The following is a 230,686-nucleotide window of genomic DNA, read 5'->3' on the forward strand; positions in this document are numbered from 1 at the left end:
GTCGAAGCCGTTCACCTTCACCAGGTCCGATTTCCACACCGCCAGGTTGCAGCTCTTGATGCGGCGCCAGCTGAACTTGCGCCGCACGCGGCCGAGGTCGGGCCAGCGCAGCATGGTCTGGATCACCTTGTTCATGTCGCCGGCGAGGCGGTGACGCAGGCGTTCGCCCACGCTCATGCCGGCGACGTCGATGTGCTCGCGCAGCGCACGTTCGGTCAGTCCCTGGCTCAGGAGGATGCGGCTGCCCGACACCAGGAAGCCGGGCTGGGCCAGCGCGCGGTGGCGGCGGATGAAGTCGCGTTGCGGGACGCAATCGCCGTCCAGGAAGATGATATAGTCGCCTGTTGCCGCCAGGGTGCCGCGGTTGCGCGCCATGGCGGCGCGAAAGCCTTCGTCCGGCTGCCACACGTGCCTGACGGGCACCGGCGCTACGGCCGCCAGGCGCTCGATGCAGTCCCGCGTGTTGGCAGTCGAGCCGTCATCGGCGATAATGATTTCGAAATTCTTGTCGTCCTGTAAAAAACAGGCTTCCACCACCGCCTCCAGGGCGTCGGGCCGGTTGTACGTGGTGATCACGACCGAAATTGTCTGTGTTTGCTGCATTGCTGTCCGATTTTAGGCCTAGGCCGCAAGAATATCCCACAAGAACCTGAATGAACAATAAGCCGATGATGTCCCGGGAGCCAATGCAGGTTTGGATCGGCTTCCAGGTGTTCCTGTTTCCCTTCCTTAGCCTGACCACGCCTTCCGGCATCGGATTTTCCAGCCTCCTGTTCCTGCTGACGGCCCTGTGCGTGCCGCGCAAGGCCTGGGCGGCGTTGACGCCGCACTGGAAAGAGATCCGCTGGGTGGTCGCCGCCTTCTGGTTTCAGTTCGCGCTGGCCATCGTGGCCGTGTTGGTCCGGCCCGAAGCCGGCCTCGATTTCCTCGACAAGCCTTCGCGCATGCTGCTCGGCCTGAGCTGCATGGCCCTGGTCCTGCTGGCGCGGCCGTCGCCCGCCACCCTGTGGTGGGGCGTGGTGGCCGGCAGCGTGGCCGCGTTGCCCTTCGTCGCCTGGCAGCGCATCGTGCTGCAGGTCGAGCGCCCCGGCGGCTTCCTGAACGCGATCACCTTCGGCGACCTGGCGCTGGTGCTGGGCCTGGTGGCGCTGACGGCGGCGATCGACTATCGCCACCATACCCGCAAGGCGATGCTGGCCGGGATCGGGGCGCTGGCCGGGCTGGCCGCCTGCATGCTGACCGGCACCCGCGGCGCCTGGGTCGCGCTGGCGCTGGCCGCGCTGCTGTTCCTGAGCTATGCCCAGCTGCTGAAGAGCCGCAAGGTGCGCCTGCTGCTGGCCGGCAGCTTCGCCCTGGTCGGCGCCGCCTTCTTCGTGCCGGCCACCGGCATGCAGGAACGCGCGCTGCAGGGCGTGGACGACGTCCAGACCTGGGTCGACGGCGGCAACGTCTTCACCAACGTCGGCACCCGGCTCGAATTGTGGAAGGGCGCGGCGATCCTGATCGAGGAGCGGCCGCTGTTCGGCCTGGACCGCAACACGGTGCGCGCCGAGATCCGCCGCCTGGTGGAAGAGGGCACGCTCGATCCGGCGATCCTGTCGCTCGAACACCTGCATAATGACGCCCTGCAGGCGCTCGCCACCGGCGGCGTGTTCGGGCTGGCGGCCTGGATCGGCATCCTGGCGGCGCCTTTCGTTTTCTTCGCGCGCCAGCTGGGCCGCAGCAGCGCGGACCGCGCGCTGGGCGCCAGCCTGCCGCAATTCGCGCCGGCGCTGGCCGGCATGCTGGTGGTGCTGTGCTACTTCAGCTTCGGCCTGACCGAAGTCATTTTCTGGTCCCTCAAGGGCAGCATGTTCTATGCGCTGATGGTGTTCCTGCTCATGGGATTCTGCCTGGCCGCCCAGCCGGCGAGGGAAGCAAAGGTTGAACAACGTGGAAACTAACCTCATCGTCCGGCGCCTGCTTGGGCTGGTCAAACCGTATCAATCGCGCGCCTGGATGGCGCTGCTGTCGATGGCCATCACGGCCGCCACCCAGCCGCTGCTGGGCGAGGCGCTCAAGGTCCTGCTCGACGACGGCTTCAAGGAGAACATCGACTTCAGCCTGTGGTGGATCCCGGCGATCCTGGTGTCGATCTTCATCCTGCGCGGCATTGGCACCTTCGGCACCGCCTACTTCAACAACTGGGTGCTGTCGCGAGTTCTTAACGACATGCGCGCACTTGCTTTTGAACGTGTTTTGCGCCTGCCGGTGGCGCGCTACCAGGACGAATCGACGGGCAAGATCATCAACACCGTGGTCAACGACGTGCGCCAGGTGGTGGACATGATCCAGTCGGTGTTCGTGGCCTGCGTGCGCGACGTGCTGGTGGTGATCGGCCTGCTCGGCACCCTGCTGTACCTGAACTGGAAGCTGACCCTGGTCGCCATCATCGTGATCCCGCTGACCGCCGTCATCGTGCGCACCACCACCAAGCGCCTGCGCAACCTGAACCGCGAGAGCCAGCGCGTCACCGCCGAGATGACCGGCGTGGTCGAGGAAGCCGCGCGCGGCCACCAGGTGATCCGCGTGTTCTCGGGCGAGAAGTACGAGCGCCAGCGCTTTCACAAGCGCAGCGAAGCCCTGCGCGGCTTTTCGCAGCGCATGACGGTGGCCTTCGCCGCCACCACCCCGGTGACCCAGATCGCGACCTCGCTGGCGCTGTCGCTGGTGATCGTGCTGGCGATCCAGGCCGACATGACGGTGGGCGAATTCACCCAGTTCGTGACCATGATGCTGATGCTGCTCACGCCCCTGAAATCGCTGGCCGAGGTGAACGGCCCGATGCAGCGCGGGATGGCGGCGGCCGAGACCGTGTTCGGGATCATCGATTCGGAACCCGAGGTCGACACCGGCAGCCGCGAACTGGGTCGCGCCAAAGGCCACCTGGTGCTGGAAAACGTGGTGTTCCGCTATCCGAACGCGCTGAACCCGGCTATGAATGGCGTCTCGCTGGAGGTCAAGCCGGGGCAGACGGTGGCGCTGGTGGGCGTGTCGGGCGGCGGCAAGTCCACTTTCGTGAACCTGGTCACGCGCTTCTACGATCCGGAAGCCGGCCGCCTGCTGCTCGACGGCGTGCCGTACACCGACATCAGGCTGGCCTCGCTGCGCGGCCAGCTGGCGATGGTGAGCCAGAACGTGGTGCTGTTCGACGATACGCTGGCGGCGAACATCGCCTACGGCGCCGAACAGGTCGACTACGAGCGCCTGGCGGCGGCGGTGCGCGCCGCGCACCTGACCGACGTGGTGGCGCGCCTGCCCGACGGCATCGACACCCGCATCGGCGAGAACGGCTCGCGCCTGTCAGGCGGCCAGCGCCAGCGGGTGGCGATCGCGCGCGCGATCTACAAGGATGCGCCGCTGTTGATCCTCGACGAGGCCACGTCGGCGCTGGACAACGAGAGCGAACGCGCGGTGCAGGCGGCGCTCGACACCCTGATGGCCGGCCGCACCACGATCGTGATCGCGCACCGCCTGTCGACGATCGAACGCGCCGACCGCATCGTGGTGATGGAGGCCGGGCGCATCGTGGAGCAGGGGACGCATGACGAACTGCTGGCGATGAAGGGCATGTATGCCAATCTGTATCACCTGCAGTTCACGGCCGAGGCCAAATAACCACCGCCGCCCCACGTGCCGGCGCGCTCAGCGCGCGTAATGCGCCGCTTCCCCCGCCTGCTCGTGGCCAAGGCTGACGCCATTGGCCCTTTCCTGCACCGCTTCCACATACCGCTTGAGCGCATCGTCCAGCGACGGCAACAGCAGGCCGCGCTCGCTGCTCAGGGCGCTGTAGCCCGGCCGGCGCGCGGCGTAGCCGCACTCCTCGATCGAGACTTCCTGAAGCCGCTCGCTCGAGACGCCGGCCGCCGCGCAGGCGCGCCGGGCCAGCTCGAACCAACTGACCGCCTCGCCGTTGGTCAGGTGCCAGATCCCGCGCTCGCGGTCGATCAGCAGGTCGAGCGACACGTTGACCAGGTCGGGCACGTAGGTCGGCGACACCGTCACGTCGCGCGCCGCCTGGAACGGCAGGCCGACGTCGAGCGCGTTCAGGGCCTGGGTCACGAAGTTGTGCTGGTCCCAGGGGCCGAAGAAGGAACTGGTGCGGATCACCAGCGCCTGCGGATCGGCGTCCAGCACGCGCTGCTCGGCCTCCAGCTTGCTGCGGCCGTACACGCCGAGCGGGTTGGCCAGGTCGGACTCGACATACGGCTGTTCCCTGGCGCCGTCGAACACCAGGTCGCTCGAGAAGGTCATGAAGCGCAGCGCATGGCGGATGCAGGCCAGCGCCAGCACGGTCGGGCCCAGCGTGTTCTCGCGCATGCAGCGGTCGAAGTCGGCTTCGGCCTCGTCGACCCGCACGTAGCCGCCGGCATTGACGATCGCCCACGGCTTGAAGCGCACGATCGCCGCTTCCACCGAGGCCGGGTCGGTGATGTCCATCTCCTGGCGCGTCAGCACGTGGCAGGCCAGGTTGCGCTTTTCGCAAATGCGCTTGAAGGCTGATCCCAAGGTGCCGCTGGCGCCCGAGATCAGGATCGGCTGCACCAGGCTCGACTTGAACTGGCTGCGCACGGCGATGTCGGCCACCGCGGTGCGGGTCGCGACGGGTTTGCACAGGAAGCGGCCCGGCCGGCGCCACCAGCCTTCGCCCTGCAGCACCGGATTCGATAGCGGCCGCTTGCTGGCCAGCTCGCGCATCAGGGTGGCGACCGCGGTCGGCCGCGGCGCCGGGCCGCGCACGTCGAACGGGCCCGGTTCGTAGTAGCCGCGGCATTCGGTCACCAGGCAGTTCCAGTCGAAGGAGCCGAGCAGGGCCCACACCGTGACCGCGCGCACGTCGGCGCCTTGCTGGCGCGCCTTGAGCGCGGCATTCCAGATCTCGAGCAGCCAGCGCATCTGGTCTTCGCGGTTGGCGTCGATATGGGCTTCGGTGATCGCGATCGGCAGCCCATAGCGTTCCCAGGTCTCCATCAGCAGCGGGGCAATGCCCGGCGTCGGCGTGGCCAGCGCGCGCGGCGCCTCGATGTCGGCGTGCGGCACGCCGCGGTAGACGTGGCGGTGCGAGGCCGGATAGCGCTCGGGACGATGGTCGAGCCAGCGCTCGCTGGTGATGTAGTAGTTCACGCCGACCACGTCGGGCGGGCAGGGGTTCTCGCGGAACCAGCGCAGCTCTTCCTCGCCCGCGCCGGAGTCGAGCAGGTAGCTCCACAGCTTGTGGTTCTCGTCGATCATCCCGCACAGCAGGTCCCAGGCCAGCCAGCGGCGCTCGTTGAAGAAGCTCGTGATCTCTTCCATCTCGGGGGTGCCGTAGGTCTTCGACAGGTCGTCGGTCTGGACCAGTTTGGCCTGCGGATTGACGGCGCGGATCGCGCGCATCGACAGCACGGTGGCGCGGCATTGCACCAGCAGGGCGCGGATGAAGGTGGCTTCGTCGCCGCCGTGCGGATACCAGACCCCGGCCAGGCCCGAGAAGCGCGCCGTGGTGCAGATCTCGTTGACCGGCGTGTAGTACTCGACCCAGGGATAGCGCGCCGCCACCGCGCCGGCGTATTCGGCCAGCAGGTCGGGGAAGGCGGGATCGATCAGGCTGGTGTGGCGCGGGCCGCTGCCGTGGTGGACCAGGCCCACGATCGGCGTGACGCCCAGCTGGCGCAGCGCCGGCAGGCGTTCGTCCGGCCACGACCAGTCGGCCTTGTCGACGCCGTCGGGAGCGGTGCGTTCCCACAGCACCGGATAGCGGATCGCCTGGATGCCGAGGGAAGCGAAGCGTTCGATGTCCTGCAGGCGCCCGGCGTGGCCGTTGCGGTCCATCTGGCTGAAGTAATTGTCGCGTACGCGGTTGACCGTGCATTCGAGACCGCCCCAGAGGGCGAGGTCCGGCGTGGAAGAGTCGGTGTGAATATTCATGAAGTCCGTACCTGCGTAATGAACACAGATCCCAGCCTAACGGCCCGGTGCAACGGGCTATGTGAAGTAGCCAACACAATTCGGACTTTTCGGACAAATCCTACTTTCTGTAGGCATTTCTTTATTTACCCTTTATAACTCAAAGACTTACAGCTATTTACCCGAAGCTTGTGACATCCGGGCACCGCCGTCGGGTCCGGCATGAACCGCTACTGCACCGTTGGCGCGCCGCCGGCCCGCGGTTCGGGCGACAATGTGCGCCAGGACGATATGGAAGGGAACGAGGCATGTACATGGTGTACTGGACGGTCGTGGATGACGAGGGGGCGCAGCCGCATTCCGAATCGTTCGATACCAGCGAGATGGTGGCGGCGATGCAGTTCATGGAAGCGCTGCGCGCGCGCCAGCGCGCCGGCGAAGGCGTGCGCTTCATCACCATGTGCTCGGAGCATCCGGACGTGGTCGGGCATCCCGGCGTGGACGTCACCGGTCCCGATTACAACTGGAAGAAGCGGCGAAGGTAAGGAACTTGGGTCCGCGCCTGCGCTGGGAGTCATTGCCGCCAGTGGCGGGAATGACGTGTCACGGCAGGCGGCTCTTCAGGATCTTGCCGCTCGGCGCCGCCGGCAGCGCGTCCATGAACACGATGCGCGCCGGGCGCTTGTAGGGCGCCAGGCGCGGGCGCAGCCAGGCCTGCAGCGCCGCCTCGTCGACCCCGCGCGCCTCGACGAAGGCCACCACTTCTTCCTCGGCCGCCGGCAGCGGCCGGCCCACCACGGCCGATTGCACGACCGCCGGATGCGCGTTCAGCGCCGTCTCGACTTCCAGCGGATAGACGTTGAAGCCGGAGCGGATGATCAGCTCGCGCGTGCGGCCCAGCAGGAACAGGGCGCCGTCGGGATCCTGGCGCGCCAGGTCGCCGGTCGCCAGCCAGCCGCCCGCAGGCAGTGCGGCGCTGCTCGCGGCCGGGTCGCGGTAGTAGCCGCGCATGCGTCCCGGACTGCGTATCCACAGCTCGCCGGCCTCGCCCTGCGCCACGTCGAGACCATCGCGCGCCACGATGCGCACCTCGACGCCGGGGATCGGCAGGCCGACCGACGTGTCGGTGCGCGGGGCGTCCAGGCGGGTCTGGCTGACGGTCGGACCGCCCTCGGTCAGGCCGTAGCCGTTGTGCAGCGGCAGGCCGAACATGGCTTCGACCGCGCGCTTGAGGACCGGGTCGAGCGGCGAGCCGCCGGCGTAGCAAAAGCGCAGGCGCGACGACAGCGGCCTGGCCGCGTCCTCCACGATCGCCAGCAGGCGGGCATACATCGCCGGCACGCCCTGCACAATGGTCAGCTCGCCGGCGCGGATCGCGGCCAGCAGGGCCGGGGCATCGAAACGCGGCGCCAGCTGCAGGCAAGCGCCCGCGTACAGGGTGCCGAGCAGCACCGAGGTCAAGCCATAGACGTGGGAGATCGGCAGGCCGCCCCAGGCGCGGTCTTGCGGGTTCAAGCCGCGCAGCCGGCTCGAGGTCGCGGCCACGAACAGCAGGCCGGCGTGGCTCAGCATCACGCCCTTGGGCTGGCCGGTGGTGCCGGTGGTGTACATCAGGGCCGCGACCTGGTCGGCGCCCGCTTCCACCGGCTCGGGCACGCAGGTGGTGTCGAGCGGGCTGGCCAGCAAGCCGCCAGTCACGCTGTCCGCGCCCGCGCAGGGCAGGGCGCCGCCGCGCGCCGCGTGGCGGGCGGCGTCCGGTGAGCTGGCCGTGAGGTAGAGCACGCGCCGCGCGCCGCTGTGCGCGCGGATGGTGTCCAGTTCGCCCTCGCTCAGGCGGGCGTTGGCGATGACGCTCCAGGCGTCGATGGCGGCGGCGGCGAACAGCAGCGCCACCTGGGCCACGCAGTTCTCGGCCACCAGCAGCACGCGGTCGCCGGGGCGCACGCCGAGATCGCGCAGCAGCGCCGCATACGCATCGGCGGCGCTGGCCAGCTGCGCATACGACCAGGTGCGGCCGTCCTCGACGAGGGCCGGGGCGTCCGGGCGACGGGCGGCCCCATGGCGCAGGATGTCGCTGATGCGGCGAAATTCGGTGGACTGCATGACGGTGAATGGATCGACGGGGCAGATGTTATACCGCCTGGCGCGGCGCATCGCAAGCGAACTTGCATAAACGTAAATGATTTCAGCCGTGCGCCGGCCCTGGAGGTTTATACTATTTTTGTAAAACCGCCAACAACCAACAGGAGACAGTGTCTTGGCCAGGAAGGACGCAAGCGGCAACGGGTTGCACAGCGTGATGCGCAGGGATGCGCGCCATGGGTCTGCGGCCGGCCGGCCGGTGCTGTCCGAGGCGCGCGCCGTCCTGACCCACGAGGTGCTGGCCATCGACGAGCGCGGACGCCGCTCCGGCATCGCCATCCCCGCCGAACGGCCGCTGACGATCTACGTCGACCGGCGCGAGCTGGTCACCCTGATGACGCTGGGCGGCGCGCCCGAGGCGCTGGTGCTGGGCTACCTGCGCAACCAGCGCCTGGTGCGCGCGCTGGAAGACATCGTGTCGATCCAGGTCGACTGGTCGGTGGACGCGGTGGCCGTGGTCACGCGCCACGGCATCCAGGACGTCGAGGCGCGCACCGCGAAGAAGGTGGTCACCACCGGCTGCGGCCAGGGCTCGGTGTTCGGCGGCCTGATGGACGAGGTGGACCAGATCGCGCTGCCGGCGCAGGCGCGCCTGGCGCAATCGAGCGTCTACCGCATCGTCGACACCATCCGCACCCAGCAATCCGTTTACAAGCAGGCCGGCTCGGTGCACGGCTGCGCGCTGTTCACGGGGGGCGGAGACTTGCTGTACTTCGTCGAGGACGTGGGCCGCCACAACGCGGTCGACGCCATCGCCGGCCTGATGTGGCTGGACGGCGTCGACGGCGCCGACAAGGTGTTCTATACCACCGGCCGGCTCACGTCCGAGATGGTGATCAAGGGCGCCCAGATGGGCATTCCCTTCCTGCTGTCGCGCTCGGGCACGACGCAGATGGGCCAGATGGTGGCCGAGCGGGTCGGCATGTCGCTGCTGGCGCGCTGCAGCGGACGCCATTTCCTGCTGCTGGCCGGGCACGAACGCCTGGTGTTCGAGCCGCAGCTGCTGGATACGCCCTACGTCCGTCCCGACCTGCGCGCCGACCCCGAACCGCGCAACTAGATGGCCCTGCTGGACGCCACCGCGCACGCCTTCACGCTGCTGTTCAGCGGCGACGCGGCCCTGTGGCACATCGTCTGGGTCTCGCTCAAGACCAGCCTGCTGGGCCTGATGCTGGCCACGCCGCCGGCGGTGCTGCTCGGCTACCTGATCGCCATGCACCGCTTTCCGGGGCGCCGCATCGCGGTCTGGCTGGCCCAGGCAGCGCTGTCGCTGCCCACCGTCCTGATCGGCCTGCTGCTCTACCTGATGCTGTCGCGGCGCGGGCCACTGGGCGGGCTCGAATGGCTGTTCTCGCAGCCGGGCATCGTGCTGGGCCAATGCATCATCGGCCTGCCGGTGCTGCTGGCCTTCACGCTGGCGGCGGTGCAGGCGCTCGACCCGCGCTACGCCGAGACCGCGCTCGCCCACGGCGCTTCGCGCGTGCGGGTGATGTTCACCGTGCTGCACGAGGCGCGCTACGGCGTGATGGCGGCCGTGATCAGCGGCTTCGGGCGCGTGATCTCGGAAGTCGGTTGCGCGCTGATGGTGGGCGGGAATATCGAGGGCGAGACGCGCACCATCACCACCGCGATCGCGCTCGAGACCAGCAAGGGCGAGTTCGCCCAGGGCATCGCGCTGGGCATCGTGCTGGTGACGCTGGCGCTGCTGATGAACGGCGTGCTGGTGCTGCTGCAGGGCGAGGCGCACAACCCCGGGGCCCGGCTATGACGGCACTACTCACGGTGCACGGCCTGCGCAAGGCCTACGGAGAGCGCCTGCTGTTCGACGTCGCCCGGCTCGAGATCGAGAAGGGCGGCGCCTACGTGCTGACCGGCGCCAACGGCACCGGAAAAAGCACGCTGCTGCGCATGCTCGGCGGCCTGGAACGCTGCGACGCCTGCACGGTCGAATTCGAAGGCAGCCGCCTGCCGCTGTACCCGTATCCGCGCCAGCTGCGGCGCGGCATCGTCTACGTGCACCAGCACCCGATCATGTTCTCGACCAGCGTCGGCCACAACATCGCCTACGGCCTGCTGGCGCGCGGCGTGGACCGGCAGCTGGTGCGCGGCCTGGTCGACGAGGCGATGGCCTGGGCCGGCGTGCTGCACCTGCGCGACAACGATCCTGCGCGCCTGTCGGGCGGCGAGAAGCAGCGCGTGGCGCTGGCGCGCGCGCGTGTGCTGCAGCCGCGCCTGTTGCTGCTGGACGAACCCACGGCCAACCTCGACGGCGCGGCGCGCGAGCAGGTGATCGGGCTGATCCCGACCCTGGTCGAGCAGGGGGCCAGCGTGGTGATGGCCTGCCATGACCGCGACCTGATCAACCTGCCCGGCGTGCGGCGGCTCAAGCTGCGCGAGGGGCGATTGGAAGTACGCTGAACCACGTCCCATTACAACAAGGAGAAAGACCATGCAACGCCGTTCACTGCTCGCCGTCCTGCTGTGCGCCACCTTCGCCTCGCCTTCGCTGCTGGCGCAGGAGGTGATCAAGCTGTCCACCACCACCAGCACCGAGAACTCGGGCCTGCTCAAGCACCTGCTGCCGGTGTTCGAAGCCAAAACGAATACCAAGGTCCACGTGATCTCGGTCGGCACCGGCAAGGCGCTTGAACTGGCCAAAAACGGCGACGTCGACGTGACCCTGGTCCACGCGCGCGCGATGGAAGACAAGTTTGTCGAAGAAGGCTGGGGCGTGGACCGGCGCGACGTGATGTACAACGACTTCATCGTGGTCGGCCCGGAATCCGACCCGGCGCGCATCAAGGGTTCGAAGGACGTGGTCGACGCCTTCAAGCGCATCGCCGGCGCGAACGTCAAGTTCATCTCGCGCGGCGACAACTCGGGCACCGACGTGATGGAAAAGGGCTACTGGCAGCGCGCCGCCGTCAAGCCGCAGGGCGCCAACTACGTGTCGGCCGGCCTGGGCATGGGAGAAGTGCTGAACATGGCCGCCGAGATGCGCGCCTACACGCTGACCGACCGCGCGACCTATGGCGCCTACAAGGCGAAGACGGGGCTGGCCATCGTGGTGGAAGGCGACAAGCGCATGTACAACCCCTACGGCATCATCGCGGTCAATCCCGCGAAGCACGCGGGCGTGAACTACAAGGGCGCGAAACAGCTGATCGAGTGGATCACCTCGCCCGAAGGGCAGGCGCGCATCGCCTCGTTCAAGCCGGCCGGCGAGCAGCTGTTCTTCGCGCCGCTGCGCTAAAAGCCTGTCAGCGCGACGGGTCGTTCATGCCGGTCAGGCTGACCACCTGGCCGTCCTTGACCACGACGCCATCCTCGAGCACGAACGTCGAGGCGCCGTTGACGTCCGGGAGTTCGAGCTCGATCGTGTCGCCGCGCTGCACGAAGCTGCCGCGCGCCGCGCAGGTGCCGAACATCGGCGTCGGCTCGAGCCCGGCCGCGTCGGCCAGCAGGAAGAAGAACAGGGTCTCGCAACTGGCGCCGCGCCCGCCGCTGCTGGCCATCAGGATCGCCTCCTTGCCGCCCGAGAGCGTAAAGCTGCGCAGCGGGAACTGCCAGCCGGCGTCCTCGCCGCTGAACAGGACCCTGCCGCCCAGGGTGACGGCGCGGCTGCCGTCGGCATTCGTACGGCGGTCGAGCAGGCCGGCGACGGTCGACAGCGAGGCCGGCAGGTTGTCGGCATTGCTGTCGACGAGGCCGCGCGCGGTGACGCCGGCGTCGTTCGCGCGCGCCGGCGCTTCGTCCTGATCGCGCTGCACCGTGACCGCGCGGCCGGCCTCGTCGACGTCGGGCGCGAGCATGGCGGCCAGCACGCCCAGGACGATGGCGGCGATGGTGATGCCGATCCCCCACTGCGACCACTTTCGCTGGACCCGGTTGAAGTGTTCCAGGCTGTCCCACTGCTTGTTCTTCCAGGCCATCTCGCGCCCCTTGAAGCCGAGCCAGAACGCCATGATCCAGCCGACATAGGGAACCATCGCCAGCAGTCCGATCCAGCTGCGGTTGCCGATCGCCCAGATCCAGTTGAGCAGGAAGGCGCCCCAGCTCCAGCCCTTTACTCCTTCCGGAATGCCGTCCGGGATGCCGCCATCCGTCTGCGGCGCAGGCGCGGAAGGCTTGTCCAGGTTGACCGGGCTCGTGCCGGCGGCCTTGCCGCACACGGAGCAATAGGCGGCGTCGGGCGCCATCTGCGCGCCGCAATGTGAACAGAACATCGGAAGTCTTTCCTGCAGGTTAAAAAAACGGCGCCGCGAACTGCGCGGCGCCGCTGGACGATTATAACGATCGGCGCGGGCGGGAAACTAACTCTTTCCCACCGTGGCCGGGATCAGACCGATGGCGGATCGGTCTCGCGCGCGAACACGCGGTGCGCGCTCAGGGCCGTCTTGAAGGCGTCGAGCGCCGCGTCGGCATTGGCCGGGTCGCCCAGGATCAGTCCCGGATCGGCCGAACCGTCGGGCAGCTTCTGCGGGATCATGGCTTTCGTCAGCAGGTCGGAACCGCTGCCGTAGGCCAGGATCGGCTTGCCGTGACGGTACTGCTCGCGCAGGAATTCCAGCACCTGGGCATTCTTCGCCAGCGCCTCGGCGGCCGCGGCGCCGTCCGGCACGATCACGCCGTCATACATCACCGACGGCCCGGCCTCGACCGAGATCTCGACGTCGATCGGATCGCCATCGACCGCCGTCACCTTGCCCAGCATATTGCCGACCATGCGCGGCACGGCGCCGTCCTTGAGCAGGCTGGCGTATTGCTTCTTGACCGCCTTGTCGTCCACGCCGCTCGCGACCAGCACCGCGACGCGGCGGCCCTTGATGCCGACCTGGCCCGGGCGGCTCAGCAGCGACAGCGCGGGCGACGGCGGGTACGTTGGGATCGGCGCATCGGTCGCCAGCGGCAGCGGCTCCGGCACTTCCAGGCCCAGGCCCTCGGCCACGCGCGCCACCAGAACCGCGTCGACGTTCGCCAGCAGGGCCAGCGTGCGGATGCGCACCGCCGGCGTCTGCACCCGGGTCAGCTCGAAGCGGAAGGCGTTGACGATGTGGTTCTGCTCGGCCGGCGTCTGGCTTTGCCAGAACAGGCGCGCCTGCGAATAGTGGTCGGCGAACAGCTCGGGCTTGCCGCGCACCTTGTCCTCGCTGATGCGCTCGGGGAAGCTCATGAAGCCCATGCGGCCGGCCTGGAACGGACAGCCGCCGCCCAGCGAATTCGGCTCGTAGTTCACGCGGCCGCGGTTGATCGCCTGGCGGTGGAAGCCGTCGCGCTGGTTGTTCTGGATCTGCACGATCGGCGAGTTGATCGGGATCTCGTGGAAGTTCGGGCCGCCCAGGCGCGTGAGCTGGGTATCCTGGTAGGAGAAGTTACGGCCTTGCAGCAGCGGATCGTTGGTGAAGTCGATGCCCGGCACCACGTGCGAGGTGCAGAACGCCACCTGCTCGGTCTCGGCGAAGAAGTTGTCGGGGTTGCGGTCCAGGACCAGCTTGCCGACAGGGCGCAGCGGCACCATTTCTTCCGGCACGATCTTGGTCGGGTCGAGCACGTCGAACGGGAAGCTGGCGGCCTGCTCTTCGGTGAAGATCTGCAGGCCCAGTTCGTACTCGGGGAAGTTGCCGGCTTCGATCGCTTCCCACAGGTCGCGCCGGTGGAAGTCGGGATCGGCGCCCGAGATGCGCACCGCCTCGTCCCACACCAGCGAGTGGGTGCCGGCCAGCGGCGTCCAGTGGAATTTCACGAAGCGCGATTCGCCCTGCGCGTTCACCAGGCGGAAGGTGTGCACCCCGAAGCCCTGCATGGTGCGGTAGCTGCGCGGGATGGCGCGGTCGGACATCGTCCACAGCAGCATGTGCGCGATCTCGGGCGACAGCGAGGCGAAGTCCCAGAAGGTGTCGTGGGCGGTGGCGGCCTGCGGCATGGCGTGGTGCGGTTCCGGCTTGGCGGCATGCACCAGGTCGGGGAACTTCATCGCGTCCTGGATGAAGAACACGGGGATATTGTTGCCGACCAGGTCCCAATTGCCTTCCTCGGTATAGAACTTGACGGCGAAGCCGCGCACGTCGCGCGCGGTATCGGTCGAGCCGCGCTCGCCGGCCACGGTCGAGAAGCGCACGAACACCGGGGTACGCTTGCCCTTCTTCGAGAACGGCACCGCCCGCGTCAGGTCGCTCAAGTCTTCATAGGCCTCGAAATAGCCATGGGCGGCCGAGCCGCGCGCATGCACCACGCGCTCGGGAATGCGCTCATGGTCGAAGTGCATGATCTTTTCGCGCAGGATGAAGTCTTCCAGCAGCGTCGGGCCGCGTAGGCCGGCCTTGAGCGAGTGCTGGTTGTCGGCGACCGGCACGCCCTGGTTGGTCGTCAGGTGGCGCTTGGCCGGGTCGACGCGCACGCGGTCGAGCGGGTCCGTGGTCGGGTTCTCGCCCTCCGGCGGATTGCCGTCGCCCACCTTGTCGTTGGCGATGATCTCGCTGGCGGTGCTGCCGGTGGCGGCATGCGTCGACGGCTTGAACTGCTCGCCTTCAGTCGGCGTGCGCGCCGCCTCGCCGTATTCGCTGGCCTTGGTGGCGTTATAGGGGCGGTCGGCCGCCAGTTCCTGCTCGGACGGGATCTTGTCGAGCAGGCGGTCGGCGACCGGGTTGCTGACACCCAGGCTCTTCGGTGGATCGGCGTCCGAGGGACCGGAAACGGTGCTCAGGATCGAGCCGGCGCCATCGACAGGGCTGGAATGGTTGGAAGTGGTCATTCTTGTCCTCGCTGGTTGTAGGGTTATGAAATAACCTCAACAACATAGCTCAGCAAGAAAACCCATCTCTGTGAGATGACACACACAATGCAATAAATGCATCAAATTATTTCTATCGGCTTGATAGCGGATGGCTATTGCAAGCTCGGTCCACGACCTGGCGCACCTCGAGCGAGCGCAGCCATTTGACGTAGCGAAGGCGAGGGCAAAGGCGAAATGCGGCCGGATGGATAGCGCAGGCCCTGCATGGGTTTGCCCTTCGGTTGGTCGTCGCGTCGTGAACTACGCGGCCTTGGCCGAACCGGATGCCCGGCACCGGACCTACATCAGGATGACGTCGTACTGTTCCTGGTGATACCCCTTCTCGACCTGCAGCGAAATGCGCTTGCCGATGAAGTCGCCCAGCATGGCGAGATGCTGCGATTCTTCTTCCAGGAACAGGTCGACCACCTCCTGCGAGGCGACGATGCGGAATTCGCGCGGGTTGAACTGCTTGGCTTCGCGCAGCAGTTCGCGCAGGATCTCGTAGCAGATCGTGCGGCTGGTCTTCACCTGCCCCTTGCCCGAGCAGGCCGGGCAGGGTTCGCACAGGATGTGGGCCAGCGATTCGCGGGTGCGCTTCCTCGTCATCTCGACCAGGCCCAGGGCCGAGAAGCCGCTCACCGAGACCTTGGTGCGGTCGCGCGCGAGGGTTTTCTTGAGCTCGGCCAGCACCGCGTTGCGGTGCTCGTTGTTCTCCATGTCGATGAAGTCGAGGATGATGATGCCGCCCAGGTTGCGCAGGCGCAGCTGGCGCGCGATGGCGTGCGCCGCTTCCAGGTTGGTTTTGAAAATCGTGTCGGCAAAGTTGCGGCCGCCGACATAGCCGCCGGTGTTGACGTCGATGGTCGTCATCGCCTCGGTCTGGTCGACGATCAGGTAGCCGCCCGATTTCAGGTCCACGCGCCGGCCGAGGGCGCGCAGGATTTCCTCTTCCACGCCGTACAGGTCGAACAGCGGCCGCTCGCCGGTGTAGTGCGCCATGCGCGACAGCACGCTCGGGGTGTAGACCTGGGCGAATTCGGCCAGCTTGAGGAAGTTCTCGCGCGAGTCGACCTGGATGCTGGCCGTCTCGTCGTGCACGAAGTCGCGCAGCACGCGCTGGGCCAGGCTCAGGTCCTGGTACAGCAGGGTGGTGGGCGGCAGGGTGCGCGCGCCCTGCACGATGGCGCCCCAGGTCTTGCGCAGGTAGTCGACGTCGGCGGCGATGTCGTCGCTCGACGCTTCCTCGGCCATCGTGCGCACGATGTAGCCGCCTTTTTCCTCGGCCGGCAGCAGGCTTTGCAGGTGCGCGCGCAGGCGTTCGCGTTCGGCTTCCTTTTCGATCTTCTGCGAGATGCCGATGTGGTGGTCCTGCGGCAGGTACACCAGCATGCGGCCGGCGATCGAGATCTGGGTGGAGAGGCGCGCGCCCTTGGTGCCGATCGGGTCCTTGATGACCTGCACGGTCAGCACCTGGCCGTCGAACAGCAGTTTTTCGATCGGGGTAGGCGGGGCGTTGCCGCCGTCGTGGCTGCGCGCTTCCCAGATGTCGGCCACGTGGAGAAAAGCGGCGCGCTCCAGGCCGATGTCGATGAAGGCCGACTGCATCCCCGGCAGCACGCGCACCACCTTGCCCAGATAGACGTTCCCCGCCAACCCGCGCGTGAGCGTGCGCTCGATGTGCAGCTCCTGTACCGCGCCCTGCAAGACCAGCGCCACGCGCGTTTCCTGCGGTGTGATGTTGATGAGGATGTCTTCGTTCATGGACCCTGCCGTGCGTATTGTTCAGGGTGACATGATACACGCGCCGGCCGTGGGGCCGAAGCGGTGGAATCAGATTGCCAGGCCCGCCTTGCGCAGCAGGTTGGCGGTCTCGAACAAGGGCAAGCCCATGATGCCCGAATGGCTGCCCTCGATGTGTTCGATGAACAGCGCCGCCGGACCCTGGATGCCGTAGCCGCCGGCCTTGTCGTAGGGTTCCAGCGTGGCGCAATAGGCCCTGATCCGGGCCGGGGTGAGGGTGGCGAAGCGCACGTTCGACACTTGCGTGACCTGCTCGGCCACGTGCTGGGAATGCACGGCCACCGAGGTCAGCACCTGGTGGGTGCGGCCGGACAGGCGCTCCAGCATGGCGACCGCCTCGCGGTTATCCGCCGGCTTGCCGAGGATCTCGCCGTCGATGGTGACCGTGGTGTCGGCCGTCAGCACCGGCCGCAGCGGCTGGCGCCGCTGCAGCAGGAGGTTGAAGGCGAAGGCGCCTTTGGCCCGCGCCACGCGCGCCACGTAAGCGTGGACGTCTTCGCCCGGCAGCACATCCTCGCTGACGTCGACCGCGCGGCCCGGGTCGCTGCGCAGCAGCATCAGTTCGAAGTCGACCCCGATCTGGCGCAGCAGTTCGCGCCGGCGCGGGCTCTTGGAAGCGAGGTAGATTTTATTGTGCTGGTTTTTCATCGCTGTTCTTGACCGCTGTTCTTGACTGATGCCGGGCCGCTTCAGACCCGGTGGTAAGGATGGTTCTGGGTGATCGACCAGGCGCGGTAGAGCTGTTCCGCCAGCATGACCCGGACGATTCCGTGCGGCAGGGTCATGCTGGAGATGCGGATCAGTCCTTCGGCGCGCGCCTTCAGTTCGGGATCGAGGCCGTCGGCCCCGCCGATCAGGAAGGCGGTGTCGCGGCCGTCGCGCTGCCAGGTTTCCAGTTGCTGCGACAGACCGACGCTGGTCAGGTCCTTGCCGCGCTCGTCCAGGGCGATGATGCGCACGCCCTTCGGCAAGGCCGCCTCGATGCGCTCGCGCTCGAGCGCCATCGCGGTGGCCGCGGTCTTGCTGCCGGAGCGCTCGACCGGCTTGATCTCCTTGAGCACGATGCGCAGCTCGGGCGGCATGCGCTTCGTGTACTCGGTGAAGCCGGACTCGATCCAGGCCGGCATCTTGTGGCCGACCGCGGCAATGATCAACTGCATGAGAACCCTTACTCAGCGTCCTTCTTGATGCGGCGGATCACCTTCTTGACCGGCGCATCGGCGGCCGGGGCGGCCTTCGGTGCGGCAGCCTTGCTCACGCGCTTCGGCGGCTTGGCCTTGGTCGCTTCGACGGCGGCGACTTCGGTCTTGCTCGGTGCGACCTTCACGGTCTTGCCGGTCGGGACTGCCTTGGCGGCGGCTTTCTTGGCGGCCGGTTTCTTGACGGCGGTCTCGGTCGTGGCCGCGGCCTTGGTCGCGCGCTTGGCGGCCGGCTTGCGTTCGTTGACCGGCTTGGCTTCTTCCTGCGCCTGGTTGGCGGCCAGGTGCTTCGACTTCGGCTTGACGGCGTCGGCTTCGATGCCTTCAGCGGTCGACTTGCGCTTGGCGGCGCCCAGCTTGACCGGCTTCTCGCCCCAGATTTCCTCGAGGCGGTAGTATTGGCGGATGGCCGGCTGCATGATGTGGACGATCATGTCGCCCAGGTCGACCAGCACCCATTCGCCGGTGTCTTCGCCTTCCAGGCCGACCACGTCGCCGCCCGCCGCCTTGACCTTGTCGCGCACCGAGGCGGCCAGCGCCTTGGTCTGGCGGTTCGACGTACCCGAGACCACGGCGATGCGGTCGAACAGGCTGGTCAGGTGAGTCGTGTCGAACAGGACGATGTCCTGGCCCTTCACATCTTCCAGGGCGTCGACGACGAGGGTTTGCAGTTTCTTGATATCCATTAGTTTTTGTACAGGTTATGTTGTTGAATATAGTCTAGCACTTGCGCCATCCCGAGCGCGCTTGCATCCGCGCCGGATTGCAAGGCCGCGCGCAGCTGGCTGGACGAGAGATCCACGTCCAGCGTCGGCGCAAGGCAGACTTTTCCATGCGCCAGCAGGCGCACGGTGTCGGGCGTTGCAAGCCGCGTCGACAGTTCTTGGGCCACCACCGGCGGCAATGCTTCCTGCGCCAGGTCGTAGCCGGGGCGTGTCGCCACGCCCAGGTTGGCAAGGGCGAACAGTTCGCGCCACTCGTTCCAGCTGTCGAGCTTGCGCAACTGGTCGGCGCCCATCAGGAACACGATCGAGGTGCGCGGACCCAGTTCCGCGCGCAATGCGCGCAGGGTTTCGACCGTATACGTTGGCGTTTTCCGTTCGATTTCCTGCAGGTCGATCGTGACCGGCAGGCTCGGGCTCTTCAAGGCCTCGAAAGCCAGTTCCAGCATCGCGACCCGGTCGCGGTCGCTGGCCTGGAGGCCATTCTTTTGCCACGGCTGGCCGGCCGGCAGGATGCGCAAGGCGTCCGGCCGCAACAGGCCGGCGAACAGCCGCGCCAGCGCGACGTGGCCCTGGTGCACCGGATCGAAACTGCCGCCGAGGACGGCGACGCAGCGGTTGCGCCCGGACGCGCCGGCGGCCAGGGTCACGGCGCCAGCCAGTCCCGGTGCACCAGGAAGTCGGAGTACAGCCGTGCCTCGGGGCTGCCGGGTTCGGGATGCCAGTCGTAGCGCCATTTGACGATCGGCGGCATCGACATCAGGATCGCCTCGGTCCGTCCGCCCGACTGCAGGCCGAACAGGGTGCCGCGGTCCCACACCAGGTTGAACTCGACGTAGCGGCCGCGCCGGTAGGCCTGGAAGTCGCGCTCGCGTTCGCCATACGGCTGGTCCTTGCGGCGCTGCAGGATCGGCAGGTAGGCGTCCAGGAAGCGCTCGCCGACGGTCCTAACCATGGCGTACGACTGCTCGAAGCCGAGCTCGTTGAAATCGTCGAAGAAGATGCCGCCCACGCCGCGCGGCTCCTTGCGGTGCTTCAGGTAGAAGTAGTCGTCGCACCAGGCCTTGAAGCGCGGATGCAGTTCGTCTCCGAACGGCGCCAGCGCGTCGCGGCAGGCCTGGTGGAAGTGGCGCGCGTCCTCGACTTCGCCGTAATACGGGGTCAGGTCCATGCCGCCGCCGAACCACCAGACCGGTTCCTTGCCGGGCGCGGTCGCTTCAAAAAAGCGCACGTTCATGTGCACCGTCGGAGCGTAGGGGTTACGCGGATGCAGCACCAGCGACACGCCCATCGCTTCCCAGGCGCGGCCCGCCAGTTCCGGACGCACGGCGGTGGCCGACGCCGGCAGCGTAGCGCCGCGCACATGCGAGAAGTTGACGCCGCCCCGTTCGAGGACATTGCCTTCCTCGACCAGGCGCGAGATGCCGCCGCCGCCTTCGGGGCGCTGCCATTCTTCGCGCAGGAACGGTTTGCCGTCGACCTGTTCGAGACCGTGGACGATGCGCGCCTGGAGCTCGAGCAGCCAGGCCTTGATGGCGGCGGGATTGGGGGAAGACATGAAGAGTGACCGACTGGGAATGAAAAGTGGGCCGATTGTACACCGGCCCACGAAATAGCTACATCTGGCGTTGGTTGCGAAAGGCGTGGAGCCTGCCGGGGCAGGCTCGGAAAAGCCTTCTGAGGGCGGCTTTACTTGACGCCGCGCCAGCCAATGTCGCGCCGGTACTGCGCGCCATTGAAGTGGATCCTCTCGACGGTTTCATACGCCTGCTTCTGCGCCATCTTGACGCTGTCGCCCAGGCCCACCACGCACAGCACGCGGCCGCCGCTGGTCTGCAGCTTGCCGTCCACCAGGCGGGTGCCGGCGTGGAAGGTGATGCATTCCGGCGCTTCTTGCGGGATGCCGTCGATGACGTCGCCCTTGCGCGGGCTGTCCGGATAGCCGGCGGCCGCCATCACGACGCCCACGGCGGTGCGGCGGTCCCATTCCAGCTCGACCGTGTCGAGGGTGCCGTTGCAGGCGTGTTCCAGCACGGTCGCGAAGTCGCTCTTCAGGCGCGCCATGATCGGCTGGGTTTCCGGGTCGCCCATGCGGCAGTTGAATTCGAGCGTGCGCGGGTTGCCGTCGCTGTCGATCATCAGGCCGGCGTACAGGAAGCCGGTGAACGGGATGCCGTCGCGCGCCATGCCCTGGATGGTCGGGTTGATAATCTCGCGCATCACGCGCGCATGCATCGACGGCGTCACGATCGGCGCCGGCGAGTAGGCGCCCATGCCGCCCGTGTTCGGGCCCTGGTCGTTGTCCTTCAGGCGCTTGTGGTCCTGGCTGGTGGCCAGCGCCAGCACGTTCTTGCCGTCGCACATGACGATGAAGCTGGCTTCCTCGCCGGCCAGGAATTCTTCGATCACGATGCGGGCGCCGGCGTCGCCGAAGGCGTTATCGGACAGCATGTGGTCGACCGCAGCGTGGGCTTCTTCCAGCGACATCGCGACCACCACGCCCTTGCCGGCCGCCAGGCCGTCGGCCTTGATAACGATCGGCGCGCCGTTGGCGTCGATGTAGGCGTGGGCCGCGGCGGCATCCGAAAACGTTTCGTACTTCGCGGTCGGGATGCCGTGGCGGTGCATGAAGGCCTTGGCGAAGTCCTTCGAGCTCTCGAGCTGGGCCGCCTCGCGGGTGGGACCGAAGATCTTGAGGCCGCGCGAGCGGAACAGGTTGACGATGCCGGCCGCCAGCGGCGCTTCCGGGCCGACCAGGGTCAGGGCCACGCCTTCACGCACCACGAAGTCGGCCAGCGCCTCCGGCTCAAGCACGTCGACCGTCACCAGGCGATCGTCGAGCGCGGTGCCGCCGTTGCCGGGCGCGACGAAGACCGTCTGGATGCGTTCCGATTGGGCCAATTTCCACGCCAGCGCGTGTTCGCGGCCGCCCGAGCCGACTACGAGGATTTTCATATTCGCTACCAATTATTCTTCGATCACGGCGTTGGTGAAGACTTCCTGGACGTCGTCCAGGTTTTCCAGCGCATCGAGGAGTTTCTGCATCTTGACCGCGTCCTCGCCCGTGAACACGGTCTCGGTGGCGGGCTTCATGATGACTTCGGCCACTTCGGCCTTGAAGCCGGCGGCTTCCAGGGCCTCTTTCACGGCGGAGAAGGCGTGCGGATCGCACAGCACCTCGAAGCCGCCTTCTTCGTCGGCCATGACGTCGTCGGCGCCGGCTTCGAGCGCGGCTTCCATCAGTTTGTCTTCGTCGACGCCCGGCGCGAACAGGAACTGGCCGGTGTGCTTGAACATGAAGGCGACCGAGCCTTCGGTGCCCATATTGCCGCCGAATTTGCTGAAGGCGTGGCGCACTTCGGCCACGGTGCGGACACGGTTGTCGGTCAGGCAGTCGACGATGATCGCCGCGCCGCCGATGCCATAGCCTTCGTAGCGCACTTCCTCGTAGTTGACGCCTTCGAGTTCGCCCGAGCCTCGCTGGATCGCGCGGGTGACGTTATCCTTCGGCATATTCGCGTCCGCGGCCTTCTCGACCGCCAGGCGCAGGCGCGGGTTGGAAGCGATGTCGCTCCCGCCCATGCGCGCGGCCACGGTGATCTCCTTGATCAGGCGCGTCCAGATCTTGCCGCGCTTGGCGTCGGTAGCGGCTTTCTTATGCTTGATATTGGCCCATTTGCTGTGTCCAGCCATGTCGAGAATTCCTTAGACGGTATGCAAGAGTGGCCGATATTCTAGCATAGGCCCCCCTTGCAAATTCGTCGCCGGGCACGTCGAAAAACCTGCTGCGCGTTGCATTTTCGGTCTGCGATGCTCGCTGTACTATAGTACAGCTGCGCTTCTCGACCGAAACTGCTGCCGCTCGCGACGGTTTTTCGAGGTGCCCGTTGGAATGTCACGGAAACAACAGTCTGGTTCCCAGGGCGAGCAGCGCCAGGCCGCCCGCACAGGCGATCCAGTGGCCGCCGACGAGGCGGATCTCGGCCAGCACGAACAGGCCGACGACGGCAATCGCGGCCGGGTTGTCCGGACCGGTGGCCAGCAGCAGGAGCATCAGGAGCCAGCAGCAGCCCAGGCACTGGCGGGCGTGGGCGGCGCCGCGCCAGAACGCGCCGGGCAGGCCGTCGCGCCAGCCGGCTAGGATGCCGGGCAGGGGCGCCCGACAGTGCTCCAGGCAGTCATGCTTGGTGGGTGTCCACTGGTAGACGCCGGCCGCCACCATGGCCAGGCCGAGCAGAAGCGGGTGGCGCACGGCGCCGCCGTGGTCGGACTCGTGCAGCGTCCATTGGGCGATCGCGGCCAGCAGCGCGAAACCGGTCCAGGCGCCCAGGTAGCCGAGCACGAACAGGCCGGTGCGCAGGCGCGCCCGCTGGGCCGCATGCTCGCCGGCGAGGCGCGCGAACAGCACCGTGGCGCGGCTGGCCAGCGGCAGCATCATGGCCGTGCACAGGCCGGCCCAGGTCAGGAAGACCAGCGCCAGCTGGCCGGCCTGGTAGGCCAGGGTGGGCGCGGCCATGGCCGCGCTGGCCGCACCCGCGGTGCGCGCGGCGCCGGCTGCCGCGTCCGCAGCAAGAGGCTGGCTGCTGAGCACCAGGCCGCCCAGCACGAGGCCGGCCCAGCACAGGCTGGCCAGCAGCGATACGACGATCAGGACCAGCAGCACGAATCGGTCGCGGCCAAGCCGTGCTTCGATGTCACTCAGGTTCATTGCGGCGCTCCCGGTGGACCCGTGCGCTCGGTCTTGCAGGTCATGATGGATTCTCCTTTTGGTTGAAATGCATGGGTTCGACCGCGCGCGCGTCAAACCCGTTCGGCGGGCGCGGCCGGATGCGTCTTGACGCCGAGGCCGCCATCGCCGGATGAGCCCTGGCGATGACGCCAGCGGTGCAACTCCCTTGCCACAGGCGCGATGCTGCACCGCCGCGATCGACCCCGTCGTGACGGCGAACTTCGGCGTTGCCGCCACAGCCTTGCGCCGATCTTGATCTCTTTCAGAACGTCATCGCTCCGTCGGTGGTTTATATGACCGCGTGGTCGAATGCGGTATTCTTATGAGGTCCCGACCACACCGACCGCCGCCCTCGACATGACCATCACGACCCCGACCGCCGCAGCTCCGAACATGCCTCGCATTGCCCTGATCGCGCACGACAAGAAGAAGGACGACATGATCTCGCTCGCCGCCGAGTACCGCGCCTTCCTGCAGGGCTGCGCCCTGTCGGCCACCGGCACCACCGGCGGGCGCCTGATCAACGAGCTGGGCCTGAACGTCGAGCGCAAGCATTCGGGGCCGGTCGGCGGCGACCTGCAGATCGGTTCCCTGCTGGTCGACGGCCTGATCGATTGCGTGATCTTCCTGCGCGACCCGATGACGCCGCAGCCGCACGAACCCGACATCAACGCCCTGGTGCGCGCCTGCGACGTGCACAATATCCCGTGCGCGACCAACGTCTCGACCGCGCGCCTGGTGCTGTCGCAACTGATGGGCGTGCGCAGCGCCGTTTGACCCACCTGACAGGAGGAGCCATGCTCGCCAAAGCGATCCGGATCGCCGCCACCGGCGGCCCAGAAGTGATGGAATACGTCGACGTCGAGGCGCGCGCGCCCGGGCCGGGCGAGGCGCGCATCGTCCAGCACGCGATCGGCCTGAACTTCATCGACGTATATTTCCGCACCGGCCTGTATCCGCAGCCGCTGCCCGGCTTTCTCGGCAAGGAAGGGGCGGGCGTGGTCGAGGCGGTGGGCGAGGGCGTGACCCACGTGCGGCCGGGCGACCGCGTGGCCTATGCCGGCGGTCCGCTGGGCGCCTATGCCAGCGTGCGCACCATGCCGGCCCGCTTCCTGGTCAAGCTGCCCGACGCGATCGGCTTCGAGACCGCGGCCGCCATGATGCTGCAGGGCCTGACGGTGCAATACCTGCTCCGTCAAACCTACCGGGTCGAGGCCGGCGACACGGTCCTGTTCCACGCCGCGGCCGGCGGCGTCGGCCTGATCGCCTGCCAGTGGGCGCGCGCGCTCGGCGTGCGCCTGATCGGCACCGTGGGCTCGAAGGAAAAAGGCGAGCTGGCGCTGCGCCACGGCGCGGCCCACGTCATCAACTACAACGACGAAGACATCGTGGCGCGCGTGCGCGAGCTCACCGGTGGCGAGGGCGTGCCGGTGGTGTACGACTCGGTGGGCAAGGACACCTTCACCGCCTCGCTCGACTGCCTGCGCCGGCGCGGCCTGATGGTCAGCTTCGGCAACGCCTCGGGCGCGGTGGAGCCGTTCGCGCCAGCCGAGCTGTCCAGGCGCGGCTCGCTGTTCCTGACCCGTCCGACCCTGTTCGACTACATGCACACCCAGGAAGAGCAAGAGGCGATGACGGCCGAGCTGTTCGACATGGTCGCGAGCGGCAAGATCGAGGTCGGGGTGCGCCAGACCTTCGCCCTGGCCGAGGCGGGCGAGGCGCACCGCGCGCTGGAAGCGCGCCGCACGACCGGTTCGACGGTGCTGCTCCCATGAGGGATACGCGCGACGACGAACCGCTGCCGCCGTTGCCGCCGTCGGCGCAGCCGTCGGGCGACGGCGCGCCGAAGTTCGGGCGCCTCTTGATCGTGCTGGCGCTGGCCATGCTGCTGGTGGTGGCGCTCACCTTCGGGTCCGAAGCCTATTTCACCTGATGGCTCACTTCAACCGCGCCTACGCGCAGGTCTTCGTTCCCGGCCGCCTGACGGTGGGGTTGATGACGCCCATGGCAGGCAGTCCCGGCGCCCTGGCCGACCTCGCGCTGGCGCAACAGCATGCGCGCCTGGCGGACGCGCTGGGCTTCGCCGCCCTCTGGACCCGGGACGTGCCCCTGATGATCCCGCAGGGCAGCGCCAACGAGACCGCGGCGCTGGACGATCCCTTCCTGTGGCTGGCCGCGCTGGCGGCGGTGACGGAGCGGATCGCGCTCGCCACCGGGGCCGTCGTGCTGCCGCTACGCCATCCGCTGCACGTGGCCAAGGCGGCCCTGAGCCTGGACCGGATCAGCCATGGCCGCCTGCTGCTGGGCCTGGGTTCGGGCGACCGGCCCGAGGAATTCGCCCGTTTCGGGGCCGACCTGGACACGCGCGACGTGGCCTTCCGCGATCATTGGGAAACCGTGCGCGCCGCGCTCGAACCGGCGCCGGCTGCCGGGGCAGAGGATGGGCAATACCGCGTGCTGCCGCCGCCACACACGCGCATCCCGATGCTCGCGGTGGGCAGCGCGCGCCAGTCGCTGCAGTGGATCGCCGGGCATGCCGATGGCTGGACCAGCTACCACCGCGAGGAAGACCGGCAAAAAGGTCGGATCGCCCTGTGGCACATGGCGCAGGACCAGCGCGCCCCAGGACTGCGCAAGCCCTTTATCCAGTCGGTGCAGCTGGACTTGCTGGACGATCCGGCGGCGCCGCTTGATGCGATCGAACTCGGCCTGCGCACCGGCCGCCATGCGCTGGCCGCGTATCTCGAACGCATGCGCGGACTCGGCGTCGCGCACGTCCTGTTCAACCTGCATCGGGGCGCGCGGCCGGCTAGCGAGGTCCTGCATGAAATAGGGGCGGAGATCCTGCCGCGGATATAGGGCGCGCCCTGCGCGGCGCGGCCGGCATCATCCGCCGCCGGACCCGGATGCTAGAATCGCCTCATGGAAACCCCCGCCAAGAAGGACGCCCCAGCCCATCCCCGCAAGAGCCGCAAGGGCGCCACGCCCACGGTGCGCGACGTTGCGCGCCTGGCCGGGGTGGCTCCGATGAGCGTCTCGCGCGCGCTGAACAATCCCGATTCGGTTTCGCCCGAGATCCTGCAGCGCGTGCGCGAGGTGGTGGACCGGGTGGGCTACGTGCCGAACCTGCTGGCCGGCGGCCTGGCCTCCAAGAAGAGCCGCATGGTGGCGGCCGTGGTGCCGACCATCAGCGGCTCGGTGTTCCTTGAGATGGTGCAGGCGCTCACCGACGGCCTGGCTGCGCGCGGCTACCAGCTGATGCTGGGCCAGGCCGGCTACGAGAACTCGCGCGAGGACGCGCTGCTCGAGGCCATCATCGGACGCCGTCCGGACGGCGTGGTGCTGACCGGGATCATGCGCTCGGAGCAGGGCCGGCGCCGCCTGCTGGCCAGCGGCATCCCGGTGGTCGAGACCTGGGACCTGACCGACAGCCCGATCGACATGCTGGTGGGCTTCTCGCACGAACAGATCGGCAAGGCGGTGGCCGAATACCTGCACGGACGCGGGCGCCGCAAGATTGCCGCCATCAGCGCCGACGACGAGCGCGCGGTACGCCGCAACCGGCAGTTCGCCGACACCGTGCTGGCGCTGCAGCCGGGGCTGGGCACGGATCGAAAGGCGGTGCCGACCTGCATCGTGCCGGCGCCGACCTCGCTCGGCAGCGGCCGCACCGGCCTGCGCGAACTGCTGGCGCGCGACCCCGGCATCGACGCCGTGTTCTGCAGCTCCGACATGATGGCCCAGGGCGTGCTGCTCGAAGCGCTGGCGCTGGGCATCGAGGTGCCCGGGCAGCTGGCCGTGGTCGGCCTGGGCGACCTGGCGTTCTCGCGCGACCTGCATCCCCCCTTGACCACGGTGCGCATCGACGGCACCGCCATCGGTTCCCTCGCCGCCTCGCTGATCATCGACCGCGCCGAAGGCCGGCCGGTGGAGGCGCCCGTGCGCGACGTCGGCTTCGTCATCGTCGAACGCGGCAGCAGCTGAACACCCCTCCAGCGGATTGACTTGGTCATCAAGATACCGGTATCATCGGCTTATCTTGATACCGGTAACATCGCTTTAGGGAAAAATGATGACCATGGAATCTTCGACACTGGGCAGCACGCCATTGATCACCGCGATGCGCGTGGTGCCGGTCGCGGGCCACGACGGCATGCTGCTCAACCTCAGCGGCGCCCACGCGCCGTGGTTCACCCGTAACCTGGTGATCCTCACCGACAGCAGCGGCCAGCAGGGCGTCGGCGAAGTGCCGGGCGGGGAGAGCATCCGCCAGACGCTCGAGGATGCGCGCGCGCTGGTCGTCGGCCAGCCGATCGGCGCCTGGAACGGCGTGCTGCGGTCGATGCGCACGGCGTTCGCCGGACGCGATGCGGGCGGGCGCGGCCAGCAGACCTTCGACCTGCGCGTGACGATCCACGCGGTGGCCGGCGTCGAATGCGCCTTGCTCGACCTGCTGGGCAAGTTCATGGGCGTGCCGGTGGCCGACCTGCTGGGCGAGGGCCGCCAGCGCGACCAGGTCGAGATGCTGGGCTACCTGTTCTACGTGGGCGACCGCAGGGCCACCGACCTGCCGTATGCGAGCGAGCCCGATGCCGACGACGAGTGGCTGCGCCTGCGCCACGAGCCGGCCATGGACGCCGACGCCATCGTGGCCCAGGCGCGCGCCGCGCAGGCGCGCTACGGCTTCAGGAGCTTCAAGCTCAAGGGCGGCGTGCTGCGCGGCGAACAGGAAATCGAGGCGGCGCGCGCGCTCAAGGAAGCCTTCCCGCAGGCTGGCGTCACGCTCGACCCCAACGGCTGCTGGCTGCTGCAGGACGCGATCCGGCTGTGCCGCGACATGAAGGGCGTGCTGGCCTATGCCGAGGACCCGTGCGGACCCGAAGGCGGCTATTCGGGCCGCGAGACGATGGCCGAGTTCCGCCGCGCCACCGGCCTGCGCACCGCCACCAATATGATCGCCACCGACTGGCGCCAGCTGGCGCACGCGGTGCAGCTGGGGGCGGTGGACATCCCGCTGGCCGACCCGCATTTCTGGACCATGCAGGACACCGTGCGCGTGGCGAAGATGTGCGAAGCCTGGGGCCTGACCTGGGGCTCGCATTCGAATAACCACTTCGACATTTCGCTGGCGATGTTCACCCATTGCGCGGCGGCGGCGCCGGGCGACATCACGGCGATCGACACCCACTGGATCTGGCAGGACGGCCAGCACCTGACCCGCAATCCCCTGCGCATCGTGGACGGCATGGTGGCGGTGCCGACCGCGCCGGGACTGGGCGTGGAACTCGATATGGAGGCGGTGGAGGCCGCGCACCAGCGCTATCTGGCGATGGGACTGGGCGGGCGCGACGATGCGGTGGGCATGCAGTACCTCGTCCCGAACTGGAAGTTCGACAGCAAGAAGCCGTGCATGGTGCGCTGACCCGTTGTCTCCCATTGACCCGTCGCGCGGCGCGCGTGACGGGTCTTTTTTCATCCTGCGTTCCCATGAAAAAAGCCGGGCAATGCCCGGCTCCATGAGCGGCGAACGGCGCCGGTCAGCCCTTCGGTTCCTGCGTCACCTCGACCCGCCGCGCCACGCCCGACGGCCCCGGGAAGCCCTCGAAGGCGCTGTGCACCAGCGCCGGCATGATCTCCGGCGTCGACATATTGCGGCTGGTGTTGTGCACCGTGACGTCGAACAGGCGCTTGCCGTCGCGCGCCGACTTGATCGACACCTGCAGCTCGCGCCGGTAGTGGTGCTCGACCGAGGTCTGGTAGGCCGGATACGGACCCCAGAACGGATCGTAGAACGGGCTATACCAGCCGCCCCAGTAGCGGCGGTGGAAGCCTCGGTAGCCGTAGCCGAAGCGCGCGCTCGGATAGAAATACGGCGTCATGATCGGCTCCAGCACGCGCACCGGCAGGTCGGTGGTGGTGAAGCGCATCGCCACCGTCAGCGCCGGCGTGGCGCCCTCGGCGTCGCGGAAGCCCTGGCGCGCCAGCTGGGCGCGCACCAGTTCCTGGTAGCTGCGCCATTCCAGCGTGTCGTCCTGCGGCGCCGGCACCTCGAAGACATAACTCTTGTCTTCCATCTGGGCCGGCCATTGGTGGAAGGTCGTGACGTCGCTGCGGATGGTGGTCGCGCAACCGCCCAGGAGCAGCGCAAGCGCCGTGCCGGCGGCGACCATGATGAGGCGTTTCATACCAATCTCCAAAATATTTATGCGGAATTTCCCCGATGATCAAGCTTACCGCTTGTTCAAAATCAATGAACCGGTTTTTACACCCCGTTACCGTGCATACACTGCGATACATGGAATCGTACGAAGCGCCGGAAAAGCTTGTTGGTAAAATAAGCACTTCTCCACTGTGTTCTTGGACTCTTCCTATGCGCACCGATACGCCCCAGACCGTTTACCGGAAAGACTATACCCCGCCGACTTACCTTGTGGATACTGTCGAGCTCGGCTTCGACCTGGATCCCGCGCGCACGGTCGTGGCCAACCGCCTGACCTTGCGTCGCAACCCGGCGGCCAGCGGGCGCGCCATCGAGCTGCATGGCGAGGACATCGAACTGGTGGCGCTGCGCCTGAACGGCAAGGCCCTGGTCGGGGCCGACTATACGCTGGCAAACAATCTCCTAGTCATCCACGAGGCGCCGGACGAGGTGGTGCTCGAGATCGAATCGGTCTGCGTGCCCGAGCAGAACACGACGCTCAGCGGCTTGTATGTATCGAATGGCAACTTCTTCACCCAGTGCGAGGCGGAAGGCTTCCGCCGCATCACCTATTTCCCGGACCGCCCCGACGTGATGGCCAAGTACACCGTGATGCTGCGCGCCGACAAGGCGCGCTATCCGGTGCTGCTGTCGAACGGCAACCTGATCCAGGAAGGCGACCTCGACGACGGGCGTCACTATGCGCTGTGGGAAGACCCGTTCAAGAAGCCCTCTTACCTGTTCGCGCTGGTGGCCGCCAGGCTGGTGTGCCAGGAAGAGACCTTCCGCCTGGCGGACGGCCGCGACGCGCTGCTGCAGGTGTGGGTCGAAGACGGCAACCTGGACAAGACCGACTATGCGATGCAGTCGCTCAAGCACAGCATCCGCTGGGACGAGGAAAAATACGGCCTCGAGCTCGACCTGGACCGCTTCATGATCGTCGCCACCAGCGACTTCAACATGGGCGCGATGGAGAACAAGGGCCTGAACATCTTCAACACCAAGTTCGTGCTGGCCAACCCGCGGGTGGCCACCGACGTCGACTTCCAGGGCATCGAGGCGGTGGTAGCGCACGAATACTTCCACAACTGGACCGGCAACCGCGTGACCTGCCGCGACTGGTTCCAGCTGTCGCTGAAAGAAGGCCTGACGGTGTTCCGCGACCAGGAATTCACGGCCGACATGATCGGCACCGACACCGGCCGCGCCGTGACCCGCATCGACCAGGTGCGCACGCTGCGCCAGCACCAGTTCCCCGAGGATGCCGGCCCGATGGCGCACCCGGTGCGTCCCGACTCCTTCGTCGAGATCAACAATTTTTATACGGTGACGGTGTACGAGAAGGGCGCCGAAGTGGTGCGCATGTACCACACCCTGTTCGGCGAGGAAGGCTTCCGCAAGGGCATGGACCTGTACTTCGCGCGCCATGACGAGCAGGCGGTCGAGTGCGACGATTTCCGGCGCGCGATGGCCGACGCCAACGGCCGCGACCTGACCCAGTTCGAACGCTGGTACAGCCAGGCCGGCACCCCGGTGCTGCGCTTCGAGGGCCGCTGGGACGAGGCCGTCCACACCTACACGCTCAAGCTGATCCAGTCCTGCCCGCCGACGCCGGGACAGCCAGAGAAACTGCCGTTCCACATCCCGGTCGCGGTCGGCCTGCTCGACGCCGCCGGCAACGACATGCGCCTGGTGGAGGGCGGCGTCGACCGCGGCACGACGGCGGTGCTCGAGCTGACCCAGGCCGAGCAGACCTTCGTCTTCACCGACGTGAAGGAGCAGCCGGTGGCGTCGGTGCTGCGCGGCTTCTCGGCGCCGGTGATCCTGCAGGGCAGCTATACCGATGCCGACCTGCTGCACCTGTTCAGCCATGACAGCGACCCGGTCAACCGCTGGGAAGCGGGCCAGCGCCTGGCCATGAGCCGCCTGCTCAAGCTGACCGGCGAGGCCGCGGCCAAGGGCAATAGCGGCGCCAGCCTGAACCTGGACGAGACCTTCATCGAGGCGATGCGCAAGGTCCTGGTCGACGAGACGCTCGACCCGGCCTTCCGCGAGCAGGCGCTGCTGCTGCCGTCCGAGAGCATGGTGGCCGAGCAGATCGACGGCGTCGACCCGCTGGCCGTGCACATCGCGCGCCAGTTCATCCGCGCCGACATCGGCGCGCGCCTGCGCGCCGAGCTGCTGGCGCAGTACGAAGCCAACCTGACGCCGGGGCCGTACAGCCCGGACGCGGCGTCCGCCGGCAAGCGCGCGCTCAAGAACATCGCGTTGTCCTACCTGAACGCGGCGCCCGACGATGAGAGCGTGGCGCTGGCCCAGCGCCAGTTCGACGAAGCCGACAACATGACCGACCGCGCCGCCGCGCTGGGCGCGCTGATCGCATCGCGCGTGCCGGAAGCCGCCGACGCTCTGGACGCGTTCTACCAGGAGTTCCAGAACGAGGCCCTGGTGGTGGACAAGTGGTTCATGATGCAGGCTGCGGCGCCGACCACCGACGTGGCGGCCGTGCGCGCGCTGATGCGCCATCCGGCCTTCACCCTGCGCAACCCGAACCGCGCGCGCAGCCTGGTCGCCGCCTTCTGCATGAACAATCCGGTGCAGTTCCACGCGCCGGACGGCAGCGGCTACGCCTTCTGGGCCGAGCAGGTGATCGCGCTCGACGCGCTCAACCCGCAGGTCGCGAGCCGCCTGGCGCGCGCCATGGACCGCTGGCGCCGCTATGCGCCGGCGCTGCAGGAGAGAATGCAGGCCGCGCTGCAGCGGGTGGCGGGGCAGGGCAAGCTGTCGAACGACGTGCGCGAAGTGGTCACCAAGGCGCTCGCCAATTAAAAGAATTCACACCCAACCTGAGGAAGTCATGAAACGCGTAAGTCTGACGCAATACCTGGTCGAAGAGCAGCGCCTGCACCAGAACATCAACGCCGAGCTGCGCCTGCTGATCGAGGTCGTCGCCCGCGCCTGCAAGCGCATCAGCTATTCGGTGAGCAAGGGCGCGCTGGGCGAAGTGCTGGGCAGCGCCGAGACCGAGAACATCCAGGGCGAAGTCCAGAAGAAGCTGGACGTGATCTCGAACGAGATCCTGCTGGAAGCGAACGAGTGGGGCGGCCACCTGGCGGCGATGGCGTCCGAAGAGATGGAAACCATCCGCCAGATCCCGAGCCGCTATCCGAAGGGCGAATTCCTGCTGCTGTTCGACCCGCTGGACGGCTCGTCGAACATCGACGTCAACGTCTCGATCGGCACCATCTTCTCGGTGCTGAAGGCGCCGGAAGGCATGACCCAGCCGACCGAGCAGGACTTCCTGCAGCCCGGCACCGCCCAGGTGGCGGCCGGCTATGCGGTCTACGGCCCGCAGACCATGCTGGTGCTCACCACCGGCAACGGCGTGCACTGCTTCACCCTGGACCGCGAGATGGGTTCGTGGGTGCTGACCCAGAGCGACATGCAGATCCCGGTCTCGACCAAGGAATTCGCCATCAATATGTCGAATAAACGCCACTGGCATCCGCCGGTGCAGCGCTACGTGGACGAGCTGCTGGCCGGCAGCACCGGCCCGCGCGGCAAGGATTTCAATATGCGCTGGATCGCCTCGATGGTGGCCGACGTGCACCGCATCCTGAACCGCGGCGGCGTCTTCATGTATCCGGCCGACCTGCGCGACCCGCAATCGCCGGGCAAGCTGCGCCTGATGTACGAGGCCAACCCGATGGCGATGATCGTCGAGCAGGCCGGCGGCGCCGCCACCGACGGCCAGGGCCGCATCATGGACATCCCGCCGACCAAGCTGCACCAGCGCGTGCCGGTGTTCCTGGGCTCGAAGGAAGAAGTCGCGGTGGTGACGGGCTATCACCAGGGCTGAATTCCCTGTTTTCGGCCGATAATGCGGCACGCTAGCGATACACACTAGCAAGTTTGCCGCATTATTTGCTAGAATATGGTTCTTTCGTCACGGCGACTCGTTGTCGTGCGCCGAAAGGCAAGGCGAAGCACAGGTTTCGCCGCTGTAGCTCAGTCGGTAGAGCAGCGCATTCGTAATGCGAAGGTCACCAGTTCGATTCCGGTCAGCGGCACCAATACTCAGCAGGTCCAAAAGGTTACAGGCGCAAGCCCGTAACCTTTTTTGTTTTCCGGATGTGAAACAAGCGCGCGCCATGCAGCCCGCATGGAATCGCACCATGCGGACGAGTTCACATCGTGCGTCCGCCCGGGTGGATATACTCTCGGTATCCGATACCGAGGAACGATCATGGCAACCGCATTCACTTCGCAGGCCAGCGCCGCCGAATCCACCTGGCCGCTCCAGCCGCGGTTTTCCTATCCCAACGGCGACGTGGTGCAGGTGGCCGAAAATACGCGCGACGTGACCGTCGACATCATCTCCCAGGGCCCGTCCGGCCCGATCTACAACGACTATGTGATCACCGGCGGCGCCGACGCCGCGCTGTTCACGATCGACCAGGCTACCGGCTTGCTGCGCTTTATCGCGGCGCCAAACTACGAGTCGCCGCGCGACCGCGGCGCCGGGGCGGGGAACAACACCTACCAGGTCGAGGTCACGCGCACCGATGGCGCCGGCACCGCCGCGCAGCTGTTGACGATCTGGGTTACCGACGTCGACGAGCGTCCCGGCACGACGCCGCAGGTCAGCGTGATCGATAACCGCGAAGTGCGGGTGCGCACGGTCACCGAGGCCGACGGCAAAGAGCGCCAGGTGCTCACGGCCGGCACCGCCCGCGTGGACGGCCCGGACACCAACGGCACCGGCCTCACGAGCGCGGTGCCGGTCGTCGTCGACGGCAGCGGTCGGGTTCTGCTGCGCGCCGACCTGCCGTCGGAAGTAGGCATGACCGCCAGCGGCAGCGTGGCGCCGAAGGCGGCCGGCGCCGCGCTGGCCGACCTGTTGCGCGAGGTGCGTCAGCACAGCGAGGCCGGTTCCGCCTCGCAGGCCAGCCTGGTCGCCGGCGCCACCCGCTTCATCGCCGAGGCGGCGAACACGCCGCTGCTGCTGCAGACGATCGCGCCGACGGCCGCTTTCGGCACGGCGCCGCTATTCGGCCCGCTGGAACTGGTCGGCGTCGAGGCCGGGGCCGGCAATCCGCTGGTCGCCGTGGTCATCGATACGCGCGGCCTGTGGAGCAGCAGCGTCACCCTGGACCACATCGGCTTCGCCGCGCTGGCCGGTGAAGTCACGGTCAGGAGCGGCGCCGGCAACCAGCACGTGGTGGCCGATGCCGACGCACAGACCCTCAACCTGGGCGAGGGCGACGACGTGGCCTATGCCGGCGGCGGCGACGACGTCATCGACGGCGGGGCAGGCAATGACCGCCTGCATGGCGAGGACGGCGACGACCACATCACCGGCGGCGCGGGTGACGACTGGATCGACGGCGGCATGGGCATCGACACCGTACGCCTGGCGGGGAGCCGGGCCGATTACACGATCCGGGTCGAACAGGGGCATGTCGTGGTCATGGCCCGCGACGGCACCGAAGGCAGCGACTCTCTCGCGAACGTCGAGATCCTGAATTTCGGCGGCGACGGCGCCGAACGCTCGGCGCGCGGCACCATCACGCGCATGATCGAATCGCTCGAGGACCGTGTGGCGACCCGCGTCGAACTCGACGCCTGGGAAGCGCAGCATGCCGCCGGCATGTCGCTGCTCGAGATCTCGGCCAGCCTGCTCGAGGCGAGCGGCGCCGACGACGCCATGAGCGACGACGATTTCGTCAGGTCGCTGTACGAAAACGGCATGGAGCGCGGCGGCAACCTGAGGGAGTTGTATGGCTGGCTGGTCGGGCTGGACGCGGGTGCGCGCACGCGGGCAGACGTCTTGCTGGAATTCGCCGACCACTTCGCCATGCTGCAGTATATGGACTGGTATGGGTCCAGCGCCTGGATCGCCGACACCGATGTCGGCATGCTGGTGCGCATGTATGACGTCTTGTTCGACCGCGCGCCCGACCAGGATGGCCTGAACTACTGGATCGCGGCCAGTGAAAACGGCATCGGCATGGCGGCCATCGCCGACACCTTCGTGGGCGCGGCGGAAGGCCAGTTCGGCGGCATGAGCAATGCGCAGTATGTCGCCCACCTGTACCAGGCGGGCCTGGAGCGCACGGCCAGCCAGGCCGAGGTCGCGGGCTGGGCCGCCCTGATCGACGACGGCACGCTCAATCGCGGCGACGTCCTGCTCGGCATCGCCAATTCGGCCGAGATGGCCGCACTGGTCGGCGTGATGAGCACCTCGATCGACCTGCTCTGAATCCGCCGTCTCAGGCCGGGGACGCCGCCAGCGGCTGGAACTGGTGCAGCGCGACCTTGCCCGCGGCCGGCGGCATGGTCGCGCGCAAGCCATCCATATCGGCCTGCAGCCGCGCGCGCATCGCGCCCAGCATCTGGCGCGCGAAGGGCGACAGCGGCCGGCCGGCGGGCCACATCGTCAGCGCCGTGAATTCGAGCCGCTCCGAGAACGGACGAAATACCAGGCCGGCATCGAGGTAGTCGACCGCCGTGACCGGATTGACGAGGGCGACGCCGATGCGGTTGCGCACCAGCTCGCACAGGCTGAAGGTGTACGAGGTTTCGACCACTGTCTGGAGTTGCACGCCATGGGCGTGCAGAATCGCGTCCAGGCGCTGGCTCACCGCGTCGTCTGGATGCAGGGCCACGAAGGGATGACGCGCCAGCTGCTTCGGCGTGACCACGCTGCTGCGCGCCAGCGGATGCCCGGGAGGCAGGGCGACCACGCCGAAGTAGTGCGCGAACAGCGCATGCTCGACGCCGGCGGTGGATACGTCCTGGGCCGCGATGCCCAGCTCCACCTCGTCGCGCAGCACCTGGCTGCGCACGTCCTGTGAACCCACCACCTGCAGCGACACCATGCTGCGCGTGCCGGCCGCTGCCAGGTCGGCCAGCACGCGCGGCACGAAACCGGTGCCGAGGCCGGGAAAGGCGGCGATGCGCACCCGACCGGCGCCGAACTGCTTCAGGCTGCGGATGCGCTGCTCGATCACGTCCATGCCGACGAAGTGGCGCTGGACCTCGGCCAGCAGGGCCTGCGCCTGCTGGGTGGGCTGCAGCTTGCCGCCGGGGCGCTGGAACAGTTCCAGGCCGGCGCGTTCCTCGAGCCGGCGCAGCGCCATGCTGACGGCCGGCTGCGACAATCCCAGCACTTTCGCCGCGCGGGTGGCGGAGCCCGAGGTCATCACGGTGCGGAAGATCTCGATGTCGCGGCTGAGCATGGCGCTGGTCCGGTGGTGGTGGGTGTTGGCGCGATTCTAACCCGGCGGCGCGCCGGCCGGCCCGGGGTATCAACGGCGCTTATGGGGCGATCATTCCAGGGGCAGGCGCGCGGCGCTGGCCTGCCTATACTTTCCTGCACATCCATTCTCGCGGGAGCCTTCATGAAACCGATCGCCTATCGCCGCCGCAAGCTGCTGCGCACCGCCGCAGGCCTGAGCCTCGGGGGCGCGGCGCTGCCCTGGCCGGCGGCCGCCGCTGCCGACGATGCCGGCCTTGGCGCCAGCTACGACGTGGCCGGCGACATCGTCAATTTGGAAAACGCTTATTACGGCGTCATGGCGCGGCCGGTGCTGGACGACTACAAACGCAATCTCGACTACCTGAACCGCCACAACTCGCACTACCTGCGCACCCGCTTCGATCGTGCGGACATGACGGCGATCCGCGCGCAGCTGGCGGCGTATGCCGGCGCCGCGCCGGGCGAGATCGCGCTCACGCGCAGCGCGGTGGAGGCGCTGCAGAACCTGATCCTGAACTACCGGCTGTTGAAGGCCGGCGAAGCAGTCATGATCTGCAACCTGGACTACGGCACGGTGATGGACGCCATGCGCGAGCTGGCCAGGCGCCGCGGCGCCGGGCTGGTCTCGGTGACGATTCCCGAGCCGGCCACGCGTCAGAACGTGATCGACGCCTATGCCGAGGCGCTGCGGCGCCATCCGCGCACGCGGCTGCTGCTGCTCACCCACATCAACCATCGCACCGGCCTGGTGCTGCCGGTGGCCGAGATCGCGCGCATCGCCCGGGAACGCGGCGTGGACGTGGTGGTCGACGTCGCGCAATCGTTCGGCCAGCTCGATTTCCGCATTCCCGACCTGGGCGCCGACTTCGTCGGGGCCAACCTGCACAAATGGATCGGGGCGCCGCTCGGTCTCGGGTTCCTCTATGTGCGCGAGGGCCGCCTGCAGGACATCGACATCGATTGTGGCAACACCGAGCATCCGCCGACCGACATCCGCGCGCGCGTGAACGCCGGCACCCTGAACGTGGCGGCGGTGATGACGATTCCGAGCGCGCTGGCCTTCCATGCGCGCATTCCGCTCGCGGCGCGCGCGGCGCACCTGCGCGCGCTGCGCGACTACTGGGTGACGCGGGTGCGCGAGCTGCCGGGCGTGCAGGTGCTGACGCCGGACGACGCCGGGATGACGGGCGCGGTGACTTCGTTCCGCCTGCAGGGAAAGACGTCGTTCGAGGACAACGTGGCGCTGGCGCGCACGCTGCTCGACCGGCATGGCATCTTCACGGTGGCGCGCGAAGGCCCGGTCGGCGGCAGCTGCATCCGCGTCACGCCTTCGTACTACACGACCACGGCGCAGCTGGAGCGCCTGGTGGCGGCGATCCGCGCGCTGGCTGCGTGAACAGCGTTAGCCGGGTTGGGTGTCCTCGGTGGCGGCTTCCTGCAGGCCGCGCACCAGGCTCGAGACGCTCGGGTTGTCGACGAAGACGCAGCGCTTGCCGTGGCGCTTGCAATGGTCCTTCACGCGCCAGTAGGCGCTGTGGCTGATGCAGCCGGTCTGGCAGATCACCAGGTCGGCCGCGGCCAGGCTGGCGTCGAGCTGGCTGCTGCTGTCCTCCAGGCCGCCGTCGTGGTGGGCGAACTGGGCGCCGACCCGCTCGATCATATTGCGGTAGATCGGCACGCTGCTGCTGCGGCCTCCGACGCACAGCACGCTGCGGTTTTCCAGGCGCACCGGCGTCGCGACCGGCGCCACCTGGATCGGTTCGGGCGCGGCCTCGGCTTCCGGCGCCGGGGTGGGAGCAGGAGCGCGCGCCGCCTTCAGCTCCGCCAGCTGGGCGCGCAGCGCCTGTTCGCGCGCCTCCATCTGCGCCACCCGCTCGGCCAGGCGCTCGCGCGTGTCGAGGTCGGGAACGCTGGCCTGCAGCCGCGCCAGTTCGGCGCGCAAGGCCTGGACGTCGCCATCGCGCGCGATGGTCGCCGCCCGCGCCGCGCGCAGCTGGTTCTCGAGGCGCTCGCACTCGACCGCCTTTTCCTGTCCCAGCGCATTGCAGCGTTCCTGCAGGCGCGCAACGTCACGTTCGAGGCGCGCGTTGTCGGCGACGACTGCGTTGAACTTGTTGATGTCGGCGCGCGCGCAGGCGCCGGCCTGGTGCTGCACCATATGGATGTCGCGGCACATCTTTTCTTCGAGCGCGGTGCTGCAGCGCGGATGCGACAGCCCGGCCCAGAACGCCCCGGCGACGTCGCCGGCGGCCACCGCGGCGTCCCACATGGCCTCGACCTGCTCGGTGCTCTTGGCGGCGCGGAAGCGTTGGACGTGCTGCGCATAGCGGCGCTCGAGCTCTTTCTGCACCGCATCGGCGACCGGCGTGCGCAGGGCGCACTCGCTGACGGTGCCGACGTGGATGTCGTAATCGTCGTGCAGCACCTTCCCGCCCGTCACCTTCTCCACCAGCTTGCGCAAGCCGCCCAGCGGCAACCCGACCCCGACCAGCGGGCAATGGCAGGCATGGGACAGCTCCCACACGCGCCGCCGGCGCGATCCCTGCGTGCCGTCAGCAGGGCAGGGCACGTTCGAAGCGTGTTTGTCGCACATATCGTTCCTCTCGACGCAGGTTGGTGGCATCAGATGATAATGATTCTCATTCATTATTCTATCTCACCCATCACGCCGCGCAAGCGAAATCTTCACCCGTGCGCCACCACCCCCACCCCCAACATGAGGGTCAGAGTAGATTTATTGAGCAATTCTTCAGAATTGCTTGTAATTCGACTCTGACCCTGATTATTCGATTGGAAAGGAAATTGCCGGCCAAGCTGACTCTGTCCCTACTTAATTCAATTTGGTGAGAAATTGCTCAATAATTCGACTCTGACCCTAATTATTTAAAGGCTTTTGAATTGCACTGAGATATCAAACTAATGAGAGAATCTTGCAAGTCGAGAAATGATTTCCTCTATGAGAGGATAATGTTCCCAAGGCGGCGGTTTGGCGATAAATACAATGAGGGTCAGAGTAGAATTATTTTGCAATTTCTTTTAAAAAGGGCGTTGTAAACATGGCCCGGATAATAGTTGATTGCGAGTTATTGGCAATTAATTCTACTCTGACCCTCATTATTAGGAGTGCGGAGAAATTGCTCAATAATTCTACTCTGACCCTCATTGAGGGAGGGTCAGGCGGGGAGGGTGATGGTGGCGGTGAGGCCGGGGGTGTTGTTGGTCAGGGTGAGGGTGCCGCCGTGGGCTTCGACGCAGGAGCGGGCGATGGAGAGGCCGAGGCCGACGCCGCTGCCGCCGGCGCCGCCGTGGCCGTTGTCGCCGCCGGTGTCGCGGCAGCGGGCGCTGTCGAGGCGGGCGAAAGGTTCGAAGACGCGGTCCAGCTCGGCCTCGGGAATGCCGGGGCCGTTGTCGATCACGGCCAGGATCACGTCGCGGTCATCCCCCGGCGCGCTGGCGCACAGCGTGACCTCGGCGCCGTGGCGGATCGCATTCTCGGCGAGGTTGCCCACGGCGCGGCGCAGGGCGATCGGGCGGCAGCGGTAGGGCAGCCGGTCCGGGCCGGCGTAGCGGATGCGCTTTCCGGGACGCGCCAGCTCCGCCGCCAGCTCGCGCATCAGCGCCGCCAGGTCGACGTCCTGCGACGGCTCGCCGACGCAGTCCTCGGCCGCGAAACGCAAGGTCTGCTCGACCATCAGGCCCATCGTCTCGAGCGTGCGGATCATCGCCGCGCGCAGCTCGGGGTCGTCGATCAGTTCCACCCGCACGCGCAGGGAGGTGATCGGCGTGCGCAGGTCGTGGCTGATCGCGGCCAGCATGCGCGTGCGGTCTTCGATGAAGCGCTGCTGGCGCTCGGCCATCGTGTTGAAGGCGACCGTCAGCTCGCGCGCCTCGCGCGGCCCGGTCACCGGCAGCGGGCCGTCGTGCTCGCCGCGGCTGAAGCGCTCGGCGGCGCGCTCCAGCGCGCGGATCGGACGCAGGATGCGGCCGATGAAGGGCAGCGCCACCAGCAGCACCGGCAGGGTGCTCACCGGGATCGAGAAGTGCAGCGGACGCCACCAGGGACTGCCGCCGGGCGACTGCTGGTAGCCCACCAGCCAGCGTCCGTCCGGCAGCTCGACCGAGGCCAGCATGCCGGCCTGCTTGACGCCATCGTCGCCCGGCGCATGGTCGGTCAGCTGCACCCAGCTGCGCGGCGCCGGCGCCGACGCCGACATGCCGGACAGGCGCTCGGCCAGGGCCTGCGCCTGCTTGCGTTCGGCCTCGTTCATCGCCAGGCTGGTGGAGCTGGCGCCGCTGGCCAGCCAGAAGCGCGCGCTCGGCGAGCCGATCGCGGCCAGCATCTCTTCTCCCTTGTCCGGCGACAGGCGCAGCGACTGGTAGATCCCGGCCATGCGGTCGAGCATGTAGCGCGCGGCCAGCGGATGCATGGCGTCCGGGGCCAGCTGGCGCGCCACGATGGCGGCGGCGTGCGCCAGCAGCACGGCCACCAGCAGCGTCGCGACCAGCTGGCCGCCCATGGTCTTCGGGATCAGGCGCATCAGCCTGCCGCCGGCAGCGGCTTGACGTCGGCCGTGAACACATAGCCGTCGCCCCACGAGGTCTTGAGCAGGCGGGGCCGCCGCGGATCGCTTTCCAGCTTCTTGCGCAGCCGGCTGACCTGGCTGTCGATGCTGCGGTCGAAGTTCTGCACCTCGCCGTCGCGCGTCAGGTCGAGCAGCTCGTCGCGGCTGAGCACCTTTCCGGCGCGCTCGACCAGCACGCCCAGCAGGCGAAATTCCGACGTGCTCAATGCCACCGGTTCGCCGCCGGCGTCAACCAGCTCGCGCCTGGCCATGTCCAGGGTCCAGTCGCCGAAGGCGTAGCGGCGGCCGTGCCAGCCGGTCGCGGCGCGGCTCAGGCGCCGCAGCATGCCCTTGATGCGGGCCACCAGTTCGCGCGGATCGAAGGGCTTGGTGACGTAATCGTCGGCGCCGATCTCGAGCCCGGCGACGCGGTCTTCCTGGCTCGCCATCGCGGTGAGCAGGATCACCGGCGTGCTGCTGGTCTCGGCCAGGTGGCGGCACAGCGACAGGCCGTCCTCGCCCGGCAGCATGACGTCGAGCACCACCAGGTCGATCCGATGCTGGCGCAGCAGCGTGCGCGCGGTCGCGGCGTCGGCGGCGGTCAGCACCTCCAGGTCGTGCCGGCGCAGGAAGGCGGCGAGCGGGTCGCGGATGTCGGCGTGGTCGTCGACCACGAGGATACGGGATGAAGTGGAAACAGGATTCATTGCTGGAATATCAAGACTTGCCACAACTTGACAAACTTTCTGGCGGTTAATTGCATATGATAATCATTATCATTCACCGCGAACGGGCCTGGCAATAGGTGTTCGCCGTATAAAAGAATTTTGAGCGACAGAGAAAGAACGAAGCGTATGCAGCACACGACAACGGCATGGTTCAAACGGACGACCATCGCGGCGGCGCTCCACGGCGCCCTGGCCCTGAGCGCCCACGCCGCACCGGAAGCACCGGATTTCAACCCGCAAGCCGCCGGCGCGTCCGGCACCGTGCCGACCGTCGTCGTGACCGCCGCCGGCTTCGAGCAGTCGGCCACCGACGCTCCCGCCAGCATCACCGTGATCACCCGTGAAGACCTGGAAAAGCGTCCGTTTCGCGACCTGACCGACGCGCTGCGCGACGTCCAGGGCGTCACCGTCACCGGCGTCGCCAACGAACAGGATATCCTGATTCGCGGCCTGCCGGGGCAATACACGCTGATCCTGGTGGACGGCAAGCGCCAGTCGACGCGCGACGCGCGCACCAACGGCAACGCCGGCTACGAGCAGAGCTTCATTCCGCCGCTGGAAGCGATCGAGCGCATCGAAGTCGTGCGCGGCCCGATGTCCTCGCTGTACGGCTCCGACGCCATGGGCGGCGTGATCAACATCATCACGCGCAAGGTCGCCAAGGCCTGGGGCGGCTCGCTCGGCGTCGACGGCACCCTGCAGGAACACAGCGATTCGGGCAACTCGACCCAGGGCCAGTTCTTCCTGAACGGTCCGATCGCCAGCAACGTCCTCGGCCTGCAGCTGTGGGGCAAGCAGAACAAGCGCACCGAGGACGAGATCCTGAACGGCTTCAACGGCGCCAAGGACCGCGACCTGACCGCGCGCCTGGCCTGGACCCCGAACGCCGCCCACGACGTGCTGCTCGAAGCCGGCAAGAGTGAGCTCAAGCGACACAGCTCGGCGGGTGGCGTGCTGGCGCCGAACGCTGCCAACACCCGCCAGGAACACAGCCGCGACCACTGGTCGCTGTCGCACAACGGCCGCTGGGGCTGGGCCACCTCGCAGGTCGCCCTGACCCAGGAAAAAGGCCAGCGCGAGACCTACGCGCAAGACCGCGCCGGCGACTACATCCGCAACACGCGCGCGCCGGAAATCAAGAACACGGTGCTGGACGCGAAGCTCAACACCCGCCTGGGCGACCATTTCCTGGTGATCGGCGGCCAGTACAACCGCGGCGAACTCCTAGACCAGAACCCCGGCCGCCGCACCGGCGTGGACGAGCACTTCAGCATCATCCAGAAGGCGCTGTTCGTCGAAGACGAATGGAGCCTGACCGACACCCTGGCGCTGACCGCCGGCCTGCGCGCCGACGACCACGAAATCTACGGCAACCACTGGTCGCCGCGCTTGTACGCCGTCTGGCATACCAGCGACGCGGTCACGATCAAGGGCGGCGTCTCGCGTGGCTTTCGCGCGCCGGAAATCCGCAACATCGCGCCGGGCTATGCCTACACCACCGGCGGCGGCGGCTGCACCTACGGCCCGAACGGCACCTGCGGCGTCATCATCGGCGACCCGGACCTGAAGGCCGAGACCAGCACCAGCTACGAACTGTCCGCCCACTACAACAACAAGGCCGGCATCCAGGCGAATGCGACGCTGTTCTACACCGACTTCAAGGACAAGGTGTCGAACGCGCTGATCTACAACGACGACGGCTCGATCGCGCGCTGGTCGGAAGACCCGAACTACCGCCTCTGGTACAGCTACAACATCGACGACGCCACGATCCAGGGCCTGGAACTGGGCCTGACCTGGCAGCCGCTACGCGCGCTGTCGTTCAAGTCGAACTACACCTATACCGATTCGGAGCAGAAGGGCGGCGCCTACGCCGGCTATGCGCTGACCCGCACGCCGAAGCACCGCGGCACGCTGCGCGCCGACTGGAACCTCACCGACGCGCTCGACCTGTGGGCCTCGGTCACCTACAACGGCAAGGAAATCAATGCCGCCGCGCGGTCGGGCAGCAATGGCGTGACCCTGCCCAACGGCGCCAAGGAATATGGCGACTACACGATCGGCGACATCGGCATGACCTATGACTGGAGCCGCAGCGTCGCCATCAAGGCCGCGCTGTTCAACGTCAGCGACAAGCGCCTGGACGAGCTGACCTACAACACGGTCGGCGACGGTCGCCGCCTGTGGCTCGGGGTGACCACACGCTTCTGACCACACGCTTTTACATACCCCATTTGTTGAACGAGACAGGAATACCGACATGACCATCAAGAACATCTTCCAAGGCCGCCGCGCAGTGCTGGCGGTCGGCGCTGCCCTGGCCTTCGGCGCGCTTCCTGCGCAAGCCCAGAACACCGTGCAGATCAAGCATGCGAGCGGCACCACCGCCGTCCCGGCCAATCCGAAGAAGGTCATCGTGCTCGACGCCACCACGCTGGACAACCTGTCGGCGCTGGACGTGAATGTCGCCGGCGTGCCGACCATGAGCACCACCGCGCGTCCGCTGCCGCGCCACCTGGCGCGCTACAACAGCGCCCCCAAGATGGGCACCCTGTTCGAGCCGGACTATGAAAAAATCCACGGCGCCAAGCCCGACCTGATCATCGTCGGCGGCCGTTCGCAGGCCAAGTACGCGCAGCTGGCCAAGATCGCCCCGACCATCGACCTGACCCCGGACCGCACCAACCTGGTGGCCAGCGCCAAGAACAACGTGAATACCCTGGCCGGCCTGTTCGGCAAGCAGGCGCGCGCCAAGGAACTCACCACCAAGCTGGACAGCTCGATCGCCGCCCTGAAGAAGCAGGCCGAAACGGCCGGCGCCGGCCTGATCGTCCTGACCACCGGCGGCAAGATGAGCGCCTACGGTCCGGGCTCGCGCTTCGGCGTCCTGCACGACACCTTCGGCATCAAGCCGGCGGTGGCCAAGCTCGACACCTCGAACCACGGCCAGGCGATCTCCTTCGAATTCATCCAGAAGACCAATCCCGACTGGCTGTTCGTGATCGACCGCGACGCCGCCATCGGCCGCGAAGGCACGGCCGCCGCGAAATTCCTGGACAACGAACTGGTGCGCCAGTCGAACGCCTGGAAGAACAAGCGCGTGGTCTACCTCGATGGCCTGAACTGGTACACCCTGGGCGGCGCCGGCATCACCGCGCTGCAGGAGAACGTCGACCAGCTGTCGCGCGCACTGAACACCGCAGGACGCTGATTGCAATGGTTGTAAACAAGCCGCCGCTCTGCGGCGGGGCGCCATGATGCGCCAAGCCGGGGGCCACGCCAGCGCGCGTGCCCCTCGTCACATCTCGCACGCCTGGCTGGCGCTGCCGTTATTACTGACGGCGGCGCTTGTCGCGTTGAGCGTGGCCATCGGCGCCGGCGATTTCAGCTTCGCCGGCCTGCTCGCGGGCACGCAGTCGACCGACTGGCAACTGCTGGTCGTCAGCCGCCTGCCGCGTACCCTGGCCCTGCTGCTGGCCGGGATGTCCCTCGCCGTGGCGGGCCTCATCATGCAGATGCTGGTCCGTAACCGCTTTGTCGAACCGTCCACCGCCGGCACCATCGAGGCCGCCACGCTGGGCGTCCTGGTGCTGGCGCTGCTGGCGCCCGATACCCCGGTGTTCGGCAAGATGCTGGTGGCGGCCGCCTTCGCGATGGCCGGCACCTTCCTGTTCCTCGGCCTGTTGCGCCGCATCCCCTTGCGCTCACCCTACCTGGTGCCGCTGGTGGGCCTGATCCTGGGCGGCGTGATCCAGGCGGTGACGACCTTCTTCGCCTTCCGCTACGACATGCTGCAGACCCTGCACGCCTGGACCGTGGGCGACTTTTCCGGCGTGCTGCGCGGGCGCTACGAGCTGCTGTGGCTCGGCGCGGTGCTGGCCTTCGCCGCCTGGGTCGCGGCCGACCGCTTCACCGTGGCCGGCATGGGCCAGCAGTTCACCACCAACCTGGGGCTGAACTACAAGCGCCTGACCTTCTATGGCCTCTTGATCGTGTCGGCGATTTCGGCGGTGGTGGTGGTCACGGCCGGCAGCATTCCCTTCCTGGGCCTGATCGTGCCGAACGTGGTCAGCATCCTGTTCGGCGACAATATGCGCCGTTCGGTGCCCTGGGTCGCGCTGCTCGGCGGGCTGTTCGTGCTGGCCTGCGACATCATCGGCCGCCTGGTCGTGTATCCCTACGAGATCCCGATCGGCACCGTGGTCGGCATCATCGGCGGCGCGCTGTTCCTGTTCCTGTTGCTGCGAGGTCGTTCACGTGACGCTTGATCTATCCCCCAAAGCGCGCCTGGCCCTGCTCGCAACGCTGGCGCTGTCCGTCGTCGCGGCCTTCATGCTGATCGGCGCCGGCGGCAACTGGGACTTCGTGCTGCCGTTCCGCGGCGCCAAGCTGGCCGCCATGCTGCTGGTGGCGTATGCGATCGCGGTCTCGTCCGTGCTGTTCCAGACGATCACCCACAACCGCATCCTGACGCCGTCGATCATGGGCTTCGACGCCCTGTACCTGTTGATCCAGGCCACGATCATCTTCAGCCTCGGCATCGATCCGTTGACGGAGACCGGCAACCCGAACCTGCGCTTCGCGATCGAGGTGGTGCTGATGACGGGCTTCGCCTGCCTGCTGTTCCGGGCGCTGTTCAACGGCGCCGCGCACAGCCTGCACCTGATGCTGCTGGCCGGCATCGTGTTCGGGCTCCTGTTCCGCAGCCTGTCGAGCTTCGTGATGCGCCTGATCGATCCCAACGAGTTCATGGTGCTGCAAGACCGCATGTTCGCGTCCTTCAATACGATCCAGACCGGTCTCTTGTGGGTGGCGGCGGTCGCCATCGGCCTGGCTTCGCTGCTGGCCTGGCGCCTGCGCCACCAGTACGACGTGTTGACGCTGGGCCGCGAGATCGCGGTCAACCTCGGCATCGACTACCGGCGCACGGTGATGCTGACGCTGGCCCTGATCGCGGTGATGGTGTCGGTGTCGACCGCGCTGGTCGGCCCGGTCACCTTCTTCGGCCTGTTGGTGAGCAACCTGGCCTATGTGACGGCCGGCTCCGGCAAGCATCGCTACCTGCTGCCGATGGCCGTGCTGTGGGGCGTGGTGTTCCTGGTCGGCGGCCAGGTGCTGCTCGAGCGCGTGCTCGAACTGAACGCCACCGTCAGCGTCGTCATCGAGTTCGTGGGCGGCCTGCTGTTCCTGTTCCTGATCACCCGTAGAAAGTCCTAGATGATCGAGATTTCCCATATCAGCAAGCGTTATGCCGACACCGTGGTCGTCGACGACGTGACGCTCACCCTGCCGGCAGGCGGCGTCACCGCCATCATCGGCCCCAACGGCGCGGGCAAGTCGACCGTGCTGTCGATGATCAGCCGCCTGCTGCCGATGAGCGCGGGCCGGGTGCTGGTCGATGGCATCGACGTGGTCAAGGGCGATAGCAAGGAGCTGGCGAAGCGCCTGGCCATCCTGCGCCAGGACAACCACCTGCCGATGCGCCTGACGGTGCGCGACCTGGTCGCCTTCGGGCGCTATCCGCACACGCAGGGCCGGCCGACGGTCGAGGATGCGGCCCACGTCGAGCGCGCGCTCGGCTACCTGGGCCTGGAAGCGCTGGCCGACCGCTACCTCGACCAGCTCTCGGGCGGCCAGCGCCAGCGCGCCTTCGTGGCCATGGTGCTGTGCCAGGACACCGACTACGTGCTGCTCGACGAGCCGCTCAACAACCTCGACATGCGCCACGCGGTCGACATGATGGGGCTGCTGCGCCGCACCTCGCGCGAACTGGGCAAGACCGTGATCCTGGTCCTGCACGACATCAACTTCGCGTCCTGCTACGCCGACCGCATCGTCGCCATGCGCGGCGGGAAGGTGGCCTACCACGGCACGCCGCAAGAGCTGATCCAGCCCGAGGTGCTGCGCGACCTGTACCAGCTCGACATCCGGGTGCACGAGGTCGACGGCCAGCGCATCTGCGTCTATTATTAAGGACGGCACATGGAACGCTGGGTGGTATATGCCTTCCTGTCGATGCTGTTCGCCGGCGTGACGGCCGTCATCGCCAAGCCCGGCCTCACCGGCATCTCGGGCGACCTTGGCATGGCGGTGCGCACCTGCTTCGTGTTCGTGTTCGTGCTGCTGTTCGCGGCCGCCGTGGTCCCGGCGCGCGAGCTGCAGGCGCTCACCCCGACCAATATCGCGTGGCTGGCAGGTTCGGCGGTGGCCACCGCCCTGTCGTGGATCTTTTATTACAAGGCGATCAAGGAGGGGCAGGTGTCCACCGTCGCCCTGATCGACAAGGGCAGCGTCGTGATCGCGATGGTGCTGGGCTGGCTGTTCCTGCAAGAGGCGCTCACCCCGGCCAAGCTGGCCGGCTGCGGGCTGATCGTCGCCGGCCTGCTCGTGATCGCGCGCGGATGAGCGGACGCCATCTGCTACACTCGGCCGATCGTTTCCCTTGATGACCGTGCCGCGTTGATCCAGACTGTTCCTTCCACCGACCTCCCGCCCGTGCTGGCCGGCCCCATCCTGCGCCGCCTCGAGCCGGGCCGCCTGGTGCTGTGGCTCGTCGGCAGCGACGCGCTCGACCTGACCCTGGCGCTGGCGCCGCAGGGCGGCCCGGCGCGCCGCCTGCGCCTCGACGGCGCGGCGTGCCGCGTCGTTCGCGTCGGCCGCCATGCCTACGTGCACCTGATCGACGTCGCGCTGGACGAGCCGCTGCCGCAGGACGTGCTGGTCGAGTACGACCTGCTGCTGGACGGCGGCGCCGGCGTCGCGCACTGGGCGCCGCACCTGCTGCACGCGGGGGCGGAGCGGCCCAGCTTCGTGCTGCGCAGCCGCATGGACGATATCCTTTACGGTTCCTGCCGCAAGCCGCACCACCGCTCGCGCGACGGACTGGCCTGCGCCGACGCGCTGCTGGCCGATCGCATCCAGGAGGCCGGCGCGCGGCCCGCCATGCTCATGCTGTGCGGCGACCAGGTGTATGCCGACGACGTGGCCGGCCCGATGCTGGCGGCCATCCACGCGCTGATCGAACGCCTGGGCCTGTACGGCGAATGCCTGGAGGGCGCGGTGGTGGAAGACAGCGAAGCGCTGTATGCCCACCCGGCCGGTTATTACCGGCGCGAAGACCTGCTGCCCGCGTTCAAGTCGAACGACGACTTGCGCGACCGCTTCTTCGGCGGCTCGGAAAAGCCGATCTTCACCACCGCCAACGCCCATAATCACCTGGTGACGCTGGCCGAGGTGATGGCGATGTATTTATTGGTGTGGTCGCCGGCGCCGTGGCAAATCGTGGGCGAACCGCCAATGCCGCCCTTGACGCCGAAGCACGTCGAACGCTGGCGGCGCGAAGGCGCGGCGCTGCAGGGCTTCTGCGCCGACCTGCCGGCCGCCGCGCGCCTGCTGGCGCACGTGCAGACCCTGATGATCTTCGACGACCACGACGTCACCGACGACTGGAACCTGTCGGCGAAGTGGGAGACCACCGCCTACGGGCACCCGTTCTCGCGCCGCATCATCGGCAATGCGCTGGCGGCCTATATGCTGTGCCAGGGCTGGGGCAACCGGCCCGACGTGTTCGGCGAAGCGCTCGACGCCATGGCGGCGTTGACCGCCGCGCCCGATGCGCGCGGCCGGCTCGAGCCGAGCGCGCAGGACGCGCTGATCCAGCACCTGCTCGCGTTTCGCCAGTGGGACTATATGCTGCGCACCCAGCCCGCCATCATCGTGCTCGACACGCGCACGCGGCGCTGGCGCAACCGGCGCACGCCCGGTCATCCGTCGGGCCTGATGGACTGGGAATCGCTGACCGAGCTGCAGCACGAACTGCTCGACGAGACGGCGGCCGTGATCGTCTCGGCGGCGCCGATGTTCGGCGTCAAGCTGATCGAGGTGGTGCAGCGCATCGCCACCTTCGCCGGGCTGGCGCTCACGGTCGACGCCGAGAACTGGATGGCGCATCGCGGCGCGGCCAGCAGCATGCTCAATATCTTCCGCCACTCGCGCACCCCGGGCAACTACGTGATCCTGTCGGGCGACGTGCACTATTCCTTCGTGTACGACGTCGAGGTGCGCGAATCGGACCGCCCGCAGCACGTGTGGCAGATCACCAGCAGCGGCATCAAGAACGAATTCCCGCGCCGCCTGCTCGACTGGCTCGACCGCCTGAACCGCTGGCTGTATTCGCCGCGCTCGCCGCTGAACTGGTTCACCAAGCGGCGCGACCTTGCCCTCAGCCCGCGCCTGCCCGACCAGCGCACGCGCGGCGAGCGCCTGTGGAACGGCGCCGGCATCGGCCAGGTATGGCTCGACGCCCACGGCCGCCCGCGCCGCATCGTGCAGCACAATGCCGATGGCCGGCCCTCGACCGAGTTCCTGGTGCCGGACGACGCCGACGCCGCCACGCCGGCGGCCGAGGAATCGCAGCGGGCCGCCTAGGCCGCGTGGGCTAGCCCAGCGCGAGCGGCTGCCCGCGCGCCCAGCGGTTCGACGACAGCGAAAAGCTCAGCGCCCGCACCTGGTGGTACCAGCCGGCCGGCACGTACAGCATGTCGCCGGGCTCCACGACGATCTCGACCAGCGCCGCCTGGCGCGCCAGCGGGAAGGCGTCGAAGTCGGGCGCTTCCGGGTCGAACGGAGAGCCGAACAGCAGCGGATTGGCCTCGCGCGCATACAGAAAGGCGTCGTGGTGCGGCGGCGCCAGGAAGATCCGTTTGGTCCCCCACAGCTGGGCGAAGATATTGTCGTCGTAGTCGCAGTGCAGCGGCGTCACCGTGCGCGCCGGGCCGATCCAGAAGCGGGGAGGGCCCATCTTGTCGAACCAGGTCGGCCAGTGGCACAGCCGGTTCAGCTCGCGCAGCGACAGGTTGCCCACATAGGGCGGCAGGTCCGATGTGGCGTCGGGGGGCGTCAGGTCGAGGTAGTCGCGCAGCAGCATGTCCCGCATCGCGCGATCCGGCGCGAAGGCCGTATTGACGTAGTCGCCGACGCGCGCACGCACCGGCAGATGCCCGAACTGCGCGCGCAAGTCCTGCGGTGTCAGGCTGGCCAGCGGCCAGCGCTTGACGATGCCGGTGACCAGGAAGGGCATGCCGGCCGCCGCCCGCGCACGAAAACCGGCCGCATCCAGCCGGGCCAGGCGCGGCACGGCGGTGAACGGGGGAAGCTGGCGCGCGGCCTGGCGGATGGCGTCGCGCATCGAAGCGATCGAGGCTACGCCGCGTATCTGCGCCGCTTTCTCGGCCTCGGCCTGCTTTTTCGCCGCCGCATCGGCCGCCGCCGGCAGGGCCTGGCGCGGCGGCAGGCGGCTGCCTGTAATTTTTTCTACTGCCATGTCATGTCGTACTGGACGCCCGGATAAGACGAAACCCCGTATGGTACTGCCAACACGCGTTTCATCCCGCTGCTCATTGATAAAAAGCAGCTTTTGAGGCGGATGGAACGGCTCTGTTAGTCAGCGCACGGTCTCTTAATACTGGTCCATTGTATTTTTTGTATCGCGACGCAGTTGGTTCGATACTGCGCTCGTGACGAAGCCCTGGAAGGGCGCTCGCCCCGAGATAGGGACGATGAGCCTGGGACATTGATGGAACCTTTGCGGTGGTTTGAGGTCAGTGAACCAATAAACTGATCTTAGGCATGAAGCCGCGCAGCCATTGATGTACCGCAGGCAGCTTTCGTTCCCGCGTCATGTATCGGACTGAATCAAGGAAGAATGTGGTGATAGTCGAATATCGGTCTACTCCGCGTTGGTCACACATTTTATGAGGGATACATCATGGATAATCAAAAGTCTACCGAGGGTAAAGGCATTGACGCCAACAAGGCCGGTTCGAGCATTGGCAAAAGCCAGGATTCCAGCCTGAACAAGGGCACCACCGCCTCGTCGGGCAGCCAGCAGAGCGCGTCGTCGAACCTGAGCAGCACGGGTTCGTCGCCATCGTCGTCGAGCCAGCAAAGCGCTTCGTCGAGCGGCAATATGGGCAGCAGCGTGGGCAGCACCGGCTCGTCGACCTCGGGCTCGGCGCCGGGTTCGCCGTCGTCGCAGTCGTCCTCGTCGATCGGCTCGCAGTCGTCGTCGTCGAACATGAGCTCGGCGGCAGGCAGCACCGGTTCGCTGGGCAACAGCGGCCTGGGCGCATCGTCGTCGAGCCAATCGTCGACCCCATCGTCGGACTCGTCGTCCTCGTCGTCGGCTTCGTCGTCGGATGCGAACGGCGATAAATCGTCGGGCGGCATCAAGGCAGCGATCTCGTCGATCTCGCCAGACAAGGTGCACGCAGGCATCGACAAGGCAGCGCAAGCCGCCCAGCCTGTCGTCGACAACCTGGCTTCGCGCGCCCACGCCGGCGTCGACAAGGTCACCGGTCTGCTGAGCTCGGCTCAAGAGAAATTCGGTGGCGGCTCGGCCCAGCTGAGCGAGAAGTGCTCGGACCTGTCGGCCCAGGGCAAGGAATACGTCAAGAACAACCCGGGCAGCGCGCTGCTGGCCGCGGTCGGCGTGGGCTTCATCCTGGCCAAGCTGCTGGGTGGCTCGAGCGACCGTCACGAATATCGCAACTACCGCGATTACCGCGACTGATCGTGATGACAAGAAGCGGGCCGTCGGCGCGCTTCTCGCATGACCCGGCCGGCTTTTGCCGGCCGGGCTTTTTTCATTCTCGCTTTTCCTCGTCGCATTATTTAACGCTTCCTTAACGCCTCACTAACATCTCGATGACAGCATGCAACCTAGCATGCCTATCATGAACATCGAGAAACTTCATCTGCCCAAGGGCATCAATGGCGCTCCGGCAACCACACGTCAGCGCGCCGCCGGACTGGCGCGCCTCACCGAATGGGCCGGTCCATTCGCGCCATTGGTCCAGTTGTTGTGCATCGGGCTGCTCGTCCTGTCGGCTTTTCGGATCGCATTACTCGCATGGCAATGGCCGCGTGTGGCCGCGACCGGCATCGTGCCCGAGATCCTGCTGCAGGGCGTGCGCGCCGACTTGATCTTGCTTGGCTATTTCCTCGCCGTCCCCTTGCTGCTGGCGCCCTTGCTGGCGCACGCCCGCAGCGCCCGCCTGTGGCGCCGCGCCAGCGTGGCCTGGACCGGCTTCGCGCTGATCTTCATCGTGTTCATGGAAGTGGCCACGCCCCAATTCATCATGCAATACGATGCGCGGCCGAACCGCCTGTTCATCGAATACCTGGGTTATCCGCAAGAAGTGTTCTCGACCTTGTGGCATGGCTTTCGCACCGCGCTGCTGCTGGGTTGCGCGCTGACCGTCGTGCTCGGCATCGCCCTGGTGCGCCTGCTCAAGCGCACTGCGACCGGCATGACGCTGTGGCCGAGCCGCAAGCTGCTGCTGGCCTGGCCCATCCTGTGCCTGCTGGTCTTCATGCAGATCCGCTCCACCACCGGCCACCGCCCGGCCAATCCGGCGATGTTTGCCATCACTGGAGATGCGCTGGTCAATTCCCTCGTCATCAACTCGGCCTGGTCGGTGCTCGATGCGATCCGCTCGATGGGCAACGAGGCGAAGTCGTCCGAGATCTATGGCGACTTCCCGCGCGAACAGGTGTTTGCCGAGGTCAAGGCGGCGCCCTGGCTGCGCGACTATCGTTTCCCGAATCCGGAACTGCCGACCCTGCATTACCAGCAGGCCGCGGTCCAGCGCGCCAAACCGCTCAACCTGGTCATCGTGCTGCAGGAAAGCCTGGGCGCCACCTTCGTCAAATCGCTCGGCGGCCTGCCGGTGACGCCGGAGCTGGAAAAGCTCAAGGACGAGGGCTGGTGGTTCGAGCAGCTGTACGCCACCGGCACCCGCTCGGTGCGCGGCATCGAGGCGGTGGTGGCCGGCTATGCGCCGACGCCGGCGCGCAGCACGGTAAAACTGTCTCTGTCGCAGAACAATTTTTATACGCTGGCCGACGGGCTGGGCCGCCAGGGTTATCACACCGAGTTCGTGTATGGCGGCGAAGCCCATTTCGACAATATGCGCAGCTTCTTTACCGGCAATGGCTTCCAGAACATCGTCGACATCGGCGACATGAAGCCGCGATTCGTCGGCAGCTGGGGCGCCTCGGACGAAGACCTGTTCGACAAGTCGCTCGAGCGGTTGAAAAAACTGCATGCGCAGGATAAACCGTTCTTCAGCCTGATCTTCACGTCCTCGAACCACGAGCCGTTCGAATTCCCGGATGGGAAGATCGACTTGCACGAGCCGAACAAGCAGACCGTGAACAACGCGGTCAAGTATGCCGATTACGCGCTGGGCAAGTTCATCCGCGAAGCGAAGCAGCAGGCCTACTGGAAGGACACCGTGTTCCTGATCGTGGCCGACCACGACAACCGCGTCTATGGCGATAGTCTGGTGCCGATCAAGAAATTCCACATCCCGGGCCTGATCCTGGGCGCCGGCGTCGAACCGAAGCGCATCGCCCCCATCGCGAGCCAGGTCGACCTCGCTCCCACCTTGCTGTCCTTGCTGGGCGTATCGAGCACGCACCCGATGATCGGGCGCGATTTCGCGAAGGACGCGACGACGCCGGGCCGCGCGCTGATCCAGTTCAACGACTATTTCGCCTACCTGGAAGGATCGCACGCGACCGTGCTGCGGCCCGGCCAGGCGCCGCTCGCCGCGCGTTACGACGCGGCCAGCGGCAGCTTCGATCCCGGCAGCGCTGCGCCCTCCCAGGGCGAGGTCGACCGCGCGATGGCGCACGTGATGCTGCCGTCGCTGCTGTACCGCGAGCAGCGCTACCGGCCGCGCTAGCAATTTCCGGCCCGCGCAAGGCGGGTGACCGGCAGCGCCGGCGCACCCGTCATTTCCACTTACAATATCCGCATGCGCATCCTCATCGTCGAAGACAATCCCGACATCCTGGCCAACCTGTACGGCTTCCTCGAGCCGAAGGGCTACACGGTCGATTCCGCCCGCAACGGCTATGGCGGGCTCGCACTGGCATCCGAAAACAGCTATGACGTCATCGTCCTCGACGTCATGCTGCCTGGCCTGAACGGCCTCGAACTGTGCCAGAAACTGCGCACCGAGTTGCGCACGCAGACGCCGGTCCTGATGCTGACCGCGCGCGACAGCCTGCCCGACAAGGTGGCCGGTTTCGACAGCGGCGCCGACGACTACCTGGTCAAGCCGTTTTCGCTGGTCGAACTCGACGTTCGCCTGAAGGCGCTGACCCGGCGCGCGGGAGGGCAGCATGCGTTCAGTCCCGCCTTGCGCTTCGGCGGCCTGGTGTTCGATCCCGACCAGCAGGATGCCTCGCGCAACGGCACCAGGGTGGTGCTCACCAAGACCGGCTACATCCTGCTGCGCTGCCTGATGGCGGCGGCGCCGCGCATCGTGCCGCGCGAAGCGCTCGAGCAGGCGGTGTGGGGCGACGACCGCCCCGAAAGCGACGCCTTGCGCACCCATATCCACGCCTTGCGCCAGGCCATCGACAAGCCGTTCGACGTCTCCCTGATCCATACCGTGCCGGGTGTGGGCTACCGGCTCGCCTTGCCCGATGCGCAAGGTTGATTCGCTGAGCCGACCCATCGTCGGCGCCTTCATCCTGTTCGGCGTCGTGCTGTCGGTATTCTTTGCCGTGCTGGCGGCGCTGGTGGTCGAGGGCATCGAGGTGCACCTGGTCGACGAGCGGCTGGCCGAGGTCGAGAAATGGGCCCGTCCGCGCGCCGCGGCGGGACTGCCGGCCGATCTTCCCGCCGGCCTGCGCTTTCATCGCGGCGAGGACATACCGGGCTCGCTGCGCGGCTTGCCGGCCGGCGTGTCCGAGGCCGAGATCGACGGCATCGGCCTGCACGTGCTGTCCGGCGCGGACGAACTCGGCCCCTACGTCGTGGTCGACCACGAAAGCGACTACGAGCAGATCGAGCTGCTCGTGTATTCGATGTTCGCCACCTTCTTCGCCGGCTTCGTCATCCTTGCGCTGTTCCTGGGCCGCTTCGTCGGCAGGCGCATCGTCACGCCGATCCGCGAACTCGCGGACGCCGTCGGGCATGGCGACTTCTCGTCGCCGCATACCGAGCGTGTCGACGAGCTGGGCGTGCTGGCGCGGGCGCTGGATGCGCACACCACCGAGCTGCGCGAATTCCTCGACCGCGAACGTTTCTTCACGGGCGACGTGAGCCACGAGCTGCGCACGCCGCTCACGGTCATCATGGGCGCGGCGGAGATCCTGATCGAAGGCGCGCAAGGCCCGGCGGTGCGCGCGCCCGCCCAGCGCATCTACCGCGCCGCCCAGGAAGCGACCGAGTGCGTGACGGTCCTGCTGCTGCTGGCGCGCGCGCCCGAGCTGGGCGCGTTCGCGCCGGTGTCGGTGAGCGAGATCGCGCGCCGCGAGACCGAGCGCTACCAGTCCATGGTGGCGGACAAGCCGGTGACCTTGCGCTGTGTCGGCAGCGCCGACGTGAGCGTGCGCGCGCCGGCCGAGCTGTGCGCGTCGGCGATCGCCAACCTGGTGCGCAATGCCTGCCAGTACACCGAACAGGGCGAGGTGACGGTCGTGATCGAACCCGGACGCGTCACGGTGGAAGATACCGGACGCGGCCTGCCGGATGCGGTGCGGCTGACGCTGGGCGAAGGCGCGATGGCGATCCCGTCGAGCGGTTCGGCCGGGACCGGGCTTGGCCTGTCGCTGGTCCGGCGCATCTGCGAATACCTGGGCGCCTCGCTCGTCTACGCCAACCGCCAGGGCGGCGGCAGCCGCTTCAGCATCGTCTTTGCGGCCGAGTTCACGCAATCCTGACGTCGGCTTGACGGCCGCCTGACCCCGGCTTTTCTATCCTTCAGGCAATGCAGCCCGTGCGCTGCCTTGCCCGCGAAGGATGGAGAGGATGGAAAAGCTGTTCGCAAGAAGAATCGATGCGCCGGTGCTCGTGCTGGCCGTGGCGCTGTTGCTGGCCAGCGTCGGCAATATCAAGTTCTGGGCGGTCCTGAGCAGCGCCGCGGGCGGCTTCTCGCTGGACAGCCTGCCGCTGCTGGCCGGCGCGTTCCTGATCGTGGTGCTGTTCTTCAACGCCTGCCTGACGCTGGCCAGCTTCCGCCCCGTCGCCAAGCCCTTGCTGATCGCGCTGGTGCTGGCCGCATCGGCCGCCAGCTATTTCATCGCGACCTATGGCATCGTCATCGACAAGGCCATGATCCAGAACGTGTTCGAGACCGACACGCGCGAGGCCACGGAGCTGGTCAGCTGGCAGATGGCGGCCAGGATCGGCCTCCTGGGCGGGTTGCCCGCGTGGGCGATCTGGCGCGTCAGGATCGCGTTCCCGCGCGGCGCGCGCGGGCTGCTCGAACGCGCCGGCATCGCCGGCGGCTCGTTGATGCTGGCGCTGGTGCTGCTGGCGCTGCTGTACAAGAGCCTGGCGCCGGCGCTGCATGAGCATCGCGAACTGCGCTTCCTGCTCACGCCGACCAACTTCATCCAGGCGACGCACGGCTACCTGCGCGCGCGCTGGGCGGCTCCCATCGTGGTCGCGCCGCTCGGGCGCGACGCCGTCAAGGGCGCCGCGTGGAAGGGCGCGCAGCGCCGCACGCTGACCGTGATCGTGGTCGGCGAAACGGCGCGCGCGGCGAATTTCTCGCTCAACGGCTATGCGCGCGACACCAATCCGCTGCTGGCGCGCCAGGGCGGCCTGCTCAACTTCTCGCGCGTGCGTTCCTGCGGCACCGCCACCGCCGTCTCGGTGCCCTGCGTGTTTTCGGCCTTCGGCCGCGAGGACTACAGCCAGTCGAAGGCCGAGCGCCAGGAAGGCTTGCTCGACGTGCTCGCGCATGCCGGCTTCGACGTCGTCTGGCGCGACAATAACTCCGGCTGCAAGGGCGTGTGCGACCGCGTGCGCTACGAGGACCTGTCGCGGCCGAAGCCGGGCAGCCCTTGCGCGGACGGCGAATGCCACGATGAAGTCCTGCTCGACGGCTGGCCCGAACTGCTGCGCCGCGGCGGCAGGGACATGGTGGTGGTGCTGCACCAGAAGGGCAGTCATGGTCCGGCCTATGCCAGCCGCTATCCGCGCGCCTTCGGCCGCTTCGGTCCGGTATGCACCAGCAACCAGTTCGAGACCTGTTCGCGCGAATCGATCCGCGCCGCCTACGACAACACCATCCTGTACACCGACTACTTCCTGAGCACGACCATCGACCGCCTGCGCGCGCTGGCCCAGGACGAGGACGTCGACACCGCGATGCTGTACTTCTCGGACCATGGCGAATCGCTGGGCGAGAACAACGTCTACCTGCACGGCACGCCCTATCTGTTCGCGCCGCGCGAGCAGACCGAGGTGCCGATGATGCTGTGGATGTCGGACGGCTTCAGCGAGCGCTTCCGCATCGACCGGCGCTGCCTGGGCCAGCGCCGCGACCAGCCGCTGTCGCACGACAACGTGTTCCACTCGGTGCTGGGCATGCTCGACGTGAACACGGCGGTGCTCAATCCGCGGCTCGACATCTTCCATGCCTGCGTGCGGGGCGAGTGAGATGGGCGCCGCCACTTCTGCCGCGCTGCTGCCGGCGCGGGCCATCCGGCGCATGGCGGCGGCGCTGGCCGCCGCCGCGCCGGTCATCTTCTGGATCGGCCGCTGCACCGACCTCGACCTGGCGCTGGCCGATGCGGTGTTCGATGCCGCCAGCGGCGTCTTCCCCTGGCGCCATGCCTGGCTGGCCGAGACCTTCGGCCACGTGATCCTGAAATGGCTGCTGATGCTGCTCGCGCTGGGCTTCATCGGGCGCGCGCTGGCCGACCTGGCCTGGCCGCGCGCCGCCATGAGCGGGCAGGCGCGCCTGCGGCTGCGCATCGTCGCGCTGTCGGCGCTGCTGGTGCCCCTGGCGATCAGCATGCTGAAGCGGTTCAGCACCTCGCATTGTCCGTGGGATTTGCTGCGCTATGGCGGCGACCAGCCCTATGTGCGCCTGTTCGAGGCCTTGCCGGCCGGCGCCGTCGCCGGACAGTGCCTGCCGGCCGGGCATGCGTCGAGCGCCTTGTGGCTGGTGTCGCTGGCGGTGTACTGGCTGCCGGCGCGCCCGCGGATGGCGGGCGCGGTGGCCGTCCTCGCGCTCGCGTTCGGCGCGGCGGTCGGCTATCTGCAACAGCTGCGCGGCGCCCATTTCATGACCCACACCCTGTGGTCGATCTGGATCGCCTGCGCCATCGTCCTGTTCCTGGCCGCCGCCCCGCGGGCGCGGCCATCCAACCCCTTATCGGAAACCGTCCATGTCGCAACAGCAGATCAGTGAATTCAAGAGCAAGCAGGGCCTGGGACGGATACTGTCCGCATCCCGCTATTCGGCCGAAGGCCTGAAGTTCGCATGGCGCTCGGAACATGCGTTTCGCCAGGAACTGATGGTGGCCCTGCCTGCCATGCTGGCGGCCGCATTGCTGCCGCTGCCGGCCCTCGAGCGGCTGGCGCTGGTCGCGGTGCTGGTCATGGTGCTGGTCGTCGAGTTGCTCAATTCCGCCATCGAAGCGGTGGTCGACCGCATTTCACTCGAGCGCCATCCTCTGTCCAAGAGCGCCAAGGACCTGGGCAGCGCGGCCGTCGCGCTGGCCGTCATGCTCGCCGCCCTGACCTGGGGTGTGCTCGTGCTGCCGCTGCTGTTCGGCTAGCCGGGCGTGTGCTCCTCGGCCTTCGCGGGCCGCGGCGCCGGCTGGCGCCGCAGCCTGCGCCCGTGGCGCTTGAGCCAGTGCTCCAGGTCGTCGATATAGGTGTAGACGGCCGGCACCACCAGCAGGCTCAATAAGGTCGAGGTGATCAGGCCGCCGATCACCGCCACCGCCATCGGCGAGCGGAAGCTCGGGTCGCCCGAGAAGCCCAGGGCCAGGGGCAGCATGCCGGCGCCCATGGCGATGGTGGTCATCACGATCGGGCGGCTGCGCTTGTGGCAGGCGTCGACCAGGGCCTCGAAGCGCTCCATGCCGGCTTCGCGCGCCAGGATCGCGTAGTCGACCAGCAGGATCGAGTTCTTGGTCACGATCCCCATCAGCATGATCAGGCCGATCATGGTCGGCATCGACAACGCATTGCTGGTCAACAGCAGGGCGACGAATGCGCCGCCGATCGACAGCGGCAGCGCCGCCAGGATCGTCACCGGCTGCATGAAGTCCGAGAACAGCAGCACCAGCACGCCGTAGATGCACAGCACGCCGATCAGCATCGCCACCCCGAAGCTGTTGAACAGCGCCTGCATCTCCTGCGCGTCGCCCAGCTCGGCGATCGTCACCGACGACGGCAGCGACTGGAACACCGGCAGCGCGCGCGCCTCGGCATTGACTTCGCCCAGCGCGCGCCCGGACAGCTCGACGTCGAGCGTCACGTTGCGGCTGCGGTTCAGGCGGTCGATCTGGGCCGGGCCGCTTTCCATGGTGATGTCGGCGACGGTGGACAGCAGCACCGGGCCGTTCGCGCCGGGCACCGTCAGGCGCCCAATGGCGTCGAGGTCGGCGCGCACCGCGTCCGGCAGCTTGACCCGGATCGACACCTGGCGCTCGTCCAGGTTCATCTTGGCCAGCGATTGCTCGTAGTCGCCGGCGGTGGCCACGCGCACCGTCTCGCCGATCGACGCCGCCGTCACGCCCAGGTCGGCCGCGCGCGCGAAGTCGGGCCGCACGATGATCTCGGGGCGCACCAGCGAGGCGCTGGAACTGACGTTGCCGATGCCGCGCAAGGTGCGCAGCTCGCGCTCGGCCTGGCGCGCAGCAAGCGTGAGCGACTGCGCGTCGTCGCTGCGCAGCACCAGTTGCATCTTGGTGCCGGCGTCCGGTATGCCGACCGTGAAGCGCGCGCCCGGGATGTCCACCAGCGCTTGCCGGATGTGGTTCTCGATCACGCCCAGCTTCACGTCGCGCTCGCTGCGATGCACGGTGGTGATGGTCAGCACCGCGCGCCGCGCCTCGGCCGCCGCGCCGGGCGAGAAGGCGTCGCCGCTGGAGCCGCCGCCGATCGAGCTGAACACGCTCTGCACACCGGCCACCTTCATGACCTGCTGGCGCACCTGCTCGGCCACCGCATGGGTCTGGGCCAGCGTGGCGCCCGGCGGCAGCTCGACGTTGACCTGGCTCTGCGAGCGGTCGGCCGGCGGCATGAAGCCGGTCGGCAGCAGCGGCACCAGGGCCAGCGAGCCGACGAAGAACAGGGCCGCGCCGAGCATGGTCAGGCCGCGCCGGCGCAGGCACCACCGCATGACGGCGAGATAGCGGCGCATCAGCGGGCCGTCCTGCGGCTCGTGGCCTGGCTTGCCGGCGTTCTTCGGCGCCTTGAGCAGGTAGGCGCACATCATCGGCGTGAGCAGCCGCGCCACCAGCAGCGACGCCAGGATGGCCAGCACCGCGGTCCAGCCGAACTGCTTGAAGAATTTGCCGGGGATGCCGCCCATGAAGGCGGTCGGCAGGAACACGGCGACCAGGGCGAAGGTGGTGGCGATCACCGCCATCCCGATCTCGTCGGCCGCTTCCAGCGCCGCCTGCATCGGCGTCTTGCCCATGTGGAGGTGGCGCGAGATGTTCTCGATCTCGACGATCGCATCGTCGACCAGCACGCCGACCACCAGGGCCAGCGACAGCAGCGTCACCATGTTCAGGGTGTAGCCGAACAGGTACTGGCCCAGGAAGGCCGGGATCACCGACAGCGGCAGGGCGGCGGCAGCGATCAGGGTCGCGCGCCAGTCGCGCAGGAACCACCACACCACCAGCACCGCCAGCAGCGCGCCTTCGTACAGCATGTGCATCGAGGCGTCGAAGTTTTCTTCGACCGAGTAGGAGTTGTCGATCACTTCCTTGATGACCAGCTTGGGATTTTCCTTGCCCAGCTGTTCCATGGCGGCGCGCGCCCCGGTGGCGACGTCGATCTCGCCGGCGCCGCGGGTGCGGAACACCTCGAAGGCGACCACCTTGCGGCCATCCTGCTCGGCCAGCGCGCGCTGCTCCTCGACCGTGTCGATCACGTTCGCCACCTGGTCGAGCCGCACGTGGTGCCCGTCCGGCAGCGGGATGTCCAGCGCCGCCAGCTGCTGCGCGGTCTGCACGGTGGCCAGGGTGCGCACCGACTGCTCGACGCCGGCCACGTCGCCGCGCCCGCCCGGCGCCTCGCGCTGCACATTGCGCAGCTGGCGCGACACGTCCAGCGCCGACACGCGCAGCGCGGCCATCCGCTGGTCGTCGAGTTCGACCCGCACTTCGCGCGTCACCCCGCCCACGCGTTTTACCGCGCCCAGGCCGGGCACGCTCAGCAGGCGCTTGGAGACGTCGTTGTCGACGAACCAGCTCAGGTCCTGGTCGTCCAGTCCCGAGCCTTCGCCTGCTGCGACGGTGAAGGTCGAGACCACGCGGCCGGCGGTGGCGGTCTTGGTCACCGTGGGGTCGCGCATCTCGGCCGGCATGTCGGCGCGCACGCGCGAGACCGCGTCGCGCACGTCGTTGACGGCATCGGCCGGATCGCGTTCGAGGATGAACTCGACCGTGATGGTGGCCACGCCGTCCAGCACGCGGGTATAGATGTTCTTGATGCCTTGCAGGGTGGCGATCGAGTCTTCCATCTTGCGCGCGACCTCGGTCTCGAGCTGGGCCGGGGCGGCGCCGTCGAGGGTCGCGGTGACGGTCACGATCGGCAGCTCGATGTCCGGGAAGTCCTGCACCTTGCTGGCGTTGAAGGCCAGCAGCCCCGCCACGGTGAGCAGGGCGAACAGCATGATCGCCGGGATCGGATTGCGGATCGAGAGGGCGGAGAAATTCATCGCGTCGTCCTCAGCGCGCGGCCGTGGCGCGGGTGGCCGCCGGCGCCGGCGGCGCCCGGAGCGCCGTACCGGCGATATTGCGCACCAGGTCGCCGTCGTTGAGGAAGCCGGCGCCCTGGACCACGATCGCCATGTCGGGGGTCAGGCCGCTGACCACCTCGACCCGCTCGCCCAGCCGGCGGCCCAGGTTCACCTTCACCTGGCTCACGCGGCTGTCGGCATTCAATCGGAACACGTAGCTGAAGCCGTCGCGCACGGCCACCGCCTGCTGCGGCACCGTCAGCGCGTTCGACGCGCCCAGCTCGAAGCGGCCGCTGGCGAACATGCCGGCCTTGAGCGGCATGTCGCTGGACAGGGACGGCGGCAGGTCGACATACACCAGGGCGATGCGGGTCTGCGGATCGACCGATGGCGCGACGGTGCGCACCTTGCCGGCGATCTCGGCCCCGCTGGCGGCGCGCACGACGGCGCGGCGGCCGGGCTTGATGCGGCCCAGGTCTTGCGCCACGACTTCGGCGCGCCATTCGAGGCGGCCCTGGCGGATCATGCGGAACAGTTCGGTGCCGACGCCCACCACGGCGCCGACGGTGGCGCTGCGCGCCGAGATCACGCCGCCGTCGGGCGCGACCACCTGCGTGTACTTCAGGCGCAGCTGCTGCTGGGTGAGGGTGGCCTGGGCCGATTTCACGCGCGCCGCGGCGGTCATTTCGCCGGTGACGTACTGGGTGACCTGCTGCGCGCTCAGCGCGCCCGAGCTTTCCAGCGCGCGGGCGCGGTCGGCGTTCGCCTTCGCTTCCTTCTGGTTGGCCTGGGCTTCGAGCAGCGCGGCGCGCGCGCCTTCGATCTCGGCGCGCACCGTCTCGTCGGCAAACACCGCCAGCACCTGCCCCTTCTTGACCACGTCGCCGACGTTCACCCGCACCTCGGCCAGGCGCAGGCCGTTCGATTCGCTGCCGATCACCGCCTCTTGCCAGGCGGCGATGCTGCCGTTGGCGGTGAGGTTGATCGGCAGGCTGGTGGTGGCGGGGCGGGCCGTGGTGACGCTCAGGGCGGGGCGCGGCGGCGCTTTTGCATTCTCCGCGGTGGCGCGGTTGGCCGTGGCGAATGCGATGGTGGCGCACAGGGCGGCGGCGCCCAGGGCAATGACGAGCGTACGCGGAGCGCGAGTGTTTATCATGGTCTCTATGTCTTTTGGCTATAGCAAAGAAGTGTAGCAAAAGCGATACGGCAGGCAGGTGCGCACGCGCCGTGCCATGGCCGGTGCGCCTGCGTAGGTGGAGCGGTTCGTTGGCCCGAAAGGCGGCCGAAAAGGAGGGAATATTAGGGAAAAGGAAATGGCGCACTGCCGCAAACGCCCAGGCCGCCGGCCCGTTTAGAGGGCTTCCTCTATTGAAACAACTACAGTACTTCTACCGTATTGCACTGCACAATAAAAAAGACTATATTGGAACTGTCTCCTCCAGTTTTCTCCGAAAATTGGATTCCCGCCCGCCAACCACCAGGTTCGCGGGCGTTTTTTTTTGCTTATGGAAGAGATTCAGGCGTCTTCGCCCTGGAAGGCGTTGGCGCGCCAGGTCAGCACCAGCGTGTCGCGGTAGCCGTGCTCTCCCAGCGGCTGGATCGGCGTCGACTCGTGGATCACGGCGGCGTCGTCGAGCAGCAGCAGGGTCCAGGGCTCGAGCATCGTGAAGCGCTGGCCGGCCGGGCCATGGGCGTCGAACACGCGCGTTTCGCCGCCCTTGATGTCCTTGCGATTGATGAGGATCACGGCCACGAAGTTGACGCCGTCGCGATGCGCGCCTTCGGGCGTGGGGCGGCCGATGCCGTCGGCGGTGTCGATCCGGAACTGGTGCGCTTCGACGAACCAGCGCTGCTGGCCCGCGACCGTTGAACAGACCGCGCCCAGCGCGCGCAGCAGCCTGTCCCAGGCCGGATTGGCGACGGTGGCCGCTTCCATCGGGGCGAACAGGCGGTGCATGCCGCCGTGCAGCGCGTTGTACTCGACCGGTTGCCAGTGCGCGCGGTGCGGCGTCTGCGTCAACTGGCCGGCGTCGTCGATGAAGCAGGAATGGCGCCGGCGCCGGTAGCGGCCGCCGTCCTTGAGGTATTCGTCCAGCTCGAGCCGGTCCCAGCTCGGCACGAGCGAGTCCAGCTCGCCGATGCCGCAGCCGGCCAGCGCGGCGACGTCGGCAGGACGCAGGACGGCGTAACCGGTGCTGCGCAGGGCATCCGTCAGCTGCGACGGCGCGAGATAGGGAAGTTGCGTTTGCAATGTAGTCATCCCGCTAGCGTAGCACTTTTCGTCTTTACGGGTGACCGCCCCCGCCGAACGATCGATGCGCTGGATCAGGCAGCCGGCAGGCGCCGTCACCACTGTTTGACCAGGGTCAGGCGCAGCGAGCGCGGCTCGATCGGGTGGAAGTGCACGTCGGCCACCGGCGCGGCCTCTCCCTGCAGCTGCGACTCGTAGAAGTAGTCGATGGCCGAGGCGCGCCGGTTGGTGAGATTGAAGCCTTCCAGCTCCAGGCGCAGGTCATTCGCCAGCCGGTAGCCGATGCGGCCATTGAGCGTCAGGCTCGAACTCGAGCGCACGCTGTCGTCCTCGATCAGCGGACGCGGGCCGAACCAGCGCAGGCGCAGGGAACCCGACCACGGGCCGCTCGGGTCGACCGTCACGCCCAGCTGGGCGACGCCTTCGATGGCGCCGGGAATGCGATTTCCTTCGAGGTTTTCGCCTCGCGAGCGGGCGCGCGCCCAGGCCGCGTCGAGGTCGATCGACAGCCATTTGAGCGGGCGGTAATAGTTCGAGAACTCGATGCCGTAGCGGCGGCTCGGATCGCCCGCTTCGGTATTGCCGGCGTCGCCGATATAGGTCAGCTCGGAATCGAAGTCGAGCCGGTACACGGCCAGCGAGGTCTGCATCTTCGGGATGGCCTCGGTGCGCACGCCGAATTCGAACCCACGCGAACGCACCAGGCCGGGCGTCGGGTCCACCGCCTCCAGGGTCTTCGGGTCGACGGTCGCCACCGTGCCGCGCGCGTCGTTGCTGTGGAAGCCGTGGCCGTAGTTGGCGTACAGCTCGGTCGCGGCCCACGGGCCATAGACGATGTTCAGGGTCGGCGTGACCAGCGTGTCGTGCGCCTTTCCGGCGTTCTCGAGGCGGTCGCCGTCCACGCGGAAGCGGTAGTTGCTGGCCCGGACGCCCGCCACCGTGCGCAGCGCGTCGCTCCAGCGCGTCGCGTTTTCGATGAAGACGGCGCCGCTGGTCTCGACGATGTGGTCTTCGCGCGTGGTCGCGATGCGCTGGCGCCGGCGCGTGTCGTACAGGCCGTTGAAGATATTGTCGTTCTGGAGCTGCGCGCCCACCGTCAGGTCGGACGACAACTCCTCGGTGCGGTGCATGTGCCAGGTGTGGGTGGCGTCGATGCCGGTGGTGACGCGGCGGTCGGGTTGGGCGAACTGGTCGCCGTTCACCGGGTCGTTCAGGAAATAGGTGAAGTTCGAGAACAGCGCGAGCTGGTTGCGGATCGCGTAGGCGCTCACCTTGCTGGCCGAATCGGCGTCGGTCCGGCGCCAGACGCCCGACAGGCTGAAGCGCCGCGCCTCGCCGCCGTCGCTGTCGTCGACCAGGTCGTATCGCCCGATGCGGCCATCCTGCACCGCGCGCAGCGGGATCTGGTCGGTGGAGTTCCAATCGCCGCGATAGCCCATCGCGGTGACGCTCCAGCCGTTATTGGCGTAGCCCTGGCTGAACCGCAGCACGGCATTGAACTTGCGGTAGTCGTCCGGCCGCGTCCACGGGCCGTCGTTATGCATCGCTTCCAGCGCGTACAGCAGGCTGCCGCCCGCCACCTCGGGCGATCCGGCGATCATGGCGCGCCGGTAGCCGTCCTGGCCGACGGTGGCCGAGGCGACGTCCTTCACCAGCCGGTTGGCATAGGTGAGCGAGGCCACGCCGGCCGACGAGAAGTCGCCTTCGCGCGCCGAATACGGGCCCTTGCGGTAGTCGAGGCGGCCGACCAGCTCCGGGATCAGGAAGTTCAGGTCGGTCCAGCCCTGGCCGTGGGCGTGGCTGCGCTGGTTGACCGGCATGCCGTCGACCCAGGTCGCCAGGTCGGTGCCGTGGTCGAGGTTGAAGCCGCGCAGGTAGAACTGGTTGGCCTTGCCTTCGCCGCTGTGCTGGCTGGCGATCAGTCCGGGCGTGACCTCGAGCAGCTCGCCCGGGCGATAGGCGATGCGGCCGGCCAGGTCCTTCGCGCCGGCGCTGCCGGCGCCGGCCGAATCGGCGATGCCGAGCTGGGATGCGCGGGCGCCTTCGACCAGCACGCGCTGGAGCTGGAAGTCGTCGGCATGGACGGCGGACGTGGCGGACAGCGCGGCCAGCGCGCAGGCGATAGGACGAAGAATCATGGCGTTCGGGAAGGTGTTTTTTACTGCGCCGGCTGCTCGAGCGCCTGGCGGGTGAAGGTGAGCGAACGGACTGCGCCGCCCGCGCCCAGGTTGACGGTATTGACCTGCTCGGGCAGGAAGTCGATCAGCACGCCCTGGCGGATCGTGGCCGCGCGGGTCAGCGGCGTGTCGTCGATTTCCTGGTAGATGACGACGCTGTTGGCGTCGACCGTCATGCCGACCCACTTGGCCGGCAGGCGCTTGCCATCCTGGCCGGCGAGCCAGAACTGGCGCTCGACGTACTGGCGCAGCACGTCCTGGTCTTCCGGGTCGGAGAGGTCGAACTGGCGCTGGTACAGGTTCAGCAGCAGGGCGTCGATGTCGTGCGCCGTATAGGTGTGGACGATCTCGGTGCTCCCGGTGCGTTCGTTGTACGAGATGTCGGTCATGCCGAAGTGGAAGCGGTGCGCGCTCGCCGCTGTGCTGACGCACAGCAGCAGGGCGAGCCACAGCGTCGTGAACCCGCGCAGTGTCATTGCGCGCCCTTCAAAGGCGTCTTCATGTCGCGCATCAGGTTGTTCGGATCGCGCTCGGTCTTGAACAGCTCCAGGCGCGACGGCGCGGCCCTCCTCGGCCAGCTGTTGTTGCTGGTGTCGATGTCGGCGGTTTCCCAGAACGGATCCTGGGTCAGGCCCACGATCGGCTCGTCAAGCACGAACAGCTTGGTGATCTGCTTCGACGAATAGCGCCACACTTCGGCGGGAATGCGCTCGACGATCTTCTTGCCGCTTTTCAGTTCGATCTCGACGATCAGCGGCATCACCAGCCCGCCCTTGTTGGCAAAGTCGACCAGGGTCAGGTGCTTGCCTTCCTTGAGCAGCGCCTTTTCCCAGTCCTCCAGGCCGGCCATGGTTTCCTGGTACTTGTTGCGGTCCTTGTTGGTGACCGTGAACTCGTCGTGCTCGTTGTAGAAGTCCTTCAGCTCGGGATGGGCGTCGATGCGGCGCGCCATCCCCTTGTTGCGCTGGTCCATGACCGACACCGGTTCGCCGTTGGCGCGTTCGCGGCGCAATGCCTTCTCGACCTCCGGGTCCTGGCTGCTGACGGTGTACTCGGTGATGCCCTCGACGCTGATGTCGACCGCGTCGGTGGTGTAGAACCAGCCGCGCCAGAACCAGTCGAGGTCGGTGCCGGACGCGTCTTCCATGGTGCGGAAGAAGTCGGCCGGGGTCGGGCGCTTGAACTTCCAGCGTTCGGCGTATTCCCTGAAGGCGAAGTCGAACAGTTCGCGGCCGAGGATGGTCTCGCGCAGGATATTGAAGGCCGTGGCCGGCTTGGCGTAGGCGTTGTTGCCGCGCTGGAGCGTCGATTCGGCATTCGTCATGATCGGCGCCTGGTTGGTGCTGCGCATGTACGAGACGATGTCGCGCGCCTCGCCGCGGCGCGACGGGTAGTTTTCTTCCCAGGCCTGCTCGGCCAGGAACTGCAGGAAGCTGTTCATGCCCTCGTCCATCCAGGTCCACTGGCGCTCGTCCGAGTTGACGATCATCGGGAAGTAATTGTGGCCGACCTCGTGGATGATCACGCTGATCAGCCCATACTTGGCGGCCTTCGAATACGTCATCTCGCCGGTCTTGGCATCCTTCACGGGACGGCGCCCGTTAAACGACAGCATCGGGTATTCCATGCCGCCCACCGGGCCGTTGACCGAGATCGCGACCGGATACGGGTAGTCGAACGAATACTTGTTGTACTGTTCGATGGTGTGGATCACGGCCGGCGTCGAATATTTTTCCCACAGCGGATTGGCCTCGGCCGGGTAATACGACATCGCCATCACGTCCTGCTTGCCGCTCTTGATGCCTTGCGCATCCCAGATGAATTTGCGGCTGGTGGCGAAGGCGAAGTCGCGCACGTTCTGCGCCTTGAAGCGCCAGGTCCGGGTGCCGGTGGCGCGGCCTTTTTCGTTCGCCTGGGCTTCCGGCTGGGTGATGATCATGACCGGCTTGTTCGCCGTGCGCGCCTGCTTGAGCCGCTCGCGCTGGACCGCGGTGAGCACGTCGCCCGGGTTCTGCAGTTCGCCGGTGGACGCCACCACGTGGTCGGCGGGCGCCGTGATCTGGACGTCGTAGTCGCCGAATTCGAGGGTGAATTCGCCGTCGCCCAGGTATTGCGCGTTCTGCCAGCCTGCGGCGTCGTAATAGGCCGCCATGCGCGGGAACCACTGGGCGATTTCAAAGATGTCGTTGCCGTCGTCGAAGCGTTCGAAGCCCATGCGGCGGCCCAGCACGTTCATCTCGGGAATGTTGAAGCTCCAGGCCACGTCGAACGAGGTGCGCGCGCCGGGCTTCAGTGGCTGCGGCAGGTCGATCCGCATCATGGTCTTGTTGATCGTGTGGCGCAGGGGCTTGCCGTCGCTGCCGGTCACGCTGGCGATGTGGATGCCGCCGTCGAACTTGCGCGCCTCGAGCGTGAAGCGCAGGGCGTCGAACTTGACGCCATCGTTGCCGCGCGGCTGCCAGGCGTCGCGCGACGGCAAGGTGGAAATATTGCGGTTGTCCGAATCGTTGCGGAACATGTTCTGGTCCAGCTGCACCCACAGGTAGGACAGGGTATCCGGCGAATTGTTATGGTAAGTGACGGTGCCCGAGCCGCTCAATGAACGCTTGTTCTCGTCGAGCGTCACGCGCAGCCGGTAGTCGGCGCGCTGCTGCCAGTACTTGTGACCCGGCGCGCCCGACGCGTTGCGGGTCTCGCCGGGCGTCGGCAGCAACTCATCCAGCTGGCGGAACTTGTCGTCGAAGACGGGGCCGGCGGCAGTCGCGGAGGTGGAAAGGACGAGGGCGGCGAGCGCCGCGTGCAGGTGCTTGAGATTCATGTGGGTGACAGCAGAAAGTAAAACACCGGCAGCTGGGCCGGCGTAGGGTCGGCGGCTACGCCGCCGACGCGTTCAACAGGAGAGGGAGCCGCCGCTCACTCGGCCGACGGCGCTTCCGCCTTGTCCTTTTCCTTGAGCTTCGTATTAAAGTCGCGCATCAGGTTGTTCGGATCGCGCTCGGTCTTGAACAGCTCCAGCCGCGACGGCGTCGCCTTGCGCGGCCAGCTGTTGTTGCTGACGTCGACGTCGGCCGTCTCCCAGTACGGGTCCTGGGTCAATCCGACCATCGGTTCGTCGGTGACGAACAGCTTGGTGATCCTCGCCGGCGAATAACGCCACACCTCGGCCGGAATGCGCTCGATGATCTTCTTGCCGCTCTTGAGTTCGATCTCGACCACCAGCGGCGTCACCAGCCCGCCCACGTTCGTGAAGTCCACCAGGTACAGGTGCTTGCCTTCCTTGAGCAGCGCCTTTTCCCAGTCCTCCAGGCCGGCCATCTTTTCCTGGTAGCGGTTGCGGTCCTTGTTGGTGACGGTGAAGTCGTCGTTCTCGTTGTAGAAGTCCTTCAGCTCGGGATGCGCATCGACGCGGCGCGCCATCCCCTCGTTGCGCTGCTTCGTGACCGAGACCGGTTCCTCCGCGCGGCGCGCACGCTGCAGGGCCTTCTCGACCTCCGGATCCTGGCTCGAGACCGTGTATTCGGTGATGCCGTCCACGCTCACGTCGACCGCGTCGGTGGTGTAGAACCAGCCGCGCCAGAACCAGTCGAGATCGGTGCCGGACGCGTCTTCCATGGTGCGGAAGAAGTCGGCCGGGGTGGGGCGCTTGAATTTCCAGCGCTGGGCGTATTCCTTGAAGGCGAAGTCGAACAGTTCGCGGCCCAGCACCGTCTCGCGCAGCACGTTCAGCGCGGCGGCCGGCTTGGCATAGGCGTTGTTCCCGAACTGCAGCAGCGACTCCGAGTTGGTCATGATCGGCACCTGGTTACGGCTCTTCATGTAATCGGTGATGCGGCGCGGCTCGCCGCGGCTGTCCGGCCAGTTCTCTTCCCAGGCCTGCTGCGCCAGGTATTGCACGAAGGTGTTCAGGCCCTCGTCCATCCAGGTCCACTGGCGTTCGTCCGAGTTGACGATCATCGGGAAGTAGTTGTGGCCCACCTCGTGGATGATCACGCCGATCAGGCCATACTTGGTGCGCTGCGAATAGGTGATCTCGCCGGTCTTCTTATCCTTGCTTGGGCGCGGACCGTTGAACGAGATCATCGGGTATTCCATGCCGCCCACGGGGCCGTTGACCGAGATCGCGGTCGGGTACGGGTAGTCGAAGGAGTACTTGTTGTACTGCTCGATGGTGTGGATGATCGCCTGGGTCGAGTATTTCTCCCACAGCGGATTACCCTCCTTCGGGTAATAAGACATCGCCAGCACGTCGACGTCCCCGCTCTTGACGCCCTGCGCGTCCCAGATGAACTTGCGGCTCGAGGCGAAGGCGAAATCGCGCACGTTCTTCGCCTTGAAGTGCCAGGTCTTGGTGGCGCCGCTGCTTACTGCGCTGCGCGCCTTCTCGGCCGCTTCGGCTTCCGCCTGGGTCACGATGACGACCGGCTTTTTCGCGGTGCGCGCCTGCTTGAGGCGCTCGCGCTGGGCGGCGGTCAGCACGTCGCCCGGGTTCTGCAGCTCGCCGGTCGACGCGACCACGTGGTCGGCGGGTACCGTAATGCGCACGTCGTAGTCGCCGAATTCAAGAGTGAATTCGCCCGAGCCCAAGAACTGCTTGTGCTGCCAGCCGTAGACGTCGTAGTAGGCGGCCATGCGCGGGAACCACTGGGCGATCTCGAACAGGTCGTTGTTGTCGTCGAACTTCTCGTAGCCGGCGCGCCCGCCCAGCACCTTCTGCTCGTTGATGTTGTAGCGCCAGTCGACGCTGAAGGTCACGCGCGCGCCGGGCTTGAGCGGCTGCGGCAGGTCGATCCGCATCATCGTCTTGTTGATGGTGTGCGGCAGCGCGCGGCCGTTCGCGTCCTTGACCGCCAGGATGTCGAAGCCGCCGGGGAAGGTTTGCTGCTCGAGCAGGGTGCGCAGGCCGTCGAACTTCAGCCCGGTCTGCGCCGTCGCGCCGGTCCAGGCATTGCGCGAGGGGAGGGCGGCGCTCTGGCGCGCGTCCGAACCAGGCTTGTAGATGTTCTGGTCCAGTTGCAGCCACAGGTACTTGAGGGTATCCGGGGAGTTGTTATGGTAGGTCACCGTGCCGGCGCCGGTGAGCGCGCGTTTGTTCTCGTCGAGCGTGGCGCGGATCGTGTAGTCGGCGCGCTGCTGCCAGTAGGCGTGACCTGGAGCGCCGGACGCGGTGCGGATCGCGCCCGGCGTCGGGAGCAGTTCGTCGAGCTGGCGGAACTTGTCGTCGAAGGGCGCGGCTGCGAACGCCGACGTGGCAAGGCATAGCGCGGCTACGCCGATAGGCAAACGGAACATGATTCCCCTGGGCTTTTAATTGGTATTAGAAAAGAATTCTAATCCTGATATTAATCAAGTGCCCATGGGATTTGTAAAAATGCTGAAACATTCAGCTGATCGCCGGCCCGATAAGTCGCAGGACGATGCTATGCGGCTGGCATGCTGAACCTGAACGTGGTGCGGCCGGCGTCCGAAGTGACGCTGATCGTGCCGCCGTGGCCGCGCGCGATCTGGTCGACGATGTACAGGCCCAGTCCCAATCCCTCATCGCCGGGACGCGAAGTGGCGCGCCAGTAAGGCTTGAACAGCTGGGCGATGACGGCCGGGCCGAGCGGCGAGCCGGCGTTGCTCACCTCGAGCACGAAGTCGGCGTCATCGATCCCAACCCTGACTTCGGCCGGCTGTGCCGGTTCGCCATGCACCAGCGCGTTCTTGAGCAAGTTGGACAGCAGCTGCGCCAGGCGTTGCGGATCGCAGCGCAGAACTATGCCGCGCGCGATGCTGCTGGCGATCGCGCGGTTGGGGTAGGCACCGCGCAGTTCATCGACTACCTGCTCGAGCACCAGGTCGACGTCGTGGTGCCGGGACAGCTCAAGGGCCAGTCCGGATCCCATTCGCCCGCGCGTGAAATCGACAACGTTGTCGACCAGCCCGGTCATGCGCAGTGCACTGCTTCGCATCCGTTCCACCACCTTCCTGGTGACCGGATCGTCGTGGCGGCGCGCCAACAGTTCGGCGCCGCCCAGAATCGCACCCAGCGGTGTGCGTAGGTCGTGGCCCAGCACCGCGATGAACTGTTCGCGCAGCTCCGCCGTTTCGCGCTCGGACAGCAGGGCCGAGCGGGTCGCGTTCAATGAGCGTTCGGTCTCGAGCTGGTGCGAAATGAGTTCGGCAAACAGCGTCAGGGCCGGCACGATGGCGCCTTCGCTCAGCTTCCTCGGTTCTGGATCGAGGCCGCACAAGGTGCCGAAATAGAACCCGTCAGGACGAAAGATCGGAATCGAAAAATAGCTCTGGAAGCCGTAGATGCGCGGGGTGTGGTGGTCACGGTAGCAGTCGCTGTCGCGGACGCAGTCGATGACGATGGTCGCCCTGGTCTCGCGCACTTCTTCGCACAGCGTGGTGGTGACGTCAAGCTGGGCGCCGGGGACGAGGCCGAATCCCAGCTGGTCGTGCACTGCGCAGGTAGTCTAGCTGGTCGCGGTGACGTGGGCGATGCAGACAAAGCGCAGGCCGGTGAGGGCAGCGACGGTTTCCAGCATGCGCGGCACGGCAGCGATGGACTGGATTTCCCTCACATGGCTGGAAAGCGAATCCGGCATGGTGCAAAAGACGGAATGAAAATCCCATCATAGCATGCAGGTCGCGGCCTGGAAGCGTTGCTTCAGGCCAGCCAGCGCCCGTCCTGGTACACCCTTTCCTCGCCAAGGTACACCGCATCGGTCACCGCGAACACGTCGATGTGGTAGCGCGCATCCTTGCGCTTGAAGCCGGGCTTCGGATACACGCCATGCTTGGCGCCGAGCGACAGGTGGATGCCGCACATGCGCTCGTAGGTGCCGATGTCGTCCACCCGCAGCTCGCGCGTGAAGGCGCGGTTCAGGCCGAAGCCCAGCTCGCGCACCCAGACTTCGCCTTCGTCCGCGCGGATATTGTCCAGCACCTGCTGGAAGGCCGGCGTCGCGTTCTCGGTGGCGACCACGCGGCCGGCCTCGATCACCAGCGTCACCGGCACGTCCGGCCGGTTCGAGCGGTAGCTGGTGTCGCCGAACACGTGGATTTGCACCCGGCCGTGCACCGCTTCGAGGTCGAGCGCTTCGGTGAACACTTCGCCGATCGGGAACTGGCCGCCGACGTTCTTCATGTCGCTGTAGTCGCCGATGTTCAACTTGGCCGGCTCGAACGGCGAGGCGAAGGTGAGCGTCTCGCCGCCGCCGACCACGCGGCCGTGCGGCGCGCGGTCGATGCGTTCCTTGAGCGCGCGCCCGGTGCCGCGAAAATACGCCGGATCGTAGGCCAGGGCGTCGATGTAGTGCTCGCCCTGGATGCCCGGCATGCGCGACAGGTGCACGTGCTCGATCACTTTCAGGTCGAGCTTGAACAGCTCGACCCGCATGCGAAAGCCGTCGAGGCGGAAGTTCGACGATTGCAGCAGCACCACCAGCTCGCCCGCCGCCATCGTGCGAAACGCCGCCAGCACCGCTTCCGGCGTCACGGCGTCGAAGTCGATGAAGGTCGCGTCCGGCAGGTTGCGCCGGTAGCCTTCGAGCAGGGCGCGCGACAGGCCGGTGCGGGTGTCGTACACCACCAGCGCGCGCTCCCCGGGACCGTGTTCGAGCGCGATCGTCAGCACGTCGGCTAGATGCCTGGTGGCGGCATCGATGGCGTGCGCAGGGAGGTCGGCGTGGGGATCGGCAGCGGTCATGGCGGAATCGGAAAGCGCAAGAAAGAATGGACAGGCAGGCGCCCATTATACGTACGTCGGCCGAAAGTTCCCGCCGGGGCACGCGATGAGTTCGATTATTGATGCGTCCGGGATCGCACGACGCTACCTCGTGAACGGCGCGCCGCGCGACAGTGCGCGGAGCTATCATTTGAGCAATAGCAAAGCCACGGCCCACAGGTCGTGTTTCGACAAATTATTTGGCAGAGCGAAAGGCAGCAATGGCGTACAGATGGGAAACGCCTGCCAGTATCTGGCAGGAAGACGAGGCAAGCGGCGAATTCGCCCTGCTCGCCAGCGCGGGCCTGGGTCCGGTCGACTGGCAGGGGCGCGCGCGCCAGCGCCTGCCCGACGTCGCCCACGTGCTCGGCGCTTCGCTACCCCTCGATTGCCGCTGCTCGCCGATCTATCCCGAAGGCTTCGCCTACTGCCCGCGCTGCGGGCGCCCGCTGCTGCGCCTGGCCGGCACGCCGGCGCATGCGCGCGGGTGGTGGGGCCCGGGTGGGGACGAGATGCTGCCGCGCCACGTGCCGCACGGTTTGCCGGTCACGTCACTGCCGCTTGGCGACAGCCTCGAAGAACGCCCGCCCGCGCCGACGCCGGGCCGTTGCGACCTGACCATGCCGGCGCCGCCGAATGCCTGCTCGGTGTTCGCCGCCGCCGGCTTCGGCTTTCCCGGCGAACGCCTGCTGGCGCTGGCCCACACCCGCGGGGTGTTGCAGTACTGGGATCCACTGGGCGGCAGCTGGCATGTGCTCACGCCCGAAGCGGGCGCCGCCAGCCTGGTGTTCACCGCGTCCAGCCACGCCTGGATCCCGGCGCTGGAGCCGCGCCGCGGCGAGGCCGGCGTGGTCCCCGGCCTGGACGGCCTGCAACGGCTCTGGATCGACCCGGTCAGCGAAACCTACCGCACCGAGAGCGTGCTGGCCGCGCCCATCGTGGCCGCGCCCGGCCTCATGCGGCGCCACCTGGCCTGCCTCGCGGGCGGCATCGATGGCGTGCGCCTGTGGAGCATGCGTCTCGACCTCGATGAAGCGCAGGAATATGCCTGCCCCGATGCGCCGGCAGCCGGCTGGAGCCGTCCGCTCGGCTACGACGGCCGCCTGTTCTGGCTGCATGCCCAGGGCCAGCTCACCTGGCGCCCGGGCGAGGCGCCGCTGTTCACCCCATGGCCGCTGCACTGGCAACCGCGCCTGGACTTCGGCGGGCCGACCCAGAGCCGCGACGGCCGCCTGTGGCAGATCGGGCACGATGGCCAGGGCTATTCCTACCTCGAACTTGGCGCCGGCCCCGACCACCTGCCGGCGCGCATGGCGATCGACGGCGCGCGCCTCGGCTTCGCCAATTTCCTGTTCCGGCGCGGGCATCCGGTGCTGGACGAGCCGTGGTCGAACGAGCACGTCGAAGACCCGCACCACGACGACACGCTGGTGCTGCCGCTGCTGCGCAGCTTCAACAACAACCGCAGCCAGCCGAGCGGCCTGGTGCTGCGCTTTCACAAGGCAAACTTCCGCGCCGAAGAAGCGTTGGGGACCGGAGCAGACGTGAGCACGCCTGCGCGCGTCATTCCACGCACCACGGTGGAGTGGATCGGGCGCCGCAACGTGATCCTGGACGAGATCGCGCGCCTGGCCCGTCCGCTCGAGTGCGTGCCGGTGGTGGCGGGCGGCTGCCTGTGGTTGCACCATCCCGACTGGAACCAGATGCGCGGCTGGCGCCTGGACGAGCTGTTGTGATCACGACGATGATGAAGACGATCGCACGTCCACTGGTGGCGGCCTTGCTGGCCGGCGTGTCGCTGTGCGCCGCAGCTGCGTCGCCTTCCGTGCCGCACGTCTTCCTGGTGCAGAACTCGGGCTGGATGGAGCCCTTCTACAGCGATCCCAGGTCGCCCTTCAAGCCGCTGGTGGCGGCGCTAGCGGGCAGCGTGGTGCAGCCGGGAGAAGCGCTGGTGCTGGCCAGCTTCAATCAGTCGCTGCCTGGGACGCCGTCGCCGCGCGCGCTGCTGTCGTTCAAGGCAAGCGAGGAACCGGTCCGCGCGCGCGTGGCGCAAGCCATCTCTAGCCTCGACACGGCGCGCAAGCCGGGCGGCGCCGCGCTGGCCGACACCGACCTGGGCGAAGCGGTGCGCGCCGCGACGGGGCAGGTGCTCCAGGGCCGGCCGGGCATCGTCTGGCTGGTGACGAACAACCGCAACAGCCCCGACAACGACCAGGCCACGGCCGCGCGCAACCGCGAATTCTATGCGCTGATCCACGGCGGCGACGCGATCACGAAGGCGCTGGCCTTCCCGCTGCGCATGCCGGTGCAAGGCAAGCACTACAGCGCGAATGGCCTGATGGTGTACGCCTTCGCGGTCGGGCCGCAAGGCGCGGCGGCGCTCGATGCGCTGCTGGCGTCTGGACGCATCGCCCGGGTGATCACCGAGCCGCCGGCGCGCCTCAAGCCGCTCGACCGCGATACCGTGCGGCTGGCGCCGCGCCGCGTGGTCAATGCGCCGGGCGTGTCGTTTGCCGCGGACGCCGGCGGCGTGCTGCGCGCCGACGTCGCTTCCGATGCGCGCACGCCGCAGGCGCGCATCGAGTGGAACCTGGAAAACACGATGTATCCGTACACGATCGGATCCGCCACCCTGAGCGCGCGCTCCCTGCTTGCCGGCGAGAGCCATCCGATCGTGCTCGATACCCAGCGCGTGCGCGCGCTGGCGCCCGGCCAGCCGGCGCCGCTGGGTTCGAGCATGCCGCTGCCGGTGGCGCAGATGCCCGACAAATGGTCGCTGGCCGCGCTCAAGTCCGCGGGTTCCGCCTACGTGCTGCCGGGCCGGATCGAGCTGCACCTGGCCGACCAGAAGCTCGTGCTGTCGCAGGCCTTCCGCCAGCGCATGGCGGCGCTGTTCCCGGGCGACCCGCTGCCGGACATCTTCATCCCGCCGGCGCGGGTGCAGGCGTCGACGGCGGTGCTGCCGCTGGAAGTGCGCGTCCACTACGGCATGGGACCGTTGCTGGCGCTCGTCGGTGGCCTGTTGGCGCTGCTGGCGCTGCTCGCCGCCGGCGCCTGGGCCTGGACCAGGCCGCGCACGGCGCAGGTGCTGGTGGATGAAGAAGCGCGCACCTTGCGCGGCCGCCCCGGCACCATCCAGCCGGTCCATGACCGCCATGGCGAGCAGGTCGCGCAACTGAAGACAACGCTGTTCGGCCATCGGCTGCTCGCTGTGCGCGAAGGCGCGCAAGTGCGGCTCGGCCGCTGAATACCAGAAAGGAAGACGCCATGCAGGCAACCCAGCCACCGACAAATGCGCCATCGCCCGCCGATCCCGGCTTCAAGCTGCCGGAGGAGTCGGCATCGCCACAAGACTCGTTGCCGCAGACTTTACCCGACACCGCCACTCGCCCGGTCGAAGTGATGCCGGTCGACCCGCACACCTTGCCGGTGGCCGACACCTCGGACCGCGACCTGGCGATCGGCGGCATCGTGTTCCTGATCCTGCTCAGCGTCTACTTCTTCGTGCGCGGCGCCTACGTCCACCACCTGGTGCGCAAGCGCGTGGCGCCTTCCTCGGCCGGCAACGCGGGCTGGCTGCTGTTCGTCGGCCTCGGCTTCCTGTCGGCGGCGGCGGTGCTGGCCATCATCAACGCCAGCCGTTTCCTGACCTTCGCCGTCACCGGTCCGCTGGTGGCGGTGGGCCTGGTGGCGCTGGTCGCGTCGCTGTTCATCGGCCGTCGCTAAGAGGGGGTTCCTATACCATGGCAGAATTCCCGAACCCATCGAGCCTCAACAGCCGTCCGGCCGAACTGAAGGTCGACCTGCGGCCGACCCTGTTCATCGGCGCCGGCGGCACCGGCATGGAAGTCATGATGCGCATCCGGCGCCGCATCCTGTCGGCGGTCTGGAACCGGCGCCATCCGACCCGGGTCGAATCGATCGCCGACTTCCCGGTGGCGCGCTTCCTGCACTTCGACCTCGACAGCAATGCCGTCATCGACGAGGGCAAGTCGCAGCGCACCGATCCCTGGTACGAGCTGGTGCGCCTCTCCGACGAGGAGCGCCTGGTCGAGCCGCTCGACCTGCCGCAATACCACGAGTCCGACGACAGCCTGGCGCGCTTTCCGCTGATCGAGAGCTGGATGCCGCTGCGGCCCAAGAAGCTGCGCTCGCTCGGCATCGATCCGTCGAAGGGCGCGGGCCAGATCCGCGCGCTGGCGCGGCTCTACCTGTTCGACAAGTATCCGAAGCTGCGCGGCCGCATCAAGGGCGCGCTGAACTACCTGAGCAGCAATGCCGGCATCGAGCGCAAGGAAAATTACCAGCGCCTCGGGCTGCAGGTCGACACCTCGAAATTCAGGATCGTCGTCATTGCCTCCGCCGCCGGCGGCACCGGCGCCGGCAGCGTGCTCGACCTGGGCTGGCTGTCGAAGGCGATCGCGCGCCAGGAAGTGTCCGACAGCCAGGTCGACCTGGTGCTGCTGATGCCGTCCGGTTTCGCCAAGGCCAACAAGGAGCGCACCGAGGCCAATGCCTACGCCACCCTGATGGAACTCGAGACGGCGATGCGCGACATGAACGCCAATGTCACGTGGCTGGACCCGGACAGCATCGCCGGCCGCGGCGCGCCCTACGACGACGTGTATGTGGTCGACACCGCCAACCTGGCCAACAAGGCCACGCTCGACGTCAAGGACGTCTACCAGATGGTGGCCGACACGCTGTTCGAAGACTTCGCCTCGGCGGACTTCGCCAACCGCAAGCGCTCGGTGGCGGTCAACCAGCAGCAGCACAAGCTGGGTCCGTACAACCCGCGCGTGCCCGAGGCGCGCTTCGGCGACATGCGGCTGTCGTACTCGAAGGCGTATTCCAGCTTCGGCCAGTCGGTGCTCGACACCCAGCAAAGCCTGCATGAAGACATCCGCGCCTATGAACTGGCGGCGCTGATGGTGAAGGCCTTCTTCGGGTTGGCGGGCACGGACGGCGTGGCGGCCAGGCGCGCCGGCGACGCCGAGCGCGACGCCTTCATGCGCGAGCAGATGGAAATGGCCGAGCGGCCGTTCGACGAGTTCCCCGACCTGCGCAAGGGTTCGGTGGACGTCACGCCCTTCACCGAGTACGCGCTGACGACCGCGCTGCTGCAGGACCGTGACGGCCGCTCGCTGCTCGAGCGCGTGGAAAGCCGGGTCCAGCTCGAGATGGACCGCATCATGGCGTCCTACGACATCAAGCTGTGGCGCGAAAAAGTGTCCGAGCTGCTGCCGCAGCTCGAACGCGACGCGATCCGCGAAGCCGGCGCCACCGCCGAGACCAGCGAGGACCGCATCAAGCGCCATACCGGCGAACTGACGAACCGCGTGAAGGGCAGGGTGCGCGAGCGCCTGTACGCCCTGCTCGACGACCGCCGCCAGGGCGGACTGGAATTCGTGCTGTCGCTGCTGGAGCAGGTCAAGGCGCGCCTGGCGCAGCGCGACCTGGCGCATGCCGAGCGCAATGGCCGCCGCTACCGCGACATCCGCGACGCGCTGCGCACGCGCCAGGTCGAGGAATCGCTGAACAACCTGGGCCAGGCCGCGGGCCGCCTGTTCGGCAAGGAGCCGCAGGCGCGCGAAGTGATGGGCCACCTCAAGCGCGACCTGGCCGACTACCTGCGCTTCCACCTGCTCGCGGTGGCGGCGGGCCAGGCGATCGAGGTGATGCGCTCGCTATCCGGCTGGCTGGGCGATCCGCAATCCACCGATGAACACGGCCATGCGCAGTGGAGCGGCATCGCCGGCGAATTCCAGGAGGGCCGGCGCGCCGTGCAGGCGATGCTCGGGGCGGTGGACCAGCGCATCATGCAACTGCGCGCCGACGCGCGCCAGGAACATGCGACCACGATCAAGCTCGGCCTTGATACGACGCCGGCGCCAGTGAGGCTTACCGGCGACACCAGCATCTGGAGCGAGGAAGTGCTGCTCGAATTCGGCGGTTCGGCGCGCCTGTTTCCGCAGCTGGGCGACGAACGCCTGCGCGCCGAGCTGCTGCTCAAGCTGTTCCGCCGCGCGCAGTTGCAGCTGTCCAGCCAGGGGCTGGATCAGCAGGAGCGCGCCGATCCGCTGCTCGAACGTTTATCGAACCTGTCGCCGCAGGAGCGCCAGCGCATTTTCGCCGAGTGGATCCGCAGCGCGATGCCGTGGGTGAATGCGCGCTTCTCGGCCGAGTTCACGCCGAACGCCGACCAGTTCAAGTGCTTCATCGGTGTGGGTGACCCGATCGCGTGGCGGCGCATGGAGGCCGAGATCCGCGCCGCCGTGCCGACCGGTTACTTCCATGGCGAGCTGGTGTCGATCGTCAACACCGGGGTGAGCGGCAGGGCGGTGTGCTATATCGAGCTGTCCGGCTATCCGATGACGGTGCTGCGTGGCCTGCCAACCTGGCGCGCCTCGTACCAGATCGAGAACCCGAAGATCCCGACCCACCTGCATTTCGACGCCACGCGTTTTCGCCATCCGATCTCGCCGTCGATGGACGAGCTGGGACGGCTGGCCGACGATTACGAGTGGTATTTGCAGGCGATCGCGCTGGGCGTCATCCGGCGCAAAGCGGAGCTGGGCGACCGCGAGGCCGCTTTCCAGCCGCGTGGCCAGTACCTGTTCGAGGTCGAAGCGGGGTCCGGCGAATGGCTCCAGGTCGGCAACGAGTTCGCGATCCGCTCCAACGGCCTGCCGCCTTATTATCGCGAGGGGATCGTCGCGGCGGTCCAGGCCCGCCTGGCGAATCTCGGCCCGCAGCGGCTGATGCTGCTGGCGGCGCTGATGCGCTATTACCAGCTGCGCGTGTACGAACCGCGCCTCGAAGTCGACGAGACGGGCGCCCAGCTGCCATCGCCCTCGCTGCCGAACATCACCGCGCGCCGCCTGTACGACAGCTGGATCCGGCGCGCGCAGGCGCTGGACCCGGCCCTGGGGCCGGCGCGCGTCGAGGCCTTGCTGGGCCATGTCGAGCGCTGGACCGAGGCCGTTCCCGGCTCGAGCCAGGACGCCTACGGCTGGGAAGTCGAGCGCGCGGTCGACAAGCGCGTGATCCTGCCCGCGTTGCTGGCGGACGAGGAAGCGGCGGCGCAGGCGCTGGCGCCGCGTCCGGTCGCGCCGCCACCGCTGCCGAGCGCGACGCCACGCTTCAAGCTGTTCATCGGCGGCGCCCAGCGCGGGCCGTTCACGGTCGACGAGGTCGCGCAGCAGGCCGCGCGCGGCGAGATCGACCACGCCACCCGCGCCTGGGACATGCGCTGGCATCCGAAGATCGGCAAGTGGAGCACGGTGGGTGAGCTGCCCGAATTGGCAACCGCGTTGGCGACCGCGCTTGGCCGGACGCGCGATGATGGGATACCCGATCCCGACGACGGCGTGCCGGACCCGGACTAGGAGCAGGTATGGAGCAAGCCCAGTCCCTCCACCGCTGCGTGAACGTCGGCTGCGGACGCGCCTTTCCGCGCCGGGTCGCATTCTGTCCCTGGTGCGGCACGGCGCAGCAGGCGGCCGCGGCGCCGATCGCGCCGCCGGCGCCCAGCCTGGCGAAACGGCCGGAGCCGGCCGCCGTTCCCCCGCCAGCCCCGGTTGCGGCGGCTCCGCGACCAGCGCCGCCAGCACCGCCAGCACCGCCAGCACCGCCAGCACCGCCAGTGCCGCCGGCACCGCCCAGATCGCCCCCACCACCGGCAGCGCCGCCCATCCGCCCGAGTGCGGCGCCCCGTCCGGCCGCTCCGGCGCGCAAGCCGATCCGCCTGCGCTGGTGGCTGATCGCGCTCGGCCTGCTATGGCTGGCCTGGATGCTGACCAAGCCGACGGCGGCGCGCATCGAGCGCCGCATGACATCGGCGGTCGCATTGGCGAAGGAATGCAAGCCGAAGGAGGCGCAGGACGAATTGATCGCGCTGCGCAAGACGCGCGCCAGCGAAGCGCAGCTGCGCAAGGTGCAGGATGCGCTCAATGCCGCAGCCGCCGCCTGCACGCGCGAGGAGCGGCGCCGGCGCAGCCATCCGCTGGCCGATCCGAAGCGCGGTGGATGAAGCTGTAAGCACATCCACGCCGGATGGCCCGGTGTATCATGCAAGGCGTCGAGAAAACCGCAAGGAGCAGGGAATGAAGGCAAGCATGACGAGGGCGCTGCTGGTGCCGGTGATGCTCATGGCGCTGGCCGGCTGCAGCCGCGACGAGGACGGCGCCGGGCCGGCGGAACGCATCGGCAAGGCGCTGGACGATGCCAGCGCCAAGGTCACCGATTCGGTGCAGGACGAATTGGCCAGGGTCGACGACGCGGTCGACGAGGCGCGCGACAAGGTCAGGGACGCGACCGAGGAAGCCAGCCGCGGCCTGGACCGCGCGACCGAGGAAGTCGGCAAGTCGGTGGAACGCGCCGGCGAGAAGATCCAGGAACAGGCGGACGAGATCAGGGAAGACGATTAAACAAACGTCATCTCCGCCAGCGTGCCGTGCGCGGGGTCGGACGAGATCGCCAAGGTCCAGCCGAAGCGCTCGCACACCCGGCGCGTCAGGAACAGCCCCAGGCCCTGGCCGCCACCCTGCTTGGCCGAGGTGCGCAGCGCCTGCGTGTAGCGGCGCGCGGCGGCCACCGTGTCGAAACCTGCGCCGCTGTCCTGGATGGAGAGGCGCCCCTGCGCCAGGCTGACGCGGATGGCGCCCTGGTAGCTGTTCTCGGCCGCGTTGCGCAGCAGGTTGCCCACCACGATGCGCGCGATCGCTTCCGGGCTGTTCACCGTCAGGGGTTCCAGGGCTTCGACGACGAAGTGCGCGTCCTTGCCGTCCAGCAGATGCCGGTGGTCGTCGATCAGCGCCAGCAGCAGCGCATCGAGCCGGGTGGTCTCCAGCGGCGCCTTGCCGTCCTCGCGCGACAGGAACAGCAGCGCCGCCATGATCTCGGTGAGGTTCTCGGCGGTCGATTCGATGCGCGCCAGCGGGGCGCCGGCGGCCGGCGGCAGGTCATGCAGCTTGAGCACGTCCACGGCGCCGGCGATGACGGCGATCGGCGTGCGGAATTCGTGGCTCGCCTGGTCGAGCAGGCTGCGTTCGCGCTCGATGAAGCGCTCGACCCGTTCCAGGTGGCCGTTCACGATGACGGCGATGTCGTGCAGTTCGCTCAGGGCGAAGTCGGTCGCCAGGCGCTGCGACGGCTGCTCGGGATCGAGTTCTTCCATCCGCTGCGCCAGCACGCCGATCGGCCGCCGCAGGCTGCGGTAGACCCAGGCGATCGAACCGGCGATCATCGCGGCGCTCAGCACCGCAATCAGCACGCTGACCAGGGCCATATTGTTCTGGTAGTTTTCCAGGTCGGTGATGTCGACCGCCATCACGATGCGTTCGCCGTCGCCGACCGGCGTCACCAGCACCGCATGGCTGAGATCCGACTCGTAGCTGTCCATCCGCTCTTCGTCGTAGTAGCCGGGCCGCAGCGCGGCGAAATAGGGCGGCATGTCGGCCGGAATCGGCCCGGCGCCCAGGCGCCAGCCGCGGACCAGGCCCGTCGGCGGCTGTTCCTCGCCGGGCGCCGGCTTGCCGCCCGCGAGCATCCGGGCGGTGCTCGATTCCAGCAGTTCCTCCCACAAGGGATGCACGATCAGGTGCTGGCTCAGGTTGCCCTGGACGGTCAGGCCCAGGGCCATGGTCAGGAAGAACAGGACGAAGATGGCGCTGATCTTGCGCTGCAGGCTCGACATGCCGCGGATGCGCCTATTCATCCGATAGCCCCAGCCGGTAGCCGCTGCCCGCGATCGTCTTGAGCAGCTTGCGCGGAGATTCGCCGTCGACCGCCTTGCGCAGCATGTGCATGTGCGAGCGCAGGACGTCGGTGTCGGGCACGTCGTCCTTCCAGATCAGGGTTTCGAGTTCCTCGCGCCGCACCAGCGCGGGCGAGCGGCGCATCAGCAGTTCGAGCAGCTGGCGCCGCACCGGCGTCATCGCCAGCACCTTGCCGGCGCGGCTCACCTCGAGCGTGCCGAGGTCGAAGCGCAGGTCGGCCACTTCGAGCACCTGCGATTCGGCCACGGCGCCGCGCGTGCGCTGCACCAGCACGCGCAGGCGCATTTCCAGCTCGGCCAGCGCCACCGGCTTGACCACGTAGTCGTCGGCCCCGGTCAGGAAGCCGTGCAGCTTGTGCTCGAGCTGGTCCTTCGCGGTGAGGACGATCACCGGTATCCGCGACTTCATCTCCTGGCGCAGCCGCGCCAGCATCGTCATGCCGTCCATGCGCGGCATCATCCAGTCGAGGACGATGGCGTCGTAGCGGTTGATGGCCAGCAGCCCCAGGCCCGATTCGCCATCCGGCGCGGCGTCGGGATGGTGCCCGCAGGCTTCCAGGTAGTCGTAGATGTTCGCGGCCAGGCCGGCGTTGTCTTCGATGATGAGTATGCTCAGGGGCTGCTTGATCATGGGGCGCAACGAGGTCGGTTGAAATGGCCGGAGCAGTATCGCACCAAACCTTAGAAGCCGCGGCTGAAGCCGATGAAGGCCGACACCGAGCCGTCCTTGTCCTTCTCCACCAGCGGGCTGTCCGACAGCTTCGTCGGCAGCTTGCGGTAACCGACGTTGCCGATGAAGACCCAGTTGCCGGCGAAGGGGCGCACCGCGTCGATGCCGATGCGGGCCACCGCCGCGCTGCCTGGCTGGTAGCTGGCCACGCCGCGCGCGACTTCCCCGGGCAGCGTGCCGTAGTAGTAATTGGCCAGCTTCTTCGACAGGTGCGACACGCCGACGTTCGGCGTGATCCGCATGGCGCCCCACTGGAACGGATAGCCATAGCTCAGGTTGACTTCAATCCCCTTGCTGGCGCTGGTGACATCGCCCTTGACGCCCAGCTCGAGCTGGCCCATGGCGCCGCGCCAACTGGCGGCCAGACCCAGGTCGAAGGCGTCGTCGCGGTCTACCAGCAGCTTGCGGTCGATGCCGCGCTCGGCCAGCTCGGCCACGCCGAAATCGTCCCGGTCGATGCCGTCGAAGCGGGCCGACAGGGTCGCGTCGAGCGCGAAACCGCCGCGCTTGACGAGGTGGACGCCGCCCATGACGCCGCGCCAGTAGAAGCGCTCGCCCTGGTAGGTCACGAGCGGGAAGGGGGTGACGCGCGTGCCCTCGCCGGCGTACACCGAGTCCGAGACGGCGGCGCCGACGCCCAGGCCCCAGCGTGACGGTTGCTGCGCGCTGGCGAGGCTGGAGACGGCAAGAAGGGTGGCGAAGAGGAAAAGAGGCTTCATGGATAGTCCTGTCGATGGTCGTGAATGCGTGCCTGCACTATGCGGCAGGCGTGTCGATGAAATGTCGTTGGCGCGGCGGCTTACCTTGAAGGCGCGCCGGCCGCGACGACGGTGGCGTCGATCCAGCCGAGGTAGTTGCTCGAATGGCGCACCCGGTTGCCGGGTTGCAGATAGATGCGCCTGGCGGCCTCGCCGGCCAGGTAGCGCTCGATCTGCGCCAGTTGCGCTGCGCGGTCCTTCGCACCCATCACCGCCTCGATCACGTCCGGCGCGGGCTCCTGGAACACCACGCCGTCGCCGGTGCCGGTCAGCACCGCGCTCTCGGTGCCGATCGCCTTTCGTGCGACCATCGGGATGCGCCCGCCCGCATACGACCAGGTGCGGCTTGTCGCCTCGCCTAGCGTCTCGGTCACGATCGCGCGCAGGTCCTTGATCATGTCGCCGGCCCGGGCGTGCTGGCGCTGGCGGCCGTCGACGTGGGTCGCGATGGTGACGCCCCGCAGGAAGGCCTTCCAGTCGCGCGGCACCACCAGCAGGGCGCCGGCCGGGAAGCGGTCAGGCCCGCTCTTGGCGTCGGCGAAGCCGTCGCCGGAGGCGGGATTGGCCAGGTTGATGTTGCGCACCAGCGTGGCGCGGTCCGAGAAGTCGCCGCACAGGAAGAAGCCCTTGCGGGCGGCGTCGAAATCGGCGCCCGAGCGCAGTTCGCGGTCGAAGCGCGCGCACACTTCCACCTCGTAGTCCAGCAGGGCGCCGGGGGCGGCGGCGACGCGCGCGCGGGGAGCGCCGGCCGCGGACAGCTTGGGGAACAGGAAGGCCTCGTGCATGCCGACCTCTTTGCCGTGCGCCGGGTAGTTGGTGCCCGCGGCGATGTGGGCCAGGCCGCGCGGCCCCACGCCGAGCAGGTGTTCGAGCGGATGGCTGACGGCGCCCTGCGCCTGCCGCGCCAGGCGGTCGAGGGCGGCGGCATCGAAGCGGTTGATGACGTCGAAGGCGTCGGGGCTGTACGAGCCGCTGGCCGCGCTCAGGTCGATGGCGGTGAGCTTGCCGGCGCCCATCTGCAATGCCAGCAGGGTGTGGACCCGGCCCCCCTGGCGCACCTGGGCGAAGGTATGGGCCTGCGCGAGGGGCGCCAGCGTCGGGGCGGCGGCCGGCGGCGCCGCCGGCGCGGTGGCAGCGGCGAGCGCCAGGCTGGCGCTGGAGAGAACGGTACGAAGGCGGAACATGATGGACTCCAGGTGATGAACGAGCCGGCATCGTAGCGAGGCGATGTCGCGACGTTGTCGTGCATATCCGATCCTTGCCAGGCGCACTGTAGCCGCTCAGGCAAGGGATCATCGCCAAGTTGTATCCAGAGGTAACGCAATGCATATGCCCGATCGGCACGGAACGTGCGGCGAACGGCGCGCAATGTTGCGACAAGTCGCGGTACCTGTCCGTTCGACGAATGTCCGAGCCGATATTCGTTACAACCGCTTACGCATCAACGGTTCAACTCGGCTTGTCATTGGTGCTACCTTTCTAATACGCAATTCAATGAGGAATTGCGAACCAGACCAGACAGAGGACATCATGAAAAAAATCCTGATCACGCTCGCAGCCACCTTCGCTGCCATCGGTTCCGCACAAGCCCAGACCGTCGTCGCCGATGGCGGCGCATCGCGCCCTTATATCGGCGCCGCCGTATCCGGCGCCAAGAACCAGACCACGGATGACTGGCAGGCCGGCGGCAAGATCTTCGGCGGCTATAACATCGACCAGAACTGGGCGGTGGAAGTCGGCCACGCGCGCTTCGGCAACGAGGACTTCAGCGTCACGTCGGCGCCGGGATTTCCGGACGCCCGGGTGAAGAGTTCGCGCACCTATGCGGCGGCAAAATACACGATGCCGGTGAACGCCGAACTCTCGGCCTACGGCAAGCTGGGCGCGTCGTATAACGAGACCAAGACCTCGTTCATGGGTGACAGCTATACCGATCGCGACACCGGCGCCTATGCCGCGCTGGGCGTGCAGTATGCGCTGGCCCCGAACGTGTCGCTGTTCGGCGAATACGAACGCTACGGCAAGAAGAAGGAAGTGGGCGCCAAGGCCGACGTCGTGTCGGTGGGCCTGCAGTACGGCTTCTGATGCATGAGATCTGCGCCGCGGACGCTCAGCCGTTCGCGGCGCGCGGCAGGTCGCGCTCTCCCATCACGACCGACAGGTCGACCTGGCCGGCGCGCCAGGCATGCTCCAGGTTCTGCTCGATCGCATCGATGCTGGCCAGCCTGTCGTCGGCGAAGCCGCGCACGCCATAGGCCCGGTTGCGCCCGTGCGACTTGGCCAGGTACAGCGCCATGTCCACCAGGTTCACCACCCGTTCCCACGCCAGGCTCTGCTTGCCCACCGACAGCGGGAAGGGCGCATAGCCGATCGAGACGTTCACGCTCAGGGCCATGCCGCCATGGTCGACGACGGTCGCGCCGATGCCGGCCAGGATGCGCTCGGCCACCTCGTCCAGCCCTGACTTGCCGGCCGGCGCGGTCGGCAGGTAGGCCAGGAATTCCTCGCCGCCCCAGCGCACGATCATGTCGGTCTCGCGCAGGATCTCGCACAGGCGCGCCGCGATCGTGGTCAGCACCGCGTCGCCGGCCGCGTGGCCATAGGTGTCGTTGATGTTCTTGAAGTGGTCGACGTCGAGCAGGAACAACGCTCCAGCCGGGGCGCCACCCGGTGCCTGCGCTTCCGGCGGCGTGCGCATGTACTCCAGGAAGTGACGGCGGTTGTACAGCCCGGTCAGCGGATCGCGCACGCTCTGCTGCTTGAGTTCGCGGTTCTTTTCGTGCAGCTGGGCGTTGGCGTGGCGCACCTTGCGGTACAGCAGGCCCACCACGGTCGCCGCCAGCGCGAACACCGCCACCAGCAGCCACCACACGCGCTGTTGCAGGCGGCGGTTGTCGATCTCGGTCGACTTGATCAGGTTCTCGCTGCGCAGCAGCTCGATCTGGCGCTGCTTCTTGTCGCCCTCGTACTTTTCCTGCAGGTCGAGCATGGCCTGCTGGCGGCGTCGTTCGAACAGCTCATTGGAGATCTTGCGTTCGCGGTGGTAGGCCTGCAGCGCGCCGGCCAGGTCGCCGGCGCGTTCCAGCGCGAGGCCGTATTCGACCAGCGCGGTCTGCAGTTCCGGCTTGTCGCCGATTTCCTCGTAGCCGGCCATGCCCATCTCGATCTGGCGCTTGCCTTCGGCCAGGCGGCCGGTGCCGAGATAGGCCTGGCCCAGGTTCAGGTGTGCGGTGGCGTCCAGCGCGCGGTCGTTCAGCGGACCCACCGCCGCCAACGCCTGTTCGGCGTAGCTTGCCGCGTGCTTGAAGTCCCCGGTCTTGAGATAGAAATCCGACAGGTTGATCAGCGACACCACGACCCGCTTGTTGGCGCCGATCGAGCGTTCCAGCGCCAGTCCTTCCTGCAGCGCGCGCAGCGCGCGTTCGCGCTGGCCGGTGTCGATCGCCAGCCCGTACTCGGCGTTCCGGATGGTGGCCATGCGGCCGGGCGACCGGGCTTTTTCGGCGGCGGCAAGCGCCTCGTCGAGCAGGACGAAGCCTTTCTCGGGTTCGCGCATCTGGGCATACAGGCGCACCAGCGAGTTGAGCGCCATGACCACGTGCACCGGCTCGCCCTGCGCGCGCGCCAGCGCGGCCGCGCCCTGCAGCCGTTCGAGGGCGCGCGGCAGATTGCCTTCCTCGGCATGCGATTCGCCCGACGAGATGGCCGCGCGCACGCGCAGGTCGATGTCGTCGGTGGTGTTGGCCAGCTTTTCCGCTTCCCAGACCAGGCGGTGCGCCTCGCCCGGGCGATGCTGGGCGAAGGCGGAATACCCTTGCATCAGGAGGCCCTTGGCCAGCGCGCCGGCATGATCGTATTCACGGCCCAGCGCAATCAGCTCGTTGGCCAGCGCGAAGGACTGCCCATGGTGGCCGAGGCCGTGGCGCGCCATGGCGAGCTGGTTCAGGAACTCGATGCGCTGCGTCAGCGGCGCCTTGCGCGCTTGGGCCTCGAGCGCTTCCAGCTTCGGCAGGGCGCGCTCGGGCACGAAGCGGTTGAGTTCGCGGATCTCGGCAATGCGCTGGTCCAGCGACAGGGCGTCATCGGCGAACGCCAACGCCGATGCCGCGCACAAGGCCAGCGCCAGTGCGTGGGAGCGGGAGCGCGCGAATGCGCGGTGCAGGACAGCCAACATGCCGGTTCTCGTCGGGCCGGTCGTTCCGGCGGAAATTGTTTGGTCCATTATATGGCTGTTGCAAAGTAGAAATTTCACTTTCTCTTTAAATGTCACAAAAATGACACAGGCTCGCGCAGCAATGGCCGAGCCCCTGCGAGTTGTCCAGAAAGCCCGCCAATCCAGGCCAAACCGGCCGCCGCCCGCGCTTGCGGCATGGAACGAAGTGTTGTATTTCGACATATACCGTCGATCAGCAAATCACACATTATTTGTTGAGGGAATGGTGCGATGCCGTTCCGCTTCACCTCCTATACTGGCTGCGGGACAGCGTTGAGGAGATGGATATGTTGAGATCGCCATGGGCCAGGTGGGGCGCGACGCTGGGCTTTGCGCTCGGCGGCTTTTTCGACGGCATCCTGCTGCACCAGATCCTGCAGTGGCACCATCTGCTCAGCCTGGTTCCCGGCATCGACGACCTGCGCCTGCAGGTGTTGTGGGACGGCTACTTCCACCTGCTGATGTACGTCGTCGCGCTGGCCGGCCTGGTCGGTCTGTGGCGCGCGCAGCGGCGTGGTGGCGTGGACTGGGGCCGGCCGCTGGCGGGTGCGCTGCTGGTGGGCTTCGGTGTCTGGCACACGGTCGACGCGCTGCTGTCGCACTGGCTGCTCGGTATCCACCGCATCCGCATCGACAGCCCGAATCCGCTGTTGTGGGATCTGCTCTGGCTGGCCGTGTTCGGCATCGTGCCCTTGGTGCTGGGCTGGCGCTGGCTGCGCCGCCAGGGAGGGGGCGGTAGCGGCAAAGGGATGCGCAACGCCACCGCGGCGATGGCCCTGCTGGCCGCCGGCACGGTCGGCGCCGGCGCCTGGGCGCTGATGCCGCCGCCGGGGCAAGACCTGACCACCGTCGTGTTCCACCCCGGCGCCGGCCCGCGCGGGGTGTTCGCGGCGCTCGACGCGGTCGACGGCCGGCTGGTGTGGAGCGACCGCGCCATGGGCGTGGTGGTGGTGGCGGTGCCGCAAGCGCGCCGCTGGGATCTGTACCGGCACGGCGCGCTGCTGGTGAGCGGCAGCGGCGCGCCGGCCGGTTGTTTCAACTGGAGTCGAATCTAGACGGCGATCTGCTGCAACAAATACAGCCGCTGATACAAGCCGCCCTCGATCCGCATCAGTTCCTCGTGCGGTCCGGCCTCGGTAATCTTGCCGTGATTGAGCACGATGATGCGGTCGGCTTCGCGGATGGTCGACAGGCGGTGCGCGATGGCGATGATGGTCACCTTGCCGCGCAATTCTTCCAGGGCTTCCTGCACGATCTGCTCGGTGGCGCTGTCGATGCGCGAGGTCGCCTCGTCGAGCAGCAGGATGCGCGGCTCGCCCGCCAGCGCGCGCGCGATCGCGATCAGCTGCTTCTGGCCGGACGACAAACGCGAGCCACCTTCGCCCAGCTGGGTCTCGTAGCCGTCTTCCAGCGCGGCGATGAAGTCGTGGGCGTGGGCCGCGCGCGCCGCCGCCTGCAGGCGCTCGAGGGGCAGGCCGCGGCCCATGTCGATGTTCTCGCGCGCCGTGGCGGCCAGGATGAACGGGTCTTGCGGCACCAGGCCGACCTCGTTGCGGAAACGCTCGTTGCCGATGCCGGCCAGCGGCAGGCCGCCGATCTCGATGCTTCCCTTGTCGGCCACGTAGTAGCGCAGCAGCAGCGACAGCAGGGTCGACTTGCCGCTGCCGGTGTGGCCGACGATGCCGAAGAAGGCGCCCTGCGGCACGTCGAGCGACAGGTCGTGCAGCACCGGCTGGCCCGCCACGTAGGCGAATTCCACGTTGCGCACCCGCACCGCCGGCGCGCCGGCGACGAACGCCGCCTCGTCCTGCGCGCGCGCCGGATCGTGTTCCGGCGCGCCCGCTTCATCGAGCAGCGTGTTCACGCGCGCCGCCGCCACCACCGCCTGTTGCAGGCCGCTGAACTGCATCGTGATCTGGATGAGGGGCTCCACCACGCGCGCGATATAGCTGACGAAGGCGTACAGCACGCCCACCTCGACCGCGCCGATCTCGCGCTGGCCGAAGGCGAAGATCACCAGCGCCAGCAGGGCGACGTTGAGCAGGTCGAGCGCGGGCCGCAGCAGGAAGGCGTTGGCGCGCAGCTCGGCCACGCGCGCCGTGTAGTGGCTGCGGTTGGTGCCCAGGAAGCGCTCGCCGAAACGCACTTCGGCATTGCTGGCCTGTAGCACGCTCATGCCGCCGATCGACTCGGCCATCTGGGCATTGATGTCGCTGCGCAGGGCGCGCGCGCGGGTGACCGCCGGCGCCGACAGGCGCTGGTAGAGCCAGACGATGCCCACCACCGCCGGCACCAGGGTCAGCACGATCAGCATCAGGCGCCAGTCGAGCCAGGCCATCGCGATCATGGTGCCGACCAGGACGATCGAGTTGTCGAGCATGACGTACAGGACCTGGATGTACAGGGTCTTGACCGCCTCGGTGTCGTTGGTCACGCGGCTGACCAGCTGGCCGGTGATGGCGCGATCGAAGAAGGCCATCGGCAGGCGCAGCACGTGGCCATAGACCCATTCGCGCAGGCGCTGCACCGAGCGCATCGCCAGGCCCGACAGGCGGATCAGCTGCAGGTAGCGCACCCAGCTCGAGATCCAGCCGGTGACCACCAGGCCGCCCAGCAGCAGGGTCATCTGCGTCCAGTCGAGGTGGCGCGGCAGCAGGTGGTCGTCGATCAGGGCCTTGCCCAGCAGTGGTCCCAGGACTTCGAAGGCCGCGGCCAGGATCAGCCACAGCGTGGCGACGACCAGGTGGCGTTTTTCGGGGGCGGCGGCGCGGCGCAGCAGGCGCGTGGCCAGCTTCGCCTGGTTGCGCAATTCGCCGCGCTCCACGGACGTTGCGTCAGATTGCATCGAGGCTGGCCTCCAGTTGTTGGTAGCGCCACTGGCTGGCGTACCAGCCATCCAGCGCGAGCAGTTGATCGTGGGTGCCGGCTTCGACCACGCGGCCGGCCTTGAGCACGACGATGTGGTCGGCCGCCACCACCGCCGACAGACGGTGGCTGGCGATGATGGCGGCGCGTCCCGGCTGCGCCTGGCGCAGCTCGGCCAGGTGCTCGAGGATGCGGGTCTCGGTGCCGGTGTCGACCGCCGACAGGGCGTCGTCCAGCAGCAGCAGGGAACTGGCGGCCAGCAGCGAGCGCGCGATCGCGACCCGCTGGCGCTGGCCGCCCGACAGGGTGATGCCTTTTTCGCCGACCGGGGTGTCGTAGCCGTGCGGGAAGCGCAGGATGTCGTCGTGGATGTCGGCCATCTGCGCCGCCGCGATCACCTCGGCGCGCGAGGCGCCGGGACGGGCCAGCGCGATGTTCTCGGCGATCGAGGCCGAGAACAAAAAGGACTCTTGCGGCACCCAGCTGGTCGCGCTGCGCAAGGCCGACAGGCGATAGGCCTCGAGCGGCTGGCCGGCCCATTCGGCGCGGCCGGCCTGCGGCGTGGCCTGGCGCAGCAGCACCCGCAGCAGGGTCGACTTGCCGGAACCGGTCGGGCCGACCAGGCCCAGGGTCTGGCCCGGTTCGAGGCGCAGCGACACCGCGTCGAGCGCCGGCTGGCGCAGATCCGCTTGCGCGCCGCCATAGGCGAAGGTGACCTTGTCCAGCACCAGCGCGCCCTGGCCGACCTGCTCGACCGTGCCGGTGTCTTCGACCGAGAGCGGGGCGTCGAGCAGCGGTTGCAGGCGCGCCAGGCCGGCGCGGCCGCGTTCGATCAGGGTCAGCACCCAGCCGGCCGCGAACATCGGCCAGATCAGCTGGCCCAGGTACATCGTGAAGCTGGTCAGGGCGCCCACCGTGAGTTCGTTCTGCCACACCAGGTAGCCGCCCAGGCCGAGCGTGAGGCCGGTGGCGGCGGTGAGCGTGAGGCCGACCGCCGGCTCGTAGGCGGCTTCCCATTTCTGCGCCGTCAGGCTGGCTTGCGCGGCGTTGCCGGCAAGTTCGCCGAACTGGCTGGCGCTGCGCCCTTCGAGGCCCAGGGCGCGCAGGGTGCGCACGCCGGACAGCGATTCCTGGACGTGATCGTTGAGGGCCGAGAAGCGCTTGAGCGCATCGCCTTCGGCCGTGTGGATATGGGTCGAGATATACCAGAACGCGAGGCCCATCAGCGGGAACGGCAGCAGCGCGACCAGGGCCAGGCGCCAGTCGACGCCCAGCATCATGATCCCCAGCACCATCACCAGGGTCAGCGTGCCGTCGAAGGCGGCCAGCAAGGCTTCGCCGGCCGCCATCTCGATGGCGTCGATGTCGTTGGTGGCCAGCGCCATCAGGTCGCCGGTGCGCTGGCGCTGGTAGAAGGCCGGGCCCTGCGCCGCCAGGCGCGCGTACAGGCGGGTGCGCAGCTCGACGCCCAGGTTGTAGGCGGCCGAGTACAGCCGGATGCGCCAGCAGACGCGCAGCACGTAGATCGCCACGCCCAGCGCGACCAGTTCGGCGATCCCGAGCAGCAGGTCGTGCTGGCCGAGGCGGTTGGCGGCGAGGGCGTCGACCATGGCGCCGACCTTGCGCGGGATGAGGACGGTGCAGATCGCGACGCCGACCAGCATGACGGCCGACGAGGCATAGGATTGCCAATGCCGGCGTACGAAGCCGCCGATCAGCCTGGACAAACTCATTCGAAATCCTTGGAAATGCGCCCGAAAAAAAAGCGGGCCAGAGCCCGCTAGTGTAGTCGTTTTGCCTATCCGGCGCATTTCGCGACGCATTTCGCCGCCTTATTCGCGCATCCTGTCGCGCATCCTATTTGCGGCGCTTCGACGACGTGCCGATGCGGGTGACCGTGGTCGAATCCTTGTCCTCGACCGGAGCCGCGAGCGGTTGCGGCGCCGCTGCCGCCTTCGGCGCGCCCTTGCCGACGGCCTTGGCGATCGGCTTCTGTTCGGACACCGGAACGGGCTCGTCGAGGACGGTCGCCTGCACCTCTGCCGCGCTCGCGATCGGCTCGGGCTGCTCGACCACGAAGGGCTGCGGCGCGGCTGCCGCTTCGGGTAGTTGCTCGACAGCCCCCTCGATTTGCTCCGCGGCCTCCTCGGCAGCCTTGGCGGCGACGTTCGGGGCTTCCTGCACGACCTCGGCGATCGGCGCTTCGCGCACGACCGATGCGAGGACGGCCGGCGGCGCGGCTGACGACGCGGCCTCGGCCGCGATCGTGCGCAAACCGTATGGCTGGGCGTTGGCGGTGATGTTGGCCAGTTCGCGGCCATAGTTGAACAGGCTGCGCACCTGTTCCTCGGCGTGGGTGCGCAGCACCAGCAGATCGCGCGGCTGGGTCGCTTCGATCAGCTGGCGCAGGGTGTGCGAGGAGCGCTCGACCGAATCGCGCGAGGCCGACAGGTTGAGCGACATGAGGCGGCTGGCGTTGTCCAGCGCCTGTGTGGCGAAGGTATTGAAGAAGCGAAACTGCGCATCCAGCTGGGCGCTCAGTTGCCTGGTAGATGCTGCGGACAATTGCTCGGGAAGTGAAGTCATTGGATTTCCTATCGGTCAGTATGGCGCGCTGCAATATCGACCAGTGTACCCACGATTTGCTGGGGTTGCAAAGCACAAAGATGGCTTATTTACCAAGGGTAATATTGCATCGCAGCATTGTTTGATTTTTCTCAAGGACCATGTGCCCGAATTGCTACAATTTACCGATCAATAAGGGAGTTGATATGGATCTCGTGATTCGCAACGCGACCTTGCCCGACGGCCGGCAAGACATCGATATCGGCATCGCCGACGGCCGCATCGCCGTCCTCGCGCCACGCCTCGCTGCCCGGGGCGCGCGCGAAATCGATGCCGCCGGCGATCTGGTCAGTCCCCCCTTCGTTGACGCCCATTTCCATATGGATGCGGTGCTGAGCTATGGCTTGCCGCGCGTGAATCGCAGCGGCACCTTGCTCGAAGGTATCGCCCTGTGGGGCGAGCTCAAGCCGGCGCTGACCCAGGACGCCCTGGTCGAGCGCGCGCTGCGCTATTGCGACTGGGCGGTGGCGCGCGGCCTGCTGGCGATCCGCAGCCACGTCGACGTCTGCGACGACCGCTTGCTGGCGGTGGAAGCCCTGCTCGAAGTCAAGCGCCGGGTGGCGCCTTACCTCGACCTGCAGCTGGTGGCTTTTCCGCAGGATGGCCTGCTGCGCAGCCCGACCGCCTTCGACAACCTGAAGCGCGCGATCGCCATGGGCGTGGACGTGGTCGGCGGCATCCCCCATTTCGAGCGCACCATGGCGCAAGGCGCCGAATCGGTGCGCCTGCTGTGCGAGTTCGCGGCCGAGCGCGGGCTGCGCGTGGACATGCACTGCGACGAGAGCGACGATCCGCTGTCGCGCCATATCGAGACGCTGGCATACGAGACCCAGCGCCTCGGCCTGCAGGGCAGGGTGGCCGGCTCGCACCTGACCTCGATGCACTCGATGGACAATTATTACGTGAGCAAGCTGCTGCCACTGATCGCGGAAAGCGGCGTGGCGGCGATCGCGAACCCGCTGATCAACATCACGCTGCAGGGCCGCCACGACACCTATCCCAAGCGGCGCGGCATGACCCGCGTGCCCGAGCTGATGGCGGCCGGCGTCGACGTCGCCTTCGGCCACGACTGCGTGCTCGATCCCTGGTATGGCATGGGCTCGGGCGACATGCTCGAAGTGGCGCACATGGGCCTGCACGTGGCGCAGATGACGGGGCTGGAGGCGATGCAGGCCTGCTTCGGGGCGATCACCGAGACGCCGGCGCGCATCCTCGGGCTCGAAGGCTATGGCCTGGCGCCGGACTGCCATGCCGACCTGGTGATCCTGGACGCTGGTTCGCCGGTCGAGGCGATCCGCCTGCGCGCGGCGCGCCGCCTCGTGCTGCGGCGCGGCCGGGTGGTGGCCGAGGCGCCGCCAGCTGCCAGCCGCCTGTATCTCGATGGGCGGCCCGATGGCGTCGACTTTCGGCTGCCTCAAAGCAACAAGCCCGCAAACCAGGGTGCTCCGTGATTATTTGTGAGATTTCAGGCAAAATAACTGACCGCCGAGTTCTGGCATTTGCATACTGATTGTTGTGAGAGATATTGAAATCCGTCCCGCCGTGGAAGCCGACTTCGAGGCGATCTGGACCATTTTTTGCGCCCACCTGATGGCCGGTGAAAGCTATGTCTTCACCACCGCGACCTCGCGCGAGGCCGGCCATCACTACTGGCTGGGCCAGGGCGTGCACAGCTTCGTCGCCGTGAGCGCGGCGGGGCGCGTGCTGGGCATGTACCGGCTGGTGCCGAACCAGGTCGGGCGCGGCCACCACGTGGCCAACGCCTCCTACATGGTCAGCCCGTCGGCGCAGGGCGCGGGCATCGGCCGCCTGATGGGCGAACACAGCCTGATTGAAGCGCGCAGCCAGGGCTTCCTGGCGATGCAGTTCAACCATGTGGTCAGCACCAATGCCGCCGCCATCGGGCTGTGGAAGAAACTGGGCTTTTCCATCGTGGGCACGCTGCCCAAGGCCTTCCGCCACAAGCGCCTGGGCTATGTCGACGCCTACGTGATGTACCAGCTGCTGCAAGACCCCGACCACTGGCCGACCGCGGACGAGTAGCAAAAAGTCAATCACCAGGCGTATGATCTCGGCCATGACCGAGATTCTCACCACCGACCGCCTGCGCCTGCGCCTCGTCACCCATGACGACGCCCCGTTCTACCTGGCGCTGGCGAACGACCCCGCCTTCATCGAGCATATCGGCGACCGCAAGCTGCGCACCGTCGACGCCGCGCGCCGCGGCCTGGACGAAGGACCGATCGCGATGCAGGCGAAATACGGCCATTCGCTGTACCTGGTCGAGCGGCTGGCGGACGGCGCGCCGCTCGGCCTGTGCGGCCTGGTCAAGCGCGACACCCTGGAACACGTCGACATCGGCTATGCCTTCCTGCCGGAGCACCGTGGATGCGGCTACGCCTTCGAGGCGGGACAGGCGGTGGTGGGCCTGGCAGCGCGGCTGGGCATCCGGCGTCTGGCGGCGATCGTCGCCCCCGGCAATGCCGCCTCGATCGCGCTGCTGCAGCGCCTGGGCCTGCGCCTCGATCGCCGCGCCAGCCTGGCCCCCGGCCAGCCGCAGGTGGACGTCTACCTGGCCGATCTGGATGGTTGAGTAGCGCACCTTGCGCGGATATCGACAGTGATACGATGGCGCATCCACGACGCCCACCTTAGCGAAACGACCCCGATGCCATCCACCGCGCTGCCGCCAGAGGCCCATTTCTACATCGTCCTGAATGCGGGTTCCGGGCATTCCGAGACCGAGGAGCGCATCTCGACGATCCGCGAGGTCATGGACAAGTCGGGCCGCGTCTGCCACCTGGAAGTGGTGGGCAATCCCGAACGGCTCGAAGACATCGCGCGCGAGATGGCCGGCAAGGCGCTCGCCAGCGGCGGCGTGCTGGTCGCGGCCGGCGGCGACGGCACCATCAACACGGTCGCGCACCAGGCGGTGCTGGCCGGCTGCCTGTTCGGCGTGCTGCCGCAAGGCACCTTCAATTACTTCGGCCGCACCCACGGCATCCCGGAAGACCTGGCCGAGGCGGTATACGCGATGCTGCGCGCCGAAGTAAGACCCGTGCAGATCGGCATGCTCAACAACAAGATCTTCCTGGTCAATGCCAGTGTGGGCTTGTATCCGGCGCTGCTCGAAGAGCGCGAGCACGACAAGCGCGAATATGGCCGCAGCCGCCTCGTGGCCTTCTTGTCGGCGATCAAGATGGCGCTGCGGCCGCACCGCCACTTGCGCATCACGCTCGAACTCGACGGCAAGGAAAAACGCTTGCGCACCACGACCTTGTTCGTGGGTAATAATCGACTGCAGATGGAGCAGGTCGGGATGGAAGACCTGACCGAGGCGGTGCAAGAGGGTCAATTGGTGGCGCTGGCGCCCAAACCGATGGGCAAGCTCGGGCTGCTGGGCCTCTTGATCCGCGGCGCTTTCGGCAAGCTCGGCGCGGGCGACGATGTCGTCGCCTTCGCGTTCAAGAGCATGACGGTGCGCACGCCGTCGTTCTATGGACGCAAGCGCCTGAAGGTGGCGGCCGACGGCGAGGTGAGCAAGATGGCGACGCCGTTCGAGTTCAGGGTGCTCGAAGGGCGGCTCAAGCTGCTGGTGTCTTCGAGCGGACGAGGCAAGCCGCGTCCGGTCGAGGGCACGTTCGAGACCGCGTGACGCTTATTTCACCCGCAACAATCGCACGCCGTAGATATCGAACCGGTTCGACGGCTCGGCGCCGCCGGCGCCGGTGAAGCTGCGGTTACTGTCGAGATAACTCATATTGTAGAAGTCCGTCATCTCCAGATGGTAGCTGCCCGCCTCGATGCGCGCCGCCAGCGGCGTCGAGTACACGCTCGGCGTGTCCTTCTGCAGCAGCGGCGCATGCGGCAGCTGGATCACGCCCTGGGCCACGACGCGGCCACTGCCATCCTTCAGCGCCAGCCATTTCACGCCGCCGCTGATGCCCAGGTTCACCTGGTTGGCGCCGTTGTGGTAACGCACCTGGAGCCGATAGTCGCCTGGCTGCTCGATGCGGATGCCGTCGACGGCGAAGCGGTCGCCCGGCTTGCCCCAGTCCTTGAGGTGCGGCTGGGTGAAGCGCGCATCGGGCGCCGTCACCTTCAGGTTCGAGGCGATGCGTGCGTCGGTCACGGGAATCTCGATGCCCGCGTCGACGCAGCGCGGCTGGCTGTGGTGGCTGACGTTGCCGCTGTCGGTGTACACGGCCTCGACCGCATAGCAGGCGGTGGCGCTGGCCTTGCCATCGGTCCAGGCCCCGGCCGGCAGCCTGTCGGCCACCAGCTTGCCATCGCGGTAGACGCGGTAGCGCACGGCGGCGGCATTGCCGTTGGCGCCGATCCGCAAGGTGACCGGACCGGAGGCCGCGCGCGCCAGGCCGTCGATGGTCGGCTCGCGCGGGCCGAAGACGGCGCTGGCTTCTTCATGGGGATTGGCGTTGACGCGGCGGATGTCCTGCTGGCCGGCCACCAGCTTGCCGAGCGTGATCTCGATGCGGTTGCTGTCGGCCAGGTCGGCCAGGCGGATGCTGCCGGCGACCTGCTTGCCGTTCAGGACGATGCGCTCGACGGCGTAATAGCCGTCTTTCTCGCTCGCGGCAGGCAGTTGCAGGCGCACGTCGATGCGCTTGCCGTGCAGGCGCAGGTCGTGCAGCGCGATCTCGTTGGTGGCGCCGAAGGTTTCGCGGCGCAGTTTCGACGTGACGAAGGGCCGCAGCGCGATGCCGTCGTCCAGCGTCTCCACGCCGAACACATTCTTGACCACCATGCCGAGATAGCCGCCGACCGACCACAGCTGGCGGCGCGAGTTGATCACCGGGCCGCTCAAGGCCGGATTGTGCTCGTCGAGCAGCAGCGGCTGGCCGGAGAGCCACTCGAGGTTTTCCATATTCGACAGATTGACCGCCGCCCCGCGCATCAGACCGGCGTAGGCCAGGTCGGCCACCGCCGTGTTCTTGCCCTGGCTCGCTGCGCGCAGGCCATAGGCGGTCACGAACGGCCAGCTCGAGCGGTTGTGGTACACCGGCGCGCCAATCTGCTGCGGCCAGATCATCGGGGCGCCCAGCGGGCCGTGCGGATAGCGCGCCAGGATCGAACGCGCCTGGCTGTCGTCGGCCACGCCGCTGACGATGGCCAGCGCCTGTCCCAGCCAGTCGAACTTGTGCAGCGGCGCGTCGTCCAGGTGGCCGGCGGTGAGGCTGCTGTACATGCCCTCGTCCTTCAGCCACAGGCGGTCGTTGATCGCGCTTTTCAGCGCTTGCGCCCAGCGCGCGTAGCGCTGCGCCTTGTCGTCATCCTGGTGCTCGCGCGCCAGCTTCGCGGCCAGGTTCAGCGCCTGGTACATCACGACGTTGGTCGACAGCGCCTTCGAACTCGCCATCGAGGCCAGGTCGCCCGGGATCCAGGCCGCATACGTCTGGTCGCGCCAGTCGAGGAAGGATTCCTCGCCCGTGTACAGGCCGGACACCGGATCGAAGGCCGCCACGCGGTCGATCTCGATCGTGTTCGACAGCGCTTTCAGGGCGCGCGCCGCGAATTGCGCACGCTCGGACGAGGGCAGGGTGCGCAGCGTTGCATCAAGCGCCAGGGCCCAGGTCAGCCGGTCGGTGCTGACCGGCCAGCTGCCGCCGCTGCCGGTGTCCTGCACGATCTGCAGGCCGTCCGGCGTGCCCGGGATCTGCGCCGCGGCGGTGATGTCCGGGCGCCAGCCCGAGAGCTTGAAATCGAGCGAATTGCGCACCCGCTGCGGGTCGAGCAGGGCCAGGCCCAGGTCGGCCGCATACGACAGGTCGCGGGTCCAGACGTAGGCCCATTTTTCTCCGGTGGCGAAGCAGTCGCAGTCGATCGCGTTGCCGCCGTTGTAGTTGCCGTCCTTGATCTGGCTGACCGAGTTCTGGCGCATCTCGCGGCCGGCCAGCGCGAACAGGGCGTCGAAGGCCAGGTTGCCGCTGCGTACGCGCGGCAGGCCGTCTTCTTCGGCGTATTCGACGTGCTGCGGACCGGGATCGCGCAGCAGCATGGTGCTCGACTGGACGTAGCGGCGGAGCGGCGCATCCGCATCCGGCGTCGAGTAGCGCACGGTCTCGACCTTGCCGTCCCAGGTCGGCCATTGCTGGGATGCCTGGGCCGCGTGGCCGGCATGCGGATCGGGGCCGCCGCCGCGCCGGGCGTCGGCGATGCGCGTCACCTTGAGCGCGGGCCTGGCGGGATTACGCGCATCGATCGTGAAGCGATAGGTGCCCGGCTGGCGCACGAACAGGAAGGTCTCGGGACCGGACTGCCGCGCCAGGCGGTAGTCGGTATCGGGCTTGACGCTGGTGCTTCGATCCGGATCGATCACCCATTCGGCGCTCCAGTCGCCGGTCCCCAGCTTGAAGGCGTGGTTGCCGGGCATGACCTCGACGTCGGCCTGGTAGATGCCGTCGCCCCTGGCCGCCAGCGGACTGGCCGTGCCCCAGCCGTTGAAGGCGCCGCGCACGTACAGGCCGTCGATGTTCTGGGCAAGGACGTGGGTTGGCAACATGCTGCAGGAGAGCAGGGCGGCCAGGGCGATGGCATGGCGCTTCATCGCGGCGCGTCCAGCTCGAGGACGATGGCCGCGCGCGGCGCCAGCACCAGCTTCTCGCGCAAGTCATAGGTCTTGCCGGTCAGCGCATCGGTGCCGCCGGCCACGCCGGAGAGCATTTCGCGGAAGCGGTCGACGTCCAGCGACATCTCCTTGGCATTGTTGTTGAAGGCGACCAGCACCTTCTTCTCATCGTTGTAGCGGAAGTAGACCCAGGTATTGTCCTGCGGGCCGTAATGCATCATCTTGCCGTGATGGATGACCGGCTGGCCCTTGCGCCAGTTGGCCAGCTTGCGTACGAAATCCTGTGCAGTGCGCTGCTTGGTCGTGAGGCCGACGCCCGCAAACGCATCGACCTTGTCGCCGGCCCAGCCGCCCGGGAACGGCGTGCGGTAGGTCGCGTCGTTGCGTTCGCCGACGGCGCTGGTCATGAGGATCTCGTCGCCCGTGTAGAACTGCGGGATGCGCGGCGCCGTCATCATGAAGATCATCGCCATGCGGTACTTGTCGAAGTCTTCGCCCACTTCGCTGTAGATGCGCGACATGTCGTGGTTGTCGGCGAACAGCACCAGGTTGCCCGGCTCCGGATACAGGTAGTCGAGCGACAGCGTCTCGTAGACGTCGGTGAAGACGTTGCCGCCTTTTTTGTCGGCCAGCGCCTTGCGCATCGCCTCGGCCACCGGGAAGTCCATCAGGCTTGGCGTATAGGCCTGGAAGCCGTCGAAGTTCTGCTTGCCGCGCTGCCAGTAGGCCACCACCGGCACCTTGGTCGACCATTCCTCGCCGACCAGGTTCAGGTTCGGGTATTCCGCCATCAGGCGCTTCGTGTACTCGCCCAGGAAGGCTTTGTCGGAATAGCCGAAGGTGTCGATGCGCAGGCCCGACAGGCCCGCGTACTCGATCCACCAGATATTGTTCTGGATGAGGTAGTTCGCCACCAGCGGATTCGATTGGTTCATGTCGGGCATGCTCTTGACGAACCAGCCGCGCGTGAAGTTGTCGGCGTCTTCCTTCGAGCCGTACGGGTCCTGCACCGCCGTGTGGTAATGCTGGGTCGGCACGAACTTGTCGGTGTAGTTGATCCAGTCCGGCGCCGGCAAGTCCTTCATCCACCAGTGCTGGCTGCCGATGTGCGACAGCACCACGTCCTGGATGATGCCGATGCCGTGCTTCTTCGCTTCCTGCGACAGGCGCTTGAAATCCTCGTTGCTGCCGTAGCGCGGATCGATCTTGTACAGGTCGGTCGCCGCATAGCCGTGGTAGGAGTAGCCCGGCATATTGTTTTCGACCAGCGGCGTCGGCCACAGCTGTGTGAAGCCCAGGCCGGCGACGTAGTCGAGGCGGTCGATGATGCCCTTGATGTCGCCGCCGTGGCGGCCCAGGCCGCCCTTGCGGTCGAGTCTGTCGGGCATGCCGTCGACGCTGTCGTTGGACGGGTCGCCGTTGGCGAAGCGGTCCGGCATGATCTGGTAGATCGCATCCTTGCTGGAAAAGCCCTGGCGTTCGGCGGAGCCCGCTTCGCGCTCCAGCAGGCGATAGGTGTAGCTGGCCGTGCGGCCCGCGCCCTTGAAGGCGATGTCGAAGCTGCCGGGCTTGACCTTCGGGTCGAGCGCCAGGTCGATGAACAGGTAGTTGCGGTTCGGGGTGCGGGTCACCGAGGCGATGCGCACGCCCGGATACGCCAGCGACGGGTCCAGGTCGGCGATCTTGTCGCCATACACCATCAGCTGCACCTGGGCGTGTTGCATGCCGGCCCACCAGAAGGGCGGCTCCATGCGGGCGATGTCGGGGGTCTGGGCGTGGACGGCGAGCGAAGCGCCGCCGAGCACGAGGCTGGCGAGGAGTTGTCTCATGATTATGGGGCGCTGCTATCGCTAACATCCGCTAGGTAGTAAGACTACAAACCTATGCCGGAAGAATGCGAAACGGGCGCAAAGTGTTGTTGTGTTGGCGAAAGCGTACTATAGAAATCAGCTGCCAACAATCAATACACCCGTCCTGCCTCTAGTAGAACTACGGTCGAGAACCTTTACTGAATCTTTAGATTTCCTTTAGAAACAGTGCGAATATCGCGCCGGCAAGGCGAAATGCGCGGATTTTCGTAGCTCAGTTACAACGCGCGCGACACTGTTTTTTTCGAAACCTGCGATCATGCTCAATACACACAGTTTTCCGACTGCAAGATCTAGTTTTAGTACAGCAGCGTAGTCGGGGACTGATAAAAATTGTCGGGCAATGAGCCCCGCCTTTCACCGAGGAGACACATGAAAGCTACCGCCACCAGGCGCGCCGGCAAGTCGGCGCGTACCGCATTCCCGTTGAACCCGTTCGCCGCGGGCTGCGCCGTCCTGCTGTCGGCGCTGGCTGGCCAGGCCTTCGCGCAGGCATCCGGCAGCGAAGCGCAGACCGCCGTCGCGCCGAACACCCCGACCGCCGCCGCTACCGGCGAAGTCATCGCCACCCCGGCCCCGGCCCCGAACGTGTCCACCGTCACCGTGACCGGCATCCGCCAGGGCATCGAGGCGGCGATCTCGGTCAAGCGCAATTCGAATTCCATCGTCGAAGCGATTTCGGCCGAAGACATCGGCAAGCTGCCCGATTCCTCGGTGGCCGAATCGATCGCGCGCCTGCCGGGCGTGACCGCCCAGCGCAGCCGCGGTTCGGGACGCGCGTCCGAGATCTCGGTGCGCGGCCTGTCGCCGAGCTTCAACGGCACCCTGCTCAACGGCCGCGAAATGGCCTCGACGGGCAATGCGCGCAATCCCGAATTCGACCTGTTCCCGTCCGAGCTGATGGGCGGCGTCGTGATCTACAAGACCCCGGACGCGAGCGTGATCGGCTCGGGCCTGGCCGCGACCATCGACCTCAAGACCGTGCAGCCGCTCGACTTCGGCAAGCGCGTCGTTGCCGTCAACTACAAGAAGAGCCGCCTGGGCGTGCGCACCGCCGAAGAAGGCGATGGCGACCGCTTCTCGCTGTCGTACATCGACCAGTTCGCCAACCGCACCTTCGGCATCGCGGTCGGCCTGACCTCGTACGACGAGACCGGCGGTGAACAGCGCAAGTTCGACGCCTGGGGCGGCAACACGGCCGAGCTGCCGTACAACGGCCAGAACGTGCGCGTGCCGACCGGCTTCACCGCCGACACCGAGACCGGCTACCACAACCGCGACGGCGCCTTCGCCTCGCTGCAGTGGCGCCCGAACCGCAACTTCCGCTCGACCCTGGACCTGTTCTACTCGGCCGGCGAAACCGGCTTCAAGCGCACCGGCCTGGAAGGCGCGATCGGCAACAACGAATCGGGCCGCTACGATCCGGTCGGCGTGCTGCAGGACGTCACGGTCTCGAACGGCATCGCCACCAGCGGCACCCTGACCAACTACAAGGCCGTCATCCGCAACCACATCGAAGCGGCCGAGGACGACCTCAAGACGGTCGGCTGGAAGAACGAGCTGAAGCTGGGCGACTGGAATACCAGCGCCGACCTCACCTGGTCCAAGGCGACCAAGCTGAGCTCGCGTTATGAAACCACCGCCGGCCTGCCGGGCAATGCCGCCAACCTGGACACGATTTCGTGGACCGGCTTCAATGGCCTGAACTACGCCGATGTCGCCTACCGCACCGGCCTGAACTATTCCGATCCGAACGTCGCCCAGCTGACCGACGTGAACGGCTGGTCGGGCACCGCGGCCGAGCCGCTGGCGCAGGCCGGCTACCTGGCCCAGCCGCATATCGCGGACACGCTCAAGGCGGTCCGCCTGAACGCCAAGCGCAACGTCGAGTGGGGTCCGGTCTCGGCCTTCCAGGTCGGCTACAACTTCACCGACCGCGAAAAGCGCCGCACCGGCGAAGAAGGCCGCCTGATGATCGTCGGCGGCGACCTGTACGGCGCCGTGCCGATGCCGAACAGCACCCCGAACACCGCCGGCACCACCGGCATCCCGGTCGCTTCCTGGAACCCGCTCGGTTCGCTGGGCACCGTGTACGAGCTGGCCGAGAAGGTCAATGCCGACATCTTGACCAAGCTGTGGGACGTCAAGGAAACCGTGCAGACCGCCTATGTGATGGGCGACCTGAACGGCCAGCTGTTCGGCTTCGACTACCGCGGCAACGTCGGCACCCAGTTCGTGCACACCAAGCAGACCGGCGGCGGCTACAACAGCGGCAACTGCACCGGCGAGACCGCGGCCTCGTGCCCGGTGGTGCGCGCCGAAGACACCGCCGACTACTGGAACGTGCTGCCGAGCCTGAACCTGTCGTTCGACCTGAACAACGACCAGGTGCTGCGCATGGGCGTGGCCAAGGTGCTGTCGCGTCCGAGCCTGGACGACCTGCGCGGCGGCATCGGCTTCGGCGTGAACACCAGCGTGGCCAACCCGTTCATCAGCGGCGGCGGCGGCAACCCGCTGCTCAAGCCGTTCGAAGCCAAGTCGTTCGACCTGTCGTACGAAAAATACTTCGCCAAGAAAGGGTATGTGAGCGTGGCCGGCTTCTACAAGAAGCTCGACAGCTTCATCCTGCGCACGCCGTCGGAATACGACTTCGCGCCATGGGTCACGTCGACCACCCCGTTGCCGACCTCGGGAACCTTCGAAGGCTCGACCATCGGCGTGCTGAACCGTCCTGAAAACGGCGAAGGCGGCCGCATCCGCGGCTACGAGCTGGCGGTGAACGTGCCGCTGGACATGGTGCACTCGTGGCTGGACGGCTTCGGCGTGCTGGCCAACCACTCGTACACCAGTTCCGCGATCGACATCCCGGCGCTCGGCTTCGGCAACGTGCAGACGGCGGCGCAGTCGATCCCGCTGCCCGGCCTGTCGCGCAAGGTCAGCAACCTGCGCCTGTACTACGAAAAGAACGGCTTCCAGATCGCCGCCGCGGCGCGCAAGCGTTCGGACTTCCTGGGCCAGTCGCCGGACTTCTCGGACACGCTGCAGTACACCTTCGTGAAAGGCGAGACCATCGTCGACTTCCAGGTGTCGTACGAGATCCAGAAGGGCTTCGCCAAGGGCCTGTCGGTGTTCGCCCAGGCGAACAACTGGAACAACGCGCCGTACCAGGAGTACACGGATAATCCGGATTCGATCACCCGCCGCGTCGTGTACGGCCGCACTTACCAGTTCGGCGCCAACTACAAGTTCTGATCGCGGCACGCACTACAATGCAACCCTCGCGGCCCCCGGCCCCGGGGGTTGTTTTTCGTTGGAAGAGACTAGGGCACAAAATATGGAAAACCAGGCAATCAAGGACATCGTGATCGTCGGCGGCGGCACCGCCGGCTGGATGACGGCGGCGGCGCTGTCGAGCATGCTGAACGGCCGCTACCACATCCGGCTGGTGGAGTCGGATGAGATCGGCATCGTCGGCGTGGGGGAGGCGACCATCCCGATGATCCAGCGCTTCAACCGCGTGGTCGGCATCGACGAGAACGAATTCATGCGCGAGACGATGGGCAGCTTCAAGCTGGGCATCGAGTTCGTCAACTGGGGCCGGATCGGCGAGCGCTACATGCACGGCTTCGGCCGCATGGGGCAAGACCTGGCCACCGTGCCGTTCGAGCAGTACTGGCACAAGATGCGGGGTCTAGGCAAGGCCGCGCCGCTGGAGGAATACTCGATCACGCGCATGGCGGCCAAGGCCGGCAAGTTCATGCCGGCGCGCCAGGACGTGCCGAATTCGCCGCTGCGCGACATCGCCTACGCCTACCACTTCGACGCCAGCCTGTACGCGAAGTACCTGAGAAAGCTGTCCGAGGCGCGCGGCGTGGTGCGCATCGAGGGCAAGATCGCGCGCGCCACCCGGCGCGAGCCGGACGGCTTCGTCGATGCGGTCGAACTCGACAACGGCCAGCGCATCGAAGGAGAATTGTTCATCGACTGCTCGGGTTTCCGCGGCTTGCTGATCGAGCAGGCGCTCGAGACCGGCTACGAGGACTGGACCGGTTGGCTGCCGGCCGACCGTGCGCTGGCCGTGCCCTGCGAATCGGTGCCGGCGATCACGCCGTTCACCCGCGCCACCGCGCACAAGTCGGGCTGGCAGTGGCGCATCCCGCTGCAGCACCGCACCGGCAACGGCCATGTGTACTGCAGCCGCTTCATCAGCGACGACGAGGCGGCGGCGACCTTGCTGGCCAACCTCGACGGCCGCGCGCTGGCCGAGCCGCGCCTGATCAAGTTCCAGACCGGGATGCGCAAGCAGGCCTGGAACCGTAACGTGGTGGCGATCGGCCTGTCGAGCGGCTTCCTGGAGCCGCTCGAATCGACCAGTATCCACCTGATCCAGTCGAGCATCGCGCGCCTGGTCGAGCTGTTCCCGGACCGCCGCTTCAGCGACGTCGACCGCGACGAGTTCAATCGGCAGTCGCGCTTCGAGTACGAGCGCGTGCGCGACTTCATCATCCTGCACTACCACCTGAACCAGCGCACCGACTCGGCCTACTGGACCGAATGCGCGAACATGGCGATTCCGGAGACGCTGCGCCAGAAGATGGACCTGTACCGCTCGCGCGGCAAGGTCGTGCGGGTCGATAACGAACTGTTCTCGGAAGTCGGCTGGTTGCAGGTGTTCGAAGGGCAGAACATGCCGCTCGACGGCTACCACCCGCTGGCCGATACCCAGTCCGAGGCCGACATCGCCGAGTACATGGAGAGCGTGCGCGAGGTGATCCGCAAGTGCGTCGACGTGATGCCGTCGCATGACGAGTACATCGCCAAGCATTGCGCGGCGCGCACAGCCTGAGCGGCAAGCGATCCCGCCACCTGGCCGCCCCGAGGGGCGGCCTTTTTTTCGCGGCGCTGTCATCGTTATCTGTTGATGACCCCGAATGCGACCCGCAGCAATTGCTCGATAGAAGTGACTCGCCCTCCATCGAGCGCCCAATGCCAGCCCAGATAATTGGGCAGCCAGCGCGACGCCACCCCATGGAAGCGCGCCAGCCATTCCTTGAAGCGCCGATGGTAGGCGTTGACATTCTGAACATGGATGGCGCCATCGACGCCGTTGCGGACCCGCTCGCCGGCGCTGAGGTTGACGGCTTGGTGCGCGACGCCATGGGCGCGGGCGAAGGCGTGATAGGCGGCGTTGGCATCGGTGACCAGCAGCGCCTGGGATTCGAGTTTCGGCAGCAGGTGTTTCACCAGCTGGGCCACCTTCAAGGCGCCGCGTCCGGTGACGGCGTCGATAGTCTGGCCGCCGCGGTCGCGCGCCACCAGGATGCAGTCGAGATGATGCGAGATGCCGCGCAGCGCGGCCCTGCCGCCGCGCTTGCGCGGCGGGCGATCGAGCTTGCGTGAACCCTTCTGTGATTCGAGCAGGAACATCTCGTCGGCCTCGACGATGCCGACCAGGCGCTCGGGCCGGTCGTCCTTGACGCGCTCGAGAAAGCGATGGCGCCAGCGAAAGGTGGTGTTCGGATGCACGCCGACACGCTTGGCCGCAGAGCGGACTGTGCGCGAATCGAGCACCGTGTCCAGATAATCGAGCCACTTGCCCCTGTGCCTGAGCCGCGCCAGCGGCGTGCCGGTCAGGTCGTTGAAGGTGCGGCCGCACGCGCAGCAGCGATAGCGTTGCAAATCGTTGGCCTGGCCGTGCCGGTGACACCGCTCACAGGTGCAATCGGGACAACGCCGCCCCTTTGATCGATGATCGCTGATGAGGGCAATCACCCGGTCCAGCCCGGCTGCTGGATGCAGGGCCGCCAGTACCTGCTGGCGCTGGGGCTGGTTCAGCAGCGCCAATTGGTCAAACAGCTTCTCGAACTTCGGCGCTTGCATGGCGTGCTCCCCAATCGATGGCGACCGGGATTGGACCGCGAGTCAGCTCAGCAGTTCAATGCTCATCCATATCTAACGAGTACAGCGCCTTTTCGCCCGCATGATGGCCCCGGCCTGCGGACAGGCGTCTTACTTGTAGCAAATTTTCAGGCTTTCCACGCCGCCTCCAAGGTTCTGATTGATTTACTACGAGATATGCACCGAGATGGTGCATTTAGGAAAAATCGTGCCGGTTTTTAGGGCATTTGTAGCGCGACTACAGAATCACCGAATTGCCATGTAGCTCATAAACAACGAAAAAACCTTGGATTTACGGCCTCTTAGGCAAAAACGTGCCATGATCATTGCTGCAAGTAACTCCCGTTGACAGTGCATCTAGTTTTAATACAGAATCCCGGCCAACGTTGATTTTGTCGCAAAAAGCCGATCCCGGCCGGCCGACGGGCTGTTTTCGGGAATACATCGTTCTATCTGAGGGGACACATGAAAAACATCGCCACCAAGCGTGCCGCATTCCAGCTGAGCCCGGTTGCCGCCGGCTGCGCCATCTTCGTCACCGTCCTGGCCGGCAGCGCCCACGCGCAAACCGCCAGCACGGGTGAGACCGCCAACCTGAACCCGGACGCGCCCGTCACCACCGTGACCGTGACCGGCATCCGCCGCGCGATCGAAGATGCGATCGCCGTCAAGCGCGAATCGACCGGCATCGTCGAAGCGATCTCCTCGGAAGACATCGGCAAGCTGCCGGACGTGTCGATCGCCGAATCGCTGGCCCGCCTGCCGGGCCTGTCGGCCCAGCGCGTCAACGGCCAGGCCCAGTCGATCAGCATCCGCGGCACCTCGGGCGACCTGTCGACCGCGCTGCTGAACGGCCGCGAGCAGGTCACCACCAGCTCGGACCGCACCGTCGAATACGACCAGTACCCGTCGGAACTGATCAGCGCCGTCACCGTGTACAAGACCGGCGACGCCAGCGTGATCGGCCAGGGCCTGTCGGGCACGGTCGACCTGCAGACCATCAAGCCGCTGTCGCTGCGCGAGCGCGTCGTCACCGTCAACGTGCGCGGCGAAAAGAATTCGAAGGGCTCGATTAGCGCCGGCTCGCCGGACACCGGCAGCCGTATCAGCGCTTCCTACATCGACCAGTTCGCCAACCGCACGCTGGGTGTGGCGATCGGCTATGCGCGCCAGGACAAGCCGAACGTGCACCAGCAGTTCGAGACCTGGGACTGGGTGGACGACACCAACGTCGTGCCGGGCTCGACCGTCAAAGTGCCGAAGGGCATGAAGTCGATGGCCACCACCGGCGACCAGGTGCGCGACGGCCTGATGGGTGTGCTGGAATGGCGTCCGAACCGCAACTTCAGCTCGACCTTCGACGTCTATCACTCGCGCTTCGACCAGGAAGAAATCCGCCGCGGCATCGAGATGCCGCTGAAGGACGACGGCGAAGTGCGCTTCTCGAACGCGACCGTGGTCAACGGCACCGCGATCGCCGGCACCGCCAACAACGTCAATCCGGTCGTGCGCAACAACCGCATGACGCGCGACGACAAGCTGACCGCCTTCGGCTGGAACAACCGCTACAGCAGCGGCGACTGGGTCGGCATCATCGACATCAGCCGTTCCAAGGCTGACCACAAGGAGGAGCTGATCGAGATCAACTCGGGCCGCGCCACCCGCCAGACCCTGGACTACAGCTACAACGGCGGCACCATTCCGCAGCTGTCGCTGTCGGGCGTGTACGACGATCCGTCGCAGATCGCCATCGGCGGCCAGTTCGGCGACGGCTACGTCAACGCCCCGAACATGACCGACAAGATGACGTCGTTCCGCGTCAGCCTCGAGCGCAAGTTCTCCGACGGTCCGTTCAGCAGCCTGGAAGTCGGCTACAACCACTCCAAGCGCGAAAAAGAGAAGGAACACCTGGAAACCGGCTTCACCAAGCTGGGTGACGGCACCTTCGCGCCGGGCGTGCTCAACGGCGTGCAGAACCTGTATGCGCTGCAGAACTCGCTGAGCTGGGACATCGACGCGGTGCTGGCGAATAACTTCGGTCCGTTCACCCCGTCGGTGCTGGTGCCATGGGGCGCGACCAAGAACTGGTCGATCGAAGAAAAGGTCAAGACCGGCTACGCCAAGCTGAACATCGACACCGAACTGATGGCGATGCCGCTGCGCGGCAATATCGGCATCCAGGTGATCGACACCGACCAGAGCTCGACCGCGAACACGCTGCGCGCCTGGCCGTTCGCCGACCTGGTGCCGCTGACCGACGGCAAGAAGTACACCGACTACCTGCCGAGCGTGAACCTGGCCTGGAGCCTGCCGGACCAGCAGTTCATCCGCTTCGGCGCCGGCAAGACCCTGGCGCGCGCCAAGCTGAACCAGCTGAACGCCGCCCTGGAAGTGGGCCTGACCGCGCAGACCACCGGCACCCCATGGGGCAACGGCGGCAACGCCCAGCTCGATCCATGGCGCGCCAAGCAGGTCGACCTGTCGTACGAAAAATACTTCGGCAACAAGGGCTACATCTCGGCCGCCGGCTTCTACAAGGACCTGTCCTCGTACATCTACAGCGTGACCGTGCCGCGTGACTTCTCGGAGTTCAACCTGCAGGGCGCCCTGACCAATATCGGCACCATGACCCAGCCGATGAACGGCGAAGGCGGCACCCTGAAGGGCCTGGAGTTTGCGGCCTCGACCCCGCTGGACATGATCCACCCGATGCTGGACGGCTTCGGCATCACCGCCAACGCCTCGTTCACCAACAGCGAAATCTCGATCGTCGACCAGCGCTTCGGCAGCCTCGCGATCCCGCTGCCTGGCCTGTCCAAGCGCGTGTTCAACGTCACCGCCTACTATGAGAAAGACGGTTTCTCGGCCCGCGTCAGCCAGCGTTATCGCAGCGACTTCGTGGGTGAAATCGGCGGCATCGGCGGCGCAACCGAGCTGACCTACGTGAAAGCTGATAAAGTGGTCGACCTGCAACTGGGTTACGACTTCAAGCAGATCGAAGGCCTGTCGGTGCTGTTCCAGGTGAACAACCTGACCGACACCGCCTTCCGCAGCTACGCCGGCACCGAAGACCGTCCGCGCGGCTACAGCAAGTACGGCCGCCAGATGCTGCTCGGCCTGAACTACAAGCTGTAAGTTTCACACCGTAATACCGGCGCGCCGCCTTGCGCGGCGCAGCCAGCCCTCATCGGGGCCCTTGCAGGTTTTTGCCTGCAAGGGCTTTTTTGTTTTTTCGGATTCTGTGGTTTTCGTCCCTGCATCCACCCTATTTAGCGCCTTGGGCGAGGCGACAGTGTAAACTGTCGGTTTCGTTTCTACTTATTTAAGAGCAATTCCTCCATGTCCGACACCCCCATCCCATCGTTCTCCGACCTCGACATTTCGGCGCCCGTCCTGAAAGCGCTGAAAGACGTCGGCTACGAAACGCCGTCGCCGATCCAGGCCGCCACCATTCCTTTGCTGCTGGAAGGGCGCGACGTGCTGGGACAGGCCCAGACCGGCACCGGCAAGACCGCCGCCTTCGCGCTGCCGATCCTGTCGCGCATCGACATCAAGCAGGCCACGCCGCAGGCGCTGGTGCTGGCGCCCACGCGTGAACTGGCGATCCAGGTGGCCGAAGCCTTCCAGAGCTACGCCGCCCACATCAAGGGCTTCCACGTGCTGCCGATCTACGGCGGCCAGAGCTATGGCCCGCAGCTGTCGAGCCTGCGTCGCGGCGTGCACGTCGTGGTCGGCACCCCGGGCCGCGTCATCGACCATATCGAAAAAGGCTCGCTCGACCTCTCGATGCTCAACACCCTCGTGCTGGACGAAGCCGACGAAATGCTGCGCATGGGCTTCATCGACGACGTCGAGCACATCCTGCAGCAGACCCCGGAAGGGCGCCAGACCACGCTGTTCTCGGCCACCATGCCGCCGGCCATCAAGCGCATCGCCAAGACCTATCTGCGCGACCCGGCCGAAGTGACGGTGGCCGCCAAGACCGGCACCGCCGAGAACATCACCCAGCGCTACTGGCTGGTGTCGGGCATGCACAAGCTCGACGCGCTGACCCGCATCCTCGAGGCCGAACCGTTCGACGGCATGATCATCTTCGCGCGCACCAAGCTGGGCACCGAGGAACTGGCGACCAAGCTGCAGGCGCGCGGCTTCGCCGCCACCGCCATCAACGGCGACATGGCCCAGCAACAGCGCGAACGCACCATCGAGCAGCTCAAGAACGGCAAGATCGACATCCTGGTGGCGACCGACGTCGCCGCCCGCGGCCTGGACGTCGAGCGCATCAGCCACGTGATCAACTACGACGTGCCGTCCGACCCCGAGAGCTATACCCACCGCATCGGCCGCACCGGCCGCGCGGGGCGCAGCGGCGACGCGATCCTGTTCATCACCCCGCGCGAGCGCGGCCTGCTGAAGGCGATCGAGCGCGCCACCCGTCAACCGGTGGCGCCGCTGTCGCTGCCGACGATCAAGGAAGTCAACGAAGTGCGCATCAGCCGCTTCAAGGACCAGATCCGCACCACGCTGGCCGAAGGCGGCGGCCTGGAAGTGTTCCGTTCGCTGATCGAAGAGATCGAGCGCGAAGACAATGTGCCGGCGATCGAGATCGCGGCCGCGCTGGCCAAGCTCGCGCGCGGCGACGAACCGCTGCTGCTGACCAAGCCGGACCGCGAGGCGCGTCCGGAAGGCGTGCCGTCGCAGCGTGAATTCGGTGGCGGCCAGGAGCGCGGCTTCCAGGAGCGTCCACCGCGTGGCGACTGGGAAGACCGTCCTGCGCGTCCGCCGCGCGAGCCGGGCTTCAAGAAAGAGCGCGTGGCGCGCGAGCCGGAGCCGGGCATGGCGACCTTCCGCATCGAAGTCGGTTACGTGCACGGCGCCAAGCCGGGCAATATCGTCGGCGCGATCGCTAACGAAGCCAACATCCCGTCGAAGCATATCGGCCGCATCGAGATCTATGACGATTACTCGACCCTGGACCTGCCGGACGACATGCCGAAGGACCTGGTGGATCACCTCAAGACCGTCTGGGTCGCGGGCCGCCAGCTCGACATCACGCGCGACGGCGAAACCCCGGCCACCCCGGCCGCGAAGAAGCCGTACGCCGCCAAGAAGGGCGTCGAGCGCCGCCTGAGCGAAAAGCCGGCGCCGGGCAAGAAGCCGCATCGCAAAGGGCAGGCGTGATCATGTAGTCAAACAATGGCGGTTGCTGTTGTTTGACTACAAAACTCTGTCTTTACCTTGAGTCGTCACGGCGTTCTCACTATGAGAACGCCGCGATTGACACTCAGAAATCACCATGTTATTTTGCTACAGATACGCTAGCCGGACTGTAGGGTGGACGGCTGCGCCGTCCACGCGGTGATCGTTACCGGTTCCGAGTTCGCGCCACATCCTGCACAAGGCACACTGACGGCACGCTCAAGCGAGCGGCCGCGCATTCACACACGAGAGAAGCCCGCTAACGTCCGGGCCAGATTGGGGACACACAATGGATATGCAATCGGCCGTGGGGAAGCCCCGCCTGTCGTTCTGGCAGCTGTGGAACATGAGCTTCGGTTTCTTCGGCATCCAGTTCGGCTTCGCGCTGCAGAACGCCAATACCAGCCGCATCTTCGCCACCCTCGGCGCCGATCCCGACAACCTGGCCCTGTACTGGCTGGCCGCGCCGGTCACGGGCCTGCTGGTCCAGCCCATCATCGGCTACCTGAGCGACAATACCTGGCACCCGAAATGGGGCCGCCGCCGTCCCTTCTTCTTCATCGGCGCCGTGCTGGCGGCGATCGCGCTGTTCCTGATGCCTAACTCCACCGCGCTGTGGATGGCGGTTGCCGTATTGTGGATGATGGACGCGGCCATCAACGTGTCGATGGAGCCGTTCCGCGCCTTCGTGGGCGACAAGCTCGACCCGGCCCAGCAGACCGCGGGCTACGCGATGCAGACCTTCTTCATCGGCTGCGGCGCCGTCATCGCCTCGCTGCTGCCGACCTTCTTCGAGAGCATGGGCGTGTCCAACGCCGCCGTCGGCGGCGTGATCCCGGACACCGTGCGCTATTCGTTCTACGCCGGCGGCCTGGTGTTCTTCCTGGCCGTGAGCTGGACCGTGCTGTTCGCCGACGAACTGCCGCCGCCCGACATGGACGCCTTCCACAGGGAGCGCAAGGCCTCGCGCGGCGTCGGCACGATGTTCGTCGAGATCCTGGGCGGCTTCGGCAAGATGCCGCGCACCATGGTGCAGCTGGCCTTCGTGCAGTTCTTCACCTGGATCGCGCTGTTCGCGATGTGGATCTATACCGGCACCGCGATCGCCGACAACGTCTACGGCACCACGGATGCGCAATCGAGCGCCTACCAGGACGCCGGCAACTGGGTCGGCATCATGTTCGCGGTATACAGCGGCGTGTCGGCGCTGGCCGCCTTCATCCTGCCGGTGTTTGCCCGCGCCACCTCGCGCAAGATCGTGCACGCGACCTGCCTGGTCATCGGCGGACTGTCGCTGGCCAGCATGTTCCTGATCACCGACAAACAGATGCTGGTGCTGCCGATGATCGGCATCGGCATCGCCTGGGCCTCGATCCTGACCATGCCGTACGCGATCCTGGCCGGTGCCTTGCCGGCCAAGCGCATGGGTTACTTCATGGGCCTGTTCAACTTCTTCGTCGTGATCCCGCAGATCGTCAGCGGCCTGCTGCTGGGCAGCATCACCAAGCACCTGTTCGACGGTCATGCGGTGCTGACCCTGGTGCTGGGCGGCGGCTGCATGCTGGTCGCGGCGCTCCTGACCCTGTTCGTCACCGACAAGGCGGCGCCGGTCTCGAAGGCCTGATCCAGGCGGATTCCGCCAACCACCCGCCCACGCGCGCCGTCATTTTTGCGGCTGTCGTATCGTAATGTTTTACTAACATATTCGCCCTGACCAGTCCTGGTCGGGGTGACTATGTGAGCGCAAACTTACCCAGACAGGAGCACAGCATGACCATCCAGACCGTCGCGACCACCCCGTTCGCCGGGCAGCGTCCCGGCACCTCGGGCCTGCGCAAGAAGGTGACCGAGTTCCAGCAGCCCGGCTACCTCGAGAATTTTGTCGAATCCATCTTCCTGACCCTGGGCGAAGGCAAGTGCCGTCACCTGGTGGTGGGCGGCGACGGCCGCTATTTCAATCGCGAGGCGATCCAGACCATCCTGCGCATGGCCGCCGCGCACGGCGTCGAGAAGGTGCTGGTGGGCCGCGGCGGCATCCTGTCGACGCCGGCCGTGAGCTGCGTGATCCGCAAGCACGCCTGTCATGGCGGCATCGTGCTGTCGGCCAGCCACAACCCGGGCGGTCCCGAGGGCGACTTCGGCATCAAGTACAACATCGAGAACGGCGGCCCGGCGCCCGAGAAGATCACCGAGGCGATCTACGAGCACACCAGGGCGCTGACGCAGTACCGCATCGTTGATGCGCCGGCCGTGGACCTCGACCGGCTGGGCACGACCCGCATCGAGAACATGACCATCGAGGTGATCGATCCGGTCGCCGACTACGCCGAGCTGATGGGCCGCCTGTTCGACTTCGATGCGATCCGCGCGCTGTTCGCCAGCGGCTTCCGGATGCGCTTCGACGCCATGCACGCGGTCTCGGGGCCGTATGCCAGGGCGGTGCTCGAGGACATCCTGGGCGCGCCCGCCGGCACCGTGGTCAATGGCCAGCCGCTGCCTGACTTCGGCGGCGGCCATCCCGATCCGAACCCGGTCAATGCCGCCGACCTGGTCGCGGCGATGGCGGCGCCGGATGCGCCCGATTTCGGCGCGGCCTCGGACGGCGACGGCGACCGCAACATGATCGTCGGGCGCGGCATCGCCGTCACGCCCTCGGACAGCCTGGCCATCATCGCCGCCAACGCCACCGTGGCGCCGGGCTACGCCGACGGCGTCACGGGCATCGCACGCTCGATGCCGACTTCACAAGCGGCCGACCGCGTCGCCGAGGCGCTCGGCATCTCCTGCTTCGAGACGCCCACCGGCTGGAAGTACTTCGGCAACCTGATGGACGCCAACCTCGCCACCCTGTGCGGCGAGGAGAGCTATGGCACCGGCTCCATCCACATCCGTGAGAAGGATGGCCTGTGGGCCGTGCTGTTCTGGCTCAACCTGCTGGCCGTTCGGCGCCAGTCGGTCGGGGAGATCCTGCGCGCGCACTGGGCCCGCTTCGGCCGCAACTATTATTCGCGCCACGATTACGAGGCGGTCGACGCCTCGGCGGCGGCCGCCATGATGGATGCGCTGCGCGCGCGCCTGCCCGAGCTGGCGGGCCAGACGCTGGACGGCCACCACGTGGCGCAGGCCGACGACTTCGAATACAACGACCCGGTCGACAATTCGTGCTCTACGGGGCAGGGCGTGCGCATCATCATGAGCGACGGTTCGCGCATCGTGCTCCGGCTGTCCGGCACCGGCACCGAGGGCGCCACCGTCCGACTCTATCTCGAGCGCTACGAGGCCGATCCGGCGCGTCACGACCTGGACACCCAGCAAGCCTTGCAGGGCTTGATCGCGGTTGCCGAGAGCGTGTCCGGCCTGCGCCGGCGCACCGGCCGCAACGAACCCACCGTCATCACCTGACACCCACCCACCTACAGGAAACCGCATGAAATTACCCGTCCTTGCCGCCTCCATGCTGATCGCCTTCGGCGCGCTGTCGTCCGTCTCGTCCGCCATCGCACAAACGAAAGCGCCTGCCGGCAAACCCTTCGTCTGGGAGAACGCGACCGTCTACTTCCTGCTGACGGACCGCTTCAACAACGGCAATCCGGCCAACGACAAGGCGTATGGCCGCAAGGACGATGCCGCGACGATGCGCGGCTTCATGGGCGGCGACATCGCCGGCATCACGGCGAAGATCAAGGAAGGGTATTTCAACGACCTGGGCGTGAACGCGATCTGGTTCACGCCGGTCGTCGAGCAGATCCACGGCTCGACCGACGAGGGCACCGGCAAGAGCTACGGCTTCCACGGCTACTGGGCGAAGGACTTCACCGCGCTGGACGCGGCCTTCGGCACCGAGGCCGAGCTCAAGGAGCTGGTCGACACGGCGCACGCGAACGGCATCCGCATCGTGTTCGACGTGGTGATGAACCACACCGGGCCGGTGACGAAGCAGGATCCGGTGTGGCCGGCAGCGTGGGTGCGCACCGGCCCGCAGTGCACCTACAAGGACGCGCGCACCACGATGGATTGCACGCTGGTGGCGAACCTGCCGGACTTCCTCACCGGTAGCAATGCCAACGTCGAGCTGCCGCCGCAGCTGGCGGCGAAATGGAAGAAGGAAGGGCGCTACGAGCGCGAAGTCAAGGAACTGGACGACTTCTTCAAGCGCACCGGCTATCCGCGCGCGCCGCGCTACTACCTGATGAAGTGGCATGCGGACTGGGTGCGCAAGTACGGCATCGACGGCTTCCGCGCCGACACCGTCAAGCATACCGAGCCCGGACTGTGGAAGGAACTCAAGCAGGAAGCCAGCCTCGCCTTCGAGGACTGGAAGCGCGCCAATCCGAAGCAGCGCCTGGGCGAAGACAAGTTCTGGATGGTGTCCGAGGTCTACAACTACGAGATCAAGCACGCGCGCAAGTTCGACCTGGGCGGCGGCGAGGTCGTCGATTACCTGGATCAGGGCTTCGACAGCATGATCAGCTTCAGCCTGCGCAGCGACGCCAGGCAGCCTTACGAAAAGATCTTCTCGGATTATTCGAGGATCCTGCAAGGCGAGATGAAGGGCTATTCGGTCCTGAACTACATCAGCTCGCACGACGACGGCAGTCCCTTCGATCCGCTGCGCGAGCGCCCGTTCGAATCGGCCAACAAGCTGCTGCTGGCGCCGGGCGCCGCCCAGATCTACTACGGCGACGAGACCGCGCGCATCCTGCGCGTCGAAGGCGCCGAGGGCGACGCCACCCTGCGTTCGTTCATGAACTGGGACGAGCTGAAATCGAACGCGGAACGTGGCATGCACCGCGTGGCCGACATCCGCGCGCACTGGGCGCGCCTGGGACGCTTCCGCGCCGCCCACCCGGCGGTCGGCGCAGGTGCGCACCAGATGATCAGCCATAGCCCGTACACCTTCAAGCGCACCTGGGAAAAGAATGGCGTGAGCGACCGCGTGGTGGTGGCGCTCGACCTGCCAGGAGGCCAGCCGGCCACGATCCAGGTCGGCGGCGTGTTCCACGACGGCGCCACGGTGCGCGACTGGTACACCGGCAAGACCGCCGTGGTCAAGGGCGGCAAGGTGCGCTTCGACACCGCCGCTCCGGTGGCGCTGATCGCCCAGGACTGATGTTGGCATCGCGGCGCACGGCGGCGACTGTGCGCCGTGCGCCAATTTGCTATCCCATGTCATGCGACCCGCATGATTTCCTGCCGCGCGGAATTCCCGGCCGCGCCGCGCTGCCTCTGAGCGAACACTGCTAAGCTGCTAATACATTCATGTTTTGCGGACCAGCCGCCGATGAGCGTGCGGCCGCAGCGCGTCAATGCCGACCGACGCGAGAGGGGAGAGAACATGCGCAGCATGAGCAGAGCAAGAATGATTTATCGCCTGGTGCGGGGGCGGGCGCGCCTGGAGGTGAAGAACGTCGCGCCGCAACCGGGCCTGCATGCGCTGGGCGGCGAGGACGGCGACGAAGTCCTGACCGAATCGCCCGACCCCAAGCTCGACTACATCACCCGCCTGGCCGTGCAGGCCAGCGGCGCCGAGATCGGCGGCATCAGCCTGATGTTCAAGTCGCGCATCTGGCTGCCGTCGCACATCGGCATCCAGGGCAGCTTCCTTCCGCGCGAAGGGTCGTTCTGCGACCGCGCCCTGGACGTCGGGGGCGACTGGTTCGAGGTGCCTGACGCCAGCCTCGATCCGCGCTTCGCGGCCAATCCGCTGGTGGCCGAGCCGCCGCGCTGCCGTCACTACGCCGCCGTTCCGCTGCGCGGCGAGAGCGAGCACCTGCTGGGCAACCTGTGGGTGATGAGCGCCAGCGCGCGCACGCTCGACGTCGCCCAGGCCGCCCAGTTGCGGCTGCTGGGACGGATCGCGGCCGACCTGCTCGAACTGCGCTACTGCGATCCGGTCACCGGCATGTTCAACCGCGCGGTGTTCCTGCACCACCTGCAACGCGTGCTGCTGGAAGAAGAGGGCGCGCTGGTCACCGTCGGCATGGTCGACCTGATCGGCTTTCGCCAGGTGAATGACCTGTTCCGGCGCGAGACGGGCGACCGCATCCTGCGCCTGATGGGCAAGCGCATCGAGGACTGGGCCGACGGCGCGCTGCTCGGCCACCTCGGCGCCGACCAGTTCGCGTTCGCCCTGCTCGCGCGCCCCGAGGAGATCGACGCCCATCTCGCGCGCCTGTGCGCCGCCATCGACCAGCCCTTCGAGGTGGAGCCGGGCTGCATGCACACCCTGCATGCGCGCATCGGCATCCGGCGCCAGGCCTTGCCGTGCGAGGAAAGCGCCGACGGCTTGCTGGATGCCGCCGACATCGCGATGTCCTCGATCCGCCAGCAGCAGGGCGCCAGCGTCGTGCACGAGTACGATGCGGCGCTGATGGCGCGCGCGCGCCTGCGGTACGAGTTGCGCGAAGCCATGCGCGGCGCGCTGCGTTTCGGCCGCCTCGAGGTGCATTACCAGCCCCAGGTCGACGTGGCTCATGGACGCCTGATCGGGCTGGAGGCCCTGGTGCGCTGGCGCCATCCGGCCTACGGCCTGGTGGGCCCGGGGATGTTCGTGCCCCAGGCAGAGAGTTCGGGCCGCATCTTCGAGCTCGACATGCACGTGCTGGACCTGGTCTGCCGCGACCTGATGGCCTGGCGCGCGCGCGGACTGGCGACGCCGCCGGTGGCGCTGAACTTCTCGCGCGCCTCGCTGATGCACACCCAGGTCTTCGCGCGCCTGGCCGAGATCCTCGAGGCCACCGGCGTGCCGGGCGAGCTGCTCGAATTCGAGGTCACCGAGAGCCAGCTGCTCGACTCGCCGACGCTGCTGCACCAGCGCATCTCGGCGCTGCGCGCGCTCGGGGTGCGGGTCGCGGTCGACGACTTCGGCACCGGCTACTCGAACCTGGACGCGCTCACCAGCTTCCCCTTCGACCGGCTCAAGGCCGACCGCCGCTTCGTGCACGGCGTGGCGAGCGACGCCCGCACCGCCGGCGTGTTCGCCCTGATCCAGGGCATCGCCGCCGTGTTCGACGCCGAGCTGCTGTGCGAAGGCCTGGAGGACGAGGCCGACCTGTCCTGGCTGGCCGAGCGCGGCGTGCACTGCGTGCAGGGCTGGTACTTCAGCCGCGCGCAGCCGGTGCAGGCGATCGAGCGCATCCTGGGCCGCTTCCAGGAAGCGCAGGACGCGCCGCTGTCGGTGCCCGAAATGCGCGCCTTGCTGGCCTGAGTTTCTGCATATCGAATCGGTGGCGATCCGGGTTAGACTGGTGGTTCCGTCAACTTTGCACAGATTGCCATGCCAGTCTTTACACGTATCGCCCGTGCCGTCGCGGGAGCGGGTCTCGCCCTCGCGCTGCTGCCGGCCCAGGCCTTCGCCCAAGCCGCGTCCGAGCCGGTCTACGGTCCCGAGCTGGAAGAGTTCACCTATCCCGAACCGACGCAGCAATACCGCTTCAAGTCCCAGGGCGTCGATCTCCAGATGACCTATATGGACGTCAGGCCGGTCAAGCCGAACGGCCGCACCGTGGTGCTCATGCACGGCAAGAACTTCTGCGGCGCGACCTGGGACGGCACCACCAAGGCCCTGACCCAGGCCGGCTACCGCGTCGTGGTGCCCGACCAGGTCGGCTTCTGCAAGTCGACCAAGCCGCAGCATTACCAGTACACCTTCCAGCAGCTGGCCGACAACACCCGCAAGCTGCTCGAATCGATCGGCGTGAAGAAGGCGATCGTCATCGGCCACTCGACCGGCGGCATGCTGGCCACGCGCTATGCGCTGATGTATCCGGAGCTGACCGACCAGCTGGTGATGATCAACCCGATCGGCCTGGAAGACTGGAAGAACCTCGGCGTGCCGTCGCTGGGCGTGGACAAGTGGTACGAGCGCGAGCTGAAGACCTCGGCCGAGCGCGTGCGCGAATACGAGCGCACCACCTACTACAACGGCCAGTGGAAGCCGGAGTACGAGGTGTGGGTGCAGATGCTGGTCGGTATGTACCGCGGCAAGGGCAAGGAGATCGTGGCCTGGAATTCGGCGCTGATCTACGACATGATCTATACGCAGCCGGTGGTCTACGAGTTCCCGCTCATCAAGGTGCCGACCTTCCTGTTGATGGGCCTGAAGGACACCACCGCGATCGGCAAGGACGCGGCGCCGGCCGCGATCCGTCCGAAGCTCGGGAACTACACGGTGCTGGCGCAGAAGACGAAGGAGGCGATTCCCGGCGCGAAGCTGGTGACTTTCCCGGAGATGGGGCATGCGCCGCAGATGCAGGATCCGGTGAAGTTCCACAAGGCGCTGGTCGACGGACTGGTGCGCTGATTGTCGTTGGGCCGGCGCTGCGGGAGCCGGCGCCGGCCCCATTCTCTTGCAATTCGTTCAATGGTATCCTTGCACGATGACCGTTGACCCAGACACCAAACTGAAACCCGCGCGCGCGGCCTTCGCCGACGGTCCGCGCCTGCTGGCCGACATCGGCGCCACCCATGCGCGCTTCGGTCTCGAGACCGCGCCCGGGGTCCTCTCCCAGGTGAGCGTGCTGCGCTGCGACGACTACGACGGCATCGTCCCGCTGCTGAACGCCTACCTGGCCGAGCATCCGAACCAGCGCATCAGCCACGCGGCTTTCGCGCTGGCCAATCCGATCAGCGGCGATTTCATCCGCATGACCAACCGCGACTGGCAGTTCTCGACCGACGAGGTGCGCCGCGCGCTGGGCCTGTCGACGCTCCTGATCGTGAACGACTTCACGGCGCTGGCGATGGCGCTGCCCGGCTTCCAGCCGAAAGACCTGCTGCAGGTCGGCGGCGGGCAGGCGCAGACGCACGCGGTGTCGGGCGTGCTCGGTCCCGGCACCGGCCTGGGCGTGTCGGGCGTGATCCCGACCATCGACGGCTTCGTGACCCTGGGCAGCGAGGGCGGCCACGTCAACTTCGCGCCGAGCGACGAGCGCGAATTCGCGATCCTGCAGTATGCCTGGCGCGAATGGAAGCACGTCTCGAACGAGCGCCTGATTTCCGGTCCCGGCATCGAACTGATCTACCGCGCGCTGGCGCAAAGAAACGGTGTGGAAGCTCCGGCGCGCAGCACCGCCGAGATCATGGGCGGCGCGCTGGACGCCGGCGACGCCCTGTGCCTGGAGGTGCTGGAAACCTTCGCTGGCATGCTGGGCAGCGCCGCCGCCAACCTGGCGGTGACGCTGGGCGCCTTCGGCGGCATCTTCATCGGCGGCGGCATCGTGCCGCGCATGGGCGAATGGTTCGCCACGTCGCCGTTCCGCGCCCGCTTCGAGGCCAAGGGCCGCTTCACCGACTACATCGCCCAGATCCCGACCTTCGTCATCATGACGCCGAACCCGGCCCTGTACGGCGTCTCGGCGATCCTGTCGGAACACCTGCGCGGGCGCAGCGGCGCCAACACGCTGATGGACCGCGTGCAGCAGCTGCGCCACGAACTGTCGCCGGCCGAGCAGCGCGTGGCCAGCCTGGTGGTCGACCATCCGCGCAAGGTGCTGTCCGAACCGATCGCCGAGATCGCGCGCCTGGCCGACGTGAGCCAGCCGACCGTGATCCGCTTCTGCCGCTCGCTGGGCTTCCAGGGCCTGGCCGAATTCAAGCTCAAGTTCGCCGGCAGCCTGACCGGCACCATCCCGGTGCGCCACAGCCAGGTGCGCGTCACCGACAGCACCCATGACCTGTCGGCGAAGGTGATCGACAACACGGTGTCGGCGATCCTGAAGTTCCGCGACGCGCTCGACGTGCATGCGATCGACCGCGCGATCGAACTGCTGCGGCGCGCGCGCCGGGTCGAGTTCTACGCGATGGGCAATTCGCGCGCGGTGGCGCTGGACGGCCAGCACAAGTTCTTCCGCTTCCGCATCCCGGCCGCGCTGTACGGCGACTCGCACCTGCTCAACCTGGCCGCCGGCCTGCTGGGGCCGGGCGACGTGGTGATCGCGATCTCCACCGGCGGCCAGCTGCCCGACCTGCTGGAGGCGGTCGACACGGCGCGCGCGCAAGGCGCCGACGTCATCGCCATCACCAGCAGCAAGTCGCCGCTGGCGAAGAAGGCCAGCGTGTGCCTGGCGGTCGACCACAGCGAGGACAGCACCACCTTCCTGTCGATGATCTCGCGCATCCTGCAGCTGCTGCTGATCGACATCATGTCGGTCGGGATCTCGCTGGGCGCGCAGGGGGAGGGCAGCCAGGGCAGCCAGGGCAGCCAGAACGACATCGAGCAGCGCCGGCTCCTGATCTCGCACCTCGATATCTGACCGGCGGCGTCATGCCACGCTGTCATGCCACTGTCACGGCGCGCCGCGACAATGCGGACAAGTCCGGCAACCGGAGACAGCCCATGCGGCACCCGCCATCCTCGCGCATCCTCGGCTGCGCATTCGTCGCGCTGCTGGCCAGCGGCTGCGCCAGCCACGACCTGAAGAACCCCGGCCAGTCCTGGCCCCCTTCGCCCAGCGTCATCGCCCACCGCGGCGCCTCGGCCCTGCGGCCCGAGCACACGCTGGCCGCCTACCGCAAGGCGATCGAGGACGGCGCCGACAGCGTCGAGCCCGACCTGGTCGCCACCCGCGACGGCGTGCTGGTGGCGCGTCACGAGAACGAGATCTCGGGCACCACCAACGTCGCCGAGCTGGCGCGGTTCGCCGCACGCAAGACCAGCAAGACCATCGACGGCGTGGCGGTCAGCGGCTGGTTCACCGAAGACTTCACGCTCGCCGAACTGAAACAGCTGCGCGCACGCGAGCGCATTCCCGCCAACCGGCCCGCCAACACGAGGTACGATGACCAGCATGCGATCCCGACCCTGCAGGAGATCATCGACCTGGTCGACGGCGAGAGCCGCGCGCGCAACAAGACCATCGGCCTGGTCCCGGAGCTGAAGCACCCGAGCTACTTCAAGTCGATCGGCCTGCCGCTCGAGCGCCGCCTGGTGGACGTGCTGGCGGCGAACGGCTACCGCGGCCGGGATGCGGCCGTGTTCATCCAGTCTTTCGAAACCGGCAACCTGAAGGAACTGCACGCGATGGCCGGCTACCGCCTGGTGCAGCTGGTGGCCGCTGACGGCGCCCCGCACGATGCGGTCGCCGCCGGCAGCGGCCTGACCTATGCCGACATGATCACGCCGGACGGACTGCGCGCCATCGCGCGCTATGCCGACGTGGTGGCGCCGTACAAGACCATCGTGATTCCGCGCGACGCGGGCGGCGCACTGGGCACGCCGACCCGCTTCGTCCGGGAGGCGCGCGGCGCCGGGCTGGCGGTTCATGTGTGGACCATGCGGCCCGAGAACCCGTTTTTGCCAAGTGATTTTCGCGCGGCGCCCGTCGCCTCGCCCAGCCGGCGCGGCGATGCGGCGGGCGAGATCCGCGCCTACCTCGAAGCGGGTGTGGACGCGATATTTACTGACGATCCGGCAAGCGGCCGCCGTGCTGTTGATTCTGCAAGGAAACACTAATTTCCTCCATTCATTTTTCCAGGAAAGCTGTCGTATTGACGAACGATCCGCCCGTGCGTAAAAGCGTCTACGCCACGCAACGCTGTCCGCGGAAACAGTAGTTTCCGCCAGGAACCCAATGTAAGATTCGGCCGTGGACGCCCTCATCCCCGGCGTCTCCGCATCGTCCCGGCCTCGACCCGCCGCCCCAGAACCGGTATTTGGAAGAGCACCATCATCGTCACCTACGCCCACAACGAACAGGCCCGCCTAGCCGCGCTGGCCGAGCTTGAAATCCTCGACACGCCTCCCGAGACCCGCTTCGACCGCTACACCCGGCTCGCCGCGATGACTTTCGGCGTGCCGATCGCGCTCGTCTCGCTGGTCGACGCCGACCGGCAGTGGTTCAAGTCGCGCACCGGTCTTGAACCGCAGGAGACGCCGCGCTCGATCTCGTTCTGCAGCCACACCGTGCAGGCGCGCGACATGCTGGTGGTGGAGGATGCCGCACGAGATCCGCGCTTCGCCGACAACGTCCTGGTGACGGGCGAACCGCATATCCGTTTCTATGCCGGGCAGCCGGTCTACAGCGATGGCCAGGCGGTCGGCACGCTGTGCATCATCGACCGCGCGCCGCGCGTCTTCAGCATCGAGGAGCGCCAGGTGCTGAAGGACCTGGCCGGACTGGTCGAAGTCGAACTGAATCACATGAAGGCGGTGATGGCGCGCATGCTCGCCGAGCAGGCGCTCAAGTCGCTCAACACCGAACTCGAAGCCCGCATCGCCGCCCGCACCGCCGAGCTGGAAGAGCGGATGGCCGAGTCCATGCGCATCCGCCTGCAGCTGGAAGAGAAACAGGAACTGCTGGACGCGGTGCTGGAATCGATCGACGTCGGGGTGGTGGCCTGCGACGCCATCGGCAACCTGACGCTGTTCAACCGCAGCGCGCGCGACTTCCACGGCCGCGACCTGAAGGCGGTGGCGCCGAGCGAATGGTCGCAGTACTACTCGCTGCACCACGCCGACGGCCGCACGCCGATGGAGATGGACGAGGTGCCGCTGGTGCGCGCGCTCAAGGGCGAGGTGGTGCGCGACGGCGCAATGGTGATCGCGCCGCACGGCCGCTCGCCCTGCACCCTGATGGCCAGCGGCCGGCCGCTGCGCAATGCCCAGGGCAAGACCCTGGGCGCGGTGGTGGCGATGAAGGATGTCACCGAGCTGAAGGCGTCGAGGGACCGGCTGGTCGAGAGCGAGGAACGGCTGCGCACGATCACCGACAACCTGCCGGTGCTGATCGCCCATCTCGACCAGGACCACCGCTATGTGTTCGCCAACGCGGTGCACCAGTCCTGGCTGGGCAAGGCGCCCGAGCAGGTGGTCGGGCAGACCATGGTCGAAGCCTTCGGCGAAGAATACTGGTTGCAGCAGCAGGAAGCGCTGAAGGATGCCTGGGAAGGCAAGGCCTCGCAGTGCGAGCACGACATCGTGCGCAAGAAGCACATCCGCATCGTGCACTCGACCTTTCTGCCGCACCTGCGCGACGGCAAGGTGGTCGGCGTCTACATCCTGACCACCGACGCCACCGCGGCGCGCATGCACGAGCGTAACCTGCATGCGCTGGCGCATACCGATGCGCTGACCGGCATCCCGAACCGGCGCCAGTTCGAGCTGGCGCTGCAGGCGGCGGTGCAGCGCGCGCCGCAGCGCGAGCGCGCCTTCGCCCTGCTGTACCTGGACATCGACCACTTCAAGCGGATCAACGACAGCCACGGCCACGCGGTGGGCGACATGGTGCTGGTGGAGTTCGCGCGCCGCGTGCGCAACGTGGTGCGCAGCTCCGACCTGGTGGCGCGCCTGGCCGGCGACGAATTCACGGTGCTGCTCGACGAAGTCGGCTCGCCGCGCGACGTCGAGCTGGTGGCCAAGAAGATCATGCAGGCGATGGAAGCGCCGTTCGTGGTCGGTAGCCATGCGATTCCCGTGGGCGTCACCATCGGCGTCGGCCTGGCCGACGCGCCCGGCGTCACGGCGCAGGCGATCAGCGAGCTGGCCGACGGCGCGTTGTACGAGGCCAAGGGCATGGGCCGCAACACCTTCGCCATCGCCCGGCTGGCCGACACGCTGGCGCTCGCCGCCGCCTGACCCTACTCCACGAACACCACGGCCGTGCGCGCCGGCACCGTGAAGGTCCCGCGGGCGCTGTCGAAGCGCGCCTCGCGCGCGCGCTGGTCCGCCGCGCCGCTTGCGGCATGCACCGGATGCAGGCGCAGCTTCTTGCCGCGCAGGAGCGCGGCGTCGATGGTGTGCGCCTTCTTGTCCACGTTCACCAGGTAGCCCAGGCCGGCGAAGTTCGCGCCGGGATAGCCCTGGCCGTCGATCCAGGCCGCGAGCACGGTCGGCACCTGCTGCGGGCCGGTGTTGAAGAAACGCAGGCGGGCATTGATGTCTTCCGCGCTGCGCAGGCGCAGCAGCGTGGAGCTGGCGCGGATTTGCAGCAGGTCGCGGAAGGCGTCGCGCGCGAACGCGATGTCGCCAGGGGCCGGCTTCAGGGCCGCATTGGCCAGCAGCGGCTTGAACAGCGGCCAGTCCTTCGCGTTGTCGGCGGCGGGCGGCAGGCCGGTGCCGAAGAAGTTGTCCCGGTAGGTCCAGTCGAGACGGTTGAACCAGTCGCCCGAATTGAAGCTGTTGCGGTCCAGGGATTTCGAGCGCAGCACGTCGATGCCGGCGTGGTAATAGGCCACGCCCTGGCTGAAGGCGTTGATCGCCATGCCCAGCGCCTGCACCCGCGCGCGCTCGGCAGCGCTGGTCGCCACCGGCAGCTTGAGCGCGTTGATGTCGTACAGGGTCTGGTTGTCGTGGTTCTCGACGTAGTTCACCGCCTCGGAAGGCTGGCTCGCATAGCCGGCCGGCTGGTTGCCGCCGTAGACGATGTCCTGCAGCTGGCGCACCTTGCCGTCGAAGGTCTGCATCGGGAAACTCCGCACCGAGCCGGCCAGGCCGACGCGGATCAGGTCGGCCGCGCGCAGCAGGGCATCGGGCCTGGCGTCGCCGCCCAGTGCATTCGGGTCGTACGCCAGGCCGTTGATATAGCCCTGCTGACGGATCACGATCTCGCCCGAGTCGCCCGGTGAGCCGCCGCGCACGGCGTCGCGCGCGCGGTCGCTGAAGGTGCCGATGCCGGTGCCGTTCAGCGACAGCTGCGAGGCCTGCACGAAGCGCGCGCCGTCGGCAACCTCGCCGAAGTTCCAGCCTTCGCCGATCAGCTGCACGTGGCGGCCGGCGGCCTCGTTCACCTCTTTCTGCAGCCGTTCCATCGCCGCGCGCGGCTGGTGGCCCATCAGGTCGAAGCGGTAGGAATCGATCTTGTAGTGGCGGGTCCAGAGCACCGACGAGTCGATCATCAGCTTGGCCATCATCGTGTTCTCGGTGGCCGTGTTGAAGCAGCAGGTCGAGGTCTCGATGGCGCCTCGCGCATCCAGGCGGTGGTAGTAGCCCGGCACCACGCGGTCGAGGATCGATTTTTCTTCCTGGCCGGCGATGAAGGTGTGGTTGTAGACCACGTCCGTGCCGACCCGCAGGCCGGCATTGTGCAGGTTCATCACCATCTCGCGGAACTCGACGATGCGGCGCGCGCCATCCTGCGGGTCGCTGGCGTAGCTGCCCTCGACCGCGTTGAAGTGCTGCGGGTCGTAGCCCCAGTTGAAGCAGTCGGTATGCGCGGTCTTGCCGATCAATGCCTGCTGGCTTTCGCCGTCCGGCGCGCCGGACGGTTGCGGCATCGCGCAGCCGATCTCCGGGATGCTGCCGATGTCGTACACCGGCAGCAGGTGCACGTCGGTCAGGCCGGCTTGCGCCAGCGCGCGCAGGTGCTTCATGCCGTTCGAGTTCGTCTCGGAAAAGGCGGTGTACTTGCCGCGCTTGGACTCCGGCACGGTCTCGTCGATCAGCGAGAAGTCGCGCACGTGCAGCTCGTAGATGACCATGTCGGTCGGGGCCTGCACCGTGGCCGGCGGACGGGTGTCGTCCCAGCCGCGCGGCTTGAGGTGCGGCGCATCGAGGTTCGCGATGTAGCTGCGCTTCGAATCCGCGTTCAGGCTGACCGAATACGGATCGGTGACCAGGTTGCGCACCAGGCCGGCGCCGGGCACGACGACGTCGACCGCGTATTTGTAATACGTGCCCGACAGGTCGCGCGGCAGGCTGGTCGCCCAGGCGCCGGTCTTTTCGTCGAGCGTCATCGCGTGCACGGCGCTCGCCCTGGCCGTCGGGCCGTCATAGGTGCAGACCGCCACCTGGCGCGCGGTCGGCGCCCACAGCTTGAAACCGGTCTGGTTCGCGGTTGGCGTGGCGCCGAGGTCGGGGATGGCTTCGGCGGCGGCGTACAGGTCGTCGAGGGCGCCGGCCGACTGGATGCGGGTGGCGGCGACCACCATGCCGCGCGCGTCTTCCTGCACCAGCACCAGCTGTTCGCGGTGCAAGGCGGGCAGGCGCGACAGGTCGCTGTCCGCCACGCGCAGGGTCGGACCGGTGGCGACCCACTTGAAACGCTCGGCCGCTGCGTGCGGGACGGCGGTGGGCGAGATGTCGAGCTTGATCGAACCGGCGGCGCCGGTCACCTTGCCGCCAACCTTGGCATTGAGCGATGCGGCAGGGGAGTGGTACAGGCGGAAGCGCCCATCGAGCGGGACGCCGGGCCAGCGCACCAGGCGCTTGTCGAGCCAGACGGCGCGCGCGTCGAGCTGTTCGCCATTGGCTTGCAGGACTTCCTGGAAGCCGGCGCTGTTGCAGGTATCGAGAGGCACGGCCGCATAGGCGGTCGTGGAGAGTGAGGCCGCGACGAGGGCGAGATGAAGTTTGCTCATGTAGGGTGGACGGGTCCCCCGTCCACGCGTTCAAGCGACCGGAGCACACCGCCAGGATAGACAGGTTTGAGGGAGATTGGACGCGTGGACGGCAGAGCCGTCCACCCCACGATTTACGCGGCGTTGCCGCGATAATGGTCGACCATCTTGTAGCGCGTCGCATACCAGCCGAACACCAGCGCCGACAGCAGCGCGAAGCCGGCGAAGAAATACATCTGCGCCGCCATCACGCCCATGCCGGTGCCTTCGATATAGCCCACCACCGACTCGTTCTTGACGCTCGCGTTCACGATCAGCACCCACAGGTTGCCGACCGTGACGGCCAGGTACCACAGGGCCATGATCACACCCTTCATCGAGGCCGGGGCCTGGCTGTAGGCGAATTCGAGGCCGGTCGCCGAGACCAGCACCTCGCCCAGGGTCAGCAGCGCATACGGCGCGATCTGCCAGGCGATCGAGACCGGATCGCCGGCGTCGAGCGCCACCTGCAGGTTGCCGACCACGATCCAGGCGGCGGCCGACAGCACGATGCCGGCGGTCATGCGGCGCAGCGGCGACGGTTCGATGCCGAGTTTACGCAGCAGGGGGAACAGGAGCAGGTTGTTCACCGGGATCAGGATCATCACCAGCAGCGGATTCAGGGCCTGCATCTGGGCCGGGATGACGTCGAAGGTCCAGCCGAGGAAGCTGACCTGCGTCGTCATTTCATTGGCCTGCACGATCCAGGTCGAGGCCTTCTGGTCGAACAGCGACCAGAACGGCGTCACCAGCGCGAACACGATCAGGATGCGCAGCACGGCGCGTACGCCGTCCACGGCCTCTTGCGGATGGATGCCGCGCGCGCGATCCAGCTGCATCGAGGCGCCGATGCCGCCGAAGGCCATCAGCAGCACCAGCGCGGTGCAGGCGCCGATCACGAAGCCCCACTGGACCGACATCGCCAGCGAGACCACGGCGCCCGCGGCGCCGATCAGGGCCACGTTCAGGCCCGGACGGCCCTGGCCAGGTTCCTTGGCCAGCAGGGCGGTCTTGGCCACCTGCATGAAGGAGTGCGGATTCGGCGGCGCCGGCGGCACGTGCACGTATTTCTTCTTGCCGCTCCAGAACACCATGGTGGCGATGAACATCAGGATGCCGGGCACGCCGAAGGCCCAGGCCGGACCGTAGTCGCGCAGCAGCACCGGCATCAGCAGCGAAGCGAAGAACGAGCCGAAGTTGATGATCCAGTAGAAGGCGTCGAACACGATCTTCGCCTTGTCCTTGTTGGTCTGGTCGAACTGGTCGCCGACGAAGGAGGCCACCAGCGGCTTGATGCCGCCCGAGCCGAGCGCGATCAGGAACAGGCCGAAATAGAAGCCGTTGACGTTGTCTTCGAAGATGGCCAGGCAGGCATGGCCCGCGCAATACACGAGGCTGAGCCAGAACACCGTGTTGTACTTGCCGAAGTAGCGGTCGGCCAGCCAGCCGCCCAGCAGCGGGAAGAAGTACACGCCGATCACGAAGGTGTGGAACACGTGCTTGGCTTCGCCGGTGCGCATGTCTTCCGGCAGGAACATCAGGAGCGTCGTGATCAGGAAGGGCGTCAGGATGTTGCGCATCCCATAAAAGCTGAAGCGCTCGCAGCCTTCGTTGGCAATGATGTAGGGAATCTGCCGCGGCATTCGCCCGGAACCTGGTTTTGCTAGATCAGTCATCGACCGCTTCCTTGAAATGTCAAACAGACGCGATGCTATGACGAGGGCGGTTCACTTTGCAATAAAAATATTGTTGTGAAACAAACGAGAAACATATCGACGTAGTTTAGTTACGCACGCAACGCTGCTGGAAACGTTTTCGAAACGCCAAGGTATTGAATCGTAAGGATAAATTATGGATTTCTAGAAAACTTCCGGAATTGTCAAGTTTTGTTGCGTCCTGTATATTGCCTAGAATTCCAAACCACGGACCAGCCATGACCCAGATCCCGACCACGACGAATCCGAACTGGTGGCGCGACGCCATCATCTACCAGGTTTATCCGCGCAGCTACCTCGACACGAACGGCGACGGCATCGGCGACCTGGCCGGCATCACCGAGAAGCTCGACTACATCGCGAGCCTGGGCGTGGACATCGTCTGGCTGTCGCCGTTCTTCAAGTCGCCGATGCGCGACTTCGGCTACGACATCGCCGATTACTGCGACGTCGACCCGATGTTCGGCACCCTGGCCGACTTCGACCGCCTGGTCGCCAAGGCGCATGGCCTGGGCCTGAAGATCATGATCGACCAGGTGATGTCGCACACCGCCGACTCCCACCCCTGGTTCGTCGAAAGCCGTTCCAACCGCGACAACCCGAAATCGGACTGGTACGTCTGGGCCGATCCGCTCCCGGACGGCAACCCGCCGAACAACTGGCTGTCGGTGTTCGGCGGCTCGGCCTGGCAATGGGATACCCGCCGCAAGCAGTACTACATGCACAACTTCCTGGTGAGCCAGCCGCAGCTGAACTTCCACAATCCCGAGGTGCAGAAAGCCCACCTGGCGGCCCAGCGCTTCTGGCTCGAGCGCGGCGTCGACGGCGTGCGCCTGGACGCCTGCGTGTTCCACTTCCACGACCGCCAGTTGCGCAGCAATCCGCCGGCGCTGGTGCGCGACACCTCGACCGTGACCGACGTGAACCCGTACGGCATGCAGGCCCACATCTACGACAAGACCCAGCCCGAGAACATCGCCTTCCTGGAGCAACTGCGCGCCCAGCTGGATGAATTCGGCGCGGTCTCGATCGGCGAGATCAGCTCGGACGACGCGCTGGCCCAGATGAACGAGTACATGGCGGGCGGGAACAAGCTGCACATGGCCTACAGCTTCAACTTCCTGACGCCGGTGTTCACCGCTGCCCACATCCGCGCGCAAGTGGAAGACTTCGAGCGCCGCGTCGAGGAAGGCTGGGCTTCCTGGTCGGTCGGCAACCATGACGCGATCCGCGTGATGACGCGCTGGGGCGGCCCGCACGCCACCGCCGGCTTTGCCAAGATGGTGCTGGCGATGCAGCTCTCGCTCAAGGGCACCCCCTGCCTGTACCAGGGCGACGAGCTGGCGCTGCACGAAGCCGACGTGCCGTTCGAACTGCTGCAGGACCCGTACGGCATCACCTTCTGGCCCGAGTTCAAGGGCCGCGACGGCTGCCGCACCCCGATGCCGTGGCAGGCCGCCGCGCCGCACGCCGGCTTCACCACGGGCAAGCCGTGGCTGCCGGTCGAGCCCTCGCACGCCGCCGCCGCGGTCGACCTGCAGGACAAGGACCCCGATTCGATGCTGAACTTCCAGCGCCGCTTCATCGCCCTGCGCCGCACCATGCCGCAGCTGACGCGCGGCGAGATCGCCTTCATCGACGCGCCGGAGCCGGTGCTGGCCCTGCGCCGCGACCTGGAGGGCGAGCGCAGCGTGCTGGCGGCGTTCAACCTGTCGAACGCGGAAGTCACGTTCGACTGGCCGGCCACCGAAGCCACCGACCGCCTCGCGGTCGACGGCCTGGCCGGCGACGCCCGGGGCGGCCGCGTGACCCTGCCGCCGTTCGGCGCCTGGTTCGGCCTGGAACGCGCGGAGGGCTGATGACTATCCAGCAGGAGCCGGAAAAGTTCGCGCGCACGGCGTTCGCCGACGGCCCGCGCCTGCTGGCCGACATCGGCGCAACTCACGCGCGCTTCGCGCTGCAGACCGCGCCGGGAGTGTTTCGCTCGGTCCAGGTGCTGCGCTGCGACGACTTCGAGGGCATCGTCCCGCTGCTGCGCCATTACCTGGCAGACCATGAGGACGTGCGGCTGAACCACGGCGCATTCGCGGTCGCCAACCCGATCAACGGCGACTACGTGCGCATGACCAACCGCGCCTGGGAGTTCTCCACCGACGCGGTGCGGCGCGAGCTGGGCCTGTCGACCCTGTTGATCGTCAACGACTTCACCGCGCTGGCCACCGCGCTGCCGGGCTTCGCCAAGGAAGACCTGATGCAGGTGGGGCCGGGCACGCCCGTGCCGGGCGCCGTCATCGGCGTGCTGGGGCCCGGCACGGGCCTGGGCGTGTCGGGCGGGATCCCGACCGCGGACGGCTTCGTCACGCTGGGCAGCGAGGGCGGCCACGTCAACTTCGCGCCGGCCGACGAGCGCGAGTTCGCCATCCTGCAATACGCCTGGCGCGAATGGCCGCACGTGTCGAACGAGCGCCTGATCTCGGGGCCGGGCATGGAAGTCATCTACCGCGCGCTGGCCGACCGCAACGGCGTCAGGGCCGAAGAGCGCAGCGCGGCCGCCATCGTGGCCGGCGCGCTCGAGGCCGACGACCCGCTGTGCCTGGAGACGCTGGAGTGCTTCTGCGGCATGCTGGGCGGCGCCGCCGCCAACCTGGCGGTGACCCTGGGCGCCTTCGGCGGCATCTTCATCGGCGGCGGCATCGTGCCGCGCCTCGGCGAATGGTTCGCGCGCTCGCCGTTTCGCACGCGGTTCGAGGCCAAGGGACGCTTTTCCGACTACCTGGCGGATATCCCGACCTATGTGATCACCACGCCGAACCCCGCCTTCCACGGCGTGGCGACCATCCTGGCCGAGCACCTGCGCGGGCGCAGCGGCGCCAACACGCTGATGGAACGCATCGGGCAGCTGCGCGAAGAGCTGTCGCCGGCCGAGGCGCGGGTGGCGACGCTCGTGCTCGAGCATCCGCGCACGGTGCTGAACGAACCGATCGCCGAGATCGCGCGCCTGGCCGACGTGAGCCAGCCGACCGTGATCCGCTTCTGCCGCTCGCTGGGCTTCCAGGGCCTGGCCGAATTCAAGCTCAAGTTCGCGAGCAGCCTGACCGGCGCGATCCCCGTGCGCCACAGCCAGGTGCGCATGAGCGACAGCACCCACGATCTGTCGGCCAAGGTGATCGACAACACGGTCTCCGCCATCCTGCGCTTCCGCGACCAACTCGACGTGCGCTCGCTCGACCGCGCGATCGAACTCGTGAGCCGCGCGCGGCGCGTCGAGTTCTATGCGCTCGGCAATTCGCGCGCGGTGGCGCTGGATGGCCAGCACAAATTCTTCCGTTTCAAGATCCCGACCGCGCTGTATGGCGACGCCCACCTGTTCACGCTGGCCGCGGGCTTGCTGGGGCCGGGCGACGTGGTGATCGCGGTCTCGAATTCGGGCGGCTTGCCGGAGCTGCTGCAGGCGGTGGACATCGCGCGCGCCGCCGGCGCCGACGTGATCGCCATCAGCAACAGCCAGTCGCCGCTGGCGCGCAAGGCCAGCGTATGCCTGGCGGTCGATCACAGCGAGGACAGCACCAGCTTCCTGTCGATGATCTCGCGCATCCTGCAGTTGCTGCTGATCGACATCATGGCGGTGGGGATCTCGGTCGATGGCCAGCATGGGCAGGGCGCCGGCCAGGATCCGCGCCGCTTGCTCATCTCTCACCTGGACAGCTGAGCGCTGCGGCGCACGGCGTCAGTTGGCGCTCTTGATATCCACGCGCTCGATGGTGCGGCGCCATTCCTGGAGGCTGAGCAGGGTGTCCGAATCGGCGTCGTCGACCAGGATCTCGCTGCCGTCCTGGGCCACCAGGAAGCTCTCGCGGCGGCGCGCATCCTCGGCGCGGTTCTCGACAAAACTCAGCTGGTAATACTTCTTGCCGTTGACTTCGCGCGGGACCGGATCGTCCTCGATCACGGCGCCGCGCGCCTTGCCCTGGCTGCGCTGCTCGATCTGCCGCGACCACGCCTGCAGTTCCGGCAACGCCAGCAGCGAGGCCATCGCTTCTTCCTTCGTGTGCGCCGGCACGTGAACGCTTGGCGCGGCCGGCGCTGGCGCCGGCGGCGCTTCGCGTTCGGCGCGCTTGCAGCCGGCGACGGCGCAGCACAGCATCAGTGCGGCAATGGTCAGGCGCAAGGGAGAATAAGAAGCGGCGCGTGTGGACATGGCGGGTCTCGTGAGGGCAGGCGGTCATGGTAAACCATGCGTGTTCGACCAGCAACACGGATGCCATCTGACCGACTGCATCGATTGCGCGGAACGCAAGGGCATTGCAACGATGCTTTGCGCCTGTCGTGCGAAATATTTCTATACAGAAAGTAATTCGTGTTTTTTGCCACGAAATCACATTTCTCACCATGGAGCCGTAATTTATTCATAGAAATAATGCTATTCTGTAGGACCACTCCTACTTTGCACCCTCGCCACTCGTCCCCATGGACCGCCGCCGCTCTGCCTACAGCCGCAGCCTCGTCAAAGCGTCGCAACGCGAAAAGCGTCTTGGCATCCTTGCGATGCTGGGCCTTGCCACGGGCGTCGCGGGCGTGCTGGCGCCGCCGCTGGACATCGACTGGACCTGGCTGGACCGCAAGCCGGACGAGGTCATCCATGTCGGCGCGAGCCCCAGCGCCGCCATCGCGCCGGCCGCCGCCAGTGCGGCGCCGGCCGCGGAGCAGGGCGCCGCGCGGCGCATCTATCCGTTCTCGATCATTCCCGGCGGCGTGGCGGACGCGGACGAGCTGGCGCGCGTCATCCGCACCGACGCCGTGGTCGCGGCGCACTATGCCGGCTTCGACGTCGCCAACGCGCGTGCGGTCACCGTCACCAAGCCGCGCGCCGTGTACGTGTCGTACCGTAAGGGCGACCAGGTGTACTGGACAAAGAAGAAACTCATGCTGGCGCCGGGCGAAACCTTGCTCACCGACGGCAGGAACGAGATGCGGGCGCGCTGCGCCAACCGGATTTCGGACGTGCCGATGTACCCGGTCGAAGCCAATGGCCCGACCGAATCGGAACTCGATTCCTTCGTCACCGAGGATGGCGGCGGCCTGATGGCGGTGGCGGCCGGCCTGGAGGGACTCGACGACGGTCCCGGAGCAGGACCGGCTTACTACCCCGACGTGTTCCCGGACGGCGCCGGCCTGCTGCGCGGCGCCGCGCCGGTCGCGCAGCCGCGCCTGGCCGACCTCATGGGCAGCCCGCCCGCGCGGTATGGCTCGGGCATCTCGAGCGGCGGCACGCTGGGCGATGGCAGCGGCGATGGCGCGACGGCGCCGCCAGCCGCTGGCAACCCGACGCCGGGCAACGCCAGCGAGGGCGATGGCGGCACTGGCGGCGGAGGCAATCCCGGCGACACGGGCGGCAGCCCGCCGGATACGCCGACGCCGTCGACACCGACGCCGGAAACCGGAACCGGTCCGGGCTCCGATCCCGATCCCGGCCCGGGTCCGAACCCGGAGCTGCCGCTGCCCACGCCTGGCGTGCCAGGCACGCCGGGTGGACCCGATACGCCGGCCATCCCGGGCACGCCGGGCACCCCGGGCCTGCCCCCGGACGATACCGAGGTCGAGCCGAACGATCCGGTCGACGTGCCGGAGCCCGGCACCCTGTGGCTGGGCGGCGTGGCCATGGCGGCCATGCTGTGGCTGCGCCGCAAGGGGCCGCGCGCCCGGCGCTGAGCCGCCGTCCCGGTTTTTCAGTATGTCGGACAGCAAAAAGCCCGCGAGGCGTGAACCTCGCGGGCTTTTCGTCGTGGAGGACTGGCGCGCCGGCGTTGCCGCGGCGCGCCAGGCGACCGGCTGGATTACATCATGCCGTCCATGCCGCCCATGCCGCCCATGCCGCCCATGCCGCCCATGCCGCCGGCTGGCTTGTCTTCGACGACTTCCGAGACCATGCAGTCGGTGGTCAGCATCAGGCCGGCGATCGACGCTGCGTTCTGCAGTGCCGAGCGGGTGACCTTGGCTGGATCCAGCACGCCCATTTCGACCATGTCGCCATAGGTGCCGTTGGCGGCGTTGTAGCCGTAGTTGCCGGTGCCGCCCAGGACGGCTGCGACCACGACCGATGGCTCGTCGCCCGCGTTCTGGACGATCATGCGCAGCGGCTCTTCCATGGCGCGCAGGACGATCTTGATGCCGGCGTCCTGGTCAGGGTTGTCGCCCTTGACGTCCAGGGTAGCGCGGGCGCGCAGCAGGGCCACGCCGCCGCCTGGCACGATGCCTTCTTCGACGGCAGCGCGGGTTGCGTGCAGCGCGTCTTCGACACGTGCCTTCTTCTCTTTCATCTCGACTTCGGTGGCTGCACCGACGCGGATCACGGCAACGCCGCCGGCCAGCTTGGCCACGCGCTCTTGCAGTTTTTCGCGGTCGTAGTCCGAGGTCGCTTCTTCGATCTGGGCGCGGATCTGCTTGACGCGGCCTTCGATCGATTCAGCCTGGCCGGCGCCGTCGATGATGATGGTGTTTTCCTTGCCGACTTCGATGCGCGAAGCCTGGCCCAGTTCCGCCAGGGTGACCTTTTCCAGGGTCAGGCCGACTTCTTCGGCGATGACCTGGCCACCGGTCAGGATGGCGATGTCTTCCAGCATGGCCTTGCGGCGGTCGCCGAAGCCTGGCGCCTTGACGGCGACGGTCTTCAGGATGCCACGGATGTTGTTGACGACCAGGGTCGCCAGCGCTTCGCCTTCGATGTCTTCGGCGATGATGACCAGCGGACGGCCGGCCTTGGCGACTTGCTCCAGCACCGGCAGCAGGTCACGGATGTTCGAGATCTTCTTGTCGCACAGCAGGATGAACGGCTGCTCGTGGACGGCGACTTGCTTGTCCGGGTTGTTGATGAAGTACGGCGACAGGTAGCCGCGGTCGAACTGCATGCCTTCCACGATGTCCAGCTCATCGTTCAGCGACTTGCCGTCTTCGACGGTGATGACGCCTTCCTTGCCGACTTTTTCCATTGCCTCGGCGATGCGCTCGCCGATCGAGGTTTCCGAGTTGGCCGAGATCGCGCCGACTTGCGCGATTTCTTTCGAGGTGGTGGTTGGCTTGGCGATCTTCTTCAGTTCTTCGACGGTCGCTGCGACGGCCTTGTCGATGCCGCGCTTCAGGTCCATCGGGTTCATGCCGGCGGCAACGAACTTCATGCCTTCGCGCACGATGGCTTGTGCCAGCACGGTCGCGGTGGTGGTGCCGTCACCGGCGTTGTCGCTGGTCTTGGAAGCGACTTCCTTGACCATCTGCGCGCCCATGTTCTGGAGCTTGTCTTTCAGTTCGATTTCTTTTGCGACCGAGACACCATCCTTGGTGACGGTCGGGGCGCCGAACGAGCGCTCGAGCACGACGTTGCGGCCTTTCGGGCCCAGGGTGACCTTGACTGCGTTGGCCAGGACATTGACGCCTTCGACCATCTTGGCGCGCGCTGCGTCGCCGAACACTACTTCTTTAGCTGCCATTTGTTATTTCTCCGAATGTATCGTGAATGGGGTCAGGGAATGAGACTTACTGGGCCACGACGGCCATGATGTCTTCTTCGCGCATCACCAGCAGTTCTTCGCCATTGACCTTGACGGCCTGGCCGGAGTACTTACCGAACAGCACGCGGTCGCCGACTTTCACTTCCAGCGGACGAACCTGGCCGTTGTCTTGCACTTTGCCGTTACCGACGGCGAGGACTTCGCCTTGGTCTGGCTTCTCTGCCGCGGCATCAGGAATGATCAGGCCGGACGCAGTCTTGGTTTCCTGGTCGAGGCGCTTCACGATAACGCGATCGTGCAGAGGACGAAGGTTCATGCAAAACTCCTTAATATTCAGTGGTTTAACTTGCGTTTTTTGACACCGTCGCAGTCTTGTGGCAAGCACCGCGTCGGTCTGCAAAGAGTTGTTAGCACTCTCTACTAACGAGTGCTAATTATAGGGACGATAATTTGCCATTTCAAGCAGCAAGATTGCTAAATACTTTCGTGCGCTTGAGCTGGCACAAGCCTTCAGGGCTTCAAGCAATGTGTTTTTGGCATCTCTCGCCACCCGGTGCGAACCTGGCAAGAGGCGGGCAGCGTACACCGCCTGGCGCTTTCCTGCCGCACGCCAGGCAGCCGGGACGGCCGGCGGCGGGCGCGGCATGCCGCACCGCAGCGCGATTCGGTTGACGGAAAATCCCTCTCGATCCTATAGTGTCGAATGATTTCCGAATTCCAAGACCTCTCAGACAAAATCGACCGGCTCGCCCAGCTGACCCAGTCGTTGCGCGCCGAGAACTATTTGCTGCGTCAGGCCAATACCCTGCTCAGCGCCGAGAACCTGGCATTCAAGGAGCGCCTGTTCGAGGCCCAGCGCCGGGTCGAGGCGCTGCTCGACGAGTTGCCCAAGCCGCCGGGCGAAGCGCAAGCCGAAGGCGAGGGTGGGCAACCCGAGCCCGGGCCGGATGAACCGCGGCCGCTCCATCTCGCGCATGCCGCCCGCCAGCAGGAGCAACGATGATCCATCTCGACGTCACCATCATGGGCCAGCCCTACCGCCTGGCCTGCCGCGACGGCGAAGAGCGCACCCTGCGCGAAGCGGTGGCCTACCTCGACGGCAAGATGTGCCAGCTGCGCGATTCGGGCAAGGTGAAGGGCACCGACCGCATCGCCGTGATGGCCGCGCTGAGCGTCGCCGCGGAATTCCTGTCGGTCAAGTCGCCGCAGGGACCGCTGTCGGACATGTCGATTCTCGAAGTCAAGCAAAAACTGGAAGCGATGCACACCGTGCTCGACAAGGCGCTGACGCCCCAGGAAAATCTTTTCTGAAAACCGAATCCATTTGACATGACGGATCAAAAGAGTAAACTGCGCTCTACCCTGCGGTGTTCGAGATTTGCCATATATTCCTTGAACCATTCTTACGCATAGGTCGTGGAACAAGTTCGATGGGAGTGAGCGTCACTCGTTTGACGAACCCGAAATTGATCTGACCGTGACCGCCTTGAACCGTTTTGGTTCAGGATGCCGGCAATAACGGCACTGGCGGGGGCTAGGATACACAAGCGGTTGCGCACTTTGTACGCAGCCGCTTTTTTTGTGCGCGCGTCAAACCTGTCGGCGCGCCTTGCAGGGAGATCGGCGCAATGCGCTATTGGTTGATGAAATCCGAACCGGACGAAGTCAGTTTCGACGACGTCCTGTCCGCACCCGGCCAGACCGTGGCCTGGTTCGGCGTGCGCAACTACCAGGCGCGAAACTTCATGCGCGACGCGATGGCCGTCGGCGACGGCGTCCTGTTCTACCACTCCAGCTGCGCCGTGCCCGGCGTGGCCGGGCTGGCCGAGATCGCGAGCGGTCCCTATCCCGACGCCACCCAGTTCGACCCCGCCAGCCATTACCACGACCCGAAAGCCACCCCGGAAACGCCGCGCTGGATCTCGATCGACGTGCGCGCGCGGGAGGCGGGGCGCTATCTGCCGCTGGCCGAGATGCGCACCGTTCCCGCGCTGGAAAGCATGGTGCTGCTGCAAAAGGGCAGCCGGCTGTCGATCTCGCCGGTCACCAGATCCGAATGGGATGCGGTCGTCCAACTCGTGCGCGCCAGGGAGGCCTGAATGGATCCCTGGCTGATCCTGGCCCTGCTGGCGATGGGCACCTTCGGCGGCTTCGCGGCCGGCCTGCTCGGCATCGGCGGCGGCATGGTGCTGGTGCCCTTCATCACCATGATCTTCACCGCGCGCGGCATCGCCGACGAACTCGTGGTCCACATGGCGATCGCCACCGCGCTCGGCGTCATCCTGTTTACCTCGATGTCCTCGGTGCGCGCCCACCACAAGCATGGCGCCGTGCTGTGGCCCGTGGTGCGCCTGCTGGCCCCGGGCATCCTGATCGGTTCCTGGATCGGTCCCTGGATCGGCAAGCAGATGAATACCTCGGTGCTGGCCTTCTTCTTCGGCTGCTTCGTCGCCTTCTCGGCCACCCAGATGCTGATCGGGAAGAAGCCGACGGCGGCGCGCGAATTGCCGGGCCGGGCAGGCATGTTCGCCACAGGTGGCCTGATCGGGATCCTGTCGGGACTGGTGGGCGCCGGCGGTGGCTTCGTCTCGGTGCCGTTCATGACGCGCTGTAACGTGCGCATCCATAACGCGGTCGCCACCAGCGCGGCGCTGGGCTTTCCGATCGCGCTCTCGGGGACGCTGTCGAATGTGTATTATGGCTGGGGCGAACCGGGCCTGCCGGCATGGTCGCTGGGCTTTGTCTACCTGCCGGCGCTGGCCATCATCGTGCTGGCCAGCGTGGCCATGGCGCCGCTTGGCGCCCGCGCCGCGCACAAGATGCCGGTGCGCCAGCTGCAGCGCATCTTCGCCGTGATCCTGTATGCGCTGGCGGCCTATATGTTCTGGAAGGCGTTCAATTAAGCCTTCCTGACGCGCGCGCGGTCGAGCGGCAGGTCGCGCATGCGCAGGGCGCAGGCGTCGAACACCGCGTTCGCGATCGCCGCCGCGGCCGGGCCTTGCGCCGCCTCGCCGGTGCCCAGGAAGGGCTGGCCGGGGCGGTCGATCAGGTGCACGTCAATTTTCTCCGGTGTTTGGGCGAAGCGCAGGATCGGATACGAGGCCCAGTCCACGGTGAGCACGCGCGCGGCGTCGAAGCGCACCTGTTCCAGCAGCGTCCAGCTGGCCGACTGCACGATGCCGCCCTCGATCTGGTTGCGCACGCCGTCCGGGTTGACGATCTCGCCGCAATCGACGGCGCTCGACACGCGCGTCACGCGCACCAGCCCCGTTTCGCGCGCCACTTCCACCTCGACCGCCAGCGCGCAATACGACGCCAGGTTCTTGTAGCGCGCAAAAGCAAAACCGCGGCCACGCCGCGCGGTCTTCTTGTAGCCATCCCAGCCGAACTTCGCCGCCGCCAGCTCGACCACGTCGATGGCGCGCGGATCTTCCAGGTGGCGCAGGCGGAACGCGACCGGGTCGACTTTCGCCGCGCGCGCCAGCTCGTCCATGAAGCTCTCGATCGCGAACACATTGCAATAGGCGCCCAGGCCGCGCATGGCCGAGGTGCGCAGGACCGCCTTCGGCTGGAAGTGATGGGTCACGCGCGCGTTCGGCAGCCGGTAATAGGGGATCGCGTTGCGGTCGCCGCTGCCTTCCGGCTGCGGGCTGGGTTTCGGGGTGGGCGGCGCGAATGGTTTCGCCAGATGCGTGGCCGGCAGCAGGTTGCCGGCCTTGCCGGGACGGGTGTTGTGCGGGGGCGTGAAGACGTCGTACTGCCAGTCGGCGATGCGGCCGTCGGGACCGAGCGTGGCCGCCACCTCGGCCACCATCGCCGCGCCGAACGGTTCCCATGCATGCTCGTCCTCGCGCATCCACTGCACCCGCACCGGCCGGCCCGGGAAGGCGCGCGCCAGCAGGGCGGCGTCGGCCGCCACGTCGTCGGCGCCGTTGTGGCCATAGCAGCCCGCGCCCTCGACGTGGATGCAGCGGATCGCGTCTTCCTTTACCGCCAGCAGCTCGGCCAGCGCGCCGCGCAGCGGGAACACGCCCTGCGAGTGGGTCCAGACCGTGTAGCGGTTCTCCACCAGCTGCGCCACCGCGCACGAAGGCCCGATGGAGGCGTGCAGCTGGAAGGGACGGGTATAGGTGGCCTTCAGGTGCACGCCTTCTTGCACCCGCGCGCCGCGTTCGAGGATGGTGGTCGGTTCGGCCGGCTGCGCCATCACCAGGGCCTTGACGTCCGGGTGGACCGGCAGCGCGGCCGGCGTCTCCCAGCGTGCGCCGCGCGCGAGCAGCGCGGCGGCCTTCACGGCGCGGTATTCGCCGTCCGCGATCACGGCCAGGAAGCGGCCGTCGCGCACGACTTTCAACACACCGGGCAGGCGCATGACGGCGGCCGTATCCACCGCGATCAAGGTCGCCGCCTGCGCGGGAGGGCGCACCACGCGCGCATGCACCATGTTCGGCAGGCGCAGGTCCTGCACGTAGGCGCGTCCGCCCGTGACCTTGGCCGGGATGTCGATCCTCGGCAGCGACTTGCCGATCGCCGTCGCCAAGCCGGGCGCTGGCGGCGCCGGCTGCGGCGTAGCGCGCAGGCGCAGTTCCTGGCCGGTGACCAGCTGGCCGAAGCTGGCGCGGCGGCCGTCGGGGGCGATGAAGGCGCCATCCTTCAATGCCAGGCCGGCCGCTGGCGCTGCCAGGCGCGCCGCCGCCAGTTCGCCCAGGCGCATCCGCACCTGGCCCGCCGCATGGCGCAGCGCGGCGCCGCTGTCCTTCATCGAGTTGCTGCCGGCGGTCATGCCTTCGTCCGGCGTGCGCGCGGTGTCGGCGGTGACGAGGGTCAGGCGCTCAGGCGCGATGCGCAACTCGTCGGCCACCACTTGCAGCAGCGCGGTCTTGATGCCTTGCCCCAGCTCGGCCTTGCCGGTGAAGACCGTGATGCGTTCATCGGCGTCGATGCGGATCCAGGCGTCGAGCCAGGGCGTTTTTTCCAGGCTCTTCGGCAGTGCATCCTGCGCCGACCACGCCGGCATCGCGAACGACAGCGTCAACCCGCCGCCCGCGGCCAGGAAGCGGCGCCGACCCTGGTCGAGGCTCATCGCTTGCCTCCGGCCGCAAGCCGGTCCGCCGCGCGCCGCACCGCGCGCAGGATGCGCATATGGGTGCCGCAGCGGCACAGGTTGGGCGACATGTGGGCGCGGATCCGGGCGTCGCTCGGATTCGGTTCGCGCTCGAGCAGCGCGGTGGCCTGCATGATCATGCCCGCGATGCAGTAGCCGCATTGCGCCGCCTGCTCGTCGATGAAGGCCTGCTGCAGCACGCCGGGCGTGTCGCTGTTGCCCAGGCCCTCGACGGTGCGCACGGCGCGCGCGCCGACGCTCGACACGGGCACCAGGCAGGACATCACGGGCTTGCCGTCCATGATCACGGTGCAGGAGCCGCACTGGCCCAGGCCGCAGCCGAACTTGGCGCCATTCAGCCCCAGGTCGTTGCGCAGCACGTACAGCAGCGGGGTGTCGGGTTCAAGGTCGACGGCGTGGCTCTTGCCGTTCACCTGCAGGCGGTAGGTCGTCATGGTGCTCTCGCTTTGCTCACTTGCTCGTCCAGTTCCGGCCAGGCCGGCTGGCCGGCGCCGTACTTGCGCAGGTAGGCGGCCAGCGCGCCGGCCTGCTCGTCAGTCAGGATCGCCTTGAAGCCGGGCATCCAGCGTCCCGCTTCGCCATCCGGCGGCAGGATGCCGCTGTCGACGATATGGATCAGGCTGCGCGGGTCGGGGTCGTACAGGGCGATCGCCTTCTGCAGGGGCAGTGCGGCGCCCGAGCTCGGGGCGCGGCCGACGTCATGGCAGCGCGCGCAGGAATTGGCGTAGAGCTCGTAGCCGAGGCGCATGCGCGGCAGTTCGGGATCGTCGGCGGCGGGCTGGGGCAGCGGGCCGTCCTGCTGCGCCGGCGTCGTGCGCGCCGGCGCCTGCGACAGGTGGCCGTGGGTCCAGGCGGCCAGCGCGGCGACGTCGCCCGCATCGGCCTGGGCCAGGTGCATCACCACGTCCTGCATCGGGCCGCCGGCCACTGCGTGGTCCTCGGCCATGCCGGTGCGCAGGTAGGCCTGCAGCGCTTCGCGCGTCCATGGCAGCGGCGACGGCGAGTGACGGTTCAGGGCGGGCGCATACCAGTCCTCGGCTTCGCCGCCATCGAGCTGGCGCTTCAGATCCGGACCGCCCAGCTTCGTGCGCGGCGTATGGCAGGCGGCGCAGTGGGCGACGGCGTCGGCCAGGTAGGCGCCGCGGTTCCATTCGGCGGATTGTCGCGGGTCGGGCCGCCACGGCGCATCATCGAGGTACAGCACGTTCCAGAAACCGACCAGCGGCCGGAAACCGAAGGGGAAGGTCATGGCGTTGTCGCGCGCCGGCGCGGCGATCGCGGGCCGCGTCATGAAGTAGGCGTACAGGTCGTCGATGTCGTCCTGCGTCATGCGCACGTAGTGGTTATAGGGGAAGGCCGGATACAGCAGGTGGCCGTCGCGCGAGACGCCCTCGCGCATCGATCGGGTAAAGGCTTCAGGGCTCCAGGCGCCGATGCCGGTGTCGCGGTCCGGCGTGATATTGGTGCTGTGGACGGTGCCGAACGGCGTCTCCATCGGCTTGCCGCCGGCGAAGGGGCGGGACAGGTCGGCGGTGTGACAGGAGGCGCACATGCCGAGGTTTGCGAGGTTGGCGCCGCGCTCGATGCGGGCCTGGTCGAAGGAAGGTGGCGTGGCTTGCGGCGCCAGCGCGGGGCGCCACATGATGGAGAAGGCGATGCCTGTCAATACGACGATGGCCGCGAGGAGCAGCCACCATCCGATATGCCGCCTGCGCCTGGGTCGATTCATGAAGGCTCCGATCCGTGGAGCCTCATTGTCGAGCAGTAAAGAGCGAGCGCTCTGTGCGCTCGCTCACTCAGAGGCGGATCAGGCGGTCACCGGCCGTCCCGGCGCCTGGCGATAGGCCCAGGCCAGCATGACGAGGGCGGCGACGATCATCGGCAGCGACAGCACCTGGCCCGAGGTGATCGGCAGGCCGAACACGGTGGTTTCCCAGTCCGGCACGCGGAACCACTCGGTGAAGAAGCGCGCGCAGCCGTACAGCAGGGTGAACATGGCGCCGACCGCCAGGCGCGGACGCGCCTTGCGCGCGAACAGCCACAGGATCACGAACACCAGCACGCCGTCGACCAGCGCCTGGTACAGCGGCGACGGATGGCGCGGGCCGGCCACGCCTGGCCACAGCATGGCCCACGGCAGGGTCGGGTCGGCCAAGCGACCCGGCAGTTCGGCGTTGATGAAGTTGCCCATGCGGCCGGCGGCATAACCGAGCGGCACCAGCGGCGCGATGAAGTCGTAGACGTCGAGCAGGTTGCGCTTGCGTTTGCGGGCCCACAGCGCCATCGCGATCAGCACCCCCAGGAAGCCGCCGTGGAAGGACATCCCGCCCTTCCAGATCATGAAGATCTCGAGCGGGTGCGCGAGGAAGTACAGCGGCTGGTAGAACAGCACTTCGCCCAGGCGGCCGCCCACGATCACGCCCAGCATCCCGTAGAACAGCATGTCGTCCAGGTCGTCGCGGGTCCAGCCCTGCGCCGCGACGTGCGGCATGCGGATGCGCACCCGGCCCAGGATGATGAACAGGGCAAAGGCGACCACGTACATCAGGCCATACCAGTGGATTTGCACCGGGCCGAGCGAGATCGCGATCGGGTCCGGCTGCGGATGAATCAGCATAGTCAGTCTCTCTTCAATTCTTCAAACATTCCAGGAAGCCCTTCAGCACGGGCGAATCGTTGTCGCGCCGCCAGGCCAGGCCGGTTTCGGCCAGCGGCGCCGGATCGATCAGGGCACGGTATTCTACGCCGGGACGCATCAGGTTCGACACGGATTGTGGCACAAGTGCCAAGCCCATGCCGCCGGAAACCAGGCTGACGATGGTCTGCATCTGGATCGCTTCCTGGCCGATGGTGGGCAGCACCCCGGCCGCGCGAAAGCAGGCCAGGATCGCATCGTGCAGGCTGGGCGCCACCGTGCGCGGGAAGATCACCAGCGGCAGCGGCGGCAGGTCGCGCAGGCGCACCGGGCCTGGCCTTTCCAGCGCCGCCAGCCCGCTCGGCGCGCACAGCACCAGCGGCTCGTCGACGATCTTGAGGTAGTCCAGGGCGCCGTCGGCCATGCCGTCGGGCGCGCCCGGTTGCGGCGGGATCACGAAGCCGGCGTCGATGCGGCCCGAGAGCAGTTCTTCGAACTGGACGTCGGAGGTCGCTTCCTGCAGCACCAGGCGCACCGCCGGATAGGCGACGCGATAGCGGCGCAGCACGTCGGGCAGCATGCGCAAGGCCGCGGTCGAGACGAACGACAGGGCCAGGCGCCCAGCCTCGCCGCTGGCCGCGCGCCGCACCAGCTCGGGCAGCGCGGCGGCTTCCTCGAGGATGCGGCGCGCTTCCGGCAGCAGGGCGGCGCCGGCCGCGGTCAGGCCGACCATGCGCCGGTTGCGCACGAACAGCGGGGCCTTGAACAGTTCTTCGAGATTGGCGATGCTCTGCGACAGCGGCGGCTGGGTCATGTGCAGGCGGCGCGCGGCGCGGCCGAAATGCAGCTCTTCGGCCACGGTGACGAAATGGCGCAGCTGGCGCAGTTCGGGATGCATGAGTGATTGGACAAGCTGTGATACGTGCAATGTATCACAGGGCACCTACAGGCGCCGTTCAGCGACGCTTGTCGAGGGTCTTCTTGACGCGCTCGTTGCGGCGCTGGTCCTGCAGTTCGTGTTCTTTCTTCTTGTCGAGCCCGAGCATTTTCTCGATGTACTCGAACCAGATAAAGGCAGCAACGAACAGCCCGGCGATGACCCACCAGGACAGCTCGGCAAAACGCCAGACCTCGAAGAAGCGCAAGGCGGCCAGGGCGACGATCAAGAGGATGAGTGGCATGATGTGGAAAGCTCCTTCAGGCCTCACATCTTACAAAGAAAAGAATGCCGACGGGCAAAAGTTGCTATTTTCTTGTTACAGGATATTGGTAAACGTGGCGATCGCGTTACAGAGTGTATCGCTCTCTTTGCCCCGCAGGGAAAGGGGGTAGAATCCACTCAGTCATAAATTCGGAGAAACAAATGAAGCGGTCCCTGATGTTGTGTGTGGTGCTGTCGGCTTTCGCGTCATCGGGTGCATTCGCCCAGGCCGACCTGGCCAAGGCCAAGAATTGCATGGCTTGCCACACCGTCGCCACCAAGCTGGTCGGTCCTGCCTACAAGGACGTCGCGCAGAAGTACGCGGGCCAGAAGGGCGCCGAGGACAAGCTGGTGCAGAAGGTGCTCAAAGGCGGCGCCGGCACCTGGGGGCCGATCCCGATGCCGGCCAATCCGCAGGTGAGCGAGGCCGAAGCGCGTTCGCTGGTCAAGTGGGTGCTGGCGACCAAGTAATCGCCTGAAAAGACGCACGAAACGAAGCGCGCCTGCGTGAGCATGGCGCGCTTGTTCGTTTACGCGTTCGCGGCTTGCCGCCCACGCCTGGGATATGACAGGCCGCACCGCATGCGCGGATGCACGGCCAGGTCGGCTACACTGGTGGCCCACCTACCAGGAGCGACCATGAGCATGATTCGAACCGCAAGCATCGCATTGAGTATGGCCACCTTGTGCGCTACGAATGCGTTTGCGCAGCAAGTCAACATCAAGCCTGGACTGTGGCAGATCGACATGACGCTACCCGGCCAGGCAGGGGGCAATCAGATGGCGGGTATCGTCGCGCTGATGAAGAGCCAGATGGCCTCGATGCCGCCCGCCCAGCGCGCGGAAATACAAAGAAGGCTCGGCGCCAGCGGCACGGAATTCACCGACGATGGCTTGCGCACCAAACAGTGCATTACGAAAGAAGACATCGCGAAGTTCGACGTGTTTGGTAAAAAAGGTCCTGAAGGCTGCACCAGGAACGCGACGCCGACGGCTGGCGGCATGAATGTGAGCATGCAGTGCAACCAGCCGCAAGTGAAAATCGATGCTGTCGTGAAGACCCCGAGCGACACTGCCTACACCTTCGACTCGACTGCCACGATGGCCGGTCCAGGCGGCGCGATGATGACCCAGAAAACCAGCGGCACTGGCAAATGGCTGGGCAGCGACTGCGGCAATATGGCGCCGGTGTCCGGCCAGGGATGAATGCGTTGCGCGCGGCCCAACGACCTGGCATGGACGAAGCACAGCGCCGCGCCACACGTTCCGGTCTTCGGAAGGCGCTGAACACAAGCTCGTTCAGCGCGTGATGCGCCGCCTGGCGACGTCCGCCAGCGCCTTCGACAGGTCGCGGGCGCCGGCCTCGCCGCTGGCGGCCATGTAGCCGCGCACGTAGGCGGCCTGCTTGGCGATCTGGCTGCCGCCGCCCTTGAGTTCCTCGAGCAGGTGGTCGGCCACCGCCATGTCGTTCAGGAGGCCAAGGCGGTCCTGCAGCTTTTCCAGGTGGCCGACGTAGCGCTTGACGCGGCGCGCCGGCAGCAGGTCGCGGAAGAATTCGGCCGCGTAGCGCGCCTTCTTGGCGGCGATGCGCACCCGGTGGCGACCAGGCGCGTCGCCCTCGTCCAGGCCGTCGATGCGCCTGGCCAGGCGCTTCTCGGCCTTGCGCAGCAGGGGCAGGGCGGCCCTGGCGGCGCGTTCGGCCAGGGGCGAATCCTTGTCCAGCGTGGCGTCGAGACGCCAGCGACGTTCGCCGAGCCATTCGTTCAGCTGCGTCATCAGGTCACGGTAGCGCGGCTCGCGCAGCACGTTCAGGATGTGCGCGTGATGCGCGTTCGCGCGCTCGTGCGCGGCCTGGCGCAGCGCCGTCGCGTCGAAACCGTGGACCCGGTCGAGGGTGGAGTCGGCCAGCACGTCCCAGTCGCGCGCCGGTCCCAGTTCGCCGGACAGCCATTCGATGTCGGCGTGCAGGGCGACCGGCGGCGCGGCCAGGTCCTCGAACATCGCAAGCAGCGCGCGCAGGCGGCGCAGGCCCACCCGCATCTGGTGCAGGCTTTCGACGTTTTGCTTCAGCACGCCCGGCACGTTGGCCTCGATCTGGCGGACGCAATTCAGGCCGATGCTCTGGAACGCGTCTTCCAGCGTCATGCGCCCGCGCAGGCGCACCGGTTCGGCCTTGACCGGGCGGATCGGTTTCTCCTTCGGCAGCGGCTGGTCTTCTTTCGGATCTTCCGCGGCCGGCGGGGTGGCGGCGGCTTCCCGGCTCAGTTCCTGGTCCAGCTGCTGGAACGACTCCAGGCCGCTCGCCGCGGTCTCACGCGGCTGGGAAGCCGCCGTCGGGGTTGCCTTGGACACCGGCTGCGCCGGTTTTTGTTGCTTGGCCATGATGGTCCTTTCACTGACATGACGTCGATGACTCGAGCATACTCTTGCTCACTGCCCGGCACGCTTCATCATGACAGGAAGGTGACATCGGAAGCGCGGGGGCGGCGCCTATTTACCGATCCGGTAGATCACGTCCACGCCCTGCACCAGCTTTTGCACGCCCACCAGAAGCGGATCGCGCACCGCCGCGACCGGGGTATAGCGCGGGCCGTCGGTCGCCAGTCCCATCGCGTTCGACAGGTTCTTCAGCGGCGCCAGCGCCACGCCGTTCGCCGGTCCCAGCCTGGCGCCGATGCCGCGCGCGATGTTCTGCGCCTTCAGGCGCGCCGCAGCCAGGGCCTGGCTCACCAGTTCGGCCTCGATCTTGTCGGCGTCGCTGCGGCTGAAGGCGACCGCCAGCGACTCGACGTTCGGCATCGTCATCAAGGCCTGGATCAGCGCCGTCCAGCCATCCAGGTTGCGCACCGTGGCGTGGACCGCGGCGCGGGTCTCGATCGCTGGCACCGTATCGCCCTGTATATCGGCCTGCCTGAGTGGACGGCGCAGCAGGTCCTGCACCGCGATGTCCTCGACCGCGACACCGTGCTGCGCGAGCAGCGCGCGGCTGGCCTCGAGCCGTTCGCTGACCAGCTTCCAGGCCGCTTCCAGGTCGGGCTCCAGGCTGACGATCTCGAAATCGATCTCGCCCGTGTCCGGCATCACGTGCAGGTCGGCGGCGGCGTTCACGTGGATGAAGGGGTAGGCCGGCAGGTCGGCCGCGTGGGCGGGTGCGAACGCGGCGCAGGAAGCGATGGCGAATTTGACGGCGAGTTTCTTCAGCATGACGGTCCTTGTGAGGCGGGACGATTCCCGGCGACAGTCAGCTTAGGTTATCTAGACATTGATGTCTAAAATGGCGGCGGCATTTCATGCCGCGCGGGTAGCGTCAGTCGCAGAAGCGCCGGTAGGCGCGGTCGCGGAAGTAGTGGGCCAGGGCATCGGGGCCATGGCCCGGATCGCACAGGGCGACGTGGCCGTCGGGCCGCACCAGATAGTGGGCGTTGCGCGCGAAGCCGGCCGCTTCATGGCGCGCGCTCCAGGCGAATTCGCGTAACGGCATGCCGTGCAGCTGGCACCAGGCGCGCAGGCCGTCGCCCGCCTCGCCATAGACCTGCACCTGCCAGTCCATGTTCTCCAGCGGCGCGTGGTTGTCCGCGCCGTCAGCGTCCACCCAGGGCAGCCGGTCGCCGGCCTTGACGCTCCCCGCGCTGCCGATGCTGAGCGGGCTGTCGTGGTAGCTGATCGTGATCTGCGAGACGATCTTGAAGATCAGTTCGCGCACGGTGTCGACGCCGTAGGCGACCGTGGCGAACAGCGGCGCAATGCGGGTGCGCACGAAGTCGGCGAAGTTGCCCTCGGCGGTGATGAAGTTGAACATGCGGTCGGTGGTGTCGACCAGCTTGCGCGCGAACGCCAGGCGCTCGGTCTCGTAGCTGTCGAGCAGGCTGTCCGGCGCATCGTGGCGCACCACGGCGGCCAGCTTCCAGGCCAGGTTGACGGCGTCGCCGATGCCGGTGTTCATGCCCTGGCCGCCGGCCGGGCTGTGCACGTGGGCGGCGTCGCCCACCAGGAACACCTGGCCGCTGCGGTAATGGCTGGTCACGCGGTGGTGCACGCGGTAGGTCGAGAACCAGTGCACCTGGTCGACCCGCAGGCCCAGGCTGGACAGGGCGCTGTGGCCGACGTCGTCGAAGGTGTAGGGGCCGGCGCCGTGGCTGTCGGTGGAGATGCGGTGCACGGTGCCGATCAGGCGTCCGCGGCCGGTGTCGGTATAGGGCAGCATGATGACGAAGTCGGACGTCTCGAGCGAGACGTGCACCTCGCCGTCGGCCGCCACGCCGGCGGCCTGGACGTCGGCGACGTAGAAGACGTGGTCGTAGGTGCCGCCCGGGAAACCGGCGCCGAGCTTCTGGCGCACGGTGGAGCTGGCGCCGTCGCAGCCGGCCAGGAAGCGCGCCTCGCATTCGCGCAGGCCGCCGTCAGCATCGCGCAGGCGCGCCACCACATAGTCTTCGCGGTCCTCGAAGGCGACCAGCTCGACCGGCCGCTGGACCTGGACCCCGGCCTGCCCGAGATGGCGCAGCAGCAGCCGCTCGTGCAGGTCTTGCGGATACACCAGCACGAAGGGGTAGGGCGTGAGCTTTTCGCCGGCGTCCTGGAACGACAGGCGCGCGCGGCGCTTGCCGCGCACCCACATATTGAGGGCGATGTTGCGCTTGCCGGCGGCGATCGTTTCGTCGGCCAGGCCGAGCTGGCGGTACAGCTCGAGGGTGCGCGCCTGGACCGCCATCGCGCGCGAGGTTGTGCCGGGCTGCGCCGCCTTGTCCACGACCGCGACCTTCACGCCCTGGCGCGCCAGCCACAAGGCCAGCACCAGGCCGGTCGGCCCCGCGCCGGCGATGAGCACGTCGTACCTGTCCACGGGCTTCTCCTTCATCCGTCCTACTCAGATGCCCGCGTGGCGCAATGGTTCCGTGGCCGTCGGCCCGGTGCGTTCTACTCCACCACGAAGGCCAGGTCGCGTCCCTCCTGCGCCAGATTGCCGGCGAAGTCGGCGGCGTGGATGCGCAGCGTGTAGCGGCCGGGCGCGAGCTCGCCGATGCGCCAGCTGCCGGTCTCGATCTCGCCGTCCTGCAGGCGGTTGCCCAGCGCATAGTCGAACTGGGTCGACTTGCTGCCATAGACCGTGATGCCGCTGGTCGGCGCGTAGACGGCCTTGACGGCGTCCTGGTTGCGCGGCAGGCGGTCGAAGACCTGGGTGATGACGGGCTGCCCGAAGCCGGGCAGCGGCGTGCCGTCGGCCTGCAGGAGCTGGTAGCCCAGCTTGTACAGGCCGAGCTTGCGGCGCGCCAGGTTGCCGTTCACCTGGTCGTAGGCATTCACGACCACCTGCACCTCGCCCAGGCTGCGGGTCAACAGGATCGGCTGGCCCTTCTTCGCCGTGATGCGCTTGCCGGCGCCGTCGTACAGCGCGATGCGCTGGATGAACGGCGGGACGGTGTCGGTGAAGCCCGTAAAGGGAAGTGTGAGCGGATTGACCACCGCGCCGCCCTGGTAGTAATCGAGGTGGACGTGGGCCATGGCGTTGATGGTGCCGAGCGCATCGCCCACCGCGAAGCGGGTGCCGCGCGGCACCCGCACGCGTTCAGCTTTACCTTTGGCGTCACGCAGGATCTGGAAACGCGGATCGAGCGGCCGGCCCTGTGGGTCGCGTCCGACGCGCATGTGGATATACGAGAGCGGGCCCACGCTCAGGCCTTCGCTGAGCGTGTTGAAGCCCCAGTTGGCATGCGGGTCGGTCACTTTCGACGGGAACACCGCCAGCACCTTCGCGCCGACGTCGGCGCGCACGTCCAGGCCGGCGTGGAAATGGTGGCGGCTGTCGCCGTTGTAGGCGCCGCGCACCTCGCCCATCACGCCGACGACTTCATGGACCATGTCTTGCGGGCCGACCGGCCACGGCATCGGTTCGGTGCGCGTGACCAGCGCCGGCCGCGCCAGCACCGGCGCCGGTTCGCCCTCGCGCGGCGGCGCCAGCCGGTGCACGCGGTGGGCATTGGCGTCCGCCACCACCAGGCTGCCGTCGCGGCCGACCGCGATGCCGCGCGGACCGTACAGCTGCACCGTGCCGTCGCTGCCGAAGCCGTTCGGATCGAGCGGGCGGTCGACGTCCTGCAGCGGGCGCATTTCTCCTTCCGGCGTCAGTTGCAGGATGCGGCCGCCGGCGCTGGCGGCGATGTACAGGTAGCCGTCGCGCGTGAGCGCCAGGCCCGCCGGACGCCGCAGCGGCGGCCTGGTCTCGCCTTCGAGCGGGATCGCCAGCGTGTCGACCGTGCCGTCGGGCTTGATGCGGCGCACCGCGTGGTTGCCGGTGTCGGCCACGTACAGCGTGCCGTCGCGGCCGGCCGCCAGCGCGCTCGGGGTGTCGAAGCCGGCGTCCAGCAGCGCGCCATCCAGCAAGCTGGGTTTGCCATTGCCGGCCAGCGTCGTCACCATGCCATCGGGCGCGATGCGGCGGATGCGGTCGTTGTAGGTGTCGGCCACGTAGACGATGCCGGCGTCGTCCACCGCGATGCCGACCGGGCCGTTGAACTGGGCCGCACGGCCGATGCCGTCCAGGTAGCCGGGGCTGCCGCTGCCGGCCACCGTGGTGACCGTTCCGTCGGGCGCCACCTTGCGGATCGCATGGTTGCCGGTGTCGGCCACGTACAGGTTGCCTTCATGGTCGAGCGCCAGGGCGGACGGGGTGTGGAAGGCGGCCGCGGCGCCGATGCCGTCGGCAAAGCCTTCCTTGCCGCCGGCCAGCGTCGAGACCGCGCCGTCGGGCTGGATCAGGCGGATGCGGTTGGCTTCGCCCCCGTCGGCCACGTAGACCGCGCCGCGCGCGCCGATGGCCACGCCATAGGGATCGCTGAAGCGGCTCGCGCCCGCCGGCCCGTCGATCACGCCGTCGCGGCCGTCGCCCGCCAGCAGGCTCACGCGCGCCGGCCAGAATGGCGTGGTCTTCGCGACGGGCGGCGTCAGGATGGCCAGGGCGCCGGGACGTTGTTCGATGGTATCGGTGAAGTAGACGGCCGTGCCGATGGCCAGGATGGCGGCGCCCACGAGCGCGGCGATGAGGGAAGTTCGTTTCACTGGTACGGCCGGATGATTGCTGAACCTGCAATCTTAGCCGAAACCACCGATGAGACGGAAAACAGGAGAGGTGGCGCCGCCGGACGTGGTCACGGCGGCGCACAGGAGTTGCCTCGACAGGGAAAGGCCGCGGTCAGATACGCAGATCGTCCAGCGACTTGCCCTTGCCCAGCGCTTCGACGACCCATTTTGGCTGGCGGCCGCGGCCGGTCCAGGTCTGGGAATTGTCGGCCGGGTTGTGGTATTGGGGATTCACCTTGGCGCCGCCGCCTGCTTTCTTGCTTTTGCCAGTGCCCTTGGCCAGCAATTCTTCCACCGAGATTCCCATATTCTGGGCGATCTCGAGAATCTGCTCGCGCGCTTTCTTGACGTCTTGCTGCTGGCGGTTTTTGATCTCCTTTTCGATATCGAATTGAAGACCCTTCAGCTCGGCGAGGTTATAACCCGACAGATCGATGTTTGCCATTTTGTTTCATCCTTGATTAGGTGATTCGATTCGTTTCGAAGTGCCGCGCAGCGATTTTACTATTTAATCGCCGAATATGAATGACAATCGTGCGCGGGGTGATTTCGAATCAAATACATGGCAAATCGTTAATGCATGTGGGGTTATTTTCCCAGGTTCTGGAGATGGGCAATTTCTTGTGAAACGGCGCGGGTCACGACCTGGCCCAGGGATTGATGCAGGCTCGCGCGAATTTCGGCCGAAAAACCCGCCATCGCTTTATCCACCGCTTCGGCGATGCCGTCACGCAGTCGCTGTTCGAGCACGAAATCGATCCGGCCCTGCAATTGCTGCAGCACGCGTTCGGTCAGGCGTCGTTCCATGACGCTCCACTGCTCGCCGCTCCAGCGGTCGGCGGCCCGCCGTTCCAGGGCTTCCGGGGACTCCGCGTCATCGGCGCCGTTCGTTCCGGTCGTGGCGCCGGCTGCCGCAGCCGCAGCCGCAGCGGGAGCGCTTGACGCCACTGGCGCGGCAGGCGCCGGCGAGTCGGCGACGACCTCGGTCAATACGGGAATGCTGGCATCGAAAGCGGGATCCTGGTTCATGTCTGTCCTGCGACGAAGTGGGTCAATGGATAGGATTGCCTTTTATAGGCGACATAGCGTTTGCGTCCCTCTGCGGCATCGTCTTCATCAAGCGAAATGATTTCGAACACGCGCGCGAATTGCGCGAAATTGTTCGGCATGCGGCGCGTGAGGTTCACCAGCATATCGTGGTGCGGCAGCGCCGCGTCTTCATTATCGGTAATCACGATCGGCGTCTGCGGCGCCAGCGGATCGCCGGCCAGCACGTGCGGAATGAAATCGGTATCCCCCACGTTCCACAGCGCCGCATTCAATGCCTCGGCCTGTTCAGGGCTTTCTGCCAGCACCACGACTTTGGCGCGCGCGCCATATGCCTTGCGCGCCAGCCGGCAGGCATAGGACAGCTTATCGGGGATATTGGTATGGAAGTCGATCCGGGTCATGACATCACTAAAAAGAGGAGGGCTTTCGCCCTCCGGTGCAGTTTCCTGCGCAGTTTTCCAAATGATCAGGCATTCATGCCGCTATGGCGCAGCAAAGCATCGATCGAAGGTTCGCGACCGCGGAAGGCCTTGAACGATTCGAGCGCCGGCCGCGAGCCGCCCACGGCGAGGATCTCGCGGTGGAAGCGCTGTCCGGTCTCGAACAGGTCGGCCCCGGATTCGACGGCTTCCTCGAATGCGGCATAGGCGTCGCTGGATAACACCTCGGCCCATTTATAGCTGTAATAGCCGGCCGCGTAGCCGCCCGCGAAGATATGGCTGAACGAATGCTGGAAGCGGTTGAACGACGGCGGCGTGATGACGGCGAAGTTGCGGCGGATGTCGTCGACCAGTTCCTGCACCTGCTGGCTGTGCGGATCGAAGTCGTAGTGCAGGTGCATGTCGATCAGCGAGAACTCGACCTGGCGCAGGGTCTGCATCCCGGACTGGAAGTTCTTCGCCGCCAGCATCTTGTCGTACAGCGCGCGCGGCAGCGGTTCGCCGGTCTTGTAGTGCGCGGTCATCTGCTGCAGCTTGTCCCACTCCCAGCAGAAGTTTTCCATGAACTGCGACGGCAGCTCCACCGCATCCCATTCGACGCCCGAGATGCCGGCCACCGACAGTTCTTCGACTTCGGTCAGCATGTGGTGCAGGCCGTGGCCGAATTCGTGGAACAGCGTGGTCACTTCGTCATGCGTGAACAGCGACGGCTGCAACACGCCGTCCACCATCGCCGGCGGCGTGAAATTGCAGACCAGGTAGGCGACCGGCGTCTGCACCGCGCCGTCGGCCAGCAGGCGGCGGCCGCGCGCGTCGTTCATCCAGGCGCCCTGGGCCTTGCCGGCGCGCGCATACGGATCGAGGTAGAACTGGCCGACCAGCTGGCCGTTGCGCTCGATGCGGTAGAAGCGCACGTCCGGGTGCCATACGGGCGCGTCTTCGGGAATCACGTCGGCCTCGAACAGCTGGCGGATCACGCCGAACAGGCCTTGCAGCACCTTATGTTCGGGGAAGTATTCCTTCACTTCCTGGGCCGAGAAGGCATAGCGCTTCTCGCGCAGCTTTTCGGAGGCGTAGGTGACGTCCCAGGATTGCAGATCGTCGATGCCAAGCTCGGTGCGCGCGAACTCGCGCAGCTCGAGCAGGTCTTTCTCGGCGTACGGACGCGCGCGGCGCGCCAGGTCTTCGAGGAATTCGATCACGTGCTGCGGGCTCTGCGCCATCTTGGCCACCAGCGAGACGTCGGCGAAGCTGCCGTAGTCGAGCAGGCGCGCTTCTTCGTTGCGCAGCTTGAGCAGGTTGACGATATTGGACGAGTTGTCCCACTTCTCGACCTCGGTGAACATGATGCCGGCATCCGACGCCTTGGTGGCGCTGGCGCGGTAGATCGTTTCGCGCAGCGCGCGGTTGTCGGCGAACTGCAGCACCGGGAAGTAGGACGGGAAGTGCAGGGTGAACAGCCAGCCGCTCTTGCCATCGCGCTCGGCGGCGGCCTTGGCGGCCTGCTTCACGTCGTCCGGCAGGCCCGCGAGTTCTTCTTCGTTCTCGACCACCAGCTTGTAGTCGTTGGTCGCGTCCAGCACGTTTTCCGAGAAGCGCGTCGACAATTGCGATTGCTGCTCCTGGATCTCGGCGAAGCGCGGCTTTTTATCTTCCGGCAGTTCGGCGCCGCCGAGGCGGAAGTCGCGCAGGGCGTTTTCGACGATGCGCTGGCGCACAGGGTTGAGGCTGTCCCAGTGCGGGCCATTACGCAGCTGCTTGTACTTGGCGAACAGCGCCTCGTTCTGGCCGATGGCAGTGGAGAACTCCACGACCTTCGGCTGGTTCTCGTTATAGGTGGCGCGCAGCTCGGGCGTGTCCACCACGTGGTTCAGGTGGCCGACCACGCCCCAGGCGCGGCCCAGGCGTTCGCTGGCGTCGTCGAGCGGGGCCAGGGTGTCCCAGGTGACGTCATCCACCGGGGCTTCGAGTTGCGCCACGATGGCATTGGCGTCAAGGATCAGCTGCTCGATGGCGGGCGTGACGTGCTCGGGCTTGATCGCGTCGAAGCGCGGCAGGCCGGAAAAGTCGAGGAGGGGATTGGTAGCGGTCGTCATCGTAGTCCTTCCATATTCGTTAATCACTGGTACGCCGAACGCTCATGCAGATGCCATGGCAGCCAATGAGCGGCCATGGCGCCATGACGGGCTTACGCCAGGCCTGGTTTCGGTTCCATGCCCGACGCCTGGCCCGCCGGCGGCTGGCCGCTGGCGTGCACGCGCTCCGCGGACTCGAGGGTATTCATCAACAACATCGTGATCGTCATCGGACCGACGCCGCCAGGCACTGGAGTGATGTGCGACGCCACCTCGGACACGCCCGCGAAATCGACGTCGCCGCATAGCTTGCCCGCGTCGTCACGGTTCATGCCGACGTCGATCACGATCGCGCCCGGCTTGACCATCTCTGCGGTGAGGGTATTGCGGCGGCCGACGGCGGCCACGATCACGTCGGCCTGGCGGGTGTGGTAGCCCAGGTCCGGCGTTGCGCTATGGCAGATGGTGACGGTGGCGTTGGCTTGCAAGAGCAACAGGGCCATCGGCTTGCCGACGGTATTCGAGCGGCCGATCACCACTGCGTGCTTGCCGCGCAGGTCGATGCCGGTGGTCTCGATCAGCTTCATGCAGCCGTACGGGGTGCAGGGGCGAAAGCCCGGCAGGTTGGCCACCAGCTCGCCGGCCGACAGCACCGAATAGCCGTCGACGTCCTTGGCGGTCGAGATGGCCTCGATGACTTTCGACGGGTCGATGTGCTTCGGCAGCGGCATCTGCACCAGGATGCCATGGATGGCCGGGTCCGCGTTCAATGCTGCAATGCGGTCGAGCAGGGCTTGCTCGGAAAGGTCGGCCTCGTATTTCTCGAGCACCGAATGGAAGCCCACGTCGCCGCAGGCCTTCACCTTGTTGCGCACATAGACCTGGCTGGCCGGATCTTCGCCGACCAGGATCACGGCCAGGCCAGGCTGCTTGCCGGCGGCGGTGAGTTTGGCGGCGCGCGCGGCGATATCTTCGCGCAGTTGTTTGGAAAGGAGGACTCCGTCGATCAGTTGTGCAGGCATGGTGAAAGCTCGTCGCTGGGCAAAAAGAGAATTATACGGCCCACGCATGCAATCTCCTCCTTTCAGCGTATAAATGGGCCGTTTTTTGCCGCCGATCAGGCGCTCCGGTATACGATGTTCATTGATCGAAAATCCAATGTTTCTCTATGAAAATTGTGCACTTGCAGCATGGGATTTTATATTGTGAAATGCCATACCGTAATTTGAAAATGCCAAAATCCACTGGTAGAATCCATTGGTTTATCTAAAAAGATAGTCTGAAATTTCACCACTCGCCGCCAGCCTGCGCAGGGATCGGGTCGGGGCGCACCACTCTAGGAGACGCATGACATGTCAGCTCAACTCGACCAGTTGACCGCGCAAGCCGCCAATGATCCGGACGCGATCGAGACCAAGGAATGGCTCGATGCGCTGGAAGCGGTGATCGAACATGAAGGGACCGAGCGCGCCCATTACCTGATGGAGCGCCTGGTGGACCTGGCGCGCCGCCGTGGCGCCCACGTTCCGTTCTCGAGCAATACCGCCTACGTCAACACCATCCCGGCCCACCTGAACCAGAATTCGCCGGGCAATCTCGAATACGAAGAGCGCCTGCGCTCGTGGATGCGCTGGAACGCGATGGCGATGGTCGTCAAGGCCAACCGCGCCGACGGCGACCTGGGCGGCCACATCTCGTCCTTCGCCTCGCTGGCGAACATGCTGGGCACCGGCTTCAACCACTTCTGGCACGCCCCGACCGAAGACCACGGCGGCGACCTGCTGTACATCCAGGGCCACTCCTCGCCCGGCATCTACGCGCGCGCCTTCCTCGAAGGCCGCCTCTCCGAAGAGCAGCTGCTGAACTTCCGCCGCGAAGTCGACGGCAAGGGCCTGTCGTCGTACCCGCACCCGAAACTGATGCCGGACTTCTGGCAGTTCCCGACCGTGTCGATGGGCCTGGGCCCGCTGATGGCGATCTACCAGGCGCGCTTCCTGAAGTACCTGCACGCGCGCGGCATCGCCAAGACCGACAACCGCAAGGTCTGGGTCTTCTGCGGCGACGGCGAGATGGACGAGCCGGAATCGATGGGCGCGATCGGCATGGCCGCGCGCGAGCAGCTGGACAACCTGGTCATGGTCGTCAACTGCAATCTGCAGCGCCTGGACGGTCCGGTGCGCGGCAACGGCAAGATCATCCAGGAACTGGAAGCCGACTTCCGCGGCGCCGGCTGGAACGTCGTCAAGGTCATCTGGGGCTCGCAGTGGGATCCGCTGCTGTCGCAGGACAAGGAAGGCATCCTGCAGCGCGTGATGATGGAAACCGTCGACGGCGAATACCAGAACTACAAGGCCAAGGACGGCGCCTACGTGCGCAAGCACTTCTTCGGCAAGCATCCGAAGCTGCTCGAGATGGTCTCGAAGATGAGCGACGACGACATCTGGCGCCTGACCCGCGGCGGCCACGATCCGCACAAGATCTACGCCGCCTTCAAGAACGCGCAAGAAAACAAGGGTTCCCCGACCGTCCTGCTGGTCAAGACCGTCAAGGGCTTCGGCATGGGCAAGTCGGGCGAGGCGCGCAACACCGCGCACCAGACCAAGAAGCTGGACGACCAGGCGATCCGCGACATGCGCGACCGCTTCAATATCGCCATCCCCGACGACAAGCTGGCCGACATCCCGTTCTTCAAGCCGGCCGACGACGCGCCCGAGATGGTGTACCTGCACGAGCGCCGCAAGGCCCTGGGCGGCTACCTGCCGCAGCGCCGCGAGAAGGCCGACGAGCAGCTGACCGTGCCGAAGCTGGAATCGTTCAAGGGCGTGCTCGAGCCGACCCCTGAAGGCCGCGAGATCTCGACCACCCAGTCGTACGTGCGCGTGATCACCAGCCTGCTGAAGGACGAAAGCATCGGCCAGCGCATCGTGCCGATCCTGGTCGACGAATCGCGCACCTTCGGCATGGAAGGCCTGTTCCGCCAGATCGGCATCTTCAACCAGCAGGGCCAGTTGTACGAGCCGGTCGACCGCGACCAGGTGATGTACTACCGTGAAGACAAGGCAGGCCAGATCCTGCAAGAGGGCATCAACGAAGCGGGCGGCATGAGCTCGTGGATCGCGGCGGCGACTTCGTACTCGTCGAACAACCGCACGATGATCCCGTTCTACACCTTCTACTCGATGTTCGGCATGCAGCGCGTGGGCGACCTGGTCTGGCTGGCCGGCGACATCCGTGCGCGCGGCTTCCTGATGGGCGGCACCGCCGGCCGCACGACGCTGAACGGCGAAGGCCTGCAGCACGAAGATGGCCACAGCCACGTGATCGCCGCGACCGTGCCGAACTGCCTGCCGTATGACCCGACCTTCGGTCACGAAGTCGCCGTCATCATCCAGGACGGCCTGCGCCGCATGGTGGAAGAACAGGAAGACGTGTTCTACTACATCACCATCATGAACGAGAACTACTCGCATCCTGGCCTGAAGCCGGGCCAGGAAGAGGGCATCCTGAAGGGCATGTACCTGCTGCAGGAAGGCGCCGCGATCACTGGCGACAAACCTGCGCCGCGCGTGCAGCTGATCGGCTGCGGCACCATCCTGCGCGAGTCGATCTTCGCCGCCGAGCTGCTCAAGAACGACTGGGGCGTCGATGCGGACGTGTGGTCGGCGCCTTCGCTGACCCTGCTGGCGCGCGACGGCCAGGACGCCGAGCGCTGGAACATGGTCAACCCGGAACTGCCGCAGCGCGTGCCGTACGTGACTTCGCTGCTGCAGAACACCAGCGGCCCGATCGTCGCGACCACCGACTACATGCGCATGTTCGCCGAGCAGATCCGCGCCTTCATGCCGAAGGACCGCACCTATAAAGTGCTGGGCACCGACGGCTTCGGCCGCTCGGATTCGCGCGTCAAGCTGCGCGAGTTCTTCGAGGTGAACCGCTACTACGTCACGGTCGCCGCGCTGCGCGCCCTGGCCGACGAAGGCAAGATCGACCGCGCCATCGTGTCGCAGGCGATCGCCAAGTACGGCATCGACCAGAACAAGCCGAATCCGGTGACCCAGTAAATGCTCATGCAGGCCGCTTCTTCCTGTCGGAAGCGGCCTGCCTAGGCTAACTCGAATAAAAAATTTGGAGCTAACACTATGAGCGTTGTGGAAGTCAAAGTCCCCGATATCGGCGACTTCAAGGAAGTCGAAGTCATCGAACTGATGGTCAAGCCGGGCGACACCATCAAGGTCGACCAGTCGCTGGTGACCGTCGAGTCGGACAAGGCCAGCATGGAAATCCCGTCGAGCCATGCCGGCGTCGTGAAAGAGATCAAGGTGAAGGTCGGCGACAAGGTCGCCGAAGGTTCGCTGGTGCTGCTGCTCGAGGAAGCGGGCGGCGCCGCCGAAGCGCCTGCCGCCGCCGCTCCTGCGGCTGCTGAAAAACCGGCTGAAAAACCTGCCGAAGCGCCGGCCGCAGCCGCCCCAGCGGCGTCCGGCGGCCCGGTCGACGTGACCGTGCCCGACATCGGCGACTTCAAGGAAGTCGAAGTCATCGAGCTGATGGTCAAGGTCGGCGACACGATCAAGGTCGACCAGTCCCTGATCACGGTCGAGTCGGACAAGGCCAGCATGGAGATCCCGTCGAGCCATGCCGGCGTCGTGAAGGAACTGAAAGTGAAGGTCGGCGACAAGGTCGCCAAGGGCTCGCTGGTGCTGGTCGTGGAAGCGACCGGCGGCGCATCGGCTGCTCCTGCCGCCGCGCCCGCACCTGCCGCTGCCCCGGCAGCCGCACCTGCCGCTGCGCCGGCTGCCGCGCCAGCACCGGCGCCAGCGCCTGCCGCCGCTCCGGCGCCAGCCGCCGCGCCAGGCGTCACCGGCTCGAAAGCCCACGCCTCGCCATCGATCCGCAAGTTCGCGCGTGAACTGGGCGTCGACCTGGGCCGCGTGCCGGGCACCGGTCCGAAGGGCCGCATCACCCAGCAGGACGTGCAGACCTTCGTGAAGGGCGTGATGTCCGCCCCGGCCGCCGCTGCGCCTGCGGCAGCGGGCGCCGGCGCCGGCATCGGCGGCATCAGCCTGCTGCCATGGCCGTCGCTCGACTTCTCGAAGTTCGGTCCGACCGAAACCGTGCCGCTGTCGCGCATCAAGAAGATCTCGGGCCCGAACCTGCATCGCAACTGGGTCATGATCCCGCACGTGACGCACTTCGACGAAGCCGACGTGACCGACCTGGAACAGTTCCGCGTCGATTCGAACGCCGCGCTGGCCAAGCAGAAGTCCGCCGTCAAGCTGACCATGCTGGCTTTCGTGATCAAGGCGAGCGTCGCCGCGCTCAAGAAGTTCCCGCAATTTAATGCGTCGCTGTCGGAAGACGGCGCGGCCCTGATCACCAAGCAGTACTACAACATCGGCTTCGCGGCCGACACCCCGAATGGCCTGGTGGTGCCGGTCGTGAAGGATGCGGACAAGAAGACCATCTCGCAGATCGCCGTCGAAATGGGCGAGCTCTCGGGCCAGGCGCGCGAAGGCAAGCTGCCGCCGACCGCGATGCAGGGCGCGACCTTCACCATCTCGTCGCTGGGCGGCATCGGCGGCACCAACTTCACGCCGATCATCAATGCGCCGGAGCTGGCGATCCTGGGCCTGTCCAAGTCGGCGATGAAGCCGGTGTGGGACGGTTCAAACTTCCAGCCGCGCCTGATGCTGCCGCTGTCGCTGTCGTACGACCACCGCGTGATCGACGGCGCCGGCGCCGCGCGCTTCGCCGCCTACCTGGCCGAAGTGCTGGCCGATATGCGCAAGACCCTTCTGTGATTGGAGCGCACTGATGAGCACTGTTGAAGTGAAAGTCCCGAACATCGGCGACTTCAAGGACGTCGAAGTGATCGAGCTGATGGTCAAGGCTGGCGACACGATCAAGGTCGACCAGTCCCTGATCACCGTCGAATCGGACAAGGCCAGCATGGAGATCCCGTCGACCCATGCCGGCGTGGTAAAGGACATCGCGGTCAAGGTCGGCGACAAGATCAACGAAGGCACGCTGCTGCTGACGGTCGAAGAGTCTGGCGCCGGCGCGCCGGCGGCCGACAAGCCGGCCGACAAGCCGGCTGAAAAGCCGGCCGCGCAGATCGGCGCGCAAGCCGCGGCGCCGACCGCCGCCGCCGCGCCGACCGATTCGTATGCGCCGGCACACCCGGCGCCGGCCGCCCAGCCGGGCGCCGCGCCTGCGCCGAATGCGTCGAGCTACTCGGGCCAGGTCGACATCGAATGCGAGATGATGGTGCTGGGCGCCGGTCCTGGCGGCTATTCGGCCGCCTTCCGCGCCGCCGACCTCGGCATGAACACCGTGCTGGTCGAGAAGTACGCGACCCTGGGCGGCGTGTGCCTGAACGTCGGTTGCATCCCGTCGAAGGCGCTGCTGCACGTGGCGCATATCATGGATGAAACCGCGCACATGGCCGACCTGGGCGTCTCGTTCGCCAAGCCGCAAGTCGACATCGACAAGCTGCGCGCGCACAAGGATGGCGTGATCAAGAAGATGACCGGCGGCCTGGCCTTCATGGCCAAGGCGCGCAAGGTCAATGTGGTGCAGGGCGTGGGCCAGTTCCTCTCCCCGAACCACATCGAAGTCACCGGACCGGATGGCGCGAAGAAGGTCGTGGCCTTCAAGAAGGCGATCATCGCCGCCGGCTCGTCGGTGGTGAAGCTGCCGTTCGTGCCGGAAGATCCGCGCATCGTCGATTCCACCGGCGCGCTGGAACTGCGCCAGGTGCCGAAGAAGATGCTGGTCATCGGCGGCGGCATCATCGGCCTGGAAATGGCGACCGTCTATTCGACCCTCGGCGCGCGCATCGACGTGGTCGAGATGATGGATGGCCTGATGCAGGGCGCCGACCGCGAGGCGGTCAAGGTCTGGCAGAAGTTCAATGCCCACCGCTTCGATAACATCATGCTGAAAACCAAAACCGTCGGCGTGGAAGCGCTGCCGGAAGGGATCAAGGTCACCTTCGAAGCGGCCGAAGCGGGCGCCACTTCGCCGGAACCGCAGCTGTACGACCTGGTGCTGGTGGCCGTGGGCCGCAGCCCGAACGGCAAGAAGATCTCTGCCGACAAGGCCGGCGTGACGGTGACCGACCGCGGCTTCATCCCGGTCGACGGCCAGATGCGCACCAATGTGCCGCACATCTTCGCCATCGGCGACCTGGTGGGCCAGCCGATGCTGGCGCACAAGGCGGTGCACGAGGCGCACGTGGCGGCCGAAGCAGCCCTGGACAAGAAGACCCACTTCGACGCCAAGGTGATCCCGTCGGTCGCGTACACCGATCCCGAAGTGGCATGGGTCGGCCTCACCGAGGACGAAGCCAAGCAGAAGGGCATCAAGGTCGAGAAGGGCCACTTCCCGTGGAACGCCAGCGGCCGCGCGGTCGCCAACGGCCGCGACGAAGGCTTCACCAAGCTGCTGTTCGATGCCGAGACCCACCGCATCGTCGGCGGCACCATCGTCGGCACCAATGCCGGCGACATGATCGGCGAGATCGCGCTGGCGATCGAGATGGGCGCGGACGGCGTGGACATCGGCAAGACCATCCACCCGCACCCGACCCTGGGCGAGTCGATCGGCATGGCGGCAGAGGCCTACGAAGGCGTCTGCACCGACCTGCCGCCGCCGAAGAAGCGCTAAGCCGCAAAAAGCTGGGGTCAGGTCTGACATTCGGACACGGCCTCAGCATTCATCAAGCAACAGCTCGGCCAGAAGCTGATATTCGTACACCGGTGTTGTAGAGCCCGTGTCCGAATGTCAGACCTGACCCCGCTGTTGCTTTTTTACATCTGCCGGAACACGTCCATGTAGTTGCGGCTCACCACCAGCTGCTCGTCGCGCCCCTTGAGCTTCACGTGCAGCCGCCCGCGAAAATCGGTGCGCGTGCCCGCCACGTGGCGCGCCGCCACGATCACCCCACGGTGGATCTGCCAGAACTGCTGCGGGTCCAATTGTCCGAATGTCAGACCTGACCCCGCTGTTGCTTTTTTACATCTGCCGGAACACGTCCATGTAGTTGCGGCTCACCACCAGCTGCTCGTCGCGCCCCTTGAGCTTCACGTGCAGCCGCCCGCGAAAATCGGTGCGCGTGCCCGCCACGTGGCGCGCCGCCACGATCACCCCACGGTGGATCTGCCAGAACTGCTGCGGGTCCAATTGCTCCTTCAACTGCCGCAGCGGCGTGCGGATCAGGCTTTCGCCATCCGGCAGGAACACGCTGGTGTACTTGTCGTTGCTCTGGAAGTAGATCACTTCCTCGACCGCGATCAGGCGCGTCTCCTGGCCCGCCGCGGCGCGGATCCATTGCAGCGGCGCCGGCGCGGCCGGGGCGGCCGGAACGCCGGCCCCCAGCTGGCGCAGCAGTGCCTGCAGGGCGTCCGCCGGCAGCGCGGGCGCTGGCGCCGACAGCGCGGCGCGCAGCCGCTCGACGGTGCGCGCCAGCCGCTCCTGGCGTATCGGCTTCAGCAGATAATCGAAGGCCTCGTGCTCGAAGGCCTGGGCCGCGTAATGCTCGTGGGCGGTGGTGAACACCACGCGCGGAGGATTGCCGCCGGCGCACAGCCGCGCGGCCAGGTCGATCCCGGTCAGGCCCGGCATCTGGATGTCCAGGAACGCCACCTGCGGCGCCAGCTCGTCGATCAGGCGCAGCGCTTCGATGCCGTTCGGGGCGCGCACGATCTCGAGGCCGGGCCAGGCTTCGCGCAGCTGGGTGGCGAGATAGTCGAGCAGATGGGGTTCGTCGTCGGCGATCAGGGCAAGGCAGCGGTCGATGATGTCACCTCGGTGTGTGAAAGGGGAAGCAGCAGGCGCGCGACCACGCCGCCGCCGGGATTGTCGAGCAGTTCCAGGCGCGCGCCCGGCCCGTGCAGCTGGCGCACACGCTCGCGCAGATTGGACAGGCCGACGCCGCCGCCGGGACGCGGCGGCGCCGGTACCAGGCCGCGCCCGCTGTCGCGCACCTCGACCCGCAACACGCCGTCGTCGTCGACGGCGGCGCGCAGCACGATCTCGCCGCCGTCCACCTTGGGTTCCAGTCCGTGCATGACGGCGTTCTCGACCAGCGGCTGGACCAGCATCGGCGCGATCGGCAGCGCGCGGCAGGCGTTGTCCGCCTCGATGCGCCAGCGCAGGCGCTCGCCCATGCGCACGCCCAGCACGTCGAGATAGCTTGCCACCAGATCCAGTTCGGCCCCGAGCGTGGCGCTGCCGGCGCGGCTGGCGGCCAGGCTGGCGCGCAGGTAGTCGATGAAGCGCTCCAGCATGCGCCGCGCCTGGGCCGGCTGGGTATCGATCAGGCTGACCACGTTGGCCAGCGTGTTGTACAGGAAGTGCGGCTCGATCTGGGCCTGCAGCGCGCGCAGCTGGGCCTCGGCCAGCAGCCGCGCCGTGGTCGCCATCTGCTCTTGCCGGCGCGCCTCCAGGGTCTGGCGTTCGATGCGGCGCTCGCCGGCGACCAGCACCATCAGGATGGCCACGCCGATCGCCAGGCCAAAGGCCAGCAGGCCGCCGAGCGCGTCGGCATTCAGGATGGGCAAGGCGCCGCGCAGGATGGCGCCCGAGACGGCGATGCCGAAGGCGGCGCACAGCACGATCGCGGCCAGGTCGAGCAGGCGCGCATTCGTCCGGCCGGTGGTCGGCGGCACCACCTTCTCCAGCACCCGCAGCGCGCCATGAATGGGAAAGCCGACGCATTGCGATGCCAGCAGGCTGTAGCCGAACAGCGTGAGGAACGACGCCCTCCAGTTGCCGAACGTGGTCAACGCCAGCGAGATCCCGAGCGCGATCAGCGTATTCCACAGCGCGGTGTAGAGCAGGTCGCGCGCGGCCGAGCGCGGCCAGCGCCGGAATACCGGGAACAGTTCCAGCGGGTGGCCGCGCCTGTGCGCGGAGATCGGAGCGGATAGTTTCATGCTGTTAAGAAATTACCATGAAAGCAGTGCGGTGCGCGATAGGGAAGTCGCGCCAGCGCCACCGGCCCATCCTTGACGCCGGCGGCGTCGAACACCGTCATCACCGTGACGCCGGCGCGCAAGTCCTGGGCCACGCCGACCAGGTAGCCATCAGTCTCCGAGCGCGCGTTGCGGCGCGGGACCAGCACGTGTTCCTCGACCTGCCAGCCGGCGCCGAAGACGTAAGCATCGACCTTGCCGCTATCCGTATCGACCAGGTTGACGCTGTCGAGCCGCAGGTCGGGCGAGGCGCCGCTGGCGCCCAGCAGGGCGAGGCGGCGGTGGCGCGCCATCGCCACCTGCGGCATCACGCGCGGGAATTCGCTGGCGCCGAACAGGCACCCGGTGCGCGCCTGGCCGCCGGCATAGTCGAGCGTGACCTGCACCGTGCGGCTGCGCGGCGGCGTGTGCTCCCCGCGCATCACGCTGCCCACCTCGGCCAGTGCGTCGCCCTCGTGCAGCACCACGTCGAAGCGGGTGCAGTCGCCGTCTTCCCAGGCGTTCCCGAAGTGGAACACCATCTGCGGCGGCAGTTCGAAGACCTGGCGCAGCGCCAGCGTGTCCTTCGCAATCACGATCACCCGCGCCGCACGTTCACTGTTCCAGACATGGCGATCGGCGAAACTCAGACCCGCATCGTTCTGCAGATCGTAGGGCGGCACGATGAAGATCAGGTGCTTGCTGCTCACTACGAAATCATGCACCATCGCAAGTTGCGGCACCGGCAGCACGGCGGTGCGCAGCAGCTGGCCCCGGGCGCCGATCTGGTAGATCGCCAGGCGGTTGGCGCCGGGCAGCGTGCCGAAGTTCCACATGCCGCCCTGCGGATCGAGCTTGGGGTGGGCCGAGAACGGCATCGCGCGCAAGTCAATGCTCCAGGTCTTGATGCCGCGCGTGGCCAGCGACTCCGGATCGAGTTCGGTCGCCGAGCCGCCTTCCCACAACGCATACAGCCGGCCGTCGAACGGCAGCAGATTGGTGTTGGCGGCGTTCATGGTGTCGTTGTCGCGCACGCCCCGGCGCGTCACGAGCGTGCCGAAGGCCGGATACAGGAACTGGCCGGCCGCGCTTTCTTCGACGTAGCGCTGGGTTTCGACGTAGCGGCCCCGGTGGCGCACCTTGCCGTCGCCCACGGTCCAGGCCTGGGCGAAGCCGTCGCCGTCGAACCAGTGGTGATAGCGTTCGCCACCCAGCTCGAAACGGCCCGGCCCGTTGCGGTAGAAGGTGCCGCACAGGTCGCGCGGCAGGCGGCCCTTGACGAGGGCGTCGCCTTGCTGGCTGCCGGCCTGGTTGGCGTAGACCGCCAGCGACGGGTCGCGCGCCAGGGCAGCGTGGAAGCGTTGGTAGGTGGCCTCGTCGGCGCGGACCGCCGGGGCGAGGGCGAGGGCGCCGAGTGCGGCGCCGGCATGCAAGAAGGAGCGGCGGTCCATGGCGGCCTCAGCGCAGGGTGATGCGGATGGCGTTGCCGCCCTGCGGCAGGTCGATGCGGGCAGCCTCGAACGCCGGCGGCCCCATATTGCCCAGCGCATCGTTGCTGAAGCCGGTCGCCTCGACCGGGATGCCCATCATGTTCTGGTCCAGCTTGCCGTTGTCGTCGGCGTCATGGTAGGCGGCGATGGCGTACTGGCCGGCGGCCAGGTCCTTGAGCGCGAAGGTGGCGCCGCCATCCCGCACGGGCGCGCTGGCGCTGTGCAGCGGGCGCTTGAGGAAGCGGTCGGCGCTGTCGAACAGGGCGATCTTCACGCTGCCGCCGTCGCCGCGCGCGCCGTCGACCTGGATCGACAGGTCGGCGGCGTGGCTGGCGGCGGCGCTGGACAGCAGGGCAAGCAGAAGGACAAGGCGGTGCATGAACGTCTCCGTTGAGTGGTCGATAGGGCCATTCTGGAAGAGCGAACCGCGCCCCGCCGCGGTGTGCGACGAAGCGGCGCCAGGCGGCGCGAAATGCACGGATACGGCGCGAATCGTCATCAAGAGAAGCCGCCACGTGCGCCGCTTGCCAGCGCCTGCCAAAAGCCTATGATGAGGGAGTACGGCGGGAAATGCGGCGGCAAGCCGACTTGCCGCGCCCGCGTTCACAGGAGGGCAAGATGGACGAGCACTGCAACGAGTACGTCGGGACCGTCTACGTGTTACCGGAAACCCGCTGTTTCGAACTCCATACCACGGTCCACGGCGCGCCGGCGACCATCTGCGGCACGGTGTCCCAGCTGCTGGCCTCGCAATTCAGCCAGTACGTGCCGGGCGCCATCGGCACCGTCGATCCGCAGCAGGTGGCGGTGCGGCCGCGCCGGGTCGAGGTGCTGACCCGCGAACTGCACGAGCGCCACCGGGCGCCGCGCAAGGTGCACCTGCTCACGCGCGTGCATGACGTGGAAGAGCAGGCCAGGCCGGTGCCCGTGTCGGCCGTCTGACGAGCACCATAAAAATGAAAATGCCGCCCGGCTTGCACCGGACGGCACTGTTTTGGAGGCGACTTTGCTTCAGCTAAAGCTGACGAAGCGCTCCGGGATATCGATCGTGCCGGCCTTGGCGGCGGCGGCATAGGACCGCATTTCAGCGATCACGGCTTCCATCTGGTCGGCGCCAGGGTTTTCGATAAAGTTTTTCATGCGTTCTTGCAGCGATGCCTGTTGATCACGCCATTCGTATCTGGACGACTTGCTCATGCTTTCTCCTCGCGGTCTCACCGCTGTTATTGATATTCACGACACCCTCTGTGAAGGCTTACAGAGTGCCACAAAAATGCCCGTTGTGTCCGTGCGATGCCGCACTTAGTCATCCAGCTCTCGTGATTATTTAACAGTTCTTCAGAACGCTGGCATAAAACAGCTCGAGACGCGCCGCCAGCTCGCGCCGCGCCTCCTCGCGCGTTGGTTGGGTGTCGGGGAACAAGAAGCGCCCGATCGGATCGCCGCAGATGCAGCCGATCAGATGGATCGGCAGCAATTCCAGCGGCACCTCGTCGCGCAGCTGGCTGCGGATGTCCGGGCGCGAAAAGAAGCGGTACAGCATCTCGCGCGTCAGGCGCGGCCCGCCCTCATAGAAAGCCTTCGCCAGTTCCGGATTGCTGGCGGCTTCGGCGATCACCACGCGCTGCATGGCCATCGTATCGGGGTCGACCAGCAGATCGTAGAAGTCGCGCGCGAAGTCGTCGACGATCGCGCGCAGCGGCCGGGTGTCGGCGTCCATGCTGTGTCCGGCAAACAGGCGTTCGCGCCGTGAGGCGAGCACGGCCTTGAGCAGGCCGGCCTTGCCGCCGAACTTCACATAGATCGTGCGCACCGCCACCCGCGCCTCGCGGGCGATGGCTTCCAGGCTGACCTTGGTATAGCCATGGCGCAGGATGAGGCAGCCCGCGGCCTCGATCAATTCCTGGGTACGGGCCTCGACTTCCGACGCCTTCGGGCGTCCGGCGGATTTGACGGTCGCCGGGGTTTCACTCTGTGCTTTGCTCATGGCAAGGACTCTAGTGCAAACCAAAATGAAACGCAACCGTTTCATTTCTTGACTTCCCCGTGTTGCTGGCAAATAATGCGATGAATCCATTTCATTTCATTTTCCGGAGCTTTTCCATGGCAGAGATGCACAGCACGGCAGGGCAGGCGCCCGCGGCACAGACCCCAGCGGGCGCGGCGCCAGGCAGCGGGCCCGGCAAGAGCGGGCCCAACAAGCGCGTGCTGGTCGTGGTCGGCCTGATCGCGCTGGCCGCGATCGGCGCCGGCGGACGCATGTGGTACCGCAGCCATCACTTCGTCGAGACCGAAAATGCCTATGTCACCGGGCGCGTGCACCAGGTGTCGTCGCGCGTGGCCGGCGTGGTCACCAAGGTCCTGGTGGACGACAACCAGCTGGTGAAGGCGGGCGACGTGATCGCCGAGCTGGACCCGGTCGACCACGCCGTGCGCGTCGAGCAGATCGAAGCCCAGATCGCCAGCATGCAGCAGCAGGTTGGCCAGGCCGAGGCGCAGATCCAGCAGGTGCGCGCCCAGGCCGCCGCCGCCGGGGCCCAGGTCAAGCAGTCCCAGGCCCAGTTGCTGCGGGCGCGCCAGGACGCCGAACGCTTCGGCCAGCTGTACAACGAGACCATGAAGGCGGTGTCGAAGGCCGAGGTGGATGCCTCGAACGCCGCGCGCGACGCCGCCGTGGCCGACCTGGCCGCGCGCCGCGACAATGCCGCCGCGGCGCAAGCCCAGATCGGCGCTGCCGAGGCGGGCCGCGACGTGCTCAAGGCGCAGGTCAAGGTATTGCAGGCGCAGTGGAAGGAAGCGCAGCAGCAGCTGGCCTACAACCGCATCGTGGCGCCGGTGGACGGCCGCGTCGGCCGCCGCAGCGTCGAAGTCGGCGCCCGCGTGCAGCCGGGCCAGGCGATGCTGGCCGTGGTCGAGGACAACGTCTGGGTGGTCGCCAACTTCAAGGAAACCCAGCTCGCCGGCCTGGCGCCGGGACAGAAGGTCAGCCTCGAGGTCGACGCGCTGCCCGAGCATCACCTGGTGGGCCGCGTGGACAGCTTCGCCCCGGCCTCGGGCAACCAGTTCGCGCTGCTGCCGGCCGATAACGCGACCGGCAACTTCACCAAGATCGTGCAGCGCGTGCCGGTCAAGATCACCTTCGACCCGCAGGACGTGAAGAAATACGCCGGCCGCCTGGTGCCCGGCATGTCGGTGGTGGCCGAGGTCGAACTGGGCCAGGACGTCAAGCCGACCCAGACCGCCGCCGTGCACTAAGCGCTTGCCATGACGACCCTGAGCAAACCCGCCGCAGTCGGCCCGACATCGGGGGCAGTCCCGGGCGCGCCTGCAAACGGCGCCGCGGCCTTGCGCGGCCCGGTGGACCTGCGCACCTGGATCGCGATCGCCGCCGGCATGCTGGGCGCCTTCATGGCGGTGCTCGACATCCAGATCACCAACTCTTCGCTGCGCGACATCCTCGGCACCCTGTCGGCCACGCAGGAAGAAGGCTCGTGGATCTCGACCGCCTACCTGTGCGCCGAGATCGTCGTGATCCCGCTGACGGCGCTGTTCACGCGCGCCTTCGGCGTGCGCAACTACATGATCGGCACCACCGCGCTGTTCCTGGTGTTCTCGACCCTGTGCGGCGCGGCCTGGAGCCTGGAGAGCATGATCGTGTTCCGCATGCTGCAGGGCTTCACCGGCGGCGCGCTGATCCCGATGGCGATGACCCTGGTGATGACCTTGCTGCCGCCGTCGAAGCGCGCCACCGGCATGGCCATCTTCGGCCTGACCGCGACCCTGGCGCCGGCCATGGGCCCGACCCTGGGCGGCTATTTGTCGGAGCTGTATGGCTGGCCGTCGATCTTCTACATCAACTGGGTGCCGGGCGTGCTGCTCATCGCCGGCATGGCCTGGGGCCTGAATCCCGAGAAGGCCAACCTCAGGACGCTGGTGAAGGCCGACTGGCTCGGCATCGCGCTGATGGCGATGGGCCTGGCCTGCCTGACGATCTTCCTGGAAGAGGGCAATTCGAAGGACTGGTTCGATTCGAGCTTCATCGTGACCTTCGCCGCGCTCTCGCTCACGGGCCTCTTGGGCTGGGTGGCGCTGAGCTTCTCGAAGCCGGAACCGTTCGTCAACCTGCGCCTCTACGGCCAGCGTAACTTTCTGGTGGCGACCACGCTGTCGGCGGTGATCGGCATGGGTCTGTATGGTTCCTCTTACCTGTTGCCGCTGTACCTGGGCCAGATCGCCGGCTATACGCCGATGCAGATCGGCGAAGTGATCGCCTGGGTCGGCCTGCCGCAATTGCTGGTGATGCCGTTCGCGGCCAAGCTGTCCTCGAAAGTGGACAACCGCATCCTGTGCAGCTTCGGCCTGTTCATGTTCGGCATCTCGTGCATCATGAATTCGTTCATGGACGCCACCACCGGCTACGACCAGCTGATGTGGACGCAAGTCGTGCGCGCCATCGGCCAGCCGTTCGTGATGCTGACCCTGTCGAACTTCGCGATGTCCGGCCTGTCGCCGCGCGACATGGGATCGGCCTCGAGCCTGTTCAACATGACCCGCAACCTGGGCGGCTCGATCGGCATCGCGCTGCTGGCGACTTCGCTCACCAACCGCGAACACTTCCATTCGGCGCGCCTGGGCGAAGCGGTTTCCAGCTATGCGCCGGCGACGCAGGAACGCCTGGATGCGCTGACCCAGGGCTTCATCGCCAAGGGCATCGACCCGGCCGCGGCAGCCAGCCAGGCGCTGGCCGTGGTCGACCGCCTGGTGCGGCGCGAAGCCTATGTGATGGCCTATAACGACGGCTTCTGGATCATCGGCATGATCCTGCTCGGCTGCATCGCGGCGATCTGGATGGCCGACAAGGTCAAGTCGCCGGGTGGCGGCTCAGGCGCCCATTGATGCGGCCATTGATACTGAATCGAATGAAGAGATCAACCATGTTCAAACCTCTCGCCACCGTCATCGCGATCAGCGCATTGCTCGCCGGCTGCACCACGCTCGGCCCAGACTTCAAGGCGCCGGACGCGCCAGCGCAATCTGCGTTCCGCCATCTCGACGCGGGCAGCGACAGCGCGCGCCTGCCGGCCGCCTGGTGGACCGTGTTCCATGACGCCACCCTCGACAGCCTGGAGGCGCGCGCGCTGCGCGACAATCCGGGCGTGCAGGCCGCGGCCCAGCGCCTGCTGCAGGCGCAGGCGCAACTCGGCGTGGTGCGCGCCGGCCAGCTGCCGAGCGTCTCGCTCGGCGCCGGCGTGTCGAATAGCCGGACCTCGGCCGAAACGTCGCAGGGCCTGGCCCTGGGCGGGCGCTCGATCGAGGGCAATAACTACAGCGTCGGCGCGTCGCTGTCGTATGAGCTCGACCTGTGGGGCCGCGTGCGCCGCGTCGTCGAGGCCAGCGATGCGCAGGCGCTGGCGGCGCAGATGGATCGCGACGGCGTTCTTCTGCTGCTGTCGGGCCAGGTCGCGTCGTCGTACTGGCAGCTGCGCGGCCTGGACGCCGAGCGCGCGATCCTCGAGGACGCCCTGGCCACCCGCCGCGAGTCGCAGCAACTGGTCGAGGCCCGCTTCAATGCCGGCCTGTCGAACGAGCTGGACGTGTCGCGCGCGCGCATCGAGCGCGCCAACGCCGAAGCCGACCTGCACGAAGTGCAGCGCCAGCGCAACCTGGTGGAACACGCGCTGGCCACGCTGGTGGGCAGCACGCCCAGCGCGCCGTTGCTGGCGGCAGCGGACGTGCAACTGCCGCAGCCGCCCGCGATTCCCGTCGGCCTGCCGGCCAGCCTGGTGGGCCAGCGGCCCGACCTGGCGGCGAGTGTGGCGCAGCTGAAGGCGGCCAATGCGCAGATCGGCGTGGCCGAAGGCGCCTTCTATCCGGCGTTGTCGCTGACCGGGAATTTCGGCTATGCCTCGCAAAGCCTGAACGACCTGACGAGCGGCGGCGCGCGCCAGTTCTCGGCCGGCCCGCTGGCGCTGTCGCTGCCGATCTTCGATGGCGGACGCAATCGCGCCAACCTGGCGCTGGCCAGGGCGCGCTACGACGAGGCGGTGGCCAACCACCAGACGAAGCTCCTGAGCGCGCTGCGCGAGGTCGAAGACGCGCTGTCGGACCTGCAGCAGCGCCAGCAACAGGGAGACGTGCAAGCCCAGTCGCAGCAGGCCGCGGCGCGCGCGCTGCTGGTGGCGCAGGCGCGTTACGAGCGCGGCGTGTCGACCTATCTCGACGTGACCGACGCCCAGCGCAGCACGCTGGCGGCGGACCGCGCCGCGGCCCAGATCCGCACCCAGCGCCTGCTGGCGACGGTGGCGGTGGCGCGCGCGCTCGGCGGCGGTTGGGAGCAGGGAGAGGCGCTGGCGACGGTGCGATAATGGTCCGGTTGTCATCCACGACCCGAGAGACCATGAAAACCATCCTCGCACCACTCGTCCTGTGCGCCGCCATTGGCGCCGCTTTTAGCCCGACCGTGCAGGCGCAAACGGCGCCCGCGGTCGCCAGCGCCGACCAACTGCACGCCATGTCGAAACGCTTCGCGCCGGTCGAGCTGCGCGCCGACGTGGCGCACTTGTCCAAAGGTGACCGCGCCGCCATCGCCAAGCTGATCGAAGCGGCGAAGATCGTCGACACGCTGCAGCTGCGCCAGCGCTGGGCTCACAACGAGGCCCTGTGGAACGCGCTCAGGAAGGATACCACGCCGCTCGGCCGCGCGCGCCTCGATGCGTTCTGGCTCAACAAGGGCCCGTGGTCGAACCTCGACAACAATGCCTCGTTCATGCCGGCCGAGTATGCGGGCATCAGGATTCCGGCGCAGAAGCCCGAGGGCGCCAACTTCTATCCGGAAGGCGCCACCAAGGCATCCCTGGAAAACTGGATGAACGGCCTGGCGCCGGAGCAGAAGAAAGAGGCGCAGTGGTTCTTTACGGTGATTCGCACTGGGCCGGACGGCAAGCTGCGCACCGTGAAGTATGCGGATGAATACCGCCCCGAACTGGAACAGCTGGCGAAACTGCTGCGCGAGGCGGCGGCAGCCACCGATAACGCCTCGCTCAAGAAATTCCTGAACCTGCGCGCCGACGCGTTTCTTTCCAACGACTATCTCGCCTCGGACTTCGCCTGGATGGACCTCGACTCGCCGGTCGACGTGACCATCGGGCCGTACGAAACCTATAACGACGAGCTGTTCGGCTACAAGGCCGCGTTCGAGGCCTATGTGAGCATCCGCGATCCGCAGGAAACGGCCAAGCTCGACTTCTTCGGCAAGCACCTGCAGGAACTCGAGGACAACCTGCCGCTCGACAAGCAGTACCGCAACCCGAAGGTCGGCGCCATCGCGCCGATGGTGGTGGTCAACGAGGTGGTTGGCGCCGGCGACGGCAATATGGGCGTGCAGACCGCCGCCTACAACCTGCCGAACGACGAGCGCGTGATCCGCGAGCGCGGCTCCAAGCGCGTGATGCTCAAGAATGTGCAGCAGGCCAAGTTCGCGTCCACGCTCACGCCGATCAGCAAGCAGGTGCTCAAGCCGGCGGATCAGAAGGACCTGGACTTCGATTCCTTCTTCACCCACATCCTGGCGCACGAGATCATGCACGGCCTGGGACCGCACCATACGAAGAAGGATGGCAAGGACTCGACCCCGCGCCAGGACCTGAAGGAAACCTATTCGACCATCGAGGAAGCGAAGGCCGACATCACCGGCCTGTGGGCGCTGCAATACATGATGGACAAGGGCCTGCTGAAGGACACGCTGGGGCAGGGCGCGGCGGCCGAGCGCAAGCTGTACAACACCTTCCTGGCCTCGAGCTTCCGCACCCTGCACTTCGGACTGGGTTCGTCGCACGCGCGCGGCATGGCGATCCAGGTGAATTACCTGCTCGACAAGGGCGGCTTTGTCGCCCACGACGACGGCACTTTTTCGGTCGACTTCAAGAAGATCAAGGGGGCCGTGATCGACCTGGACCGCGAATTCCTGACCATCGAAGCCACCGGCGATTATGCGCGCGCCAAGGCGATGATGGACAGGTACGTCGTGATCCGCCCCGAGGTGCGCAAGGCGCTCGACAAGCTCAAGGCGGTGCCGAACGATATCCGTCCGGCCTTCGTGACGGCGGACAGTTTGCTCAAATAAGGGTGCTGTAAGCACGCCGCGCAGCACCGTGCTATAGTCAAATCGTTTCCAATAGGAAATACCTATGGTGTTTCCTTTCACTGAACGACTAACACGGTGCTACCCATGAAAACCAAGAATCTGACCATCGGCGCCCGGCTGGCATTCGGCTACGGCGCCGTTTTCTTATTGATGATTGCCCTGGTCGCGCTGGCGGTGAGCCGCGTGGGCCGGATCGAAAGTGTTCTCAACCATATCAACGAGGTCAACAGCGTCAAGCAGCGCCACGCCATCAATTTCCGCGGCAGCGTGCACGACCGCGCGATCGCCCTGCGCGACGTGGTGCTGGCCCAGGACGGGGCGGCGGCGGCCGCGCCGATCGCGCTGATCCGCACGCTGGACGACAACTATGCGCGCGCAGCCGGCCCGCTGGATGCGCTGTTCAATGAACGCAAGGACATCCTGCCGGAAGAGAAGGAGGCGCTGGCCGCGATCAAGACCCAGGAAAGCCTGGCCAAGCCGCTGATCGCGCGCGTGATCGCGCTGCACGCGGCCGGCCAGGTCATCGAGGCGAATGCGCTGCTGGCGCAAGAGGCGGCGCCGGCCTTCACTGCCTGGCTGGCCAGCATCAACCAGCTGATCGACCTCGAGGAACAGCTGAGCCACGAGGCGGCCGCCGAGGCGCGCCACATGGCCAACGGCTTCTTCGGCTGGATGGCGCTGCTGTGCGCGGGCGCGATCGCGGCCGGTTCGCTGGCGGCCTGGTACATCAGCCGCGGCCTGCTGCGCCAGCTGGGCGGCCAGCCTGATTATGCCGCCTCGATCGCCAGCGCCATTGCCAGCGGCGACCTGGGCGTGGAGATCGTCACCCGCCCGGGCGACCGCGCCAGCCTGCTGTTCGCGATGCAGGGCATGCGCGACAGCCTGGTGCGCATCGTGGCCCAGGTGCGCAACGGCACCCTGGCGATCGGCGCCGTATCGACCGAGATCGCGGACGGCAACCGCGACCTGGCCAGCCGCACCGAACGCCAGAACGGCACCCTGCAGGCCACCGCCGCCTCGGTCGAGCAGCTGACCGGCACCGTGCGCCAGAATGCCGACAACGCGCGCCAGGCGAACATGCTGGCCGAATCGGCCTCCGACGTGGCGCAGCGCGGCGGCCAGGTGGTCGCCGAGGTGGTGGGCACGATGGCGGCGATCAACGAATCGTCGAAGAAGATCGTGGACATCATCGGCGTGATCGATGGCATCGCGTTCCAGACCAATATCCTGGCGCTCAACGCGGCCGTGGAAGCGGCCCGCGCCGGCGAGCAGGGCCGCGGCTTCGCCGTGGTGGCGACCGAGGTGCGCAACCTGGCGCAGCGTTCGGCGGCGGCGGCCAAGGAAATCAAGGTCCTGATCGGCAGCTCGGTCGAACGGGTCGATGCGGGCGCGCGCCTGGTGGACCAGGCCGGCGCGACGATGGACGAGATCGTCACCGGCGTCAAGCGCGTCACCGACATCATGGCCGAGATCAGCCATGCGTCGGCGGAACAGAATGCCGGCATCGAGCAGGTCAATGGCGCGATCGGCCAGATCGACTACGCCACGCGCCAGAACGCGGAACTGGTGCAGCAGGCCAGCCAGGCCGCGGCCTCGCTGGAAGAAGAAGCCGAGCGCCTGGCTCAGCTGGTCAGCATTTTCCGGCTGGATGGGGCGACGGTGGCGGCCTTGCCGGCTGGCCGCAAGCGGCCAGCGCTGACAGCCTGACGCCGACCGGGGGCCGCGCTGCCGGCCCCTTGCTTTTTTGAGCATAGGGAAATATTTTCCTGAAAGTAGTGCGCGATCTGGGGATAGAATTTCCGATAGGAATTTCGCTCATCCTGGAGACGCACCATGTCCAAGCCCCTCCTGTTCGCGGCCGTCTGCGCCGTCGCATCCGCCGTCTTGCCATCCCAGGCCGCCCAGCTGACTGCGCAGGAATCGCGCTGGCTGCGCGCCGCCGCGCCCGTGCTGGCGTACTCGAAATCGATCGACCTGCCGGTCGACGTCATCGTCCAGCCGCAGGCGCCGGCCGGCGCGGTGCCGCTGGCGATGGGCTTCGACAAGGGGCGCTGCAAGCTGGTGCTGTCGATGCGCGGCAATCCCGAGGCCGAGCAGGTGCTGGCGAACGTCCCCGCCGACGAGCAGGCGCTGCTGATCGAAGCCATGGCCGCGCACGAACTGGCCCATTGCTGGCGCTATGCCCAGGGCGAATGGCATCTGCTGCCGGCCGGCTTCGTCGAAACGGGCCATGAAACCTCGCACGATCCCGCCCTGCTGGCGGCGGCGAAGGCGATGCGCGACACCCGGCGCGAGGAAGGCTTCGCCGACCTGGTGGCGCTGGCCTGGATCCAGCGCACCCAGCCGGGCGGATATGCGCGGGTGCACGGCTGGCTGAGTGGCGTGCGCGCGACGGTCGCGGTGCCGGGCAGCGGCCACGATACGCGCGCCTGGGTGGGCCTGGCGGCCAACGGCAGGCAGTTCGACGGCCGCCTGTCGCCGTTCGAGGCGGCCGATGCGTTGTGGCGCGAGGGACTGCTGCGCGGCGACCGCTGAGCGGGCGGCTATCGCCCGCATTAGCTTAATTGATTTTTTTATAAGCGTTCGATGCCGCACAGAGTGCTCGTCAGTACAGGCGTTTAATGAGTCCACCAATAACTCAATAGAGGGACTCAACATGAAATCGTTCATCGCCACCCTGATCGCCACCGCCGCCGTCGCCGCTATCGGCATCGCTCCCGCCGCTGCCCAGACCAACAAGGACGCCCACAAGACGGCAATGGACAAGGCGAAGGCCGACTACCGTGTTGCCAAGGACAAGTGCGATGCCATGAGCGGCCACGCCGAAGACGTCTGCGAAGACGAGGCCAAGCTGGCCCGCGCGAAAGCCGAACTGGACGCCACCACCAAGTTCGACAATACCGGCAACAATGTGCGCAAGGCACGCGACAACGTGATCGACGCCGAGTATGAACTGGCCGATGAAAAATGCGATTCGCTGAAGGGCGACGCTGAAGACAAGTGCGAAGCGCAGGCCAAGTCGACCCGCGACGCCGCACGTGACGCCAACAAGGCCAAGTAATCGCTGAGCACGTCGCGTTCGCACCTCACTGCGGCCGCGACTGCATTGCCCTGAGGACGTCGTTCCTGCTGCTGGCGGGAACGGCGTTTGTGCGTTAACGGGGCATGCGCAAGGCAAGTGATTTGCGGCGATGTCCCACAGACCGGTTTGTCCGAACAAGGTACGTTGTCGCACAGATGTTGAAGGGTACAGGGCGTTTAATGGATGCCATCCTAACAACGCATGCAAGGGAATCCGATCATGAAAACCCTCATCGCTACCCTGATCGCAACCGCCGTCTCCGCCGTCGCCGTTGCTCCCGCCACTGCCGCCCCCGTCGACAAGGACGCCCACCGCGCCGCGATGGACAAGGCCGCCGCCGACTACCGCAGCGCCAAGGCCAAGTGCGACGCCAGGAGCGGCAATGCCGAGGAAGTGTGCGAAGACGAAGCCAAGCTGGCCCAGGCGCGCGCCGAACTCGATGCCTACACCAGATACGACACCACCGGCGGCAACCTGCGCGATGCGCGCGCCAAGGTGATCCGCGCCGAGCACGAGCTGGCCGATACCCAGTGCGACGCCACCGCGTCCGGCGACAAGGACCGCTGCAAGGCCACGGCCGGCTCGATCCGCGACGCCGCGCTGGCCCGCCTGGACGACCGCAATATCGACCGCGCCGTCGGCCCCAGCAGCAGCGGCGAGCTGGTGAGCAGCATCGACTCGAAGGATCCGGCGACGGCCGCGGCCGTCCAGAAGTGCGAACAGATGACCGGCGATGCGCGCAGCGCCTGCGTGGTCGACCAGCGCGGCAACGTCACCACCGCCACCAACGTGGCCAGCACGACCGGCGCGGCGGTTGCCGCCAACACCCGCGAAGCGGCGGCGAACGCGGCCGAGAACACCCGCGAAGCGGCGCGCAACGCGGCGGACAAGACCCGCGAGGTGGCGTCGAACGTGGCCGAGAAGACCGGCATGGCCGGCGCAGGCGAACGCACCCGCGAAGCGGTCGCCACCGTGAAGGAAAAGACCGCGGCCGCCGTCGACCGCACCAAGGAAATGGCGTCGAACGCCGTCCGCAAGACGGAAAACGCCACCGAGCGCGCGGGCGAGAAGACGGCCCGCGTGGCCTCGGACAGCACCATCACCACCAAGGTCAAGGCCGGCCTGGTGGCCGATCCCGCCCTGAAGGGCATGGACATCAGTGTCGACACCGAAGGCGGCGTCGTGATGCTGAGCGGCTTCGTCGAATCGAAGGCCGAAGCCGACAAGGCCATGCAAGTGGCCAAGGGCGTCGACGGCGTGACCAACGTCAAGAGCGCGATCAAGGTCAAGTAATGTCGGCCTGACGTAGTGCGCCAGCCCGCGGCCGTCCGGCGCGCGGGTGTTTCTTTTCGGTGAGTGCTTATGCCGTGTGGATGACGCGCCACAGTTTGGGCAGCCGGCGGAGAGGGGGCCGCCATGGCCTCCGGTCCGGCATCCGGCGGGGGCTATAATTACCGACGTGAATAAACTCGAAGCATTTGGATACATCGCGGCGCAGGCCGTTCGCGGTGAGATCACTTTCCCCACCAGCGTCAATGCCGTGCTGCGCCTGCAGCTCGCCCTCGACGACCCCGATTGTCATATCGACGAGGCGATCCGCCTGGTGCTGGCCGAACCACAACTGGCCGCACGCACGGTCGCCATCGCCAATACGCCCGCCTTCGGCGGCAGCAGTACGATGCCGGTGACCAATGTTCGCGCGGCCGTGGCGCGCATCGGCTACCGGCGCCTGCAGGCCCTGGTGGCCAGCCTGGTAGTGCGGCAGTTTGGCAACCGGATCAACGATCCGGGCTTGCGCGCCAAGGCCGAGCAATTGTGGGCGCACACGACCCAGGTCGCCTCGATCGCCCATTCGCTGGCGCGCCGGGTTACCGGCGTCAATCCCGATACCGCCCTGTTCGCCGGCATCGTGCACGAGGTCGGCGCCTTTTACCTGCTGGCGCGGGCCGACGAGTTTCCCGGCCTGCTGGACGACGATCCGGAGAACTGGGGCGCCCTGTGCGAAGACGTGGTCAGCGCCGAGGTGATGAAGAAGCTGTCGATTCCGCCGGCGGTGTCGGAGGCGATCGCGGACATGCGCGGCGGCTGGCTGAACATGCCGCCGGGCACCTTGCTCGATACATTGCTGCTCGCGAACCAGTACGCGCCGGTGGCGTCGCCCCTCGACAGCCGCCGTGCCCGGCTGCCGGACCATGGCGAGAGCGCACTCGACTTCGTGTTCGACGAAGTCACTCTGCAAGATATCCTGGATGAGGCGGCCGAGACAGCGAAGGCCATGGGCGACATCGCCCTGGTCTGATGGAATATCCGCGATAGCGTATCGTTTTTGCAACCAAGCAGCGCGCCAGGAGTGATACTCTTGATCATTATTAATTTCCTGTCGGATTTTTCATGATCAAGCTTGGCGTACTTCTGGGCATGGCGCTGGCCGGTACGGGCGCACAGGCCGGTGTCATCGACCTCGGTTCCATCATGGGCGGCGCCAACGTCTATACGGCGCGCGACTTCAAGGCGATCTCGAGCGACGTCGAAGGGGCGATCGTCGCGGGCGGTAACGTCACGATCCAGAATTACGCGGTCAACCTGAAGAACAAGGCGGCCTACGCCGGGTATTCGATCGTAGCGGGCGGCAATATCTCGCTGACGAGCGGCACGATTCACAATGGTCAAACCTATGCTGGCGGCCAGGTTTCTTTGGAAAGCGCGGCCACGCCGCCGCGTTCGACGGTCAATCCAGTCGATTTCGCGAGCGCGACGGAGCAGTTCAGGGAGATCGCCGCCGGCCTGAGCCTGGTCGATGCGACCGGCCGGGTCGAGCGCGAGCACAGTGCCAACAAGCTCATCGGCAGTGGCAATGGTGTTCTTGACATATTCAATGTCTCGGCCGATTTTCTCAATGGCGGAAACAACTGGGTGCTCAGCGGCCTGACGAAGGATCAGACGCTGATCTTCAATATCAGCGGCAAGCACGGCGCCTTCACTGGCGGCATGGACCCGCTGAAGGACTACAACGTCCTGTTCAATTTCTTCGAGGCGGAAACGGTCGACGTGAAAGGCATTCTCGGCAGCGTGCTGGCGCCGCATGCGACCGTTACCGCCAACCATGGCGTCATCAAGGGGCAGGTCATCGCCGACGCTTGGGATTCAAGCGTGCAGGTGGACGCGGAAAATTATTTCAGGCCGGTCGACATTCCCGGCTTCGAATTGGTGAACGACAACCCACCGGTGGACACGCCGGCCGAAGTGCCGGAGCCCGGCACCCTCGCGCTGGTGATGGCCGGATTGGCCGGCGCAATCGCCATGCGGCGCAGGCGTGCCTGAGCAATCGTAAGCAATATCAAACAGTGAACGCGGCGGCCATGGGCCGCCGTTTTTTATCGCGCGCTCAGACGCAGCCGGCCAGCACGCGCGTCTGCATGCGGTGGCGCGCCAGCATGATCGCCGACAAGCCCACGCCGCACAGCGCCAGGGCCGCCGCCACCCACTGCGGCGCCGTGTAGGCATAGCCCAGGGTCAGCGGGACGCCGCCGAGGAAGGCGCCCAGCGCATTGCCGATATTGAAACCGGACTGGCCCAGCGAGGAGCCGAGCATCTCGGCTTCGCGCGAGTGTTCCATCAGCAGCAGCTGGATCGGTGGCCCGATCGCCAGCGCATTGGCGCCGGTCAGGAACGCCAGCACGACCATTGCCAGCTTCGACTCGGCGAGGAAGCCATTGCACAGCAGCAGTACGGTCATCGACATCATGAGGATCAGCAGGGCGGGCAGCGGGTGCACGCGGTCCGCCAGGCGGCCGCCGAACTGCACGCCGACCGTCATGCCGACGCCGACCGCGGTCATGATCAGGGGAATCGTGGTCGAATCGAAGCGCGTCACGTCGGTGAGCAATGGCGCGATATAGCTGAACCAGGCGAAGAAGCCGCCGGTGCCGATCGAGACGATGCCCAGCGCCAGCCAGAGGTCGAGGTGGCGGAAGATGCGCAGGTCTTGCATGATGCCGGTGCGCTTGCCCGGTTCGATATGCGGCACCCACTGGCGCAGGCTCCACATGGTGAGCAGGCCGATCACGGCCACGATCAGGAACACCAGGCGCCAGTCGATGACGTGGCCGATCCAGGTGCCGAGCGGCACGCCCAGCACATTGGCCAGGGTCAGGCCGGTGAACATGGTCGCGACGGCGGCGGCAGTGCGGCCCTCGTCGGCCAGGCGGCTGGCCACGACCGCGCCGACGCCGAAGAAGGCGCCATGCGGCAAGCCGGCCAGGAAGCGCGACACCATCATGATCTCGAAGTTCGGCGCGAAGGCCGACATCGCATTAAAGATGGCAAACATCAGCATGAACCAGACCAGCACGCTGCGCGGCGGGCGGCCGGCCACCAGGCTGACCAGGGTCGGCGCGCCGACCACGACGCCCAGTGCATAGGCGGTGATCAGGTAGCCGGCTTGCGGAATGGTGATGTGCAAGCCGTTGGCGATGTCGGGCAGGATGCCCATCATGACGAATTCGGTCATGCCGATGCCGAAGCCGCCAAGGGCGAGTGGAAGTAGGCTTTTCTTGATCACGGGGATTGTTGTTGTTCGGGGTGGAAAGAGGAAAGCCGGCCGAAGCGTATGCGCGGCCGGGTCTGGCACTATACCGGGAGCGGGCGGGTGCGTCCGCTTTCGTGTCGTGATGACGGGTATAGGGCGCGGGAATGGCTTCAGGCGGGTTCGCGGTCCCCGTCGTCCGCGTCGGACGGCCATTGCAGGCGGCCGTGGCCGGCTTCGTCGAGGCGGGCGCGCAGCGCGTCGGCGGCGTTGGCCGGCAGGCTGAAGGTGAAGCGCACGTCGTCGCCGTGCTCGACCGCGTCGAGGCTGGCGCCGGCGGCATCGAGTTCGCGCCGCAGCATGCCTTCCATGGCGTACGGGGCGGTGCAGCGCAACCGGCGCAGCTTGATGATCGGAACCTTGGTCGCCGTCAGCAGGGCCTGGGCCACGCTGTCGGTATAGGCGCGCACCAGTCCGCCCGCGCCGAGCTTGACGCCGCCGAAGTAGCGCACCACGGTGGCCAGCACGCCTTCCAGGTCCTGGTGGCGCAATACGTCGAGCATGGGACGGCCCGCTGTGCCGCTGGGCTCGCCGTCATCGACCGCGGCCGACTGGCCGCCGGCCAGCAGGGCCCAGCACACATGGGCCGCGCCCGGATGCTGGGCGCGCAGCTCGGCCACGATCTTGACGGCCCCGGCACGGTCCGGCATCGGCTGCACGCAGGCGATGAAGCGGCTTTTCTTGATGACCAGTTCGTGCTGAACGGCGCTGGCGATCGTCTGGGGCATGGCGTTCGGAAAGTGAAAACAACAACGCCAACCCGAAGGCTGGCGTTGTTGTTTGAATCTTTGGTAGGCCGTGCGTGGCTCGAACACGCGACCAACGGATTAAAAGTCCGCTGCTCTACCAACTGAGCTAACGACCCGAAGAAGACGAGATTATAGCGGCACTTAGCCGATTTACCAAGTGCTTCGAATCACTTTTATGCGAATCACTTTATGGATTCAGGCGCACGCAGCCCGTCTCGTCTCATTCCTTGCGCCCGGGCGGGTGGCCGGGGTGCGGCTGTCCTGGCGCATGGTGGGGCGGTATTTCGTTCGCATGGACGGGCTCGGTCTCGGGTTTGTCGCCGCTGTCCTCGCCTTCGACTTCGTCGTCCTCGGCCTTGACCTCGGCCATGGCTTCCGGCTCGAGCTTCTCGGCTTCGGTATTCATGCGCACGAACAGGCCCCAGGTCGCCAGGATCGCCGCGGCGGCCAGGCCGACCGAGGCCGCATGCGGCAGGTACTCGGGTTTGCCGTGCACGAACTGGAATACGCCGATCAGGGTTTCCACCGACAGCGAGACCACCACCACGATCAGGAAGCGCGACAGGAAACGACGCACGCGGGTGGGCGAGCTGATGTTGGCCGAGCGCTGGATCTCTTCTTCCAGCACGGTCTGGCCGAGTTCGAGGGAAGCAACGGCAATGGTCAGCAGGCCAATGCACTCCAACAGGATTTCAAAACGGGCACGCACGGGAGCGTCGATGCCCGGGTTGAGGGCATTCCAGGCTTCGAGTGCGGACAGGACGATCAGGCCGATGCCGCAGGTAAAGAAGAGGGCGACGATCAGCAGGTATCCGACGAGGAAAATTCTGGAAATAAGGTGCATGGCGCGATGGTATAGATAGTTGCAATTACTTTAACATCAAATTCTCGCAGGGCTGCGTTCGGCTCGCGCTGTCGCGTGCGCGTGCTCTTCGTTCCGCGATTTGCCGCTTAAGGCTTGCGCTAATGACGGTGCGCAATTCTCCACTGCCCTGCTGCTTATATCGTGTGCCTGATCAGTTGATGAGGAGCACGTATTGCCATGGCGAATGCATTGATCGAGGAGGTGAGCGCCGCGCTGGCAGAGTTTTCTGGAGCAAGCAGACTCATCGACCTCAGGATCGGTGAGCGCGACGAGTACGGGCTGCTGGTCGAGGCATTCGCGGCCGAAGAGGCGGTGCAGGAGGTCGGTTTACGGGATGTAATCGCCTTGTCGACCAGCGCCACTATCCCGGTGACAGCGCTGCTGGGGCAACCGGCCACGCTCGAACTCGCTCTGGCCGATGGCACGCGGGAACGGTTCTCGGGCGAGATCTGCGATGCCGCCATGCTGGGCAGCGATGGCGGGCTGGCGCGTTACCGGATTCGCATCGCCCCCTGGATCTGGCGCCTGGCCCATGTGCGCAATTGCCGGGTATGGCAAGACAAGCGCGTGATCGACATTGTCGATGCGGTCTTCGCCGACTACCGGCCGGCGGCGCGCTGGCGCTGGAGCGACGAGACCGCTTCCTTCATGGCCGACGCACTGCCGCGCAGCTATTGCTGCCAGTACCGCGAGTCCGATCTGGACTTCGTGCTCCGCCTGCTGGCCGAGGAAGGCCTGTGCTGGCGGGGCGAAGAGAGCGACGAGGGACACGGCCTGGTGCTGTTCGCCGACAGCAGCCAGCCGGGCGCCGTGCCGGAGGACGCGAGCAGCGCGTCGGACGGCGGCATTCGTTACCACGGCGTCAGCTCGGTCGAGCAGCGCGACTCGGTGCAATCCCTGCATGCCCGGCAGCGGCTGCACGCCTCGCTCATGACGGTGCTCAGCAGCGACTACAAGGCCAGGCGCAGCGTGAGCGCGAACTCCCCGTCCCATGTGCGCTACAACAAGCTGCCGGAACTCGAATCGTATGATGCACCTGGGCAGTATGCCTACGCCAATAGCGCGCAGGCACGGCGTTATGTGGATCTGCAGATGCAGGGAAAGGAGGCGCGCGGCCAGCTCTGGTCGGGAAGTTCGACCGTGCGCACCTTGCGTGCCGGTACGCGAATGAACGTGACCGGCGCGCCGCTGCGGCAACTGGGCGCGGCCGGAGCCTTCACCGTCCTGCGGGTGAGCAGCGTCGGCATCAACAATCTGCCGCCGCCGGCCCGGGAGGCGCTGGCGGAGTTGTTCGGTCCTCTTCCGGAACTGCTGGAGCAGGCGCTGCGCGTAGTGCCGGCGGATTTTGGGCTGGCGATCGCACAGGCGCGTCGCACCGGCTATGCCAATTGCTTCGAGGCGATTCCTTCCGCGGCGCCCTGGCGTCCGGAACTGCCGGGCAGCGATGGGCGCACGCACGCCAAGCCGACGGCGCGCGGGGCGCAGAGCGCGATCGTGGTCGGGATGGGCGGCAGCGACAGCGCGCAGGGCGCCGATGAACTGTGCTGCGACCGGCTGGGGCGGGTGCGGATCCGGTTTCACTGGCAGGACGGCGGCAGCGCGACTTGCTGGGTGCGCGTGGCGCAGCGGTCGGTGGGATTCCAGTTCTTGCCGCGCATTGGGCAGGAAGTGCTGGTCCAGTTTTTGGAGAACGATATCGATCGGCCGGTGATCGTCGGAGCTTTGTATAACGGCCAGGGCGAGGGAGGCGTCGTGCCGACGCCAGGTGGCGAGCGGGTTGCCCAAGGCAAGGTGTCGCCCTTCGAGAAAGCGAATGATCATGCGCGGTCGGGACAGGGCAATCTGGCGGGCGGTAATAGTCCGGTGTGGCATGGGGCGTCCCCGGAGAGCGAGGGACATCGCAATGGCGCGGCGCAGTGGGGGATTCGGAGCAAGGAGTTTGGTAGTTCGGGGTATAGCCAACTGCTGTTCGACGATACCGATGGGCAGGGGAGGGTGCAGCTCAGATGTAGTCATGCGGCGACCGAGTTGAATCTAGGGCATTTGATTCACTCGGCGGATAACTATCGGGGAAGTTTTCGCGGCTTGGGGGCGGAGTTGCGAACTGATGCGTTCGGGGCGGTAAGGGCTGGCGGCGGCCTCTTGATCTCGAGTTACGGGATTAATCATGGAACGGCTGTGCGGGATACGGCTAGCGAGAATGCGGGTGGGGTCGGGCTGGTGGAGCAGGCGGTGAAAATGGCGGAGGTTTTTCATCGGGCGGCGATGAATCATGAAACCGTTGGGTTGGCGGCGTATGCGGGGGCTGCGAAGGCTTGTTCGAGTGTGCTGGATCAAAATTTGGCGCCCCTGAACGCAATACTTGCCGCATTGTCGGAAAACGTCGATGTACGTCGGCTTGACACGGCTGAGGGCGCGCCGGCTGGTGCGGGCATGTCGCAACTGGCTGCCCCGATGGTGGCAATTGCAGCCAAAAACGGCGTCGGCGTGGATGCGGGGCAGAGCTTACAAATAACGAGTGATGAAACCGTTTCGATGATAGCTGCGCAAGATATGCAGTCTATCAGCGGCGGTCACATTTGCATTCATTCTGGCCAAGTTATCGGAGTGCTCGGTGGGACGGTCGAGGCTGATGCGGTCAGCGCAGGTTTGCAGTTGGTTGCCGCACAGGATGCAATCGATATTCAGGGTCAGGCTGATGAGCTGAAGATTCAAGCGCGCGACGAAGTCAGTCTACTGAGTACGAATGCGCACATCGATTGGGCCGCGGCGAAGAGTATTAATTTATCCATTGCAGGCGGTGCGAGCATCGTCATCGATAGTGGGAATATCAACGTTCTGTGCCCTGGAAAGATTGTTATACAGGCAGGGAAGAAGAGCTTGAGTGGGGCAAGCAAGCTGGACTATCCATTGCCGACTCTACCGGCCAGCATCTGCATAGAGTGCCTGATACGAGCCCGCAGAACGGGCTCCCCCTTCGTCCTGAGGTCGGCATGAGTGAATATATTGATTTCAGAAAAATAACTACGGAATTGCTCGAATTCCAACCTCGAGAAAATATTTTTCTTCTACTTGATCACGGTGGATTGCCGGGATTATCTCAACAATTACGGAATTGTTCAGCGGAGTGGATGAGTTTGTTTGATGGGACCAAAGAGGAAAGCGTACTGGTGGTCGCTCCCATTCTCCTTCTTGCTGCTAATGGAGGGAAAATCAGGTTGTCCCGTCTTGTATTTGACTGGCTGCGGAAACACGGAACTTATTCTTCGTCAGTAATGATACTCGTCTCGCCATTGGATTTGGCATACCTCGCAAGCCAGCTTGGCGCACGCCTGCATATCACTCTCGCAGGAGGTGTCGAAGCCATGCTTCGCTTTTTCGATCCTCGTGTATTTGAAAGTCTACTCGATATCCTGACGCAGGAGCAGGTGGAAGATTTTCTTGGTGGAGTCAGCTCGTGGTACTACGTTGATCGAGCCGGCCGGATTGCACAAGCCAGAGAGAAGTATAGAGAAGTCAAGGTCCTCTCAAAATCTATCTCGCTGAGTCAGGAACAGGAAAATCTCTTGCTGGAGTCTTCCGAAATCGACCAAATATTGGCTTCATTAAGGTCAAGTGTGCCGGATCGGTTCTTCGAGATTCCATGTGAATCTCAATATGATTTTGTCTTGGAAAGCGTCATCGAGGCAAGGAAAGAAAGGCTTGGATCGGTATTGCAGATGTCGCTATATGCGATGATCAGGTTGTTTGGCGTAAATGAAATGCCGATGAAGGTGTATCAGAAGACGCTTGAGTATATTAGATCCAATGACGTCAATAATTTGAAGGCCTTCCTGAATAGTGGTGAATTTGGAAACTAGAGGGGTGTAGTAAAAATGATACCAAAAAAACTATTGTTCAGTCTTGCTTTCATAGCGATATTTTTCGTCGGGTTGTCGGTGCGAGATGCTATCGCAAAAGAGGTAGTAGATGGTGGTGTGGTGGAGGAAAGTGATGCTGGCGAATATTTTATATTAGGATTGATTGGCTTCAACTACACTAATCGGCTCATCGATCATTACTCAATAGATAGTTCAGGGGGCGGGCACGTGCACTTGAGTTCGCCGACTAGCGGAGGTAGTGGAGTTGTGTGTTGCACAAGGATTTCGAAAGCTCAGCGTGAGAAAATAACAGTCAAGGTCAAGTGGCAAGTTGATGGATGTACCTATCCAATAAAAAGCCTGACAGGACGCGTTGGCGAAAGGCGAATCTTTTATTATAAGGAAGCGCTGGTCTATATGGATCCGCCCACCAGTTTAGAGCCAGCGTACTTGGAGACACATTTCTATCCCGATGGTTCCGTGAAGGTCAAGGTGACGGAATTCATCTCTCTTCCGGAAATGCGCCTTGATGAGGATCGTAAAGATCAGACCATTTTTTCGAGGTGCAAGGATGAGAAGAAATCCAGATAATTCAAAGGTTGGCGATGCTAAATCTCCCGCCTCAAGAAAGTCAGCGGCAGATCTGCGAGATGCAGTCGATGTTTCGGCAAAAGCTCCTGCGACGATGCCTCAAGTTGCGCATCAAGCTTCTCCTATATCGAATGCTGTTGCTGCTATTTCTGATGAGATTGAAAGAAATGCTCAACCTTCAAAATGCAGGCAGAGAATTTGGTTCTCATTCTTTTTTGATGGGACGGGGAATAATCTTGAGGCAGATATGAAATTGCAGAAGCATAGCAATGTTGCGCGGTTGTATCGTGCTCATCTGGCGACTAATGCAGCAAACGGTATTCACTCGATCTACATACCTGGGATCGGGACATATTTTCGCGAGATAGGAGATCCCGGTGGAACAATAACAGGCGCAGCGTTTGGAGCAATGGGTGGGGCTCGTCTTGATTTTGCGTTGAAAGAGTTTGACAGATATCTAAAAAGACCGATGGCCAGGGCAGTTGCTCCAGCGAATGCTATTGAGGAAATCAGCGTTGCAGTATTCGGATTCAGCCGTGGAGCCGCGTTGGCTCGAGCGTTCGTCAATGCCCTCATGGACACTCGCTGCAAACTCATCGATCAAAGGTGGGTTCTGAGACAGGGAGGTTGGCCAGTACGGTTCTCGTTCATGGGCTTATTCGATACGGTAGCGTCGGTGGGGAAGCCGATGAGCCAAAATAATACTGACTATTATAATCCGATGCTTTCCGATGTAAGGGGCATGCTAGATGAGAGGGCGGAAGATTATTCCGATACTCGTCCGGTAAGACTGGCGTTTTCTGACAGCGGAGTACCCGGAGCGGATCCAGCTCCTGGGAAAAATGCGGGGCACAATTCGTGGGCGGACAAGCTGGAGATTCACGAGAGTGTCGAGGAAGTCCGGCATTTTGTTGCTGCTCATGAGATACGTAACTCGTTTCCTCTCGATAGCATTAGTGTCATGAGAGAGGGGCGTATCGTAAAGCCCGCTCACTTTTTCGAAGTGATCTACCCTGGCGCTCACTCGGATGTAGGTGGAGGATATGCGGCAGGCGAAGGAGCCAAATCGTTATTGGAAGACGAGAGCTTGAGTCTGATACCTTTACGTCATATGTACGATTTCGCAGTTTCGAAAGGCGTACCAATGCTGCCTGAAAGCCGGTTGATTCGCGGGGACTTTCGTACAAGCAGCGATCTTCGTGAAGCATTCAACACATACCTGCAAGCTGTTGGTAATGCCCCTACCCTTGGAGAAGGTTTTAACAGGCACATGAAATTCTATTTAGCCTGGCGCTTTGAATGTATGAAGCGAAGTGCGAAGGAAAAGAATGACTTCTCCGAATCGTTGAGAAAGGAGGGAGGAAGATTCAGGAGCGAAAAAGCTGCGTACGAGTCGAAAATCAAGGCACTCGAACAACAACTTGGGGTGGCCGAAAACGCTCTGATCGCCGCCAGAGGAGCCAGTGATGCAATGGCGCCATCAAGTCACATGATCGAAAAAGCAAAGGCCGAAGTGGCAGCGAGAGAACACGAATATTTAACAATGAAAGCTGAGCGCGATGCCATCCCGGATATGTCGAGGGTCTACTCCTTGGCTCCGCTCTATGATCGCCAATTGCTAGACGATGCACAATCTATCCGTTCATTATTACAATCAAAAAATGTTAAGTATGCCAAGAGTAACCTGCGCCCCCACTATCGAGGCTTGATCGATTCCTATGAGAGCGAAATATTTCGCGTCGAGAAAAATCCGAACGAGGCCGTTGCTCGAATCTTTGAGCATTATGTCCATGATTCACTTGCCGGTTTCGGGAGGGATGCAACTTATCCCTCAGACCCGCGTGTAATTTATATTGGCGGCGACGAAAAATTACGTTTTGCCGTTCACGCTAATGGTACTGAAGATGTGATGATGGGATGAAGGTTCGCGGTCGAGCGCTGCCGCTTGGCGGCATCTCAAGTCAAATGGAAAGACGCTTCATGCACAGGCAGCGTGTGCGAAGTGAAGCAGTCAGTCTGTAGGATGCAACTGTGGATTGTATTCGTCGGGCAATCTTTTTGGTTTCGAATATGGTTCACTCGGCTTTGAAAAACAAAAAAGGCGTCACGATCACTCGCAACGCCTTCTTTGCTACAACATATTCTGGTAGGCCGTGCGTGGCTCGAACACGCGACCAACGGATTAAAAGTCCGCTGCTCTACCAACTGAGCTAACGACCCGAAGAGGCAGCATTATAGCCGGCGATTCCGGTTTGCGCTAGGGCTGTCCAACATTTTCGACACAACGCCGTTCACGACAGCGCCGACGTCACCTTCAGCACCTCATCCGCCGTCGTCACCCCCTCGACCACCTTCATCGCCCCGGCAATGCGCAGCGGCTTCATCCCATCCTTCACGCTCTGCTCGCGCAAGGTGCGCATCTCGCCCGATTCGCGAATCAACCGCCCGAACCCCTCGCTCACTGTCAGCAATTCATAAATCCCGGTCCGCCCCCGATACCCGGTCTGCCGGCATTCCGGACATCCCACCGCCCGATACACGGTCGCAGGCTTCGCGATCTTCCACGCCCCGCCAATGCTGTCCCACACCTCATCGCTCAATTCCCCGCCCGGCGCCTTGCACACGGGGCAGAGCGTGCGCACCAGGCGCTGCGCCATCACGCCGATCAAGGTTGCCTCGAGCAGGTAATCCGGCACCCCCAATTCGAGCAGGCGCACCACCGCCGACGGCGCGTCGTTGGTATGCAGGGTCGAAAACACCAGGTGTCCCGTCAGCGCCGCCTGGATCGCCATCTCGGCCGTCTCCAGGTCGCGGATCTCGCCCACCATGATGATGTCGGGGTCCTGCCGCATCAGCGAACGCACGCCATCGGCAAACGACAGGTCGATGCCCGGCTGCACCTGCATCTGGTTGAATGCCGGTTCGACCATTTCGATCGGATCCTCGACCGTGCACACATTCACTTCGCTCGTCGCCAGCGCCTTGAGCGTCGTGTACAGCGTCGTGGTCTTGCCCGACCCCGTCGGCCCGGTCACCAGGATGATCCCGTGCGGGCGCTTCGTCAGCGCATCCCAGCGCTGCGCATCGCCAGGCGGAAAACCCAGTTCCGGCAGGGTCTTGACCACCACATCCGGATCGAAGATACGCATCACCAGTTTTTCGCCGAACGCGGTCGGCATCGTCGACAGCCGCAATTCGACTTCCCTGGCGCCGGCGGTGCGCGTCTTGATGCGGCCATCCTGCGGCCGGCGCTTCTCGATCACGTCCATCCGCCCCAGCAGCTTGATGCGCGCGGTCATCGCGATCATGACCGCCGCCGGCACCTGATAGACCTGGTGCAGCACGCCATCGATACGAAAACGCACGGTCGCGAATTCGCGCTTGGGTTCGAGGTGGATATCCGAGGCGCGCTGCTCGAAGGCGTAACCCCATAGCCAGTCGACGATATTGACGATGTGCTGGTCGTTGGCGTCGAACTGCTTGTTCGATTTTCCCAACTCGACCAGCTGCTCGAAGTTGTTGCGCATCGCGACGTCTTGCCCGCTGCTGCGGTTGGCGTCGCGGATCGACTTGGCCAGCGCGAAGAACTGGGAGATGTACTGGGCGATGTCGAGCGGATTGGCCAGGACGAGCTCGATGCGGCGGCGCGAAACCTTGGCGATCTCGGGCTCCCATTCGGTCAGCGCCGGATCGGCCGTCGCCACCACCAGCGTGGTCGCGGTCATTTCCACCGGCAGGATATTGAAGCGCGCCGCATAGCTGGCCGACATCACGTCCGCCACCTTGGTGAAATCGATCTTGAGCGGGTCGATGCGAATGAAGGGCAGACCGACCTTGGCCGCGCACCATTCGGTCAGCACATCCAGCGTCAGCAGCCGGTGCGGCGGCAGATTGGAGACCAGTTTGCACTGCGCCACCGCCGTCAGCGGATGCATGGTGCCCGGCGCATTCTTCAAGATTCCCTGGGCCTGGGCGAAATCGGCTTTGACTTTCTCCTTGGTGACGATCCCGTCGGCCAGCAGCCACGAGAAAATCGATTGCAAGTCGAGCTTGCGCAGGCTGGCGGGTTTTTGCGGGATGGCGTTCACGGTGGCCCTGGCTGAATGGTCAATCGGTGGCGAGCAATCCCTTGACCCAGGATTTGGCAGGCAGCTTGGTCTGCGCCACGATCTGCGCGGCACGCGCGGCGAGCGCTTCCTTGTCGAGCGTGGGGCGGGTCTTGAAGCATAGCGCCACCACATTCCCGTCGTGCACCTCGGGCAGGCAGATCACGTGGCCGAAGGCGAACTTCATCGCCTTCAGGTTCTTGGCGAAACTCGGGTGGTCGCCGAACAGGTTGACGGTCATGATGCCGTCCTGCGTCAGGCAGGCGGCGCAGGCCTGGTAGAACTCGGGCGTGTCGAGCACCGGGCCGCGCGCGGTGGCGTCGTACAGATCGCACTGCAGCACATCATAGGCTTCGTGGTTGGCCGCGTCCTCGACGAAGTCGAGCGCATCCATCTCCAGCACGCGCAGGCGCTCGTCCTCGGGCGGCAGCTTGAACATCGAGTTGCAGATCGCGATCACGGATTCGTTGAGTTCGACGGCGGTCACGTGCGCCTGCGGGAATTGGCGATAGCAGAACTTGGTCAGGGCGGCCGTCCCCAGGCCGAGCTGGGCAATGGCCTGCGGTGTCTCGATGAACAGCATCCACGCCATCATCTGCTGCGCGTATTCGAGCTCGGGCCAGTCGGGCTTGCGGATGCGCATGGCGCCTTGCACCCACTCGGTGCCGAAGTGGAGGTAACGGACACCGTCCTGTTCGGACAGCGTGACGGGTGCGAACTTCGGTTTGCGCGCGGGACGGCGCGAGGATTCGACTTGTTCGATGGATTTGCGTTTGATGAGCATAGAGGAGCCTGGTGGAATCGCCCTATTATCGGGGGATGGGTTCCCCCAGCGCAAGCTCGGGCCCGAATGCACAACGCGGCCTCGTGGGCCGCGTTGCTCGATTTCTAATGCTACAAAGATCAGTACTGGCTGTACGCCTGCTGGCCGGTGTAGCTGTCCAGCGGCTCGACCGAGACGCGCAGGCGCACACGGTTGCCCGGGTCGCGGTTCATCAGCGACGTGTAGGTCTGGCCACGGTACTCGTACGTGACGTTGTAGCCGGCGGTGCGCGATTCGATCGCTTCCACGGTACGGCATTGCTGCACGGCTTGTTCCTGCACGGTGCTGCCCTGCGGACGGCCATTGTTCTGGACCCGGTCGCCCACCATGGCGCCGGCGATCGCGCCCGCCGCCGAGGCGGCCACCTTGCCGTTGCCGCTGCCGACCTGGCTGCCCAGCAGGGCGCCGGCGATGCCGCCGATGATCGTGCCGCCGGCGCCGCGTTCTTGCTGCACCGGCACTTGCACGTATTCGGTACGGCATTCTTGGCGCGGGGTACGGACTTGCTCGAGACGCGGCTCGACGCGCACCACGCGGCCGAAGTCTTCGAAGTCGGCGGCCTGGGCCAGGGGCAGGGTGGCGATGCCGAGGGCCGAGATGATCAGTTTGGCTTGCAAGTTCATGAGAGTACCTCGTTGAGTGGTGCGACTTGATTCGTCGATTCGTTACAGACTTCATGGTACGCCTATCGCAAAAAACCATCGAATCCGCGTGGCAACAAAATGTAACAGCGAATAAAGCGTGGAACAACTCGCGCCAGAATGAAACCGGCCCCCAAAGCGGCGTTTTCGTGTCACAGATGGACCTACCGATTCTTACAAATAGGCATCTGAAACTCACATTTGGGTTGCTTCCAATACCACAAAACGTTACCCTTACACAAATCATGGACTTATTGGCGTATAGCAACGACAGCGAGGTAAGAAGCAGCAGCGCTACCCAGCGCCGCGAGGGGTGGCGCCATGGCGCGTTATTGACAGGTCGATTTGAGGAAAAAATGAGTTTGTTGATGAGAGTGGCGCCAAATCTTGTTCAAGCCATTCGCGCGTTTCGCGTTGGCGATTTGCAACAGGAGGCCGGGCGACTCGGACATCATTTCCTGTACGCCCACTGCGCCAATACGCTCACCAAGCAGCAGGTTTGCGCCCGCATCGGCGAGAATTTTTATTTCCCCAAGCCGTGCAGCAAGAACTTTGATGCGCTGCGCACCTGCCTGACCGAAACTATCCACGAAGCCGGCCCGCAGCCGGGCTTTATCGTGGTGCTCGAGCAGTTGCCGAGCGCTCAGAAGTTCGACAAGGAAGCGCGCGAAAACCTGCTCGACGTGTTCCGCGACGCGGCCGAATTCTGGGCCGAGAAAAAGGTGCCGTTCCGCGTGTTCTACTCGTTCGCGACGGTCCCGCCGACCGCCTGAGTCCGCCGCCAACCCTCCCCGAGGGCTGCGGTTGGCAGCCGGCCTTACGGTACAATGCCGGCTATGAAAAACATCGTGATCCTCATTTCCGGCCGCGGAAGCAATATGGAAGCGGTCGTGCGCGCGGCCGAGGCGGAAAGCTGGCCGGCCCGTATCGCAGCGGTGATCAGCAACAAGCCGGATGCCGGCGGCCTGGCTTTTGCCCAGTCGCGCGGCATCCCGACCGCCGTGGTGTCGAACAAGGAGTTCGCCACCCGCGCCGAATTCGACGCCAGACTCCAGGAAGTCATCGATACCTACCAGCCCGACCTGGTCGTGCTGGCCGGCTTCATGCGCATCCTGACCGCGCCATTCGTGGAGCACTATGCGGGCCGGATGTTGAATATCCACCCGTCGCTGCTGCCCCTGTTCCCGGGGCTGCACACGCACCAGCAGGCGCTCGACGCCGGCATGAGCGAACACGGCGCAACCGTGCACTTCGTCACCGCCGAACTCGATCATGGCCCGTCGGTGCTGCAGGCCAGGATTCCAGTCCTGCCTGGCGACACACCCGACTTGCTGGCTGCGCGCCTGCTGGCCGAGGAACACAAGATCTACCCACGCGCCGTACGCCTGTTCATCGAGGACCGCCTGGTCGTCGAAGACGGCGCGGTGCGCATCGTCGAGTCCACGGATCACTCCCAGGCCGACGCCATCAGTATTTAATCAAGGATTTACATGAGATTGCCTCCAGCGATCGTCGCCAAGACCGAAGAAGTCTTGCGCGAGATTCTCCGTTTTACTTCGCCCGCCGACGTCACCCTGTCGCGCTTCTTCAAGGACAACCCGCGCTTCGGCGGCCGCGAGCGCGGCGTCATCGCCGAAGCCGTGTACGCCGTGCTGCGCAATAAATCGTTCTTCACCGACTTCGCCGGCCATGGCAACACGCCGTCGATGCGCAAGTTGGCCCTGCTGGGCTTGGCCGAGACCGTCGGCATCGACAGCATCGGCGGCCTGACCGAAGATGAGACCGATTTCCTCACCCGCATCAAGGAAGTCGACCGCAACCTGCTGCCGGGCCCGATCCGTGCCAACCTGCCGCAGTGGCTGTTCGACAAGCTGGTGGCCCAGTTCGGCGAGCAGGAAGCCCTGGAGCTGGCCGCGGTGCTGAACACCCCGGCGCCGCTGGACCTGCGCGTCAATTCCATCAAGGCCGAGCGCGACGACGTGGTCGCCCAGCTGGCGCAAGCGCCGATCGTGGCCGAGCCGATGCCGTTCGCGCCGCTGGGCCTGCGCGTGCAAAAGAAGCCGGCGCTGCAAAACCTGCCGCTGTTCAAGGAAGGCGCGATCGAAGTGCAGGACGAGGGCAGCCAGGTGCTGGCCCAGATCGTCGGCGCGCGCCGCGGCGAGATGGTGGTCGACTTCTGCGCCGGCGCCGGCGGCAAGACGCTGGCCCTGGGTGCGCTGATGCGCAATACCGGCCGCCTGTACGCGTTCGACGTATCGGAAAAACGCCTGACCAAGCTGAAACCGCGCATGGCGCGCAGCGGCCTGTCGAACGTGCATCCGGTGGTGATCGCGCACGAGCGCGACGCCAAGGTCAAACGCCTGGCCGGCAAGATTGACCGCGTGCTGGTCGACGCGCCGTGCTCGGGCCTGGGCACCCTGCGCCGCAACCCGGACGTGAAGTGGCGCCAGCAGCCGGGCGCCGTCGCCGAGATGCAGGAGAAGCAGGCCTCGATCCTGGACGCGGCGTCGCGCCTGGTCAAGAACGGCGGCCGCCTGGTGTACGCCACCTGCAGCCTGCTGAACGAAGAGAACGACGTCATCGTCGAAGGCTTCCTGGCCAACCATGCCGACTTCGAGCTGGTGCCGATGAGCCAGGTGCTGGCCGAGCAAAAGATCCCGCTCGAAATGGACGACTACCTGAAGCTGCTGCCGCACAAGCACCAGACCGACGGCTTCTTCGCTGCGGTCCTGCAGCGCAAGGCGCTGGCGAAGCCGGCCAAGCCGGCCGCGAGCGAAGACAGCGCCGGCGCCGCCGCAGCCGCGGACGGAGAGTAAGGAGTCGCGATGCCGCTGTCGGACCTGCTGAACGTCCTGCTGGACGATGCCCGTCGTCCCGCCATCGCCTGGCAGATCGTCGCCCTTGCCCTGTGCGTGGCGGTGGGCTGGGGCCTGGCGCGGCTGATCCACCGCTCGCTGCTGAAAGACCGGGCCCAGACGGGCGGCCTGATCAGTGTAGGCCTGGGCAGTTTCAGCCGCGTGCTGTGGCCGCTACTGACCGTCGGGCTGCTGGCGCTGGCCAAGACGGTGCTGGAGCAATACCAGGGCGTGTCGCTGCTGCGCGTGGCGCTGCCGCTGTTCATGTCGCTGGCCGTGATCCGCACCTTCTTCTACCTGTTGCGGCGCGCCTTCGCGCGGCGCGGCCAGCTGGGGGCGGCCTTGCAGACCTTCGAGAAGGTGTTCGCCTTCTTGGTCTGGATCGTCGTCGCCATGCACCTGACCGGCATCCTGCCGGACGTGATGAGGGCGCTCGAGAATACCGTCCTGCCGGTCGGCAAGAACAAGATTTCGATCGCCGACCTGCTGCAGGGCGCGATCTCGATCGTCGTGCTCATGATGCTGGCGCTGTGGGCCGGCGCCGCGCTCGAAGAACGCCTGATGGGCTTCGAGCGCATGCACAGCTCGCTCAGGGTGGCGATGGCGCGCGTGGGCCGCGCGGCCCTGATCCTGGTCGCGGTGCTGTTCAGCCTGTCGCTGGCCGGGCTCGACCTGACCGTGCTGTCGGTGTTCGGCGGCGCGCTGGGCGTCGGCCTCGGTCTCGGCATGCAGCGCATCGCCAGCAACTATGTGTCCGGCTTCATCATCCTGTTCGAGCGCAGCCTGTCGATCGGCGATCCGATCACGCTGGATAAATATTCCGGCAAGGTGGCGCGCATCAACACGCGCTACACCGTGTTGCGCGGATCCGACGGCACGCAAACGCTGCTGCCGAACGAGATGCTGATCACGGGCGTGGTGCTGAACCAGTCGGGCACCAACCGCAACGTGCGTGCGGTCACCAAGCTGGTCGTGTCCTACGACAGCGACCTGTCCGTGGTGATGCCGCTGCTGGAAGCGCAGCCGCTGGGCGTAACGCGCGTGCTCGAGACGCCGGCGCCGAACGTGCTGCTCAATGCCTTCGTGGCCGACGGCTACGAGCTCGAAGTCGGCTTCTGGCTGGGCGACCCCGAGAACGGGCAGGGCGGTCCGATTTCCGACGTGAACCGCAAGATCTACGCACTTGTGCAATCCGGCGCGATCAAACTCGGACATCCGTCGATGGACACGCGCTTGCTCGACGCCCATATCACGAAGGTGATGGGGCGGACTCCCCAGGAAGAAGGCCGGGACAAGACCGGGACTGGCGCAAATTTGGGCAAGTAAAACTGCCGTGCGGCAGTAGAACCACGTAAAATGCCCGGGTTGTAGGTGTGCGGTCACAGTGGTTGCACATTGGATAAGCCCTTTGGAGACTGAATGAATTTCTTTGACGACGCCCTGCACGCCGTGCTGTCGTTCCTGTCCACCGGCCTGCTCGATTTCTCGGCATGGCAAGTCGTGATCTATACGCTGGTGGTCACCCATATCACGATCGCCGCCGTGACGATCTACCTGCATCGTCACCAGGCGCACCGTGCGCTCGACCTGCATCCGATTCCAAGCCACTTCTTCCGCTTCTGGCTGTGGCTGACCACCGGCCAGGTCACCAAGGAATGGGCGTCGATCCACCGCAAGCACCACGCCAAGTGCGACACCGAAGAAGACCCGCACAGCCCGCAGACGCGCGGCATCCGCAAGGTGCTGTTCGAAGGCGCCGAGCTGTACCGCGCCGAAAGCAAGGTCAAGGAAACCATGGACAAATATGGCCATGGCACGCCGGACGACTGGATCGAGCGCCATGTGTACACCGGCCGCAGCACGCTGGGCGTGGCGTCGCTGTTGGTGATCAACGTCGCCCTGTTCGGCGTGATCGGCCTGACCGTGTGGGCGATCCAGATGATGTGGATCCCGATCACGGCGGCCGGCATCATCAATGGCCTGGGCCACTGGTGGGGTTACCGCAACTACGATTGCAACGATGCGGCGACCAATATTTTCCCGTGGGGCATCCTGATCGGTGGCGAAGAGCTGCACAACAACCACCACACCTATGCCACCTCGGCCAAGCTGTCGAGCAAGTGGTATGAATTCGACCTGGGCTGGGGCTATATCCGCATGCTCGAGATGGTCGGCCTGGCCAAGGTGAAGAAGGTGGCGCCGAAGCCGAAGCTGGCCAAGAACAAGGCGCAAGCCGACTTCGACACCCTGCAGTCGGTGATCGCCAACCGCTACGACGTGATGGCGAAATACGCCAAGTCGGTGCGTCACGCTTTCCACGAAGAATTCGAGCACCTCAAGCACAAGGCGCAGCTGGAATCGCGCTTCCTGAAAAGCTCGCGCAAGCTGATGCAGCGCGAGCCGGCCAAGCTCGAATCGTCGCAGAAGCAGCAACTGGTCGAGCTGTTCCAGCACAGCAAGGCGCTGGAGACCATGCACACGATGCGCGTCGAACTGGGCGCGATCTGGGAACGTTCGCATTCGACCCGCGACCAACTGCTGCACCAGCTGCAGGATTGGTGCAACCGCGCCGAAGCATCGAAGATCAAGGCGCTGCAGGACTTTTCGATCCGCCTGCGCACCTATGCCTGATCCTGGCGGTCGGTAGATGGTAACAACAACGGCTTCTTCGGAAGCCGTTGTCGTTCCTGCCTTACGCGCCGCGCCGCATCGGCGGCCAGGTCAGGTAAGTCAGCGCCCGCCACACCCATTCGAGCGGCCCGTACTGGAAACGCGCCAGCCACCAGTGGCTGAACACGATCTGCAGCGCGCACAGCAGCAGGGCGATGCCGAGCTGCTCGGTCCTGCCGATGCCCCACCATCCCAGGCCGTAGGCGTAGAACAGCAGGGAAAACACGAGCGACTGCATCAGGTAATTGCTCAGCGCCATGCGCCCAAATGGCGCCAGGACGCGCACCCGGGCCAGCACGCCGTGGCTGTACAGGGCCAGCAGCACCGCCGCGACGTAGCCGAGCGAGGCCGGCAGGCTGCCCATCGTCATCAAGGCGTTCGCCAGGTCATAGCCGCCATCGTCGACGCCGGCAGGACGTCCGGTGCTGATCAGGCTGCTGAGCAGGCCCAGCCCGACCCCGAACACGATCCCGCCCGCGGCCAGGCGCCGCAACAGCGGCAGATGATGTCCGGCATTGGCGATCACGCCGGAGCGCACGAACCAGACCCCGACCAGGAACACGCTCACACCGACCACCACGAAGCCGGTTTCGTCGCGCATCCGCGCCGCCAGGTGGCCCAGGCGCATCGCGACCGCATCCGCATAGCTGCCGTTGGTGAGCACCTCCTTCTCTTCGATGCTGCGCGCGGTGCGCTCGCGGTATTGCAACAGGGTGGCGGACGCGCTATCGGTCTCTGCGCTGGTGACGCTGGAGACTGGTCCCGACTGGGGCGCGTAGTGGCGCATGGCGCCGTCGAGCGCGGTGAGGCCATAGGTGAGCACGAAGATCGCGACGCCGGCGCGCAGCGGCCGTGCTCGTTCTGGCTGAACAAAGCCCCAGGCCAGCAGGCCGAGCAGTACGAGGGCGCCGCCGATCGCCAGCAGCGCCCCCATATCGTCCTCGCCGCCGACGATATTCAGGATGGCCGCCAGCAGCATCAGGCTGCCCGGGACGATCGCCACCAGTGGAAACAACGCACGCCGTTCGGCGCGCAGGTAGACGCCCACCAGGCCGGCGAACACGAGCGGCGTGACCAGCCAGCCGGCGAAGCCGAAGCCCGGCAACTGGGCCAGCACGAAACAGGCGGCCAGGACGCCGATCATTGGGCGGGCTCTCGCGAACAGCATCAGCATCAGGGCCAGCGCGCCGATCGCATAGCTGATCAGGATGTCGCCGCTCCACAGCAGCAGGTAGTGCAGCAGGCCGAACAGGCCGAGGACGGCGATCCGGCGGCCATAGGCGGGCAGGAAGGGACGCCCGGCCGTGCGCGCCCGTTCCAGCATCAGGGCGAAACCCATGCCGAACAGCAGCGAGAAAATGGTCCAGAACTTGCCGCTGACAACATAAGCGACGACAAAGGCGACCAGCCAGTCCAGGCCGTGCAGCCCGGCCGGGATGCCGTTGCCGGATTCGGCCACGGGACGGTTGAAGAATTCGACGTTGGCGATGCAGATGCCGATCAGCGCGAAGCCGCGCAAGACATCGAGGGCATCGAGACGGTCCTGGCTGGGAATGGGAATGAAGGGGGAGGAGGCAGGCGGACTGGTCATCCCCCGATGGTAGCGCGGATCGGCGGGACGACAAAAAAGCCGCCGGGCTTGCGCGCCGGCGGCTTCGTCAAGAAGACAAGATCGATTACTTGATCTTGGTTTCCTTGTAGATCACGTGCTTACGTGCTTTCGGGTCGAATTTGGTGATTTCCATCTTCGCCGGCATCGTGCGCTTGTTCTTGGTGGTGGTGTAGAAGTGACCGGTACCTGCGGTCGATTCCAGCTTGATTTTGTCGCGGCCAGTTTTTGCCATGATAGCTCCCTAATTAAACTTTTTCGCCACGGGCGCGCATGTCGGCCAGCACGGCGTCGATGCCGAGCTTGTCGATCACGCGCAGGCCGGCGTTCGACAGACGCAGCGAAACCCAGCGGTTTTCGGATTCGACGTAGATACGGCGGTTCTGCAGGTTAGGCAGGAAACGACGCTTCGTTTTGTTGTTAGCGTGGGAGACGTTGTTACCAACCATCACACCCTTGCCGGTTACTTGGCAAACACGTGCCATAGTGCACTCCTTAAATATGTTCCAGAATTGGAAAAACGAGAGTATAGCGTGAAAAGCAAAGCGGAATCAATCACTTACGAAAAACAATGGTGTCTTTTCTTGATCGAAAAATTTAACAATTCCCGCTGAGCGTCGTAACTCGCTGTTTACGCTGTGTAATTTCAAACAAACCTGACAGCCCATGTAAGGACGCGGGCGAGGCGCTGCCGAGGTTTATCGGTCACAACTGCCCATTCTCGGCAAAGGAATGCACCTGGTTGCCCGCCACCACGAAGTGGTCCAGCACCCGGATGTCGACCAGCGACAGCGCCTGTACCAGCGCGCTGGTCAGGCGCAGGTCGGCTTCGCTCGGCTCGGCCACGCCGGACGGGTGGTTGTGGGCCAGGATCACCGCCGCGGCATTCCTGCGCAGCGCCGCCTTGACCACCTCTCTTGGATAGACGCTCGTATGCGTGAGCGTGCCTCTGAACATTTCCTCGCAATTGATCAGGCGATTCTTCACGTCCAGGAACAGCACCATGAACGATTCATGGGTCTGCAGCGCGAACTGGCTGCGCAGGTACTGGCGCACCGCCTCGGGCGAGCACAGCGCCTCGCGCCGGAACTGCTCGGCCACCGCGCGCCGCGCCAGCTCGAGCGCCGCCTGCAGCTGCGCATACTTGGCCGGCCCCAGGCCGTGCAGCCGGCCGAACTCGCTCGATTCGGCATGCAGCAGCCGGTGCAGCGAGCCGAAGTGCGCCAGCGTGTCGCCCGCCAGCGTCACCGCGCTTTTTCCCGCCACGCCCACGCGCAGGAAGATCGCCAGCAATTCGGTATCCGACAGCGCATGCGGTCCATCGCGCAGCAGGCGCTCGCGCGGACGGTCTTGTTCGGGCCAATCGCAAATTCCCATGTTTGATTCCTCGCCAAAAAAAGAGGCAGCCAAGGCGCAAGCGGCGCGCGTGGCTTACAATAGCGGTTTGCCTGATCAGGTATGCCCGTCACCACAAAGAACATGTCCAACGCTGCTCCCGTCGTCAACGAATCCTCTTACCTGACCCTGCATTACCGTCTGGCAGTTGCCGGTGGTTCGGATGTGGTCACGACCTTCAATGGCACGCCCGCCACCTTGCTGCTGGGCCAGGGCCAGTTGGCGCCGTTCCTCGAGGCGCGCCTGATCGGCCTGCCGGAAGGCACGCACCAGACTTTCGAGCTCAGCGCTGCACAAGCGTTCGGCGAGCGTAACCCGGAGCTGATCCAGTCGGTATCGAAAGCCACGCTGGAAGAAAACTCGGTGCCGGGCACGGAATACAACGTGGGCGAGGTGGTCGAGTTCAACGCGCCGAAGGGCGGTCGCTTCGCCGGCGTGCTGCTGGAATTGCGCGACGATGCGGCCTTGTTCGACTTCAACCACCCGATGGCCGGCCGCGCCCTGCAATTCGAAGTGAAACTGATTTCGGTTCTGTAAGGACGACAGGAACAATGATGGAAAACGAAATTCTGCTGGCCCAGCCGCGCGGCTTCTGCGCCGGCGTGGACCGCGCGATCGAGATCGTCGAGCGCGCCCTGAAACAGTTCGGCGCGCCGATCTATGTGCGCCACGAGATCGTGCACAACGCCTACGTGGTCGAAGACCTGCGCGCCAAGGGCGCGATCTTCATCGAGGAACTCGAAGACGTCCCGCCCGGCAACACGCTGGTGTTCTCGGCCCACGGCGTCTCGAAGGCCGTGCGCGCCGACGCTGAGGCGCGCGGGCTCACCATCTTCGACGCCACCTGCCCGCTGGTGACCAAGGTCCACGTCGAAGTCGCCAAGATGAGGAAGCAAGGCGCCGAGATCATCATGATCGGCCACGACGGCCACCCGGAAGTGGAAGGCACCATGGGCCAGGCCGAAGAAGGCATGCACTTGGTCGAGACGGTCGAGGACGTGCAGAAACTGCAGGTGCGTAATCCCGAACTGCTGGCCTACGTGTCGCAGACCACCTTGTCGGTCGACGACACCCTGGACATCATCGCGGCGCTCAAGGCGCGCTTCCCGAACATCATCGAGCCGAAGAAGGGCGACATCTGCTACGCCACCACCAACCGCCAGGAAGCCGTGAAGTTCATGGCGCCGCAGGTCGAGGTCGTGGTCGTCGTGGGCAGCCCGAACAGCTCGAACTCGAACCGCCTGCGCGAAGTGGCCGAAAAAATGGGCACGCCGGCGTATATGGTCGACAACGCGAGCAAGATCGACCCCAGCTGGATCGCGGGCAAGAAGCGGATCGGCGTGACCGCCGGCGCCTCGGCGCCCGAGGTGCTGGTGCAGGCCGTGATCGACCGCCTGAAAGAACTCGGCGCGGCCAGCGTGCGCGCGCTGGAAGGGGTCGAAGAACACGTGACCTTCCCGCTGCCGAAAGGCCTGGACGGCGTACGTCCTGAGCCATCTTCGCCAGCAGCCTGAACTTTATTTCTCGTACACACAGAAAACAAAATTTGCTACTGCACGGATTTACCGTGATAAGTTTTCCAACAGCCAAGTTATGATGGCGGCGCTCGGAAAATTGTCATGGTAGCCAACCATGAGCGGCACTTCGGGAGGGATCCCGCGGTGCCGTTTTTTTGCAAGGCAAAAATACACAGGCAGAACGATGGAAACCTTTATTCAACAGCTGCTGAACGGCCTGGTGCTGGGCAGTATGTATGCGCTGGTCGCGCTCGGCTACACGATGGTGTACGGCGTGCTCAACCTGATCAACTTCGCCCACGGTGACGTGCTGATGATCGGCGCCATGATCGGCCTGACGATCCTGCAATTGCTCGAGGCTTATGTTCCCGGCCTGCCGGGCTATGTCCAGCTGGCGGCCGCCATCCTCGGCGCGATTCCCCTCACCATGCTGGTCAGCATCCTGATCGAGCGCGTCGCCTACCGCCGCCTGCGCCATGCGCCGCGCCTGGCGCCGCTGATCACGGCGATCGGCGTCTCGATCCTGTTGCAGACCTTCGCCATGATGATCTGGGGCCGCAGCCCGCTGCCGTTCCCGCAACTGCTGTCGTCCGAACCGATCATGATCGGCGGCGCCATGATCTCGCAGACGCAAGTGCTGCTGCTGGTGCTGGCGGCCGTCGCCATGGGCGCCCTGGTGCTGCTGGTCGAGCGCACCAGGATGGGCCGCGCGATGCGCGCCGTGGCCGAAAACCCGCGCGTGGCCGGCCTGATGGGCGTGGACGCGAACCGCGTGATCGTCGCCACCTTCGCCATCGGCGCCGCGCTGGCGGCCGTCGCCGGCGTGATGTGGGGCGCCAACTATGCCTCGATCACCTTCACCATGGGCGTGCTGCCGGGCCTGAAGGCCTTCTGCGCCGCAGTGCTGGGCGGGATCGGCAACATCTACGGCGCCATGCTCGGCGGCCTGCTGCTGGGGATCATCGAGGCGCTCGGCGCCGGCTACATCGGCGACCTGACCGGCGGCTTCCTCGGCAGCCACTACCAGGACATCTTCGCCTTCGTGGTGCTGATCCTGGTCCTCACCCTGCGTCCGTCCGGCATCATGGGCGAACGCGTGGCCGACCGCGCCTGAGCACGAGGAGCACACCATGGCACTCCTGACCTTCGACACCCGGCACAAGCCGCGCCAGGCCTATATCAGCATGGCGGCCGTCCTGATCCTGATGCTGATCTTCCCGTTTGTCGCCTCGCAATTCGGCAACTCGTGGGTGCGCATCATCGACATCGCGCTGCTGTACATCATGCTGGCGCTGGGCCTGAACATCGTGGTCGGCTTCGCGGGCCTGCTCGACCTGGGCTATATCGCCTTCTTCGCGGTCGGCGCCTACCTGGTCGGCCTGTTCTCGTCGCCGCAGTTCGCGGCGCTGCTGGAGTCGCTCATCTATTATTCGCCGGCGCTCGGCGAAGCGCTGGTGGCCTTCTTCGGACCCGAGATCGCCGCCAACGGCATCCACCTGTCGCTGTGGGCCATCGTGCCGCTGGCGGCGTTGTGCGCCGCGCTGTGCGGCGCGCTGCTGGGCGCCCCGACCCTCAAGCTGCGCGGCGACTACCTCGCCATCGTGACGCTCGGCTTCGGCGAGATCATCCGCATCTTCATGAACAACCTGAACGACCCGATCAATTTCACCAACGGGCCGCAGGGGATCAATATGATCGACCCGATCCGCGTGTTCGGGGTGTCGCTGGCGGGCGAGCCGGGCTCCGGCGCCAACGTCATGATCGGCGACTATGCGATGCCGTCGGTGAACGCCTATTACTTCCTGTTCCTGGCCATGGTGATCGCGACGATCTTCATCACCGGCCGCCTGCAGCATTCGCGCCTGGGCCGGGCCTGGGTGGCGATCCGCGAAGACGAGATCGCGGCCAAGGCGATGGGCATCAATACCCGCAACGTCAAGCTGCTGGCCTTCGCCATGGGCGCGTCGTTCGGCGGCGTGGCCGGCGCGATGTTCGGCGCCTTCCAGGGTTTCGTGTCGCCCGAGTCGTTCTCGCTGACCGAGTCGATCGCGGTGCTGGCGATGGTGGTCCTGGGCGGCATCGGCCACATTCCGGGCGTGGTGCTGGGCGGCGTGCTGCTGGCGGCTTTGCCCGAGGTGCTGCGCCACGTGGTCGATCCGCTTCAACAGGCCGTGTTCGGCAAGGTGATCATCGAGGCCGAGGTGCTGCGCCAGCTGCTGTACGGCCTGGCCCTGGTATTGATCATGCTGATCCGCCCGGCCGGCCTGTGGCCGTCGCCGAACAGGGAAGAGCGTCCCAACGCCGCCCTGGCGCGCGAGGAAGAAAAAGCGTCGACCGCCTGATGAGTGTACAGATACATGAGCAGACCATGAGCGAACAAATCCTCCTGAATATCCAGGGCGTCAATAAACGCTTCGGCGGCCTGCAGGCGCTGACCGACGTCGGCATCCGGATCATGCAGGGCCAGATCTATGGCCTGATCGGCCCCAACGGCGCCGGCAAGACCACGTTCTTCAACGTGATCACGGGCCTCTATCAACCGGACAGCGGCACCTTCGAGCTGGCCGGCAAACCCTATTCGCCATCGGCGCCGCATGACGTGGCCAGGGCGGGCATCGCCCGCACCTTCCAGAACATCCGCCTGTTCGGCGAGATGAGCGCGCTCGAGAACGTGATGGTCGGGCGCCACGTGCGCACCAAACAGGGCGTGCTGGGCGCGATCCTGCGCCACAAGGCGGCGCGCGAAGAAGAAGCCGCGATCCGCCTGCGCGCGCAGGAACTGCTCGACTTCGTCGGCATCGGCCAATTCGCCAACCGCACCGCCAAATTCCTGTCCTATGGCGACCAGCGCCGCCTGGAAATCGCGCGCGCGCTCGCCACCGATCCGCAGCTGCTGGCGCTGGACGAACCGGCGGCCGGCATGAACGCCACCGAAAAGCTGGCGCTGCGCGAGCTGCTCGTGAAAATCAAGGCCGAGGGCCGGACCGTGCTGCTGATCGAGCACGACGTCAAGCTCATGATGGGCCTGTGCGACCGCATCACGGTGCTCGAATACGGCAAGCAGATCGCCGAAGGCTTGCCAAGCGAGATCCAGAAGAACCAGGCCGTGATCGACGCCTACCTTGGAGGTGCCCACTGATGCTCCATCCCGTTCTGAAAATCGCCGGCCTGAAGGTCGCCTACGGCGGCATCAAGGCGGTCAAAGGCGTCGACCTGGAGGTGGCGAAAGGCGAGCTGGTGACGCTGATCGGCGCCAACGGCGCCGGTAAGACCACGACCCTGAAGGCCATCACCGGCACCCTCCCGCCGTGCAAGGTCGAGGGGACGATCGAGTATCTCGGCCAGCCGCTCGGCGGCACGCAGTCGTTCCGGATGGTGCGCCAGAAGCTGGCCATGGTGCCGGAAGGGCGGGGCGTGTTCACCCGCATGTCGATCCACGAAAACCTGTTGATGGGCGCCTATACCCGTGACGACAAGGCCGCGATCGATGCCGACATCGAGAAGTGGTACACCGTCTTCCCGCGCCTGAAAGAGCGGTCCAGCCAGCTGGCCGGCACCCTGTCGGGCGGCGAGCAGCAGATGCTGGCGATGGCGCGCGCATTGATGTGCCATCCGACCCTGCTGTTGCTGGACGAGCCGTCGATGGGCCTGGCGCCGATCATGGTCGAGAAGATCTTCGAGGTGATCCGCGACGTGTCGCGGCAGGGCATCACGATCCTGCTGGTGGAGCAGAACGCCAAGCTGGCGCTGCAGGCCGCGCACCGCGGCTACGTGATGGAGTCGGGCGCGATCACCATGACCGGCAATGCGCGCGACATGCTCGACGATCCGCGGGTGCAGGCGGCATACCTGGGCGAGTGACGCCACCGACCGCGTGAGCGGCGCGCGAACGACAAAAAGCCGACAGACGCGATTGCGTCTGTCGGCTTTTTGTCTTGGCTTATTACTTCACCAGCCGCAGCTTAGGCCGCAGCGGCAGCCGTGGCAGCGCTGGCAGCATTGCCAGCTTTAGCAGCAGTCGCAGAAAATTGCGACACGGCGGCGTTCATATTGCTTTCGAGCGCTTCGACCGCCTGCTTGGAGGTCTTGCTGAATTGCTCGTAGCCGGCGTTGGCGTTGCTGATCGCGGTCTTGACGGCGGCGACGAAGCTTTCCGAGCCGGCCGGGGCGTTCTTGCTCACTTCGTCGACCAGCGAGATGACCTTGCGGTTGGCTTCGACGATCTGGCTTTCGGCGGCTTTCGAGAATTCGGCGCCGGTGCCGGTGGCGATCGAGGCCAGCTGGCGGCTGTACGACAGGGCTTTCTCGGCGTTCGGCTGCGCCTGCGCGGCGGTCAGCGAGAAGAATTCTTGCGGGTCCTTGGCGCCCAGCAGCTGGCGAGCGGCGGCCGACGAATCTTCCAGGGTCGAGCGTGCGGTGCTGATGTTCAGTTCAACCAGCTTTTCCACGCCTTCGAAGGTCTTCGAGGTCAGTGCCGAAAACAGGGCGAATTGCGAATCGAGGCTGGCCTTGGTAGCGTTCGAAAATTGTTCAGGGATTGCAAACATGTGGCTCTCCAAATATGTCGTTTCAAGAATGGACTATTGCTCTGTGAGACAGGTTCTTCATTAAAACGCAACGAAACTCTTTTTGTGCACCGCAACAGGGCAGATTTTCTGTCAGTTCGTTTGAAGCGTCAAGCGTTTTTGATGCGACGCACCATCCAAGATACATAATTTTCTAGAATGCATTTAATGCAATAAAAGTCAATTGATCTCGCGCAAAATCTGTGCATCTTTCAGCCGGTCAAAACTCCATGGTAGAGACATGCTAGACTCGACGCTTGCGATTTATTCAATGCCGTGCAGCGCGCATTGCCAGCATCATGTCGACCCACGCCACTTCCATGCCCGGCAGCTCCTGGCTGTCGCCCGTGCCGCTGTTCTTCGTCTTCCTCTGGAGTACGGGATTCATCGTCGCCAAGCTCGGCCTGCCGTATGCGCCGCCGCTGACCTTCCTCATCCTGCGCTGCCTGGGCGTGTTGGCGGTGCTGCTGCCGTTGATGCTGCTCTGGCGCGCGCCATGGCCGCGCGGCCAGGTCCTGCATCTCGCCGTGGCCGGCGTGCTGCTGCAGGCGGGCTACCTGGGCGGCGTGTGGGCCGCCATCAAGCTCGGCATGCCGGCGGGACTGACCGCCCTGATCGTGGGCATGCAGCCGATCCTCACCGCCGCTTGCGCGCCGCTGATCGGCGAGCGGGTGCGGCCGATCCAGTGGCTGGGCCTGCTGCTCGGCCTGTCCGGCGTGGCGCTGGTGGTCTACGCCAAGCTGGGCCTGGCCGGGCTGTCGCCCGCCGCCCTCGGCCTGTGCGTGTTCGCGCTGCTCTGCATCACGGCCGGCACCATGTACCAGCGCCGCTTCTGCCCGCGTTTCGACCTGCGCAGCGGCACCGCGATTCAGTTCGGGGCCACGGTGCTGGTGCTGGCGCCGATCGCGGTGTGGCTGGAAGACCTCGACCCGGCGTTCTCGACGGTTACCTGGAGCGCCGACTTCGTCATCGCCTGGCTGTGGTCGGTGTTCGCGCTGTCGATCGGCGCCATCTTCCTGCTGTTCAAACTCATCGGGCGCAGCCAGGCCACCGAGGTGACCAGCCTGATGTACCTGACCCCGCCGACCACCGCCATCATGGCCTGGCTGCTGTTCGGCGAAGCCTTCAACGCGCTCGGCCTGGCGGGCATGGCGGTGGCCGTCACCGGCGTCGCCTTCGTCGTGCGCAAACCACCGGAGACCACATGACCATCGAGAATCCTGGCCAGGCGGCCGTCGACGCCGCCATCACCTCGCGCCGTTCGATCCGCGCCTTCCTGGACAAGCCGGTCGCGCGCGAAGACGTCGCCCGCATCCTGGACGTGGCGGCGCGCGCGCCGTCCGGCACCAACACCCAGCCGTGGAAAGTCCATGTGCTGACCGGCGCCGCGCGCGCGCGCCTGTCAAGCGCGATCCTGGCGGCGTATGCCGACCCCGAGCAGGCCGCCCAGCACCAGGAGGAATATCCCTACTATCCGCGCGAATGGGTGTCGCCGTACATCGACCGGCGCCGCAAGGTCGGCTGGGATTTGTATGGCCTGCTGGGCCTGACGCGCGACGACAAGGCCGGCATGGCGGCCCAGCATGGGCGCAACTTCACCTTCTTCGATGCGCCGGTCGGGATGATCTTCACCATCGACCGCATCATGGAGCAGGGCTCCTGGCTCGATTACGGGATGTTCTTGCAGAACATCATGGTAGCGGCGCGGGCGAGGGGACTCGACACCTGTCCGCAAGCCGCCTTTACGCAGTATCATCGGATCATCGCGGCCGAACTCGGGCTGCCGGCGAACGAGATGGTCGTGTGCGGCATGGCGCTGGGCTGGGCCGATCCGGCGCGGATCGAGAACACCCTGGAAACCGAGCGCGAACCCAGCCACGTGTTCGCCCGCTTCATGGAGTAAAGTAATAACCAACAATATCTCATTGATATCAAACGAAAGTTTGAATTCAGGGGAGGTGTTGGTTTTCGCGGATTATTTCCGCACGGAATGTTCTTTTCTCTTGCGATCGAGCGTCGTTCCGCTACACTTTCATCTGTATCTCATCGGTTTGGTCCAGGGGCGTTTCGATGTTTAAACTTGCTTTGGCTGCAGTTGCCGCCGCGTTGTTCGCTATTGCACCAATGCAGGCATCCGGTGCCGGGGCGGGCGCAGGAGCGGGCGCGACCGAACAAGCGCAGAAGTCCAAGCCTGCCAAGGCTGCCAAGAAAAAGCCCAAGCGCAAAGCGAAGGCGAAAAAGACCGCCAGGAAGCGCAAGGAAGTCGCCAGCGCCGGCGACAACGGCCAGCGCATGGTGCGCCGGGTCCGCACCGTCAACGGCAAGCGCGTCGTCACCTACCACCCGGCCCGCGCCGCGGCGGGCGCCGTCGCCGTGGCGGCGGTGGCGACGGCCGGCGACAGGGCCGGCCTGAACAAGACCGACGATCCGCTGTCCCTGCGTTCCAGCGTCGCCTACGTGGTCGACCAGAACAGCGCCGAAGTGCTGTTCGAAAAGAACGCCAACGTCGCGCTGCCGATCGCCTCGATCACCAAGCTGATGACCGGCATGGTCGTCATGGAAGCCAAGCAAGACCTCGACGAAGTGCTGCGCGTCACCGACGCCGACGTCGACCGCCTGAAGTACAGCAGCTCGCGGCTGCCGGTCGGCGCGCGCATGACGCGGCGCGAACTGCTGCACATCACCCTCATGAGTTCCGAGAACCGCGCCGCCTCGGCGCTGGGCCGCAACTACCCGGGCGGCATCGAGGCCTTCGTCGCCGCGATGAACGCCAAGGCGCGCCAGCTCGGCATGATGGACACCCATTACGTCGATTCCAGCGGCCTGTCGAGCCGCAACGTCTCGAGCGCGCGCGACCTCGTCAAGCTGGTGATGGCGGCCCACGAAGACCCGCTGCTGCGCGAATTCTCCACCACGCCGAAATCGACCGTGAAGGCCAGCGGCCGCACCATGCATTACGCGAACACCAACTACCTGGTGTCGCTGCCCGACTGGAACATCGGCCTGCAAAAGACCGGCTTCATCAACGAAGCGGGACGCTGCCTGGTGATGCAGGCCATGATCCATGGCCGCAATGTGGTGATGGTGTTCCTGGATTCGAAAGGCAAGATGTCGCGCACGGCCGACGCCGGCCGCATCCGCCGCTGGATCGAGTCGCTGCCGGACCGCATGGACGTCGATGCGGTGCGCACGCCGACCATCACGGCCAGCGCGCCGGCATTGCATTAATCCTTGATCACACCGGCGCGACCGGCCGGTAACCCAGCGTCGACGAAATCCGCGACGCCGTCTGCACCAGGTCTTCGAGCCAGTCTTCCTGCAAGCGGTCGGCCGGCGCCGAGATCGACAATCCCGCCACCAGCTTGCCGCTGTCGTCATGGATGCCGGCCGCCATGCAGCGCACGCCCAGTTCCAGTTCCTCGTTGTCGCGCGCATAGCCGCGCGCCCGCACCAGGCTCAGTTCGCGTTCCAGCCGCGCCAGTTCGGTGATCGAATTGCGCGTGTGGCCGGCCAGCCCCGTGCGGGTGGCATAGGCGCGGATCGCCTTGACGTCGTCGACGGATAAAAACAGCTTGCCGGTCGAGGTCAGGTGCAGCGGGCCGCGCCCGCCGATGGCGCGCACCACCTGCATGCCGGAGCGCTCCGAGAAGGCGCGGTCGATATAGACGATCTCGTCGCCCTGGCGCACCGACAGGTTGACCGTCTGCTGGGTCTTGCGGTGCAGGGCGCGCATGGCGTCGAGCGCCGCTTCGCGCACCGACAGCCGGCTCTTGACCACATTGCCCAGCTCCAGCAGGCGCATGCCGAGACGGTAGGTGCCCGGCTCGACCCGGTCGACGAAGCGCGTGACGACCATGTCGTTGAGGATGCGGTGCGCGGTCGAGGGATGCAATCCAGATACCCGCGACAATTCCTTGAGGCTGACCGGATCGGTATAGCTCGCCAACGCATCGAGCAGCGCCATCATGCGTTCGATGACCTGGATCGACGTCTTGGCTGGAGTAGGGGTTTCCATTTTCATGATGTGGTTGGTGCAGTGCAGTATCGTTCTCTTTATACCATGATGTGAAAAGACCATGCAAACCGGCGGCTTGCGTCGCGGGCCAACTTGCCACATGCTTGTGCGCGGACGGGGCATAATGTCGTTCCTGCATGTTGGAATGCCAAGAACGATGGAAAACCCGATCAGCGAATTCAAGACCTTGCGCGGCCTGGAGCGCATCGGCGCCGCCTGCCGCAACACCTGGGACGGCCTGCGCTGGGCCTGGCGCAGCGAAGCGGCGTTCCGGCAAGAGGTCGTGGTGATCGTCATCGCCGGCGTGGTGGCGCTGCTGTTGCCGGTGTCCGGCTTCCAGAAGCTGGCCCTGGTCGGCGTGCTGGTCGTGGTGCTGGTGGTCGAGCTGATCAATTCGGCGATCGAAGCGGTGGTCGACCGCATCTCGCTGGAGCGCCATCCGCTGTCCAAGGCGGCCAAGGACCTGGGCAGCGCCGCGGTGGCGCTGACCCTGCTGCTGGCGGGCGCCACCTGGGCCGTCGTGCTGTACAACCGCTTTATGTAGGCTTTGCGTTGCGTCGTCCGCGGACGGCGCTGTATGAATCAACCATGGAGAAGACTATGACCTTACGCCTCGGCGACACCGCTCCCGATTTCGAGCAGGATTCCAGCATCGGCAAGATCCGCTTCCACGAGTGGGCGGGCGATTCCTGGGTGGTGCTGTTCTCGCACCCGGCCGACTTCACGCCGGTGTGCACGACCGAACTGGGCCTGACCGCCAAGCTCAAGCCGGAGTTCGACAAGCGCAACGTCAAGGCGATCGCGCTGTCGGTCGACCCGGCCGACAAGCACGTCGACTGGATCAAGGACATCGAGGAAACCCAGCAAACCGTGGTCGGCTTCCCGATCGTGGCCGACGCCGACAAGACCGTGTCCGGGCTGTACGACATGATCCACCCGAACGCCTCGGCCACCGCCACCGTGCGCTCGCTGTTCGTGATCGACCCGGCCAAGAAAGTGCGCCTGATCATCACCTACCCGATGAGCACCGGCCGCAACTTCGATGAAGTGCTGCGCGTGATCGACGCCCTGCAGCTGACCGACGGCTACACCGTCGCCACGCCGGGCAACTGGAAGGATGGCGACCCGGTCATCATCCCGCTGACCGTCACCGATCCCGAAGTCATCAAGCAGAAGTACCCGAAAGGCTTCGAGGCGCCGCGTCCTTACCTGCGCCTGACGCCGCAGCCGAACAAGTAAGCGGCAGCGCACGGGCGAAGCTTGCCCGGGTGTACCACAAGACGGCGAACCTGGGTTCGCCGTTTTTTCGTGGTATCCAGGCAACAAACTCGCGATGATCATCGTCGTCGGACGAATATCTCTGCATAAGCAAATGAGAAAGCTGTCGTTTGGAAAACGGCAGCCCGCGCCTTACCCTGTGCTCCACAGGAGAGCTCGGCATGTCGATGACGTATGTGATGGCAGGATTCGCGGTAGGTTTGTTGGTCGGCATGACCGGGGTCGGTGGCGGCTCGCTGATGACGCCCTTGCTGACCCTGCTGTTCGGCGTCTCGCCATCGGTCGCGGTCGGCACTGACCTCGCCTTCGCCGCGATCACCAAGAGCGCCGGCACCATCACCCACCGCTTCACCCGCACCGTGCAATGGCAGATCGTCGGCCGCCTGTGCCTGGGGGCGCTGCCGGCGGCCGTGCTGGCGGCGATCGCGCTCAACCATTTCGGCGCGCTCAGCGAACAGCTGGGGCAGGTGATCCGCTACACGATCGCCGTCTCGGTGATGCTGACCGTGGTGGCGCTGCTGCTGCGCAGCCGCCTGCTGGCCTGGATCCACGCCCACCCGGAACGCCAGCTGCAGGGCCGCGGCCTGGCGGCGGCCACCATCATCTCGGGCGCCGTGCTGGGCGTGCTGGTGACGGTGTCCTCGATCGGCGCCGGCGCCATCGGCGCGACCTTGCTGGTGTTCCTGTATCCAAAGCTGAGCCCGGCCGAAGTGGCCGGCACCGACATCGCCTACGCGGTCCCGCTGACCGCCATCGCCGCGCTCGGCCATTGGTGGCTCGGCTCGATCGACTGGATGCTGCTGCTGACCCTGCTCGTCGGTTCGCTGCCCGGCATCACCCTCGGCGCCATGGCGGCGCGCGCCGTGCCGGAGCGCTTCTTGCGCGCCTTGCTGGCCACCACCCTGACGGCGGTCGCGGCCAAGCTCGTCTTGTAAATTGCGCTCTACCAAATAGCAATTACTGTCTATGCAAATAAGTATTCTTTCGTTTGCTTTATGAACATAGCGTGAGAATATTCGAGTCCGATAGAAGAATTTGTAATAAGGACTCGCATGACTTCGCTTGCATTGCCGGGCAACGCGGCAGCAACCAAGCCCAAGCGGCCAGGCCGGGTCATCCCCGGCTTCGGCATTTCGCTGGGCTTCACGCTGTTCTACCTGGCGCTGATCGTCCTCATCCCGCTGTCGGCGGTGTTCCTCAAGACGTCCAGCATGAGCTGGGCCGATTTCTGGGCGACCGTCACGTCCGAGCGCGTGGTGGCGTCCTACCGCCTGAGTTTCGGCGCGTCCCTGATCGCGGCCGCCATCAACGTCGTCTTCGGCGGCATCGTCGCCTGGGTGCTGGTGCGCTACCAGTTCCCCGGCAAGCGCCTGATCGACGCCCTGGTCGACCTGCCGTTCGCGCTCCCCACCGCGGTGGCCGGCATCACGCTCACCGCGCTGTACGCCCACAACGGCTGGATCGGCCAGTACCTGGCCGAGCTGGGCATCAAGGTGGCCTTCTCGCCGTTGGGCGTGGTGGTGGCGCTGACCTTCATCGGCCTGCCGTTCGTCGTGCGCACGGTGCAGCCGGTGCTAGAAGAAGCCGAGCGCGAACTCGAGGAAGCCGCCGCCAGCCTGGGCGCGCCGCCGCTGCAGACCTTCATCCGCGTGGTGCTGCCGACCATCGTGCCGGCGCTCCTGACCGGCTTTGCGCTGGCCTTCGCCCGCGCCACCGGCGAATACGGTTCCGTCATCTTCATCGCCGGCAACCTGCCGATGGTGTCCGAGATCACGCCGCTCCTGATCATCTCCAAGCTGGAGCAGTACGACTATGCCGGAGCGACCGCGATCGCGGTGGTGATGCTGGTGTTCTCCTTCATCCTGCTGCTGGCGATTAACCTTCTTCAGGCGTGGACGCGCAAACGGGCGGGCAAGGCATGAGCGCGGTCCTCGACAACCTGGCGCAGCCTGCGAAGCGCGCCGCCAACAACAAGCGCCTCGACACCAGCGTGCTCGAGCCGCGCTGGGTGCGCGCGGCGCTGATCGCCGTCGCGCTGATCTTCCTGACGCTGTTCCTGTTCATCCCGCTGGCGGCGGTGTTCACCGAGGCGCTCAAGAAAGGATGGGAGCTGTACGTCGAATCGATCCTGGATCCGGACGCGGTGTCGGCGATCAAGCTGACCCTGATCGCGGCCGTGATCTCGGTGCCGCTGAACCTGGTGTTCGGCGTGGCGGCGGCGTGGGCCATCGCCAAGTTCGAATTCCGCGGCAAGAGCATCCTCTTGACCCTGATCGACCTGCCGTTCTCGATCTCGCCGGTGATCGCGGGCCTGATGTACGTGCTGCTGTTCGGCGCCTCGGGCTGGTTCGGCCCATGGCTGGCGGAGCACGACATCAAGATCCTGTTCGCGGTGCCGGGCATCGTGCTGGCCACGGTGTTCATCACCTTCCCGTTCGTGGCGCGCGAACTGATTCCGCTGATGCAGCAGCAGGGCACGGAGGAAGAAGAAGCCGCGCTGGTGCTGGGCGCCTCGGGCTGGTCGACCTTCTGGCGCGTGACGATGCCGAACATCAAATGGGGCCTGCTGTATGGCGTGATCCTGTGTAACGCCCGTGCGATGGGCGAGTTCGGCGCGGTGTCGGTGGTGTCGGGCCACATCCGCGGCGAGACCAACACGATGCCGCTGCACGTCGAAATCCTCTACAACGAATACAACTTCACGGCCGCCTTCGCCGTCGCATCGCTGCTGGCGCTGCTCGCCCTGGTGACCCTGGCCGTCAAGTCCTTTATCGAATGGCGCCTGCACGAAGCCCGTAAGGCTTCGACGGACGCCCCTCACTGAAACAACGCCGGAGCCACGCATGACGATCGAAGTACAACATATCCGCAAGCAGTTCGGCCAGTTCACGGCGCTCGACGACGTTTCGCTGCAGTTCCCCGACGGCGAGCTGACCGCCTTGCTGGGGCCTTCGGGCTGCGGCAAGACCACGCTGCTGCGCATCATCGCCGGCCTCGAATACCCGGATTCCGGATCCGTGCTGCTCGACGGCCAGGATTCCTCGCACCGCCACGTGCGCGAGCGCCAGGTCGGCTTCGTGTTCCAGCACTATGCGCTGTTCAAGCACATGACCGTGTTCGAGAACGTCGCCTTCGGCCTGCGCGTCAAGCCGCGCAAGGAGCGCCCGAGCGAAGCCCAGATCCGCGAGAAGGTCAAGAAGCTGCTCGAGCTGGTGCAGCTCGACTGGATCGCCGACCGCTATCCGCCGCAGCTCTCGGGCGGCCAGCGCCAGCGCATCGCCCTGGCGCGCGCGCTCGCGGTCGAACCGCGCGTGCTGCTGCTGGACGAACCGTTCGGCGCGCTTGACGCCAAGGTGCGCAAGGAACTGCGCCGCTGGCTGCGCCGCCTGCACGACGAACTGCACGTGACCTCGATCTTCGTCACCCACGACCAGGAAGAGGCGCTCGAGGTGGCCGACCAGGTGGTCCTGATGAACAAGGGCCGCGTGGAGCAGCTGGGCAGCCCGGACCAGGTGTACAACAACCCGGCTTCGCCCTTCGTGTACGGCTTCCTGGGCAACGTCAACCTGTTCCACGGCCGCGTCAACGACGGCGTGCTGGCCAGCGGCGACGTGCGTTTCCAGGCGCCGCAGCACGCCGGCGTGGTGGATGGCGCCGGCATCGGCTACGTGCGCCCGCACGACCTGGACGTCGAGCGCTACACGCCCGGCGCCGCGGGCGTGGTGGCCAAGCTGCGCCGCGCGCATGCGATCGGCCCGCTGGCCCAGCTCGACCTGGAGCGCGCCGACAACCAGCAGCTGATCGAGGCGGTGATGCCGAACGAGCGCTTCGCCAGCCTGGGCCTGAAAGAGGGCGAGACGCTGGTCGTGCGTCCGCGCCGCATCGAAGTGTTCGTCGACGAAGGAAACGCGATATGAACTTCCAGCAGCTGCGCTCGGTCCGCGAAGCGGCCCGGCGCGATTTCAACCTGACCGAAGTCGCCAACGCCCTGTTCACCTCGCAGCCGGGCGTGTCGCGCCAGATCCGCGAGCTCGAGGAAGAGCTGGGCGTGGTCATCTTCGAGCGCAACGGCAAGCGCCTGACCGGCCTCACGCCGCCGGGCAAGGGCATCCTGCGCATCGTCGAAAAGCTGCTGGTCGAGGCCGAGAACCTGCAGCAGGCCAGCCGCGAATACGCCGCGCAAGATAGCGGCACGCTCACCGTCGCCGTCACCCATACCCAGGCGCGCTACGCGCTGCCGCAGGTGGTGCAGTCGTTCCGCGCCGCCTTCCCCAATGTGCGCATCGCCCTGCAGCAAAGCGCGCCCGAGCACATCGCCGAATGGGTGGCCTCGGGCAAGGCCGACATCGGGATCGCGACCGAAGGCCTGTCGGCCTTCCCCGACCTGGTGTCCTTCCCGTGCTACCGCTGGAGCCACCTGGTGGTGGCGCCCGAGGGGCACCCGATCTTCGCCAGCAAGACGCCGCTGCGCCTCGAAGACCTGGCCGAGCATCCCCTGATCACCTATGACGTCGGCTTCACCGGCCGCAGCCACATCGACGCCGCTTTCGTCGAAGCCGGGCTGGCGCCGGACATCGTGCTCACCGCGATGGATTCGGACGTCATCAAGCAGTACGTGTCGCTGGGGCTGGGCGTCGGCATCGTCGCCTCGATGGCCTTCGATCATGGCCGCGACAAGGGCCTGCGCGCGATCGAGGCCTCGCACCTGTTCGCGCAGAACGTGACGCGCCTGGCGGTGCGGCGCGGCTCCTACCTGCGGGCGTATGCCTTCCACTTCATCGAGCGTTTCGCGCAAGGGTATACGCGGGCGGATATCGAGAAGGCGATCGCGACGGCGGAGTAGTGCTATGCCAGGAATGGATGCAGCTTTGCACCATGCAGTCTGACGCTCTCCTGCCTTGCCTACGAACAGCCAGTGTAATCAAAAGCAACAATCGAATTAGAAAGCGTGTTGGACGCTATCTACCTGTATCGTCCATGGCCTGGTTGCTGGGCCATGTGTGTCTAACAAGGTAGCATATGATTTGTGTTGCTTGGGGCCGCAGTCAATGCGGCCCCTGCAAACGCGTACGCACGGTCTGACAATTCATAGTTCGCATATTTCCACACTAATGCCCATCCATCTACAATCGTTCATGTCGGCCACCCATGTCTTCAATTTGGTGACGGCTTTCTTTGCGCAGCGCAGCGGATTCGGATCTCTGCCGAGAGCGGCTGACATGAAAGGCAGTCTGCTGCGCACGGCCTGCGTTGGCAATCCCGAGCGTACCATTCAAGGTGAACTGCTCGCCTATCTGAAGTCCAGAGACCAGAATGCCGTGCTGGAGTATCGCCTGCACAGCTTTGCTTCCAGTCTCGGCGGTTTGTCGAAGAACGGCCGCAGCGTTGACATCATGGTGCTGGACGACGACTTTGCACGGGTGTGCGCCATTGAGTTGAAACACTACAGTCGGGTACAGAGTAGTCTGCAGCCATTACTCAGCTTTCTGGAACAGGACCGGAGAAAGTATGAGGGCGTCGACGTACCACTAATCCAGGTCGGTGTGTACACCGAGCTTGATTGTCTTCCCGATGGGCCTCGCGAATCTTTCGAAGCGTTCCGCTTCATCAGCTGTTACGCCTATGATCGTAATGGTGACTTGCGCAAATGGCGAACAGGATACGACGCGACGACTGAGGTTGGATACGCTGCACTCGAAGAGTGGGCGCAGCGGACGTGTAGTATCTATGCCCATGAGTTCCATGGATCGGCCGAGCAATTCGATACGCCAAACGGACCAGTGTCAGGCCGCGTGCACTACTTCGTCGGCCTGGCTAAGGAATCAACCGCGGCATGTTCAATGGGGCGGCGCGTCACTACATATAATGAGATAGGACTGTGACGGCACTGGAAGAGCGAACGAGGTCAGGCTGCCATCAGATAACTTATGCCGATTACTGTCCCGGATTAGTTATCCTGGCGTGAATTTCGTCGATCCGCCGCACCACCTCATCGCTGAGCACGATCTGCGCCGCATCGATGTTTTCCTCGAGCTGCGCCAGCGTGGTCGCCCCGACGATGGTCGAACCCACGAACCAGCGCGAATAGCACCAGGCCAGCGCCATCTGCGCCGGAGTCAAGCCGTGCTCGCGCGCCAGCGCCGCATATGCGCGGGTGGCCTCGAACACGCTCGGCCGCAGGTAGCGCGGGCTCCAGGTCGGCGGATAGATCGTCAGGCGGCCGCGCGCCTGCGGGTCGTCGACATACTTGGCGCTCAGCTGGCCGAAGGCGAGCGGGCTGTAGGCCAGCAGGCTGACGTCTTCGCGGTAGCAGACTTCGTCCAGCAAGGTGGTCTCGAATGCGCGCGCGGTCAGGTTGTACAGATTCTGGATGGTGGCGATGCGCGGCAGGCCGTGGAGTTCGGCCTGCTTGACGAATTCGCACACGCCCCACGGGCTTTCGTTCGACACGCCGATGTGGCGGATCTTGCCCTCTTTGATCAGGTCGCCCAGGGCACGCAAGGTATCCTCGATCGCCACGCCGTCGCGTTCCTTGCGCGGATCGAACTGATTGGCGCCAAAGATTGGCACGTTGCGGCTCGGCCAGTGCAGCTGGTAGAGGTCGATGTAGTCGGTCTGCAGGCGCCGCAGGCTGGCGTCGACGGCGGCGCGCAGGTTGGCGGCGTCGAGAGTGTGTTTTGAACCGCGGATCCAGGCCTGGTTGCCGTTCGGGCCGGCGATCTTGGTCGCCAGCACCAGCTTGTCGCGGCCGCCGCGCGCCTTGAGCCAGGAGCCGATGAAGCGTTCGGTCGAACCCTGGGTGGCCGCGCTCGGCGGCACCGGATACAGCTCGGCGGTGTCGATGAAGTTGATGCCACGCCCGATTGCATAGTCCAGCTGGGCGTGCGCTTCCTGCTCGGTATTCTGCTCGCCGAAGGTCATCGTGCCGAGGCAGACGGTGCTCACCTCGAGGTCGGTGCGGCCCAGTGTCTTGCGCCGCATGCTCATTGCTTTTTCTTCTTCGCGCCGTTGTCGCGCAGCGCGTCGGCGCAGTCGCGCACCAGGGCCGGGCCGGCGTAGATCAGGCCACTGTACAGCTGCACCAGCTTGGCGCCGGACGCGATCTTGGCCTTCGCGTCCTGGCCGCGCATGATGCCGCCCACGCCGATGATCGGGATGTCGTCGCGCAGCTCCTTCTTGAGCGCGCGGATCACGATGTTCGACTGCTCGAACACCGGGGCGCCGGAGAGGCCGCCGGCCTGCTGCGCGTGCTTCATGCCTTCGACGTCGCGCCGGTTGAGCGTGGTGTTGGTGGCGATCACGCCGTCGATCTTGTGGCGCAGCAGGGCGCCGGCGATGTCGCGGATCTGGTCGCCGTCGACGTCGGGCGCGATCTTGAGCGTGATCGGCACGTAGTGGCCGTGGTGGTCGGCCAGCCTGGTCTGCTCGGCCTTCAGCTGGGACAGCAGGCCGTCCAGTTCGGACGCGCCCTGCAGCTGGCGCAGGTTCTTGGTGTTGGGCGACGAGATGTTGACCGTCACGTAGCTCGCATACGGATAGACCTTGCGCAGGCAGTGCAGGTAATCCTCGGCGGCTTGCTCGATCGGCGTGTCGGCGTTCTTGCCGATGTTCAGGCCCAGCACGCCCTGGCGTTCCTGGTAGAAGCGCGAGGCTTGCACGTTGGCCACGAAGGCGTCGACGCCGCCGTTGTTGAAGCCCATGCGGTTGATGATGCCGCGCGCGCGCGGCAGGCGGAACATGCGCGGCTTGGGGTTGCCAGCCTGGCCGCGCGGGGTCACGGTGCCGATCTCGATCGAGCCGAAGCCGAGCGCGGCCAAGCCGTCGATGTAGGCGCCATCCTTGTCCAGGCCGGCGGCCAGGCCGACCGGGTTGGGGAAGGTGATGCCCATGACGGTGCGCGGGTCGGGCAGCGGTTTCCTGAACGCGCCCGTCAGGCCGAGCGCGGCTGCCCGACACAGCATGGGCAGCGTGAAGTTGTGGGCCGTCTCGGGATCGAGCGAGAACAGTGCGGGGCGGACGAGGGTGTACAGGAATTTGTCGGGCATGGGGAACTCAAAAAGGATCTCCCCATCATTCTAACGTGATGCGCTGCGGCATACGTAGTTGAGTGTCAACGACTTTGTTAGCACTTGTATCACACGGCGACAACCCGGCCTAGCGCTGCAGCACGCCCCATTCGCCGTCGATGCGCGCTTCGAGCGGCCGGAAGTTGATCTTGTAGGCCATCTTGGGGCTCTGTTCGATCCAGTACCCGAGATACACGTAGGACAGTCCGAGCTCGTGCGCCTGGTTCACCTGCCACAGGATGTTGTAGGTGCCGTAGGAGGCATTCTCGATGTCGGGATCGAAGAAGGTGTACACCGATGACAGGCCGTCGGACAGCACGTCGATGATCGACACCATGCGCAGGGTGCCGTCCGGTTCGCGGAATTCGACCAGGCGCGTGTTGACGCGGCTCTGTAGCAGGAACTGGGCGTACTGGTCGCGGCTGTCCTGGTCCATGCCGCCGCCCACGTGGCGCGTGGTCTGGTAGCGCAGGTAGAGTGCGTAGTGCTCGTCGGAAAAGGCCAGGTTGGCCACCATCGCGACCAGGTTGCCATGGCGCTTCCAGGCGCGGCGCTGGGTGCGGTTGGGCGTGAAGTCCTCGCACTTAACGCGCACCGGGATGCAGGCCTGGCAGCCGTCGCAGTAGGGGCGGTAGGTGAAGATGCCGCTGCGCCGGAAGCCGTTCTTGACCAGCTCGGAATACACGTCGGCATTGATCAGGTGCGATGGCGTGGCGACCTGCGAACGCGCCTGGCGCGCATCGAGATAGCTGCAGGGATAGGGCGCCGTCGTGTAGAACTGCAGCGTCGCAAAGGGCAGGTCGTGTAGGTGCGTCATGCAAAAAACTCTCGAGACGACGTGTGATGAACCTATTCTAGCGAAAACCCGCCCGCGATACCGTTAGCCATCCAACGGTATCGCGGGCGAATTGCCGGATTTGTCGGCCGCTGCAGCGGACCCTGCGGACGCTGCGGATGCGGCCGGCGCGCCGGCGCCCGGCGCCGCCAGCGGCGCACCGACCGTCCAGTCGCGGATGGGTGGCTCGGCGATGGCGGCGCGCAGGTGCTCCAGGAAGCGGCTGCGCGGGATCGGCGCCGCGCCGAGCGAGGCCAGGTGGCCGGTCTCCTGCTGGCAGTCGATCATCCGCACGCCGTGGCCGCGCAGGAAGGCCACCAGGTAGGCCAGCGCGACCTTGGAAGCGTCGGACACGCGCGCGAACATCGATTCGCCATAGAACATGCGGCCTATGCAGACGCCATAGGCGCCGCCCACCAGTTCGCCGTCGAGCCAGACTTCGGACGAGTGGGCATAGCCCAGCGCATGCAGGCCGCTGTAGCCGTCGATGATCTCGCTGGAGATCCAGGTGCCGGGGCCGTCGCGGCGCGGCGCGGCGCAGGCGCGCATGACGTCGCTGAAGGCCGAGTCGAAGCGCACGTCCCAACGGCCTCCCTCGTGGCGGCTGCGCTCGACCTTGCGCAGCGTCTTGGCCAGGCTGTCGCTCACCTTGAAGTCGCTTGTGTACAGCACCATGCGCGGGTCGGTGCTCCACCACAGGATGGGCTGGCCTTCGGAAAACCAGGGAAAGATGCCGTTGCGGTAAGCCTGCAGCAGGCGCGGCGGCGACAGGTCGGCGCCGGCCGCAAGCAGGCCCGGCGCTTCGACCGTCAGTGCCTTGGATACGTCGGGAAACGGCGTATCGGTCTCGAGCCAGGGAATCATCTCAATCCGGTTCGCGTGGGCGATCATCGGGCGATGGATGTCGCGGCTGTGAAAGCCATAGCTGCCGCCCTCGCGCACTTTGATCCGGTCGGCGAAGAACAGTTCCAGCGTGGTGCGGATGGTGGGGAAGGCCAGGTCGTCCCAGGGGATCTCGTCTTCGGTAAACAGCTGCACGTCGAGGCTTTCGATGCCGGCCGCGAAGTCGAGGTCGAGCAGGCGCGCCCGGTAGAACAGGTGGACCTGGTGCACGTGGGCCACGTTGAGCAGGGTGAACAAGGGCCCGAGCTCGATGTTGGCGCCGGCTTCTTCCTCGGTCTCGCGCACCGCCGCCTGCCCGGTGGTCTCCTCGTTTTCCATGAAGCCGGCCGGCAGGGTCCAGTAGCCGTAGCGCGGCTCGATCGCGCGCTTGCACAGCAAGACCTGGAGCCGGCCGTCGGCCTCCCAGACGGGAATCGAGCCGATGACGAGTTTCGGATTCTGGTAGTGGATCGTGTGGCAATGGGTGCAGACGTAGCGCGGCCGGTTGTCGCCTTCGGGGATGGTCAGCAGGACGGGGTGGGCGCACTCGGAGCAGAATTTCATGGTCGTGTGACGAATTGGCATTGCCCTTACTTTACACCGAATGCGGGGGCGGTAGGGCAGCGCCCGGGTGGTGAGCAGGCCCTGTTTTTGGCGCAGACCATGAGATATATCGTGTTGCAATCGCACATGGCCGCAGTATTGCATTTGCCTAATAAGGGGAATGGGCGTATAATTCATTTCATCAGACGCGGGGTGGAGCAGTCTGGCAGCTCGTCGGGCTCATAACCCGAAGGTCACAGGTTCAAATCCTGTCCCCGCAACCAGATTCGAAGCCGCTGATTCGCAAGAGTCAGCGGCTTTTCCGTTTTCGAACCGGCGTTGCCCAAGCAGGCACGTCCTTTCTCGGTTTTAACGGCCTCGACGCAGGTCAAACCCGCTCGCCTCTGCTGCAATGCACACGGGCCCGGCCTGTCCAACCCTGCGAACCGCCGCGCGCATGCGCCATGGCGACATTCAGGGGCGATGACCATGATCGATGTAGACGACATCAACGAGGCCTGGGGCTGGGTCGGCATGAGCGCCGTCGAAGTTCTCGGGGCCAATGCCTTCGGCAACCTCATCATCCGCGACGAGGACGACCATTTCTGGTGCCTGCGTCCGCAAGAACTGGTCTGCGAGCCGCTGGCGCGCAGCCGCGCCGCGCTCGACGCGCTGGCCTACAACCAGGATTTCCTCAACGACTGGTACATGCCCGAGGCGGTGCGCCTGGCCGAAGCCGCGCTGGGGCCGCTGACCGAGGGGCGCAGATACTGCCTCAAGATTCCCAGTGCGCTGGGCGGCCACTATGGCTGCGACAACCTGGCCACCGTGCCGCTGGCCGAACTCATCCGGTTCTCGGGCGAGGGCGCGCAGCAGTTCGACGGTTTGCCGCGCTGGAACTGATGCCGCAGTCGGCCGCGCCGAGGCCCTCCCGGCGCCAGCCGCTCATTCCTTGCGCGGGGCGGCCTGGGTGCGCAGGCGACCGGCAACGATCTGCC

The 230,686-nt window shown here is 66.2% G+C and carries 189 protein-coding genes, 4 tRNA genes, 1 other RNA gene and 1 pseudogene (2 of these 195 only partly in view); 108 read left to right on the forward strand and 87 right to left on the reverse strand.

Translation table 11 applies throughout. The features are described from left to right. On the reverse strand, positions 1–603 hold the 5' portion of the coding sequence (locus LO55_RS10945) for a glycosyltransferase family 2 protein (RefSeq protein ID WP_071361482.1). Its footprint begins 231 nt before the window's first position; only the first 603 of its 834 coding nucleotides appear in the window; it begins with the start codon at positions 601–603; the stop codon falls past the left edge of the window. 83 nt (positions 604–686) lie between these two features. Here LO55_RS10945 and LO55_RS10950 point away from each other — a divergent pair, with 83 nt between their 5' ends. After that, the gene (locus LO55_RS10950; RefSeq protein ID WP_229410125.1) at positions 687–1,943 is read left to right on the forward strand and encodes an O-antigen ligase family protein; all 1,257 of its coding nucleotides are present in this window, start codon (positions 687–689) and stop codon (positions 1,941–1,943) included. Further along, complete coding sequence (gene msbA / locus LO55_RS10955; RefSeq protein WP_071363761.1) at positions 1,933–3,657, forward strand: lipid A export permease/ATP-binding protein MsbA; 1,725 nt, start codon at positions 1,933–1,935, stop codon at positions 3,655–3,657. Before LO55_RS10950 ends, msbA begins: the two co-directional genes overlap by 11 nt. A gap of 27 nt (positions 3,658–3,684) precedes the next feature. Here the strand turns inward: msbA and LO55_RS10960 are convergent, their stop codons facing one another. Further along, positions 3,685–5,946, reverse strand: a complete 2,262-nt coding sequence (locus LO55_RS10960; protein ID WP_071361484.1) for a family 1 glycosylhydrolase — start codon at positions 5,944–5,946, stop codon at positions 3,685–3,687. A gap of 287 nt (positions 5,947–6,233) precedes the next feature. Here LO55_RS10960 and LO55_RS10965 point away from each other — a divergent pair, with 287 nt between their 5' ends. After that, positions 6,234–6,470 (forward strand): hypothetical protein, encoded by a 237-nt coding sequence (locus LO55_RS10965; RefSeq protein WP_040775231.1) that lies wholly within the window; start codon positions 6,234–6,236, stop codon positions 6,468–6,470. Between the two features lie 58 nt (positions 6,471–6,528). Here LO55_RS10965 and LO55_RS10970 read toward each other — a convergent pair whose 3' ends face one another. After that, the gene (locus LO55_RS10970; protein ID WP_071363762.1) at positions 6,529–8,028 is read right to left on the reverse strand and encodes a class I adenylate-forming enzyme family protein; all 1,500 of its coding nucleotides are present in this window, start codon (positions 8,026–8,028) and stop codon (positions 6,529–6,531) included. Positions 8,029–8,224: 196 nt separating this feature from the next. On the opposite strand from LO55_RS10970, the gene LO55_RS10975 reads away from it, so the two are divergent. From LO55_RS10975 to LO55_RS10990, 4 genes are read left to right on the forward strand one after another with little or no spacing between them, the layout of a single operon-like run. Beyond that, positions 8,225–9,127: a formate dehydrogenase accessory sulfurtransferase FdhD gene (locus tag LO55_RS10975; protein ID WP_071361485.1), complete on the forward strand. Its 903-nt coding sequence runs from the start codon at positions 8,225–8,227 to the stop codon at positions 9,125–9,127. After that, positions 9,128–9,835, forward strand: a complete 708-nt coding sequence (locus tag LO55_RS10980; protein WP_071361486.1) for an ABC transporter permease — start codon at positions 9,128–9,130, stop codon at positions 9,833–9,835. Further along, entirely contained in the window at positions 9,832–10,485 is a 654-nt protein-coding gene (locus LO55_RS10985; RefSeq protein WP_005665511.1) for an energy-coupling factor ABC transporter ATP-binding protein, read from the forward strand. Before LO55_RS10980 ends, LO55_RS10985 begins: the two co-directional genes overlap by 4 nt. A gap of 31 nt (positions 10,486–10,516) precedes the next feature. Then, on the forward strand, positions 10,517–11,320 hold the full coding sequence (locus tag LO55_RS10990) for an ABC transporter substrate-binding protein (protein WP_071361487.1): 804 nt from the start codon (positions 10,517–10,519) through the stop codon (positions 11,318–11,320). 7 nt (positions 11,321–11,327) lie between these two features. Here the strand turns inward: LO55_RS10990 and LO55_RS26310 are convergent, their stop codons facing one another. The 11 genes from LO55_RS26310 to LO55_RS11045 all read right to left on the reverse strand — a co-directional run bounded on the left by LO55_RS26310 (position 11,328) and on the right by LO55_RS11045 (position 23,271). Continuing rightward, on the reverse strand, positions 11,328–12,293 hold the full coding sequence (locus LO55_RS26310) for a zinc ribbon domain-containing protein (protein ID WP_143054501.1): 966 nt from the start codon (positions 12,291–12,293) through the stop codon (positions 11,328–11,330). Positions 12,294–12,406: 113 nt separating this feature from the next. Next, complete coding sequence (locus tag LO55_RS11000) at positions 12,407–14,818, reverse strand: catalase (protein ID WP_005665516.1); 2,412 nt, start codon at positions 14,816–14,818, stop codon at positions 12,407–12,409. 321 nt (positions 14,819–15,139) lie between these two features. Beyond that, positions 15,140–16,603, reverse strand: a complete 1,464-nt coding sequence (gene rng / locus LO55_RS11005; protein WP_071361489.1) for a ribonuclease G — start codon at positions 16,601–16,603, stop codon at positions 15,140–15,142. A gap of 69 nt (positions 16,604–16,672) precedes the next feature. Further along, entirely contained in the window at positions 16,673–17,290 is a 618-nt protein-coding gene (locus LO55_RS11010; protein ID WP_071361490.1) for a Maf family protein, read from the reverse strand. Between the two features lie 41 nt (positions 17,291–17,331). Then, positions 17,332–17,802, reverse strand: a complete 471-nt coding sequence (gene rlmH, locus LO55_RS11015) for a 23S rRNA (pseudouridine(1915)-N(3))-methyltransferase RlmH (protein ID WP_071361491.1) — start codon at positions 17,800–17,802, stop codon at positions 17,332–17,334. Positions 17,803–17,810: 8 nt separating this feature from the next. Next, positions 17,811–18,527, reverse strand: a complete 717-nt coding sequence (rsfS, locus tag LO55_RS11020; RefSeq protein WP_071361492.1) for a ribosome silencing factor — start codon at positions 18,525–18,527, stop codon at positions 17,811–17,813. Then, entirely contained in the window at positions 18,527–19,213 is a 687-nt protein-coding gene (locus LO55_RS11025) for a nicotinate-nucleotide adenylyltransferase (RefSeq protein WP_071361493.1), read from the reverse strand. The genes rsfS and LO55_RS11025 overlap by 1 nt, the downstream gene beginning before the upstream one ends. Beyond that, positions 19,210–20,121, reverse strand: a complete 912-nt coding sequence (gene hemF / locus LO55_RS11030) for an oxygen-dependent coproporphyrinogen oxidase (protein ID WP_071361494.1) — start codon at positions 20,119–20,121, stop codon at positions 19,210–19,212. Before hemF ends, LO55_RS11025 begins: the two co-directional genes overlap by 4 nt. A 131-nt stretch (positions 20,122–20,252) precedes the next feature. Continuing rightward, entirely contained in the window at positions 20,253–21,518 is a 1,266-nt protein-coding gene (gene purD, locus LO55_RS11035) for a phosphoribosylamine--glycine ligase (RefSeq protein WP_071361495.1), read from the reverse strand. 12 nt (positions 21,519–21,530) lie between these two features. Further along, complete coding sequence (locus tag LO55_RS11040) at positions 21,531–22,256, reverse strand: YebC/PmpR family DNA-binding transcriptional regulator (RefSeq protein WP_005665525.1); 726 nt, start codon at positions 22,254–22,256, stop codon at positions 21,531–21,533. 202 nt (positions 22,257–22,458) lie between these two features. After that, on the reverse strand, positions 22,459–23,271 hold the full coding sequence (locus LO55_RS11045) for a DUF2182 domain-containing protein (protein ID WP_083415296.1): 813 nt from the start codon (positions 23,269–23,271) through the stop codon (positions 22,459–22,461). 378 nt (positions 23,272–23,649) lie between these two features. Here LO55_RS11045 and LO55_RS11050 point away from each other — a divergent pair, with 378 nt between their 5' ends. The 6 genes from LO55_RS11050 (at position 23,650) to LO55_RS11070 (ending at position 28,714) form a co-directional block, all read left to right on the forward strand. Then, on the forward strand, positions 23,650–24,069 hold the full coding sequence (locus LO55_RS11050) for a methylglyoxal synthase (protein ID WP_071361496.1): 420 nt from the start codon (positions 23,650–23,652) through the stop codon (positions 24,067–24,069). Positions 24,070–24,089: 20 nt separating this feature from the next. After that, entirely contained in the window at positions 24,090–25,067 is a 978-nt protein-coding gene (locus tag LO55_RS11055) for a quinone oxidoreductase family protein (protein ID WP_071361497.1), read from the forward strand. Further along, complete coding sequence (locus LO55_RS26665) at positions 25,064–25,225, forward strand: hypothetical protein (protein WP_005665531.1); 162 nt, start codon at positions 25,064–25,066, stop codon at positions 25,223–25,225. Before LO55_RS11055 ends, LO55_RS26665 begins: the two co-directional genes overlap by 4 nt. Continuing rightward, positions 25,225–26,151 carry a TIGR03571 family LLM class oxidoreductase gene (locus LO55_RS11060; RefSeq protein WP_071361498.1) on the forward strand — a complete coding sequence of 309 codons (927 nt, stop codon included), beginning with the start codon at positions 25,225–25,227 and terminating at the stop codon, positions 26,149–26,151. The genes LO55_RS26665 and LO55_RS11060 overlap by 1 nt, the downstream gene beginning before the upstream one ends. Before the next feature lie 63 nt (positions 26,152–26,214). Beyond that, entirely contained in the window at positions 26,215–27,276 is a 1,062-nt protein-coding gene (locus LO55_RS11065) for a LacI family DNA-binding transcriptional regulator (protein ID WP_071361499.1), read from the forward strand. A gap of 85 nt (positions 27,277–27,361) precedes the next feature. Then, on the forward strand, positions 27,362–28,714 hold the full coding sequence (locus LO55_RS11070; RefSeq protein WP_071361500.1) for an enolase C-terminal domain-like protein: 1,353 nt from the start codon (positions 27,362–27,364) through the stop codon (positions 28,712–28,714). A 115-nt stretch (positions 28,715–28,829) separates the two neighbouring features. Here LO55_RS11070 and LO55_RS11075 read toward each other — a convergent pair whose 3' ends face one another. Beyond that, positions 28,830–29,477, reverse strand: a complete 648-nt coding sequence (locus tag LO55_RS11075; RefSeq protein ID WP_005665538.1) for a DUF4136 domain-containing protein — start codon at positions 29,475–29,477, stop codon at positions 28,830–28,832. Between the two features lie 185 nt (positions 29,478–29,662). On the opposite strand from LO55_RS11075, the gene pepN reads away from it, so the two are divergent. The 4 genes from pepN to LO55_RS11095 all read left to right on the forward strand — a co-directional run bounded on the left by pepN (position 29,663) and on the right by LO55_RS11095 (position 35,753). Continuing rightward, a complete protein-coding gene (pepN, locus tag LO55_RS11080; RefSeq protein ID WP_071361501.1) occupies positions 29,663–32,320 on the forward strand; it encodes an aminopeptidase N in 2,658 nt (885 codons plus the stop codon). A 28-nt stretch (positions 32,321–32,348) separates the two neighbouring features. Further along, positions 32,349–33,350, forward strand: a complete 1,002-nt coding sequence (locus tag LO55_RS11085) for a class 1 fructose-bisphosphatase (RefSeq protein ID WP_005665542.1) — start codon at positions 32,349–32,351, stop codon at positions 33,348–33,350. Between the two features lie 138 nt (positions 33,351–33,488). Next, positions 33,489–33,564, forward strand: a tRNA-Thr gene (locus tag LO55_RS11090). 173 nt (positions 33,565–33,737) lie between these two features. Continuing rightward, positions 33,738–35,753 (forward strand): DUF4214 domain-containing protein, encoded by a 2,016-nt coding sequence (locus LO55_RS11095; protein WP_071361502.1) that lies wholly within the window; start codon positions 33,738–33,740, stop codon positions 35,751–35,753. Positions 35,754–35,763: 10 nt separating this feature from the next. Here LO55_RS11095 and LO55_RS11100 read toward each other — a convergent pair whose 3' ends face one another. Next, entirely contained in the window at positions 35,764–36,732 is a 969-nt protein-coding gene (locus tag LO55_RS11100) for a LysR substrate-binding domain-containing protein (RefSeq protein WP_071361503.1), read from the reverse strand. Between the two features lie 162 nt (positions 36,733–36,894). Here LO55_RS11100 and LO55_RS11105 point away from each other — a divergent pair, with 162 nt between their 5' ends. Further along, positions 36,895–38,148 carry an aminotransferase class V-fold PLP-dependent enzyme gene (locus tag LO55_RS11105; protein WP_071361504.1) on the forward strand — a complete coding sequence of 418 codons (1,254 nt, stop codon included), beginning with the start codon at positions 36,895–36,897 and terminating at the stop codon, positions 38,146–38,148. Positions 38,149–38,154: 6 nt separating this feature from the next. Here LO55_RS11105 and LO55_RS11110 read toward each other — a convergent pair whose 3' ends face one another. From LO55_RS11110 to LO55_RS11120, 3 genes are all read right to left on the reverse strand, one after another. Continuing rightward, the gene (locus tag LO55_RS11110) at positions 38,155–39,345 is read right to left on the reverse strand and encodes a DUF2325 domain-containing protein (protein ID WP_071361505.1); all 1,191 of its coding nucleotides are present in this window, start codon (positions 39,343–39,345) and stop codon (positions 38,155–38,157) included. A gap of 580 nt (positions 39,346–39,925) precedes the next feature. Beyond that, complete coding sequence (locus LO55_RS11115; RefSeq protein WP_083415298.1) at positions 39,926–41,290, reverse strand: ATP-binding protein; 1,365 nt, start codon at positions 41,288–41,290, stop codon at positions 39,926–39,928. Then, positions 41,290–42,021: a response regulator gene (locus LO55_RS11120; protein ID WP_005665557.1), complete on the reverse strand. Its 732-nt coding sequence runs from the start codon at positions 42,019–42,021 to the stop codon at positions 41,290–41,292. Before LO55_RS11120 ends, LO55_RS11115 begins: the two co-directional genes overlap by 1 nt. Before the next feature lie 147 nt (positions 42,022–42,168). On the opposite strand from LO55_RS11120, the gene LO55_RS11125 reads away from it, so the two are divergent. The 7 genes from LO55_RS11125 to LO55_RS11155 all read left to right on the forward strand — a co-directional run bounded on the left by LO55_RS11125 (position 42,169) and on the right by LO55_RS11155 (position 50,469). After that, a complete protein-coding gene (locus LO55_RS11125; RefSeq protein ID WP_071361506.1) occupies positions 42,169–44,253 on the forward strand; it encodes a TonB-dependent receptor domain-containing protein in 2,085 nt (694 codons plus the stop codon). Positions 44,254–44,302: 49 nt separating this feature from the next. Beyond that, positions 44,303–45,253 carry a siderophore ABC transporter substrate-binding protein gene (locus LO55_RS11130; protein ID WP_005665560.1) on the forward strand — a complete coding sequence of 317 codons (951 nt, stop codon included), beginning with the start codon at positions 44,303–44,305 and terminating at the stop codon, positions 45,251–45,253. Positions 45,254–45,299: 46 nt separating this feature from the next. Beyond that, positions 45,300–46,310 (forward strand): ABC transporter permease, encoded by a 1,011-nt coding sequence (locus LO55_RS11135; RefSeq protein WP_051205062.1) that lies wholly within the window; start codon positions 45,300–45,302, stop codon positions 46,308–46,310. Then, positions 46,300–47,259, forward strand: coding sequence for an iron chelate uptake ABC transporter family permease subunit (locus LO55_RS11140; RefSeq protein ID WP_071361507.1), 960 nt, complete (start codon positions 46,300–46,302; stop codon positions 47,257–47,259). The genes LO55_RS11135 and LO55_RS11140 overlap by 11 nt, the downstream gene beginning before the upstream one ends. After that, the gene (locus tag LO55_RS11145) at positions 47,260–48,015 is read left to right on the forward strand and encodes an iron ABC transporter ATP-binding protein (RefSeq protein WP_071361508.1); all 756 of its coding nucleotides are present in this window, start codon (positions 47,260–47,262) and stop codon (positions 48,013–48,015) included. Positions 48,016–48,024: 9 nt separating this feature from the next. Next, positions 48,025–48,447, forward strand: a complete 423-nt coding sequence (locus LO55_RS11150) for an EamA family transporter (protein ID WP_071361509.1) — start codon at positions 48,025–48,027, stop codon at positions 48,445–48,447. Positions 48,448–48,537: 90 nt separating this feature from the next. Further along, positions 48,538–50,469: a metallophosphoesterase family protein gene (locus LO55_RS11155; protein WP_071363765.1), complete on the forward strand. Its 1,932-nt coding sequence runs from the start codon at positions 48,538–48,540 to the stop codon at positions 50,467–50,469. Positions 50,470–50,479: 10 nt separating this feature from the next. Here the strand turns inward: LO55_RS11155 and LO55_RS11160 are convergent, their stop codons facing one another. Continuing rightward, positions 50,480–51,364 (reverse strand): cupin-like domain-containing protein, encoded by an 885-nt coding sequence (locus LO55_RS11160; protein WP_071361510.1) that lies wholly within the window; start codon positions 51,362–51,364, stop codon positions 50,480–50,482. A gap of 444 nt (positions 51,365–51,808) precedes the next feature. Between LO55_RS11160 and LO55_RS11165 the strand changes: the two genes are divergently transcribed. The 7 genes from LO55_RS11165 to LO55_RS11195 all read left to right on the forward strand — a co-directional run bounded on the left by LO55_RS11165 (position 51,809) and on the right by LO55_RS11195 (position 59,634). After that, positions 51,809–52,612: an ElaB/YgaM/YqjD family protein gene (locus LO55_RS11165; RefSeq protein ID WP_005665570.1), complete on the forward strand. Its 804-nt coding sequence runs from the start codon at positions 51,809–51,811 to the stop codon at positions 52,610–52,612. 154 nt (positions 52,613–52,766) lie between these two features. Further along, positions 52,767–54,791: an LTA synthase family protein gene (locus tag LO55_RS11170; RefSeq protein WP_229410127.1), complete on the forward strand. Its 2,025-nt coding sequence runs from the start codon at positions 52,767–52,769 to the stop codon at positions 54,789–54,791. A 72-nt stretch (positions 54,792–54,863) separates the two neighbouring features. Next, the gene (locus LO55_RS11175; RefSeq protein WP_005665572.1) at positions 54,864–55,553 is read left to right on the forward strand and encodes a response regulator transcription factor; all 690 of its coding nucleotides are present in this window, start codon (positions 54,864–54,866) and stop codon (positions 55,551–55,553) included. Continuing rightward, positions 55,540–56,781, forward strand: coding sequence for a sensor histidine kinase (locus tag LO55_RS11180; RefSeq protein ID WP_071361511.1), 1,242 nt, complete (start codon positions 55,540–55,542; stop codon positions 56,779–56,781). Before LO55_RS11175 ends, LO55_RS11180 begins: the two co-directional genes overlap by 14 nt. 88 nt (positions 56,782–56,869) lie before the next feature. After that, on the forward strand, positions 56,870–58,507 hold the full coding sequence (locus tag LO55_RS11185; RefSeq protein WP_071361512.1) for a phosphoethanolamine transferase: 1,638 nt from the start codon (positions 56,870–56,872) through the stop codon (positions 58,505–58,507). A gap of 1 nt (position 58,508) precedes the next feature. Further along, positions 58,509–59,264, forward strand: a complete 756-nt coding sequence (locus LO55_RS11190; protein ID WP_071361513.1) for a phosphatase PAP2 family protein — start codon at positions 58,509–58,511, stop codon at positions 59,262–59,264. After that, a complete protein-coding gene (locus tag LO55_RS11195) occupies positions 59,242–59,634 on the forward strand; it encodes a diacylglycerol kinase (protein ID WP_071361514.1) in 393 nt (130 codons plus the stop codon). Before LO55_RS11190 ends, LO55_RS11195 begins: the two co-directional genes overlap by 23 nt. Here LO55_RS11195 and LO55_RS11200 read toward each other — a convergent pair. The 9 genes from LO55_RS11200 to LO55_RS11240 all read right to left on the reverse strand — a co-directional run bounded on the left by LO55_RS11200 (position 59,631) and on the right by LO55_RS11240 (position 74,901). Next, entirely contained in the window at positions 59,631–62,756 is a 3,126-nt protein-coding gene (locus LO55_RS11200) for an efflux RND transporter permease subunit (RefSeq protein ID WP_071361515.1), read from the reverse strand. The two genes, LO55_RS11195 and LO55_RS11200, sit on opposite strands and share 4 nt — an antisense overlap. Before the next feature lie 10 nt (positions 62,757–62,766). Next, on the reverse strand, positions 62,767–63,933 hold the full coding sequence (locus LO55_RS11205) for an efflux RND transporter periplasmic adaptor subunit (RefSeq protein WP_071361516.1): 1,167 nt from the start codon (positions 63,931–63,933) through the stop codon (positions 62,767–62,769). Between the two features lie 360 nt (positions 63,934–64,293). Further along, a complete protein-coding gene (locus LO55_RS11210) occupies positions 64,294–65,037 on the reverse strand; it encodes a 2OG-Fe dioxygenase family protein (protein ID WP_071363767.1) in 744 nt (247 codons plus the stop codon). Between the two features lie 86 nt (positions 65,038–65,123). After that, positions 65,124–67,166 carry a TonB-dependent receptor gene (locus tag LO55_RS11215; protein ID WP_071361517.1) on the reverse strand — a complete coding sequence of 681 codons (2,043 nt, stop codon included), beginning with the start codon at positions 67,164–67,166 and terminating at the stop codon, positions 65,124–65,126. A gap of 20 nt (positions 67,167–67,186) precedes the next feature. Then, entirely contained in the window at positions 67,187–67,681 is a 495-nt protein-coding gene (locus LO55_RS11220; protein ID WP_071361518.1) for a DUF6702 family protein, read from the reverse strand. Then, complete coding sequence (locus tag LO55_RS11225; RefSeq protein WP_071361519.1) at positions 67,678–70,023, reverse strand: M1 family metallopeptidase; 2,346 nt, start codon at positions 70,021–70,023, stop codon at positions 67,678–67,680. Before LO55_RS11225 ends, LO55_RS11220 begins: the two co-directional genes overlap by 4 nt. A 95-nt stretch (positions 70,024–70,118) precedes the next feature. Further along, the gene (locus LO55_RS11230) at positions 70,119–72,494 is read right to left on the reverse strand and encodes a M1 family metallopeptidase (RefSeq protein WP_071361520.1); all 2,376 of its coding nucleotides are present in this window, start codon (positions 72,492–72,494) and stop codon (positions 70,119–70,121) included. Between the two features lie 128 nt (positions 72,495–72,622). After that, positions 72,623–73,654 carry a sensor histidine kinase gene (locus tag LO55_RS11235; protein ID WP_229410128.1) on the reverse strand — a complete coding sequence of 344 codons (1,032 nt, stop codon included), beginning with the start codon at positions 73,652–73,654 and terminating at the stop codon, positions 72,623–72,625. 206 nt (positions 73,655–73,860) lie between these two features. Next, positions 73,861–74,901 carry a M29 family metallopeptidase gene (locus LO55_RS11240; RefSeq protein WP_071361521.1) on the reverse strand — a complete coding sequence of 347 codons (1,041 nt, stop codon included), beginning with the start codon at positions 74,899–74,901 and terminating at the stop codon, positions 73,861–73,863. Positions 74,902–75,140: 239 nt separating this feature from the next. On the opposite strand from LO55_RS11240, the gene LO55_RS11245 reads away from it, so the two are divergent. From LO55_RS11245 to LO55_RS11270, 6 genes are all read left to right on the forward strand, one after another. Beyond that, positions 75,141–76,655, forward strand: a complete 1,515-nt coding sequence (locus LO55_RS11245; RefSeq protein ID WP_071361522.1) for a hypothetical protein — start codon at positions 75,141–75,143, stop codon at positions 76,653–76,655. Next, a complete protein-coding gene (locus LO55_RS11250; RefSeq protein ID WP_229410129.1) occupies positions 76,652–78,166 on the forward strand; it encodes a hypothetical protein in 1,515 nt (504 codons plus the stop codon). The genes LO55_RS11245 and LO55_RS11250 overlap by 4 nt, the downstream gene beginning before the upstream one ends. A 20-nt stretch (positions 78,167–78,186) precedes the next feature. Then, positions 78,187–78,645 (forward strand): hypothetical protein, encoded by a 459-nt coding sequence (locus LO55_RS11255; RefSeq protein ID WP_071361523.1) that lies wholly within the window; start codon positions 78,187–78,189, stop codon positions 78,643–78,645. A 17-nt stretch (positions 78,646–78,662) separates the two neighbouring features. Continuing rightward, a complete protein-coding gene (locus tag LO55_RS11260) occupies positions 78,663–82,307 on the forward strand; it encodes a tubulin-like doman-containing protein (protein ID WP_071361524.1) in 3,645 nt (1,214 codons plus the stop codon). A gap of 8 nt (positions 82,308–82,315) precedes the next feature. Beyond that, positions 82,316–82,951 carry a hypothetical protein gene (locus LO55_RS26315; RefSeq protein ID WP_143054502.1) on the forward strand — a complete coding sequence of 212 codons (636 nt, stop codon included), beginning with the start codon at positions 82,316–82,318 and terminating at the stop codon, positions 82,949–82,951. Between the two features lie 73 nt (positions 82,952–83,024). Then, positions 83,025–83,348 (forward strand): hypothetical protein, encoded by a 324-nt coding sequence (locus LO55_RS11270; protein WP_005665604.1) that lies wholly within the window; start codon positions 83,025–83,027, stop codon positions 83,346–83,348. On the opposite strand, the gene LO55_RS11275 is transcribed toward LO55_RS11270, so the two are convergent. The 4 genes from LO55_RS11275 to LO55_RS11290 form a co-directional block, all read right to left on the reverse strand. Continuing rightward, positions 83,345–84,637 (reverse strand): sensor histidine kinase, encoded by a 1,293-nt coding sequence (locus LO55_RS11275; RefSeq protein ID WP_071361526.1) that lies wholly within the window; start codon positions 84,635–84,637, stop codon positions 83,345–83,347. The genes LO55_RS11270 and LO55_RS11275 overlap by 4 nt on opposite strands. Further along, on the reverse strand, positions 84,630–85,328 hold the full coding sequence (locus LO55_RS11280) for a response regulator transcription factor (RefSeq protein ID WP_071361527.1): 699 nt from the start codon (positions 85,326–85,328) through the stop codon (positions 84,630–84,632). Before LO55_RS11280 ends, LO55_RS11275 begins: the two co-directional genes overlap by 8 nt. 50 nt (positions 85,329–85,378) lie before the next feature. Continuing rightward, a complete protein-coding gene (locus tag LO55_RS11285) occupies positions 85,379–86,146 on the reverse strand; it encodes a MipA/OmpV family protein (protein ID WP_071361528.1) in 768 nt (255 codons plus the stop codon). An 80-nt stretch (positions 86,147–86,226) separates the two neighbouring features. Further along, a complete protein-coding gene (locus LO55_RS11290) occupies positions 86,227–87,369 on the reverse strand; it encodes a fumarylacetoacetate hydrolase family protein (RefSeq protein ID WP_071361529.1) in 1,143 nt (380 codons plus the stop codon). 346 nt (positions 87,370–87,715) lie between these two features. On the opposite strand from LO55_RS11290, the gene LO55_RS26670 reads away from it, so the two are divergent. After that, positions 87,716–88,270, forward strand: a complete 555-nt coding sequence (locus LO55_RS26670) for a porin family protein (protein WP_071361530.1) — start codon at positions 87,716–87,718, stop codon at positions 88,268–88,270. 25 nt (positions 88,271–88,295) lie between these two features. On the opposite strand, the gene LO55_RS11300 is transcribed toward LO55_RS26670, so the two are convergent. Beyond that, positions 88,296–90,359 (reverse strand): diguanylate cyclase, encoded by a 2,064-nt coding sequence (locus LO55_RS11300; protein ID WP_005665610.1) that lies wholly within the window; start codon positions 90,357–90,359, stop codon positions 88,296–88,298. Positions 90,360–90,685: 326 nt separating this feature from the next. Here LO55_RS11300 and LO55_RS11305 point away from each other — a divergent pair, with 326 nt between their 5' ends. After that, on the forward strand, positions 90,686–91,453 hold the full coding sequence (locus LO55_RS11305) for a DUF2243 domain-containing protein (protein ID WP_071361531.1): 768 nt from the start codon (positions 90,686–90,688) through the stop codon (positions 91,451–91,453). Here the strand turns inward: LO55_RS11305 and LO55_RS11310 are convergent. The 3 genes from LO55_RS11310 to LO55_RS11320 form a co-directional block, all read right to left on the reverse strand. Next, entirely contained in the window at positions 91,450–93,243 is a 1,794-nt protein-coding gene (locus LO55_RS11310) for an ABC transporter ATP-binding protein (RefSeq protein WP_071361532.1), read from the reverse strand. The two genes, LO55_RS11305 and LO55_RS11310, sit on opposite strands and share 4 nt — an antisense overlap. Further along, complete coding sequence (locus LO55_RS11315) at positions 93,233–94,996, reverse strand: ABC transporter ATP-binding protein (RefSeq protein ID WP_005665617.1); 1,764 nt, start codon at positions 94,994–94,996, stop codon at positions 93,233–93,235. The genes LO55_RS11310 and LO55_RS11315 overlap by 11 nt, the downstream gene beginning before the upstream one ends. Before the next feature lie 124 nt (positions 94,997–95,120). Continuing rightward, positions 95,121–95,849: a phasin family protein gene (locus tag LO55_RS11320; protein WP_083415300.1), complete on the reverse strand. Its 729-nt coding sequence runs from the start codon at positions 95,847–95,849 to the stop codon at positions 95,121–95,123. Between the two features lie 185 nt (positions 95,850–96,034). Between LO55_RS11320 and LO55_RS11325 the strand changes: the two genes are divergently transcribed. From LO55_RS11325 to LO55_RS11340, 4 genes are all read left to right on the forward strand, one after another. Beyond that, complete coding sequence (locus LO55_RS11325) at positions 96,035–97,339, forward strand: amidohydrolase family protein (protein ID WP_071361534.1); 1,305 nt, start codon at positions 96,035–96,037, stop codon at positions 97,337–97,339. Positions 97,340–97,403: 64 nt separating this feature from the next. Beyond that, positions 97,404–97,931 (forward strand): GNAT family N-acetyltransferase, encoded by a 528-nt coding sequence (locus tag LO55_RS11330; protein WP_040775250.1) that lies wholly within the window; start codon positions 97,404–97,406, stop codon positions 97,929–97,931. 34 nt (positions 97,932–97,965) lie between these two features. Then, entirely contained in the window at positions 97,966–98,481 is a 516-nt protein-coding gene (locus LO55_RS11335) for a GNAT family N-acetyltransferase (RefSeq protein ID WP_040775904.1), read from the forward strand. Between the two features lie 75 nt (positions 98,482–98,556). Then, positions 98,557–99,543, forward strand: a complete 987-nt coding sequence (locus LO55_RS11340; RefSeq protein WP_005665625.1) for a diacylglycerol/lipid kinase family protein — start codon at positions 98,557–98,559, stop codon at positions 99,541–99,543. A gap of 3 nt (positions 99,544–99,546) precedes the next feature. Here LO55_RS11340 and LO55_RS11345 read toward each other — a convergent pair whose 3' ends face one another. Together LO55_RS11345 and LO55_RS11350 are read right to left on the reverse strand one after the other, a co-directional pair. Beyond that, positions 99,547–102,453, reverse strand: a complete 2,907-nt coding sequence (locus LO55_RS11345; RefSeq protein WP_071361535.1) for an MGH1-like glycoside hydrolase domain-containing protein — start codon at positions 102,451–102,453, stop codon at positions 99,547–99,549. Continuing rightward, entirely contained in the window at positions 102,450–104,303 is a 1,854-nt protein-coding gene (locus LO55_RS11350) for a glycoside hydrolase family 13 protein (RefSeq protein WP_071361536.1), read from the reverse strand. The genes LO55_RS11345 and LO55_RS11350 overlap by 4 nt, the downstream gene beginning before the upstream one ends. A 411-nt stretch (positions 104,304–104,714) precedes the next feature. Between LO55_RS11350 and LO55_RS11355 the strand changes: the two genes are divergently transcribed. Beyond that, on the forward strand, positions 104,715–107,594 hold the full coding sequence (locus tag LO55_RS11355) for a TonB-dependent receptor (protein WP_071361537.1): 2,880 nt from the start codon (positions 104,715–104,717) through the stop codon (positions 107,592–107,594). Between the two features lie 82 nt (positions 107,595–107,676). After that, positions 107,677–109,188, forward strand: a complete 1,512-nt coding sequence (locus LO55_RS11360; protein ID WP_071361538.1) for a tryptophan halogenase family protein — start codon at positions 107,677–107,679, stop codon at positions 109,186–109,188. 65 nt (positions 109,189–109,253) lie between these two features. Here LO55_RS11360 and LO55_RS11365 read toward each other — a convergent pair whose 3' ends face one another. After that, complete coding sequence (locus LO55_RS11365; RefSeq protein ID WP_071361539.1) at positions 109,254–110,222, reverse strand: IS1595 family transposase; 969 nt, start codon at positions 110,220–110,222, stop codon at positions 109,254–109,256. Between the two features lie 483 nt (positions 110,223–110,705). Between LO55_RS11365 and LO55_RS11370 the strand changes: the two genes are divergently transcribed. The 10 genes from LO55_RS11370 (at position 110,706) to LO55_RS11415 (ending at position 129,012) form a co-directional block, all read left to right on the forward strand. After that, complete coding sequence (locus tag LO55_RS11370) at positions 110,706–113,375, forward strand: TonB-dependent receptor (protein ID WP_071361540.1); 2,670 nt, start codon at positions 110,706–110,708, stop codon at positions 113,373–113,375. A gap of 204 nt (positions 113,376–113,579) precedes the next feature. Next, positions 113,580–115,421 carry a DEAD/DEAH box helicase gene (locus tag LO55_RS11375; RefSeq protein WP_071361541.1) on the forward strand — a complete coding sequence of 614 codons (1,842 nt, stop codon included), beginning with the start codon at positions 113,580–113,582 and terminating at the stop codon, positions 115,419–115,421. Between the two features lie 307 nt (positions 115,422–115,728). Further along, on the forward strand, positions 115,729–117,063 hold the full coding sequence (locus LO55_RS11380; protein WP_071361542.1) for an MFS transporter: 1,335 nt from the start codon (positions 115,729–115,731) through the stop codon (positions 117,061–117,063). A 146-nt stretch (positions 117,064–117,209) separates the two neighbouring features. Then, positions 117,210–118,841, forward strand: a complete 1,632-nt coding sequence (locus LO55_RS11385) for an alpha-D-glucose phosphate-specific phosphoglucomutase (protein WP_071361543.1) — start codon at positions 117,210–117,212, stop codon at positions 118,839–118,841. A gap of 25 nt (positions 118,842–118,866) precedes the next feature. Next, positions 118,867–120,549 carry an alpha-amylase family glycosyl hydrolase gene (locus tag LO55_RS11390; protein WP_005665639.1) on the forward strand — a complete coding sequence of 561 codons (1,683 nt, stop codon included), beginning with the start codon at positions 118,867–118,869 and terminating at the stop codon, positions 120,547–120,549. Between the two features lie 249 nt (positions 120,550–120,798). Beyond that, positions 120,799–122,646, forward strand: a complete 1,848-nt coding sequence (locus LO55_RS11395; protein WP_229409752.1) for a putative bifunctional diguanylate cyclase/phosphodiesterase — start codon at positions 120,799–120,801, stop codon at positions 122,644–122,646. A 69-nt stretch (positions 122,647–122,715) separates the two neighbouring features. After that, entirely contained in the window at positions 122,716–123,741 is a 1,026-nt protein-coding gene (locus tag LO55_RS11400; protein ID WP_005665641.1) for an alpha/beta fold hydrolase, read from the forward strand. A 76-nt stretch (positions 123,742–123,817) separates the two neighbouring features. Beyond that, complete coding sequence (locus tag LO55_RS11405) at positions 123,818–125,692, forward strand: glucokinase (protein ID WP_005665642.1); 1,875 nt, start codon at positions 123,818–123,820, stop codon at positions 125,690–125,692. Positions 125,693–125,775: 83 nt separating this feature from the next. Beyond that, complete coding sequence (locus tag LO55_RS11410) at positions 125,776–126,891, forward strand: glycerophosphodiester phosphodiesterase (protein ID WP_071361544.1); 1,116 nt, start codon at positions 125,776–125,778, stop codon at positions 126,889–126,891. A gap of 273 nt (positions 126,892–127,164) precedes the next feature. Further along, positions 127,165–129,012, forward strand: a complete 1,848-nt coding sequence (locus LO55_RS11415; protein WP_267873255.1) for a sensor domain-containing diguanylate cyclase — start codon at positions 127,165–127,167, stop codon at positions 129,010–129,012. A gap of 2 nt (positions 129,013–129,014) precedes the next feature. On the opposite strand, the gene LO55_RS11420 is transcribed toward LO55_RS11415, so the two are convergent. Beyond that, on the reverse strand, positions 129,015–131,732 hold the full coding sequence (locus tag LO55_RS11420; RefSeq protein WP_071361546.1) for an alpha-1,6-glucosidase domain-containing protein: 2,718 nt from the start codon (positions 131,730–131,732) through the stop codon (positions 129,015–129,017). Between the two features lie 113 nt (positions 131,733–131,845). Beyond that, positions 131,846–133,426, reverse strand: coding sequence for a POT-type proton-dependent oligopeptide transporter (locus tag LO55_RS11425; protein WP_005665646.1), 1,581 nt, complete (start codon positions 133,424–133,426; stop codon positions 131,846–131,848). A 257-nt stretch (positions 133,427–133,683) separates the two neighbouring features. Between LO55_RS11425 and LO55_RS11430 the strand changes: the two genes are divergently transcribed. Both LO55_RS11430 and LO55_RS11435 read left to right on the forward strand, forming a co-directional pair. After that, the gene (locus LO55_RS11430) at positions 133,684–135,324 is read left to right on the forward strand and encodes an alpha-amylase family glycosyl hydrolase (RefSeq protein ID WP_005665647.1); all 1,641 of its coding nucleotides are present in this window, start codon (positions 133,684–133,686) and stop codon (positions 135,322–135,324) included. After that, on the forward strand, positions 135,324–137,174 hold the full coding sequence (locus LO55_RS11435; protein ID WP_005665648.1) for a glucokinase: 1,851 nt from the start codon (positions 135,324–135,326) through the stop codon (positions 137,172–137,174). The genes LO55_RS11430 and LO55_RS11435 overlap by 1 nt, the downstream gene beginning before the upstream one ends. An 18-nt stretch (positions 137,175–137,192) precedes the next feature. Here LO55_RS11435 and LO55_RS11440 read toward each other — a convergent pair whose 3' ends face one another. Continuing rightward, positions 137,193–137,663 (reverse strand): hypothetical protein, encoded by a 471-nt coding sequence (locus LO55_RS11440; protein WP_005665649.1) that lies wholly within the window; start codon positions 137,661–137,663, stop codon positions 137,193–137,195. A gap of 347 nt (positions 137,664–138,010) precedes the next feature. Here LO55_RS11440 and LO55_RS11445 point away from each other — a divergent pair, with 347 nt between their 5' ends. Next, positions 138,011–139,174, forward strand: coding sequence for a PEP-CTERM sorting domain-containing protein (locus LO55_RS11445; RefSeq protein WP_157225460.1), 1,164 nt, complete (start codon positions 138,011–138,013; stop codon positions 139,172–139,174). A gap of 125 nt (positions 139,175–139,299) precedes the next feature. Here the strand turns inward: LO55_RS11445 and groL are convergent, their stop codons facing one another. Together groL and groES are read right to left on the reverse strand one after the other, a co-directional pair. Continuing rightward, complete coding sequence (gene groL, locus LO55_RS11450; RefSeq protein WP_005665651.1) at positions 139,300–140,946, reverse strand: chaperonin GroEL; 1,647 nt, start codon at positions 140,944–140,946, stop codon at positions 139,300–139,302. A gap of 46 nt (positions 140,947–140,992) precedes the next feature. Further along, entirely contained in the window at positions 140,993–141,283 is a 291-nt protein-coding gene (gene groES, locus LO55_RS11455) for a co-chaperone GroES (protein ID WP_005665652.1), read from the reverse strand. Between the two features lie 387 nt (positions 141,284–141,670). On the opposite strand from groES, the gene LO55_RS11460 reads away from it, so the two are divergent. The 5 genes from LO55_RS11460 to LO55_RS11480 all read left to right on the forward strand — a co-directional run bounded on the left by LO55_RS11460 (position 141,671) and on the right by LO55_RS11480 (position 143,870). Further along, a complete protein-coding gene (locus LO55_RS11460) occupies positions 141,671–141,970 on the forward strand; it encodes a hypothetical protein (RefSeq protein ID WP_005665653.1) in 300 nt (99 codons plus the stop codon). Then, positions 141,967–142,278, forward strand: a complete 312-nt coding sequence (locus LO55_RS11465) for a cell division protein ZapA (RefSeq protein WP_005665654.1) — start codon at positions 141,967–141,969, stop codon at positions 142,276–142,278. The genes LO55_RS11460 and LO55_RS11465 overlap by 4 nt, the downstream gene beginning before the upstream one ends. A gap of 45 nt (positions 142,279–142,323) precedes the next feature. Continuing rightward, positions 142,324–142,505, forward strand: a non-coding RNA gene (ssrS, locus tag LO55_RS11470) — 6S RNA. 90 nt (positions 142,506–142,595) lie between these two features. Further along, entirely contained in the window at positions 142,596–143,066 is a 471-nt protein-coding gene (locus LO55_RS11475; protein WP_005665655.1) for an EVE domain-containing protein, read from the forward strand. After that, positions 143,067–143,870, forward strand: coding sequence for a sulfite exporter TauE/SafE family protein (locus tag LO55_RS11480; RefSeq protein WP_005665656.1), 804 nt, complete (start codon positions 143,067–143,069; stop codon positions 143,868–143,870). On the opposite strand, the gene LO55_RS11485 is transcribed toward LO55_RS11480, so the two are convergent. The 6 genes from LO55_RS11485 to LO55_RS11510 form a co-directional block, all read right to left on the reverse strand. After that, a complete protein-coding gene (locus tag LO55_RS11485; protein ID WP_005665657.1) occupies positions 143,867–146,050 on the reverse strand; it encodes a xanthine dehydrogenase family protein molybdopterin-binding subunit in 2,184 nt (727 codons plus the stop codon). The genes LO55_RS11480 and LO55_RS11485 overlap by 4 nt on opposite strands. Next, the gene (locus LO55_RS11490; RefSeq protein ID WP_005665659.1) at positions 146,047–146,526 is read right to left on the reverse strand and encodes a (2Fe-2S)-binding protein; all 480 of its coding nucleotides are present in this window, start codon (positions 146,524–146,526) and stop codon (positions 146,047–146,049) included. Before LO55_RS11490 ends, LO55_RS11485 begins: the two co-directional genes overlap by 4 nt. After that, positions 146,523–147,821 (reverse strand): cytochrome c, encoded by a 1,299-nt coding sequence (locus tag LO55_RS11495; protein WP_005665660.1) that lies wholly within the window; start codon positions 147,819–147,821, stop codon positions 146,523–146,525. The genes LO55_RS11490 and LO55_RS11495 overlap by 4 nt, the downstream gene beginning before the upstream one ends. Positions 147,822–147,899: 78 nt before the next feature. After that, complete coding sequence (gene lgt / locus LO55_RS11500; RefSeq protein WP_005665662.1) at positions 147,900–148,709, reverse strand: prolipoprotein diacylglyceryl transferase; 810 nt, start codon at positions 148,707–148,709, stop codon at positions 147,900–147,902. A 13-nt stretch (positions 148,710–148,722) separates the two neighbouring features. Continuing rightward, the gene (locus LO55_RS11505; RefSeq protein WP_005665665.1) at positions 148,723–149,625 is read right to left on the reverse strand and encodes a LysR substrate-binding domain-containing protein; all 903 of its coding nucleotides are present in this window, start codon (positions 149,623–149,625) and stop codon (positions 148,723–148,725) included. 58 nt (positions 149,626–149,683) lie between these two features. Further along, positions 149,684–149,908 (reverse strand): TIGR04438 family Trp-rich protein, encoded by a 225-nt coding sequence (locus tag LO55_RS11510; RefSeq protein WP_005665667.1) that lies wholly within the window; start codon positions 149,906–149,908, stop codon positions 149,684–149,686. A gap of 182 nt (positions 149,909–150,090) precedes the next feature. On the opposite strand from LO55_RS11510, the gene LO55_RS11515 reads away from it, so the two are divergent. Then, positions 150,091–150,399 (forward strand): c-type cytochrome, encoded by a 309-nt coding sequence (locus LO55_RS11515; protein ID WP_005665668.1) that lies wholly within the window; start codon positions 150,091–150,093, stop codon positions 150,397–150,399. Between the two features lie 168 nt (positions 150,400–150,567). Next, a complete protein-coding gene (locus tag LO55_RS11520; RefSeq protein ID WP_005665670.1) occupies positions 150,568–151,134 on the forward strand; it encodes a DUF3617 domain-containing protein in 567 nt (188 codons plus the stop codon). A 93-nt stretch (positions 151,135–151,227) separates the two neighbouring features. Here LO55_RS11520 and LO55_RS11525 read toward each other — a convergent pair whose 3' ends face one another. The 9 genes from LO55_RS11525 to folD form a co-directional block, all read right to left on the reverse strand. Beyond that, the gene (locus LO55_RS11525) at positions 151,228–152,310 is read right to left on the reverse strand and encodes a CHAD domain-containing protein (RefSeq protein WP_005665672.1); all 1,083 of its coding nucleotides are present in this window, start codon (positions 152,308–152,310) and stop codon (positions 151,228–151,230) included. Positions 152,311–152,418: 108 nt separating this feature from the next. Further along, positions 152,419–153,132: an SIMPL domain-containing protein gene (locus LO55_RS11530; protein WP_005665674.1), complete on the reverse strand. Its 714-nt coding sequence runs from the start codon at positions 153,130–153,132 to the stop codon at positions 152,419–152,421. A gap of 103 nt (positions 153,133–153,235) precedes the next feature. Next, positions 153,236–154,771, reverse strand: coding sequence for an FAD-dependent oxidoreductase (locus LO55_RS11535; protein WP_005665675.1), 1,536 nt, complete (start codon positions 154,769–154,771; stop codon positions 153,236–153,238). Positions 154,772–154,845: 74 nt separating this feature from the next. Next, the gene (locus LO55_RS11540) at positions 154,846–156,984 is read right to left on the reverse strand and encodes an NHL repeat-containing protein (RefSeq protein WP_071361548.1); all 2,139 of its coding nucleotides are present in this window, start codon (positions 156,982–156,984) and stop codon (positions 154,846–154,848) included. Between the two features lie 133 nt (positions 156,985–157,117). Beyond that, entirely contained in the window at positions 157,118–157,450 is a 333-nt protein-coding gene (locus tag LO55_RS11545) for an H-NS histone family protein (RefSeq protein WP_005665677.1), read from the reverse strand. A gap of 143 nt (positions 157,451–157,593) precedes the next feature. Continuing rightward, positions 157,594–158,034 (reverse strand): DUF2486 family protein, encoded by a 441-nt coding sequence (locus LO55_RS11550; RefSeq protein WP_071361549.1) that lies wholly within the window; start codon positions 158,032–158,034, stop codon positions 157,594–157,596. Beyond that, positions 158,031–158,456 (reverse strand): DNA polymerase III subunit chi, encoded by a 426-nt coding sequence (locus tag LO55_RS11555; RefSeq protein ID WP_071361550.1) that lies wholly within the window; start codon positions 158,454–158,456, stop codon positions 158,031–158,033. Before LO55_RS11555 ends, LO55_RS11550 begins: the two co-directional genes overlap by 4 nt. Positions 158,457–158,521: 65 nt before the next feature. Continuing rightward, positions 158,522–160,591, reverse strand: coding sequence for a M3 family metallopeptidase (locus LO55_RS11560; RefSeq protein WP_071361551.1), 2,070 nt, complete (start codon positions 160,589–160,591; stop codon positions 158,522–158,524). Between the two features lie 92 nt (positions 160,592–160,683). Then, complete coding sequence (folD, locus tag LO55_RS11565; protein ID WP_051205037.1) at positions 160,684–161,592, reverse strand: bifunctional methylenetetrahydrofolate dehydrogenase/methenyltetrahydrofolate cyclohydrolase FolD; 909 nt, start codon at positions 161,590–161,592, stop codon at positions 160,684–160,686. Positions 161,593–161,922: 330 nt separating this feature from the next. Here folD and aceE point away from each other — a divergent pair, with 330 nt between their 5' ends. The 3 genes from aceE to lpdA all read left to right on the forward strand — a co-directional run bounded on the left by aceE (position 161,923) and on the right by lpdA (position 168,235). Then, positions 161,923–164,631: a pyruvate dehydrogenase (acetyl-transferring), homodimeric type gene (gene aceE, locus LO55_RS11570; protein WP_005665688.1), complete on the forward strand. Its 2,709-nt coding sequence runs from the start codon at positions 161,923–161,925 to the stop codon at positions 164,629–164,631. Between the two features lie 78 nt (positions 164,632–164,709). Continuing rightward, a complete protein-coding gene (gene aceF, locus LO55_RS11575) occupies positions 164,710–166,368 on the forward strand; it encodes a dihydrolipoyllysine-residue acetyltransferase (protein WP_071361552.1) in 1,659 nt (552 codons plus the stop codon). 13 nt (positions 166,369–166,381) lie between these two features. Next, on the forward strand, positions 166,382–168,235 hold the full coding sequence (gene lpdA, locus LO55_RS11580) for a dihydrolipoyl dehydrogenase (protein ID WP_071361553.1): 1,854 nt from the start codon (positions 166,382–166,384) through the stop codon (positions 168,233–168,235). 143 nt (positions 168,236–168,378) lie between these two features. Here the strand turns inward: lpdA and LO55_RS25840 are convergent, their stop codons facing one another. From LO55_RS25840 to LO55_RS11600, 5 genes are read right to left on the reverse strand one after another with little or no spacing between them, the layout of a single operon-like run. Further along, positions 168,379–168,546, reverse strand: a complete 168-nt coding sequence (locus LO55_RS25840) for a LytTR family DNA-binding domain-containing protein (protein ID WP_229410130.1) — start codon at positions 168,544–168,546, stop codon at positions 168,379–168,381. Between the two features lie 37 nt (positions 168,547–168,583). Then, positions 168,584–169,324 (reverse strand): LytR/AlgR family response regulator transcription factor, encoded by a 741-nt coding sequence (locus LO55_RS11585; protein WP_229410249.1) that lies wholly within the window; start codon positions 169,322–169,324, stop codon positions 168,584–168,586. A gap of 20 nt (positions 169,325–169,344) precedes the next feature. Beyond that, positions 169,345–170,505 (reverse strand): sensor histidine kinase, encoded by a 1,161-nt coding sequence (locus LO55_RS11590; protein WP_071361554.1) that lies wholly within the window; start codon positions 170,503–170,505, stop codon positions 169,345–169,347. Beyond that, complete coding sequence (locus LO55_RS11595; RefSeq protein ID WP_071361555.1) at positions 170,502–171,974, reverse strand: carotenoid oxygenase family protein; 1,473 nt, start codon at positions 171,972–171,974, stop codon at positions 170,502–170,504. The genes LO55_RS11590 and LO55_RS11595 overlap by 4 nt, the downstream gene beginning before the upstream one ends. Positions 171,975–171,981: 7 nt before the next feature. Next, positions 171,982–172,392 (reverse strand): DUF2141 domain-containing protein, encoded by a 411-nt coding sequence (locus LO55_RS11600; protein WP_071363771.1) that lies wholly within the window; start codon positions 172,390–172,392, stop codon positions 171,982–171,984. Positions 172,393–172,631: 239 nt separating this feature from the next. Between LO55_RS11600 and LO55_RS11605 the strand changes: the two genes are divergently transcribed. Continuing rightward, positions 172,632–172,955: a hypothetical protein gene (locus tag LO55_RS11605; RefSeq protein WP_005665696.1), complete on the forward strand. Its 324-nt coding sequence runs from the start codon at positions 172,632–172,634 to the stop codon at positions 172,953–172,955. A 69-nt stretch (positions 172,956–173,024) separates the two neighbouring features. Here LO55_RS11605 and LO55_RS11610 read toward each other — a convergent pair whose 3' ends face one another. Together LO55_RS11610 and LO55_RS11615 are read right to left on the reverse strand one after the other, a co-directional pair. Continuing rightward, entirely contained in the window at positions 173,025–173,210 is a 186-nt protein-coding gene (locus tag LO55_RS11610) for a hypothetical protein (RefSeq protein WP_005665700.1), read from the reverse strand. A gap of 130 nt (positions 173,211–173,340) precedes the next feature. Then, positions 173,341–174,000 carry a TetR/AcrR family transcriptional regulator gene (locus LO55_RS11615; protein ID WP_071361556.1) on the reverse strand — a complete coding sequence of 220 codons (660 nt, stop codon included), beginning with the start codon at positions 173,998–174,000 and terminating at the stop codon, positions 173,341–173,343. 116 nt (positions 174,001–174,116) lie between these two features. Here LO55_RS11615 and LO55_RS11620 point away from each other — a divergent pair, with 116 nt between their 5' ends. From LO55_RS11620 to LO55_RS11665, 10 genes are all read left to right on the forward strand, one after another. Next, positions 174,117–175,268, forward strand: coding sequence for an HlyD family secretion protein (locus tag LO55_RS11620; RefSeq protein WP_071363772.1), 1,152 nt, complete (start codon positions 174,117–174,119; stop codon positions 175,266–175,268). Between the two features lie 9 nt (positions 175,269–175,277). After that, entirely contained in the window at positions 175,278–176,909 is a 1,632-nt protein-coding gene (locus LO55_RS11625; protein ID WP_071361557.1) for a DHA2 family efflux MFS transporter permease subunit, read from the forward strand. A gap of 38 nt (positions 176,910–176,947) precedes the next feature. Further along, complete coding sequence (locus tag LO55_RS11630) at positions 176,948–178,378, forward strand: efflux transporter outer membrane subunit (RefSeq protein ID WP_071361558.1); 1,431 nt, start codon at positions 176,948–176,950, stop codon at positions 178,376–178,378. A 32-nt stretch (positions 178,379–178,410) separates the two neighbouring features. Beyond that, positions 178,411–180,135: a DUF8614 domain-containing protein gene (locus LO55_RS11635; protein ID WP_071361559.1), complete on the forward strand. Its 1,725-nt coding sequence runs from the start codon at positions 178,411–178,413 to the stop codon at positions 180,133–180,135. A gap of 105 nt (positions 180,136–180,240) precedes the next feature. After that, positions 180,241–181,863, forward strand: a complete 1,623-nt coding sequence (locus tag LO55_RS11640; protein WP_071361560.1) for a methyl-accepting chemotaxis protein — start codon at positions 180,241–180,243, stop codon at positions 181,861–181,863. A 126-nt stretch (positions 181,864–181,989) separates the two neighbouring features. Then, positions 181,990–182,691, forward strand: a complete 702-nt coding sequence (locus tag LO55_RS11645; RefSeq protein WP_071361561.1) for a hypothetical protein — start codon at positions 181,990–181,992, stop codon at positions 182,689–182,691. A 121-nt stretch (positions 182,692–182,812) separates the two neighbouring features. Further along, positions 182,813–183,217 carry a hypothetical protein gene (locus LO55_RS11650; protein ID WP_071361562.1) on the forward strand — a complete coding sequence of 135 codons (405 nt, stop codon included), beginning with the start codon at positions 182,813–182,815 and terminating at the stop codon, positions 183,215–183,217. A gap of 240 nt (positions 183,218–183,457) precedes the next feature. After that, a complete protein-coding gene (locus LO55_RS26860; RefSeq protein ID WP_218145976.1) occupies positions 183,458–184,531 on the forward strand; it encodes a BON domain-containing protein in 1,074 nt (357 codons plus the stop codon). 166 nt (positions 184,532–184,697) lie between these two features. After that, positions 184,698–185,537, forward strand: a complete 840-nt coding sequence (locus tag LO55_RS11660; RefSeq protein ID WP_071361564.1) for an HDOD domain-containing protein — start codon at positions 184,698–184,700, stop codon at positions 185,535–185,537. A 92-nt stretch (positions 185,538–185,629) separates the two neighbouring features. After that, positions 185,630–186,559, forward strand: a complete 930-nt coding sequence (locus tag LO55_RS11665; RefSeq protein ID WP_071361565.1) for a choice-of-anchor A family protein — start codon at positions 185,630–185,632, stop codon at positions 186,557–186,559. A 64-nt stretch (positions 186,560–186,623) separates the two neighbouring features. On the opposite strand, the gene LO55_RS11670 is transcribed toward LO55_RS11665, so the two are convergent. From LO55_RS11670 to LO55_RS11685, 4 genes are all read right to left on the reverse strand, one after another. Beyond that, positions 186,624–187,799 carry an MFS transporter gene (locus LO55_RS11670; protein WP_083415303.1) on the reverse strand — a complete coding sequence of 392 codons (1,176 nt, stop codon included), beginning with the start codon at positions 187,797–187,799 and terminating at the stop codon, positions 186,624–186,626. 137 nt (positions 187,800–187,936) lie between these two features. Beyond that, entirely contained in the window at positions 187,937–188,551 is a 615-nt protein-coding gene (locus LO55_RS11675) for an IMPACT family protein (RefSeq protein WP_005665718.1), read from the reverse strand. A gap of 61 nt (positions 188,552–188,612) precedes the next feature. Then, positions 188,613–188,688: transfer RNA gene (locus tag LO55_RS11680), tRNA-Lys, on the reverse strand. A 104-nt stretch (positions 188,689–188,792) separates the two neighbouring features. Beyond that, positions 188,793–189,416 carry a hypothetical protein gene (locus tag LO55_RS11685; RefSeq protein WP_071361566.1) on the reverse strand — a complete coding sequence of 208 codons (624 nt, stop codon included), beginning with the start codon at positions 189,414–189,416 and terminating at the stop codon, positions 188,793–188,795. Between the two features lie 198 nt (positions 189,417–189,614). Here LO55_RS11685 and LO55_RS11690 point away from each other — a divergent pair, with 198 nt between their 5' ends. From LO55_RS11690 to LO55_RS25850, 4 genes are read left to right on the forward strand one after another with little or no spacing between them, the layout of a single operon-like run. Continuing rightward, positions 189,615–192,434, forward strand: a complete 2,820-nt coding sequence (locus LO55_RS11690) for a type VI secretion system Vgr family protein (protein ID WP_071361567.1) — start codon at positions 189,615–189,617, stop codon at positions 192,432–192,434. Next, positions 192,431–193,297 carry a DUF4123 domain-containing protein gene (locus LO55_RS11695; RefSeq protein WP_083415304.1) on the forward strand — a complete coding sequence of 289 codons (867 nt, stop codon included), beginning with the start codon at positions 192,431–192,433 and terminating at the stop codon, positions 193,295–193,297. The genes LO55_RS11690 and LO55_RS11695 overlap by 4 nt, the downstream gene beginning before the upstream one ends. Positions 193,298–193,312: 15 nt before the next feature. Next, a complete protein-coding gene (locus tag LO55_RS25845) occupies positions 193,313–193,888 on the forward strand; it encodes a DUF3304 domain-containing protein (RefSeq protein ID WP_083415305.1) in 576 nt (191 codons plus the stop codon). Further along, entirely contained in the window at positions 193,869–195,809 is a 1,941-nt protein-coding gene (locus LO55_RS25850; protein ID WP_177185518.1) for a T6SS phospholipase effector Tle1-like catalytic domain-containing protein, read from the forward strand. The genes LO55_RS25845 and LO55_RS25850 overlap by 20 nt, the downstream gene beginning before the upstream one ends. A 223-nt stretch (positions 195,810–196,032) precedes the next feature. Here LO55_RS25850 and LO55_RS11705 read toward each other — a convergent pair. The 4 genes from LO55_RS11705 to LO55_RS11720 form a co-directional block, all read right to left on the reverse strand. After that, a tRNA-Lys gene (locus LO55_RS11705) sits at positions 196,033–196,108 on the reverse strand. A gap of 71 nt (positions 196,109–196,179) precedes the next feature. Beyond that, on the reverse strand, positions 196,180–197,976 hold the full coding sequence (tfpB, locus tag LO55_RS11710) for a type IV pilus assembly ATPase TfpB (RefSeq protein WP_071361570.1): 1,797 nt from the start codon (positions 197,974–197,976) through the stop codon (positions 196,180–196,182). A 19-nt stretch (positions 197,977–197,995) separates the two neighbouring features. Continuing rightward, complete coding sequence (locus LO55_RS11715; protein ID WP_071361571.1) at positions 197,996–198,778, reverse strand: spermine/spermidine synthase domain-containing protein; 783 nt, start codon at positions 198,776–198,778, stop codon at positions 197,996–197,998. Between the two features lie 119 nt (positions 198,779–198,897). Next, on the reverse strand, positions 198,898–199,440 hold the full coding sequence (locus tag LO55_RS11720) for a glycine zipper 2TM domain-containing protein (protein WP_005665727.1): 543 nt from the start codon (positions 199,438–199,440) through the stop codon (positions 198,898–198,900). A gap of 263 nt (positions 199,441–199,703) precedes the next feature. On the opposite strand from LO55_RS11720, the gene LO55_RS26990 reads away from it, so the two are divergent. The 5 genes from LO55_RS26990 to LO55_RS11745 all read left to right on the forward strand — a co-directional run bounded on the left by LO55_RS26990 (position 199,704) and on the right by LO55_RS11745 (position 204,944). Beyond that, a complete protein-coding gene (locus LO55_RS26990) occupies positions 199,704–200,231 on the forward strand; it encodes a barstar family protein (protein WP_229446310.1) in 528 nt (175 codons plus the stop codon). 63 nt (positions 200,232–200,294) lie between these two features. Beyond that, a complete protein-coding gene (purN, locus tag LO55_RS11730) occupies positions 200,295–200,936 on the forward strand; it encodes a phosphoribosylglycinamide formyltransferase (RefSeq protein ID WP_005665729.1) in 642 nt (213 codons plus the stop codon). Positions 200,937–200,948: 12 nt separating this feature from the next. Next, positions 200,949–202,274: an RsmB/NOP family class I SAM-dependent RNA methyltransferase gene (locus tag LO55_RS11735; protein ID WP_071361572.1), complete on the forward strand. Its 1,326-nt coding sequence runs from the start codon at positions 200,949–200,951 to the stop codon at positions 202,272–202,274. 9 nt (positions 202,275–202,283) lie between these two features. After that, positions 202,284–203,639 (forward strand): mechanosensitive ion channel family protein, encoded by a 1,356-nt coding sequence (locus LO55_RS11740; protein WP_071361573.1) that lies wholly within the window; start codon positions 202,284–202,286, stop codon positions 203,637–203,639. A 93-nt stretch (positions 203,640–203,732) separates the two neighbouring features. Continuing rightward, positions 203,733–204,944: a DesA family fatty acid desaturase gene (locus LO55_RS11745; RefSeq protein ID WP_071361574.1), complete on the forward strand. Its 1,212-nt coding sequence runs from the start codon at positions 203,733–203,735 to the stop codon at positions 204,942–204,944. A gap of 61 nt (positions 204,945–205,005) precedes the next feature. On the opposite strand, the gene LO55_RS11750 is transcribed toward LO55_RS11745, so the two are convergent. From LO55_RS11750 to radC, 4 genes are all read right to left on the reverse strand, one after another. After that, positions 205,006–206,574 (reverse strand): DUF418 domain-containing protein, encoded by a 1,569-nt coding sequence (locus LO55_RS11750; protein ID WP_071361575.1) that lies wholly within the window; start codon positions 206,572–206,574, stop codon positions 205,006–205,008. Positions 206,575–206,659: 85 nt separating this feature from the next. Continuing rightward, on the reverse strand, positions 206,660–206,827 hold the full coding sequence (gene rpmG / locus LO55_RS11755; RefSeq protein WP_005665735.1) for a 50S ribosomal protein L33: 168 nt from the start codon (positions 206,825–206,827) through the stop codon (positions 206,660–206,662). Positions 206,828–206,840: 13 nt separating this feature from the next. Beyond that, on the reverse strand, positions 206,841–207,077 hold the full coding sequence (gene rpmB / locus LO55_RS11760; protein ID WP_005665737.1) for a 50S ribosomal protein L28: 237 nt from the start codon (positions 207,075–207,077) through the stop codon (positions 206,841–206,843). A 220-nt stretch (positions 207,078–207,297) separates the two neighbouring features. Further along, positions 207,298–207,969, reverse strand: a complete 672-nt coding sequence (gene radC, locus LO55_RS11765) for a RadC family protein (RefSeq protein ID WP_071361576.1) — start codon at positions 207,967–207,969, stop codon at positions 207,298–207,300. A 102-nt stretch (positions 207,970–208,071) separates the two neighbouring features. On the opposite strand from radC, the gene LO55_RS11770 reads away from it, so the two are divergent. The 6 genes from LO55_RS11770 to LO55_RS11795 all read left to right on the forward strand — a co-directional run bounded on the left by LO55_RS11770 (position 208,072) and on the right by LO55_RS11795 (position 213,365). Continuing rightward, on the forward strand, positions 208,072–208,524 hold the full coding sequence (locus tag LO55_RS11770; protein ID WP_005665740.1) for an FKBP-type peptidyl-prolyl cis-trans isomerase: 453 nt from the start codon (positions 208,072–208,074) through the stop codon (positions 208,522–208,524). Positions 208,525–208,541: 17 nt separating this feature from the next. Beyond that, positions 208,542–209,501, forward strand: a complete 960-nt coding sequence (ispH, locus tag LO55_RS11775; protein ID WP_005665742.1) for a 4-hydroxy-3-methylbut-2-enyl diphosphate reductase — start codon at positions 208,542–208,544, stop codon at positions 209,499–209,501. A gap of 187 nt (positions 209,502–209,688) precedes the next feature. Continuing rightward, positions 209,689–210,618: a branched-chain amino acid ABC transporter permease gene (locus LO55_RS11780; RefSeq protein WP_071361577.1), complete on the forward strand. Its 930-nt coding sequence runs from the start codon at positions 209,689–209,691 to the stop codon at positions 210,616–210,618. Positions 210,619–210,634: 16 nt separating this feature from the next. Beyond that, the gene (locus LO55_RS11785; protein ID WP_071361578.1) at positions 210,635–211,846 is read left to right on the forward strand and encodes an ABC transporter permease subunit; all 1,212 of its coding nucleotides are present in this window, start codon (positions 210,635–210,637) and stop codon (positions 211,844–211,846) included. 26 nt (positions 211,847–211,872) lie between these two features. Continuing rightward, positions 211,873–212,643, forward strand: coding sequence for an ABC transporter ATP-binding protein (locus tag LO55_RS11790; protein WP_071361579.1), 771 nt, complete (start codon positions 211,873–211,875; stop codon positions 212,641–212,643). Further along, a complete protein-coding gene (locus tag LO55_RS11795) occupies positions 212,643–213,365 on the forward strand; it encodes an ABC transporter ATP-binding protein (RefSeq protein ID WP_071361580.1) in 723 nt (240 codons plus the stop codon). Before LO55_RS11790 ends, LO55_RS11795 begins: the two co-directional genes overlap by 1 nt. 101 nt (positions 213,366–213,466) lie before the next feature. On the opposite strand, the gene LO55_RS11800 is transcribed toward LO55_RS11795, so the two are convergent. Next, positions 213,467–214,051 (reverse strand): phasin family protein, encoded by a 585-nt coding sequence (locus LO55_RS11800; RefSeq protein ID WP_071361581.1) that lies wholly within the window; start codon positions 214,049–214,051, stop codon positions 213,467–213,469. A 317-nt stretch (positions 214,052–214,368) separates the two neighbouring features. Between LO55_RS11800 and LO55_RS11805 the strand changes: the two genes are divergently transcribed. From LO55_RS11805 to pbpG, 3 genes are all read left to right on the forward strand, one after another. After that, complete coding sequence (locus LO55_RS11805) at positions 214,369–215,277, forward strand: DMT family transporter (RefSeq protein ID WP_071361582.1); 909 nt, start codon at positions 214,369–214,371, stop codon at positions 215,275–215,277. Beyond that, positions 215,274–215,972 (forward strand): nitroreductase, encoded by a 699-nt coding sequence (locus LO55_RS11810; RefSeq protein WP_071361583.1) that lies wholly within the window; start codon positions 215,274–215,276, stop codon positions 215,970–215,972. The genes LO55_RS11805 and LO55_RS11810 overlap by 4 nt, the downstream gene beginning before the upstream one ends. A 167-nt stretch (positions 215,973–216,139) precedes the next feature. Next, complete coding sequence (gene pbpG, locus LO55_RS11815; RefSeq protein ID WP_143054505.1) at positions 216,140–217,297, forward strand: D-alanyl-D-alanine endopeptidase; 1,158 nt, start codon at positions 216,140–216,142, stop codon at positions 217,295–217,297. A 7-nt stretch (positions 217,298–217,304) separates the two neighbouring features. Here the strand turns inward: pbpG and LO55_RS11820 are convergent, their stop codons facing one another. Further along, positions 217,305–218,090: an IclR family transcriptional regulator gene (locus LO55_RS11820; protein WP_071361584.1), complete on the reverse strand. Its 786-nt coding sequence runs from the start codon at positions 218,088–218,090 to the stop codon at positions 217,305–217,307. Between the two features lie 151 nt (positions 218,091–218,241). Here LO55_RS11820 and LO55_RS11825 point away from each other — a divergent pair, with 151 nt between their 5' ends. From LO55_RS11825 to LO55_RS11860, 8 genes are all read left to right on the forward strand, one after another. Then, positions 218,242–218,628, forward strand: a complete 387-nt coding sequence (locus tag LO55_RS11825; RefSeq protein ID WP_071361585.1) for a diacylglycerol kinase — start codon at positions 218,242–218,244, stop codon at positions 218,626–218,628. A gap of 56 nt (positions 218,629–218,684) precedes the next feature. After that, entirely contained in the window at positions 218,685–219,323 is a 639-nt protein-coding gene (locus tag LO55_RS11830; protein ID WP_071361586.1) for a peroxiredoxin, read from the forward strand. 200 nt (positions 219,324–219,523) lie between these two features. Then, positions 219,524–220,297: a sulfite exporter TauE/SafE family protein gene (locus LO55_RS11835; protein WP_005665757.1), complete on the forward strand. Its 774-nt coding sequence runs from the start codon at positions 219,524–219,526 to the stop codon at positions 220,295–220,297. A 117-nt stretch (positions 220,298–220,414) separates the two neighbouring features. Continuing rightward, on the forward strand, positions 220,415–221,284 hold the full coding sequence (gene cysT, locus LO55_RS11840; RefSeq protein ID WP_071361587.1) for a sulfate ABC transporter permease subunit CysT: 870 nt from the start codon (positions 220,415–220,417) through the stop codon (positions 221,282–221,284). Next, a complete protein-coding gene (gene cysW / locus LO55_RS11845) occupies positions 221,281–222,186 on the forward strand; it encodes a sulfate ABC transporter permease subunit CysW (protein WP_071361588.1) in 906 nt (301 codons plus the stop codon). Before cysT ends, cysW begins: the two co-directional genes overlap by 4 nt. A 19-nt stretch (positions 222,187–222,205) precedes the next feature. Next, the gene (locus LO55_RS11850; RefSeq protein WP_071361589.1) at positions 222,206–223,279 is read left to right on the forward strand and encodes a sulfate/molybdate ABC transporter ATP-binding protein; all 1,074 of its coding nucleotides are present in this window, start codon (positions 222,206–222,208) and stop codon (positions 223,277–223,279) included. Continuing rightward, complete coding sequence (locus tag LO55_RS11855; protein WP_071361590.1) at positions 223,276–224,205, forward strand: CysB family HTH-type transcriptional regulator; 930 nt, start codon at positions 223,276–223,278, stop codon at positions 224,203–224,205. Before LO55_RS11850 ends, LO55_RS11855 begins: the two co-directional genes overlap by 4 nt. Before the next feature lie 292 nt (positions 224,206–224,497). Then, positions 224,498–225,244, forward strand: coding sequence for a hypothetical protein (locus LO55_RS11860; RefSeq protein ID WP_143054506.1), 747 nt, complete (start codon positions 224,498–224,500; stop codon positions 225,242–225,244). 52 nt (positions 225,245–225,296) lie between these two features. Here the strand turns inward: LO55_RS11860 and LO55_RS11865 are convergent, their stop codons facing one another. The 5 genes and pseudogenes from LO55_RS11865 to LO55_RS25855 form a co-directional block, all read right to left on the reverse strand. Then, complete coding sequence (locus tag LO55_RS11865; protein WP_071361592.1) at positions 225,297–226,343, reverse strand: aldo/keto reductase; 1,047 nt, start codon at positions 226,341–226,343, stop codon at positions 225,297–225,299. A 2-nt stretch (positions 226,344–226,345) separates the two neighbouring features. Continuing rightward, complete coding sequence (locus LO55_RS11870) at positions 226,346–227,407, reverse strand: quinone-dependent dihydroorotate dehydrogenase (RefSeq protein ID WP_071361593.1); 1,062 nt, start codon at positions 227,405–227,407, stop codon at positions 226,346–226,348. A gap of 109 nt (positions 227,408–227,516) precedes the next feature. Next, positions 227,517–228,245, reverse strand: a complete 729-nt coding sequence (locus LO55_RS11875; protein WP_005665766.1) for an arginyltransferase — start codon at positions 228,243–228,245, stop codon at positions 227,517–227,519. Between the two features lie 63 nt (positions 228,246–228,308). Then, complete coding sequence (gene aat, locus LO55_RS11880; protein WP_005665767.1) at positions 228,309–229,127, reverse strand: leucyl/phenylalanyl-tRNA--protein transferase; 819 nt, start codon at positions 229,125–229,127, stop codon at positions 228,309–228,311. A gap of 24 nt (positions 229,128–229,151) precedes the next feature. Beyond that, positions 229,152–229,709 (reverse strand): annotated as a pseudogene (locus LO55_RS25855) (NUDIX hydrolase); the annotation flags it as partial. 186 nt (positions 229,710–229,895) lie between these two features. Here LO55_RS25855 and LO55_RS11885 point away from each other — a divergent pair. After that, positions 229,896–229,972: transfer RNA gene (locus LO55_RS11885), tRNA-Met, on the forward strand. Positions 229,973–230,177: 205 nt separating this feature from the next. Then, positions 230,178–230,591 (forward strand): T6SS immunity protein Tdi1 domain-containing protein, encoded by a 414-nt coding sequence (locus LO55_RS11890; RefSeq protein WP_071363774.1) that lies wholly within the window; start codon positions 230,178–230,180, stop codon positions 230,589–230,591. A gap of 42 nt (positions 230,592–230,633) precedes the next feature. Here the strand turns inward: LO55_RS11890 and LO55_RS11895 are convergent, their stop codons facing one another. Then, positions 230,634–230,686, reverse strand: the 3' portion of a protein-coding gene (locus LO55_RS11895) for a glycosyltransferase family A protein (protein ID WP_177185519.1). The gene runs 1,000 nt beyond the window's last position; 53 of the gene's 1,053 nt are visible here — the last part of the coding sequence; the start codon falls outside the window, past its right edge; it ends in the stop codon at positions 230,634–230,636.

The sequence above is a fragment of the Massilia timonae genome, from assembly GCF_001866515.1.
GTDB lineage: Bacteria > Pseudomonadota > Gammaproteobacteria > Burkholderiales > Burkholderiaceae_D > Telluria > Telluria timonae.

What these genes read in the sequence shown, in the direction of transcription:
- LO55_RS11695 (WP_083415304.1), top strand. Translation starts at nt 192,431, where the DNA reads ATGAGTGAATATATTGATTTCAGAAAAATAACTACGGAATTGCTCGAA.
- LO55_RS11100 (WP_071361503.1), bottom strand. Translation starts at nt 36,732, where the DNA reads ATGCTCAGCCGCGACATCGAGATCTTCCGCACCGTGATGACCTCGGGC.
- LO55_RS11165 (WP_005665570.1), top strand. Translation starts at nt 51,809, where the DNA reads ATGGATAATCAAAAGTCTACCGAGGGTAAAGGCATTGACGCCAACAAG.
- LO55_RS11400 (WP_005665641.1), top strand. Translation starts at nt 122,716, where the DNA reads ATGCCAGTCTTTACACGTATCGCCCGTGCCGTCGCGGGAGCGGGTCTC.
- LO55_RS10965 (WP_040775231.1), top strand. Translation starts at nt 6,234, where the DNA reads ATGTACATGGTGTACTGGACGGTCGTGGATGACGAGGGGGCGCAGCCG.
- LO55_RS11010 (WP_071361490.1), bottom strand. Translation starts at nt 17,290, where the DNA reads ATGAAAAACCAGCACAATAAAATCTACCTCGCTTCCAAGAGCCCGCGC.
- LO55_RS11690 (WP_071361567.1), top strand. Translation starts at nt 189,615, where the DNA reads ATGGCGAATGCATTGATCGAGGAGGTGAGCGCCGCGCTGGCAGAGTTT.
- LO55_RS11865 (WP_071361592.1), bottom strand. Translation starts at nt 226,343, where the DNA reads ATGCGGCGCAAGACACTGGGCCGCACCGACCTCGAGGTGAGCACCGTC.
- LO55_RS10975 (WP_071361485.1), top strand. Translation starts at nt 8,225, where the DNA reads ATGCGCAGGGATGCGCGCCATGGGTCTGCGGCCGGCCGGCCGGTGCTG.
- aceF (WP_071361552.1), top strand. Translation starts at nt 164,710, where the DNA reads ATGAGCGTTGTGGAAGTCAAAGTCCCCGATATCGGCGACTTCAAGGAA.
- LO55_RS11085 (WP_005665542.1), top strand. Translation starts at nt 32,349, where the DNA reads ATGAAACGCGTAAGTCTGACGCAATACCTGGTCGAAGAGCAGCGCCTG.
- LO55_RS11050 (WP_071361496.1), top strand. Translation starts at nt 23,650, where the DNA reads ATGACCATCACGACCCCGACCGCCGCAGCTCCGAACATGCCTCGCATT.
- LO55_RS11555 (WP_071361550.1), bottom strand. Translation starts at nt 158,456, where the DNA reads ATGACCCGGATCGACTTCCATACCAATATCCCCGATAAGCTGTCCTAT.
- LO55_RS11850 (WP_071361589.1), top strand. Translation starts at nt 222,206, where the DNA reads ATGACGATCGAAGTACAACATATCCGCAAGCAGTTCGGCCAGTTCACG.
- LO55_RS11425 (WP_005665646.1), bottom strand. Translation starts at nt 133,426, where the DNA reads ATGACTGATCTAGCAAAACCAGGTTCCGGGCGAATGCCGCGGCAGATT.
- LO55_RS11685 (WP_071361566.1), bottom strand. Translation starts at nt 189,416, where the DNA reads ATGCACCTTATTTCCAGAATTTTCCTCGTCGGATACCTGCTGATCGTC.
- LO55_RS11625 (WP_071361557.1), top strand. Translation starts at nt 175,278, where the DNA reads ATGACGACCCTGAGCAAACCCGCCGCAGTCGGCCCGACATCGGGGGCA.
- LO55_RS11460 (WP_005665653.1), top strand. Translation starts at nt 141,671, where the DNA reads ATGATTTCCGAATTCCAAGACCTCTCAGACAAAATCGACCGGCTCGCC.
- LO55_RS10960 (WP_071361484.1), bottom strand. Translation starts at nt 5,946, where the DNA reads ATGAATATTCACACCGACTCTTCCACGCCGGACCTCGCCCTCTGGGGC.
- LO55_RS11195 (WP_071361514.1), top strand. Translation starts at nt 59,242, where the DNA reads ATGTCGCAACAGCAGATCAGTGAATTCAAGAGCAAGCAGGGCCTGGGA.
- LO55_RS11145 (WP_071361508.1), top strand. Translation starts at nt 47,260, where the DNA reads ATGATCGAGATTTCCCATATCAGCAAGCGTTATGCCGACACCGTGGTC.
- LO55_RS11300 (WP_005665610.1), bottom strand. Translation starts at nt 90,359, where the DNA reads ATGTTGGCTGTCCTGCACCGCGCATTCGCGCGCTCCCGCTCCCACGCA.
- LO55_RS11280 (WP_071361527.1), bottom strand. Translation starts at nt 85,328, where the DNA reads ATGATCAAGCAGCCCCTGAGCATACTCATCATCGAAGACAACGCCGGC.
- LO55_RS11870 (WP_071361593.1), bottom strand. Translation starts at nt 227,407, where the DNA reads ATGCCCGACAAATTCCTGTACACCCTCGTCCGCCCCGCACTGTTCTCG.
- LO55_RS11045 (WP_083415296.1), bottom strand. Translation starts at nt 23,271, where the DNA reads ATGAACCTGAGTGACATCGAAGCACGGCTTGGCCGCGACCGATTCGTG.
- LO55_RS11490 (WP_005665659.1), bottom strand. Translation starts at nt 146,526, where the DNA reads ATGACGACCTACCGCCTGCAGGTGAACGGCAAGAGCCACGCCGTCGAC.
- LO55_RS11615 (WP_071361556.1), bottom strand. Translation starts at nt 174,000, where the DNA reads ATGAGCAAAGCACAGAGTGAAACCCCGGCGACCGTCAAATCCGCCGGA.
- LO55_RS26990 (WP_229446310.1), top strand. Translation starts at nt 199,704, where the DNA reads ATGGACTTATTGGCGTATAGCAACGACAGCGAGGTAAGAAGCAGCAGC.
- LO55_RS11340 (WP_005665625.1), top strand. Translation starts at nt 98,557, where the DNA reads ATGCCATCCACCGCGCTGCCGCCAGAGGCCCATTTCTACATCGTCCTG.
- LO55_RS11395 (WP_229409752.1), top strand. Translation starts at nt 120,799, where the DNA reads ATGATTTATCGCCTGGTGCGGGGGCGGGCGCGCCTGGAGGTGAAGAAC.
- LO55_RS11130 (WP_005665560.1), top strand. Translation starts at nt 44,303, where the DNA reads ATGACCATCAAGAACATCTTCCAAGGCCGCCGCGCAGTGCTGGCGGTC.
- LO55_RS10990 (WP_071361487.1), top strand. Translation starts at nt 10,517, where the DNA reads ATGCAACGCCGTTCACTGCTCGCCGTCCTGCTGTGCGCCACCTTCGCC.
- LO55_RS11160 (WP_071361510.1), bottom strand. Translation starts at nt 51,364, where the DNA reads ATGGCAGTAGAAAAAATTACAGGCAGCCGCCTGCCGCCGCGCCAGGCC.
- LO55_RS11380 (WP_071361542.1), top strand. Translation starts at nt 115,729, where the DNA reads ATGGATATGCAATCGGCCGTGGGGAAGCCCCGCCTGTCGTTCTGGCAG.
- LO55_RS11105 (WP_071361504.1), top strand. Translation starts at nt 36,895, where the DNA reads ATGAAACCGATCGCCTATCGCCGCCGCAAGCTGCTGCGCACCGCCGCA.
- LO55_RS11720 (WP_005665727.1), bottom strand. Translation starts at nt 199,440, where the DNA reads ATGAACTTGCAAGCCAAACTGATCATCTCGGCCCTCGGCATCGCCACC.
- LO55_RS11125 (WP_071361506.1), top strand. Translation starts at nt 42,169, where the DNA reads ATGCAGCACACGACAACGGCATGGTTCAAACGGACGACCATCGCGGCG.
- LO55_RS11810 (WP_071361583.1), top strand. Translation starts at nt 215,274, where the DNA reads ATGACCATCGAGAATCCTGGCCAGGCGGCCGTCGACGCCGCCATCACC.
- LO55_RS11600 (WP_071363771.1), bottom strand. Translation starts at nt 172,392, where the DNA reads ATGCACCGCCTTGTCCTTCTGCTTGCCCTGCTGTCCAGCGCCGCCGCC.
- LO55_RS11270 (WP_005665604.1), top strand. Translation starts at nt 83,025, where the DNA reads ATGAAGGCAAGCATGACGAGGGCGCTGCTGGTGCCGGTGATGCTCATG.
- LO55_RS11210 (WP_071363767.1), bottom strand. Translation starts at nt 65,037, where the DNA reads ATGACTACATTGCAAACGCAACTTCCCTATCTCGCGCCGTCGCAGCTG.
- LO55_RS11545 (WP_005665677.1), bottom strand. Translation starts at nt 157,450, where the DNA reads ATGGCAAACATCGATCTGTCGGGTTATAACCTCGCCGAGCTGAAGGGT.
- LO55_RS26315 (WP_143054502.1), top strand. Translation starts at nt 82,316, where the DNA reads ATGGAGCAAGCCCAGTCCCTCCACCGCTGCGTGAACGTCGGCTGCGGA.
- purN (WP_005665729.1), top strand. Translation starts at nt 200,295, where the DNA reads ATGAAAAACATCGTGATCCTCATTTCCGGCCGCGGAAGCAATATGGAA.
- LO55_RS11640 (WP_071361560.1), top strand. Translation starts at nt 180,241, where the DNA reads ATGAAAACCAAGAATCTGACCATCGGCGCCCGGCTGGCATTCGGCTAC.
- LO55_RS11635 (WP_071361559.1), top strand. Translation starts at nt 178,411, where the DNA reads ATGAAAACCATCCTCGCACCACTCGTCCTGTGCGCCGCCATTGGCGCC.
- LO55_RS25845 (WP_083415305.1), top strand. Translation starts at nt 193,313, where the DNA reads ATGATACCAAAAAAACTATTGTTCAGTCTTGCTTTCATAGCGATATTT.
- rpmB (WP_005665737.1), bottom strand. Translation starts at nt 207,077, where the DNA reads ATGGCACGTGTTTGCCAAGTAACCGGCAAGGGTGTGATGGTTGGTAAC.
- LO55_RS11110 (WP_071361505.1), bottom strand. Translation starts at nt 39,345, where the DNA reads ATGTGCGACAAACACGCTTCGAACGTGCCCTGCCCTGCTGACGGCACG.
- LO55_RS11835 (WP_005665757.1), top strand. Translation starts at nt 219,524, where the DNA reads ATGTCGATGACGTATGTGATGGCAGGATTCGCGGTAGGTTTGTTGGTC.
- LO55_RS11420 (WP_071361546.1), bottom strand. Translation starts at nt 131,732, where the DNA reads ATGAGCAAACTTCATCTCGCCCTCGTCGCGGCCTCACTCTCCACGACC.
- LO55_RS11115 (WP_083415298.1), bottom strand. Translation starts at nt 41,290, where the DNA reads ATGCGCCTGATCCCGAAGACCATGGGCGGCCAGCTGGTCGCGACGCTG.
- LO55_RS11355 (WP_071361537.1), top strand. Translation starts at nt 104,715, where the DNA reads ATGAAAGCTACCGCCACCAGGCGCGCCGGCAAGTCGGCGCGTACCGCA.
- lgt (WP_005665662.1), bottom strand. Translation starts at nt 148,709, where the DNA reads ATGCTGATTCATCCGCAGCCGGACCCGATCGCGATCTCGCTCGGCCCG.
- LO55_RS26670 (WP_071361530.1), top strand. Translation starts at nt 87,716, where the DNA reads ATGAAAAAAATCCTGATCACGCTCGCAGCCACCTTCGCTGCCATCGGT.
- LO55_RS11230 (WP_071361520.1), bottom strand. Translation starts at nt 72,494, where the DNA reads ATGTTCCGTTTGCCTATCGGCGTAGCCGCGCTATGCCTTGCCACGTCG.
- LO55_RS11435 (WP_005665648.1), top strand. Translation starts at nt 135,324, where the DNA reads ATGACTATCCAGCAGGAGCCGGAAAAGTTCGCGCGCACGGCGTTCGCC.
- LO55_RS11175 (WP_005665572.1), top strand. Translation starts at nt 54,864, where the DNA reads ATGCGCATCCTCATCGTCGAAGACAATCCCGACATCCTGGCCAACCTG.
- LO55_RS26310 (WP_143054501.1), bottom strand. Translation starts at nt 12,293, where the DNA reads ATGTTCTGTTCACATTGCGGCGCGCAGATGGCGCCCGACGCCGCCTAT.
- LO55_RS11735 (WP_071361572.1), top strand. Translation starts at nt 200,949, where the DNA reads ATGAGATTGCCTCCAGCGATCGTCGCCAAGACCGAAGAAGTCTTGCGC.
- LO55_RS11430 (WP_005665647.1), top strand. Translation starts at nt 133,684, where the DNA reads ATGACCCAGATCCCGACCACGACGAATCCGAACTGGTGGCGCGACGCC.
- groL (WP_005665651.1), bottom strand. Translation starts at nt 140,946, where the DNA reads ATGGCAGCTAAAGAAGTAGTGTTCGGCGACGCAGCGCGCGCCAAGATG.
- rlmH (WP_071361491.1), bottom strand. Translation starts at nt 17,802, where the DNA reads ATGCAGTTGATCATTGCCGCGGTCGGCCACAAGATGCCGGCCTGGATC.
- LO55_RS11780 (WP_071361577.1), top strand. Translation starts at nt 209,689, where the DNA reads ATGGAAACCTTTATTCAACAGCTGCTGAACGGCCTGGTGCTGGGCAGT.
- LO55_RS11740 (WP_071361573.1), top strand. Translation starts at nt 202,284, where the DNA reads ATGCCGCTGTCGGACCTGCTGAACGTCCTGCTGGACGATGCCCGTCGT.
- LO55_RS11620 (WP_071363772.1), top strand. Translation starts at nt 174,117, where the DNA reads ATGGCAGAGATGCACAGCACGGCAGGGCAGGCGCCCGCGGCACAGACC.
- LO55_RS11365 (WP_071361539.1), bottom strand. Translation starts at nt 110,222, where the DNA reads ATGCAAGCGCCGAAGTTCGAGAAGCTGTTTGACCAATTGGCGCTGCTG.
- LO55_RS11445 (WP_157225460.1), top strand. Translation starts at nt 138,011, where the DNA reads ATGCTGGGCCTTGCCACGGGCGTCGCGGGCGTGCTGGCGCCGCCGCTG.
- LO55_RS11320 (WP_083415300.1), bottom strand. Translation starts at nt 95,849, where the DNA reads ATGACTTCACTTCCCGAGCAATTGTCCGCAGCATCTACCAGGCAACTG.
- LO55_RS11305 (WP_071361531.1), top strand. Translation starts at nt 90,686, where the DNA reads ATGTTGAGATCGCCATGGGCCAGGTGGGGCGCGACGCTGGGCTTTGCG.
- LO55_RS11595 (WP_071361555.1), bottom strand. Translation starts at nt 171,974, where the DNA reads ATGGACCGCCGCTCCTTCTTGCATGCCGGCGCCGCACTCGGCGCCCTC.
- LO55_RS11630 (WP_071361558.1), top strand. Translation starts at nt 176,948, where the DNA reads ATGTTCAAACCTCTCGCCACCGTCATCGCGATCAGCGCATTGCTCGCC.
- aceE (WP_005665688.1), top strand. Translation starts at nt 161,923, where the DNA reads ATGTCAGCTCAACTCGACCAGTTGACCGCGCAAGCCGCCAATGATCCG.
- LO55_RS11550 (WP_071361549.1), bottom strand. Translation starts at nt 158,034, where the DNA reads ATGAACCAGGATCCCGCTTTCGATGCCAGCATTCCCGTATTGACCGAG.
- LO55_RS11260 (WP_071361524.1), top strand. Translation starts at nt 78,663, where the DNA reads ATGGCAGAATTCCCGAACCCATCGAGCCTCAACAGCCGTCCGGCCGAA.
- LO55_RS11645 (WP_071361561.1), top strand. Translation starts at nt 181,990, where the DNA reads ATGTCCAAGCCCCTCCTGTTCGCGGCCGTCTGCGCCGTCGCATCCGCC.
- LO55_RS11065 (WP_071361499.1), top strand. Translation starts at nt 26,215, where the DNA reads ATGGAAACCCCCGCCAAGAAGGACGCCCCAGCCCATCCCCGCAAGAGC.
- LO55_RS11285 (WP_071361528.1), bottom strand. Translation starts at nt 86,146, where the DNA reads ATGAAGCCTCTTTTCCTCTTCGCCACCCTTCTTGCCGTCTCCAGCCTC.
- LO55_RS11750 (WP_071361575.1), bottom strand. Translation starts at nt 206,574, where the DNA reads ATGACCAGTCCGCCTGCCTCCTCCCCCTTCATTCCCATTCCCAGCCAG.
- ispH (WP_005665742.1), top strand. Translation starts at nt 208,542, where the DNA reads ATGGAAAACGAAATTCTGCTGGCCCAGCCGCGCGGCTTCTGCGCCGGC.
- LO55_RS11525 (WP_005665672.1), bottom strand. Translation starts at nt 152,310, where the DNA reads ATGGCCAAGCAACAAAAACCGGCGCAGCCGGTGTCCAAGGCAACCCCG.
- aat (WP_005665767.1), bottom strand. Translation starts at nt 229,127, where the DNA reads ATGATTCCCTGGCTCGAGACCGATACGCCGTTTCCCGACGTATCCAAG.
- purD (WP_071361495.1), bottom strand. Translation starts at nt 21,518, where the DNA reads ATGAAAATCCTCGTAGTCGGCTCGGGCGGCCGCGAACACGCGCTGGCG.
- LO55_RS11860 (WP_143054506.1), top strand. Translation starts at nt 224,498, where the DNA reads ATGTCGGCCACCCATGTCTTCAATTTGGTGACGGCTTTCTTTGCGCAG.
- LO55_RS11120 (WP_005665557.1), bottom strand. Translation starts at nt 42,021, where the DNA reads ATGAATCCTGTTTCCACTTCATCCCGTATCCTCGTGGTCGACGACCAC.
- LO55_RS10970 (WP_071363762.1), bottom strand. Translation starts at nt 8,028, where the DNA reads ATGCAGTCCACCGAATTTCGCCGCATCAGCGACATCCTGCGCCATGGG.
- pepN (WP_071361501.1), top strand. Translation starts at nt 29,663, where the DNA reads ATGCGCACCGATACGCCCCAGACCGTTTACCGGAAAGACTATACCCCG.
- cysW (WP_071361588.1), top strand. Translation starts at nt 221,281, where the DNA reads ATGAGCGCGGTCCTCGACAACCTGGCGCAGCCTGCGAAGCGCGCCGCC.
- LO55_RS11170 (WP_229410127.1), top strand. Translation starts at nt 52,767, where the DNA reads ATGCCTATCATGAACATCGAGAAACTTCATCTGCCCAAGGGCATCAAT.
- LO55_RS11205 (WP_071361516.1), bottom strand. Translation starts at nt 63,933, where the DNA reads ATGATAAACACTCGCGCTCCGCGTACGCTCGTCATTGCCCTGGGCGCC.
- LO55_RS11520 (WP_005665670.1), top strand. Translation starts at nt 150,568, where the DNA reads ATGAGCATGATTCGAACCGCAAGCATCGCATTGAGTATGGCCACCTTG.
- LO55_RS11675 (WP_005665718.1), bottom strand. Translation starts at nt 188,551, where the DNA reads ATGCCCCAGACGATCGCCAGCGCCGTTCAGCACGAACTGGTCATCAAG.
- LO55_RS11855 (WP_071361590.1), top strand. Translation starts at nt 223,276, where the DNA reads ATGAACTTCCAGCAGCTGCGCTCGGTCCGCGAAGCGGCCCGGCGCGAT.
- LO55_RS11770 (WP_005665740.1), top strand. Translation starts at nt 208,072, where the DNA reads ATGTCCAACGCTGCTCCCGTCGTCAACGAATCCTCTTACCTGACCCTG.
- LO55_RS11135 (WP_051205062.1), top strand. Translation starts at nt 45,300, where the DNA reads ATGCGCCAAGCCGGGGGCCACGCCAGCGCGCGTGCCCCTCGTCACATC.
- LO55_RS11180 (WP_071361511.1), top strand. Translation starts at nt 55,540, where the DNA reads ATGCGCAAGGTTGATTCGCTGAGCCGACCCATCGTCGGCGCCTTCATC.
- LO55_RS11590 (WP_071361554.1), bottom strand. Translation starts at nt 170,505, where the DNA reads ATGAAACTATCCGCTCCGATCTCCGCGCACAGGCGCGGCCACCCGCTG.
- LO55_RS11790 (WP_071361579.1), top strand. Translation starts at nt 211,873, where the DNA reads ATGAGCGAACAAATCCTCCTGAATATCCAGGGCGTCAATAAACGCTTC.
- LO55_RS11375 (WP_071361541.1), top strand. Translation starts at nt 113,580, where the DNA reads ATGTCCGACACCCCCATCCCATCGTTCTCCGACCTCGACATTTCGGCG.
- LO55_RS11610 (WP_005665700.1), bottom strand. Translation starts at nt 173,210, where the DNA reads ATGAGCAAGTCGTCCAGATACGAATGGCGTGATCAACAGGCATCGCTG.
- LO55_RS26860 (WP_218145976.1), top strand. Translation starts at nt 183,458, where the DNA reads ATGAAAACCCTCATCGCTACCCTGATCGCAACCGCCGTCTCCGCCGTC.
- LO55_RS11370 (WP_071361540.1), top strand. Translation starts at nt 110,706, where the DNA reads ATGAAAAACATCGCCACCAAGCGTGCCGCATTCCAGCTGAGCCCGGTT.
- LO55_RS11475 (WP_005665655.1), top strand. Translation starts at nt 142,596, where the DNA reads ATGCGCTATTGGTTGATGAAATCCGAACCGGACGAAGTCAGTTTCGAC.
- LO55_RS11240 (WP_071361521.1), bottom strand. Translation starts at nt 74,901, where the DNA reads ATGACCGCTGCCGATCCCCACGCCGACCTCCCTGCGCACGCCATCGAT.
- LO55_RS11605 (WP_005665696.1), top strand. Translation starts at nt 172,632, where the DNA reads ATGGACGAGCACTGCAACGAGTACGTCGGGACCGTCTACGTGTTACCG.
- LO55_RS11225 (WP_071361519.1), bottom strand. Translation starts at nt 70,023, where the DNA reads ATGAATCTCAAGCACCTGCACGCGGCGCTCGCCGCCCTCGTCCTTTCC.
- LO55_RS11200 (WP_071361515.1), bottom strand. Translation starts at nt 62,756, where the DNA reads ATGAATTTCTCCGCCCTCTCGATCCGCAATCCGATCCCGGCGATCATG.
- lpdA (WP_071361553.1), top strand. Translation starts at nt 166,382, where the DNA reads ATGAGCACTGTTGAAGTGAAAGTCCCGAACATCGGCGACTTCAAGGAC.
- cysT (WP_071361587.1), top strand. Translation starts at nt 220,415, where the DNA reads ATGACTTCGCTTGCATTGCCGGGCAACGCGGCAGCAACCAAGCCCAAG.
- LO55_RS11185 (WP_071361512.1), top strand. Translation starts at nt 56,870, where the DNA reads ATGGAAAAGCTGTTCGCAAGAAGAATCGATGCGCCGGTGCTCGTGCTG.
- LO55_RS11290 (WP_071361529.1), bottom strand. Translation starts at nt 87,369, where the DNA reads ATGTTCCGCCTTCGTACCGTTCTCTCCAGCGCCAGCCTGGCGCTCGCC.
- LO55_RS11405 (WP_005665642.1), top strand. Translation starts at nt 123,818, where the DNA reads ATGACCGTTGACCCAGACACCAAACTGAAACCCGCGCGCGCGGCCTTC.
- LO55_RS11360 (WP_071361538.1), top strand. Translation starts at nt 107,677, where the DNA reads ATGGAAAACCAGGCAATCAAGGACATCGTGATCGTCGGCGGCGGCACC.
- LO55_RS11560 (WP_071361551.1), bottom strand. Translation starts at nt 160,591, where the DNA reads ATGACGACCGCTACCAATCCCCTCCTCGACTTTTCCGGCCTGCCGCGC.
- LO55_RS11515 (WP_005665668.1), top strand. Translation starts at nt 150,091, where the DNA reads ATGAAGCGGTCCCTGATGTTGTGTGTGGTGCTGTCGGCTTTCGCGTCA.
- LO55_RS11150 (WP_071361509.1), top strand. Translation starts at nt 48,025, where the DNA reads ATGGAACGCTGGGTGGTATATGCCTTCCTGTCGATGCTGTTCGCCGGC.
- LO55_RS11530 (WP_005665674.1), bottom strand. Translation starts at nt 153,132, where the DNA reads ATGCTGAAGAAACTCGCCGTCAAATTCGCCATCGCTTCCTGCGCCGCG.
- LO55_RS10950 (WP_229410125.1), top strand. Translation starts at nt 687, where the DNA reads ATGCAGGTTTGGATCGGCTTCCAGGTGTTCCTGTTTCCCTTCCTTAGC.
- LO55_RS10985 (WP_005665511.1), top strand. Translation starts at nt 9,832, where the DNA reads ATGACGGCACTACTCACGGTGCACGGCCTGCGCAAGGCCTACGGAGAG.
- LO55_RS11505 (WP_005665665.1), bottom strand. Translation starts at nt 149,625, where the DNA reads ATGCATCCCGAACTGCGCCAGCTGCGCCATTTCGTCACCGTGGCCGAA.
- LO55_RS11325 (WP_071361534.1), top strand. Translation starts at nt 96,035, where the DNA reads ATGGATCTCGTGATTCGCAACGCGACCTTGCCCGACGGCCGGCAAGAC.
- LO55_RS11220 (WP_071361518.1), bottom strand. Translation starts at nt 67,681, where the DNA reads ATGACACTGCGCGGGTTCACGACGCTGTGGCTCGCCCTGCTGCTGTGC.
- LO55_RS11315 (WP_005665617.1), bottom strand. Translation starts at nt 94,996, where the DNA reads ATGAGTTTGTCCAGGCTGATCGGCGGCTTCGTACGCCGGCATTGGCAA.
- LO55_RS11075 (WP_005665538.1), bottom strand. Translation starts at nt 29,477, where the DNA reads ATGAAACGCCTCATCATGGTCGCCGCCGGCACGGCGCTTGCGCTGCTC.
- LO55_RS11255 (WP_071361523.1), top strand. Translation starts at nt 78,187, where the DNA reads ATGCAGGCAACCCAGCCACCGACAAATGCGCCATCGCCCGCCGATCCC.
- LO55_RS11785 (WP_071361578.1), top strand. Translation starts at nt 210,635, where the DNA reads ATGGCACTCCTGACCTTCGACACCCGGCACAAGCCGCGCCAGGCCTAT.
- LO55_RS25850 (WP_177185518.1), top strand. Translation starts at nt 193,869, where the DNA reads ATGAGAAGAAATCCAGATAATTCAAAGGTTGGCGATGCTAAATCTCCC.
- LO55_RS11650 (WP_071361562.1), top strand. Translation starts at nt 182,813, where the DNA reads ATGAAATCGTTCATCGCCACCCTGATCGCCACCGCCGCCGTCGCCGCT.
- rpmG (WP_005665735.1), bottom strand. Translation starts at nt 206,827, where the DNA reads ATGGCAAAAACTGGCCGCGACAAAATCAAGCTGGAATCGACCGCAGGT.
- LO55_RS11070 (WP_071361500.1), top strand. Translation starts at nt 27,362, where the DNA reads ATGATGACCATGGAATCTTCGACACTGGGCAGCACGCCATTGATCACC.
- LO55_RS11825 (WP_071361585.1), top strand. Translation starts at nt 218,242, where the DNA reads ATGGAAAACCCGATCAGCGAATTCAAGACCTTGCGCGGCCTGGAGCGC.
- LO55_RS11245 (WP_071361522.1), top strand. Translation starts at nt 75,141, where the DNA reads ATGGCGTACAGATGGGAAACGCCTGCCAGTATCTGGCAGGAAGACGAG.
- LO55_RS11830 (WP_071361586.1), top strand. Translation starts at nt 218,685, where the DNA reads ATGACCTTACGCCTCGGCGACACCGCTCCCGATTTCGAGCAGGATTCC.
- LO55_RS11890 (WP_071363774.1), top strand. Translation starts at nt 230,178, where the DNA reads ATGATCGATGTAGACGACATCAACGAGGCCTGGGGCTGGGTCGGCATG.
- LO55_RS11000 (WP_005665516.1), bottom strand. Translation starts at nt 14,818, where the DNA reads ATGACCACTTCCAACCATTCCAGCCCTGTCGATGGCGCCGGCTCGATC.
- LO55_RS11440 (WP_005665649.1), bottom strand. Translation starts at nt 137,663, where the DNA reads ATGTCCACACGCGCCGCTTCTTATTCTCCCTTGCGCCTGACCATTGCC.
- LO55_RS11665 (WP_071361565.1), top strand. Translation starts at nt 185,630, where the DNA reads ATGATCAAGCTTGGCGTACTTCTGGGCATGGCGCTGGCCGGTACGGGC.
- LO55_RS11055 (WP_071361497.1), top strand. Translation starts at nt 24,090, where the DNA reads ATGCTCGCCAAAGCGATCCGGATCGCCGCCACCGGCGGCCCAGAAGTG.
- radC (WP_071361576.1), bottom strand. Translation starts at nt 207,969, where the DNA reads ATGGGAATTTGCGATTGGCCCGAACAAGACCGTCCGCGCGAGCGCCTG.
- LO55_RS11805 (WP_071361582.1), top strand. Translation starts at nt 214,369, where the DNA reads ATGTCGACCCACGCCACTTCCATGCCCGGCAGCTCCTGGCTGTCGCCC.
- LO55_RS11875 (WP_005665766.1), bottom strand. Translation starts at nt 228,245, where the DNA reads ATGACGCACCTACACGACCTGCCCTTTGCGACGCTGCAGTTCTACACG.
- LO55_RS11795 (WP_071361580.1), top strand. Translation starts at nt 212,643, where the DNA reads ATGCTCCATCCCGTTCTGAAAATCGCCGGCCTGAAGGTCGCCTACGGC.
- LO55_RS11275 (WP_071361526.1), bottom strand. Translation starts at nt 84,637, where the DNA reads ATGAATAGGCGCATCCGCGGCATGTCGAGCCTGCAGCGCAAGATCAGC.
- LO55_RS11310 (WP_071361532.1), bottom strand. Translation starts at nt 93,243, where the DNA reads ATGCAATCTGACGCAACGTCCGTGGAGCGCGGCGAATTGCGCAACCAG.
- LO55_RS11510 (WP_005665667.1), bottom strand. Translation starts at nt 149,908, where the DNA reads ATGCCACTCATCCTCTTGATCGTCGCCCTGGCCGCCTTGCGCTTCTTC.
- LO55_RS11745 (WP_071361574.1), top strand. Translation starts at nt 203,733, where the DNA reads ATGAATTTCTTTGACGACGCCCTGCACGCCGTGCTGTCGTTCCTGTCC.
- hemF (WP_071361494.1), bottom strand. Translation starts at nt 20,121, where the DNA reads ATGTCTTCCCCCAATCCCGCCGCCATCAAGGCCTGGCTGCTCGAGCTC.
- LO55_RS11060 (WP_071361498.1), top strand. Translation starts at nt 25,225, where the DNA reads ATGGCTCACTTCAACCGCGCCTACGCGCAGGTCTTCGTTCCCGGCCGC.
- rsfS (WP_071361492.1), bottom strand. Translation starts at nt 18,527, where the DNA reads ATGGATATCAAGAAACTGCAAACCCTCGTCGTCGACGCCCTGGAAGAT.
- rng (WP_071361489.1), bottom strand. Translation starts at nt 16,603, where the DNA reads ATGAACGAAGACATCCTCATCAACATCACACCGCAGGAAACGCGCGTG.
- LO55_RS11800 (WP_071361581.1), bottom strand. Translation starts at nt 214,051, where the DNA reads ATGTTTGCAATCCCTGAACAATTTTCGAACGCTACCAAGGCCAGCCTC.
- LO55_RS11410 (WP_071361544.1), top strand. Translation starts at nt 125,776, where the DNA reads ATGCGGCACCCGCCATCCTCGCGCATCCTCGGCTGCGCATTCGTCGCG.
- LO55_RS11390 (WP_005665639.1), top strand. Translation starts at nt 118,867, where the DNA reads ATGAAATTACCCGTCCTTGCCGCCTCCATGCTGATCGCCTTCGGCGCG.
- LO55_RS11215 (WP_071361517.1), bottom strand. Translation starts at nt 67,166, where the DNA reads ATGATTCTTCGTCCTATCGCCTGCGCGCTGGCCGCGCTGTCCGCCACG.
- LO55_RS11480 (WP_005665656.1), top strand. Translation starts at nt 143,067, where the DNA reads ATGGATCCCTGGCTGATCCTGGCCCTGCTGGCGATGGGCACCTTCGGC.
- LO55_RS26665 (WP_005665531.1), top strand. Translation starts at nt 25,064, where the DNA reads ATGAGGGATACGCGCGACGACGAACCGCTGCCGCCGTTGCCGCCGTCG.
- LO55_RS11485 (WP_005665657.1), bottom strand. Translation starts at nt 146,050, where the DNA reads ATGAGCCTCGACCAGGGTCGGCGCCGCTTCCTGGCCGCGGGCGGCGGG.
- LO55_RS11465 (WP_005665654.1), top strand. Translation starts at nt 141,967, where the DNA reads ATGATCCATCTCGACGTCACCATCATGGGCCAGCCCTACCGCCTGGCC.
- folD (WP_051205037.1), bottom strand. Translation starts at nt 161,592, where the DNA reads ATGCCTGCACAACTGATCGACGGAGTCCTCCTTTCCAAACAACTGCGC.
- groES (WP_005665652.1), bottom strand. Translation starts at nt 141,283, where the DNA reads ATGAACCTTCGTCCTCTGCACGATCGCGTTATCGTGAAGCGCCTCGAC.
- LO55_RS11495 (WP_005665660.1), bottom strand. Translation starts at nt 147,821, where the DNA reads ATGAATCGACCCAGGCGCAGGCGGCATATCGGATGGTGGCTGCTCCTC.
- LO55_RS11345 (WP_071361535.1), bottom strand. Translation starts at nt 102,453, where the DNA reads ATGAAGCGCCATGCCATCGCCCTGGCCGCCCTGCTCTCCTGCAGCATG.
- LO55_RS11095 (WP_071361502.1), top strand. Translation starts at nt 33,738, where the DNA reads ATGGCAACCGCATTCACTTCGCAGGCCAGCGCCGCCGAATCCACCTGG.
- LO55_RS11040 (WP_005665525.1), bottom strand. Translation starts at nt 22,256, where the DNA reads ATGGCTGGACACAGCAAATGGGCCAATATCAAGCATAAGAAAGCCGCT.
- LO55_RS11715 (WP_071361571.1), bottom strand. Translation starts at nt 198,778, where the DNA reads ATGCTCATCAAACGCAAATCCATCGAACAAGTCGAATCCTCGCGCCGT.
- LO55_RS11190 (WP_071361513.1), top strand. Translation starts at nt 58,509, where the DNA reads ATGGGCGCCGCCACTTCTGCCGCGCTGCTGCCGGCGCGGGCCATCCGG.
- LO55_RS11820 (WP_071361584.1), bottom strand. Translation starts at nt 218,090, where the DNA reads ATGAAAATGGAAACCCCTACTCCAGCCAAGACGTCGATCCAGGTCATC.
- LO55_RS11385 (WP_071361543.1), top strand. Translation starts at nt 117,210, where the DNA reads ATGACCATCCAGACCGTCGCGACCACCCCGTTCGCCGGGCAGCGTCCC.
- pbpG (WP_143054505.1), top strand. Translation starts at nt 216,140, where the DNA reads ATGTTTAAACTTGCTTTGGCTGCAGTTGCCGCCGCGTTGTTCGCTATT.
- LO55_RS11335 (WP_040775904.1), top strand. Translation starts at nt 97,966, where the DNA reads ATGACCGAGATTCTCACCACCGACCGCCTGCGCCTGCGCCTCGTCACC.
- LO55_RS11350 (WP_071361536.1), bottom strand. Translation starts at nt 104,303, where the DNA reads ATGAGACAACTCCTCGCCAGCCTCGTGCTCGGCGGCGCTTCGCTCGCC.
- LO55_RS10980 (WP_071361486.1), top strand. Translation starts at nt 9,128, where the DNA reads ATGGCCCTGCTGGACGCCACCGCGCACGCCTTCACGCTGCTGTTCAGC.